This window comes from Nonomuraea jabiensis, assembly GCF_014204795.1.
GTDB classification, from domain to species: domain Bacteria; phylum Actinomycetota; class Actinomycetes; order Streptosporangiales; family Streptosporangiaceae; genus Nonomuraea; species Nonomuraea jabiensis.
In genome coordinates, this window is record NZ_JACHMB010000001.1 from 2,282,518 (window position 1) to 2,508,629 (window position 226,112).

Annotated in this window: 214 protein-coding genes, 4 tRNA genes, 3 rRNA genes, 6 pseudogenes and 2 riboswitches (2 of these 229 only partly in view); of the genes and pseudogenes, 119 read left to right on the forward strand and 108 right to left on the reverse strand. The window is 69.6% G+C overall.

Annotation, left to right across the window (positions count from 1 at the left end; all coding sequences use genetic code 11):
* A protein-coding gene (locus tag HD596_RS09760; protein WP_185068950.1) for a hypothetical protein crosses the window boundary here: on the forward strand, positions 1–601 show its 3' portion. The gene continues 545 nt to the left of window position 1, outside the view; only the last 601 of its 1,146 coding nucleotides appear in the window; the start codon falls outside the window, past its left edge; the stop codon is at positions 599–601.
* Here the strand turns inward: HD596_RS09760 and HD596_RS63650 are convergent.
* The gene (locus tag HD596_RS63650; protein ID WP_281398194.1) at positions 598–726 is read right to left on the reverse strand and encodes a hypothetical protein; all 129 of its coding nucleotides are present in this window, start codon (positions 724–726) and stop codon (positions 598–600) included. The genes HD596_RS09760 and HD596_RS63650 overlap by 4 nt on opposite strands.
* Before the next feature lie 60 nt (positions 727–786).
* Between HD596_RS63650 and HD596_RS09765 the strand changes: the two genes are divergently transcribed.
* Positions 787–1,755 carry an aldo/keto reductase gene (locus HD596_RS09765; protein ID WP_185068951.1) on the forward strand — a complete coding sequence of 323 codons (969 nt, stop codon included), beginning with the start codon at positions 787–789 and terminating at the stop codon, positions 1,753–1,755.
* Positions 1,756–1,850: 95 nt separating this feature from the next.
* On the opposite strand, the gene thpR is transcribed toward HD596_RS09765, so the two are convergent.
* The 4 genes from thpR to HD596_RS09785 all read right to left on the reverse strand — a co-directional run bounded on the left by thpR (position 1,851) and on the right by HD596_RS09785 (position 5,719).
* Positions 1,851–2,408 carry an RNA 2',3'-cyclic phosphodiesterase gene (gene thpR, locus HD596_RS09770; RefSeq protein WP_185068952.1) on the reverse strand — a complete coding sequence of 186 codons (558 nt, stop codon included), beginning with the start codon at positions 2,406–2,408 and terminating at the stop codon, positions 1,851–1,853.
* 51 nt (positions 2,409–2,459) lie between these two features.
* Positions 2,460–3,683: an MFS transporter gene (locus tag HD596_RS09775; RefSeq protein ID WP_185068953.1), complete on the reverse strand. Its 1,224-nt coding sequence runs from the start codon at positions 3,681–3,683 to the stop codon at positions 2,460–2,462.
* Between the two features lie 23 nt (positions 3,684–3,706).
* On the reverse strand, positions 3,707–4,159 hold the full coding sequence (locus HD596_RS09780; protein WP_185068954.1) for a MarR family winged helix-turn-helix transcriptional regulator: 453 nt from the start codon (positions 4,157–4,159) through the stop codon (positions 3,707–3,709).
* Between the two features lie 117 nt (positions 4,160–4,276).
* On the reverse strand, positions 4,277–5,719 hold the full coding sequence (locus tag HD596_RS09785; protein ID WP_185068955.1) for an NCS2 family permease: 1,443 nt from the start codon (positions 5,717–5,719) through the stop codon (positions 4,277–4,279).
* A gap of 83 nt (positions 5,720–5,802) precedes the next feature.
* Between HD596_RS09785 and HD596_RS63655 the strand changes: the two genes are divergently transcribed.
* Together HD596_RS63655 and HD596_RS09795 are read left to right on the forward strand one after the other, a co-directional pair.
* A complete protein-coding gene (locus tag HD596_RS63655) occupies positions 5,803–6,012 on the forward strand; it encodes a DUF2530 domain-containing protein (RefSeq protein ID WP_313043432.1) in 210 nt (69 codons plus the stop codon).
* 93 nt (positions 6,013–6,105) lie between these two features.
* Positions 6,106–7,584: an alpha/beta hydrolase gene (locus HD596_RS09795; protein WP_185068956.1), complete on the forward strand. Its 1,479-nt coding sequence runs from the start codon at positions 6,106–6,108 to the stop codon at positions 7,582–7,584.
* A 42-nt stretch (positions 7,585–7,626) separates the two neighbouring features.
* On the opposite strand, the gene HD596_RS09800 is transcribed toward HD596_RS09795, so the two are convergent.
* Positions 7,627–10,659 (reverse strand): sacsin N-terminal ATP-binding-like domain-containing protein, encoded by a 3,033-nt coding sequence (locus HD596_RS09800; RefSeq protein ID WP_185068957.1) that lies wholly within the window; start codon positions 10,657–10,659, stop codon positions 7,627–7,629.
* Between the two features lie 56 nt (positions 10,660–10,715).
* Positions 10,716–11,516: a DUF3027 domain-containing protein gene (locus HD596_RS09805; protein ID WP_185068958.1), complete on the reverse strand. Its 801-nt coding sequence runs from the start codon at positions 11,514–11,516 to the stop codon at positions 10,716–10,718.
* A 125-nt stretch (positions 11,517–11,641) separates the two neighbouring features.
* Here HD596_RS09805 and HD596_RS09810 point away from each other — a divergent pair, with 125 nt between their 5' ends.
* Entirely contained in the window at positions 11,642–13,156 is a 1,515-nt protein-coding gene (locus tag HD596_RS09810) for an MFS transporter (RefSeq protein ID WP_185068959.1), read from the forward strand.
* Positions 13,157–13,165: 9 nt separating this feature from the next.
* Here HD596_RS09810 and HD596_RS09815 read toward each other — a convergent pair whose 3' ends face one another.
* Both HD596_RS09815 and HD596_RS09820 read right to left on the reverse strand, forming a co-directional pair.
* Positions 13,166–13,561: a cold-shock protein gene (locus tag HD596_RS09815; RefSeq protein ID WP_185068960.1), complete on the reverse strand. Its 396-nt coding sequence runs from the start codon at positions 13,559–13,561 to the stop codon at positions 13,166–13,168.
* 89 nt (positions 13,562–13,650) lie between these two features.
* Positions 13,651–14,271 (reverse strand): HAD family hydrolase, encoded by a 621-nt coding sequence (locus HD596_RS09820; protein WP_313043437.1) that lies wholly within the window; start codon positions 14,269–14,271, stop codon positions 13,651–13,653.
* Positions 14,272–14,372: 101 nt separating this feature from the next.
* Between HD596_RS09820 and HD596_RS09825 the strand changes: the two genes are divergently transcribed.
* A complete protein-coding gene (locus HD596_RS09825; RefSeq protein WP_185068962.1) occupies positions 14,373–14,768 on the forward strand; it encodes a hypothetical protein in 396 nt (131 codons plus the stop codon).
* A gap of 56 nt (positions 14,769–14,824) precedes the next feature.
* Positions 14,825–15,442, forward strand: coding sequence for a TetR/AcrR family transcriptional regulator (locus HD596_RS09830; protein WP_185068963.1), 618 nt, complete (start codon positions 14,825–14,827; stop codon positions 15,440–15,442).
* Here HD596_RS09830 and HD596_RS09835 read toward each other — a convergent pair.
* Entirely contained in the window at positions 15,435–16,352 is a 918-nt protein-coding gene (locus HD596_RS09835) for a hypothetical protein (protein ID WP_185068964.1), read from the reverse strand. The genes HD596_RS09830 and HD596_RS09835 overlap by 8 nt on opposite strands.
* A 45-nt stretch (positions 16,353–16,397) precedes the next feature.
* Between HD596_RS09835 and HD596_RS09840 the strand changes: the two genes are divergently transcribed.
* Entirely contained in the window at positions 16,398–18,833 is a 2,436-nt protein-coding gene (locus HD596_RS09840) for a helicase-associated domain-containing protein (RefSeq protein ID WP_185068965.1), read from the forward strand.
* A gap of 92 nt (positions 18,834–18,925) precedes the next feature.
* Here HD596_RS09840 and HD596_RS09845 read toward each other — a convergent pair whose 3' ends face one another.
* Entirely contained in the window at positions 18,926–20,353 is a 1,428-nt protein-coding gene (locus HD596_RS09845) for a hypothetical protein (RefSeq protein WP_185068966.1), read from the reverse strand.
* Between the two features lie 353 nt (positions 20,354–20,706).
* On the opposite strand from HD596_RS09845, the gene HD596_RS09850 reads away from it, so the two are divergent.
* The 3 genes from HD596_RS09850 (at position 20,707) to HD596_RS09860 (ending at position 24,401) form a co-directional block, all read left to right on the forward strand.
* Positions 20,707–22,185: a class I adenylate-forming enzyme family protein gene (locus HD596_RS09850; RefSeq protein WP_313043442.1), complete on the forward strand. Its 1,479-nt coding sequence runs from the start codon at positions 20,707–20,709 to the stop codon at positions 22,183–22,185.
* A gap of 73 nt (positions 22,186–22,258) precedes the next feature.
* Entirely contained in the window at positions 22,259–22,618 is a 360-nt protein-coding gene (locus HD596_RS09855; RefSeq protein WP_185068967.1) for a hypothetical protein, read from the forward strand.
* Positions 22,619–22,754: 136 nt separating this feature from the next.
* On the forward strand, positions 22,755–24,401 hold the full coding sequence (locus HD596_RS09860; protein WP_185068968.1) for a DNA repair helicase XPB: 1,647 nt from the start codon (positions 22,755–22,757) through the stop codon (positions 24,399–24,401).
* Between the two features lie 218 nt (positions 24,402–24,619).
* Here HD596_RS09860 and HD596_RS09865 read toward each other — a convergent pair whose 3' ends face one another.
* The gene (locus tag HD596_RS09865; RefSeq protein WP_185068969.1) at positions 24,620–24,955 is read right to left on the reverse strand and encodes a hypothetical protein; all 336 of its coding nucleotides are present in this window, start codon (positions 24,953–24,955) and stop codon (positions 24,620–24,622) included.
* A 537-nt stretch (positions 24,956–25,492) separates the two neighbouring features.
* Between HD596_RS09865 and HD596_RS09870 the strand changes: the two genes are divergently transcribed.
* Together HD596_RS09870 and HD596_RS09875 are read left to right on the forward strand one after the other, a co-directional pair.
* Complete coding sequence (locus HD596_RS09870) at positions 25,493–27,493, forward strand: HelD family protein (protein WP_185068970.1); 2,001 nt, start codon at positions 25,493–25,495, stop codon at positions 27,491–27,493.
* A gap of 85 nt (positions 27,494–27,578) precedes the next feature.
* Positions 27,579–28,109, forward strand: a complete 531-nt coding sequence (locus tag HD596_RS09875; RefSeq protein ID WP_185068971.1) for a YbhB/YbcL family Raf kinase inhibitor-like protein — start codon at positions 27,579–27,581, stop codon at positions 28,107–28,109.
* 147 nt (positions 28,110–28,256) lie between these two features.
* On the opposite strand, the gene HD596_RS09880 is transcribed toward HD596_RS09875, so the two are convergent.
* From HD596_RS09880 to HD596_RS09905, 6 genes are all read right to left on the reverse strand, one after another.
* Complete coding sequence (locus HD596_RS09880; protein WP_185068972.1) at positions 28,257–28,508, reverse strand: hypothetical protein; 252 nt, start codon at positions 28,506–28,508, stop codon at positions 28,257–28,259.
* Positions 28,509–28,653: 145 nt separating this feature from the next.
* On the reverse strand, positions 28,654–30,279 hold the full coding sequence (gene groL / locus HD596_RS09885; protein ID WP_185068973.1) for a chaperonin GroEL: 1,626 nt from the start codon (positions 30,277–30,279) through the stop codon (positions 28,654–28,656).
* A gap of 411 nt (positions 30,280–30,690) precedes the next feature.
* Positions 30,691–30,891 carry a cold-shock protein gene (locus tag HD596_RS09890; RefSeq protein WP_068927743.1) on the reverse strand — a complete coding sequence of 67 codons (201 nt, stop codon included), beginning with the start codon at positions 30,889–30,891 and terminating at the stop codon, positions 30,691–30,693.
* Positions 30,892–31,136: 245 nt separating this feature from the next.
* Positions 31,137–31,412, reverse strand: a complete 276-nt coding sequence (locus HD596_RS09895) for a MoaD/ThiS family protein (RefSeq protein ID WP_185068974.1) — start codon at positions 31,410–31,412, stop codon at positions 31,137–31,139.
* 24 nt (positions 31,413–31,436) lie between these two features.
* Positions 31,437–32,669, reverse strand: a complete 1,233-nt coding sequence (gene thrC / locus HD596_RS09900; protein WP_185068975.1) for a threonine synthase — start codon at positions 32,667–32,669, stop codon at positions 31,437–31,439.
* A gap of 13 nt (positions 32,670–32,682) precedes the next feature.
* Positions 32,683–32,824, reverse strand: a riboswitch (SAM riboswitch).
* 79 nt (positions 32,825–32,903) lie between these two features.
* Entirely contained in the window at positions 32,904–33,458 is a 555-nt protein-coding gene (locus HD596_RS09905; RefSeq protein WP_185068976.1) for an RNA polymerase sigma factor, read from the reverse strand.
* A 31-nt stretch (positions 33,459–33,489) separates the two neighbouring features.
* Here HD596_RS09905 and HD596_RS09910 point away from each other — a divergent pair, with 31 nt between their 5' ends.
* Positions 33,490–34,920 carry an alpha,alpha-trehalose-phosphate synthase (UDP-forming) gene (locus tag HD596_RS09910; protein ID WP_185068977.1) on the forward strand — a complete coding sequence of 477 codons (1,431 nt, stop codon included), beginning with the start codon at positions 33,490–33,492 and terminating at the stop codon, positions 34,918–34,920.
* Positions 34,921–34,926: 6 nt separating this feature from the next.
* On the opposite strand, the gene HD596_RS09915 is transcribed toward HD596_RS09910, so the two are convergent.
* From HD596_RS09915 to HD596_RS09925, 3 genes are read right to left on the reverse strand one after another with little or no spacing between them, the layout of a single operon-like run.
* Positions 34,927–35,496, reverse strand: a complete 570-nt coding sequence (locus tag HD596_RS09915; protein WP_185068978.1) for a hypothetical protein — start codon at positions 35,494–35,496, stop codon at positions 34,927–34,929.
* Positions 35,497–35,531: 35 nt separating this feature from the next.
* Entirely contained in the window at positions 35,532–36,290 is a 759-nt protein-coding gene (gene otsB / locus HD596_RS09920; protein WP_221519264.1) for a trehalose-phosphatase, read from the reverse strand.
* 51 nt (positions 36,291–36,341) lie between these two features.
* Positions 36,342–36,638, reverse strand: coding sequence for a DUF3263 domain-containing protein (locus tag HD596_RS09925; RefSeq protein ID WP_185068979.1), 297 nt, complete (start codon positions 36,636–36,638; stop codon positions 36,342–36,344).
* Between the two features lie 118 nt (positions 36,639–36,756).
* Between HD596_RS09925 and HD596_RS09930 the strand changes: the two genes are divergently transcribed.
* The 5 genes from HD596_RS09930 (at position 36,757) to HD596_RS09950 (ending at position 41,089) form a co-directional block, all read left to right on the forward strand.
* Positions 36,757–37,563, forward strand: a complete 807-nt coding sequence (locus tag HD596_RS09930) for an SAM hydrolase/SAM-dependent halogenase family protein (protein ID WP_313043447.1) — start codon at positions 36,757–36,759, stop codon at positions 37,561–37,563.
* 75 nt (positions 37,564–37,638) lie between these two features.
* The gene (locus HD596_RS09935) at positions 37,639–38,253 is read left to right on the forward strand and encodes a hypothetical protein (RefSeq protein WP_185068981.1); all 615 of its coding nucleotides are present in this window, start codon (positions 37,639–37,641) and stop codon (positions 38,251–38,253) included.
* Positions 38,250–39,377, forward strand: a complete 1,128-nt coding sequence (locus HD596_RS09940) for a S8 family serine peptidase (protein ID WP_185068982.1) — start codon at positions 38,250–38,252, stop codon at positions 39,375–39,377. Before HD596_RS09935 ends, HD596_RS09940 begins: the two co-directional genes overlap by 4 nt.
* Before the next feature lie 126 nt (positions 39,378–39,503).
* Positions 39,504–39,908: a Zn-ribbon domain-containing OB-fold protein gene (locus HD596_RS09945; protein WP_185068983.1), complete on the forward strand. Its 405-nt coding sequence runs from the start codon at positions 39,504–39,506 to the stop codon at positions 39,906–39,908.
* Complete coding sequence (locus HD596_RS09950; protein ID WP_185068984.1) at positions 39,905–41,089, forward strand: lipid-transfer protein; 1,185 nt, start codon at positions 39,905–39,907, stop codon at positions 41,087–41,089. The genes HD596_RS09945 and HD596_RS09950 overlap by 4 nt, the downstream gene beginning before the upstream one ends.
* Before the next feature lie 52 nt (positions 41,090–41,141).
* Here HD596_RS09950 and HD596_RS09955 read toward each other — a convergent pair whose 3' ends face one another.
* The 5 genes from HD596_RS09955 to HD596_RS09975 form a co-directional block, all read right to left on the reverse strand.
* On the reverse strand, positions 41,142–42,155 hold the full coding sequence (locus HD596_RS09955) for an ABC transporter ATP-binding protein (RefSeq protein ID WP_185068985.1): 1,014 nt from the start codon (positions 42,153–42,155) through the stop codon (positions 41,142–41,144).
* Positions 42,142–43,176 carry an ABC transporter ATP-binding protein gene (locus HD596_RS09960; RefSeq protein ID WP_313043448.1) on the reverse strand — a complete coding sequence of 345 codons (1,035 nt, stop codon included), beginning with the start codon at positions 43,174–43,176 and terminating at the stop codon, positions 42,142–42,144. The genes HD596_RS09955 and HD596_RS09960 overlap by 14 nt, the downstream gene beginning before the upstream one ends.
* A 13-nt stretch (positions 43,177–43,189) precedes the next feature.
* On the reverse strand, positions 43,190–44,164 hold the full coding sequence (locus HD596_RS09965) for an ABC transporter permease (RefSeq protein ID WP_185068986.1): 975 nt from the start codon (positions 44,162–44,164) through the stop codon (positions 43,190–43,192).
* The gene (locus HD596_RS09970) at positions 44,157–45,119 is read right to left on the reverse strand and encodes an ABC transporter permease (RefSeq protein WP_313043451.1); all 963 of its coding nucleotides are present in this window, start codon (positions 45,117–45,119) and stop codon (positions 44,157–44,159) included. The genes HD596_RS09965 and HD596_RS09970 overlap by 8 nt, the downstream gene beginning before the upstream one ends.
* 110 nt (positions 45,120–45,229) lie before the next feature.
* Entirely contained in the window at positions 45,230–46,870 is a 1,641-nt protein-coding gene (locus HD596_RS09975) for a peptide ABC transporter substrate-binding protein (protein WP_185068988.1), read from the reverse strand.
* A 476-nt stretch (positions 46,871–47,346) separates the two neighbouring features.
* On the opposite strand from HD596_RS09975, the gene HD596_RS09980 reads away from it, so the two are divergent.
* From HD596_RS09980 to HD596_RS09990, 3 genes are all read left to right on the forward strand, one after another.
* The gene (locus HD596_RS09980) at positions 47,347–48,282 is read left to right on the forward strand and encodes an ABC transporter permease (protein ID WP_185068989.1); all 936 of its coding nucleotides are present in this window, start codon (positions 47,347–47,349) and stop codon (positions 48,280–48,282) included.
* Entirely contained in the window at positions 48,275–49,141 is an 867-nt protein-coding gene (locus tag HD596_RS09985) for an ABC transporter ATP-binding protein (protein WP_185068990.1), read from the forward strand. Before HD596_RS09980 ends, HD596_RS09985 begins: the two co-directional genes overlap by 8 nt.
* A 229-nt stretch (positions 49,142–49,370) precedes the next feature.
* Positions 49,371–49,526, forward strand: a complete 156-nt coding sequence (locus HD596_RS09990) for a hypothetical protein (RefSeq protein WP_185079459.1) — start codon at positions 49,371–49,373, stop codon at positions 49,524–49,526.
* A gap of 1,063 nt (positions 49,527–50,589) precedes the next feature.
* On the opposite strand, the gene HD596_RS09995 is transcribed toward HD596_RS09990, so the two are convergent.
* Entirely contained in the window at positions 50,590–51,603 is a 1,014-nt protein-coding gene (locus tag HD596_RS09995; protein ID WP_185068991.1) for a hypothetical protein, read from the reverse strand.
* A gap of 462 nt (positions 51,604–52,065) precedes the next feature.
* Entirely contained in the window at positions 52,066–53,382 is a 1,317-nt protein-coding gene (locus HD596_RS10000; protein WP_185068992.1) for a KamA family radical SAM protein, read from the reverse strand.
* Positions 53,383–53,560: 178 nt separating this feature from the next.
* On the opposite strand from HD596_RS10000, the gene HD596_RS10005 reads away from it, so the two are divergent.
* The 5 genes from HD596_RS10005 to HD596_RS10025 all read left to right on the forward strand — a co-directional run bounded on the left by HD596_RS10005 (position 53,561) and on the right by HD596_RS10025 (position 61,001).
* Entirely contained in the window at positions 53,561–54,118 is a 558-nt protein-coding gene (locus HD596_RS10005; RefSeq protein WP_313043458.1) for a DUF1707 SHOCT-like domain-containing protein, read from the forward strand.
* Positions 54,119–54,371: 253 nt separating this feature from the next.
* Positions 54,372–55,391 carry a phosphate acyltransferase PlsX gene (plsX, locus tag HD596_RS10010; protein ID WP_185068993.1) on the forward strand — a complete coding sequence of 340 codons (1,020 nt, stop codon included), beginning with the start codon at positions 54,372–54,374 and terminating at the stop codon, positions 55,389–55,391.
* A 40-nt stretch (positions 55,392–55,431) separates the two neighbouring features.
* Complete coding sequence (locus tag HD596_RS10015; protein WP_185068994.1) at positions 55,432–57,825, forward strand: HAD-IC family P-type ATPase; 2,394 nt, start codon at positions 55,432–55,434, stop codon at positions 57,823–57,825.
* On the forward strand, positions 57,822–59,549 hold the full coding sequence (gene argS / locus HD596_RS10020; RefSeq protein WP_185068995.1) for an arginine--tRNA ligase: 1,728 nt from the start codon (positions 57,822–57,824) through the stop codon (positions 59,547–59,549). Before HD596_RS10015 ends, argS begins: the two co-directional genes overlap by 4 nt.
* Positions 59,550–59,711: 162 nt before the next feature.
* On the forward strand, positions 59,712–61,001 hold the full coding sequence (locus HD596_RS10025) for a hypothetical protein (RefSeq protein WP_185068996.1): 1,290 nt from the start codon (positions 59,712–59,714) through the stop codon (positions 60,999–61,001).
* A gap of 984 nt (positions 61,002–61,985) precedes the next feature.
* Here HD596_RS10025 and HD596_RS10030 read toward each other — a convergent pair.
* From HD596_RS10030 to HD596_RS10045, 4 genes are all read right to left on the reverse strand, one after another.
* Positions 61,986–62,369, reverse strand: a complete 384-nt coding sequence (locus HD596_RS10030; RefSeq protein WP_185068997.1) for a cell division protein SepF — start codon at positions 62,367–62,369, stop codon at positions 61,986–61,988.
* Positions 62,370–63,025: 656 nt separating this feature from the next.
* Positions 63,026–63,142, reverse strand: a 5S ribosomal RNA gene (rrf, locus tag HD596_RS10035).
* A 73-nt stretch (positions 63,143–63,215) separates the two neighbouring features.
* Positions 63,216–66,319, reverse strand: a 23S ribosomal RNA gene (locus tag HD596_RS10040).
* Positions 66,320–66,610: 291 nt separating this feature from the next.
* A 16S ribosomal RNA gene (locus HD596_RS10045) occupies positions 66,611–68,130 on the reverse strand.
* The 16S, 23S and 5S rRNA genes sit together here, the layout of an rRNA operon.
* 437 nt (positions 68,131–68,567) lie before the next feature.
* Here HD596_RS10045 and HD596_RS64695 point away from each other — a divergent pair.
* On the forward strand, positions 68,568–70,658 hold the full coding sequence (locus HD596_RS64695; RefSeq protein WP_185068998.1) for a S9 family peptidase: 2,091 nt from the start codon (positions 68,568–68,570) through the stop codon (positions 70,656–70,658).
* A complete protein-coding gene (gene mgrA, locus HD596_RS10055; RefSeq protein ID WP_185068999.1) occupies positions 70,655–71,647 on the forward strand; it encodes an L-glyceraldehyde 3-phosphate reductase in 993 nt (330 codons plus the stop codon). The genes HD596_RS64695 and mgrA overlap by 4 nt, the downstream gene beginning before the upstream one ends.
* Here mgrA and HD596_RS10060 read toward each other — a convergent pair whose 3' ends face one another.
* Positions 71,648–74,023 (reverse strand): lysylphosphatidylglycerol synthase transmembrane domain-containing protein, encoded by a 2,376-nt coding sequence (locus HD596_RS10060; protein ID WP_185069000.1) that lies wholly within the window; start codon positions 74,021–74,023, stop codon positions 71,648–71,650.
* Positions 74,024–74,225: 202 nt separating this feature from the next.
* Between HD596_RS10060 and HD596_RS10065 the strand changes: the two genes are divergently transcribed.
* Entirely contained in the window at positions 74,226–76,244 is a 2,019-nt protein-coding gene (locus HD596_RS10065; protein ID WP_185069001.1) for a molybdopterin-containing oxidoreductase family protein, read from the forward strand.
* Here HD596_RS10065 and HD596_RS10070 read toward each other — a convergent pair.
* Entirely contained in the window at positions 76,222–76,995 is a 774-nt protein-coding gene (locus HD596_RS10070; RefSeq protein ID WP_185069002.1) for an alpha/beta hydrolase, read from the reverse strand. The two genes, HD596_RS10065 and HD596_RS10070, sit on opposite strands and share 23 nt — an antisense overlap.
* A 69-nt stretch (positions 76,996–77,064) precedes the next feature.
* On the opposite strand from HD596_RS10070, the gene HD596_RS10075 reads away from it, so the two are divergent.
* On the forward strand, positions 77,065–77,607 hold the full coding sequence (locus tag HD596_RS10075; protein WP_185069003.1) for a PadR family transcriptional regulator: 543 nt from the start codon (positions 77,065–77,067) through the stop codon (positions 77,605–77,607).
* Here HD596_RS10075 and HD596_RS10080 read toward each other — a convergent pair.
* Positions 77,586–78,050: a GNAT family N-acetyltransferase gene (locus HD596_RS10080; protein WP_185069004.1), complete on the reverse strand. Its 465-nt coding sequence runs from the start codon at positions 78,048–78,050 to the stop codon at positions 77,586–77,588. The two genes, HD596_RS10075 and HD596_RS10080, sit on opposite strands and share 22 nt — an antisense overlap.
* A 76-nt stretch (positions 78,051–78,126) precedes the next feature.
* Between HD596_RS10080 and HD596_RS10085 the strand changes: the two genes are divergently transcribed.
* Positions 78,127–78,576 carry a hypothetical protein gene (locus HD596_RS10085; protein ID WP_246554256.1) on the forward strand — a complete coding sequence of 150 codons (450 nt, stop codon included), beginning with the start codon at positions 78,127–78,129 and terminating at the stop codon, positions 78,574–78,576.
* 2 nt (positions 78,577–78,578) lie between these two features.
* On the opposite strand, the gene HD596_RS10090 is transcribed toward HD596_RS10085, so the two are convergent.
* The 3 genes from HD596_RS10090 to HD596_RS10100 all read right to left on the reverse strand — a co-directional run bounded on the left by HD596_RS10090 (position 78,579) and on the right by HD596_RS10100 (position 80,228).
* A complete protein-coding gene (locus tag HD596_RS10090) occupies positions 78,579–78,962 on the reverse strand; it encodes a VOC family protein (protein ID WP_185069006.1) in 384 nt (127 codons plus the stop codon).
* 37 nt (positions 78,963–78,999) lie between these two features.
* Positions 79,000–79,314, reverse strand: coding sequence for a DMT family transporter (locus tag HD596_RS10095; protein WP_185069007.1), 315 nt, complete (start codon positions 79,312–79,314; stop codon positions 79,000–79,002).
* 32 nt (positions 79,315–79,346) lie between these two features.
* Positions 79,347–79,405: riboswitch (guanidine-III (ykkC-III) riboswitch) on the reverse strand.
* Between the two features lie 25 nt (positions 79,406–79,430).
* Positions 79,431–80,228, reverse strand: a complete 798-nt coding sequence (locus HD596_RS10100; RefSeq protein ID WP_246554259.1) for a class I SAM-dependent methyltransferase — start codon at positions 80,226–80,228, stop codon at positions 79,431–79,433.
* A 103-nt stretch (positions 80,229–80,331) separates the two neighbouring features.
* Between HD596_RS10100 and HD596_RS10105 the strand changes: the two genes are divergently transcribed.
* The 3 genes from HD596_RS10105 to HD596_RS10115 all read left to right on the forward strand — a co-directional run bounded on the left by HD596_RS10105 (position 80,332) and on the right by HD596_RS10115 (position 83,414).
* Positions 80,332–82,137 (forward strand): acyl-CoA dehydrogenase, encoded by a 1,806-nt coding sequence (locus tag HD596_RS10105; RefSeq protein ID WP_185069009.1) that lies wholly within the window; start codon positions 80,332–80,334, stop codon positions 82,135–82,137.
* Positions 82,138–82,179: 42 nt separating this feature from the next.
* Positions 82,180–83,118 carry an MBL fold metallo-hydrolase gene (locus tag HD596_RS10110; RefSeq protein WP_185069010.1) on the forward strand — a complete coding sequence of 313 codons (939 nt, stop codon included), beginning with the start codon at positions 82,180–82,182 and terminating at the stop codon, positions 83,116–83,118.
* Between the two features lie 71 nt (positions 83,119–83,189).
* Positions 83,190–83,414, forward strand: coding sequence for a hypothetical protein (locus HD596_RS10115; protein WP_185069011.1), 225 nt, complete (start codon positions 83,190–83,192; stop codon positions 83,412–83,414).
* Here HD596_RS10115 and HD596_RS10120 read toward each other — a convergent pair.
* The 4 genes from HD596_RS10120 to pdhA all read right to left on the reverse strand — a co-directional run bounded on the left by HD596_RS10120 (position 83,411) and on the right by pdhA (position 87,307).
* A complete protein-coding gene (locus HD596_RS10120) occupies positions 83,411–83,704 on the reverse strand; it encodes a Dabb family protein (RefSeq protein WP_185069012.1) in 294 nt (97 codons plus the stop codon). The genes HD596_RS10115 and HD596_RS10120 overlap by 4 nt on opposite strands.
* 117 nt (positions 83,705–83,821) lie before the next feature.
* On the reverse strand, positions 83,822–85,222 hold the full coding sequence (locus tag HD596_RS10125) for a dihydrolipoamide acetyltransferase family protein (RefSeq protein ID WP_185069013.1): 1,401 nt from the start codon (positions 85,220–85,222) through the stop codon (positions 83,822–83,824).
* Positions 85,223–85,235: 13 nt separating this feature from the next.
* The gene (locus tag HD596_RS10130; protein ID WP_185069014.1) at positions 85,236–86,216 is read right to left on the reverse strand and encodes an alpha-ketoacid dehydrogenase subunit beta; all 981 of its coding nucleotides are present in this window, start codon (positions 86,214–86,216) and stop codon (positions 85,236–85,238) included.
* A complete protein-coding gene (pdhA, locus tag HD596_RS10135) occupies positions 86,213–87,307 on the reverse strand; it encodes a pyruvate dehydrogenase (acetyl-transferring) E1 component subunit alpha (RefSeq protein ID WP_185069015.1) in 1,095 nt (364 codons plus the stop codon). Before pdhA ends, HD596_RS10130 begins: the two co-directional genes overlap by 4 nt.
* Before the next feature lie 299 nt (positions 87,308–87,606).
* Between pdhA and purS the strand changes: the two genes are divergently transcribed.
* The 4 genes from purS to purL all read left to right on the forward strand — a co-directional run bounded on the left by purS (position 87,607) and on the right by purL (position 91,526).
* A complete protein-coding gene (gene purS, locus HD596_RS10140) occupies positions 87,607–87,852 on the forward strand; it encodes a phosphoribosylformylglycinamidine synthase subunit PurS (RefSeq protein WP_185069016.1) in 246 nt (81 codons plus the stop codon).
* 219 nt (positions 87,853–88,071) lie between these two features.
* Positions 88,072–88,458, forward strand: coding sequence for an ATP-binding protein (locus HD596_RS10145; RefSeq protein ID WP_185078390.1), 387 nt, complete (start codon positions 88,072–88,074; stop codon positions 88,456–88,458).
* 138 nt (positions 88,459–88,596) lie between these two features.
* A complete protein-coding gene (gene purQ, locus HD596_RS10150) occupies positions 88,597–89,280 on the forward strand; it encodes a phosphoribosylformylglycinamidine synthase subunit PurQ (RefSeq protein WP_185069017.1) in 684 nt (227 codons plus the stop codon).
* The gene (purL, locus tag HD596_RS10155) at positions 89,277–91,526 is read left to right on the forward strand and encodes a phosphoribosylformylglycinamidine synthase subunit PurL (protein WP_185069018.1); all 2,250 of its coding nucleotides are present in this window, start codon (positions 89,277–89,279) and stop codon (positions 91,524–91,526) included. Before purQ ends, purL begins: the two co-directional genes overlap by 4 nt.
* 52 nt (positions 91,527–91,578) lie before the next feature.
* Here purL and HD596_RS60310 read toward each other — a convergent pair whose 3' ends face one another.
* Positions 91,579–92,469: a collagen-like domain-containing protein gene (locus HD596_RS60310; protein ID WP_221519266.1), complete on the reverse strand. Its 891-nt coding sequence runs from the start codon at positions 92,467–92,469 to the stop codon at positions 91,579–91,581.
* A 193-nt stretch (positions 92,470–92,662) separates the two neighbouring features.
* Here HD596_RS60310 and HD596_RS10165 point away from each other — a divergent pair, with 193 nt between their 5' ends.
* The 3 genes from HD596_RS10165 to HD596_RS10175 are packed head-to-tail and all read left to right on the forward strand — an operon-like array spanning position 92,663 to position 96,890.
* Positions 92,663–94,675, forward strand: a complete 2,013-nt coding sequence (locus HD596_RS10165; protein WP_313043474.1) for an adenylate/guanylate cyclase domain-containing protein — start codon at positions 92,663–92,665, stop codon at positions 94,673–94,675.
* A 33-nt stretch (positions 94,676–94,708) separates the two neighbouring features.
* Positions 94,709–95,371: a Crp/Fnr family transcriptional regulator gene (locus HD596_RS10170; protein WP_185069019.1), complete on the forward strand. Its 663-nt coding sequence runs from the start codon at positions 94,709–94,711 to the stop codon at positions 95,369–95,371.
* A 49-nt stretch (positions 95,372–95,420) separates the two neighbouring features.
* Positions 95,421–96,890, forward strand: a complete 1,470-nt coding sequence (locus HD596_RS10175; RefSeq protein ID WP_185069020.1) for an MFS transporter — start codon at positions 95,421–95,423, stop codon at positions 96,888–96,890.
* On the opposite strand, the gene HD596_RS10180 is transcribed toward HD596_RS10175, so the two are convergent.
* Together HD596_RS10180 and HD596_RS10185 are read right to left on the reverse strand one after the other, a co-directional pair.
* Positions 96,851–97,597: a methylenetetrahydrofolate reductase gene (locus tag HD596_RS10180; protein WP_185069021.1), complete on the reverse strand. Its 747-nt coding sequence runs from the start codon at positions 97,595–97,597 to the stop codon at positions 96,851–96,853. The two genes, HD596_RS10175 and HD596_RS10180, sit on opposite strands and share 40 nt — an antisense overlap.
* Positions 97,598–97,607: 10 nt before the next feature.
* Positions 97,608–98,246, reverse strand: coding sequence for a TetR/AcrR family transcriptional regulator (locus HD596_RS10185; RefSeq protein WP_246555922.1), 639 nt, complete (start codon positions 98,244–98,246; stop codon positions 97,608–97,610).
* A 67-nt stretch (positions 98,247–98,313) separates the two neighbouring features.
* Here HD596_RS10185 and HD596_RS10190 point away from each other — a divergent pair, with 67 nt between their 5' ends.
* The gene (locus tag HD596_RS10190; RefSeq protein WP_185069023.1) at positions 98,314–99,735 is read left to right on the forward strand and encodes an MFS transporter; all 1,422 of its coding nucleotides are present in this window, start codon (positions 98,314–98,316) and stop codon (positions 99,733–99,735) included.
* Here HD596_RS10190 and HD596_RS10195 read toward each other — a convergent pair.
* Both HD596_RS10195 and HD596_RS10200 read right to left on the reverse strand, forming a co-directional pair.
* A complete protein-coding gene (locus tag HD596_RS10195) occupies positions 99,702–101,576 on the reverse strand; it encodes an ABC transporter ATP-binding protein (RefSeq protein ID WP_185069024.1) in 1,875 nt (624 codons plus the stop codon). The genes HD596_RS10190 and HD596_RS10195 overlap by 34 nt on opposite strands.
* Before the next feature lie 35 nt (positions 101,577–101,611).
* Complete coding sequence (locus HD596_RS10200) at positions 101,612–103,675, reverse strand: PhoX family protein (RefSeq protein ID WP_313043476.1); 2,064 nt, start codon at positions 103,673–103,675, stop codon at positions 101,612–101,614.
* A gap of 114 nt (positions 103,676–103,789) precedes the next feature.
* On the opposite strand from HD596_RS10200, the gene HD596_RS10205 reads away from it, so the two are divergent.
* On the forward strand, positions 103,790–104,236 hold the full coding sequence (locus HD596_RS10205; protein ID WP_185069025.1) for a sterol carrier family protein: 447 nt from the start codon (positions 103,790–103,792) through the stop codon (positions 104,234–104,236).
* Here HD596_RS10205 and HD596_RS10210 read toward each other — a convergent pair.
* Complete coding sequence (locus tag HD596_RS10210; protein WP_185069026.1) at positions 104,233–105,126, reverse strand: DUF4190 domain-containing protein; 894 nt, start codon at positions 105,124–105,126, stop codon at positions 104,233–104,235. The genes HD596_RS10205 and HD596_RS10210 overlap by 4 nt on opposite strands.
* 138 nt (positions 105,127–105,264) lie before the next feature.
* Between HD596_RS10210 and HD596_RS10215 the strand changes: the two genes are divergently transcribed.
* The 4 genes from HD596_RS10215 (at position 105,265) to purM (ending at position 109,024) form a co-directional block, all read left to right on the forward strand.
* Positions 105,265–105,672, forward strand: coding sequence for a MarR family winged helix-turn-helix transcriptional regulator (locus HD596_RS10215; RefSeq protein ID WP_185069027.1), 408 nt, complete (start codon positions 105,265–105,267; stop codon positions 105,670–105,672).
* A gap of 95 nt (positions 105,673–105,767) precedes the next feature.
* The gene (locus tag HD596_RS10220) at positions 105,768–106,514 is read left to right on the forward strand and encodes an SDR family NAD(P)-dependent oxidoreductase (protein WP_185069028.1); all 747 of its coding nucleotides are present in this window, start codon (positions 105,768–105,770) and stop codon (positions 106,512–106,514) included.
* Between the two features lie 51 nt (positions 106,515–106,565).
* Entirely contained in the window at positions 106,566–108,002 is a 1,437-nt protein-coding gene (gene purF, locus HD596_RS10225) for an amidophosphoribosyltransferase (protein ID WP_185069029.1), read from the forward strand.
* Complete coding sequence (gene purM / locus HD596_RS10230) at positions 107,999–109,024, forward strand: phosphoribosylformylglycinamidine cyclo-ligase (protein WP_185069030.1); 1,026 nt, start codon at positions 107,999–108,001, stop codon at positions 109,022–109,024. Before purF ends, purM begins: the two co-directional genes overlap by 4 nt.
* A gap of 7 nt (positions 109,025–109,031) precedes the next feature.
* Here the strand turns inward: purM and HD596_RS10235 are convergent, their stop codons facing one another.
* Positions 109,032–109,757, reverse strand: a complete 726-nt coding sequence (locus tag HD596_RS10235; RefSeq protein ID WP_185069031.1) for a TetR/AcrR family transcriptional regulator C-terminal domain-containing protein — start codon at positions 109,755–109,757, stop codon at positions 109,032–109,034.
* A gap of 107 nt (positions 109,758–109,864) precedes the next feature.
* Here HD596_RS10235 and HD596_RS10240 point away from each other — a divergent pair, with 107 nt between their 5' ends.
* The 7 genes from HD596_RS10240 to HD596_RS10270 all read left to right on the forward strand — a co-directional run bounded on the left by HD596_RS10240 (position 109,865) and on the right by HD596_RS10270 (position 114,875).
* On the forward strand, positions 109,865–110,458 hold the full coding sequence (locus HD596_RS10240) for an NADPH-dependent FMN reductase (protein WP_185069032.1): 594 nt from the start codon (positions 109,865–109,867) through the stop codon (positions 110,456–110,458).
* A gap of 6 nt (positions 110,459–110,464) precedes the next feature.
* Positions 110,465–112,063, forward strand: coding sequence for an MDR family MFS transporter (locus tag HD596_RS10245; protein ID WP_185069033.1), 1,599 nt, complete (start codon positions 110,465–110,467; stop codon positions 112,061–112,063).
* Positions 112,064–112,147: 84 nt separating this feature from the next.
* Positions 112,148–112,450: a hypothetical protein gene (locus tag HD596_RS10250; protein ID WP_185069034.1), complete on the forward strand. Its 303-nt coding sequence runs from the start codon at positions 112,148–112,150 to the stop codon at positions 112,448–112,450.
* Positions 112,447–112,668 carry a hypothetical protein gene (locus HD596_RS10255; RefSeq protein WP_185069035.1) on the forward strand — a complete coding sequence of 74 codons (222 nt, stop codon included), beginning with the start codon at positions 112,447–112,449 and terminating at the stop codon, positions 112,666–112,668. The genes HD596_RS10250 and HD596_RS10255 overlap by 4 nt, the downstream gene beginning before the upstream one ends.
* A gap of 183 nt (positions 112,669–112,851) precedes the next feature.
* Entirely contained in the window at positions 112,852–114,024 is a 1,173-nt protein-coding gene (locus HD596_RS10260; protein ID WP_185069036.1) for a helix-turn-helix domain-containing protein, read from the forward strand.
* Positions 114,025–114,093: 69 nt separating this feature from the next.
* A complete protein-coding gene (locus HD596_RS10265) occupies positions 114,094–114,555 on the forward strand; it encodes a hypothetical protein (RefSeq protein WP_185069037.1) in 462 nt (153 codons plus the stop codon).
* Positions 114,552–114,875 carry a hypothetical protein gene (locus HD596_RS10270; protein WP_185069038.1) on the forward strand — a complete coding sequence of 108 codons (324 nt, stop codon included), beginning with the start codon at positions 114,552–114,554 and terminating at the stop codon, positions 114,873–114,875. Before HD596_RS10265 ends, HD596_RS10270 begins: the two co-directional genes overlap by 4 nt.
* Before the next feature lie 478 nt (positions 114,876–115,353).
* Here the strand turns inward: HD596_RS10270 and HD596_RS10275 are convergent, their stop codons facing one another.
* On the reverse strand, positions 115,354–115,812 hold the full coding sequence (locus HD596_RS10275) for a hypothetical protein (protein ID WP_185069039.1): 459 nt from the start codon (positions 115,810–115,812) through the stop codon (positions 115,354–115,356).
* Between the two features lie 421 nt (positions 115,813–116,233).
* A complete protein-coding gene (locus HD596_RS10280; protein ID WP_246554276.1) occupies positions 116,234–116,866 on the reverse strand; it encodes a TetR/AcrR family transcriptional regulator in 633 nt (210 codons plus the stop codon).
* Positions 116,867–116,937: 71 nt separating this feature from the next.
* On the opposite strand from HD596_RS10280, the gene HD596_RS10285 reads away from it, so the two are divergent.
* Together HD596_RS10285 and HD596_RS61525 are read left to right on the forward strand one after the other, a co-directional pair.
* Complete coding sequence (locus HD596_RS10285) at positions 116,938–117,858, forward strand: zinc-binding dehydrogenase (RefSeq protein WP_376776144.1); 921 nt, start codon at positions 116,938–116,940, stop codon at positions 117,856–117,858.
* Positions 117,859–117,901: 43 nt separating this feature from the next.
* A pseudogene (locus HD596_RS61525) lies at positions 117,902–118,250 on the forward strand (transposase family protein); the annotation flags it as partial.
* 412 nt (positions 118,251–118,662) lie between these two features.
* On the opposite strand, the gene lpdA reads toward HD596_RS61525, so the two are convergent.
* Positions 118,663–120,042: a dihydrolipoyl dehydrogenase gene (lpdA, locus tag HD596_RS10290; RefSeq protein ID WP_185069041.1), complete on the reverse strand. Its 1,380-nt coding sequence runs from the start codon at positions 120,040–120,042 to the stop codon at positions 118,663–118,665.
* Between the two features lie 20 nt (positions 120,043–120,062).
* Positions 120,063–120,437, reverse strand: coding sequence for a tautomerase family protein (locus HD596_RS10295; protein ID WP_185069042.1), 375 nt, complete (start codon positions 120,435–120,437; stop codon positions 120,063–120,065).
* Between the two features lie 18 nt (positions 120,438–120,455).
* Here HD596_RS10295 and HD596_RS10300 point away from each other — a divergent pair, with 18 nt between their 5' ends.
* From HD596_RS10300 to HD596_RS10310, 3 genes are read left to right on the forward strand one after another with little or no spacing between them, the layout of a single operon-like run.
* Complete coding sequence (locus HD596_RS10300) at positions 120,456–121,106, forward strand: response regulator (protein ID WP_185069043.1); 651 nt, start codon at positions 120,456–120,458, stop codon at positions 121,104–121,106.
* Between the two features lie 6 nt (positions 121,107–121,112).
* The gene (locus tag HD596_RS10305) at positions 121,113–122,165 is read left to right on the forward strand and encodes a quinone-dependent dihydroorotate dehydrogenase (protein WP_185069044.1); all 1,053 of its coding nucleotides are present in this window, start codon (positions 121,113–121,115) and stop codon (positions 122,163–122,165) included.
* A 19-nt stretch (positions 122,166–122,184) separates the two neighbouring features.
* Positions 122,185–122,739, forward strand: coding sequence for a GNAT family N-acetyltransferase (locus HD596_RS10310; protein WP_185069045.1), 555 nt, complete (start codon positions 122,185–122,187; stop codon positions 122,737–122,739).
* A gap of 1 nt (position 122,740) precedes the next feature.
* Here the strand turns inward: HD596_RS10310 and HD596_RS10315 are convergent, their stop codons facing one another.
* The 4 genes from HD596_RS10315 to HD596_RS10330 all read right to left on the reverse strand — a co-directional run bounded on the left by HD596_RS10315 (position 122,741) and on the right by HD596_RS10330 (position 126,685).
* Positions 122,741–124,330, reverse strand: a complete 1,590-nt coding sequence (locus HD596_RS10315) for a beta-N-acetylhexosaminidase (protein ID WP_185069046.1) — start codon at positions 124,328–124,330, stop codon at positions 122,741–122,743.
* Entirely contained in the window at positions 124,327–125,169 is an 843-nt protein-coding gene (locus HD596_RS10320) for an N-acetylmuramoyl-L-alanine amidase (RefSeq protein WP_185069047.1), read from the reverse strand. Before HD596_RS10320 ends, HD596_RS10315 begins: the two co-directional genes overlap by 4 nt.
* A 97-nt stretch (positions 125,170–125,266) precedes the next feature.
* Positions 125,267–125,515, reverse strand: a complete 249-nt coding sequence (locus HD596_RS10325; RefSeq protein ID WP_185069048.1) for a hypothetical protein — start codon at positions 125,513–125,515, stop codon at positions 125,267–125,269.
* Between the two features lie 120 nt (positions 125,516–125,635).
* Positions 125,636–126,685, reverse strand: coding sequence for a LacI family DNA-binding transcriptional regulator (locus tag HD596_RS10330; protein WP_246554279.1), 1,050 nt, complete (start codon positions 126,683–126,685; stop codon positions 125,636–125,638).
* 147 nt (positions 126,686–126,832) lie between these two features.
* Between HD596_RS10330 and HD596_RS10335 the strand changes: the two genes are divergently transcribed.
* Positions 126,833–127,483, forward strand: coding sequence for a TetR/AcrR family transcriptional regulator (locus tag HD596_RS10335; RefSeq protein ID WP_313043491.1), 651 nt, complete (start codon positions 126,833–126,835; stop codon positions 127,481–127,483).
* A gap of 160 nt (positions 127,484–127,643) precedes the next feature.
* Here the strand turns inward: HD596_RS10335 and bldC are convergent, their stop codons facing one another.
* On the reverse strand, positions 127,644–127,847 hold the full coding sequence (bldC, locus tag HD596_RS10340; RefSeq protein ID WP_013133571.1) for a developmental transcriptional regulator BldC: 204 nt from the start codon (positions 127,845–127,847) through the stop codon (positions 127,644–127,646).
* A gap of 322 nt (positions 127,848–128,169) precedes the next feature.
* Entirely contained in the window at positions 128,170–129,033 is an 864-nt protein-coding gene (locus tag HD596_RS10345; protein WP_185069049.1) for a DUF8083 family protein, read from the reverse strand.
* Positions 129,034–129,140: 107 nt separating this feature from the next.
* On the opposite strand from HD596_RS10345, the gene HD596_RS10350 reads away from it, so the two are divergent.
* Complete coding sequence (locus tag HD596_RS10350) at positions 129,141–130,220, forward strand: Glu/Leu/Phe/Val family dehydrogenase (RefSeq protein ID WP_313043493.1); 1,080 nt, start codon at positions 129,141–129,143, stop codon at positions 130,218–130,220.
* 150 nt (positions 130,221–130,370) lie between these two features.
* On the forward strand, positions 130,371–130,601 hold the full coding sequence (locus tag HD596_RS10355; RefSeq protein WP_185069051.1) for a DUF3073 domain-containing protein: 231 nt from the start codon (positions 130,371–130,373) through the stop codon (positions 130,599–130,601).
* A gap of 88 nt (positions 130,602–130,689) precedes the next feature.
* Here the strand turns inward: HD596_RS10355 and HD596_RS10360 are convergent, their stop codons facing one another.
* Entirely contained in the window at positions 130,690–131,523 is an 834-nt protein-coding gene (locus HD596_RS10360; RefSeq protein ID WP_185069052.1) for an alpha/beta fold hydrolase, read from the reverse strand.
* Between the two features lie 83 nt (positions 131,524–131,606).
* Here HD596_RS10360 and HD596_RS10365 point away from each other — a divergent pair, with 83 nt between their 5' ends.
* Positions 131,607–132,164, forward strand: coding sequence for a CGNR zinc finger domain-containing protein (locus HD596_RS10365; RefSeq protein ID WP_221519267.1), 558 nt, complete (start codon positions 131,607–131,609; stop codon positions 132,162–132,164).
* A gap of 40 nt (positions 132,165–132,204) precedes the next feature.
* Positions 132,205–133,644 carry a hypothetical protein gene (locus HD596_RS10370; protein ID WP_185069053.1) on the forward strand — a complete coding sequence of 480 codons (1,440 nt, stop codon included), beginning with the start codon at positions 132,205–132,207 and terminating at the stop codon, positions 133,642–133,644.
* On the opposite strand, the gene HD596_RS10375 is transcribed toward HD596_RS10370, so the two are convergent.
* Positions 133,615–134,433 carry a hypothetical protein gene (locus HD596_RS10375; protein ID WP_185069054.1) on the reverse strand — a complete coding sequence of 273 codons (819 nt, stop codon included), beginning with the start codon at positions 134,431–134,433 and terminating at the stop codon, positions 133,615–133,617. The genes HD596_RS10370 and HD596_RS10375 overlap by 30 nt on opposite strands.
* 305 nt (positions 134,434–134,738) lie before the next feature.
* On the opposite strand from HD596_RS10375, the gene HD596_RS10380 reads away from it, so the two are divergent.
* The 3 genes from HD596_RS10380 to HD596_RS10390 all read left to right on the forward strand — a co-directional run bounded on the left by HD596_RS10380 (position 134,739) and on the right by HD596_RS10390 (position 138,286).
* On the forward strand, positions 134,739–135,215 hold the full coding sequence (locus HD596_RS10380) for a hypothetical protein (RefSeq protein ID WP_221519268.1): 477 nt from the start codon (positions 134,739–134,741) through the stop codon (positions 135,213–135,215).
* Positions 135,216–135,348: 133 nt separating this feature from the next.
* Positions 135,349–136,089 (forward strand): hypothetical protein, encoded by a 741-nt coding sequence (locus tag HD596_RS10385; protein WP_185069055.1) that lies wholly within the window; start codon positions 135,349–135,351, stop codon positions 136,087–136,089.
* 157 nt (positions 136,090–136,246) lie between these two features.
* A complete protein-coding gene (locus HD596_RS10390; protein WP_185069056.1) occupies positions 136,247–138,286 on the forward strand; it encodes a cellulose binding domain-containing protein in 2,040 nt (679 codons plus the stop codon).
* Here the strand turns inward: HD596_RS10390 and HD596_RS10395 are convergent.
* A complete protein-coding gene (locus HD596_RS10395) occupies positions 138,258–138,707 on the reverse strand; it encodes a DUF1761 domain-containing protein (protein WP_185069057.1) in 450 nt (149 codons plus the stop codon). The genes HD596_RS10390 and HD596_RS10395 overlap by 29 nt on opposite strands.
* Positions 138,708–139,034: 327 nt before the next feature.
* On the opposite strand from HD596_RS10395, the pseudogene HD596_RS61530 reads away from it, so the two are divergent.
* Positions 139,035–140,090, forward strand: a pseudogene (locus tag HD596_RS61530) (amidohydrolase family protein); the annotation flags it as partial.
* A gap of 14 nt (positions 140,091–140,104) precedes the next feature.
* On the opposite strand, the gene HD596_RS10400 reads toward HD596_RS61530, so the two are convergent.
* From HD596_RS10400 to HD596_RS10425, 6 genes are all read right to left on the reverse strand, one after another.
* Complete coding sequence (locus tag HD596_RS10400) at positions 140,105–141,070, reverse strand: LysR family transcriptional regulator (RefSeq protein ID WP_185069058.1); 966 nt, start codon at positions 141,068–141,070, stop codon at positions 140,105–140,107.
* 146 nt (positions 141,071–141,216) lie between these two features.
* Entirely contained in the window at positions 141,217–142,425 is a 1,209-nt protein-coding gene (locus tag HD596_RS10405; protein ID WP_313043502.1) for an RICIN domain-containing protein, read from the reverse strand.
* Positions 142,426–142,555: 130 nt separating this feature from the next.
* Positions 142,556–143,197, reverse strand: coding sequence for a response regulator (locus tag HD596_RS10410; protein ID WP_185069060.1), 642 nt, complete (start codon positions 143,195–143,197; stop codon positions 142,556–142,558).
* A complete protein-coding gene (locus HD596_RS10415; protein WP_185069061.1) occupies positions 143,190–144,353 on the reverse strand; it encodes a sensor histidine kinase in 1,164 nt (387 codons plus the stop codon). The genes HD596_RS10410 and HD596_RS10415 overlap by 8 nt, the downstream gene beginning before the upstream one ends.
* Before the next feature lie 6 nt (positions 144,354–144,359).
* Positions 144,360–145,055, reverse strand: coding sequence for an ABC transporter permease (locus HD596_RS10420; RefSeq protein WP_185069062.1), 696 nt, complete (start codon positions 145,053–145,055; stop codon positions 144,360–144,362).
* A gap of 82 nt (positions 145,056–145,137) precedes the next feature.
* Positions 145,138–146,046, reverse strand: coding sequence for an ABC transporter ATP-binding protein (locus HD596_RS10425; protein ID WP_185069063.1), 909 nt, complete (start codon positions 146,044–146,046; stop codon positions 145,138–145,140).
* Positions 146,047–146,242: 196 nt separating this feature from the next.
* Here HD596_RS10425 and HD596_RS60315 point away from each other — a divergent pair, with 196 nt between their 5' ends.
* The 3 genes from HD596_RS60315 to HD596_RS10440 all read left to right on the forward strand — a co-directional run bounded on the left by HD596_RS60315 (position 146,243) and on the right by HD596_RS10440 (position 149,237).
* Positions 146,243–146,860 (forward strand): signal protein, encoded by a 618-nt coding sequence (locus HD596_RS60315; RefSeq protein ID WP_221519269.1) that lies wholly within the window; start codon positions 146,243–146,245, stop codon positions 146,858–146,860.
* A 361-nt stretch (positions 146,861–147,221) separates the two neighbouring features.
* Positions 147,222–148,364, forward strand: a complete 1,143-nt coding sequence (locus HD596_RS10435) for a serine hydrolase domain-containing protein (protein WP_185069064.1) — start codon at positions 147,222–147,224, stop codon at positions 148,362–148,364.
* Between the two features lie 195 nt (positions 148,365–148,559).
* A complete protein-coding gene (locus HD596_RS10440) occupies positions 148,560–149,237 on the forward strand; it encodes an SMI1/KNR4 family protein (RefSeq protein WP_185069065.1) in 678 nt (225 codons plus the stop codon).
* 113 nt (positions 149,238–149,350) lie between these two features.
* Here the strand turns inward: HD596_RS10440 and HD596_RS10445 are convergent.
* From HD596_RS10445 to HD596_RS10460, 4 genes are all read right to left on the reverse strand, one after another.
* Positions 149,351–149,427 (reverse strand) — tRNA-Phe (locus HD596_RS10445).
* A gap of 5 nt (positions 149,428–149,432) precedes the next feature.
* Positions 149,433–149,507: transfer RNA gene (locus HD596_RS10450), tRNA-Asp, on the reverse strand.
* Positions 149,508–149,605: 98 nt separating this feature from the next.
* Positions 149,606–149,678 (reverse strand) — tRNA-Glu (locus HD596_RS10455).
* On the reverse strand, positions 149,679–151,178 hold the full coding sequence (locus HD596_RS10460) for a metallophosphoesterase family protein (RefSeq protein WP_313043506.1): 1,500 nt from the start codon (positions 151,176–151,178) through the stop codon (positions 149,679–149,681).
* A 93-nt stretch (positions 151,179–151,271) separates the two neighbouring features.
* Between HD596_RS10460 and HD596_RS10465 the strand changes: the two genes are divergently transcribed.
* Positions 151,272–151,622, forward strand: coding sequence for a metallopeptidase family protein (locus HD596_RS10465; protein ID WP_221519270.1), 351 nt, complete (start codon positions 151,272–151,274; stop codon positions 151,620–151,622).
* 110 nt (positions 151,623–151,732) lie between these two features.
* The gene (locus tag HD596_RS10470; RefSeq protein WP_313043509.1) at positions 151,733–153,013 is read left to right on the forward strand and encodes an MFS transporter; all 1,281 of its coding nucleotides are present in this window, start codon (positions 151,733–151,735) and stop codon (positions 153,011–153,013) included.
* Here HD596_RS10470 and HD596_RS10475 read toward each other — a convergent pair whose 3' ends face one another.
* Entirely contained in the window at positions 153,014–153,298 is a 285-nt protein-coding gene (locus HD596_RS10475; RefSeq protein WP_185069069.1) for a PspC domain-containing protein, read from the reverse strand.
* A 91-nt stretch (positions 153,299–153,389) separates the two neighbouring features.
* Here HD596_RS10475 and HD596_RS10480 point away from each other — a divergent pair, with 91 nt between their 5' ends.
* Positions 153,390–154,544, forward strand: a complete 1,155-nt coding sequence (locus HD596_RS10480; protein WP_185069070.1) for an acyl-CoA dehydrogenase family protein — start codon at positions 153,390–153,392, stop codon at positions 154,542–154,544.
* 49 nt (positions 154,545–154,593) lie between these two features.
* Positions 154,594–154,669 (forward strand) — tRNA-Lys (locus tag HD596_RS10485).
* A gap of 218 nt (positions 154,670–154,887) precedes the next feature.
* Here HD596_RS10485 and HD596_RS65595 read toward each other — a convergent pair.
* Positions 154,888–155,316 (reverse strand): annotated as a pseudogene (locus HD596_RS65595) (tyrosine-type recombinase/integrase); the annotation flags it as partial.
* Between HD596_RS65595 and HD596_RS61535 the strand changes: the two are divergent.
* Positions 155,203–155,586 (forward strand): hypothetical protein, encoded by a 384-nt coding sequence (locus HD596_RS61535; protein WP_246554297.1) that lies wholly within the window; start codon positions 155,203–155,205, stop codon positions 155,584–155,586. The pseudogene HD596_RS65595 and the gene HD596_RS61535 sit on opposite strands and share 114 nt — an antisense overlap.
* A gap of 99 nt (positions 155,587–155,685) precedes the next feature.
* On the opposite strand, the gene HD596_RS10495 is transcribed toward HD596_RS61535, so the two are convergent.
* Positions 155,686–158,874, reverse strand: a complete 3,189-nt coding sequence (locus HD596_RS10495; protein ID WP_185069071.1) for a S8 family serine peptidase — start codon at positions 158,872–158,874, stop codon at positions 155,686–155,688.
* Between the two features lie 429 nt (positions 158,875–159,303).
* Here HD596_RS10495 and HD596_RS61540 point away from each other — a divergent pair, with 429 nt between their 5' ends.
* The gene (locus HD596_RS61540; RefSeq protein ID WP_185069072.1) at positions 159,304–159,444 is read left to right on the forward strand and encodes a hypothetical protein; all 141 of its coding nucleotides are present in this window, start codon (positions 159,304–159,306) and stop codon (positions 159,442–159,444) included.
* 73 nt (positions 159,445–159,517) lie between these two features.
* Positions 159,518–160,054: a transposase gene (locus HD596_RS10505; RefSeq protein WP_185069073.1), complete on the forward strand. Its 537-nt coding sequence runs from the start codon at positions 159,518–159,520 to the stop codon at positions 160,052–160,054.
* A 429-nt stretch (positions 160,055–160,483) separates the two neighbouring features.
* On the opposite strand, the gene HD596_RS10510 is transcribed toward HD596_RS10505, so the two are convergent.
* The 5 genes from HD596_RS10510 to HD596_RS64700 all read right to left on the reverse strand — a co-directional run bounded on the left by HD596_RS10510 (position 160,484) and on the right by HD596_RS64700 (position 165,375).
* The gene (locus tag HD596_RS10510; protein WP_185069074.1) at positions 160,484–161,329 is read right to left on the reverse strand and encodes a hypothetical protein; all 846 of its coding nucleotides are present in this window, start codon (positions 161,327–161,329) and stop codon (positions 160,484–160,486) included.
* 110 nt (positions 161,330–161,439) lie between these two features.
* Positions 161,440–162,507 (reverse strand): CU044_5270 family protein, encoded by a 1,068-nt coding sequence (locus HD596_RS10515; RefSeq protein ID WP_185069075.1) that lies wholly within the window; start codon positions 162,505–162,507, stop codon positions 161,440–161,442.
* Positions 162,500–163,066: an RNA polymerase sigma factor gene (locus tag HD596_RS10520; RefSeq protein ID WP_185069076.1), complete on the reverse strand. Its 567-nt coding sequence runs from the start codon at positions 163,064–163,066 to the stop codon at positions 162,500–162,502. Before HD596_RS10520 ends, HD596_RS10515 begins: the two co-directional genes overlap by 8 nt.
* A gap of 776 nt (positions 163,067–163,842) precedes the next feature.
* Complete coding sequence (locus HD596_RS10525) at positions 163,843–164,673, reverse strand: hypothetical protein (protein ID WP_185069077.1); 831 nt, start codon at positions 164,671–164,673, stop codon at positions 163,843–163,845.
* A gap of 9 nt (positions 164,674–164,682) precedes the next feature.
* Positions 164,683–165,375: an integrase core domain-containing protein gene (locus HD596_RS64700; RefSeq protein ID WP_221519271.1), complete on the reverse strand. Its 693-nt coding sequence runs from the start codon at positions 165,373–165,375 to the stop codon at positions 164,683–164,685.
* 701 nt (positions 165,376–166,076) lie between these two features.
* Here HD596_RS64700 and HD596_RS10535 point away from each other — a divergent pair.
* From HD596_RS10535 to HD596_RS10560, 6 genes are all read left to right on the forward strand, one after another.
* Complete coding sequence (locus HD596_RS10535) at positions 166,077–166,928, forward strand: hypothetical protein (protein ID WP_221519272.1); 852 nt, start codon at positions 166,077–166,079, stop codon at positions 166,926–166,928.
* A 239-nt stretch (positions 166,929–167,167) separates the two neighbouring features.
* On the forward strand, positions 167,168–168,376 hold the full coding sequence (locus HD596_RS10540) for an MFS transporter (RefSeq protein WP_185069078.1): 1,209 nt from the start codon (positions 167,168–167,170) through the stop codon (positions 168,374–168,376).
* A 255-nt stretch (positions 168,377–168,631) separates the two neighbouring features.
* On the forward strand, positions 168,632–169,036 hold the full coding sequence (locus HD596_RS10545; protein ID WP_221519273.1) for a hypothetical protein: 405 nt from the start codon (positions 168,632–168,634) through the stop codon (positions 169,034–169,036).
* A gap of 430 nt (positions 169,037–169,466) precedes the next feature.
* Complete coding sequence (locus HD596_RS10550) at positions 169,467–170,048, forward strand: RNA polymerase sigma factor (protein ID WP_185069079.1); 582 nt, start codon at positions 169,467–169,469, stop codon at positions 170,046–170,048.
* Complete coding sequence (locus HD596_RS10555; protein WP_185069080.1) at positions 170,045–170,614, forward strand: hypothetical protein; 570 nt, start codon at positions 170,045–170,047, stop codon at positions 170,612–170,614. The genes HD596_RS10550 and HD596_RS10555 overlap by 4 nt, the downstream gene beginning before the upstream one ends.
* A gap of 215 nt (positions 170,615–170,829) precedes the next feature.
* Entirely contained in the window at positions 170,830–171,135 is a 306-nt protein-coding gene (locus HD596_RS10560; RefSeq protein WP_246554298.1) for an amidohydrolase family protein, read from the forward strand.
* Between the two features lie 96 nt (positions 171,136–171,231).
* Here the strand turns inward: HD596_RS10560 and HD596_RS10565 are convergent, their stop codons facing one another.
* The 8 genes from HD596_RS10565 to HD596_RS10600 all read right to left on the reverse strand — a co-directional run bounded on the left by HD596_RS10565 (position 171,232) and on the right by HD596_RS10600 (position 178,681).
* The gene (locus HD596_RS10565; protein WP_185069081.1) at positions 171,232–172,101 is read right to left on the reverse strand and encodes a class I SAM-dependent methyltransferase; all 870 of its coding nucleotides are present in this window, start codon (positions 172,099–172,101) and stop codon (positions 171,232–171,234) included.
* The gene (locus HD596_RS10570; protein ID WP_185069082.1) at positions 172,067–173,482 is read right to left on the reverse strand and encodes an FAD-binding oxidoreductase; all 1,416 of its coding nucleotides are present in this window, start codon (positions 173,480–173,482) and stop codon (positions 172,067–172,069) included. The genes HD596_RS10565 and HD596_RS10570 overlap by 35 nt, the downstream gene beginning before the upstream one ends.
* Positions 173,483–173,525: 43 nt before the next feature.
* Positions 173,526–175,121, reverse strand: coding sequence for a class I adenylate-forming enzyme family protein (locus HD596_RS10575; protein WP_185069083.1), 1,596 nt, complete (start codon positions 175,119–175,121; stop codon positions 173,526–173,528).
* A gap of 33 nt (positions 175,122–175,154) precedes the next feature.
* Positions 175,155–175,766, reverse strand: a complete 612-nt coding sequence (folE, locus tag HD596_RS10580; protein ID WP_185069084.1) for a GTP cyclohydrolase I — start codon at positions 175,764–175,766, stop codon at positions 175,155–175,157.
* A gap of 9 nt (positions 175,767–175,775) precedes the next feature.
* On the reverse strand, positions 175,776–176,315 hold the full coding sequence (locus HD596_RS10585) for a 6-pyruvoyl trahydropterin synthase family protein (protein WP_185069085.1): 540 nt from the start codon (positions 176,313–176,315) through the stop codon (positions 175,776–175,778).
* Positions 176,316–176,409: 94 nt separating this feature from the next.
* Positions 176,410–176,967 carry a hypothetical protein gene (locus tag HD596_RS10590; RefSeq protein WP_185069086.1) on the reverse strand — a complete coding sequence of 186 codons (558 nt, stop codon included), beginning with the start codon at positions 176,965–176,967 and terminating at the stop codon, positions 176,410–176,412.
* 498 nt (positions 176,968–177,465) lie between these two features.
* Positions 177,466–177,720, reverse strand: a complete 255-nt coding sequence (locus HD596_RS61550) for a MerR family transcriptional regulator (RefSeq protein ID WP_246555936.1) — start codon at positions 177,718–177,720, stop codon at positions 177,466–177,468.
* A gap of 661 nt (positions 177,721–178,381) precedes the next feature.
* Positions 178,382–178,681 (reverse strand): hypothetical protein, encoded by a 300-nt coding sequence (locus HD596_RS10600; protein ID WP_185069088.1) that lies wholly within the window; start codon positions 178,679–178,681, stop codon positions 178,382–178,384.
* Positions 178,682–178,746: 65 nt separating this feature from the next.
* Between HD596_RS10600 and HD596_RS10605 the strand changes: the two genes are divergently transcribed.
* The 8 genes and pseudogenes from HD596_RS10605 (at position 178,747) to HD596_RS10640 (ending at position 183,309) form a co-directional block, all read left to right on the forward strand.
* Positions 178,747–179,187 (forward strand): Hsp20/alpha crystallin family protein, encoded by a 441-nt coding sequence (locus HD596_RS10605; RefSeq protein ID WP_185069089.1) that lies wholly within the window; start codon positions 178,747–178,749, stop codon positions 179,185–179,187.
* A gap of 65 nt (positions 179,188–179,252) precedes the next feature.
* The gene (locus HD596_RS10610; protein ID WP_185069090.1) at positions 179,253–179,543 is read left to right on the forward strand and encodes a MerR family transcriptional regulator; all 291 of its coding nucleotides are present in this window, start codon (positions 179,253–179,255) and stop codon (positions 179,541–179,543) included.
* A gap of 16 nt (positions 179,544–179,559) precedes the next feature.
* The gene (locus tag HD596_RS10615; RefSeq protein WP_185069091.1) at positions 179,560–180,042 is read left to right on the forward strand and encodes a general stress protein; all 483 of its coding nucleotides are present in this window, start codon (positions 179,560–179,562) and stop codon (positions 180,040–180,042) included.
* A 624-nt stretch (positions 180,043–180,666) separates the two neighbouring features.
* A complete protein-coding gene (locus tag HD596_RS10620; RefSeq protein ID WP_185069092.1) occupies positions 180,667–180,903 on the forward strand; it encodes a hypothetical protein in 237 nt (78 codons plus the stop codon).
* Between the two features lie 233 nt (positions 180,904–181,136).
* The gene (locus tag HD596_RS10625; RefSeq protein ID WP_185069093.1) at positions 181,137–181,715 is read left to right on the forward strand and encodes a PadR family transcriptional regulator; all 579 of its coding nucleotides are present in this window, start codon (positions 181,137–181,139) and stop codon (positions 181,713–181,715) included.
* 113 nt (positions 181,716–181,828) lie between these two features.
* Positions 181,829–182,296, forward strand: coding sequence for a hemerythrin domain-containing protein (locus HD596_RS10630; protein ID WP_185069094.1), 468 nt, complete (start codon positions 181,829–181,831; stop codon positions 182,294–182,296).
* Between the two features lie 37 nt (positions 182,297–182,333).
* Complete coding sequence (locus tag HD596_RS10635; protein ID WP_185069095.1) at positions 182,334–182,825, forward strand: hypothetical protein; 492 nt, start codon at positions 182,334–182,336, stop codon at positions 182,823–182,825.
* Between the two features lie 140 nt (positions 182,826–182,965).
* Positions 182,966–183,309 (forward strand): annotated as a pseudogene (locus HD596_RS10640) (response regulator transcription factor).
* A 29-nt stretch (positions 183,310–183,338) separates the two neighbouring features.
* On the opposite strand, the gene HD596_RS10645 reads toward HD596_RS10640, so the two are convergent.
* Positions 183,339–184,178, reverse strand: a complete 840-nt coding sequence (locus HD596_RS10645; protein ID WP_185069096.1) for a helix-turn-helix transcriptional regulator — start codon at positions 184,176–184,178, stop codon at positions 183,339–183,341.
* A 204-nt stretch (positions 184,179–184,382) separates the two neighbouring features.
* Here HD596_RS10645 and HD596_RS10650 point away from each other — a divergent pair, with 204 nt between their 5' ends.
* Positions 184,383–185,327 carry an SDR family oxidoreductase gene (locus HD596_RS10650; protein ID WP_185069097.1) on the forward strand — a complete coding sequence of 315 codons (945 nt, stop codon included), beginning with the start codon at positions 184,383–184,385 and terminating at the stop codon, positions 185,325–185,327.
* Between the two features lie 134 nt (positions 185,328–185,461).
* Here HD596_RS10650 and HD596_RS65600 read toward each other — a convergent pair.
* The 4 genes and pseudogenes from HD596_RS65600 to lgt all read right to left on the reverse strand — a co-directional run.
* Positions 185,462–185,641, reverse strand: a pseudogene (locus HD596_RS65600) (DUF3040 domain-containing protein); the annotation flags it as partial.
* Positions 185,638–187,332, reverse strand: coding sequence for an aa3-type cytochrome oxidase subunit I (ctaD, locus tag HD596_RS10655; protein WP_185069098.1), 1,695 nt, complete (start codon positions 187,330–187,332; stop codon positions 185,638–185,640). The gene ctaD and the pseudogene HD596_RS65600, both read right to left, overlap by 4 nt.
* Before the next feature lie 139 nt (positions 187,333–187,471).
* Positions 187,472–188,365 carry a DUF72 domain-containing protein gene (locus HD596_RS10660; protein ID WP_185069099.1) on the reverse strand — a complete coding sequence of 298 codons (894 nt, stop codon included), beginning with the start codon at positions 188,363–188,365 and terminating at the stop codon, positions 187,472–187,474.
* Between the two features lie 78 nt (positions 188,366–188,443).
* Positions 188,444–189,244, reverse strand: a complete 801-nt coding sequence (gene lgt, locus HD596_RS10665; RefSeq protein WP_185069100.1) for a prolipoprotein diacylglyceryl transferase — start codon at positions 189,242–189,244, stop codon at positions 188,444–188,446.
* A 112-nt stretch (positions 189,245–189,356) separates the two neighbouring features.
* Here lgt and HD596_RS10670 point away from each other — a divergent pair, with 112 nt between their 5' ends.
* From HD596_RS10670 to HD596_RS60330, 5 genes are all read left to right on the forward strand, one after another.
* Complete coding sequence (locus HD596_RS10670) at positions 189,357–190,484, forward strand: sensor histidine kinase (RefSeq protein ID WP_185069101.1); 1,128 nt, start codon at positions 189,357–189,359, stop codon at positions 190,482–190,484.
* The gene (locus HD596_RS10675) at positions 190,481–191,125 is read left to right on the forward strand and encodes a response regulator (RefSeq protein WP_185069102.1); all 645 of its coding nucleotides are present in this window, start codon (positions 190,481–190,483) and stop codon (positions 191,123–191,125) included. Before HD596_RS10670 ends, HD596_RS10675 begins: the two co-directional genes overlap by 4 nt.
* A 301-nt stretch (positions 191,126–191,426) precedes the next feature.
* Positions 191,427–192,260, forward strand: a complete 834-nt coding sequence (locus tag HD596_RS10680; RefSeq protein WP_185069103.1) for a peptidoglycan-binding domain-containing protein — start codon at positions 191,427–191,429, stop codon at positions 192,258–192,260.
* 48 nt (positions 192,261–192,308) lie between these two features.
* A complete protein-coding gene (locus HD596_RS10685) occupies positions 192,309–193,199 on the forward strand; it encodes a peptidoglycan DD-metalloendopeptidase family protein (protein WP_185069104.1) in 891 nt (296 codons plus the stop codon).
* Positions 193,200–193,235: 36 nt separating this feature from the next.
* Positions 193,236–194,189: a SpoIID/LytB domain-containing protein gene (locus HD596_RS60330; protein ID WP_221519275.1), complete on the forward strand. Its 954-nt coding sequence runs from the start codon at positions 193,236–193,238 to the stop codon at positions 194,187–194,189.
* A 45-nt stretch (positions 194,190–194,234) separates the two neighbouring features.
* Here HD596_RS60330 and HD596_RS63670 read toward each other — a convergent pair whose 3' ends face one another.
* Both HD596_RS63670 and HD596_RS10700 read right to left on the reverse strand, forming a co-directional pair.
* Positions 194,235–195,230, reverse strand: coding sequence for an NBR1-Ig-like domain-containing protein (locus HD596_RS63670; RefSeq protein ID WP_185069105.1), 996 nt, complete (start codon positions 195,228–195,230; stop codon positions 194,235–194,237).
* A 411-nt stretch (positions 195,231–195,641) separates the two neighbouring features.
* Positions 195,642–196,037 carry a RidA family protein gene (locus tag HD596_RS10700; protein ID WP_185078401.1) on the reverse strand — a complete coding sequence of 132 codons (396 nt, stop codon included), beginning with the start codon at positions 196,035–196,037 and terminating at the stop codon, positions 195,642–195,644.
* Positions 196,038–196,132: 95 nt separating this feature from the next.
* On the opposite strand from HD596_RS10700, the gene HD596_RS10705 reads away from it, so the two are divergent.
* From HD596_RS10705 to HD596_RS10720, 4 genes are all read left to right on the forward strand, one after another.
* Complete coding sequence (locus HD596_RS10705; RefSeq protein ID WP_185069106.1) at positions 196,133–197,107, forward strand: helix-turn-helix transcriptional regulator; 975 nt, start codon at positions 196,133–196,135, stop codon at positions 197,105–197,107.
* A 119-nt stretch (positions 197,108–197,226) separates the two neighbouring features.
* Entirely contained in the window at positions 197,227–197,889 is a 663-nt protein-coding gene (locus HD596_RS10710) for a DUF4097 family beta strand repeat-containing protein (protein WP_185069107.1), read from the forward strand.
* A 303-nt stretch (positions 197,890–198,192) separates the two neighbouring features.
* Positions 198,193–199,191 carry a M23 family metallopeptidase gene (locus HD596_RS10715; RefSeq protein ID WP_185069108.1) on the forward strand — a complete coding sequence of 333 codons (999 nt, stop codon included), beginning with the start codon at positions 198,193–198,195 and terminating at the stop codon, positions 199,189–199,191.
* Between the two features lie 6 nt (positions 199,192–199,197).
* On the forward strand, positions 199,198–200,634 hold the full coding sequence (locus HD596_RS10720; protein WP_313043550.1) for an N-acetylmuramoyl-L-alanine amidase: 1,437 nt from the start codon (positions 199,198–199,200) through the stop codon (positions 200,632–200,634).
* Positions 200,635–200,715: 81 nt separating this feature from the next.
* Here the strand turns inward: HD596_RS10720 and HD596_RS10725 are convergent, their stop codons facing one another.
* The 3 genes from HD596_RS10725 to HD596_RS10735 form a co-directional block, all read right to left on the reverse strand.
* Positions 200,716–201,207, reverse strand: coding sequence for a hypothetical protein (locus tag HD596_RS10725; RefSeq protein ID WP_185069109.1), 492 nt, complete (start codon positions 201,205–201,207; stop codon positions 200,716–200,718).
* Between the two features lie 374 nt (positions 201,208–201,581).
* On the reverse strand, positions 201,582–201,764 hold the full coding sequence (locus tag HD596_RS10730) for a hypothetical protein (protein WP_185069110.1): 183 nt from the start codon (positions 201,762–201,764) through the stop codon (positions 201,582–201,584).
* Between the two features lie 95 nt (positions 201,765–201,859).
* Positions 201,860–202,858, reverse strand: a complete 999-nt coding sequence (locus HD596_RS10735) for a MerR family transcriptional regulator (protein WP_185069111.1) — start codon at positions 202,856–202,858, stop codon at positions 201,860–201,862.
* Positions 202,859–202,903: 45 nt separating this feature from the next.
* On the opposite strand from HD596_RS10735, the gene rplK reads away from it, so the two are divergent.
* The 5 genes and pseudogenes from rplK to HD596_RS61565 form a co-directional block, all read left to right on the forward strand.
* The gene (gene rplK, locus HD596_RS10740; RefSeq protein WP_185069112.1) at positions 202,904–203,329 is read left to right on the forward strand and encodes a 50S ribosomal protein L11; all 426 of its coding nucleotides are present in this window, start codon (positions 202,904–202,906) and stop codon (positions 203,327–203,329) included.
* 46 nt (positions 203,330–203,375) lie between these two features.
* A complete protein-coding gene (locus HD596_RS10745; RefSeq protein ID WP_185069113.1) occupies positions 203,376–203,792 on the forward strand; it encodes an HIT family protein in 417 nt (138 codons plus the stop codon).
* A 221-nt stretch (positions 203,793–204,013) separates the two neighbouring features.
* The gene (locus tag HD596_RS10750; RefSeq protein ID WP_185069114.1) at positions 204,014–204,541 is read left to right on the forward strand and encodes a hypothetical protein; all 528 of its coding nucleotides are present in this window, start codon (positions 204,014–204,016) and stop codon (positions 204,539–204,541) included.
* A 294-nt stretch (positions 204,542–204,835) separates the two neighbouring features.
* Complete coding sequence (locus tag HD596_RS61560; protein ID WP_246558555.1) at positions 204,836–205,225, forward strand: hypothetical protein; 390 nt, start codon at positions 204,836–204,838, stop codon at positions 205,223–205,225.
* 36 nt (positions 205,226–205,261) lie between these two features.
* Positions 205,262–205,321, forward strand: a pseudogene (locus HD596_RS61565) (hypothetical protein); the annotation flags it as partial.
* Between the two features lie 19 nt (positions 205,322–205,340).
* Here HD596_RS61565 and HD596_RS10760 read toward each other — a convergent pair.
* Both HD596_RS10760 and HD596_RS10765 read right to left on the reverse strand, forming a co-directional pair.
* The gene (locus HD596_RS10760) at positions 205,341–206,003 is read right to left on the reverse strand and encodes a response regulator (protein ID WP_185069115.1); all 663 of its coding nucleotides are present in this window, start codon (positions 206,001–206,003) and stop codon (positions 205,341–205,343) included.
* Complete coding sequence (locus tag HD596_RS10765) at positions 206,000–207,127, reverse strand: sensor histidine kinase (protein ID WP_185069116.1); 1,128 nt, start codon at positions 207,125–207,127, stop codon at positions 206,000–206,002. The genes HD596_RS10760 and HD596_RS10765 overlap by 4 nt, the downstream gene beginning before the upstream one ends.
* 215 nt (positions 207,128–207,342) lie before the next feature.
* On the opposite strand from HD596_RS10765, the gene HD596_RS10770 reads away from it, so the two are divergent.
* On the forward strand, positions 207,343–207,687 hold the full coding sequence (locus HD596_RS10770; RefSeq protein ID WP_185069117.1) for a DUF6223 family protein: 345 nt from the start codon (positions 207,343–207,345) through the stop codon (positions 207,685–207,687).
* Here HD596_RS10770 and HD596_RS10775 read toward each other — a convergent pair.
* Both HD596_RS10775 and HD596_RS10780 read right to left on the reverse strand, forming a co-directional pair.
* Entirely contained in the window at positions 207,674–209,008 is a 1,335-nt protein-coding gene (locus tag HD596_RS10775; protein ID WP_185069118.1) for a cellulose binding domain-containing protein, read from the reverse strand. The genes HD596_RS10770 and HD596_RS10775 overlap by 14 nt on opposite strands.
* 119 nt (positions 209,009–209,127) lie before the next feature.
* Positions 209,128–210,336, reverse strand: a complete 1,209-nt coding sequence (locus HD596_RS10780) for an ROK family protein (RefSeq protein WP_185069119.1) — start codon at positions 210,334–210,336, stop codon at positions 209,128–209,130.
* A gap of 132 nt (positions 210,337–210,468) precedes the next feature.
* On the opposite strand from HD596_RS10780, the gene HD596_RS10785 reads away from it, so the two are divergent.
* From HD596_RS10785 to HD596_RS10805, 5 genes are read left to right on the forward strand one after another with little or no spacing between them, the layout of a single operon-like run.
* A complete protein-coding gene (locus HD596_RS10785) occupies positions 210,469–211,521 on the forward strand; it encodes a sugar ABC transporter substrate-binding protein (RefSeq protein WP_221519277.1) in 1,053 nt (350 codons plus the stop codon).
* A 54-nt stretch (positions 211,522–211,575) separates the two neighbouring features.
* Positions 211,576–212,550, forward strand: a complete 975-nt coding sequence (locus HD596_RS10790; protein ID WP_185069120.1) for an ABC transporter permease — start codon at positions 211,576–211,578, stop codon at positions 212,548–212,550.
* Positions 212,547–213,302, forward strand: a complete 756-nt coding sequence (locus tag HD596_RS10795) for an ATP-binding cassette domain-containing protein (protein WP_185069121.1) — start codon at positions 212,547–212,549, stop codon at positions 213,300–213,302. The genes HD596_RS10790 and HD596_RS10795 overlap by 4 nt, the downstream gene beginning before the upstream one ends.
* A gap of 25 nt (positions 213,303–213,327) precedes the next feature.
* Entirely contained in the window at positions 213,328–214,197 is an 870-nt protein-coding gene (locus HD596_RS10800; RefSeq protein ID WP_185069122.1) for a sugar phosphate isomerase/epimerase family protein, read from the forward strand.
* Positions 214,194–214,862 (forward strand): nucleoside/nucleotide kinase family protein, encoded by a 669-nt coding sequence (locus tag HD596_RS10805; protein ID WP_185069123.1) that lies wholly within the window; start codon positions 214,194–214,196, stop codon positions 214,860–214,862. Before HD596_RS10800 ends, HD596_RS10805 begins: the two co-directional genes overlap by 4 nt.
* A 16-nt stretch (positions 214,863–214,878) precedes the next feature.
* Here the strand turns inward: HD596_RS10805 and HD596_RS10810 are convergent, their stop codons facing one another.
* Together HD596_RS10810 and HD596_RS10815 are read right to left on the reverse strand one after the other, a co-directional pair.
* Entirely contained in the window at positions 214,879–216,498 is a 1,620-nt protein-coding gene (locus tag HD596_RS10810) for a class I adenylate-forming enzyme family protein (protein ID WP_221519278.1), read from the reverse strand.
* Complete coding sequence (locus HD596_RS10815; protein ID WP_185069124.1) at positions 216,482–218,035, reverse strand: NAD(P)-binding domain-containing protein; 1,554 nt, start codon at positions 218,033–218,035, stop codon at positions 216,482–216,484. The genes HD596_RS10810 and HD596_RS10815 overlap by 17 nt, the downstream gene beginning before the upstream one ends.
* 62 nt (positions 218,036–218,097) lie before the next feature.
* On the opposite strand from HD596_RS10815, the gene HD596_RS10820 reads away from it, so the two are divergent.
* The 5 genes from HD596_RS10820 (at position 218,098) to HD596_RS10840 (ending at position 222,178) form a co-directional block, all read left to right on the forward strand.
* A complete protein-coding gene (locus HD596_RS10820) occupies positions 218,098–219,585 on the forward strand; it encodes an aromatic amino acid ammonia-lyase (RefSeq protein WP_185069125.1) in 1,488 nt (495 codons plus the stop codon).
* Positions 219,579–219,692 carry a hypothetical protein gene (locus HD596_RS10825; protein WP_185069126.1) on the forward strand — a complete coding sequence of 38 codons (114 nt, stop codon included), beginning with the start codon at positions 219,579–219,581 and terminating at the stop codon, positions 219,690–219,692. Before HD596_RS10820 ends, HD596_RS10825 begins: the two co-directional genes overlap by 7 nt.
* Before the next feature lie 103 nt (positions 219,693–219,795).
* Positions 219,796–220,452, forward strand: a complete 657-nt coding sequence (locus tag HD596_RS10830) for a DUF998 domain-containing protein (RefSeq protein WP_185069127.1) — start codon at positions 219,796–219,798, stop codon at positions 220,450–220,452.
* Between the two features lie 35 nt (positions 220,453–220,487).
* Positions 220,488–220,862: a YciI family protein gene (locus HD596_RS10835; protein ID WP_185069128.1), complete on the forward strand. Its 375-nt coding sequence runs from the start codon at positions 220,488–220,490 to the stop codon at positions 220,860–220,862.
* Between the two features lie 56 nt (positions 220,863–220,918).
* Complete coding sequence (locus HD596_RS10840) at positions 220,919–222,178, forward strand: RNA polymerase sigma factor (protein ID WP_185069129.1); 1,260 nt, start codon at positions 220,919–220,921, stop codon at positions 222,176–222,178.
* A 57-nt stretch (positions 222,179–222,235) separates the two neighbouring features.
* On the opposite strand, the gene HD596_RS10845 is transcribed toward HD596_RS10840, so the two are convergent.
* The 4 genes in view from HD596_RS10845 to HD596_RS10860 are tightly spaced (at most 37 nt apart) and all read right to left on the reverse strand, a layout consistent with a single transcriptional unit that may run on beyond the window.
* Entirely contained in the window at positions 222,236–223,252 is a 1,017-nt protein-coding gene (locus HD596_RS10845; protein ID WP_185069130.1) for a LacI family DNA-binding transcriptional regulator, read from the reverse strand.
* Between the two features lie 37 nt (positions 223,253–223,289).
* The gene (locus tag HD596_RS10850; RefSeq protein WP_185069131.1) at positions 223,290–224,099 is read right to left on the reverse strand and encodes a carbohydrate ABC transporter permease; all 810 of its coding nucleotides are present in this window, start codon (positions 224,097–224,099) and stop codon (positions 223,290–223,292) included.
* Positions 224,096–225,028: a carbohydrate ABC transporter permease gene (locus tag HD596_RS10855; protein ID WP_185069132.1), complete on the reverse strand. Its 933-nt coding sequence runs from the start codon at positions 225,026–225,028 to the stop codon at positions 224,096–224,098. The genes HD596_RS10850 and HD596_RS10855 overlap by 4 nt, the downstream gene beginning before the upstream one ends.
* A 1-nt stretch (position 225,029) precedes the next feature.
* Positions 225,030–226,112, reverse strand: the 3' portion of a protein-coding gene (locus HD596_RS10860) for an ABC transporter substrate-binding protein (protein WP_185069133.1). The gene runs 147 nt beyond the window's last position; the window shows 1,083 of its 1,230 coding nt (coding positions 148–1,230); its start codon lies beyond the right edge, outside the window; the stop codon is at positions 225,030–225,032.

The window sequence follows — 226,112 nt, forward strand, 5'->3', positions numbered from 1 at the left end:
GAACGGGGTGGTGCTGGTGCTCTCGCCCGACGGGCGCTTTCTCGGCCCGCTGGCCCGGAAGAGCTCGGTGGTGGACATGGAGACGGGCCAGGTGACCGAGATCCCCGAGGGGTGGCGCGTGCGCCGGATCGGCAACGGCGGGAGTCCGATCGTGGTCACTGACGGCAAGGACCGGCTGGGGCTGTTCGAGGACGGGAAGGTGACGCCGTTGAACCAGATTTCGGCGCAGGTAAGCGAGCTGTCCGCGGACGGGCGCACGCTGACCTACCTCGATGGCCAGGAGGTCAAGGACCACGTCGTGACCCACGACTTCGACGCGATCGTCACCCTCGACGTCACCACCGGCAAGGTCCTGTCCAGGGCGGAGTTCACCGACGTACCGAAGGGCTTCCGTTTCCCGCGGATCGGCGGCTGGCACAGCCCTACGGAAGTGGTGCTCAGCGACGTGCTGCGCGACACGTCCTGGGGGGGCAAGAAGAACGGCATGCCCACGCTGGGCGACGCCACGTACGCGATCGACGTCAACACCGGCCGGATCCGCAAGCTCGACGAGTACACGTACAAGGCCTGGGCGGGCGACCTCGTCCTGCCGGGGTTCTAGCCGACGAGGACCCGGCCCACCTTGGCGCTGTGGCGGTGGAAACCGGTGCCCTGGAGCACCACCAGGAGCCCGTTGGCCACCGCCATGGCCGCCCACAGGCACGCGGAGGTCCGGCAGCGCTCCATTCAGGATCATGGACCTGGTGTATGGCCTGGAGCGCACTCCAGGTCTTTAGGGTTGAAGTCATGGATTACGTCAACCTCGGACGCAGTGGCCTCCAGGTGAGTCCGCTCTGCCTCGGCACCATGAACTTCGGCCCCCTGACCACGGAGGAAGACTCCTTCGCGATCATGGACCGGGCCCTGGAGCTGGGGATCAACTTCTTCGACACGGCCAACGTGTACGGCTGGAAGCTGGGCGAGGGCATCACCGAGCAGATCATCGGCCGGTGGTTCGCCCAGGGCGGCGGGCGCCGGGAGAAGACCGTCATCGCGACCAAGCTCAACGGCAAGATGAGCGACTGGCCCAACGACCAGAAGCTGTCCGCCCTCAACATCCGCAGGGCCTGCGACGCCTCGCTGAAGCGGCTGCAGACCGACTACATCGACATCTACCAGGCGCACCACGTCGACCGGGACACCCCGTACGAGGAGTTCTGGGAGGCGATGGACGTCCTGCGCCAGCAGGGCAAGATCGTCTACGTGGGGTCGTCCAACTTCGCCGGCTGGCACATCGCCAAGGCCCAGGAGGCGGCCGCCCGGCGTAACGTCAACGGCCTCATCAGCGAGCAGTCCCACTACAACCTCCTCACCCGCACGGTCGAGCTCGAGGTGCTGCCCGCGTGCGAGGACTACGGGCTCGGCGTGATCCCGTGGAGCCCGCTGGCCGGCGGCCTGCTCGGCGGCGTGCTGCGCAAGATCGACAAGGGCCGCTCGGCCTCCGAGCACATGGTCAAGCAGCTCGAGAAGCACCGCGACAAGATCGAGCAGTACGAGAAGCTCTGCGACGAGCTGGGCGAGGACCCGGCGTACGTGGCCCTGGCCTGGCTGCTCAAGCAGCGGGCGGTGGTCGCGCCGATCATCGGCCCGCGCACCCTGGAGCAGCTCGAGGGCAGCCTGCGCACCCTGGAGATCGACCTCGACGAGGCCACGCTGGCCCGTCTCGACGAGATCTTCCCCGGCCACCGCACGGCCCCGGAGGACTACGCCTGGTAGCTCAGGTCACCAGGGCGCCGACGACGACGATGAGCAGCAGCAGGCCGAGCACAATGGGCAACAGCCACATGCGAGGACGATCCACGGTCTGGAGCCTAGCCCTGCCCTGAGGGTGCGAGCGCCCATTCGGCGAGTGACTCGTACCTCACCTGGGGTCCTGTATGGCTGCGGACGAGACGGACCTGCTCCGCCCGCCACGGCGAGCCGCTGAACCCGGACAGCGACTCGACCAGCGGGCGCAGGTCCGTCTCCGTCTTGGCGCGGGCCAGCGTGAGGTGCGGGTGGAACCGTTTCTCATCGGTCTGTACGGCCCCCGCCCGCCGGGCGCCCGCCTTGACCGAGTCAGCCAGCCTCGTCATGGAGTCGCCCGTGACGCCCACCCAGAAGACCCTGGCCCGGCGGGCGGAGGAGAAGGCGCCGAAGCCGTCGAAGGCCAGGTCGAGCACGCTGTAGCGGCGTACGGCGCGGGCAAGGCGCTCCTCCAGCTCGGGCAGCACCCGCTCGGGCACCTCGCCGAAGAAGCCCAGCGTGATGTGCCAGGTGGCACGGTCGGGCCAGCGCAGCCCCGGCACCTGCCCGACGTGCGGCGCGATGGCGCGCGAGATCTCGTCCAGGATCTCGTCGGGCGGCACCAGCGCCGCGAACAGCCTCATACCACCTGATTGTCTCTTGCCCAGCCGCCGCCCGAGCCCCAGGGTGGGCGCTCAGGCGGTCGCGAGCGCCGGCTTCGCGACGCGGGCGCTGATCAGGCGCGTCACCAGCACCGCCAGCCCGGTGCCGACCAGCACCAGCACGCCGGACAGGATCACGCCCGCCCGTGGCCCGCCCAGCTCCGACAGCCAGCCGATCAGCGGCGCGCCCACGGGAGCCCCGCCGGTGAACACCAGCATGTAGATCCCCATGACCCGGCCCCGCATGTCCGGGGACGTGGCGATCTGGACGCTGGCGTTGGCGGCCGTGTTGATGGTGATCAGCGCGATCCCGGTCGGGATCAGCAGCAGCAGGTAGACGGGGTAGAACGGGGCCAGCCCGGTGGCGATCTGGAACAGCCCGAACCCGAGCGCCCCGGCCATCAGCACCTTGCGTGACAGGCGCGCCCGTCGCGCCGCGAGCAGCGCGCCCCCGAGCGCTCCCACCGCGAACATGCTGGAGGCCAGGCCGAACGACGACGCCCCGGCCTTGAAGACCTCGCGGGCCATGAGCGCGATCGACATCGAGAACGACTGCGAGAACATCGACACGAACCCGATCAGCAGCACCGGCATGAGCAGTTCTTCGCGCTCGATCACGTACCGGAGCCCCTCGCGGAGCTGGCCCTTGGCCCTGGGCACGGGAGCGGCGGGGTTCAGCTCGGACTTGCGCATGAAGATCAGGCTGGAGATCACCGCGCCGAAGGTCGCCGCGTTGATCAGGAAGATGGGCCCCGTGCCGCCCAGCACGTAGATCAGCACACCGGCGAGCGCCGGGCCGACCACGCGGGCGAGGTTGAAGATGGAGCTGTTCAGCGCGATGGCGTTGGACAGGTCACGCCGGCCGACCATCTCGACCACGAACGCCTGCCGCGTGGGCACCTCGACGCAGGAGATCAGGCCGAGCAGGAACGCCATCACGTACACGTGCCAGACCTGGGCCGAGCCCGTCATGGTGAGCACGCCGATGGTCAGTGCCAGGGTGGCCATGAGCGACTGGGCGGCGATGAGGATGGGCCGCTTGGGGTAGCGGTCGGCGAGCACGCCGCCGAACATCCCGAAGATCAGCATCGGCAGGAACTGCAGCGCGGTCGCCGTTCCGAGCGCCGCCGCGCTGCCGTGGGTCAGGTCGAGCACCAGCCAGTCCTGGGCGGTGCGCTGCAGCCAGGTGCCGACGTTGGAGACGATGCCACCTGCCGCGAACATGCGGTAGTTAGGAATCCTGAGCGACCGGAACATCCCGGTCTTGGGTTCTTCAGGCTCTATATCCTGCTGAGCTTCTCCAGAATCGGCGCCGCCTGGCGGAGCACTGACCGCTCCTCCGGCGAGAGCTCCTTCAGCCGCTGGGTCAGCCACGCCTCCTTGCGGCGTCGCTCCTCCTTCAGCAGCTTCTCGGCGGCCTCGGTTACCGTCACGGTCACCTGGCGCCGGTCGGTCGGGTGCGGGCTGCGCGAGAGCAGGCCGCGCTCCTCGAGGGCGGCGATCACGCGTGTCATCGAGGGTGGCTGAACCTTCTCGAGCTCGGCCAATTCGCCGGGGGTTATCCCGGAATGCCGTTCCACTGCGGCGAGCGTCGCGAACTGCGTGGGAGTCAGCGAGTGAGCTGCCGCCTGTCGTCTTAGGCGCCTGGTCAGCCTTGCCAGTGAGACGCGCAGGGCTGAAGCCAGGCCTGCGTCGCTGCGCAGGTCCGTCTTGGGCTGGGTGTTGGTTAGCATGTGTCATTACCTTTGCTAACTATACGGCATGTCGAGAAATTTCCGAAAGCAAATATCTGGTACCTCCTTGGTACCTCGCAGCCGCCCCGCACGCGCGGGGCGGCCCCGAGGGCGTGCTCAGACGCCGAAGAGCACCCGGATCGGGCCGATCGCGAAGTACAGGACGAACAGCGCCGTGACCCCCCACAGCAGCGGGTGGATCTCGCGCGCCTTGCCCCGCACGACCTTGATCAGCACGTAGCTGATGAAGCCGGCGCCGATGCCGTTGGAGATCGAGTACGTGAACGGCATGATCACGACGGTGAGGAACGCCGGGATCGCGACCTCGAAGTCGTCCCAGTCGATGTCGCGGATCGAGGTCATCATCAGGAAGCCGACCACGACCAGCGCCGGCGCGGCGGCCTCGTACGGGACGACCGTGACGAGCGGCGCGAAGAAGATCGCCACGAGGAACAGCAACCCGGTGACCACGCTGGCCAGACCGGTGCGGGCGCCCTCGCCGACACCGGCGGCCGACTCGATGTAGGTGGTGTTGGAGGAGACGGACCCGGCGCCGCCGGCCGCCGCGCCGATCGAGTCGACGAGCAGGATCTCCCTCGTACGCGGCAGCGTCCCGTCCTCCTGCACCAGGCCCGCCTGGCGGCCGACGCCCACGATGGTGCCCATGGTGTCGAAGAAGTCGGTGATGAGCAGGGTGAAGACGAACAGCACGGCCAGGAGCACGGAGATCCTGCTGAACGCGCCGAACGGGTCGAACTCCGTGAACAGCGTGAGCGGGTTGTGGATGCCGAAGATCTGCTCGGGGACCTTCGGGACGTTCAGCTGCCAGCCTCCGGGGTTCTTGTCCGAAGCCTGACCGGACTTGGTGATCAGCTCCACGACGATCGCCAGCACGGTGGTGCCGACGATGCCGATCAGGATGGCGCCCTTGACCTTGCGCGCCACCATCACGGCGGTGACCAGCAGGCCGACCACGAACACGAAGATCGGCCACGAGGTCAGGTTGCCCCCGATGCCCATCTCCAGCGGCGGCCCGGCCGGCACGCGCCGCACGAAGCCGGCGTCCACGAAGCCGATCAACGCGATGAACAGGCCGATGCCCACGCTGATGGCGGTCTTGAGCTGGGCCGGGATGGCGTGGAAGACCGCCGTCCGGAGCCCGGTCAGCACCAGGACGGCGATGATGACGCCTTCGAGGAAGACCAGGCCCATGGCCTCTTCCCAGGTCATCACCTTGGCGATGTTGATGGTGACGAAGGCGTTCAGGCCCAGGCCCGCCGCCATCGCGAAGGGCACCCGGCCGACGACGCCCATGAGGATGGTCAGCAGGCCCGCCACGAAAGCCGTACCTGCGGCGACGAGCGCCACGTTGGGCTCCGTGCCGTCGCCGATGACCTGGTTCTGCACGTCCGTGCCGTTGGCAATGATGATGGGGTTCAGCACCACGATGTAGGCCATGGTGAAGAACGTGGCCAGGCCGCCCCGCACCTCACGGGAGACGGTCGAGCCTCGTTGGGAGATTTGGAAGAAACGGTCGATAGCGTTACGAGTGTCGCTCACGACGCGAAGAGTGACAGGCGCGATGAGCTGGGAAAAGAGTCGGTAATGAGATCGAGACCCTATTGGAAGCTAGGCTGGACAACGTGAAGCAGTGGCACCCCGATCCGGAGCCGATCAAGACCAACGACACGGCCGCCGTCGCCATCGGCACCGCCGTGTGGGCGGTCGCGCTGGTCGCCCTGTTGATCTTCCGTCCCGCCCCAGAGAACACCTGGTGGATCTGGACCTGCGTGACCGGGATCGGCTTCGGGCTCTTCGGCATGTGGTTCGTACGCCGCCGGTCCCGAAACTGACATTCGTCATCTCCAGCGCGTCGCCGAAGTCATCCGGATGTGGTGTTTCCCTCCACTACCTCGGCATATCCCCGCTTCAGCATGCTTGTCAGCATGAAGAAGGCCATAGGGACAATCCTCCTGAGCGCAGTGGTGCTCGCCGGATGCGGCACGGCCGACCGGCCCGCCCAGCAGTCCGGCACGGCCGACCGGCCTGCCCAGCAGTCCGGTACGGTCGCGTGGAGCACCTGCACCGACCTCATGGGCCCGGACGGCAAGCCGGCGCCCCCCGCCCCCGGCGTCGAGTGCGGCAAGCTCCAGGTCCCGCTCGACCACGGAAAACCGGACGGCGAGAAGATCGACCTCGCGCTCATCCGCGTCAAGGCCACCGGTGACCGCCTCGGCTCGCTGGTCTTCAACTTCGGCGGCCCGGGCGCGTCCGGCGTGGACACGATGGCGCAGGCCGCCAGGGCGTTCGGGAGCCTGGGCACCCGCTACGACCTGGTCAGCTTCGACCCGCGCGGCGTCGACCGCAGCTCCGGCGTCAAGTGCGGCGGCCAGATCGCCAAGCTGCTCGCGGTGACGACCGAGGACGACGGCGACCGGCTGGCCGCGGAGTTCGCGGCCGCGTGCCGGCAGGACTCGGGCAAGGTCCTGCCGTACGTCGGCACCGTGAACGCCGCCAAGGACCTCGACCTGCTCAGGACCGCGCTCGGCGACAAGAAGCTCAACTATTTCGGCCTCTCGTACGGCACCCACCTCGGGGCCGTGTACGCCACCCGGTTCCCGCAGAACGTCGGCCGCTTCGTCCTGGACAGCGCCTTCGACCCCACGGTCACGTGGGAGCAGCGGGCGGTGACGCAGGCGGAGGGCTTCGACCACGCGTTCCAGGCGTTCGCCGAGGACTGCGTGGCGCAGAGCTGCGAGCTGGGCGCCGACCCCGCCGCCGTCGAGAAGGCGGTCGTGGGCCTGCTCGACGGGCTCAAGGACAAGCCGCTCAAGGTGGGAGACCGGGAGCTCACGTACGGGCTGGCCCAGCTCGGCATCATCACCCCGCTCTACGCCAAGGCGAGCTGGCAGGTGCTGGAGCAGGCCGCCGCGGCGGCGATCAAGGGGAACGGCACGGCGCTGCTCATGCTGGCTGACGCGTACACGGGGCGCAAGCCGGACGGGACGTACACGACGATGATGACGAGCCTGCAGGCGATCAGCTGCGCCGACACCTCCGAGCGGCCCACCGCCGCCGACGTCGCCAAGATCAACAACCGGGTGGAGAAGATCTTCCCGATCCTGTCGGCCGAGGGCTCGAGCACCCCCTGCGCCCACTGGCCGGTGCCGGGCGACGACGCGGCCAAGCGCATCGACGCGACCGGCTCCGGGCCCATCGTGGTCATCGGCGGCAAGGGCGACCCGGCCACGCCCTACCAGTGGGCCACGCGGCTCACCGACCAGCTCAAGACGGGCGTCCTGGTCACGTACGAGGGCGAGGGCCACGGGGCTTACCTGACGGGCAACGCGTGCGTCATGCGGACGGTGGACGCGTACGTGCTGGAGGGCAAGGTGCCCGCCAAGTCCACCAACTGCGCGGCCTGACGCTCCGGGGGAGGCACCACGGGGGCGCCTCCCCACCGGCGGTCAGGACAGGTCGGACTCGGCGAGCAGGAGGGGCACCGACTCGGGGTCACGCAGCAGCGCGGCCACCGCCAGCCGGTCGTTCCACTGTCCGGTCGCCCAGGCCAGGCCGCGGGCGAGCCCGTCGAGGCCGGTGCAGTGGACCATGCCCTCGAAGAAGCGCCACGTGCACTCCACCCCGTCCACCAGCAGCTTCTCGTGCTCCACGTAGCTGGTGGGCGCGGTGGGCAGCAGCGCCTGCACCTGCGGGGGCACCGGGCGCACCTCGCCCTGCGAGGTGACCTCCCCGGAGGTCAGCTCCCCTGCCAGCGGCAGATCGAGCAGCTCGGACAGCGACTCCGCCAGGTCGTACGGCGCCAGTACCAGCGGCCGGTCCGCCACGAGCTGCAGCAGGTCGGGCGCCTCCACCACGACCGCGTCGTCCGCGGCGGCCACCACGATGGAGCCGGCCAGGACCGCGCGGACCCGGGACGGCGGGGCCACCCGGGACGGGTCCACGCCCGCCAGCGCGATCCACAGGGCGCGTAGCTGCGCCCGGTCCACCTCGATGGCCGGGTCGGCCATCAGGTCGAGAAGCTCCTCCGGACCGCCATGGGAGGCGAGCAGGTCGGGCAGCGTCGTGCGCACCCCGAGCATCGACAGCGCCGCCTCGTCGAGCCCCGCGGGCGCGTCGGCGTAGAGGCCCTGCAGCAGCGGGTCGGCCCCGGGCAGCCGCAGCTCCAGCGGCTTGCGCCCGTCGAGCACCGGGTGGTTGGCCAGCCACCACGCCGTGTAGGACGGCACCTCCACGCCGGCCACCCGCAGCGGGTGGAGGGCGGCCCGCAGCGGCGGGCGGCTCAGCAGCGCGAGGGCGGCCGGCCAGTCGGCCACCAGCTCCAGGTCGCGCACCGCCAGGAACTCCGGCACCATCGGCGGCACGCCCAGCTCGGGCAGCAGATCGAGGACGTGGTCGAGCCAGTCGTCCTCGCCGTCGAGGTCGTGGTCGCAGTCGTCCTGGTCGAGCAGCACGTCCGCCTCGTGGACCGTCGCGAACCCGTCGAGCACCCCGGCCGCGGCCAGCACCCGCGCGCCGTACTCCTCCTCCAGCTCGGAGGCGGCCACCCCGAGGTGCGTGTCCGGCTCCAGGAGGCCCGCCAGCGCCCCGTCGGCCAGCATGAGCTCACCGGCGGGGTAGAGCTCGCCGTCGGTGCCGCGCAGGGCCAGCTCGGCCAGCCACGGCGCCTCGCCGGGCGCCAGCGCCGAGGCCTCCACCAGCGACAGCACGGCCCGCGCCACCGGCTCCGGGTCGGGGCTGTCGAGCGACTGCGCGACGGCGGCCTTGGTCAGCGGGTCTTCGAGGATCGTGCGCGGCGTGGCCTCGGCCGCGCCCAGCCTGAGCAGCGCGGGGTGGGCCGCCTCGGGGTGCACGATGCGCAGCCCCAGCGGGCTGAGGTCCAGCTCGGCCCCGCCGTCGGTGAGGATCAGCGTGCCGCGCGGCCCGCGCACCAGCCGGCCGTCGGTCAGCGGCACCGGCAGGGCGCCCAGCGACTCGGGATCGTCGGCGGGCAGCACCTCGTAGAGCGAGCGCCACCACGACGGCTCGCGCGCCTCCACGGCCTCGCCCGACAGCAGATCGATCACGTCGGCCAGCTCGACCCGGCGCACGCACAGCGCGGCCATGGCCGGATGCCTGGCGGGCCACCCGGCGGGCAGCAGCCCCGGCACGAAGTCGGCGACCGCCGCGAGCAGCTCGGCGGAGCCGGCGGCCACCACGGCCGCCTCCTGGCCCGCGACCACCCACCCGTCGCCCTCGGGCTCGCGGGCGGGGTGCTCGACCTGCCACTGGGCGTCGGGCTCGTAGACCTCCGCGTCGGCGAAGGACGGGGTCTGCACGGCGGGCGCGGGCGCCGACAGCGCCGGCAGCAGCGGCGTCGAGGGCAGCCTGGCCAGCACGGCCCGGCGGATCCTGGCGTCCAGCTCGCCCTTGCCCATCAGCGACGGCACCAGGTCGAGCAGCTTGGGCGTGCGCGGCAGCTCCTGGAGCAGGCGCACGTAGGCGTCGGCCACCCGTTCGACCAGGAAGTCGGCCAGCGGCCCCTTGGCGAAGTGGCGCCGGTCGGTGGCCATCGGGAACGAGGCGATCAGCAGCGCGGGCAGGTCGAGCGGCTCGTCGCTGGGCGTCGGCGCGTGCACCACCGCCGGCACCGCGGCGGGCAGCGGCCCGGGCTCGCCGGTGCCGGTGAGCGGCACCGCCCAGCGCAGCGACCAGTAGGGACGCGCGCGCTCCTCGGTGGGCCGGTCGGCGAAGAGCCGGCTCACCTCCTCGGCCGTGAACTCCCCCGACTCCGAGACCACGTGCCAGCCGTCGGCGGCCACGGTGCGGACCGACCCGTCGAGGTCGATCTCGATGGCCTCCAGCGCCGGCATGCCGAGCAGCAGCGCGGGGCTGGTCTCGGCGAGCATGACCCGGACCGCGTCGACGCAGACCGGGTCGCGCAGCGGCAGGCGTACGACGGTGTCGAAACCCTCGGGCACGTCGAGCGGCGGCGCGTCGAACGGCAGCCGCAGCAGCGGCACGTGCCCCGAACGGTCGGCCAGCTCGCCCGCCAGCGCGGGGATCTCCGCCACCGCGGCCGCGGTCTGCGAACGCGACCAGCGGACCGCGCCGCTGCCGCGCGAGCAGATGGCGGGCTCGTCGCAGACCGAGACCACCGCGGCGAACCCGACGCCGAACCGCCCCGCCGCGCCGATCTCGTCGCGTTTGCCGGAGACGCGCAGCGTCGACAGGCCCTCCACGCCGGTCGCGTCGAGCGGGGCGCCGGTGTTGGCGGCCGTCAGCACGTCGCCCCTGAGCGTCAGCCGCAGCACCCCCGGCACACCCGCGCGCAAGGCCGCGTCGGCGGCGTTCTGGGCGAGCTCGACGATCAGCCGGTCCCGGTAGCCGCCGAGCGCGAAGTCCTCTTCGGCGTTGGCGTCTTCGCGGAACCTCGCGGGCGAGGCCGTCCACGCGGAGAGGACGGCGGCTCGCATCCGGTCAGTGCCATAGGTGTCGGTCATCGATCACGATCCTGGTAGAGGGGTAACGGCCACGCGTAGGTTAGCGGCCTGCTCTGTCAGGAATGGCCGAGTTCTTCGGAGGCTGACTCGTCGACCGAGCCCGCCTCCTCCTCCATCAGGTCATACCCCAGGTCGTCGAGGATCGGCGTGGCCTGCTCGACGGACGGCGGCAGGACGGCGGCCTCGGAGTGGGCTCCGCAGCCGTGGTCGGCGGCGACGACCTTGCCGTCGTCGGGGGCGTACTCATTGGCGCAGACCCCGAACGTCAGCCGCAAGCCACCCGCGAGCGGCCAGTAGAAGCCGCAGGTGGAACACTGCGCGGGAGCGGCGTGTGCGATCGGCGTGTGCGGCCCGTGCTCGCCCGAGTGCCAGCGCCTGGCCGCCCGGTCCTTGCCGATGGCCGAGAGCACACGGGCCCGGCCCAGGCCGTACTCGAAAACCGCCTGATGGTCGCTGTCGTCGTCGATCTCGGTGAAGCCCGGCACGAGCCTGTCGTCGTCTTCCGGTGTCGGCAGCAGGTCGCCCACGCCGAGGTCGCCGGGGCGCAGTCGCTCGCTCCACGGCAGCCACTCGGGCGCCAGCAGCGCCCCCGCGCCGGGCAGCAGGACGGCCTCGCTGACCGTGACCTTCTTGGCGCGCGAGGCGCGCGTGACGGTGACGGCCCAGCGCCAGCCGCGGTAAGCCCGGTCGAGGCAGGCGAAGTAGTGGGTGACGATCCGGTCGCCCTCGCCCTCGAACCCGAGGTGCTCGCCGGGCTCGCCCGGTCGCGCGAGCTCCTCGGCCGCGCTGCGCGCCAGATCGACCGCGGCGACACAGGCCTGGTCGGGGGCGGAGACGCGGGCCCTGGTGCGGCTCATCGGGCGCCCTCCGCCGAAAGGTGCTGTTCGCTCACACTTCATTCTCACCCATGGGCGGACCTGAGCGTCCCACAACGGGGGATCCCGAACCGAGATCGCGGATGAATCAGGTAAGACTGGTATGCGTGGAGGGAGGCTGGGGCCGGGCACGCGACATCTCGCGGCGGGTGGCACGCGGGGCCGCCGACGCGGGACGCGCTACCGTGCGCGCGGGCAGGGCCACGGCCGGCGGCACGGCCAGGGCGAGCAAGGCCACGGCAAAAGGTGCGCGAAAAGTCGGTCAAGCCACCCGCCGCCTCACCTACGCCAACGGCGCCGGCCGCACCGGCCTCGGCCGCCTGATCGAGCTGTCGGCGGGCAACAGCGCGAGCGACGCGCTGGTCACGGTGGCGCTGGCGAGCACGGTGTTCTTCGGCGTGCCCGTGGGCGAGGCCCGCGGCTCGGTGGCTCTCTACCTGGTCATCACGATGCTGCCGTTCGGGCTGCTGGCGCCGTTCGTGGGGCCGATCCTCGACCGGTTCAGGTCGGGGCGGCGCTACGTGATGGCGGGCACGCTGTTCGGGCGGGGGCTGCTCTGCTTCGCGATGGCGGCCGCGGTGGGCCCCGGCGACCTGCCCACGCTGTTCATCGGGGCGCTGGGCGTGCTGGTGCTGTCGAAGGCGTACAACGTGTCGCGGGCCGCGATCATGCCGAGCGTGCTGCCCGCGGACATCACGCTGGTGTCGGCGAACGCGCGGGTGGCGCTGTTCACGTTAGTGGCCGCGGGGGTCGCGGTGCCGGTCGGCGCCGGGCTGACCGCCTGGCTGGGCAGCGCCCTGGTGCTGCGCGTCGCGATGGTGGCCTTCCTGCTGCTGGGAGTCGTCGCCGTACGGCTGCCGCGCCACGTCGACTCGCCCGACCTGGAGGAGGAGGGAGCCCCGCCCCGCTGGCGCACCCTGCTCAAGGTGGGCCCCGCGGTGGCCGAGGCCGTCTGGGCCAACGTGGCGCTGCGCGTCTTCTCCGGGTTCCTGCTGTTCTTCCTGCTTTTCCTGGTGCAGGACAAGGCGGTGCCCTGGCTCGCGGCCGGGCAGCCGCAGGATCCGTTCTTCGACATTCCCAAGACGATCGCGCTGCTGGCGGCCGGGGCCGGGCTGGGCGGCCTGGTCGGCGCCGCCGTGGCCAACTGGACGCGCAATCACTCGCCCCAGCTGATCGTGCTGGTCACGCTGGCCGTGACCGTCGTGACCAGCATCGCGACCGCGATCTTCTTCGGCCTGTGGACCGCGCTGGCCATCTCGCTGGTCACGGCCTTCGCGCAGGAGCTGGGCAAGCTCGCGCTCGACGCGATCGTGCAGCGGGAGATCGGCGAGGAGGTGCGCTCGTCCACGTTCGGCGTGGTCGAGGCCATGCTCCAGCTCGCCTGGGTGTTCGGCGGCCTGGTCGGGCTGGTGCTGTCGCTGTCGGAGAGCAGCGTGGCCGGGCTGGTCACGCTGGCCGTCGCGCTGACGGCCACGCTCGGCCGGCTGCTGATCGCCAGGCGGCGGCGCGTACGCGCGACCGACGACAAGCTGCGCAGGCAGCGGGCCGAGGCGGGCGGTCAGGACCTCCAGCTGACCGACACCCTCGACCCGACCAAGCCGCTCACCAACCCCAACAGCTGACGCGGGGTCTCAGGCGTCGAGGTCGTCGGCGACGGCCCTGAGCACCTGCGCGATCTTCTTGGCGTGGGCCGCCTCGGGGTGCTTGCCCCGCTGGTAGGAGGTCGAGACGTCGTCGAGCAGCTTGATCAGGTCCTCGACGATGACGACCATCTCGTCCGGCTTCTTCCGCTTCGCCTTGGGCTTGGGCTTGGCCAGCGTCGGCGGCTGCTCGAGGATCCGCACCGAGAGCGCCTGCTGGCCGCGGCGCCCCTCGGCCACGCCGAACTCGACCTTCTGGCCGGGCTTGAGCGGGGCCGCACCTGTGGGCAGCGCGGAGGAATGCACGAAGACCTCACCGCCGTCGTCGCGGGTGAGGAAGCCGAACCCCTTGTCGGCGTCGTACCACTTGACCTTGCCACTCGGCACAGGAGGACCTCGTTCAAACAGTCGAAAAGATGGATGGAAGTAGGTTATGCCCCGGAGCGCGCCAGGGCGACCGGGTAAATCCCGGGCAATTACCGGAGTTCATCATGCTTGCGCCAACCTGCGAACCAGGTGGCGAATTCGGTCAGGTTGGCCAGCGCCACATCCGCTCCGTGTTCACGCAGCTCTCCTGCCGTGTAAGGGCCGGTCGCGACCGCCACGCTCACGGCGCCGCCCGCGCGCGCCGCCTCGATGTCCGCGACATGGTCACCAACATAAGCCGCCGCGCCGAACCGCGCGAGTGCCGATCCCTTCGCTGCCCCGAAAACGGAACCGACCACTTCGTCCACCGCGAGGCCGAGCACCTTGACCGTGCCGATGGCGTCACGCAGGTTCTTGCCGGTCACCACGATCACCCGGCCGCCGCCTGCGCGTACGGCCTCGATGGCGTCGTGCGCGCCCGCCATGGCCCTGTGCACCGGCACCCCTATTCGCGGATATATCTCCCTATAAAGGTCGGCGGCCGCGGCGACCTCCTCGGCGGGCAGCCAGTTGGCCAGCTCCACCTCCAGTGGCGGCCCCAGCCGGGTCACCACCACCGCCGAGTCAATGGGCACGCCCAAACGCACGGACAGCTCGTCGTAAACGGCCGCGATGCCCTCTCGCGTGTCTGCCAATGTCATGTCAAGGTCGAATCCCACGGAAGTCGTCACATGTGCAGGATGCCAAACGCCGACCTACGCCACGTAACGGCCTCTTGTTGTGGGACCGTGGGAATGGGAAGAAAGGAATTACTTATCGGAGAGGAGCGGCCGTGACCAACGCCCCCCAACCGCCGCACGCGGGCGACCGGCTCGTCGCCTCCTCCGCCCCGCCGCGCCCGCACCGGCCCGCCCGGCCCGGCGGCCCGCCCGTGACGGTCTGGAGCCGGACCGTGTCGGCCCTGGCCTACCTGGTCAGGGTCGCCTCGCGGATGGCGGCGCTGGTGGTGATCCTGTACGCGGTCTTCACGGTGTTCAAGGCCAACCCCGCCAACGTCTGGTACCAGTTCGTCGAGTCGCTCGCCGCCTGGCTGTCGCTGGGCCTGGCCAACCTCTTCCAGCTCGCCGACCCGCGCTGGACCGCCCTGGTCAACTACGGCCTGGCCGCGATCGTCTGGCTGATCATCGGCTCGGCGCTGGCGGGCCTGGTCCGGCGTGCCGCTCCGTAGGTGCTGTCCCCGTTACATACTGCTACTACTCTCAAGGCGGAGGTAACAGGATAGATATGACCAGATCGACCCGTGCGCGGATCATCGATGAGGCCCTGCGGCTGTTCGCGGAGCGGGGCTACTCCGCCACCTCCGTGGCGGAGATCGAGGCCGCCTCAGGGCTCTCGCCCGGCGCCGGCGGGCTCTACCGGCACTTCAAGTCCAAGTACGAGGTGCTCGCCGCGGCGATCAACGAGCACGCCGCCCGCACCAGGAGCCAGGTGGCGGAGAGCCTGGCCGAGCTGGGCAGCATGGAGGCGTCGGCGGCGCTGGACGATCGCCTGTCCCACCTGTGCCGCGCCGGGCTGGCCAAGGTCCGCGAGGAGTCCGAGCTGACGCGGGTGTTCTTCCGCGACCTGAGCCAGTTCCCCGAGCTGGTCGCCGTGGTCAGGGAAGGGCTGCTGCAGCCCATGTTCGACGCGATCGTCACCTGGTTCAGGGCTCAGCCCGAGTACAAGGACGTCGAGGTCGACTGGGCCGGCATCTCCGTGGTGCTGGGCGGCTCCGTGGTGCACTACCGGTTGTTCCAGGAGACGGTGGGCGAGCTGCCGGGCTACGCGGACAAGGACCAGTTCGTCGCCGCGTGGGTGCGCCTGGCGGTCGGCCTGCTGCCCAGCCCCGCGCCGGTCAGCTGACGTCGAGCAGCCGGTAGGCCAGCCACACCACGCCCAGCCCCGTCCCGATCATGAACATGGTGCCGCTGACGCTGTAGAACTGCGCGAAAAACGCCTGTAATCCCGGCTGGCTCCCCACCCGCAGGCCACCGACCAGCACGCCGCCCACCGAGTAGCCGAGCAGCGGCGCCCCGATCCCGAGCAGCTTGTCGCGCAGGCTCCAGCTCTCGCTGAGCAGCACGAGCACCGCCCCGGCCGCCCACACCAGCACGGGGATCTCGAAGATCGCCAGCGGCGGCAGGTCGAACGGGAGCAGCAGCGCGGCCACCACGAGCACGACCATCGCGGCGGCGTCGCGCGGATGCTCCTTGACCAGGGTCCGGGCGTCCCTGCCGCCGGTCGCCATGGGGTTCGCGCTGGACATGGCCACCCTGCGCAGCCCGGCGAACGGAAGGCCCCGGCCCGCGCCGAGGCTCTCCCTGGCGATCCTCCGGTACGTCCGGACTCCGGGAGGCGTGTCGGCGTCGTCCACGATCGTGGGGAAGCGCCGCGTGTTGGCCTGATCCTGGGACGGCCGCGCCACGCTCTGGGCCCCGAACGGCCGCGTCGCGCTTCGATCCCCGAGCGGCTGCGTCGTGCCTTGGGTCCCGGACGGCTGTGCCGGCGGGCCCTCAGCGGGGGCGCGCATGGTGGGGACGCCCGCCTCGGCGAGCCGGCGCGCCTCGCGCTCCACCAGCGCCACCGGGTCGCCGAACCTGGCCAGCACCTTCGACACCTCGCGCGCGTTCTGGCTGCCGCGCCGCTCCACCTCGATCCTGTCGCGCAGCCGCTTGGCGAAGTCGAGCCGCTGGTCGGTCCTGAGCACGCCGTGGGCGGCATCGGCCGCCTTGGAGACGTAGTTCAGGACGAGCTGGTCCGCGCGCTCTATCACGTCAAGCAATGCTGCCCCAATCAGGTGGGACATACCATGGCAACGATGGAGTTCACGGAGTGGATCAGGGGGCGCACCGACGAACAGCTGCGGGCGCTCGTCTCTGCGCGGCCCGAGCTGATCACTCCGGTGCCCGCGCATCTGGAAGGTCTGGCCTCGCGGGCGGGCAGCCCGTCGGCGATCGCCAGGGTGCTCGACCGGCTCGACCGTTTCACGCTGGCCGTCGTCGAGACGCTGGCCGTACAGGACGGGCCGATGCCCAGGCAGCGGCTGCGCGAGCTCGTGGCCGCGGCCCTGGCGGGCGACGAGGCGGACAGCGGGGCGCGCGACGCCGAGAGCGGGGCGCGCGGCGCGGACAGCGGGGCGCGCGACGCCGAGAGCGGGGCGCGCGGCGCGGACAGCGGGGCGCGCGACGCCGAGCCCGCGCTGTCGGCCGCGCTGGACCGGCTGTTCGAGCTGGCGCTGGTCTACGGGCCGGACGACGCGCTCGATCTGGGGCCCGGCGTGCGCAAGGTGCTCGAGGACCCGGCGGGGCTCGGGCCGAGGGCGGTCGACGCGTTCCGGCATCACGCGCCCGAGCAGCTCGACGAGATGGCCGACGAGGTCGCGCCGGGCACCGAGGGCTCGGGCAAGGAACGGCTGGCGGCCGTGCTGGCGGAGCCCGCCGCCCTGATCGGGTCCGTCTCGCCCGAGGCCAGAGGCGCGCTCGACCAGCTCGCCTGGGGGCCGCCGACCGGGCGCGTGCCCAACGCCAGGCGTGAGGTGAGCGTGGCCTCCGCCCGCTCGCCCATCGAGGAGCTGCTGGCCAGAGGGCTGCTGGCGGCCACCGGCGAGGAGAGCGTGACCCTGCCCCGCGAGGTCGGCCTCTACCTGCGTGGCGGCCGGGTGCACCGCGGCCTGCTGGCCCTCCCGCCGCCGCTCGAAGGGACGGCGCGCGACCGCAAGCTGGCCGATCGTACGGCGGCCGGGCAGGCGTTCGCGTTCGTCCGGTCGGTCGAGGAGCTGTGCGAGCGGTGGAGCGTCGAGCCGCCCGGCGTGCTGCGTACCGGCGGCTTGGGCGTGCGCGACCTGAAACGCACGACGAGCGAGCTGGACCTGCCCGAGTGGGCGGCGGCGCTGGTCATCGAGGTGGCGCACGCGGCCGGGCTGATCGCGGCGGGCGGCGGCGTGGACGGCGAGTGGCTGCCGACCTCCGGCTACGACCTCTGGCGGGTCAGGGCGACCGCCGACCGGTGGGTCACCCTCGCGCTCACCTGGCTGCAGATGGACCGCGTGCCCGGCCTGGTCGGTGACCGGGACGAGCGCGACAGGCCGCTCAACGCCCTGCACACCGACCTGCGCCGCTCCTCCGCGCCCGGGGTCAGGGCGGCCACGCTGGGCGTGCTGGCCGCCGCGCCCGGCCTCGCGCCGACGCGCGACTCGGTGCTCGAACGGCTGGCGTGGGAGCAGCCGCGCCGCCGGGGGCCGCTGCGCGAGCAGCTCACCGAGTTCGCGCTGCGGGAGGCCGAGCAGGTCGGCGTCACGGGGCTGGGCGCGCTGTCGGGACACGGGCGGGCGCTGCTCGAAGGCGGCGAGCCCGCCGAGGTGCTCGCTCCGCTGCTGCCGGAGCCCGTCGACCACGTGCTGCTCCAGGCCGACCTCACCGCCGTCGCGCCGGGGCCGCTGACGAGCGAGCTCAACCGCTGGATGACGCTCACCGCCGACGTGGAGTCGAAAGGCGGGGCCACGGTCTACCGGTTCAGCGAGAGCTCGATCCGGCGGGCGCTCGACGCGGGGCACGGGGGCGAGGAGCTGGTGGCGATGTTGTCCCGCCACTCGGCCACGCCGGTGCCGCAGGCGCTGTCGTACCTGGTGACCGACGTGGCCAGGCGCCACGGGCGCATCCGGGTGGGCACCGCCAGCGCGTACATCCGGTGCGACGACCCGGCGCTGCTCGACCAGATCACCGCCGACCGGCGCTCCGCCGCGCTGCGGCTGCGCAGGCTGGCCCCCACCGTGATCGCCTCCCGCTCGTCCAGGGCGGCGCTGGTCGACTCGCTGCGTGCCATGGGGTACGCGCCCGTCGCCGAGTCGCTCGACGGCGACGTGATCATCTCGCAGCTCGACAGCCGCCGTACCGAGGGATTGGCCCCGGCCCGCGCCGTGGCGTCGCCCAACGGGCTGGACCCGGAGGTGGCGACGGCGGCCGTACGCGCGCTGCGGGCCGGTGACGCGGCGCACCTGGCGCGGCGCGAGCCCGTCGACGCCCCGGGCGGGCAGGTGCCCCGCGGGCCCGCCACGGCCACGATCTCGGCCCTGCAGGAGGCGATCAAGCAGGGGGTACGCGTGTGGATCGGGTACCTCGACTCCCAGGGGAACGCGACCTCGCGCATCCTGGAGCCGGCTCGGATGGAGGGCGGCTACCTGACCGCCTACGACGAGACCCGGGCCGCCGTCCACCGCTTCGCCCTCCACCGCATCACCGGCGTCGCCGGCCTCTGACCCCGGCCCCCGCCCCGAGGTGGCGATGCGGGGTCCTGGTGTGGGGGCTCGCCGGGGTCCCGCGGCCCCGGCGAGCGTCATCGGGGCGGCGGTCAGGCGTCCGTGGCGAGGGTCGCGGGCAGCGCGGTGACCGTCCCGCCCCGGGCATCGTGGCACCGGCCCGCGTGCTCGGCCAGCAGCGCCAACGCCCGTCCCGCCACACCAGCCGAGGGCCCGCCGCCGGACTCCAACCGCCGCAACCGCCGCGCCGCGTCCGCCGGATACCGCAGGGACAGCCCGCCGCCCAGCGCCACGGCCGCCGCCGTGGCGCGCGGGTCCAGGGGATCGGCCGTCCAGTCCAACGCGATCCTGAGCGCCTCGGTGGCGAGCGTGTCGTCGGCGCACATGTACGACAGCGCGTCCCCCGCCGCCAGCCGCTCCGCGTTCCCGCCCCGCGCCCACACGTCCAGGAACTCCAGCTGCGCGTCCTTCAGCGAGTACGCCGCCAGCAACGCCACCCCCTCGGCGGCCCGCGTCCGGACGTCGGCCCCCTCCCAGGCCAGCGACCGCACCCATTCGCGCAGCGGCTGCCACAGCCAGAACCCGTACCGCCCGGACAGCTCCGCGAGCACCTGCCCGCGGTGCCGCGGCACCCGGAACGCGACGCGACCCTCCTCACGGGCGACCAGCGGATGGGACACGCGGGGCACCCGCCGCTCCTGCGCCTGGCAGATCCGCTCGAGCCTGGCGAACTGCCGCTCGAACACCGGCCCGCCCACCCCGTGCAGGAACGCGAGCGCGGCCACCTCCCGCACCTCGTGCAGCAGCGGCTTGGTGTCGAACCAGGCCGCCACGTCCTCCCCCGAGGGCTCGTCGTCCCCGACCAGCCGTCCGGCCAGGCGCACGACCTCGGCCGGTGTCGGCAGGGTCAGCGCCAGGTCCCTGGCCCGGGTGAGCTCCTCGGGGCTGTGGCCCGCGCGCACGCCGTACGCCCTGAGGCACAGGTCGAACAGCTCCCCCGGCTCCGGCGCGCTCCACGCCTGCTCCACCTCGGCCGCCTGGGAGGGAGCGCCGTTCCTCGTGATGACCAGGTACGAGCCCAGCTCGGCCAGCTTGCGCGCCAGGTTGAGCAGCTCGATCCGGTCGGTGCTCTCGGCGATCCAGTCGTGCAGCAGGTACGCCCGCCCCGGCTCGTACTCGGTCCTGGACAGCAGGTCGGCGGCGCCGCCGGCGGGCGACAGCACGGTGATCGTGCTCTCGGCCAGGGACATCCGGGAGAGCAGGGCGATGGCGCCCAGTCGTTTGCCCGTCTCCTGCTCGCCCACGAGGACGAGCAGGTGGCGGACGGTGAGCCGGCGCACGGCCTCGGGGAAGCAGCCGGGCTCCAGGTAGGAGCGCAGGAGCGCGTCGGCGTCCCGCCTCTTCAGGTCTCTGGTGACCGGCGCGGCGAACGGCCGCAGGTGCTCGTACACCGTTAAGAAGCTCTGGCCGAGCGTTATGTCACCGAGGTCGATCTCGCCTGATTCAGGCGTTTCGGTCACGAATTCACCTCAGGGTTGACTGGAAACTTTTCTACAGAAAATAACTACGCCTAACAAGTTTCTTCTTTTACTACGAAGAGCTTGCGGAGCGTCACCAAAGCCACCCTGACCTGGCCTTTCGCGTGACGTTCGCGTTCGGGGCCGCTTGATGCGGACATGTCGATCATGACTTCCCTTGCCTCGGCAGGCCCCATGGCCCCCTAGATCTTCCACCATTACACGATCTAGGCCAACAAGAAAACACGAACGACTATAGAGGGAGATATGTCGTCATTTACCGGTCAACTGCCCCACGCCCACCAGGACGAGTCAAGGGTTGACGGCGTGACCACGATCGCATCAGGTTGGGCATTGTGACCGAGCAAACGCTGGGCCAGTTGGCCGAGGAGTCCTGGGGCCGCTTCGACGATCACGACGCGATGTTCTACGAAGGCGTCTGGCACCGCAGCCACGCGCTCGCCGAGCGGGCGCGCCGGATGTGCGGCGGGTTCACCGAGGGCGGGATCGGGCCCGGCGACCGGGTGGTCGTGATGATGGCGAACTCGCCCGAGGTGCCGCTGATCTACCAGGCTCTGTGGGCGGCGGGCGCGGTGGTCACCCCGGTGGTGTTCCTGGTGGGCGCCGACGAGCTGCGGCACATCCTGCTCGACAGCGGCGCGTCCGCGATCGTCACCTCTCCCGAGCTGGTGGAGACCGTACGGGCCACCGCCGTCGATATCCCGATTTTTGTGGATACGGCAGAGCTGGAACGGGCACCCGAACGCGGCCCGGTGACCAGGGACCCCGGCGATCTGGCGGCGCTGATGTACACCGGCGGCACCACGGGCCGGGCCAAGGGCGTCATGCTGAGCCACGGGGGCCTCTGGCGGGTGGCCAAGGACGTCTGGGAAATGTCCCACCAGGAAGGGATAAATCGCGCTTTGGTGCCCGTCCCGCTCTCGCACGCGTACGGGCTGATCATCTCGGTCGCCTCGATGCACGCGACGGAGCCGCAGCAGGCGGTGCTGATGCGCTGGTTCGAGCCGAAGGCGTTCCTCAAGCTGGCCGCCGAGCAGCGCGTCCAGTACGGCACCGTCGTACCCTCCATGATCCAGCTGCTCCTCGCCGAGCCGCTGGAGTCGCACCCCCTGCCCGACCTGTCCTTCCTCACCTGCGGCGCGGCGCCGCTCGGCAGGGACGCGCTGGAGGAGTTCGAGCGCAGGATGGCGGGCGTGCAGATCCTCGAGGGGTACGGCCTGACCGAGACCAGCGCGGTCACCACGTTCAACCCGCCGGGCAGGCGCAGGGCCGGCAGCGTCGGCCTCCCGCTCCCCGGCTACACGATCACCATCCGCGACGGCGAGGGCGAGGAGCTGGAGACCGGGGACGTCGGCGAGATCTGCGTCTCGGGCGAGGCGCTGATGCTCGGCTACTGGGGCGAGCACGAGCCCGACCCCGAGGGCACCGCGCTGGTCGGAAGGGAGCTGCACACCGGCGACATCGGCTGCGTGGACGACGACGGCTACCTCTACGTCGTGGACAGGAAGAAGGACCTGATCATCCGAGGCGGCTTCAACGTGTTCCCCCGCGACGTCGAGGACGCGCTCAACCGCCACCCCGACGTGGTCGTCTCGGGCGTCGTGGGCCGGCCGGAGCCGCGGATCGGCGAGGAGGTCGTGGCGTTCGTCCAGCTCAGGCAGGACGCGACGGTGACGGCCGAGGAGCTGATCGAGTGGGCCCGCGAGCGGGTGGGGCGGGTGAAGTACCCGCGCGAGGTGCGGTTCGTGGACTCGGTGCCGGTGACGAGCGTGCTCAAACTCGACCGCAAGGCGCTGCGGGCCCGCCTCGGCTGACCGCCCTGAGCGGGCGATACCGGTCGGGCGCGCCTCCTTTCCGTGATAAGTGTTGACGTGTCTGGAGGTGAAGATGAGCCAGGAAGACCCCTCGGGCTACCCGTACCAGCCTTACGGCGCGCCCTACGGCGAGCAGCCGCCCCCGCAGCAGTACGGCTACGGTTACGGCTATCCCCCACCGCGGCGCGACGACGGCCCCAGCGCCAACACGATCGTCTCCCTCGTGCTCAACCTCTTCGCGCTCGTCTCGTGCTGCAACATCCTGGGCCTGCCCGGCGCGATCCTGGCCGGTCTGGCGCTCAGCAAGGCCCGCACGGAGCCGCGGACCGCCCGCACGATGGTGATCTGGAGCTGGATCATGTTCGGGCTCGGCTTCGTGCTCAGCGCCGGCATCATCCTCGCCCTGGGCCTGTCCGGCAATCTCGACGACTGACCCGCGCGGCTCTTGGCCCGTCCCAGGACTAATCCGGGCACGCGGGTTGTTGGAGTCTCGGAGCGGGAGAGCCAGGATCGGGAGACGATGGTCCTGTTGCGCGAGGCCCCCGTACGAACCCCACGGAGAAAAGCCAGTGAGCGATGGACCGTTGATCGTCCAGTCGGACAAGACACTGCTGCTCGAGGTCGACCACGAGCGAGCGGACGAGTGCCGTAAGGCGATCGCGCCGTTCGCCGAGCTCGAGCGAGCTCCCGAACACGTGCACACCTACCGCGTCACCCCCCTGGCCCTGTGGAACGCCCGCGCCGCCGGACACGACGCCGAGCAGGTCATCGACGCGCTGATCGGGTTCAGCCGCTACCCCGTGCCGCACGCCCTGCTCGTGGACATCGCCGAGACCATGGCCAGGTACGGCCGGCTGCGGCTGGAGAAGGACCCGGTCAACGGCCTGGTCCTGACCTCCACCGACCGGGCGGTCCTGGAGGAGGTGCTGCGCTCCAAGAAGATCCAGCCGATGCTGGGCGAGCGGCTCGGCGCCGACTCGGTCATCGTCCACCCGAGCGACCGCGGCAACGTCAAGCAGGCCCTGCTCAAGCTGGGCTGGCCGGCGGAAGACCTGGCCGGCTACGTGGACGGCGAGCACCACCCGATCAAGCTGCTGCAGGAGGGCTGGGCGCTGCGGCCGTACCAGCAGGAGGCGGCGGACGCGTTCTGGCACGGCGGCTCCGGCGTGGTCGTGCTGCCGTGTGGCGCGGGCAAGACCATCGTCGGCGCGGCCGCCATGGCCCACGCGCAGGCCACCACGCTCATCCTCGTGACGAACACGGTCTCGGCCCACCAGTGGAAGACCGAGCTGATCAAGCGCACGTCGCTGACCGAGGACGAGATCGGCGAATACTCCGGCTCGAAGAAGGAGATCCGCCCCGTCACCATCGCCACGTACCAGGTGATGACCACCAGGCGGAAGGGCGTCTACTCGCACCTGGAGCTGTTCGACGCCCGCGACTGGGGCCTGATCGTCTACGACGAGGTGCACCTGCTGCCCGCGCCGATCTTCCGGATGACCGCCGACCTGCAGGCCCGCAGGCGCGTGGGGCTGACCGCGACGCTGGTGCGCGAGGACGGGCGCGAGGGCGACGTGTTCTCGCTGATCGGCCCCAAGCGCTACGACGCGCCCTGGAAGGAGATGGAGAACCAGGGCTGGATCGCCCCCGCCGACTGCGTCGAGGTGCGCGTCACGCTGACGGACGAGGAGCGGCTGGCGTACGCGATGGCCGAGTCCGAGGAGCGCTACCGCTTCTGCGCCACCACGCCGTCCAAGACCCACGTCACCGAGGCGCTGGTCCGCCGCCACCTGGGCGAGCAGGTGCTGGTCATCGGCCAGTACATCGACCAGCTCGACGAGCTCGGCGAGCACCTCAACGCGCCGGTCATCAAGGGCGAGACCCGAGTCAAGGAGCGCGAGCGGCTCTACCAGGCCTTCCGCGACAAGGAGATCCAGGTGCTGGTGGTGTCTAAGGTGGCGAACTTCTCCATCGACCTGCCGGAGGCCGCGATCGCGATCCAGGTGTCGGGCACGTTCGGCTCACGCCAGGAGGAGGCCCAGCGGCTCGGCCGGGTGCTGCGGCCCAAGGCCGACGGCGGGGGCGCCCGGTTCTACACGGTGGTCAGCAGGGACACGGTGGACCAGGAGTTCGCCGCGCACCGGCAGCGGTTCCTGGCCGAGCAGGGGTACGCGTACCAGATCATCGACGCCGACGACGTGCACGGCGGGGTGTGATGCCCGGCCGCTCAGCTCGAGCGGCCAGGCATGTTCAGCGTGGTGTCACGTCCACGAAACTCCGCGGGCCGAAGACAATCGAACCACCCCCCTCACCTGCGTACTATCACGCCGCCTGCGACATACCCCCATGATCCGACAAACGCACCTGAAATGCCCGAATTTTTCGGTATTTCCAGGTTGTTCCCAGAAAGAGGCTTCCAGCCGGCGGGGGCGCCCTACCGCGCCATCAGGCCGCCGAGGAACAGCACCCCTTCAGCGACGACCCAGGCCCCCACTCCCGCGCCCATGACCCGCCCGAACGTGCGCGGGTCCTGCCTGGACCACGGGATGAGCCAGGCGGCCGCCGTGCAGGAGGCGGCGAGCGCGGCGAACAGCCCCGACACCGTGGAGACCGTACCAAGACGCTGCGAGCAGGTCGAAGCGGACTCGCCGCCTTGGCAGAACGCCTCCAACCCCCAGCCCGCGAAGACGGACAACGCCCAGAGGGCGGCGAGCAGGAAGCTCGCAATCGTGGGGATGATCGGCGAAACACGCAGCTGAATCCGCGCCATCACTCGTCTCTACCCGCCCCCGAATGCCGCTACTCGCCCCCCATCCCCGCCCACCCCACGGCACTTGGACTCCCCGGCGCGGCACCGCTTCACCCGACCAAGCGCCCCTCACCCACCGCGCCGGCCGCCGGCCCCTGGGGGCGCGGCGCTGAAGCACCGGACGAGCAGAAGCACCGCTCAACGCCCCACCCTTCTCACCCCCTGAGGAACGCCCGCCCGGCCCGCCGCTCCCCGGGGAGCCGCACGGAGGGCGCCGAGGCTGAGGGGTGATAACGGGCGGCCGAGGGCGGCGGACGTCGGGGCGGGACGGCGAGCGGACCGAGCGGCAAAGACGGGCGACCGGCGAGGGCGGCGGCGCTTCGGTGCTCACCGGATGGGCGGGTGCGGCGGCGCCTCGGTCGCCACCGGGTGGGTGGATGCGGCGGCGCGTCGGTGGGCGGGGGGGTAAATGCTTTGGAGGCCGCCCCGCGTCGCCATTAGACTGACCGATTCGCTGCCTTGACCACCATCGTTCCCGACCCAGGGAGGCGCTTCCGCATGCCCGGACACCAACTGGCCCCCGACATACCCTCCGACGTGCTCGCCTCCGAGCAGGCTCACCTGGCCGAGTCCAGGGCCGCGCTCAAGGCGATGCGTGCCCACGCCCAGTCGCTGTCCGCGGACGCGGCGGGTGACTGGGTGTCGCAGCAGATCCTCCAGTCCCTCCTCGACCAGCGCGTCGCCGCGCTCGCCGACCACCCCGACACCCCGCTGTTCTTCGGCCGCCTCGACCGGCAGGCGGGTGACGACCTCCCCGGCACGATCTACGTCGGCCGCCGCCACGTGCACGACGGCGGCAGCAAGCCCCTGGTCATCGACTGGCGCGCGCCGGTGTCCCAAGCGTTCTACCAGGCCAGCCCCGCCGACCCCATGGGAGTCGTACGGAGGCGCCGCTTCGGGTATCACGGCGGCGCGCTGACCGCGTTCGAGGACGAGCCGCTGGGCGAGGGCGGCGAGATCGGCCCGTCGCGGATCCTCACCGACGAGATCGAACGCCCGCGCACCGGCCCCATGCGCGACATCGTCGCCACCATCCAGCCGGACCAGGACGAGATCGTCCGGTCCACCCTGGCCCAGACGGTGTGCGTCCAGGGCGCCCCCGGCACCGGGAAGACCGCCGTGGGCCTGCACCGGGCCGCGTATCTCCTGTACACCCACCGTGAACGGCTCGCCCGGGCAGGCGTGATGATCGTCGGACCGAACCGCGCCTTCCTGTCGTACATCTCCTCGGTGCTCCCCGCGCTGGGCGAGGTCAAGGTCGACCAGACCACGGTGGCCGGGCTGCTCGGCGAGCACGCCGCCGAAGAGGACCCGATGGTGGCGGCGGTGAAGGGCGACGCCAGGATGGCGGCGGTGCTCGAACGCGCGCTCTGGCTGCACATCGTCAAGCCCGAGGAGGGCGTGGTCTTCACCAAGGGCGTCTACCGCTACCGGGTGGCGGACTACGAGGTACGCGAGATCGTGGCCTCCTTGCGCGGCACCACGCGATACAACCCCGGCCGGGCGGCACTCGCGCAGCGGTTGGCCCACATGGTGCTGGTACGAATGGAGCAGCGCGGCGAATCGCCCGACGACCGGGTGCAGGACGCCGTGGCCAGGTCGAAACCGGTCAAACAGCTCGTTGATACGGTCTGGCCCAAACTAACGCCAGAGCAGGTCCTTTATCGCCTCCTCTCCGACCCAGAATTCCTGAAAAAGGCCGCTAAATCCGATTTGTCGCCTGATGAGCAGGAAATGCTTGTCTGGCGGAAGCCGTACCGGAGCTGGAAGTCCGCGAAATGGTCCGCCGCGGACGCCGCGCTCCTCGACGAGCTCCGCGACCTCATGGAACGCACCCCGTCCCTGGGCCACCTCGTGGTGGACGAGGCCCAGGACCTCTCCGAGATGCAGCTGAGAGCGCTCGGCCGCCGCTGCCGCAACGGCTCGGCCACCGTCCTGGGCGACCTGGCGCAGGGCACGACCCCGTGGTCGACCAGCTCGTGGGAGTCGGTGCTGGAGCACCTGGGCCAGCGCGAAGGCGAGGTGACGGAGCTGACGCTCGGCTTCCGCGTGCCGCGGGAGGTCCTCGACTACGCCGCCCGGCTGCTGCCCTCCATCGCCCCCGAACTCGCCGCGCCGCGGTCGCTGCGCCCCGGAGTCGGCTCGCTCACGGTACGCCCCGGCGGCTCGGTCGCGCAGGCCGCCGCGGAGGTCCTCACCAGGGAGGGCTCCATCGGCGTCATCGTCCCGGACGCCCTGGTCGCCGACGTCTCCCGCGCGCTGGCCGACCTCCCCCACGCCGTGCTCGGCCCCGACTCGGACGAGGAGCACCGCCTCCTGATCGTGCCCGCCACCCTGGCCAAGGGTCTGGAGTACGACCACGTCATCGTCGTGGAGCCCGCGGACATCGTCGCGGCCGAACCCAGGGGCCTGGCCAGGCTGTACGTGGTGCTGACCCGAGCGGTGACGTCCCTGACGGTCCTGCACGACAAGCCGCTGCCGGCCGAGCTGACGACCTGAACGGCGGGACCCGGCGGCTGATCGTCGGCGGGCACGGCCGCTTCTAGGATGGCTGAGCAAGGAGCTCTCAACCTAGGAGGATGCCGTGCCAGCACCGCTTCCACATGAACACCTGCCGTCGGTTCCCGCGCTCGTGGTCGAGAGCGACGACATCCAGGACGGCGAGCGGCTGAACGACCTCCACGTCTTCAACGACTGGGGCATGAAGGGCGGTAACCAGTCGCCTCACCTCCGCTGGTCCGGCGCGCCCGCCGAGACCCGCAGCTACGCCGTCACCTGCTACGACCCCGACGCCCCCACGGGCAGCGGCTTCTGGCACTGGGTGCTGTTCGACATCCCGGCCTCGGTGACGGAGCTGCCGGCGGGCGCGGGCACCGGCCCGGAGTTCAAGGTCCTGCCCGCGGAGGCGGTCCACGCCCGCAACGACTACGGCACCAAGGAGTACGGCGGCGCGGCCCCGCCCCCCGGCGCCCCGCACCGCTACGTCTTCACGGTGCACGCCCTCGGGGTCGACAAGCTGGGCGTGGACAGCGACGCCAGCCCGGCGGTGGTGGGCTTCAACATCACCGCCAACACCCTGGCCCGCGGCCACGTCGTCCCGACCTACAGCACCTGACCGCGCCCACGGCCGCACCGCCCCCCGGAGGGTGGCGCGACCGGCCGGGAAAAAGGGAGACACCCACGCCCGTCGCGGCGGGCCGAAAAGCGGAGACGCCCCGCCGCGAAGGGCGGGGCGTCCGAGAGACCGAGTGCGCGCCAGGCCTCAGCTGAGCACCGCGCAGGAGGCCCCGAGCGTCGGCAGCAGCTCCTCGACGAGCGGGATTCCCATCTTGGCGTCGCCGCTCAGCGTCCCCGTGGTCAGGCAGAGCGGCGCCCGCACCGCGCCCAGGAGCTGGTAGGGAATCACCCCGCCGGTGACCGGGACGTGGGACGCGTGGGCAGGGACGGCGAAGGCGGCCGCGGCGGCCGCGCTCAGAATGGCGATGCCGAAAATACGCTTGCTGCGGGAAAGCATCCTCTACTCCTTCGTTGAGGTGTGTGATCACCACCTTTCCTCACTCGGAGTAGCGGATCAATTATGAAACGTAATGGCTGATAAACGAAAACAAGAGCGGCCCGGAAAGCCGGGCCGCCCTTGTTATGAACGGCGAAGAAAAGACCTAGAAGTCCATGTCGCCGCCGCCCGGCATGGCCGGAGCGGCAGGGGTCTTCTCGGGCTTCTCGGCGATGACGGCCTCGGTGGTGAGGAAGAGCGCCGCGATGGAGGCGGCGTTCTGCAGCGCCGAGCGCGTCACCTTGGCCGGGTCGATGATGCCCGACTCGAACATGTTGACGTACTCGCCGGAAGCGGCGTTCAGGCCCTCACCCGGGGTGAGGTTGCGCACCTTCTCCACCACGACGCCGCCCTCGAGGCCGGCGTTGACCGCGATCTGCTTCAGCGGCTCCTCCAGAGCCTTGCGCACGATCGCCGCACCCGTGGCCTCGTCGCCCGACAGCTCCAGCTTGTCGAACGCCTTGGCGCCGGCCTGCAGCAGCGCCACGCCACCGCCGGGCACGATGCCCTCCTCGACGGCCGCCTTGGCGTTGCGCACGGCGTCCTCGATGCGGTGCTTGCGCTCCTTCAGCTCGACCTCGGTCGCCGCGCCGGCCTTGATGACCGCCACGCCGCCGGCCAGCTTGGCCAGCCGCTCCTGCAGCTTCTCACGGTCGTAGTCGGAGTCGGTGCGCTCGATCTCGGCGCGGATCTCGTTGACCCGGCCGGAGATCTGCTCGGCGTCACCGGCACCGTCGACGATCGTCGTCTCGTCCTTGGTCACCACGACCTTGCGGGCGCGGCCGAGCAGGTCGAGGGTGGCGTTCTCGAGCTTGAGACCGACCTCCTCGGCGATGACCTGGCCACCGGTCAGGATGGCGATGTCGTTGAGCATGGCCTTGCGGCGGTCGCCGAAGCCCGGGGCCTTGACGGCCACGGAGCGGAACAGGCCGCGGATCTTGTTGACGACCAGGGTCGCCAGGGCCTCGCCCTCGATGTCCTCGGCGATGATCAGCAGCGGCTTGCCCGACTGGACGACCTTGTCGAGCAGCGGCAGCAGGTCCTTGTTGGCGGAGACCTTGCTGTTGACGATCAGGATGTACGGGTCCTCGAGCACGGCCTCCATGCGGTCCGAGTCGGTGACGAAGTACATCGACGTCATGCCCTTGTCGAAGCGCATGCCCTCGGTGAGCTCGAGCTCGAGGCCGAAGGTGTTGCTCTCCTCGACGGTGATGACGCCTTCCTTGCCGACCTTGTCCATCGCCTCGGCGATGAGCGAGCCGATCTCGGGGTCGGCGGCGGAGATGGAGGCCGTGGAAGCGATCTGCTCCTTGGTCTCCACGTCCTTGGCCAGCTTGGAGAGCTCCTCGCTGACGCGCTCGACGGCGGCCTCGATGCCCTTCTTCAGAGCCATCGGGTTGGCGCCGGCGGCCACGTTGCGCAGGCCCTCGCGCACCAGCGCCTGGGCGAGCACGGTGGCGGTGGTGGTGCCGTCGCCGGCGACGTCGTCAGTCTTCTTGGCGACTTCCTTGACCAGCTCGGCGCCGATCTTCTCCCACGGGTCCTCGAGCTCGATCTCCTTGGCGATGGAGACACCGTCGTTGGTGATCGTGGGAGCGCCCCACTTCTTCTCCAGCACGACATTGCGGCCCTTGGGGCCCAAGGTCACCTTGACGGCGTCGGCGAGCTGGTTCATACCGCGCTCGAGACCGCGCCGGGCGTCCTCGTCAAACGCGATCATCTTGGCTGCCATAAGGCTAGACCTCCCAGATGCAGGGTGGCTTGTCGTGGACCGAGCCGACGCCCGCGACGGCATGGGTCAGCATCTCCTTCGGCAGACCCCATCGTCCCGATCCGAGTTGGCACTCTGCTGCACAGAGTGCCAACGAACTGTTTAGCACTCTACCCTGCCGAGTGCAAGCGAGAAGCCTCCTACCGGGGCTTTCCTCCCCATATCAACCTGTACGGCGGGGCCATCCGTCACCGGCTGCAGGACCCCGCCACCTGCGACAAGCCGCGTCCAGGCCGCCGCAGACGGCGGGATCCGTGCCCACGGCGAGCCACCTCGCGCGGCTCGCCGTGACCGAGTCGACGAATGAAAGGTTGCGGGTTCGCACGGACTGCGCTGCCGGGCGATCCCCGCCGGTGCATACCAGGGGGTGTTTCAGACCGCGCGGACGGACTCCGCTTGGGGTCCCTTCTGGCCCTGCGTGATCTCGAACTCGACGCGCTGGCCTTGTTCGAGAGATCGGTACCCGTCCATCATGATCGCTGAGTAATGGACGAATACATCCTTACCACCGTCTACCGCGATGAAGCCGTAGCCCTTGTCCGCGTTGAACCACTTGACGGTGCCCTGCGCCACTTCCGACTCCTCTTACTGGGCTTTCAGATCTCGCCCATTCCTCCGCGAGACCCGTAATCGCCGGACTTAAGGGAAAATCAGCCAGACGATCGCCCTCGACCATACCTGTGGCACGGGGTTTGGCAACAGAGTCAATCCGCAAACGGCGCATTTCTTCGCAACGTAGGTGCTTCAACGTTTCAATTGCCCTGGAAATGGAGAAGGCGCCCACTAGGGGCGCCTTCCACAAGTGTGATCTATGGCACTCAGCCGCCGGCGACCGCCGGGATGATGGAGATCTGAGTGCCCTCAGGTGCCGGAGTGTCGAGCCCGTCGGCGAAACGGACATCCTCTTCCCCAACGTAAACGTTGACAAAACGACGAATCTTGCCCGATTCATCCAGAATTCTCGCGCCGATCCCCGGGTAGTCGGAGTCGAGCTTGGCGAGGACGTCACGAAGAGTCGCGCCCTCGCCACTGACTTCGGCGTTGCCACCGGTGTACGTGCGCAGAATGGTGGGAATCCGCACCGAAACGCTCATGGTTTATCTCGCCTTTCCTGGTTGTCAGACAGCCGCGCGGAACGCGTCGAGTGAGGGCCGGATCACGGCCGTGGGCTGGGCGTCGTCGCTGATCGCGTCGAGCGTCTTGAGCCCGTCGCCGGTGTTGAGGACCACCGTCTCGGCCTCGGGGTCGAGCCGCCCGCTCTCGGCGAGCTTCTTCAGCACGCCCACGGTCACCCCGCCCGCGGTCTCGGCGAAGACGCCCTCCGTCGAGGCCAGCAGCTTGATCGCGGCCACGATCTCGGCGTCGGTGACGTCCTCGACGGCCCCGCCGGTGCGCCGGGCGATGTCGAGCACGTACGGCCCGTCCGCCGGGTTGCCGATGGCCAGCGACTTGGCGATGGTGTCGGGCTTGACCGGCTGCACGACGTCGTGCCCCGCCTTGTACGCGGTGGAGACCGGCGAGCACCCGGCCGCCTGCGCCCCGAAGATCTTGTACGGCGTGTCCTCGACCAGCCCCAGCTGCACCAGCTCGCGGAAGCCCTTGTCGATCTTGGTGAGCTGCGAGCCGGAGGCGATGGGGATGACGATCTGCTCGGGCAACCGCCACCCGAGCTGCTCGGCGATCTCGTACGCGAGCGTCTTGGAGCCCTCGGCGTAGTAGGGCCGCAGGTTGACGTTGACGAACCCCCACTTGTCACCCAGCGGGTCGCCGATCAGCTCAGAGCAGAACCGATTGACCTCGTCATAGGTGCCGTCGATCCCGATCAGCTTGCCGCCGAACACCCGAGCCATGGCGATCTTGGCCGCTTCGAGGTTGGCCGGGATGAACACGCACGCCTCGAGCCCGGCGCGCGCCGCCGCCGCGGTGACCGCGCCCGCGAGGTTGCCCGTGGAGGAGCAGGAGAGGGTGTGGAAGCCGAAGTTGCGCGCCGCCTCGACGGCGATGGCGACGACCCGGTCCTTGAAGGAATGGGTGGGGTTGCCGGAGTCGTCCTTGACGTACAGGTTCTTGAGGCCCAGTGCGCGTCCGAGGTTTCCGGCCTTGACCAGTTTGGTCCAACCGGGGTTCATATTGGGCTTACTGGCGACGTCAACCGGCACCGGGAGCAGCGAGCGGTAACGCCAGATGTTGGCGGGACCCGACTCGATGTCGGCGCGGGTCACCGTACCGAAGGAATAGGCCGCTTCGAGCGGCCCGAAACACTCCAGACACGCGAAGCTCGGACCGAGGGGGTAACGCGTGCCGCACTCGCGGCAGGACAGACCGACAGCAGGACCAAAGTCGAGCGACATGAAGCGAGGCCTTCCCTCATCTTCGCCCGCGGCCACCTTGACCGCAGACCGGAATTGGCACCTTGTCCCGGTCGGCCTCGCCAGGTCGCGAGTCTCAAGCCGGGAGGGTTGCCGGGGCTTCGCAGGGCCGGTCCCTCCACCCCTCTGGATGAGCAATATTCAGTTGTTGAAAGGGACTCTACCCGCCCACGGGGCGGTAATGGCCATCCGTCTCAAGATGTGAGACGTAGCGTCTCAGCGATAATCATCACCCAGCACTCCCTGCACGTACTTGCGGGCCTGGTGGATGCGCGACTTGGCGGTGCCGAGCGGGATGCCGAGCTGCTCGGCCACCTCGTTGTAGTCGAGCTGGACGATGTCGCGCAGCACCAGCGCCTGCGCCAGGTCGGGCTTGTCGGCCTCCAGCGCCTCCATGGCGTCGAGCAGGTCGAGCCGCGAGCCCGCGATCACGCTCACCCGCGCCACGTCGGGCTTCTGCGTGGGCAGCTCGTCCGAGCTCTGCTCGGCCGCGCGGCGTTTGAGCGACCTGTACGTGGTGCGCGCGCAGTTGGCCGTCACGATGTGCAGCCAGGTGCTGAACCGCGCCCGGCCCTCGAACCGGCCGATGTTGCGCGCCACGGCCAGCAACGTGTCCTGGGAGGCTTCCTCTGCGTCCTGGTGATAGGGGAGGATCCGGGCGCAGTGCCGCATCACATCGGGCTCGATCCGCGCCAGGAGCTCGCCAAGTGCGCGATGATCTCCTCCGGCAGCCGAGCGGGCGAGTTCCTCGGTTAGCTCATCTAGCGCCATAGCTGGGATCCTATTGGCGAAGGGAGCGTAGATGAACAGCGTCCTGGTGGCCTCCAACAGAGGACCCGTTTCCTTTACCGTCTCGGACGACGGCGAGCTGACCATGAGACGCGGTGGCGGCGGCCTGGTCTCGGCGCTGTCCGAGGTGGCCAGGAAGGACGGCGTGCTGTGGGTGTGCGCGGCGCTGTCCGACGGCGACCGCAGCGCCGTGCGCCTGGTGCCCGGCGGCCGGATCGACCACGCCGGCTACGACACGGGCCCGATGCGCATGCTCGACATCCCGCCCGCCACCTTCCACCGCGCCTACAACGCCGTGGCCAACTCCACGCTGTGGTTCGTCAACCACCTGCTCTACGACATCCCCAACGCCCCCAACTTCGGCACGAGGTTCGAGCGGGAGTGGGAGTCCTACCGTGACTACAACGGCGCGTTCGCGCTGGCGCTGGCCGAGGAGGCCGGCCACGGCGCCCGCGTCATGGTGCAGGACTACCATCTGGCGCTGACCCCGGCGATGCTCCGCGCCGAGCGGCCGGACCTGCGCATCGCCCACTTCAGCCACACCCCGTGGGCGCCCCCCGAATACTTCTCGCTGCTGCCCGACGAGGTGGCCCGAGAGGTCCTGGAGGGCATCCTGGGCGCCGATCACGCCGGGTTCCTGGCCGACAGGTGGGCCCAGGCGTTCATGGACTGCTGCGAGGCGCTGCTGGGCGCGGAGGTCGACCGCGCGGGCCGCAGCGTCACCCACGAGGGCAGGACCACCCGCATCGGCGTGCACAGCCTCGGCGTCGACGGCGACGCGCTGTGGGAGCGCGCCGTCGAGCCCGACGTCGAGTCGCACATGACAGCGCTCAGGGAGCAGGTGGGCGACCGCCGGCTGATCGTCCGCATCGACCGCACCGAGCTGTCGAAGAACATCGTGCGCGGCCTGGTGGCCTACCGCGAGTTCCTGGCCGCGCACCCGGAGTGGCACGGCAAGGTGGTGCACCTGGCCTTCGCCTACCCGAGCCGGCACGACCTGCCCGAATACCGCGAGTACACCGCGTCGGTGCTGCGCTGCGCGCAGGAGATCGAGGACGAGTACGGCACCGAGGACTGGGACCCGCTGATCCTCAACGTCAACGACGACTACCCGCGTTCGCTGGCCGCGTACCGGATGGCCGACGTGCTGCTGGTCAACCCCATCCGCGACGGGATGAACCTGGTCGCCAAGGAGGGCCCGATCCTGTCCGCGAGGTGCGCGCTCGTGCTCTCGCGCGAGGCGGGGGCGGCGGCCGAGCTGGGCCCGCACGCGCTCGTGGTCAACCCGTACGACATCAGCGGCACGGCCGCCGCGCTGCACGCGGCGCTCGTCATGCCGGAGGACGAGCGCCGCATGCGGCGCGACAAGCTGCACGCCGCGGCCACCGCCCTGCCCCCGCAGAAGTGGCTCGCGGCCCAGCTCGATGCGCTGGCCGAGATCTGAGCGCGGTCAGCTCCAGTCGGCGTACTTGAGCGTGTCGGCCAGGCCCGGCGTGTTCCACTGGTCCACGACGAGGATCTTGCTCTGCGGCAGGTACCACTCGCGCTGCGTGAAGCGGAGCAGGACCTTCGTGGTCGAACCCGAATACTTGACGCACTCCGACTTCCACGCGTTGTAGGCGGCCTTGTGCCCCGCGCCGACCTGGCGCAGGCCCCTGGTGACCTTCGGGCCGATGGCCTCGCCCCACTTGTCGTTGAACGGGCACGGCTGCACGTCGCTCGCCGTGTAGAAGGGCCTCTTGCCGGTGTACGGGCCGAACCCCTCGGCCCCGCGCTTGATGGAGGAGGGGCCGAGGACGTAGAAGGCGTCGCACTCCGGCGTCCCCCAGCCCACCGGCTTGCCGCACTTGCCGGTCACGATCTGGACCTCGTCGCCGAAGCGGTGGACCTGCCACTTGATCGGGATGTAGAGGGTCAGGCCCTTGCGCAGCTTGACCGCCTGGGCGGGAGCGGCGTGCGCGGGCGGGGAGGCCGCGAGGAGGGTGGCCACGGCCACGGCGGCGAGGTGTCGCTTGTGCATGGGCCCGACCCTAGGGAGCGCGACTTGCAGCTCAATCACGAACGACTGAAAGCCCCCACAAGCTCCTCCAGCAGCGCGATGACGCCGTCGGGCCCGTCCACCACGAGGTCGGCCTGCCGGGCCAGCTCGGTGACCTCCGCGGAGCCGCTGCACACGTTCACGCCGGGCAGCCCCGAGAAGCGTACGGCCGCGAACGCGGACAGGTCGCCGAGATCGTCGCCCACGAACATGACGGACCTGGCGGCCCGCTCCGCCAGGAACAGGCTGAGCGCCTGCCCCTTGTCCATGCCCGGCGGCCGCAGCTCCAGCACGAAGCGCCCCGGCTCGACCACCAGGCCGTGCCGGCCGGCCAGATCGGCCAGCGGGTCGCGCAGCCTGGCCAGCGCGCCCTGCGGGTCGGAGCTGCGCCTGGTGTGCACGGCCACGGCCCGGCCCTTGTCCTCGATGGTGACGTCCTGCAGGTCGAGCGACTCGAGCAGCAGCGGCAGCCGGGCCTCTACCTCGAGCACGCCCGGAGGCGGCGGGGGGCCGGAGATCTGCCCGGCCTCCCAGCGCTCGAAGCCGTAGTGCCCGAGTACGACCAGCCGGGGCACGTCGGCCAGGCCCGGCCCGAGCTCCAGCGCGGTGGCCGGCGGCCGGCCGGTCACGATGGCCACCGCCAGGACGTGGGCGCCGAGCTCGGCCAGCACCTCCGGCGCCTTCGGGTGGATCACGGCCTCGGCGGGGTCGGGCACGATCGGCGACAGGGTCCCGTCGAAGTCGAGCCCGATCACCGCGCCCGCCGGGTCGTTCAAGATCGCTTTGATTCCAGGGATGTTCCTCACGCCGCTGCCGTACCCAGCCGGTCAGGGACGCATGCCGAGTCTCCTTGCCGCGCGGTCACGCTGGCGGGTGGACCGTAACCTGCGCAGCCGCTTGACCAGCATGGGATCGTGCTCCAGCGCCTCCGGACGGTCGATCAACTCACCGAGCAACTGGTAGTAGCGCGTGGCGGAGAACCCGAAGCTCTCCTTGATGGCCTGCTCCTTCGCGCCCGCGTAGCGCCACCATTGGCGTTCGAAGGCGAGGAGCTCGAGATCGCGTTCTGAGAGGGGTTGGCCGGACGTCTCCTGGGCATCGTCACCGCTGAGCGGTGCTCCCATGGTGTCCTCCTCGGGAAAGAGTGCGTGCGATGACGCCGCACGCACGCGGCCCGTGGCCAATCGTAATGTGCGAAGTGCGGCTGTTCACGACGTATTGAGAGACGTACAGTCACGAAATGTGACCTCAGTAATCACGCTCCTCACCGACTACGGGCTCGAAGACGGCTATGTGGCGGCGTGTCACGGAGTGATCGCCGGAATCGCCCCCGAGGCGCGGGTGATCGACGTGTGCCACCTGATCCCCTCGGGTGACGTACGGCGTGGCGCGGCGATTCTCGCCCAGACCATTCCCTACCTTCCCGTGGGCATCCATATCGGCGCGGTCGATCCCAGCGCGGGCGGTGCCCGGCGGGCGGTGGCCGTCGAGGCGGGCGGGCGGGTGTTCATCGGACCCGACAACGGGCTGCTGTCGTGGGCCGTGCACGCCAGCGGCGGCGCCGAGGCCGCCTACGCGATCAGCAACGACGAGCACTTCCTGCGGCCGGTCTCCCCGACCTTCCACGGGCGCGACGTCTTCTCGCCGGTCGCGGGGCGGCTGTTCGGCGGGCTGAGACCGGCGGACCTGGGGCCGGAGGTGCCGATCGGCAGGCTGGTGACGCTGCCGGCGCCGACCTCGCTGCTGCGCGAGGGCTCGGTGGAGGGCGAGGTCGTCTCGGTCGACCGCTACGGCAACACCCAGCTGTCGATCGCGGTCGGCGACCTGCACGCGCTGGGCGTGCGGGTGGGCGACACGCTGGGGGTCTGGCTGGGCCGGCGGCAGCTCTCGCTGCCCTACCGGGAGACGTTCGCGGCGGTGCCGCCGGGGGAGCTGGTGGCGTTCGCGGACTCGGCGGGACTGATCGCGATCGCCGTCAATTCCGGTGACGCAGCGCAGCGGCTGGGGCTCCCACCTGGCGCACATGTCCGACTTGCTCCGACTCCATAGGGCAAAGGCACACAGATCGGAATTACTCCGCGTATCGGTCTGTTTACCGAAGCGTCGGAATGAATCAGCTGGCGCGTGTCAGAATGCAACGCGCGGGCGTCCCTCCCCTCCCCTCCAGAGGTCGACGTGTACCAGCTGTCCATCGTGCTGCTCTCCATAATGTCCGCGATCTGGCCCGCGCCGGAGCCGCCCGTGTCAGAGCGCTGGCACGCCTGGCCCGTCGCGCAGATCTTCCCCGCCACCGTGCCCGGGGTCAGCCCGTCGGGGGCGCGGGTCACGTACGTGCTGGCCGGGGTCGCCCCCGAAGCGCCCTGCCGGACGGCGTTCCAGCCCGCCGCCGTCCGGCGCGGCTGCCGCGTGGCCCTGCGCGCCACGTACGCCGACAGCACGCAGACGTTCGTCGCCACCGTGGGCATCGCCGTGCTCGACCTGCCCGGACGCGACTACCTCCGCGTGGGGCGGCCCGCGACCGTGCGGCCGGTGGCCTTCCCCCGGGGGCCGGCCGAGCGCTTCGGCGAGCGGCAGTACTTCGCCGGGGTGGTGCTCAGGTCCGACGAGCGCTACGTGGTGGCCACGGCCGCCGGGTACGCCGACGGGCGGCCGTACCAGCCGGGTGACCGCCTCGTGCCCCGCCTGCGCGACACGGCGCGGCAGCTCGCCACCGAGCTGGACCGGACGCTCACCCGATGAGCAGGCTCGCCGTCGCCTTCCTCGTCACCGCGCTGGTGCTGGGAACCGTTCCGGCGAGCGCCACCGACGACGTGGGCGAGGCCGCCCGGGCGGGACAGTGGCAGCTCGCCGCGCTGCAACTGCCCGAGGCGTGGCGGTCGAGCAGGGGCGAGGGCGTGATCGTCGCCGTGCTCGACACCGGCGTGAACGGCCGCCACCCCGACCTGGAGGGCGCCGTGATCCAGGGCCCCGACCTGACCGGGACCGCCAAGGGCCTCTGGGGGCGGCACGGGACCGCCATGGCCAGCCTGATCGCCGGGCGCGGGCACGGCGACGAGCACAAGGGCGGCGTGATCGGGGTGGCGCCCGCGGCCAAGGTGCTGTCCATCCGCGTCACGCTGGAGAACGGCGACCCGCTGCGCGAGCAGCAGCGCGCCGGCGGGCGCGACGCGCTGGCCAAGGGCATCCGGTACGCGGTCGACCACGGGGCCGGCGTGATCAGCATGTCGCTGGGCGGCGGCAGCGGCGCGTGGGAGGGCTCGCCCGCGGAGGAGGAGGCCATCCAGTACGCGATCGCGCGGGGCGCCGTGCTGGTGGCCTCGTCGGGCAACGACGGCGGCACGGCCAACAGGAAGAACTTCCCCGCCGCCTACCCCGGCGTGATGGCCGTGGGCGCGGTGGACCGGGAGCTCAGGGTGGCCGCGTTCTCCAACAGGCAGGACTACCTCTCGGTGGTCGCGCCGGGCACGGAGATCGTCACGGCCGACGCCCGCGACTCGTACGTGGTGAGCGACGGCACCAGCTCGGCGGCGGCCATGGTGGCGGGCGTGGCGGCCCTGATCAAGTCCGCGTACCCCGGCATGTCGCCCTACCACGTGCGGACGGCCATCGAGCTCGGCACCAGGCGGCAGCCGGCCGACGGCCACAGCCCCGCCTACGGGCACGGGGTGGCCGACGCCCTGCTCGCCCTGCGGGAGGCCGCCCGCCTGGACCCGCCCGGCGCCGGCCTGGCCCGGCCCGGCCCGTACTTCGGCGACGGCCCTCCGCCCGCCTCCCGGGGGCCGGTGGTGGCGGGCATCGTGATGCTGGCCGCGGCGATGTCGGCCCGCGTCCTCGTCCGCCACCGCAAACGCCGCCGCCTCTGACCCCCACACCCCTTCCCGAAACCCGCCGCGCAACCGTCCCTCTCCTCCCAAAGGACGGAAGGGACGTCGGCGGGCCACTGGCACGAGCGGAGTCGCCCTAGCAAGCGCTTGTGCGATACTAAGGGCATGGCGTTAGCGATCGAGGGCTGGTTCGCCGTCGACGAGGACGGCGTCTTCCTCCTGGGCACCCGATGCGCGACCTGCGGCACCGTCGCCTTCCCGCCCCGCACCGGCCTCTGCCCCAACCCGCGCTGCGACGCCACCCCGACGGAGACGATCCGCCTCCCCCGCCGCGGCCGGGTGTGGTCGTACACGAACGCCTGCTACCCGCCCCCCGCCCCCTACGTCGCCGCGGACCCGTACGTGCCGGTGACGCTGGCCGCCGTCGAGCTCGACGAGGTGGGGATCGTGGTGCTCGGGCAGGTCAAGGGCCTCACGGTGAACGAGCTCGAGGTCGGCATGGAGCTGGAGCTCACCTCCGGGCCGCTGTCGGACGGGCCGCTGGTGTGGATGTGGGAGCGGGTCTCATGAGTGTGGTGGTGCTGGGCGTCGGGATGCATCCGTGGGGCAAATGGGGCAGGCCCTTCCTGGAGTACGGCGTCGCGGCCGCCCGCGCGGCCCTGCGGGACGCCGGGGTGGCGTGGACCGACGTGGAGTTCGTGGTCGGGGCGGACACGATCAGGAACGGCTACCCGGGCTTCGTCGCGGGCGCCTCCTACGCGCAGGCGCTGGGCTGGTCGGGCGCCAGGATCGCCTCCTGCTACGCGGCCTGCGCCTCCGGCGCCCAGGCCGTGGACATCGCCCGCACGCGCATCCTCGCGGGCCTGTGCGACGTGGCGCTGGTGGTCGGGGCGGACTCGACCCCGAAGGGCTTCTTCAAACCGGTCGGCGGCGACCGCCCCGACGACCCCGACTGGCTCCGCTTCCGCCTGCTGGGCGCCACCAACCCCGCCTACTTCGCCCTGTACGCCCGCAGGCGCATGGCCGTGCACGGCTCGACCCCGGCCGACTTCGCCGCCGTCAAGGTCAAGAACTCGCGGGCCGGCTCGCTCAACCCCATGGCCCGCTACCGCAAGCCCGTCACCGCCGAGGAGGTGCTGGCCTCGCCCCTGGTCGCCGACCCGCTGCGCCTCATGGACATCTGCGCCACCTCGGACGGGGGCGCGGCGGTGATCCTGGCCTCGGAGTCCTACGCCCGCCGCCGGGGCCTGCGGGCTCCGGTACGCCTGGCCGCGGTCTCCACCGTCACCCCGACCTTCCCCAGCACGATCCTGGAGCTGCCGAACTTCGCCACCGACTCCTGCGCCGCCGCGCCGGCCCCCGACAGGCCCTTCAGAGCCGCGATCGCGCACGCGGCGTACGAGGAGGCAGGGGTGGGACCCGAGGACGTCTCGCTGGCGGAGGTGTACGACCTCTCGACGGCCCTGGAGCTGGACTGGATGGAGGACGTCGGCCTGTGCCCGCCAGGGGAGGCGGCCAAGCTGCTGCACGACGGGGAGACGGGGCTCGGCGGCCGCATCCCGGTCAACCCCTCGGGTGGCCTGGCCTCCTTCGGCGAGGCGATCCCGGCCCAGGCGATCGCCCAGCTCTGCGAGCTGACCGTGCAGCTGCGGGGCGAGGCCGGCGACCGCCAGGTGCCCGCCGCCCGCGTGGGCCTGGCCGCCAACCAGGGCCTCTTCGGCCACGGCTCCGCCCTGATCGTCACCACGTAGAGACGCGAAGACCCTCCGGGGGAGCTCCCTCGGAGGGTCTTCGGAAGGCGCGTCAGCCCACGTGCACCACGTCGTGCGTCTCCGCGAAGTGGCAGGCGCTCTCGTGCCCGGTACCCGGCCGGATCTGCAGCAGCGGCTCCTCCTCGGCGCAGATCTCCTGCGCCTTCCAGCACCGCGTACGGAACCGGCATCCCGACGGCGGGTTCGCCGGTGACGGCGGGTCGCCCTGCAGGATGATCCGCTCCCGCTGCTCCCGGCCCTCCGGGTCGGGCACCGGCACCGCCGACAGCAGCGCCTGCGTGTACGGGTGCGCGGGCTTGTCGTAGATCTCGGTGTCCTTCCCGAGCTCCACGAACTTGCCCAGGTACATCACGCCGACCCGGTCGGAGATGTGCCGCACCACCGACAGATCGTGGGCGATGAAGATGTACGCCAGGTCGAACTCGTTCTGCAGCCGCTCGAGCAAGTTGATGACCTGCGCCTGGATGGACACGTCCAGGGCCGACACCGGCTCGTCGCAGACGATGATCTCCGGCTGGAGCGCCAGCCCTCGGGCGATGCCGATGCGCTGCCGCTGTCCTCCGGAGAACTGGTGCGGGTAGCGGTTGATGTGGTCGGGGTTGAGCCCGACGACCTCCAGCAGCTCCTGCACCTTCTTGCGGCGGTCACCGCGCGGCGCCACCTCGCTGTGGATCTCGTACGGCTCGCCGATGATGTCGCCGACGGTCATCCGGGGGTTCAGCGAGGTGTACGGGTCCTGCATCACCATCTGGACGTTGCGGCGCATCCGCTTGAGCTCGCCGCCCTTGGCCTTGCCGATGTCACGGCCGTTGATCAGCACCGAGCCCGAGGTCGGCCGCTCCAGCGCCATCAGCACCTTGGCGAGGGTGGACTTGCCGCAGCCCGACTCGCCCACGATGCCCAGCGTCTCGCCCTTGTGCAGGTCGAACGACACGCCGTCGACGGCCTTGATGGCGCCGATCTGCCGCTTGAACAGGATGCCCTGGGTCAGGGGGAAATGCTTGACCAGGTCGCGTACCTCGAGGATGCGCTCACCGTTCGCCATCGAGGACCTCCCTCCAGTAGTGGCACGCGCTGCCTCGGGTGCCGCTGATCTCGTGGAGCGGGGGGACGTCGGTCACGCAGTTGTCCTGCCGGTAGGGGCACCGGGGGTGGAACGCGCAACCGGTCGGCAGGTCGAGCAGGTTGGGCGGCAGGCCCTTGATCGCGTACAGGTCCTGGCCCTTGAGGTCGACCCGGGGGATCGACTCCAGCAGGCCCTTCGTGTACGGGTGGGCGGGGCCCTTGTAGATGTCGTGCACGGGGGCCTTCTCCACGATGCGGCCCGCGTACATGACGGCGATCTTGTCGGCCACGTCGGCCACGACGCCGAGGTCGTGCGTGATCAGGATCAGGCCCATCTGGCTCTCGCGCTGCAGCTCGGCCAGCAGCTCCATGATCTGGGCCTGGACGGTCACGTCGAGCGCCGTGGTCGGCTCGTCCGCGATCAGCACCTCGGGGTCCAGCGCGATCGACATCGCGATCATGATGCGCTGCCGCATGCCGCCGGAGAACTGGTGCGGATAGTCGTTCACGCGCTGCCTGGCGGCCGGGATGCGGACCCGGTCCATCAGCTCGACGGCCTTCTTCATGGCGTCGCGCTTGGACATGCCGCGGTGCACCCGGAACATCTCGCTGATCTGCCAGCCCACGGTGAACACCGGGTTGAGCGCGGAGAGCGCGTCCTGGAAGATCATCGCGATGCGCTGGCCGCGCACCTGCGTGCGCGCCTCCTCCGACAGCCTGAGCAGGTCGGTGCCCTTGAAGCGGATCTCCCCCTTGGGGATGACCGCCGGCGGCATGTCGAGAATGCCCATGATCGCCTGCGCGGTCACGGACTTGCCCGAACCCGACTCGCCCAGCACGGCGAGCGTCTCACCGGGGCTGACCGTGTAGCTCACGCCGTTCACAGCGCGTACGACCCCGGCACGCGTACGGAACTCCACGTGCAGGTTGTCGACCGCGAGCAGCGGTTGGTCGCCCAGCCCTCCCTCGGCGGGCAACACATCCGTTGACGTCTTCTTCACTTGATCCCCCCTTCTACCTGAGTTTCGGGTCGAGCGCGTCGCGTACGGCGTCGCCCATCATGATGAACGCCAGCACCGTGATGCTGAGGAACACGGCCGGGAACACCAGCGGCAGCGGCGCCTCCAGGAATCTGATGCGCGCGTCGGCGATCATCAGGCCCCATGAGATGTCCGGCGACTGGACGCCCACGCCCAGGAACGAGAGCGCGGCCTCGGCGGCGATGAAGCCGCCCAGGTTGATCGTGGCCACGACGATGACCGGCGCCAGCGAGTTGGGCAGCAGGTGGCGGAACATGATCCGTCCTGCTCCCGCGCCCAGTGCCCTGGCCGCGACCACGAAGTCCTGGTTCTTCGCGGTGATCACGGCCGCCCGCATGATGCGGAACGTCATCGGCCAGCCGAGCACTGCCAGCGCGAGGATCACCAGCATGATGCTGTTGGCCCGGCCGCGGAAGGTGGCGGCGATGAGCAGCGCGCCCAGGATCGGGGGGATGGCGAAGAAGATCTCGGTGACCCGCGAGGACACCGTGTCGACCACGCCGCTCCGGAAGCCGGCCACCAGGCCGAGCAGACCGCCGACCAGGGTGGTGATGATCGTGGTGAACACGCCGATCACGATCGAGTTGCGCGCGCCGTAGATCGTCCTGGCGTAGACGTCGCAGCCCAGGCTGTCCTTGCCGAACAGGTGGCCGGCGCTGGGCGCCTGCCTGGCCGTCGACAGGTCACAGGTCCTGGCGTTGAACGGGTCGATCGAGGTGAACAGCCACGGCAGGAACGACATGACGAGCAGGACCAGGATGATGACCACCGAGAGGATGAACATCGGCCGGCGCCTGAGGTCGTACCAGGCGTCGGTCCACAGGCTCGCGGGCTTGCCTTCCTTGCCCTTCTTGCCCCGCGGGGCGGGCGCCGGGTCGGTAACCGCGTCCGTGACCAGTGTCTGCGTCTCCGGGAGCCCGGGCCCGACCGGCGGGATGGGGTTACTCATAGCGGATCCTCGGGTCGAGCACGGCGTACAACAGGTCGACGACCAGGTTGGCCAGGATGTAGATCAGCACCAGGACGGTGATGATTCCCACCACAACCGGTTGTTCTCGCAAGTAAACCGACTGGAACAGCTGATTTCCAATCCCCGGGAGATTGAAGATCGTCTCGGTGATCACCGCGCCGCCCATCAGGTTGCCGAGGTCGGCGCCGAGATAGGTGACCAGCGGGATCAGCGCGTTACGCAACCCGTGCCGGCCGATGACACGCCGCCTCGGCAGGCCCTTGGCCGTGGCCGTGCGGATGTAGTCCGCTCTGAGCGTCTCCACCAGGCTGGTCCTGGTGAGCCTGGTCAGGTACGCGATCGACGTCCCGGCGAGCACGAAGCCGGGCAGCAGGTAGCTGCGCCAGCCCGCGAACGTGCCCGCGACCGGGAAGATGTCCAGCCCTGTCCACAGCTTGAGCTTGACGCCCAGGATCAGCTGCAGCACGAAGCCGGTGACCAGCGTGGGCACCGAGATGAGCAGCAGCGTGGAGGCGAGGATCGCGGTGTCAGTGGCCTTGCCGCGGCGCAGCGCCGCCCACAGGCCCAGGCCGACGCCGATGAGCGCCTCCATCACGAGGGCGGTCACCGCGAGGTTCAGGGTGACCTGGAACTTGCCGGCCATGACCTGGGACACGGGGACGTCGGCGAAGTTCACGCCGAAGTCACCGCGGAAGAGCACGCCGCTGATGTAATACCAGTACTGCAGCAGCAGCGGATCGTTGAGGTGATACTGCTCGCGCAGGACCTCGGCGACCGCGGGGTCCGGACGCTTGTCTCCGAACAGCGCCGCGATGGGGTCCCCAGGCAGTGCGAAGACGATCATGAAGATGAGTAGCGTGGCGCCGAGCAGGACGGGTATCGCCTGGATCAAGCGCCTGATGACATAACGGCCCATACAAGCCCTCCGGTACATGACTTGGAGGCAGCCCCCGGAGCCCGTGGTTCACCCGGCTCGAGTGGCTGCCTCCAAGCTCAGCCCTCCGGCGGGTGGACGGCAAGCGCCGTCCACCGCGCGAATGAACGTCAGGCCTTCTCGATGTCGGCCCAGTTAACCTGGTTGAGCAGGTTGAGCTTGACGTTCTTCACCTTCGAGGAGTACCCGAAGTTGCTCCGGTAGAAGTAAACCGGGATGTACGGAAGGTCCTTGACGAGGATGTCGTCGGCCTGCTGGTAGAACTTCAGGCCCTCGGCGGCGTCGGCGGCCTGGTCACCCTTGGCGACCAGGTCGTCGAACGCCTTGTTGGAGTAGCCACCGTAGTTCGAGCCGGTGCCGATGGAGCCGGTGCCGAAGATCGGCGTCAGGTAGTTCTCAGCCGACGGGTAGTCGATCGACCAGCCCATGCGGAAGAGGCCCTTGTACTCCTTGGCGTCCAGGGCGTCCAGGATGCCCTGGAACTTCTCGAACGGCTTCGGCGTGACCTCGATGCCCAGGTTGGCGCGGAGGTTGTTGGCGACCGCCTCGATCCACTCCTTGTGGCCACCGTCGGCGTTGTAGCCCAGCTCGATGGTCTTGGGGCCCTTGGCGGCGTCGTACAGCTTCTTGGCCTCGGCCGGGTTGTACGTGCACGCGTCGCAGGCGCCCTGGCGGTAGCCGGGGATGGCCGGGTTGATGAAGTCGTCGGCGGGGGCGCGGGTGCCGGAGAAGACCGTCTCGGTGATGGTCTTCCGGTCGATGGCCAGCGAGATGGCCTTGCGGACCTGCGGGTCCTTGAACTCGGGGTTGTACTGCAGCGGGACGCCGATGTAACCCACGGCGGCGTCGGGCTCGTCGTGGTAGCGGTCGCCGAGCACGGACTTGGCGGTGGCGATCGTCGACGGCGGCAGCGAGTCGTGGATGTCCAGGTTCTCGGCCTGCAGGTCGTTGAACGCGGTCTCGGAGCTCGTGTAGACCTTGAACTGGAGCTTCTTCCAGTTCTTCGGCTTGGCGCCCGGGAACTTGTCGTAGACCGTCAGGTCGATGGTCTGGTCGGTGCCCTTCTTGTAGGGCTTGTCGAGCTTGAACAGACCCTGGCCGATCGGCTGCTCACCGAACTGCTGCGTCACCTTGCCGTCGGGGCCGAGGGCCGCCTTCGGCAGCGGGTAGAAGGCCGTGTAGCCCAGCATCGTCTTGAACTGCGAGAACGGCGCCGAGAGCGTCACCTCGAGGGTGGAGTCGTCGACGACCTTGAGACCCTTCATCTCCTTGGCCGTCGGCGTCTTGCCCTCACCCGGGTGCACGTCGGCGTAGCCGTCGACGCGCCCGAAGAAGTAGGACGAGCCCATGGCGTTGTCCTGCAGGGCCGCGTAGTTCCACGCGCGAGCGTAGTCGGCGGCGGTAACCGGCGTGCCGTCGTGCCACGTGTAGCCGGACTTGAGCTTGATCGTCCAGACCTTGCTGTCCGACGTCGTGATCGACTCGGCGGCCTCCTCAACTGGCTGCTTGTTCTCGTCGTAGCGCACCAGCGGCGAGAACACTGCGGCAAGGACCTCGGAACCCTCGGTCTCGGTCGTGTTCTGGGGGTTCAGGAGCTCCTGGGGCTCACCGATCTCCATGCGGACCGGCGTCTCCCCGCCGCCCCCGGCAGCAGTGCCGCCACTGTCAGAGGCACCGCCGCCACACGCGGCAACCGCGAGGGCGAGCAGCGCGGTACCGGCGACGATCTGTACGCCCTTAGTAACACGCATGGTGAAAGAATTCCTCCCTCTACAGGTGGGCGTAAGCGCTGAGCTGCGGTGATCGTGAGCAGCCTGACGGGGGGATCCTGGTTTTCCCCCCGGGTTTGGCTGACATGGTCAAACCAGCCGACGCCCTGCCAGTCGATCGCGACTATCCCTTACTACTTGCCACCAGGGAGTCTCTGGCGCGTTGCAGTTCGGTCACACGTGTGCCAATCCAGCGTCACAGACATTCAGCCCAACAGGCAACAAATCGTACAGAGCCCGTGTAACCGGTACGGCCAGGACGTGAACAGACGATGAAAATTACCCTCTACATGAGAGTGGTCGCGCCCTTGCCAGCGCACCGCGCCTCGCTGGGCTACGGTTGAGCAGGTCTTGACGGCACCTTGGGAACCGAGCGTCCCGAGGCTCCGTCCAACTGACGCTGCCGCCAACCCGCGCGGCAGGCACCTCACCGACCGGGATCCAATAGAGTCCTTGCCATGAGCCAGCCGGAATCCGCTGTCGCGGACGCCCAGGCGGGCGGCCGAAGCGGGCAGGAGCCGCTGGCCAAGCTCGCCAAGAGATACGGACTTCGCCGTGCCATCGCGCGGCCGAGGTTCCCTGTCTACATGCGCCAGCTCTGGGAGCGGCGACACTTCATCCTGACGTACGCGACCTCGCGCAACGTCTCGAAGTACACCAGCTCCGCCCTCGGCCAGCTGTGGCAGGTGCTGACTCCCCTGCTCAACGCCGGGATCTACTTCCTGATGTTCGGCCTCATCCTCGGCGGCAGCAAGAACATCGAGAACTACACGGCGTTCCTGCTCACCGGGATGTTCGTCTTCACCTACACGCAGCGCACGGTCACCGCGGGCGCCAAGTCGATCTCGGGCAACCTGTCGCTCATCAGGGCGCTCCACTTCCCCCGCGCCTCGCTGCCGCTGGCCTACACGATCCAGGAGCTCCAGCAGCTCGCCATCTCCATGGGCATCCTGCTCGTCATCGTGCTGCTCACCGGCGAGGGGCTCAACTGGTTCTGGCTGATGATCCCGGTCGTGCTGCTGCTCCAGACGATGTTCAACATCGGCGCCGGCCTGATCGTCGCCCGGCTCGGCGCCTCGATGCGCGATCTCAACCAGTTGCTGCCGTTCATCACCCGCACCTGGCTCTACGCCTCCGGCGTGTTCTTCTCGATCCAGGACAAGGTCGTCGGCTCCGCCGAGCTGCCCCAATGGGTGGCCAATGTGATGTACATGAATCCCGCCGCTTCCTACATCGAATGGATGCGCGAGATCCTCATCTCGAGCCACAATAAGCAGTTCGGCCACCACCCCCCGACCATGGTGCTGGTGTCTTGCGTATTCTGGGCGGTGTTCACACTCGGCTTCGGGTTCTGGTACTTCTGGCGGTCCGAGGAGAGGTACGGGCGTGGCTGAACTTACCAAGGAGCTGTCACAGGTGAAGGGCGAGAAGCCCGCCGTCCCCGGCAAGGATGTGAGAGTGCATCCCAATCCGGAGCCCCAGGGCAAGCGGCCACTCGACGTCCCCACGGGCACTCCGACCGTCATCGTCGACGATCTCCACATCGTCTACCGCGTCTACGGCGCCGCCTCCGACGCCGAGAAGGGCAACGCGGTCAACGCCCTCACGCGCATCCTCAAGCGCCAGGGCCGCCCGCAGATGAAAGAGGTCCACGCGGTCAAGGGCGTGACCTTCGTGGCCTACCACGGTGACGCCATCGGCATCGTGGGCCGCAACGGCTCGGGCAAGTCCACGCTGCTGCGGGCCATCGCGGGCCTCCTGCCGCCACACAAGGGCGCCGTCTACACCGACGGCCAGCCCTCGCTGCTCGGCGTCAACGCGGCCCTCATGCGCGAGCTCACCGGCGAGCGCAACATCGTGCTCGGCTGTTACGCCATGGGCATGACGCCGGCCGAGGTCCGCGAGAAGTACCAGGAGATCGTCGACTTCTCCGGCATCGACGAGTTCGTCCAGCTCCCCATGTCCACCTACTCCTCCGGCATGGGCGCCCGGCTCCGCTTCGCCATCTCCTCGGCCAAGACCCACGACGTCCTCCTCATCGACGAGGCCCTGGCCACGGGCGACCGCGAGTTCCGCAAGAAGAGCGAGGAGCGCATCCGCCAGATCCGCGAGTCCGCCGGCACGGTCTTCCTCGTGGCCCACGACCTCAAGGTCATCGAGGAGACCTGCAACCGCGTCATCTGGCTGCACAAGGGCAAGATCAAGATGGACGGCGACCCGAAGGAAGTCATCGCCGCCTACAACAAGGGCTGATCTCCTCTCACGGCGCGACCGCCGCCGCCGCACGGCTCGGAGCCTCCCCCCGCTCCGGCCCGATGCCCTGCCGGGTTACGGCCACAAACACCGACACCTTTGCGTTTTTCGCTGTTGTGTGCGAAACGCGGGCGACTGCAGTGGCAAAAGACTGACATCGTGGCTGCCGTTCCGATAGGATTCGAACGTCAATTCGATCCGAGGTACGCTGATGGAGTGGGAGCGCGCGATGGTGGAGCTTTCGACCGCGATCGACCACCTGGCCACCGAGGACGTGGCCGAGATTCCCCGGATACAGCTCGCCGAGCAGCTGCTGGAGCTGCACTGGCAGATGGCCAGACTGCAGGCCCAGATAGCCCGGCGCACCGGCGTCCGCCTGCCCTGAGCCCCCCGACCGGCCCGTAATCACGACAATCACCCACTCCGCAGAGCCACGACCCACCGTCCCCCTGGACGGCTGAGAGCACGCCGTGACGGCGGCCGGCCCCGTGCGGGTCAGCGGGCGTCCCCCTGGAGGCCGCCGGCCCCGTGCGGCGGGTGGCGCCGCCCGTGCTCCGCCGTACAGGATGGGGTTTGCGACCCCCAGAGCCAGCACAAAGAACAGGCCCGGAACCAGCACAAAAGCGGCACAGAGCCAGCGCAAAAGAGGGGCCTGAGCCAACGCAAAGGAGCGGGCCAGAGCCGGCACAAAAGAGCGGGCCTGAGCCGGCGCGAGGGAGCGGCCCCCGCAGCACGCCGTCGCGGGCGAGCGGGGTGCGGTGGTGCGGGTTGTAGACCTGCCGCACCCCGAACCCGCCGGGAAAGCGTCCGGCGATCTCCATGGCCGGCCGGCGCATGGAAAAGCCGCCGACCCCGGATGTCGGGGTCGGCGGCGGGCTCGGGCGGCGCCGCTGCCCTGCAGTGGCGGCGCGCTGCGCGAGCCGGGCCGTGGGCGCGTCCGCCCAGGCCCGTCATGAGATCTGCCCGCTTGCGCGGGGTCTCGCCACCCACGCGCGCCAGTGCCGTCGGCGCTCGGCACCTGTGAGCGCCCCGCCGGCCTGCCGCGTCGGTGCGAGAAACGTCCCCAGTCAGCCTCCCTGCCGACCTGCCGGTCTGCCGGTCTGCCGCGCCGGAGCGCCGGTGTTCCCAGTCAGCCCCCGCCGACCTACCGCACCAGAGTGACGGCACCGGGCCTGCCGGGCGGGAACGGGCGGCACGCGGACCGCCGTTCCAGCACATCGGCACGCGACGCGCCACGTCGCGGCGGCGACACCGGACCTGCCGCGCCAGAGCGCCGGCAGTCGCCCGGCCCGGGAAAGGGAACACGCCGTTCGGAGAACAGCTGGGGCGCGCGAACGGGACCGCCTCGCGGCCGGCACGGCCGGTTCCTGGGCGTCGGCACCTAGGACGCCCGCGAACCGTCACCCCGGCCCTCGGCGAGCCACCGCTCTACGGCGCCTCCATCGCGTCTAGTGGCGAATCCAGGAGTCACGCACCGAGCTCGTCAGCGACTCGGTGGACCAGCCGAGCGCGATCAGCACGTCACCGTAGGTGCCGGTGGCCTTGGCGCCGTTGGCCGACACGACGCCGGAGGTGTCCTCGACGAGCGGAGTGAGCTCGTCCACGGAGGCGGCCTGCGCGGTGCTCGGCAGCGCCTCGATGACCGGAGCCATCTCGACCGGCGCCACCTGGCCGACCACCGGCGACAGCCGGCCGCTCGCGGCGTGCGGCAGGGCCCGACGGGCCGCCTCGCCGAGACCGGCCACGATCGACTCGGCCGACAGGGTCTCGATGCCCTTGCTGGTGCTGCCCATGGTCTTGGCCGTGGCCGCGCCGGCGTTCAGGAGGGTGGATCCGGTGCCCGGCAGCACGCTGTTGTTGTTCAGCTTGTCCATCGCGTCACCGAAGGACGTGTTGAACAGGCCCGTCGTCGCGTCGTACGCGCCGCGCAGGGTCTCCCCCTCGGTCAGGACCTGGCCGCCGTCCTGCCGGCCGGCCTTAACCGAGGTCGCGACGGGCTGGGCCATGCGGGCCGCCCCCGACAGGGCGGGCACGGGCAGGGACTCGGTCAGGCCCCCGCCGCCGAGCGAGAACCCGCCGACGATCGGTGACAGCTCCGGCAGCGGACCACCGAAGTTGGTGACGTCCTCGGCCGCGTTCGGCGTGGTGGTGTATCCCTGCCTCTTCTGGTTCTCCGCTGCGATGTCCCGCTCGACGCTCGTCATCGGACGGCTGGGCTGCGCCGCGGACTTGCCCTGAAGGCCGCCGCCCAGCAGCCCGTTCAGCTGGCCGCCGCCGACCAGCCCGCTCAGCAGGCCGTCCTTCAGCAGGCCGCCGCCCAGCAGGCCGTCGAGCGGGCTGTTGGTGCCGCCGCCGTCGTTGCGGACGGCGTTGTTCCCGGCCTCCGCTTGTGCCGGCACGGCCAAAGCCGCCGCCAGGCCGAATACTGTGACGGCGACAGCCGTCTTGACTACTCGATTCATGATTGCCTTCCCGGCTCGTGATCGATCGCTCTCGAATGCGGTGGAAATGCGAATCGATAACCCCCGAAAGCCGTGGCGTGCGCGCTATGGGCACCACACGAAGCGTGCCGTCACGGCTGAGCTACGCCAGCAGTTCTATCACTCGCCGTGATCGGCCGCAGGCGCATGAAAGCCCATGTAGCAGGGGTTTGCAGGCCGGTTACCGAGTGAAGGAAGAGCGTTGAGCGGGGAGACAAAACGGGAAATAGACGGGTCTAGTTTCCGATATTGCGCGCGCTCGGTACGGCTTCACGAGCGCGCCGGTTCGGATCCCGTACGGGGAAGCTTTGGATGGCGTACACGAAAACTTGGAGCGGATCCCGGGAAATTTACGCCCCGGGCGGCCCGTGAACAAAGGGTCGCGAAAACAAATGTCACGGGCCGCGGGCGCGGATTTCCGGTCGCGTGGACGCGGGCGACCGGTCAGACGGGCAGCAGCGCCCCGGCGGGCTCGAACGGAAAACGTTCGGCGAACGCCGGGCGCAGGTCCGTCAGCCAGACGGCCGACGGGTCGTAGCGCGCGAAGAACGGCCGCCCCACGAGCGAGGGGTCGCGCGCCTGGATGAAGTGGAGCATGAACACCTGCTCGCCCGCGATCTCGGTGACGCCGTCGACGCACACCTTGCCGGGCGTGGCCGACATCGACGGCCCGCGGACCGTGCGGCAGAGCCCCGAGACGGTCGAGTACGCGTCCCTGAAGATCTCGTACGCACGCGCCAGCGGCACCGCGAAGTAGTCCTGCGGCCCGGTGTCGCGCTCGATGAACATGTAGTACGGGATCATCCCCATCCGGAGCTGCCGCCGCCACATGTGCGACCACACGGCCGGGTCGTCGTTGATCGACCTGATCAGCGGCGCCTGGGTCCTGATCGTGGCCCCGCTGCCGAGGATCCGCTTGACGGCGGACTCGACCAGCGGCGACTCCAGCTCGCGCGGGTGCGAGAAGTGGGCCATGAACGCGAGGTTCTTGCCCGCGTTCACCACCTCCTCGAACAGCCCGAGCGTGGCGTCGGCGTCAGGGTCGGTGGTGAAGCGCTGCGGCCAGTAGGCCAGCGCCTTGGTGCCGATCCTGATGGACTCGAGCTGCTCCAGATCCAACAAGGGCTCGATATATCGCCTGATGACGGGCTCGCCCATGATCATCGCGTCGCCGCCGGTGATCAGGACGCTGGTGACCTCGGGATGCTGGCGAATGTAGGCCACCATCTGGTCGATGTCGTCGGAGGCGAACTTCAGGTCCGCGTCCCCGACGAACTGCGCCCACCTGAAGCAGTAGGTGCAGTACGCGTGACAGGTCTGCCCCTGCTTGGGGAAGATCAGCGCGGTCTCTGCATATTTGTGCTGCATGCCAGGCACCGGCTCGTCGCCCATCCTCGGGACGTTGAGCTCCTTCTGGCCTGCGGGGTGCGGGTTGAGCTGTGCGCGTACGCGGTTCGCCTCCGCCTGGATCTCGACGTTCGGCGCCTCGGCCTTGAGCAGGTCCGCCAGCCGGGCGACGTCGGTCGCGGGAAGCATGTCCTCCTGCGGGAAGACGAGCCGGTAAATCGGGTCGTCGGGTGCGGCCGACCAATCTATGAGTTCATCGACGACGTAGGCGTTGGTCCGGAACGGCAGCACGGTGGCGACGGCGCGGACCTTCAGCCGCTCTTCGTCACCCAGCCCCGCACGCTTCAAGAGCTCGTCGAGGTGCTTGGACGTGTACGCCTTGAAGCGCCGCGTGCCAGCTTGGTTCAAGATCACTAGGCCGTTCCCATCTTTTTTGTTCGATCGGGTGTAAACCTCACGACCCTGTCGCGCGTCTACGGTTCTTAATACCCGGACGCTGTCAGGCACGTCAGCGGTTCCGCTGGACTCCAAGTTTTCCTTGAGGTTCACGGACACTCGCGACATATCGCGAATGGGCATACACTGATTTACCGTGATCCATGACCCTGACCAGCGGGCCTCAGACGCCGACCGCGACCGCGTGGCCGCGGTCCTGTCAGAGGCCCTCGCCACAGGAAGACTCACCAGCGTCGAGCACGCCGACCGCCTGGACGTCGCCTACGCGGCGAAGACGGTGGGCGAACTCGTCCCCCTCACCCGGGACCTGCCCGAGGTGTCCGCGTCCAACGTGCCCGCCGCCATCGAACAGCAGGTCATCGACTCGAAGTTCAGCAAGATCGTCCGCAAGGGGCGGTGGGTGGCCTCCCGCAACACCCGGCTGTCGGCCCGGTTCGGGGCACTCATCATCGACCTCTCGGAAGCGGTGCTGCCGGGCCGCGAGATCACCATCGAGACGAACGCCTGGTTCAGCAAGCTGATCGTGCGCGTTCCGGACAACGCGCACGTGATCGACGAGGGCGCGTCGATCTTCGGCAAGCGCAACGTGACGGGGGGCTCGCAGGCCGACGGGCCGCTGATCCGGGTCACGGGGTCGTCGAAGTTCTCCAAGGTGATCGTGTCGCGCGGTAAGGACGACTGGAACCTCCACTGAGTCGGCGCCGCGAAGGCCGCGGAGCCACCGAGCCGCCGCCTCGCAAGAGAAGGCAGGGGTGGGTCGTCCGGGCGACGGCGGCGGGGTGTGGGGGCGAGCCGGGGAGTCGGTGAGACTGGAAGGGGTCCTCGAGGGAACCAACAGGGCCTACCCGCCGGTTAACCTGGCACCTGCCTTGCCTACTATGCGGACATACCGAGCCCGCGTTCCGGTCAAGCCGTGGCGGCGGGCTCGATGCCGTACGAGGTGATCATTGTCCGACAGCAGGCCCATCGCGATCGACGCCATGGGCGGCGACCACGCACCCCACGAGATCGTGGCGGGAGCGGTGCATGCCGTCCGGGAGCGCGGTCTGTCCGTCGTGCTCGTCGGCTCCCCCCGCGTGCTCTACGAGGCGCTCGCCGACCACGACGCCACCAAGGAGGTCCCGATCGTACGGGCCGAGGAGGCGCTGGCCATGGACGAGGGCGCGCTGGCGAGCCTGCGCCGGCCCCGTTCGAGCATCGCCGTCGCCTGCCACCTCGTACGCCGCGGCGACGCCGCCGCGGTCGTGTCGGCGGGCTCCACGGCGGGCATCGTGGCCACCGGGAGGCTGCGGCTCAAAGGCCAGCAAGGCGTGCTGAGACCGGCCATAGCGGTCCCCATCCCCACCCTCCCCAACCCCACCGTGCTCATAGACGCGGGCGCCAACGCCGAGGTCAAGCCGGAAATGCTGGTGCAGTTCGCCCATCTGGGGACGGCCTACGCCGAGCTCGCGTACGGCATCGAGACGCCCCGGGTCGGCCTGCTCACGATCGGCAGCGAGGCCGAGAAGGGCAACAAGCTCGTCAAGCGCGCCCACGAGCTGCTGCAGGCCTCCCCCGGCCTCCGGTTCGAGGGGAACGTCGAGGGACACGACCTGCTGACCGGCAAGGTGGACGTGATCACCACCGACGGGTTCACCGGGAACGTGGCACTGAAGACCATGGAAGGCGCGGTCCGCTACGCGTTCACCGAGCTCAGGGCGGCCGTCACCGACAGCAGGCTGGCCAGGCTGGGCGCCGCGATGCAGCGCTCGCGCATCCGCGAGCTGCGCCGCCGCCTCGACCCCGAGGCGTACGGCGGCGCCGTGCTGCTCGGCCTGAACGGCACCGTCGTGATCGCCCACGGCTCGTCCAGGGCCGACGGAATCAGCGCGGCCTGCAAGCTCGCGGCCGACCTGTCCTCGGTCGGAATCGTGTCCCGCATCGGCGACAAGATAGCCACCACACATCGCTCCCACAGATTGTGGTGACCCCGTAGGGTGTGACCGATCCACAGAAACAGGGGGTTATGTGGACCGGCTCTCCACAGTGGCCAGCGGACTCACTTCGGCACAGGTGGCGGGGGCGAAGCCCAACCACGTCCCGCGGCGGTCGAGCAGGTCGCTGAGCGCGATCGTCAGGGCGAACGTCTTCACCCTGTTCAACCTCGTCATCGGCGTGCTCTGGGCACTGGTCCTGATCTTCGGTGAGTGGCAGGACAGCCTGTTCGGCCTGGTCATCGTGGCCAACGTACTGATCGGCATCGTCCAGGAGCTGCGCGCCAAGCGCACCCTCGACAAGCTCGCGGTGATCAACGAGGCGCCCGTACGGGTCCGGCGGGACGGCGAAGAACGGCTGGTCCAGCCCCGCCACGTGGTCTTAGGCGACCTGATCCTGCTCGGCCCCGGCGAACGCCTGCTGGTGGACGGCGAGGTGGTCGAGTCCGACGGGCTGGAGGTGGACGAGTCGCTGCTGACCGGCGAGGCCGACCCGGTGCACAAGCAGCCCGGCGACGAGGTCCTGTCGGGCAGCTTCGCCGTGGCGGGCGCGGGCGCGTTCGTGGCCACGCGGGTCGGCACCGACGCGTACGCGGTGAAGCTCGCGGAAGAGGCGAGCAAGTTCCATCTCGCCCATTCCGAGCTGCGCGAGGGCGTGGCGAACTTCATCAAGTACATCACCTGGCTGGTCATCCCGATCGGCGCCCTGCTGATCTACAGCCAGCTCAAGCACTCCGCCGACTTCGGCACCGCGATCACCGGCGCGGTCGCGGGCATCGTCACCATGATCCCCGAGGGCCTGGTGCTGATGACCTCGATCGCGTTCGCCGTCGGCGTCGTACGGCTGGGCCGGCACAAGTGCCTGGTCCAGGAGCTGCCCGCGATCGAGGGCCTGGCCAGGGTGGACGTGCTGTGCCTGGACAAGACGGGCACGCTCACCGCCGGCGGCATGGACCTCGACCAGGTGCTGCCCCTGCGCGACGGCCACCCGGTCGAGGACGCGCTGGCCGCCCTGGCCCACCTCGACCACTCGCCGAACCCCACCGCCCAGGCCATCCGGGCCCGTTACGAGAGCGCCCGGGACGGGTGGACGGCCGGTGAGACGGTGCCGTTCTCGTCGGCGCGTAAATGGAGCGGGGCCCACTTCGGCGAGCGGGGCGCGTGGGTGCTGGGGGCGCCGGACGTGCTGCTCGACGGCGGGGACGCCTACGACCAGGCCGCCGAGCTGGCCGCCACCGGCGCCCGCGTGCTCGTCCTGGGCCGCGCCCGAACCCTGCCCGCCCCTCAAGCGAGCACGACTCGCATTGAGGCAGGCGGGGACGGCATCGAGGCAGGCAGGGCAGAGGCAGGCAGGGCAGACGTCGAGGCGGGCGGGGACGGCATCGAGGCGGTGGCGCTCGTCACGCTCAAGCAGCGCGTCCGGCCCGACGCCCGCGAGACCCTCCGCTACTTCGCCAAGCAGGGCGTCGCGGTCAAGGTCATCTCCGGCGACAACCCCACCGCGGTCTCCGCCATCGCCACCGGCCTGGAGATCCCGGACGCGCACCGTTCGATCGACGCCCGCGACCTGCCCTACGACGACGAGGACAAGCTGGGCGAGCTGCTCGACTCCCACACCGTGTTCGGCCGCGTCAGCCCCCGGCAGAAGCGGCAGTTCGTCACCGCGCTGCAGGCCAGGGGCCACACCGTGGCCATGACGGGCGACGGCGTCAACGACGTGCTCGCGCTCAAGGACGCCGACCTGGGCATCGCGATGGGCGCGGGCAGCCCGGCCACCAAGGCGGTCGCGCAGGTGGTGCTGCTCGACGACAAGTTCGCCACGCTGCCGCACGTCGTGGGCGAGGGACGGCGGGTGCTGGCCAACATCGAACGCGTCTCCAACCTGTTCCTCACCAAGACCTTCTACGCGATCGTGCTGTCGCTCCTGGTCGGCGTGGCCGGGGTCATGTTCCCGTTCGCGCCCCGCCACTCCACCCTCACGAACGCTCTGACCATCGGCGTCCCCGCGCTCTTCCTCGCGCTCGCGCCCACGTTCGAGCGCTCGAAGCCGGGGTTCGTCCCCAGGGTGCTGCGCTTCGCCGTACCCGCCGGGGTGTTGTGCGCGGCGGCGGTGCTGCTGTCGTTCTGGGCCGCCCACAGCGGCACCTCCACGCTCGTCGAGGATCAGACCTCGGCGGTGATCACGCTCTTCCTCACCACCTGGTGGGTGCTCGTGCTGATCGCCAGGCCGCTCAACTGGTGGCGGATCGCGCTGGTCGCCTCGATGGCGGCGGCGTTCGCGATCGGGTTGACGATCCCCTTCGTACGGCACTTCTTCGCCCTCGAACCCGGCGACCTCGGCAACGATCTGACCTCCGTCGGCATCTCGATCGTGGCGGCGGTAATGATAAGCGTCGCTGTCAAGGTCGCCGGTACCCTTAGAACATGACCGACCCGCAGATAGTGCTCACCGAGCGCGTCCAGCAGGCGCTGGCGCGCGCGTTCGGCCAGGAGCACGCCGACGCAGATCCGCTGATCCGGCCCTCCCAGTTCGCCGACTTCCAGGCGAACGTCGCGATGAGCCTGGCCAAGCGACTGCGACGGGCGCCGCGGGAGGTCGCCGAGGCGATCAAGACGGAGCTGTCCGACTTCCCCGGCACGATCGAGGTCAGCGGCCCCGGCTTCCTCAACATCACCCTCGACGACTCGTGGATCGAGTCCGAGGCGACGCGGATGCTGGCCGACCCGCGGCTCGGCGTCGGCACGATCACGCCGTCGCAGACCGTGGTGATCGACTACTCCGCGCCCAACGCGGCCAAGGAGATGCACGTCGGCCACCTGCGCACCACGATCGTGGGCGACTCGCTGGCCCGCCTGCACGAGCACCTCGGCAACACCGTGATCAGGCAGAACCACCTGGGCGACTGGGGCACGCCGTTCGGCATGCTGATCGAGCACCTGCTCGAGATCGGCGAGGAGGCCGCGGTCGCGCAGCTGGAGGCCGGTCAGGGCACGGAGTTCTACCAGGCGGCACGGGCGAAGTTCGACTCCGACGACGCCTTCAGGCAGCGCGCCCGGGTGCGGGTGACCACGCTGCAGTCGGGCGACGCCGAGACGATGCGGCTGTGGCACGTGTTCATGGACGCCACCGTCCGCTACTTCAACAAGGTCTACCAACTGCTCGGCGTGACGCTGACCGATGCCGACCTCGCCGGCGAGAGCATGTACAACCCCATGCTCCAGAAGACGTGCGACGACCTCGAGGCGGCCGGGACGGCGGTGATCAGTGACGGCGCGCTCTGCGTGTTCCCGCCCGGCTTCACCGGCTCCGACGACAAGCCGTTGCCGCTGATCATCAGGAAGAGCGACGGCGGCTACGGCTACGCCACCACCGACATGGCGGCGATCCGCTACCGCGTCCACGACCTGAAGGCCGAGCGCATCCTCTACGTCGTGGGCAACGAGCAGGCGCTGCACTTCCGGATGGTGTTCGCCGCGGCGCGGCTGGCGGGCTGGCTGCCCGACTCGGTCTCGGCCGAGCACGTCCAGATCGGCATGATGCTGGGCAAGGACGGGCGCCGGTTCAAGACCCGCTCCGGCGAGTCCGTCAAGCTGATGGACCTGCTCCAGGAGGCCGTCGACCGGGCCACGGCGGCCATCGCCGACCGGGGCTACGACGAGGCCACCACGAAGGAGATCGCGCACGCCGTCGGCATGGGCGCGGTGAAATATGCCGATTTGTCGGTCAGTCACGACAGCGAGTACGTCCTCGACTTCGACCGCATGATCAGCTTCACCGGCAACACCGGCCCCTACATGCAGTACGCCACCGCCAGGATCCGCTCCATCTTCCGCAAGGCGGGGGTGGCTCCGGCCGAGGCGACAGGCCCCATCGTGCTGGCCGCACCGGCCGAGCGCGCGCTGGGCCTCCAGCTGCTCGGTTTCGGCGAGCTGGTCTCCCAGGTCACGACCGAGTCGGAGCCACACCGGCTGTGCAACTTCCTGTTCCAGACCGCCAGCCTCTTCAGCACGTTCTACGATGAGTGCCCGGTGACCAAGGAAGGCGTCGACCCGGAGACCAGGCAGCACCGGCTGGCCCTGTGCAAGCTGGTCCTGGACGTTCTGGAGAAGGGGCTCGACCTGCTGGGTGTGCCCGTTCCCGAGCGTATGTAACAGGCAGTTGGCTCAAAGCCCGCAGATCCGCCGTGGGCGCGCCTTCACCTGGTTGGCGCGCCCGAACGGTTAGGCTTTACGCGGTCATGAATTGAGGCCGAAATGGGGGAGTTCTCTGCCTTGAGCACGGACCTGACTGCGAGCCCCCAAGCGGCTACGGAGTTGCATCGTTACGCTGAGGCGCTGCTCGCTCACCTCGCCGCCAAGGGCGCCGCCCCTCCCGCCGCACCAGGTTTTCGCGATATACCCGGCTATTGGCTGCCCCCGGCGATCGAAGCGCTGGTCGCCATCCTCTCCGGCGACGACCCGCTGGAGCCGCTGAGCAGGGCCGCCGGGCGTGACCAGCAGCAGACCGCGCTCTTCCTCTGCCTGGCCCTCGCGGTGTCCGGGCAGGGCAGCCGCATCCACGCCTCCTGGCTCGGCACCGCCTTCGGCGAGCTCTCACTCGACCGGCCGGTCTCCCACGGCCAGCGCTCGCTCTGGCTGGCCGCCGCCCGGGGGGCGTACGGCCCCGCCGGCAAGATCTTCGTGCTGCGCAAACTCGACGCCCTGGCCGTCCAGGAACACGCCGACCCGCAGCAGTGGGTGCAGGCGCTGGTGCCGGGCGAGCCGTCGGTCGTGGTGCCGCCGTCCCTGGCCGACTTCCCGGAGATGGCCGAGATCCCCGAACTGGCCCGACCCGCCGTGGCGGCCGCCCGCCTCGCGAGACTGCGTGGGCGGTGCGCCGAGATCACCTCGACGCGGCAGGCCGAGCAGGACACCGCCATCTCGCTCGACAACAGCTCCGGCAGCCCGGCCTCCAGCTGGGAGGAGGACGAACCGCTCGCCGTCCTGCGCTCCCTGATCGGCCTCGGCGGCCCGGCCGGCCCGATGGCCTCGCTCAACTCGTACCTGCTCGAAGACCTCCGCCCCGGCTCCGACCCGCACCTGGCGGCGATCGCCCTGCACGTGGCGGGGCCCATCCTGCGCGGCGTCGCCGAGGAGCTCGAAGCCGACAGCCGCCTCGCGCCGCCCACCACGCTCACCGTCGCCCTTCTCGGCCACCGCATCCACCTGCGCCCGGAGGGCCCGGAGGCGTCGTCGCTGGCCGCCGCCGAGGCCGCGCTCGTCGCGGACGGCGTCATGCCTCGCCCCCGTCCGTGGGCGGCCATGGTCCTCATCGTGGCCGGCATCGCCTGCCTCGTCGGGGCGGTGATCTCCAGCAGGCTGTTCGCCGCCGCCGCGGTGGCCATGATCGGCCTGGCCGGGTGGCAGCTCTGGCAGCGCCGCAAGCTCGTCGAAGCCGACGCCCGGTACGTGGCCGGCCAGGTCAGCGAGCTGAAGGAGCTGGCGGAGGGGGCGGTGTGGGCCCTGCACGCGTACGCGAGGGAGGCGGACGAGCGCGCCAAGCAGGCCACGGAGGACGCAGCCGAACTGACCCGCCTCATCCGCCGCGGTCCCCGCGCCAGCTGACCTCCCGCCTGTCCTGATGGCCGTGGACCGCTGTCGGCTCACTTGCGGCCACCGGGCTGGACGCTACCCGTCACGCGGCCAGGCCCGGCTCGCCGCCTCGGCGGTCGTGGGCTCAACGGTGCGCGTGATCTGCGAGCTGGACACTTCCGCTCATCGGCCGCTTGACGATACGGACGGGGCACATGCGGTCGTCGACCGCGTCGCCAACGGAGGGGACGCTCACGCTCACGCTCAGTGCGCCCTTGCCCAGCGAAGTGCACGTTTACCGCCATCCGCCCTTCGGAGCACGGGGTGGATGTTCACGACCATCGGCCCTCGGGGGGAGCGGACTGGTGGCTCACGGCCATCGGCGCCATCGCGAACGGACTGGTGGCTCACGGCCTCGATCCCGCGGCCAACGGGACGGGCACTTACAGCCCATCGGCCCGATCGTGGACGGACTGGATACTCACGGGATCGAGCCCGCGGCGAACGATCGGATACCTACGGTAATCGGCCGCGCAGCCGTCAAGGCGGGCGCTTCCCCGTAGCGAATGGACTGGACGCTCACAGCAATCGGTCCTGCAGCCGACAGAGCGGACACTTACGGTAATCGGCCGCGCAGCCGTCAAGGCGGGTGCTTCTCCGTAGCGAATGGGACTGGACGCTTACAGCAATCGGTCCCACAGCCAACGGGACGGACGCTTACGGTAATCGGCTCCAACGACCGTCCAGGCGGAGTGCCGTGGACGGGTGGCTTGTCGGGAAGAGTCCTGTGATCAGTGGACCGCATCCCGGGACACTCAGAATGCTGGTCGTCGGCGGTAACCCGCCCAGGGGCCAGCGGACCGTGACTTGCTGGCGGCCTGCCTGAATGGCCTGGGTCGGTGGCGTATCGACGATCCGCCTCCGTACCCGGCCACCGGCTCGACCCCGCCGGATGGTCGTGGTCAGCGCAGCCCGCCTCTGCGCGCCGACCACGGCCCAGCGGCCCGGTTACCACACTCAGGTGGTCTCGATCTCCACGTGCGCCGGCGCGAGCAGGAAGACGCGGTCGGCGATGCGCTCGATCCGCCCTTCGCACCCATAGGCCAGCCCGGCGGCGAAGTCGACCATCCTCGTCGCCTCCGGCATCGCCATGCCCGAGACGTCCATGATTACCGTCTGTCCGTCACGGAAGTGCTGGCCGATCAACGGCGCGTCGTTGTACTTGAGCGGCTGGACCATCACGATTCGTGACGAGTCGACATTCGCGCGCCACCGCCTGGCGGCCCGCTCCGTCGCGGGGACGTACTCGTCCTCGTAGTGCTCGTCGTCGTCGTAACCTTCGTCGTAGTGATCGACCCCGCTCAGGCCAAGGTAGCTCACCACCTTGCGCACTGCCCCCATCGGCTTGTCCTTTCCTCAGGAACTCACCGTAATCGGCACGTCCCTACACATTGGACGGTAACCGACGATTCCGCATTCGCCACGCGACACGCCCAGCCCTAATTCCATTTTGTACAGCTTGCAGCCCGCTTGCATCTGGATATCCGACCCCCGCCCGCCAACGGTCACGTGCGCCTCTCCACTGCTGACGCCTTCACCAGCCAAGGTTTTCCACCCTAATCGCGCGGCGCGCTGCCTGCTGGGCACTCCGGTTACTCGTGGACGGATGCAGAGAGTAGCCATCGGGAGGAACCACTCGGAGCCTCGCCAATTCACCCCTCGCCGGCTCCCTCTCGCCGCCGAAGTCACCCTCCGTGGTCGCCCGCCGAGCCCGCCCGATGCCCGTCCTCTATTCAACGGAGGCGACGGAGACACCACTCGAATTCGGTGGAGCGTGCAGACCGATGCGCAGCGGGCAGATGGACGCGACGGCACAGGTATGAGAATGCGGCGCCTGGAGCCGGCGCCTGAGGCTCGCAGGCACGCGTCTCGGGCGTCGGGGTGCGAGCGCTCAGTCGGCCGTACGAGAGAGCGCCTCACGGCTGCTCCACGCCCGTCGGCACAACACAAAAAAAAGGGGGTCCGACGCACAAGGCGTCGAACCCCCTCCAAAGATTGTCCGGCGGCGACCTACTCTCCCACACCCTCCCGAGTGCAGTACCATCGGCGCAGAGAAGCTTAACTTCCGGGTTCGGAATGTAACCGGGTGTTTCCTTCCCGCCATAACCGCCGTAACTCTGCGAAACAGCTGCTTGCTGTCTCAGAGTCACATAGTGGACGCGAGCAACGACTCAGAAAGTCTGCTTTGTGGTCAAGTCCTCGGCCTATTAGTACCGGTCAGCTCCACACGTTACCGCGCTTCCACCTCCGGCCTATCAACCCGGTCGTCTACCGGGAGCCTTACCCCCTCACAGGGTGGGAGACCTCATCTCAAGGCAAGCTTCCCGCTTAGATGCTTTCAGCGGTTATCCCTCCCGAACGTAGCCAACCAGCCGTGCACCTGGCGGTACAACTGGCACACCAGAGGTTCGTCCGTCCCGGTCCTCTCGTACTAGGGACAGCCCCTTTCAAGTCTCCTGCGCGCGCAGCGGATAGGGACCGAACTGTCTCGCGACGTTCTAAACCCAGCTCGCGTACCGCTTTAATGGGCGAACAGCCCAACCCTTGGGACCTACTCCAGCCCCAGGATGCGACGAGCCGACATCGAGGTGCCAAACCATCCCGTCGATATGGACTCTTGGGGAAGATCAGCCTGTTATCCCCGGGGTACCTTTTAGCCGTTGAGCGACACCGCTTCCACACGCCGATGCCGGATCACTAGTCCCAGCTTTCGCTCCTGCTCGACCCGTCAGTCTCACAGTCAAGCTCCCTTGTGCACTTACACTCAACACCTGATTGCCAACCAGGCTGAGGGAACCTTTGGGCGCCTCCGTTACCCTTTGGGAGGCAACCGCCCCAGTTAAACTACCCACCAGACACTGTCCCCGATCCGGATCACGGACCAGAGTTAGACATCCAAAACGACCAGAGTGGTATTTCACCAATGACTCCACCCGAACTAGCGTCCGAGCTTCCCAGTCTCCCACCTATCCTACACAAGCCGTTCCAAACACCAATGTCAAGCTGTAGTGAAGGTCCCGGGGTCTTTCCGTCCTGCTGCGCGAAACGAGCATCTTTACTCGTACTGCAATTTCACCGGGTCTGCGGTTGAGACAGCGGGGAAGTCGTTACGCCATTCGTGCAGGTCGGAACTTACCCGACAAGGAATTTCGCTACCTTAGGATGGTTATAGTTACCACCGCCGTTTACCGGCGCTTAAGTTCTCACCTTCGCCAGCCGAAGCTGACTAAGCGGTCCCCTTAACGTTCCGGCACCGGGCAGGCGTCAGTCCGTATACATCGTCTTACGACTTCGCACGGACCTGTGTTTTTAGTAAACAGTCGCTTCCCCCTGGCCACTGCGACCCCCACCAGCTCCGAGTGCAAAACCCATCACCAGCAGAGGTCCCCCTTCTCCCGAAGTTACGGGGGCAATTTGCCGAGTTCCTTAACCACAGTTCACCCGATCGCCTTAGTATTCTCTACCTGACCACCTGAGTCGGTTTAGGGTACGGGCCGCCACAACACTCGCTAGAGGCTTTTCTCGGCAGCATAGGATCATCCACTTCACCACAATCGGCTCGGCATCACATCTCAGGATATATGCGAGGCGGATTTGCCTACCTCACTCCCTACATGCTTACCCCAGGACAACCATCGCCTGGGCTGGACTACCTTCCTGCGTCACCCCATCGCTTACCTACTACCCGATCGGATCGAGCGTTCACTCTGACCCCAAGCCCGAAGGCCCGAGCGAGCTAAGGACTCTTAGCATCACGAGGTTCGATATGGGCGCGTTGAAGCGGGTACGGGAATATCAACCCGTTGTCCATCGACTACGCCTGTCGGCCTCGCCTTAGGTCCCGACTTACCCTGGGCGGATTAGCCTGCCCCAGGAACCCTTGGTCATCCGGCGCGAGGGTTTCTCACCCTCGATTCGCTACTCATGCCTGCATTCTCACTCGCACAGCCTCCACAACTAGATCACTCTGCTGCTTCACCGGCTGCACGACGCTCCCCTACCCACCAACAACTAACGCTGTCAGTGCCACGACTTCGGCGGTGTACTTGAGCCCCGCTACATTGTCGGCGCAGAATCACTTGACCAGTGAGCTATTACGCACTCTTTCAAGGGTGGCTGCTTCTAAGCCAACCTCCTGGTTGTCTCTGCGACTCCACATCCTTTCCCACTTAGCACACGCTTAGGGGCCTTAGTCGGTGATCTGGGCTGTTTCCCTCTCGACTACGAACCTTATCGCCCGCAGTCTCACTGCCACGCTCTCACTTACCGGCATTCGGAGTTTGGCTGACGTCAGTAACCTTGTCGGGCCCATCGGCCATCCAGTGCTCTACCTCCGGCAAGAAACACGCGACGCTGCACCTAAATGCATTTCGGGGAGAACCAGCTATCACGGAGTTTGATTGGCCTTTCACCCCTACACACAGATCATCCCCCAGGTTTTCAACCCTGGTGGGTTCGGTCCTCCACCCAGTCTTACCTGAGCTTCAACCTGCCCATGCGTAGATCACTCCGCTTCGGGTCTACAGCATGCGACTCAACGCCCTATTCAGACTCGCTTTCGCTACGGCTCCCCCACACGGGTTAACCTCGCCACACACCATAACTCGCAGGCTCATTCTTCAAAAGGCACGCAGTCACATCACAGCCGTTCCGAAGAACGACTAAGCTCCTACGGCTTGTAGGCACACGGTTTCAGGTACTATTTCACGACCCCTCACCGGGGCACTTTTCACCTTTCCCTCACGGTACTCGTGCACTATCGGTCACCAGGGAGTATTTAGGCTTACCAGGTGGTCCTGGCAGATTCACACAGGATTTCTCGAGCCCCGTGCTACTTGGGATCCCCTCAAACAGTCGACAAGGTTTCGCCTACCCGGCTCTCACGGTCTACGGCAGCCCTTCCCAGAGCTTTCAACTACCCCATCGATTTATCACTGTTCGAGACAGCGGCAGCTATCTCAAGAAGGTCCCACGACCCCGGACATGCAACGCCTGCCGGCTATCACACACGCCCGGTTTAGCCTCATCCGCTTTCGCTCACCACTACTCACGGAATCACTCTTGTTTTCTCTTCCTACGGGTACTGAGATGTTTCACTTCCCCGCGTTACCACCAACCGCCCTATACATTCAGGCGGAGGCAACACCACATGACTGGTGCTAGGTTTCCCCATTCGGACATCCCCGGATCAACGTCTGGTTGGCGACTCCCCGAGGCTTAACGCAGCCTCCCACGTCCTTCATCGGCTCCTGATGCCAAGGCATCCACCGTGTGCCCTAAAAAACTTGGCCACAAAGATGCTCGCGTCCACTATGCAAATCTCAAACAACAAACAGCAACCGCATCCAAGCCCGGGAAACCCGAACCCTTCAGCGGCCCTGTACTCCAGAAGAACCGGTCACCCGTTTCCTCAGGACCCAACAGTGTGTCCAACCAGCCCGGACCCTCGAAACCCCGTTCCCACTCCCTTACGGGCGGTACTAGCAGTCCGACAACCACGGCCTGGTTGAGTAGCCAGTGCTCCACTAGTGAGCTGTCACCCCACCACACATTCGGTGGTGACGGGTGAAGATGCTCCTTAGAAAGGAGGTGATCCAGCCGCACCTTCCGGTACGGCTACCTTGTTACGACTTCGTCCCAATCGCCAGCCCCACCTTCGACCGCTCCCCCCACAAGTGGTTGGGCCACGGGCTTCGGGTGTTGCCGACTTTCGTGACGTGACGGGCGGTGTGTACAAGGCCCGGGAACGTATTCACCGCAGCATTGCTGATCTGCGATTACTAGCGACTCCGACTTCATGGGGTCGAGTTGCAGACCCCAATCCGAACTGAGACCGGCTTTTAGGGATTCGCTCCACCTCACGGTATCGCAACCCTCTGTACCGGCCATTGTAGCATGTTTGCAGCCCAAGACATAAGGGGCATGATGACTTGACGTCATCCCCACCTTCCTCCGAGTTGACCCCGGCAGTCCCCCATGAGTCCCCACCACCCCGAAGGGCGTGCTGGCAACATGGAGCAAGGGTTGCGCTCGTTGCGGGACTTAACCCAACATCTCACGACACGAGCTGACGACAGCCATGCACCACCTGTCACCCAGTCCGAAGAGGCGCCTGTCTCCAGGCGTTTCCGGGTGATGTCAAACCTTGGTAAGGTTCTTCGCGTTGCGTCGAATTAAGCAACATGCTCCGCCGCTTGTGCGGGCCCCCGTCAATTCCTTTGAGTTTTAGCCTTGCGGCCGTACTCCCCAGGCGGGGCGCTTAATGCGTTAGCTCCGGCACGGAGATCGTGGAAGATCCCCACACCTAGCGCCCAACGTTTACAGCGTGGACTACCAGGGTATCTAATCCTGTTCGCTCCCCACGCTTTCGCTCCTCAGCGTCAGGTAAGGCCCAGCAAGCCGCCTTCGCCACCGGTGTTCCTCCTGATATCTGCGCATTTCACCGCTACACCAGGAATTCCACTTGCCCCTACCTACCTCTAGCCGGCCCGTATCCACCGCAGACCCGCAGTTAAGCTGCGGGCTTTCACGGCAGACGCGACCAGCCACCTACGAGCTCTTTACGCCCAATAATTCCGGACAACGCTTGCGCCCTACGTATTACCGCGGCTGCTGGCACGTAGTTAGCCGGCGCTTCTTCTGCAGGTACACGTCAACTTCGTCCCTGCTGAAAGAGGTTTACAACCCGAAGGCCGTCATCCCCCACGCGGCGTCGCTGCGTCAGGCTTCCGCCCATTGCGCAATATTCCCCACTGCTGCCTCCCGTAGGAGTCTGGGCCGTGTCTCAGTCCCAGTGTGGCCGGTCGCCCTCTCAGGCCGGCTACCCGTCGTCGCCTTGGTAGGCCACTACCCCACCAACAAGCTGATAGGCCGCGAGCCCATCCCCAACCGAAAAAACTTTCCACCACCACCCGATGCCGGGGGCGGTCGTATCCGGTATTAGACCCAGTTTCCCGGGCTTATCCCAGAGTCAGGGGCAGGTTGCTCACGTGTTACTCACCCGTTCGCCGCTCGAGTACCCCGAAGGGCCTTTCCGCTCGACTTGCATGTGTTAAGCACGCCGCCAGCGTTCGTCCTGAGCCAGGATCAAACTCTCCAAACAATGTTTTCGTCTGGATTGTGAATCCAAGCAATTTCCGTCAATCATGACGGGGATATGCATGTAAATCATGCACTGGCTTTTAACACACTGTTGAGTTCTCAAGAAACGGACGCGTACTTCCTTGCTCGAAACCGTTCCGGTCTTCCGCTCGGAGGCGTTCATTTCGTTGTGTCTTTATTCTTTCAGCCGTTCAAGTCCCTGTCAAATTGACCCGACTCGCTCGACTTGCTGGAATTAAGACCTGCCCCGCTTCCGGGACAACCCCTCTAACTTACCAGCCCTCACGAGTGGACGCGCACGCCCGCCGTGATGGAGGAGAAGAAGGGTTGTGCCGTACTGCGTCGGCTCTTCAAGATTAGCAGCGCTCCCGACCTCTCGGGCCGGATCGCCGCGTACGACGGACACAGATCGATCACGACCGAACATAGACTCCCCACGTGAGCAGTAACACGCCGCCAGTGGCGAAGAAGGTTCCGACTGAGCGCACCCACCACGGTGACACCGTCATCGACGAGTACGCCTGGCTGAGCAACAAGGAAGATCCCGATACCACCGCCTATCTGGAGGCGGAGAACGAGTTTCTCAAACAGCAGACCGCTCACCTCTCCGATCTCCAGGAGCAGGTGTTCCAGGAGATCAAGGGCCGCACGCAGGAAACCGACCTGTCGGTGGCCAGCCGCAAGGGCTCCTGGTGGTACTTCTCGCGCACGTCGGAGGGCAAGCAGTACGCCGTCTCCTGCCGGGTCCCGGCCGACAGCGACGCGCCTCCGGAGATCACGCCGGGAGCCACTCTCGAACGCGAGGAGGTGATTCTCGACGGCAACGAGCTCGCCGGCGACAGCCCGTTCTTCTCGATCGGCACCAGCTCCGTCTCGCCCGACGGCACGATGCTGGCCTATTCGACCGACTTCAAGGGTGACGAGCGATTCACGCTGAAGTTCAAGAACCTCGAAACAGGCGAGCTGCTCCCCGACGAGATCACCGACATCTTCTACGGCGGCGCCTGGTCGGCCGACGGCTCGACGTTCTTCTACACGCGCGTCGACGACGCCTGGCGCCCGTTCCAGGTCTACCGGCACACCCTTGGCACCGAAGAGGACGTGCTGGTCTACGAGGAGTCCGACGAGCGTTACTGGGTCGGCATCGGCCTCACGCGCAGCGAGAAATACCTCGTGCTCGGCGCGGGCAGCAAGATCACCAGTGAGGTGCGCATTCTCGACGCCACCGATCCTGCCGGTGAGTTCACGGTCGTGCGTCCCAGGAAGACCGGCGTCGAATACGGCGTCGAGCACGCGGGCGACTTCTTCTACGTGCTCCACAACGAGAACGCCGAGAACTTCGAGCTGGCCACCGCCCCGCTCGACGCCCCCGGCACCTGGACGCCGCTGATCGCCCACCGGGACGACACCAGGCTCCTGGAGATCGACGCCTTCTCCGACCACGCCGTGGTGCACTTCCGCCGCGACGGGCTGACCGGCCTGCGCGTGCTGCCGTACCCGGGCGACGTCCGGGACTGGCGCGAGCGGATCGAGGCCGCCGAGCGGAACGCGTACGAGATCGACTTCCCCGAGCCGCTCTACGACGTCGGGCCCGCGGGCAACCCCGAGTTCACCACGACGCGGCTCCGGCTGGCCTACACGAGCATGGTCACCCCGCCCAGCGTGTACGACTACGAGCTCGACACGCACGAGCTGATCCTGCTCAAGCGGCGCCCGGTGCTGGGCGGCTACGACCCGGCCGACTACGAGCAGTTCCGCGAGTGGGCCACGGCCGAGGACGGCACGAGGATCCCGGTGTCCATCGTGAAGCGCAAGGACTCCGCCAGGCCCGCGCCGACCGTGCTGTACGGCTACGGCAGCTACGAGACCTCCATCGACCCCGGCTTCTCGGTCCCGAGGCTCTCGCTGCTCGACCGCGGGTTCGTCTTCGCCGTCGCGCACATCAGGGGCGGCGGCGAGATGGGTCGCCGCTGGTACGAGGACGGCAAGCTCACCAGGAAGCGCAACACGTTCACCGACTTCGTGGCCGTGGCCAGGCACCTGAAGGCGACCGGCTGGAGCGAGCGGATCATCGCCAGGGGCGGCTCGGCCGGCGGCCTGCTGATGGGCGCGGTCGCGAACCTGGCGCCGGAGGAGTTCGCGGGCGTGGTGGCCGAGGTGCCGTTCGTGGACGCCCTGAACACCATCCTGGATCCGTCGCTCCCGCTCACCGTGATCGAATGGGACGAGTGGGGCGACCCGCTGCACAACCCCGACGTCTACGCCTACATGAAGAGCTACACGCCGTACGAGAACGTGGACGGCCGCGCGTACCCGCCGATCCTGGCCATCACCAGCCTCAACGACACCCGCGTCCTCTACCACGAGCCCGCGAAGTGGATCGCCCGGCTGCGGGCGACGGCGAAGGGCGGGCCGTTCCTGCTCAAGACGGAGATGGGCGCCGGGCACGGCGGCCGCAGCGGGCGCTACGACGCCTGGCGCGAGGAGGCCTTCGCGCTCTCCTGGATCATCGAGAGGGGCACCTCATGACCTATCAGGCCGACGACGGGCGTTACGAGCGCCAGCCGTACAACCGCAGCGGTCGCAGCGGGCTGAAGCTGCCCGCGGTCTCCCTGGGCCTGTGGCACAACTTCGGCGACACCCGCCCGATCGAGAACTCCCGGGCGATCCTGCGGCGCGCGTTCGACCTGGGGGTGACGCACTTCGACCTGGCCAACAACTACGGGGTCCCGTACGGCTCGGCGGAGACGAACTTCGGCCGCATCCTGCGCGAGGACTTCATCCCGTACCGGGACGAGCTGATCATCTCGACCAAGGCCGGCTACGACATGTGGCCGGGCCCGTACGGCGAGTGGGGTTCGCGCAAGTACGTCCTGGCCAGCCTCGACCAGTCGCTGCGGCGCATGGGGCTGGACTACGTCGACATCTTCTACAGCCACCGCCCCGACCCGCAGACGCCCCTGGAGGAGACCATGGGGGCGCTCGACCGGGCCGTGCGCTCGGGCAAGGCGCTCTACGCGGGCATCTCCAACTACTCGGCCGAGCAGACCGTCCAGGCCGCGCGGATCATGCGCGAGCTGGGCACGCCGCTGCTCATCCACCAGCCGTCCTACTCGATGATCAACCGGTGGATCGAGGACGGGCTGCTCGACGCGGTGGAGGAGGCGGGCATGGGCTGCATCGTGTTCTCGCCGCTGGCGCAGGGCCTGCTGACCGACCGCTACCTCGACGGCGTGCCGGCGGACTCGCGGGCGGCGACGAGCAGGTTCCTCAGCGCCGACCGGATCGATCTCGACCTGGCCCGGGGCCTCGACGAGATCGCCAGGGGGCGCGGCCAGACGCTGGCTCAGATGGCGCTGTCGTGGACGCTCAGGGACCCGCGGGTGACGAGCGTGCTCATCGGGGCGAGCAGCGTGCGGCAGCTCGAGGACAACGTGGCGTGCGTGGACGGCCCGGCCTTCACGGAGGACGAGCTGGCGGCCATCGACAAGGTCACCGAGGGGTACACGGCCCGCTGATCAGAGGGCTTCGTGCCGCTGGAGGTAGGTGAAGGCGGCCCAGCCGGGCAGCACCGGGAGCCAGAACGTGAGCAGCCGGTGCAGCAGCACGGCCGAGGTGGCCAGCTCGGCGGGCACGCCGGCCACGGTGAGGCCGCCCGCGAGCGCGAGCTCGACCGCGCCCAGACCGCCCGGTGTGGGCGCGGCCGAGCCGATGGCGTTGGCCGTGAGGTAGACGACCGCGACGGCGGTGAAGCTGAGCGAGCCGCCGAACGCGGCCACGCAGGCGTCCAGGCACAGCACGAACGCCAGGGTGATCATGAGCGTGCCCGTGCACGCCTCCACCATCTTGCGCGGCGACTGCAGCACGTCGAGCAGCCTGGGCAGCACGTTCGAGAACAGCTTGCGCATCCTGGAGGTCACCAGCCTGCGCAGCGGCGGCACGCCGAGCACCACCACGACCAGCACCGCGACCGCGAGCAGCACCACGACGAGGCCGCGCGACGGGGTGAACGACGTGGTCTGGGTGGAGCCGGTGATGTAGGCGAACAGCAGCAGCAGCGCGATGTGGAAGACCAGCATGATGAGCTGCGAAGCCCCCACGCTGGCCACCGCGCTGGCCGGCGGGATGCCGCGCTTCTGCAGGTAGCGGGTGTTGATCGCAACGCCGCCGACGGCGGCGGGCGCGACCAGCTTGACGAACGACGAGGCGAACTGCACGAGCACGGTACGCCAGAGCGGCAGCGGCTCGGGCACGAAGCCCCGCAGCATCAGGGCGGCGGCCACGAAGCTGACGAACGACGCGATCAGCGCCACCCCGGACCAGGCCCAGTTGGCGGTGGTGACCACCCGGTAGATGTCGACCCGGCTGAGCTGGGAGAGCACGATGTACGCGGCCAGCGTGCTGGCGATGATCGTGATCAGGGTGCGCGGTTTGAAGCGTTCGAGGCGTACCTCCTCGACCTTGCCCTGCGGCTTGAGCGCGACGATGTGCTCGCGGAGGCCGGCCAGCAGGTGCTTGTTCTTGGAGAGGGCCGAGCGGGTCTCCCTGGTCAGCGCGATGCGCTGGAGCAGCGGCATGGCGGCGGCCAGCGTGTCGGGCCCCATGACGGCCGCCGCCGTCCGCACGGAGCGCTCGGGGCCGACGCGCAGCGCCAGGTAGGTGAGCAGCTGGGCGATGTCGAGCCTGAGCAGCAGGTCACCGGCGGCGATCTCGCCGCTGCGCGCGTCGGTCAGCACGACGCGGCCCGCCCGGTCGAGGTGGATGCTGTCGCCGGTGAGCCGCCGGTGCGCCAGGCGCTGGATCTGCAGCAGCTCCACCTGCTCCCAGATCTGGGCGAGCAGCTCGTCGTCGATCTGCTCGTCGGCCACCTCGTCGAGGGGGCGCGTCTCGATGTGCTCGTAGGCGAGCATCGCGGCCTCGGTGCCGATTTCGCTGGTGCCGAGCAGCCTGGGGGTGCTCGCGCCGGCCGCCTGGGCCGCGTACGCCATCAGCGCCTCGCGCTCCAGCTCCGCCCGGAGCGACCTGATGGCCCTGCGCCGGGTCTCGGAGTTGAGCCGGATGCGCCGCCACAGCCGGTACGGCAGCCCGGCCACCTGCCGGTCGCGGTCGAGCACGGTGACGTCGAGGCTGGTGCCGTCCTTGAGCCCGATGGCGTAGCGGCGGCTGCCCTGGTGGTCGTCCTCGATGCGGCGGGCCGAGACCACCGCGAACGACAGCTTGCGCAGCGCGGCCACCACGGCGCTGCCGGCCGGCCTGGTGTTGGGGCTGCCGACGCCGTAGAGGGTGGCGTAGCCGATGACCATGCCGACCAGCACCGTGACGATGGCGCTCGGGATCGTGATCTGCCGGCCGGAGAAGAACGCGAGGACGTAGAGGGCGATCGTGGTCCACATCAGCATGCGCCAGGTGGGCCGGCGCGAGATGCGGACGGCGGTGGCGTACGCGACGACCGAGGTGAGCAGCGTGTTCAGCGGCTCGATCGTCCGGTCGCCGGTCAGCAGCACGCGCAGGTCGTCGGCGTTGCCGGCGACCAGCCACTGCCCGAGCAGGAACGACCCGGCCATGCCGATGATCGCGGCGATCAGCCCTTCGGCGACGCGGAGCCCGTCGCGGTGGAAGACCCGTTCGACGGCGAACGCCGCGGGCACGATGAGCACGGCCGCGCCACCGAGGAACGCGGCGATCCTGCTGAGCAGCGGTACGAGCTGCGCGCCCTCCTTGACGTCGGCCTCCAGGCCGATGAGCGTCTGCTTGGCGACCAGCGCGAGCAGGACGACCGCGCCGAGCACGATGAGCGTGGCGAAGAAGCGCAGCAGGTCGGAGGGGCGGCGAAGACGCTGGGGCAGCAGCGGCTCTACAACGTAGACGTCGCTTTCCGCGCGTGACTCAACCACGGCTGGATCCCCCTCGAGGTCCTCCGTGTCATCTCGTTCCCTGATTTCGGCCACCGACAGCGATTCTGCACCTTCCCGGCCGGACCGTGCGATCTCTAGGTTTCCAGTGTCCTCAATCGTCCCCCGCACACATCGCACCGGGCAGGCTACACGCATTTCCGCGTCTCCCGTCATTCCAGGTACGGGACGTAGTCTGTGTCTCATGTCGGGTGAATTGAGGGTTTTGGGGGCGTGTCCGCTGGACTGCCCGGATGGCTGCTCCTGGGTCGTCACCGTCGAGAACGGCGAAGCCGTCAAGCTCCGCGGCAATCCCGACCATCCGTACACCCGGGGCGCCCTGTGCGTGAAGGTCAACCGTTACCTCGAGCACACCCGGGCCGACGACCGCATCCTCTACCCGATGCGCCGCACCGGCCCCAAGGGCTCCGGCCAGTTCGAGCGCATCACCTGGGACGAGGCGCTCGACGAGATCTCGGTGCGGCTGCGCGGCATCGTCGAGGAGCACGGCGGGGAGGCCATCTGGCCGTACCTGGGCACCGGCACGCTCGGCTACCTGCAGGGGTGCGAGGGCGTGGCGGGGCGGCGGTTCTGGAACATGCTGGGCGCCTCGAAGCACTGGCTCAACATCTGCTCGGCGGCCGGCAGCAGCGGCCTGACGCGTACGAACGGCACCGCGGGCGGCATGGATCCCGAGAACTTCGCGCTGGCCAAGCTGATCCTGCTCTGGGGCACGAACACGCTGACCAGCGGCCACCACCTGTGGAAGTTCATCCAGGACGCGCGGGCGGAGGGCGCGCACGTCGTCGCCATCGACCCGATCCGCACCAGGACGGCCGACCAGGCCGACGAGTACCTGGCGATCAGGCCGGGCACGGACGCGGCGCTCGCGCTCGGGCTGCTCAACGTCGTGCTGGCCGAGAACGCGCAGGACGAGGAGTTCCTGGCCGAGCACACCGAGGGCTGGGAGGACTTCCGCCAGGAAATCCTGAAATATCCGGTCGAGACTGTGGCTGAAATCACCGGCATCCCCGCCGCCGCCATCCACAGCCTGGGGATGCGGCTCGCCCACACCCGCCCGACCGCCATCCGCGCCACCCAGGGCCTCCAGCGGCACCAGGGCGGCGGCACCGCGCTGCGCACGATCGCCTCCATCCCCGGCGTCACCGGCGACTGGCGCCACCCCGGCGGCGGCATCGCGTACTCCACCACCGGCCACGTCCACTTCGACATCGACACCCGTGACGACCTGCTGGCCAAGCCCGTCCGCACCCTCGTCATGACCAAGCTGGCGTCCCAGCTCGACGACGTGAAGTGCCTGTGGGTGTACGCGGCCAACCCGGCGGGCTCCAGCCCCGACGCGAACGCGATCAGGCGGCAGCTCGCCCGCGAGGACCTGTTCACGGTGGTCATGGAGCAGTTCCCCACCGACACCGTGGACTACGCCGACATCGTGCTCCCCGCGACGATGCAGACCGAGCACCAGGACCTGCACGCCGGATACGGGCACCTCTACCTGCTCTGGAACGAGCCCGCCGGGCCCCCGCCCGGCGAGTGCCTGTCCACGACGGAGACGTTCCGGCGGCTGGCGGCGCACATGGGGATGACCGAGCCGTCGCTGTTCGACTCGGACCTGGAGCTGGCCGAGCAGTTGCTGTCGAGCGGGCATCCGTCGCTGGAGGGCATCACGCTGGACCGGCTGCGCAAGGAGGGCTGGGTGCGGCTGAACTACCCCCAGCCCTTCGCGCCGTTCGCCGAGGGCTTCCCGACGCGGTCGGGCAGGATGCGTTTCCCGCCGGCGGGCAAGGCGTACACGCCGTCCCACACGGCCGGCGCGAGGGGCGGCGGCTCGCCGTACCGGCTGGCACTGGTCACGCCCGCGTCGCACACGTTCCTCAACACGACCTTCGGCAACAACCCGGAGCTGCGCCGGCGCGCCAAGGACCCGGTGGTGCTGGTCAACCCGGCCGACGCGGCCGCCCGGGGGCTGGTGGCCGGCCAGCGGGTACGCGTGCACAACGACGGCGGCGAGTTCCTGGCGGACGTGGAGATCAGCGACCGCGTGGCGGCCGGGGTGGTGGCCTCGCCGAAGGGGCGCTGGCCGAAGCTGACCCCCGGCGGCGCCAACCCGAACGCGGTCGTGGCCGAGCGGGACGGGGACATGGGCAGGGGGCCGGGCTTCCACGACAACCTGGTCGAGATCAGCCCTTGTGCCGGTCCATGAACGCCACGATCCGGTCGAGCACGTCCTTCCCGTGAGGGCTGGCGAACAGGGCCGAGGCGTGCAGGCTCTCCCCCGGGATGACCATGGTCTGGTTGTCGGGGGCCTTCGTGGCGGCGGCGTGCGCCCTGGCCAGGTCGTCGGCGCCGCCGTAGCCGTCGTTCGCGGAGCCGATCTGCAGGAGCGGGACGGTCAGCCTGGCCGCGTTCTCCGCGCTGATCTCGCCTGAGACGGCCACCACGCCGGCCGCTTTCGAGCCGAGCCTCAGGGCGGCGGGGACGGCGGTGGTGGCGCCGATCGAGCCGCCGACCAGGAAGATCCGCTTGACGCCCGGCTCCTTGGCCAGGCGCCTGGCCATGGCGACGGCGCCGTCCTCGGGGAGCGTGGTGGAGCTCCTGGCGTAGAGCAGGACGCGGTAGCCGGCGGCCACGAGGCGGTCCGACAGGGGCCGCCACGTGCACACGTTGCCCCGGCGCTCGTAGGTGACGACCACGCCCACCGGGCCGTCACCGGTGATCACGCCGGGCAGGTCGCCGTCGTGCTCGAAGATCTTGCCGTCCGCCTCGGTGAAGCACCCGGAGACGTTCGGCCCCGTGGGAATCGGGGCCGACGTCGTCGCCTCGGGAACCGGGGCCGGACTCGTCGGGGCGGGAGCCGTGCTCTGGCCGGGCGCCGCGGCACCGGTGCTGGCCGCGCCCCCGCAGGCCGTCAGCACCCCCACCATGAGCCCCACCACACCTACCAACGCGCGCATGGCCGCCCTTTCCGCTCAACTATGTCAGAACTGACATAGTTCCGCGAGCACCATATCCTTGGGCGAACCATGACCTCAACGCTGGGATTCGCGATCCTCGCCGTGCTGGCCCGCGGCGAGCGCACCGGGTACGACCTCGCCGCGGCCATGCGGCGGCCCGTCGGCTACTTCTGGACGGCCGGGCACAGCCAGATCCACGCCGAGCTGCAGAAGCTGCGGGCCGGGGGGCTGGTCGGGTTCGAGGCCGAGCACGGGCCGGGGCCGCAGGGCAGGAAGGTGTACCACCTGACCGCCGAGGGCGGGGCGGCGCTGCGGGAATGGGTCACCGAGCCGCCCCGCGAGCGGCCGGAGCGGGACGAGCTGGTGCTGAAGACGTACGCGTCGTGGCTGGCCGAGCCGGAGCTGGTCAGGCGGATGTTCGCCGACCAGCTCGCCGCGCACGAGGAGCGGCTGGCCGAGTACGAGCGGCAGGAGGCGTCATTCGACGGGCCGCCCGCCTTCGGCGATCCCCGGTTCGGCAGCTACGCCACGTTGCGCTGCGGGCTGAGCTACGAGCGGCACCGGGCCGAGTGGTGCCGCTGGATGCTGGCTCAGCTCAGCGACAGCTTGTAGCCCTCGTGGGAGGCCGTGAAGCCGAGGTTGTCGTAGAAGCGGTGCGCGTCCGTACGTGACTTGTCCGAGGTGAGCTGCACCATGGCGCAGCCGCGCTCCCGGGCCCGGTCGACGGCCCATTTGATCATCCGGCCGCCGAGGCCCCGGCCCCGGGCGGTGGCGGCGACCCTGACGGCCTCGATCTGGCACCGCTCCGCGCCCAGCCGCGACAGCCCGGCCAGGTACGTGAGCTGCATCGTGCCCACCACCTCGCCGTCCTGCTCGGCCACGATCAGCTCGTCGTACGGGTTGGCGTCGATCCGCTCGAACGCCGCCAGGTAGCGCTCGTCACCGGGGTCGCCCTCGCGCGTGGCCCCGAGATGGTCGTCGGCCAGCATCGCCACGATCGCCGGCACGTCCTCCTTGCGGGCCTCGCGGAAGAGCACTTCCTCACTTTGCTGCATGTCCGAATGATGTCAGGGATGGCTCAGGGTCCGTCCCCGATGCCCCCAAGGGGGCCGAAAAGGCACCATGAATGACATGAACGAAATCAGCCGACGGGATGAAGTCTCGCTGTCCGGCGCCGCGCTCCGCGGCGCCCCCTGGAAGGCCGCCGCCATCGGCGGCGGCGCCGTCGCCGCGACCAGCTTCGGCCTGGGCGTGATCACGGGCGGCGGCGACCTGGTGTGGGCGCTGGGCCTGGGCATCAGCCTGTTCGCCCTGATCGCCGCGATCGGCGCGGTCTCCAAGCCGCACGAGGGCGACCGGGTCACCCGCCAGGCCCGCCTCTGGTCCCTGAAGCACCCGTGGAAGTTCGCGCTGCTGCCCGCGGGCATCGCGGCCGTGCTGGACTATCCGGTGCAGCTCGTGCTCGACGGCGAAGGGGTGTTCGGCTCCGGCATCCAGGCCCTGTGGCACGGCGCGCTGGTCTACCTGATCGCCGGCATCCTGACCCTCACCATGCGGGGCCGCGCCGATTCCGCCCGGTGAGGTCAGCCCTGCGCCTCCCGCTCCGCCTGGCTCCGGCACACGCAGAACTCGTTGCCCTCCGGGTCGAGCATCACCACCCAGCCGCTGCCGTCGGGCTGCCGCCGGTCGTCGTGGACGGTGGCGCCCAGCCCGATCAGCCGCTCGACCTCCTGGTCGCGGGTCCTGCCCTCGGTGCCGTTGACGTCGAGGTGGATCCGGTTCTTCCCGGTCTTGCCCTCGGGCACGCGGATGAACAGCAGGAACGGGTCCTGCTTGGTCCGCAGCATGACCTCCTCGTCGCCGGGCTTGTCGCCCTCGCCGAGCGGCAGCCCGGTGGCCTTGCTCCACCACGTGGCGATCTCGTACGGGTCGGCGGCGTCGATGGTGACGGCATGAATTTCGATCATCCGGCCACCCAACCCGTGACGAGCCGGAACGTCAAGGTCAGGCGAGCACCCGCAGGCCGATGACCCCCGCCAGGATCAGCGCGATCGAGACGATGCGCGCCGGCGAGACCTCGTCCCCCATGGCGATCATGCCCAGCACGGCGGTGCCGGCCGCGCCGACGCCGGTCCAGACGGCGTACGCGGTGCCGACTTCGAGGGTCTTGAGCGCGTACGAGAGCAGGCCGAAGCTCAGCACGGCCGTGACGAGGAACGACAGGGTCCACCACAGGTTGCCGAACCCGTTGCTGAGCTTCAGCGAAAGGGCCATGGCGACTTCGAAGACGCCGGCCAGCACGAGGACGATCCACGCCATGATCAGAACTCCCTTGGGACGAGACATCAGTGCGTGCGTCGTCTTGGCGTTCCGGGTACGGCGCGTCTCGTCCGGGAGCTGTCAGCTCATCAGCGACAACGCGGCCCTCGACGGGATCATTCCCACCAAATGGTGACCCATCGGTCGCGCGGCAACGGCCACATGCCCAGCTCCATCACCGTGGCCGCCACCTCCTCCGCCATGGACGGGTCGAGGCACACCCTGCGGCACGCGCTGTCCGCCAGGTCCTCCAGCGAGGTGAATCGTTCCAGGGGCGCTTCCCGTTCCTCCACCTGGACCGCGTACCCCAGCGCCGCGGCCAGCGCCACGCAGTCCTCGGCGATGGGCCGGACCGGCCGGCTCACCCCGTGGAAGTGCTGCCACAGCGGCGTCGTCCAGCTCATGGGATGGCGGTGCGTGAGCTCCAGCACCACCCGCCCCTGCGTGCGCTCGTCGAGGGCCCGCAGGAAGCCGGCCAGGTCGGGGACGTTGTAGACCACGTGGGCGGCGATGGTGACGTCCACCACGGGCACCTGGCCGGCCACGTCGGGCCAGCGCCCCTCGACCGCCGTGACCGGCACGCCGAGCTTCTCCGCCCGGGCGGTCAGCCCCTCCAGCATCGACGCCGAGGTGTCCACCGCGTAGAGGTGGCCGATGCGCTCGTGCAGCGGCAACGACGAGGCGCCCGGACCCGAGCCCACGTCGAGCAGCGTGCCCTTGTCGGGCAGCGCCTCCGAGAGCCGGGACATGGTGGGGCCGTCGTCGGGCTCGGCCAGCGCCCTGTCGGTACGGGTGCCGAACCGCTCGGGCGAGTGACCCCAAGGGTTGGCAGAGACCTTGGCCATGATCTCGTCGGGAATGGCCCAGGATTCCAGGCGCTCTCGCCATCTCGCGGCGAGTTGTTCGGCGTCCATGGAGACGAGCATGCCACGCATACCTGGGGTTACCCGCGGGTAGCATTGCAGAGTAAGGTTACTCGCCAGTACGGAATCCCCTCGGTTCAAGGAGATCGACCCCATGGGCCACTACAAGAGCAACGTGCGAGACCTGGAATTCAACCTCTTCGAGGTGTTCGGGCGACGCGAGATCCTCGGCACAGGGCCCTTTGCGGACGTGGACGAGGAGGTCGCCCGGGGCATCCTTGACGAGGTCAACAGGCTGGCCACCGGCGTGCTGGCCGACTCCTTCGAGGAGGGCGACAGGCACCCGCCCGTGTTCGACGCGGCGACCAGCTCCGTGAAGGTGCCCGAGGGCTTCAAGAAGTCCTACAAGGCGCTGGTGGACGGCGGCTGGGCCAACCTGGACCTACCCGCCGAGCTGGGCGGCCCCGGCATCCCGAGGAGCCTGGCCTGGGCCACGGCCGAGCTGGTGCTGGGCTCGAACCCGGCGCTGTACATGTACGCCGCGGGCCCCAACTTCGCCTACACGCTGTGGAAGCTCGGCACGCCGGAGCAGAAGCGCTTCGCCGAGCTGGCCATCGAGCGCGAGTGGGGCGCCACCATGGTGCTCACCGAGCCGGACGCCGGCTCCGACGTGGGCGCCGGGCGGGCCAAGGCGGTGCGCCAGGAGGACGGCAGCTGGCACATCGAGGGCGTCAAGCGCTTCATCACCAGCGCCGAGCACGACATGGCCGAGAACATCTTCCACCTCGTGCTGGCCCGCCCCGAGGGCCACGGGCCGGGCACCAAGGGGCTGTCGATGTTCCTGGTGCCGAAGTTCCACGTGAATCTCGAGACCGGCGAGCTGGGCGAGCGCAACGGCGTCTACGTCACCAACGTCGAGAAGAAGATGGGGCTGAAGGTCTCCACGACGTGCGAGCTGACGTTCGGCGACAAGCACCCGGCCGTCGGCTGGCTGGTGGGCGACGTCCACGAGGGCATCAGGCAGATGTTCATGGTCATCGAGCACGCCCGCATGATGGTCGGCACCAAGGCCATCGCCACGCTCTCCACCGGCTACCTGAACGCGCTGGAGTACGCCAAGTCGCGCCTGCAGGGCGCGGACCTGACCCGGATGTCCGACAAGTCCGCCCCGCGGGTGGCCGTCACCCACCACCCCGACGTGCGGCGCGAGCTCATGCTGCAGAAGTCGTACGCCGAGGGCATGCGGGCCCTGGTCCTCTACACGGCCACGTTCCAGGACGCCCTCCTGATCGACCCCGGCGACCGGCACGCCGCCGAGATGAACGACCTGCTGCTGCCCCTCGTCAAGGGCGTCGGCTCCGAGCGGTCGTACGAGCTGCTCTCCCGCTCGCTGCAGACCCTCGGCGGCTCGGGCTACCTGCAGGACTACCCGATCGAGCAGTACATCCGGGACGCCAAGATCGACTCCCTGTACGAGGGCACGACCGCGATCCAGGGCCTGGACCTGTTCTTCCGGAAGATCCTGCGCAACCAGGGCGCGGCGGTCGGGTCGCTGCTGGCCGAGATCGGCGAGTTCGCCGGCTCCGAGGCGGGCAACGGCCGGCTCAAGGAGGAGCGCAAGCTCCTCGCGGAGGCCGCCGCCGAGGTCAAGGCCATGGGCGACACCATGGCGGGCTGGGCGCTGAGCTCGCTGGAGACGCCCGCCGAGGTGTACAAGGTGGGGCTGAACACCACCCGGCTCCTGCTCGCGCTGGGCGACCTGGTGATCGGCTGGCTGCTGCTGCGGCAGGCCGAGGTGGCCCTGGCCAAGCTGGCCGGCGGCGACGACCCGTTCTACCTGGGCAAGGTGGCCGCGGCCTCGTTCTTCGCCAAGACCGTCCTGCCGCGGCTGGCGGCCGAGCGCCGGGTGCTGGACTCCACGGGACAGGAGCTCATGGAGCTTCCCGAGGAGGCCTTCTAGTCCTCAGGGGCGGGGGGTGCTTCGAGGGAGTACGGTCGCGGCATGAGCTCGACTTCTCACGACCACCCCCTTCCCCCGCCCACGGTCGAAGAGGTGTCCGAGGGCGTCTTCGCCTACATCCAGCCCGACGGGAGCTGGTGGATCAACAACACCGGCTTCCTGGCCGGCCGGCGCGGCGTGATCTGCGTCGACGCCTGCTCGACCGAGCGCCGTACGCGGGCGTTCCGGGAGGCCATCGGCACGGTCACCGACCGGCCGATCACCACGCTGGTCAACACCCACCACCACGGCGACCACACGTTCGGCAACTGGCTCTTCCCCGAGGCCACGATCGTCGGGCACGAGGGCGTGCGGGAGCAGATCCTGGCCGAGGGCGTCCCCACCTACCGTGCCGCGTGGTCGCCCGAGGTGGAGTGGGGCGAGATGGAGGTGGCGCCGCCGTTCCTCACCTTCACCGACCGGATCACCCTGCACTCCGACGACCTGCGGTGCGAGGTGCGGCACGTGGGGCACGCCGCGCACACGACGAACGACTCGTACGTGTGGATTCCCGAGCGGCGGCTGCTGTTCTCGGGCGACCTCGTCTTCAACGGCGGCACGCCGTTCGTCCTGATGGGCTCGGTCGCCGGGGCGCTGGACGCGCTCGACCAGCTCAGGGCGCTGGGGGCGGAGACCGTCGTGCCGGGGCACGGCGCGGTGTGCGGGCCGGAGGCGTACGACCGGGTCGAGGGTTACCTGCGGTTCGTGCAGGAGACCGCGGCGCGGGGCCGGGCGGCGGGCCTGTCGCCGCTGGAGGCGGCCAGGGAGACCGACCTGGGCGAGTGGGGCGACCTGCTGGACTCCGAGCGCATCGTGGGCAACCTGCACCGCGCCTATGCCGAGCTCGACGGGCAGCCGCCGGGCGCGCCCATCGACCTGGCCGCCGCCGTGTTCGACATGATCACCTACAACGGCGGCAAGCCTCTGTCCTGTCTCGCGTGAGATGTCACGGGTGTGATCTTCTGTACCCGGGTATGACCGTGGCTGTACTCGCCGTTTGCCTGGAGGTCGTCATGGGTGTCGGGGTAAGCATCTTCTTCCTCACGCTTGGCGCCATCCTGAGATTCGCGATCGAGCCCGACGTGTTCGGCAAGAGCGTCCACATGGACGTCGTCGGGCTCATCTTCATGATCGTCGGTGGCGTGGGCGTCGTGCTGAGCGTCGTGCTGGCCCCCAGGCGGGGGCGCACTTCAGAGGGCCGGCTGATGCACCGCGAGAACAACCCGCCGGAGATCTAGAGGCTGAGCTGCACCGCGGCCCGTGAGGCCAGGATCGGCCTGATGTGCTCCGCGATCACCGCCTGGTGGTGCGGGTGGTCGCGGTAGACCAGGTAGTCGTCGACGTCGTCGAAGTCGGCCACCACCGCGTAGTCGTGGTTGCCCTGGTTGATGCCCGCGTCCGGGCCCACGGTGTACGAGCGGAGCTGCGGGATGATGCCGGGCAGCTTGCCCAGCTCGGCGGTCACCGTCTCCTTCTGCTCGTCGGTCGCGGTTTCGGTCCAGGTGAACAACACGATGTGGCGAATCATGCGATCAGGTGTATCAGATCGCGGCGGCGTGACTCTGTACGGGATGGGTGCGGGTGTCCCGGCCCACGGCGATCGCCGGGAGAGGGGTCCTCCCGGCGGTCGCCGTGGGCTTCCCGGCTAGCTCCAGGCCAGCATGTGCAGCGGGTCCTCCAGCATGTCGCCGACGTCGCGCAGGAACATCGAGCCCAGCTCGCCGTCGATGATGCGGTGGTCGAACGACAGGGCCAGGGTGGTCACCTTGCGCACCGCCAGCTCTCCGTCCACCACCCACGGCATGTCCCTGATCTGGCCGACGGCGAGGATGGCGGCCTCGCCGGGGTTGAGGATGGGGGTGCCGGCGTCGACGCCGAAGACGCCGACGTTGGTGATGGTGAAGGTGCCGCCGGCCATCTCGGCCGGCTGGGTGCGGCCCGCCCTGGCGGTCTCCGTGAGCTCGGCCAGCCGCCCGGCCAGCTCGGAGAGCGACAGGGTGTGGGCGTCCTTGACGTTGGGCACCACGAGGCCGCGGGGGGTGGCGGCGGCTATCCCCAGGTTCACGTAGCGCTTGACCACGATCTCCTGCGCCGCCTCGTCCCACGACGAGTTGATCAGCGGGTGGCGCTTGACGGCGGTGAGGACCGCCTTGGCCACCAGCAGCAGCGGGGACACCTTGACGTCCGCGAAGTCCCGGAAGGTGCGCAGGCGCCGCACCGTCTCCATGGTGTTCGTCACGTCGAGCTGGAGGAACTCGGTGACGTGCGGAGCGGTGAAGGCGCTGGCGACCATGGCCTGGGCGGTCATCTTGCGCACGCCCTTGACGGGGATGCGCTCCTCCGGCCGCTCGGCCGCCGCCACCTCCGCGACCGGGGCCGCGCCGGCCTCCGCCGCGGCGTGGACGTCCTCGCGGGTGATCGAGCCCTCGGGGCCGGTGCCGGCGAGGGTGGACAGGTCGACGCCGAGGTCCTTGGCCAGCTTCCGTACGGGGGGCTTGGCGAGGACGCTGACCCGCCTGGGAGACGGTGGAGCCGGGGCAGAGCCGCCGTCCACCTCCACGCGGGAGGGGTTGGCCACCGGGTTCGCCGGGATGCCGGGGGCCTGGGGTTTGCGGGGGCGGCGCTTGGTGGCGCCGGTCTTGACGCCGTAGCCGACCAGGACCGCCTGGCGCTCCTCCTTGGGCGCCGGGCTGCCGTGGGCCCCGGGCTCGACGGCGCCCTCCGCCGGAGGCGTGGGCACCAGGTCCTCGGCCAGGGCCCTGGTCTCCTCCGGGACGGCCGGCGCGCCCTGGGGCGTCTCGGCGCCTTCGGAGGTCTCGACGGCGATGATGGGGGCGCCGACGTCGACCGTCTGGCCCGCCTCGGCCAGCAGCTCCGCGACCACCCCGTCCCAGGGGATCGGGAGCTCGACGATCGACTTGGCCGTCTCGATCTCGACGACGATCTGGTTGACCTTGACCGCGTCACCCGCCTCGACGTGCCAGCGGACGACCTCGGCCTCCGTCAGCCCCTCGCCGACGTCAGGGAGCTTGAACTCGCGTCGCATGAGCACCACCCCCTCAGTACCCGAAGGCCCGGTCGACGGCGTCGAGCACCCGGTCCAGGTCGGGCAGGTAGTGCTCCTCCAGCTTCGACGGCGGGTAGGGAGTGGAGAAGCCGCCGACCCTCAGCACCGGCGACTCCAGGTGGTAGAAGCACTGCTCGGTGATCCTGGCCGCCAGCTCGGCCCCGAAACCGCTGTTGACGGGGGCCTCGTGGACGACCACCACCCGCCCGGTACGGCGTGCGGAGTCCATCACGACCTGCTCGTCCAGCGGGTTGAGCGAGCGCAGGTCGATCACCTCCAGCGAACGGCCGTCGTCCTCGGCGGCGGTGGCGGCCTCCAGGCACGTCTTGACCATGGGACCGTAGGCCAGCAGCGTGACGTCGGACCCGGGCCGCACGACCTTTGCCGCGTGCAGCGGCGGCCACCAGTCGGTGGAGCCGGTGTCGATGTCGGCCTTCTCCCAGTAGCGCCGCTTGGGCTCGAAGAAGATCACCGGGTCGTCGCTGCGGATGGCCTGCTGGATCATGGTGTACGCGTCGGCCGGGTTGGAGCAGGCCACGACCCGCAGGCCGGCCGTGTGGGTGAAGTACGCCTCGGGCGACTCGCTGTGGTGCTCGACCGCGCCGATGCCGCCGCCGCACGGCACGCGTACGACGACCGGGAGCTTGATCGCGCCCAGCGAGCGCATCGGCATCTTGGCGAGCTGCGTGATGATCTGGTCGGCGGCCGGGAAGACGAACCCGTCGAACTGGATCTCGCACACCGGCCGGTAGCCGCGCAGCGCCAGCCCGATCGCGGTGCCGATGATGCCCGACTCGGCCAGCGGCGTGTCGATGACGCGGTCCTCGCCGAAGTCCTTCTGCAGGCCGTCGGTGACCCGGAAGACGCCGCCCAGCTTGCCGACGTCCTCGCCCATGATGAGGACCTTGGAGTCGTCCTCCATGGCCTTGCGCATGCCCTCGTTGAGCGCCTTGGAAAGGCTCATGACCGTCATTTGGCGAACCCTTCCAGGTACGCCGCGTACTGGGCGCGCTCCTGGTCCATCAGGGCGTGGGGCTCGCGGTAGACGTGGTCGAAGATGTCGAGCGGCCGGGGGTCGGGCATGGCCAGGCAGCGCCTGCGCAGGTCGGCCCCGAGCTGGTCGGCCTCGGCGTCGACGGCGTCGAAGAACGACGGGTCGGCGTGCTCGTTCTTGAACAGGTACGACCTGACCCGCTCGATCGGGTCCTTGAGCTTCCACGCCTCCAGCTCGCTGGCCACGCGGTAGCGCGTCGGGTCGTCGGTGGTGGTGTGGGCGCCCATCCGGTACGTGAACGCCTCGATGAGCGTCGGCCCCTGGCCGGTGCGGGCGGCCTCCAGCGCCTTCCTGGTCACGGCCAGGCAGGCGAACACGTCGTTGCCGTCCACCCTGATCCCCGGGAAGCCGAAGCCGGAGGCGCGCCGGTAGAGGGGGATGCGGGTCTGCTTCTCCAGGGGCTCGGAGATGGCCCACTGGTTGTTCTGGCAGAAGAACACGATCGGCGCGTTGAACACGCTGGCCCAGATGAACGACTCGTTGACGTCGCCCTGCGAGGTGGCGCCGTCGCCGAAGTAGACGATCGTGGCGGCGCTGGCGTCGTCGCGCTGGATGCCCATCGCGTAGCCGACCGCGTGGAGGGTCTGGCTGCCGATCACGATCGTGTACAGGTGGAAGTTGTGCTCGTTGGGGTCCCAGCCGCCGTGGTTCACGCCTCTGAACAGGCCGAGCAGCTTCACCGGGTCCACGTCGCGGCACCACGCCACGCCGTGCTCGCGGTAGGTGGGGAAGGCCATGTCGGAGTCGGTCAGTGCGCGGCCCGAGCCGATCTGGGCCGCCTCCTGGCCCAGCAGCGAGGCCCAGATGCCCAGCTCGCCCTGGCGTTGCAGCGCCACGGCCTCCAGGTCGATGCGCCGTACGAGGACCAGGTCGCGGTAGAGCGACCGGACCTCCTCATCGGTCAGGTCGATGTCGTAATCGGGGTGCTCTACCCGCTCGCCCTCGGGGGTGAGCAACTGGACGAGCTCCGGAGGTGCGCCAGAGGCACCACGAGAGGCGTCGACTGTCACGAGGCCTCCTTCGTCGGCCTCGTGACACAGGTGCTGTGTCCATTGATGACCTCGACAAGCTCGGTCATGAGCCACTCCTGTGCGGTCGTCAGGGCAGGTCCTTGGTGGGGTTGCCACCTTGGGCCGGCCTTCCAAGCGATGAACCATCTGGTGGTGGTTCGTACGCGTTTGGGGACATCGTGGCAGACGTCACAGCCCTCCGCGCAAGCCCCATGTCCTCCCCGTTCCCGTTGTGTCGGCAGCCACACGCGCCGGTAGGCTGTGCTTCCCAGTCACCCACCGCATCCAGGAGGAACGCAGTGGCCCGCGTCATCGTGGACGTCATGTTGAAGCCCGAGATCCTCGACCCGCAGGGCCAGGCGATCGCCAGGGCGCTGCCGAGGCTCGGCTTCTCCGGCGTCTCGGCCGTGCGGCAGGGCAAGCGCTTCGAGGTCGAGCTCGACGGCCCGGCCGACGAGGCGGCGCTCGAGGAGGTGCGCAAGATGGCCGAGACCCTGCTGGCCAACACCGTGATCGAGGACTACAGCGTCCGGGTTGAGGATTAGGGGAGATATGCCGCCCGGATTCCCCCCTGGCCGGTTAAAGCGCGGTTCGGGGGCGGCACAATGCCACGGGCGTGCCAACACTAAATAACAACAACGTGATTTTGCGGTTAGCCCCGTTTTCACAGGGAAACCTACTCCAGGTGACGTTCTGGCGCCCGGAGGAGTCCGGTGGATATTGAGTTCTCGTTGGCACTGCCTCGGGATGCGATCGGCATCCCGATGGTCAGGCGAGTGCTGGGCGATGCCATGCGTTCACTCAACGTGAGTGAGACGTGCATCGCCGACATGCTCCTCGCCGTCTCCGAGGCGTGCTCGAACGCGGTGCGGCACGGAGGGCCCGCCAACCGCTACGAAGTGAGCGCGGCGATCGGCTACGGCCGCTGCGACGTGCGCGTCGTGGACAACGGCGACGGGCTGCCGACGATGCCGCCGCACTTCCCGCCACCCGACACGGAGAACGGCCGTGGCCTGCTGATCATGCGCTCCGTGGTCGACGAGATCTCCTTCGGCATCACGCCCGGCCGCGGCACCACGGTCCACCTGCGCAAGCACCTCGCCTGGGACGATTCGGCCGACGCCCGTCCCCGCGAGCTGGCGGCAGTCTGACCTGCGCCTTCGCCCGACGCACCAGCCGATGTGGACCACCCGGCAGCACCCGATAATCTGAAGACACCGCCGCAGACCACCGTCCACCCGAAGAGACGGTGGCGCGTGCGCGCGCATTCCTCGGAGGGGACGACTGTCATGAGCGCTGCCCGTGTGGGCGTAGTCACGTTTCCAGGAACTCTCGACGACCAGGACGCCGCCAGGGCCGTACGCCTCGTGGGCGCGGAGGCGGTGCCGCTGTGGCACGCCGACCACGACCTGAAGGGGGTCGACGCCGTCTTCCTGCCCGGCGGCTTCTCCTACGGCGACTACCTGCGCTGCGGCGCCATCTCCCGGTTCGCGCCGCTGATGGACGAGCTCATCCCGGCCGCCAGGGCGGGGCTGCCCGTGATCGGCACCTGCAACGGGTTCCAGATCCTCTGCGAGGCCCACCTGCTGCCCGGCGCGCTGACCCGCAACGCCTCGCTCCACTACGTCTGCCGTGACCAGCGGGTCCGCATCGAGCAGACGGCCACCCCCTGGACCGGCTCCTTCGAGCCCGGCCAGGAGATCGTGCTGCCCGTCAAGCACGGGGAGGGCCGCTACGTGGCCTCCGAGGACACCCTGGCCGCGCTGGAGTCGGGCGGCCACGTGGTCGTGCGCTACGTCGGCGGCAACCCCAACGGCTCCCTCAACGACATCGCGGGCATCCGCAACGAGGCGGGCAACGTGGTCGGCCTCATGCCGCACCCCGAGCACGCGGTCGAGGACCTGGTCGGCGCGCCGAGCACCGACGGCCTCGGATTCTTCACCTCCGTCCTCAAGAAGCTGGTGAACGCATGACGGATAGTGTCAAGCGGGCGGCGGAGACGCCCGACGAGCCGATGCCCTTCGCCGAGCTGGGGATGAAGCAGGACGAGTACGACCGGGTCAAGGACATCCTGGGTCGCCGTCCCACCGGCTCCGAGCTGGCCATCTACAGCGTCATGTGGTCCGAGCACTGCTCGTACAAGTCTTCCAAGGTGCATCTCAAGCAGTTCGCCACCAAGGCGCCCAAGTCTGACGCGCTGCTCGTCGGCATGGGCGAGAACGCCGGCGTGGTGGAGATCGGCGACGGCTGGGCGGCCACGTTCAAGATCGAGTCGCACAACCACCCCTCCTACGTCGAGCCGCACCAGGGCGCGGCCACCGGCGTCGGCGGGATCGTGCGCGACATCATGTCGATGGGCGCGCGGCCGATCGCGGTGATGGACGCGCTGCGCTTCGGTGGCGCGGACGCCGTGGACACCCGCCGGGTCCTGCCCGGCGTGGTCGAGGGCATCAGCCACTACGGAAACTGCCTGGGCCTGCCCAACATCGGCGGCGAGGTCGTCTTCGACCCCTGCTACATCGGCAACCCGCTGGTCAACGCCCTGTGCGTGGGCCTGCTCCGCAAGGACCAGATCAAGCTGGCCACCGCGCCCGGCCCGGGCAACAAGGTCGTGCTGTTCGGCGCGTCCACCGGCCCCGACGGCATCGGCGGCGCCTCCGTGCTGGCGTCGGCGACCTTCGAGGACGAGTCGCACGCCAAGCGGCCCGCCGTGCAGGTGGGCGACCCGTTCATGGAGAAGCTGCTCATCGAGTGCTGCCTGGAGCTGTATGCCGCCGACGTGGTCGTCGGCATCCAGGACCTCGGCGCGGCCGGGGTGTCGTGCGCGACGACCGAGCTGGCCGCCAAGGGCACCGGTGGCATGCACGTCGACCTCAACCTCGTCCCGCTCCGCGACCCCTCGCTCAGGCCCGAGGAGATCCTCATGAGTGAGTCGCAGGAGCGGATGATGGCCGTGGTCCGGCCCGACGACATCGCGGCGTTCATGGCGATCTGCGACCGGTGGGACGTCCCCGCCACCGTCATCGGCGAGGTCACCGACACCGGCCGCCTGGTCATGACCTGGGACGGCGAGGTCATCGTGGACATCCCGCCGGGCACGGCGGCCGACGACGGGCCCGTCTACGAGCGCCCGTACCACGAGCCGTCCGGGCAGGCCGCGCTCAACGCCGACACGCCCGACCGGCTGGAGCGGCCCGCGGACCTGCGGGCCACGCTGTTCCAGCTCCTCGGCTCGCCCAACCTGGCCTCCAAGGAGTGGGTGACCTCCCAGTACGACCGCTACGTCCGCTCCAACACCGTGCTGGCGCAGCCGGCGGACGCGGGCATGCTGCGGATCTCGGAGGTCATCGCCGGCGCGGAGCCGACGACCAGGGGCATCGCGCTGTCCACCGACGGCAACGGCCGCTACGCCAAGCTCGACCCGTACGCGGGGGCGCAGCTGGCGCTGGCCGAGGCGTACCGGAACGTGGCCGTGACCGGCGCCAAGCCGCTGGCCGTGACCAACTGCCTCAACTTCGGCTCGCCCGAGGACCCCGAGGTCATGTGGCAGTTCGCCGAGGCCGTGCGCGGCCTGGCCGACGCGTGCCGCGCCCTGGGCGTGCCGGTGACCGGCGGGAACGTCTCCTTCTACAACCAGACGGGCTCGACGGCCATCCACCCCACGCCGGTCGTGGGCGTGCTGGGCGTCATCGACGACGTGGCCAGGCGGGTGCCGTCCGGGTTCACCGCCGAAGGGCTGAAGGTCGTGCTGCTCGGCGACACGCACGAGGAGTTCGGCGGCTCGGAGTGGGCGCACGTCGCGCACCACCACCTGGGCGGGCTGCCGCCCCGGGCCGACCTGCACGCCGAGCAGGCGCTGGCGACCGTGCTGGTGGAGGCCGCCAGTAAGGGGCTGCTGGAGGGCTCGCACGACCTGTCGGACGGCGGGCTGGCCATCGCGCTGGCGGAGTCGTGCCTGGCGCGGGGCGTCGGGGTCTCGGTGGCGCTGAGCGGGGACGCCTTCACCGACCTGTTCAGCGAGTCGGCCGCGCGGGCGCTGGTCACGGTGCGGCCGGAGGCCTACGAGGAGTTCGCGTCGCTGTGCGGGCGGCACGAGGTGCCCTGCTACGGGCTCGGCACGACCGGAGGCGCTTCGCTGGTGGTCGAGGGCGTGTTCGAGGTGCCGGTCGAGGAGCTGCGGGAGACGCACTCGGCGGCGCTGCCCGCGCTGTTCGGCTGACGGTCTTCCGGAGGGCCGGTACGGGTCGCCCGTACCGGCCCTTCTTCGCGTGTTACGCCTTCTTCTGTTCCAGGCAGACGACGTAGACGGTGCCGCTGACGCTGGTGCCGTGGTTGCCGCTGCTGATGGTCTTCTCGTCGGTGGTGGACGAGTAGGTGTTGGAGCCGTTGTCGTCCTTGGCCACGCTCACCGTCCATCCGGTGCCGCCGCCGCTGGGCGCGCTGCTCATGACGACGGCGTTCTTGAGGGCGGTGAACGAGAAGCCGCCGCCGGTCGCCATGCCGCCCTTGTCGCAGCCGGCCGTGGTGGAGCCGGTCGAGGTCAGGGACGCGGTCCTGGTGTAGGTGGTGTAGGCCGCGCCGTCGCCGGGGTCACCCTTCGGACCCTGCGGGCCCTGGGGGCCCCGCTCGCCCTGCTTGCCGGGCAGGCCGTCCGCGCCGTCCTTGCCGTCCTTGCCGTCCTTGCCGGGCAGGCCGTTCTTGCCGTCCTGACCGTCCTTGCCGGGCAGGCCGTTCTTCCCGTCCTGGCCGTCCTTGCCAGGAAGCCCGTCCTTGCCGTCCTTGCCGGGCAGCCCGTCCTTACCGTCCTTACCAGGCAGGCCGTCCTTGCCGGGGAGGCCGTTCTTGCCGTTCTTGCCGTCCGCGCCCTTCGGGCCCTGGGGGCCGGCCGGGCCGGTCTCGCCCTTCGCGCCCTGCGCCCCCTGCTCGCCCTGCTGGATCGTCGTCTGGGAGGCGCCGCCGATCAGGATCCGCTCCTCCGTCTTCCGGCACTTCGTGGTGGGGTTGACGATGCGGGCGTAGCGCGTCTTCTTGTGCACGCAGGCGTGCACCTCGCCGGCGGCCGACGATGCGGTGGCGACGCCACCGACGGTGAGGAGCGAGGCGGCCAGCGCCCCCACGGCGGCGAGGGTGAGCGCACGCCCACCGCGAATCTTGTTAGCCACGGCTGTCCTTCCGAACAAGTGATGCTCATGTTCTCCATGAGATTCACGTTTCAATCGTTCCAAGAGGTGACAAGAACTACGTAACGTATCCATCACGAAACGGAGGGTTACTGACCAGATTGACAGGATTTGGCGACACGGGTGAGTAAAACGACGCATTGGCGGCCTCGATGTGCGGTGGATAATCGGGTCTGTGCCAACCCCCTACCTGCCTCCCGCCACCCAGCCCGTGCGCGGCGTGGTCTGGGGCATCCACCTGGTGCTGCCGCTGCTAGGGCTCTGGGTGCTCCTGGCCCAGCCCCTGTTCAACGTCATGTGGCACCACAACCTCAGCCACTTCTGGATGATCATCACGGTCGCCGGGATCAACGTGGTCCTCGGTGTGATGATCAGCGAGGCGTCGCGGCGGCGCCAGGATGCCCGGCTGTTCCTCGTGTCCATGGTCTTCCTGAGCAGCGCCGGCTTCTTCTTCATGCACGGCCTGGCCACGCCGCAGATCATCCTGCCGATCGGCTCGCTGGGCTTCGACGTGGGCCAGCAGGTGGGGCTCTCCGTCGCGGCGGCGTTCGCGTTCGCCTCGGCGCTGCCGCTGGGCGAGGCGGCGGCCAGGAAGGTGCTGGACGCCCAGCACTTCATCCGCGCCACGCTGTTCGGCTTCATGGTCCTCTGGGGCGTCACGTCGCTGGTGCCGGGGCTGACGCGGCTCAGCGAGCCGCCGCTGGCGTCCCCGGTCGACTGGCTGGTCTGGATGTCGGTCCCCGGCGTCCTGCTGTACGGCGCGGCGAGCGTGATGATGTTCCTGCTGCACCGCAAGCGCCCGTCGGCCATGCTGATCAGCCTGATCACGGCGTACGCGCTGCTGGCCGAGGCCATGGTCGCCGGGATGTCGCAGCTCAACTGGCATCTGTCCTGGTGGGAGTGGCACCTGCTGCTCACGCTGGCCTTCGTCTTCGTGGCCTACAGCGCCTACCTGCAGTTCAGGCGGGAGGGGTCGAGCGCGGGCCTGTTTGACTCGGTGACGCTGGCGGCGACCGTGCGGCGCATCCAGCAGGACTACGACAAGGCCCTTGAGGAGTTGGTCGAGCACGTACGGCGGGGCGAGCCGCTGGCCGCGGCCCGGCTGTCGGACAAGTTCCGGCTGAACGAGAGCCAGGTCGCCGTGCTCGACCGGGCAGGTGAGGCGCTGGCCAGCGAGCGCGAGCTGTCCGGGCGGCTGGCCGCCCTGGTGGCGGTGAGCGCCCAGACCCGGGTGGGCCTGCCCGAGGACCAGCTCCTGGCCACGGCCCTGGACCGGGTGCGGCAGGCGTACGGCGACGTGAAGATCGGCCTGGTCGCGGAGGGCAGGACGGAGATCGGCTCGCGCGAGTACGACTTCGCCGGCAACCAGCCCGTCAAGCGCGACAACCTGCTGGCCTTCCCGCTGACGGTCAAGGGCCACCTGGCGGGCGTGCTGGAGGTCCCCGTCGGGCGCACCCGGCAGGACGAGGCGCTGGCCGCCACGCTGGCCGGGCAGCTGTCGATCTCCCTGGAGAACGCCCGCCTCTACCAGGAGCTCGACACGCTCTTCCGGCAGTACATGTCGCCCGACGTGGCCAACGCCCTGCTGGCCGACCCGGCGCAGGCCGCGCTGGGCGGCGAGCTGAAGGAGCTGACCGCGCTCTTCGCCGACCTCAAGGGCTTCACGACGTTCTCCGAGAAGGTCACGCCGGGCGAGATCGTCGAGATGCTCAACCGCTACCACACGGCCGCCGTCCCCTGCATCCTCAGCAACGGCGGCACGATCGTGCAGTTCGTCGGCGACGCGCTGCTGGCCCTGTTCAACGCGCCCGCCACCCAGGCGGGCCACGCGCGGGCCGCCTGCAAGGCCGCGCTGGAGATGCAGCGGGCCGCCGCCGAGGTGGCCGAGGAGATGGCGTGGAAGCGAGTGGACGACGTCCCGTGGCCGACGTTCCGGGTGGGCGTCAACACCGGTCCCGCGCTGGTCGGCAACATCGGCAGCCCGGAGCTGCGCGGATTCAACGCGATGGGCGACTGCGTGAACGTGGCCGCCAGGCTCGAGGGCATCGCCGAGCCGGGCACGGTCGTCATCGGGGAGACGACGCTCAGGCAGCTCGGGCGGGGCGCGTCGGTGAACCCTCTGGGCCCGCTCAACCTCAAGGGCAAGGAAGAGCCCGTCAACGCGTACGTTCTGACTGATTTGCAATAGAAGGGTGACTCCCGTACCGCCATAATCGGGCGCATGGAGCCAGAGTCCGGCGAGTTTCTGTCCATGCTCACCGAGGAGGAGGTCGCGGCCCTGCGCGCGGCCGGCCGGCCGCGGCGCTGGGATCGCGGCACCACCGTGATCAACGAGGGTGACACGTCCGACTGGGTCCTCGTGCTGACGGAGGGCCGGGTCAAGTGCTCGTCGCACACGAGCGCCGGCACCGAGGTGGTGCTGGCCGTGCGCGGCCCCGGCGCGCTGCTCGGGGAGATGTCGGCCATCGACGGCTCGCCCCGCTCGGCCACGGTGACCGCGCTGGAGCCGATCTCGGGCATCGTGGTGCGGGACTTCTCGTCGTTCCTGGAGTCCCACGGGCGCATCGCGGTGCTGCTCATGCAGCTCGTCACCGGCCGGCTGCGGGACGCGGACAGGAAGCGCATCGAGTACGGCGCGTTCGACACCACGGGCCGGGTCGCGACGCGCCTGCTGGAACTCGCCGACCGGTACGGCGAGAAGACCAACAGCGGGGTCCGCGTGGCGCTGCCCCTGTCGCAGGACGAGCTGGCCGGTTGGACGGGCGCCTCCCGCGAGGCGGTCAGCAAGGCGCTGCGCACGCTGCGCGACCGGGGGCTCATCGAGACCGGGCGGCGGCGCGTGGTCATCCACGACCTCGACGGCCTGCGCAAGAGAGCCCGCTAGAGCCCGCCCGCCAGATCCGGTACGTACGCCGTACGTCATAGTGGAGGTCATGGTCGCGGTCATTCCTCCCGACGCCAGCCGCTTACGCTACGCCTGGCAGGTCTGCGCGGTCACCAGCCTGGGGCTGGTGCTCATCGGCATCGCCGGCAGCACGCTCAACGTCGCGCTCCCGACGGTCGTGCGGCACTTCCACGCCGACGCCCTGGAGTCGGGGTGGATCCTCCTGGCGTTCCTGCTGGTGAACACCGCGAGCCTGGTCTTCTTCGGCCGGGTGGCCGACCTGCTGGGCAGGCGCGAGGTCTACCTGACGGGGTTCGCGATCTTCACGGTGGCCTCGCTGCTGGCCGGGCTGTCGCCGGGCGTGTGGTTCCTGATCGCGATGCGCGTGCTGCAGGCGGTCGGGGCGGCGATGATCCTGGCGAACGGCACGGTCATCATCACGGACGCGTTCCCGCCCGACCGGCTGAGCCAGGGCATGGGCGTCTACATCGGCACCCTGTCGGTGGCGCAGCTGGCCGGGCCCACGCTGGGCGGGCTGATCGCGGAGACCGCGGGCTGGCAGTGGATCTTCTGGGTGAACGTGCCCGCCGGGCTGGCCGCGCTGGCCGTGGGGGCGGTGATCCTGCGCAGGATGCCCAGGCGGCCGAAGGAGCCCGTGGACGCGCTGGGCAACGTGCTGCTGTTCGCGGCGCTGACGGCGGCCCTGCTGGCGCTGTCGGAGGCGGGCTCGGCCGGGCTGACCAGCCCCGTGGTGCTGGCGGGGGCGGCGATCTTCCTGGTGCTGCTGCCGCTGATCGCGCTGGCCGAGCGGCGCTCCTCGAACCCGGTGCTGGACCTGCGGCTGTTCGGCGGGCGGCTGCTGGCCTACGCGAATCTGGCCTCGTTCTGCAACGCCCTGGCCCGCTCGGCGCTGATCCTGGTGGTGGCTCTCTACTTCCAGGCGGCCAGGGGGGTGGACGCGTTCGCGGCGGGGCTGAGCGTGCTGCCGGTGCCCGTCGGGATCGGGCTGGCCTCGCCGATCGTGGGGCTGCTGGGGCGGCGGGTGTCGCCGTACGCGCTGTCCATCGGCGGGGCGGTGCTCAGCGCCCTCGGGCTCGGGACGCTGATGCTGACCGCCGATCCCGCCACGCCGTACTGGGTGATCGGGATCGGCCTGTTCGTGGCCGGCTGCGGCAGCGGAACGTTCCTGACCGGCAACACCACCCAGGTCATGCGGGCGCTGCCGACCGGCAGCCTGGGCGTGGTCAACGGGTTCCGGGTCATGATCATGAATGTCGGCATCGTGATCAGCGTCGGCCTGTCGCTCAGCGTCCTGACCGCCTCCGTGGGGCCCGGGCTGCGGGCCCAGGTGTACGCGGGCACGCTGTCCAGGCTGTCGCCGGTCGCCGTCGGTCAGCTCATGGACGGCTTCCAGCGCGCGTACGCCGTGCTGTTCGCCGTGGCCCTCGCGGGCGCGCTGCTCGCGGCCCTGGCGCGCCCTCAGAGGGCGGTGGCGAGCCTGGACTCCACGTCGCGGTAGCGGGAGACCGGGATGAGGTGGACGCCGTCGAAGGCGCCCGAGTCGCGCAGGGCGAGCACCTGCTCGCAGGCCGCCTCCACGCCCGCCATGCGGTCCGCGGCCACCTTCGCGATCAGGTCCTCCGGCAGGTCGATGTCGGGGATGGCGGCGGCCAGCATCCTGGCGTGGCGCTCGCTGGCCAGCACCATGACGCCCGCGTAGACCGGCACGTCCACGGGATGGGCCTCGCGCCAGCGCAGCTGCGCCTCCAGCGAGAAGCCGACCTGCAGGAACAGGAAGTCGGCCGCGCGCTTCCACGCGGGCAGCGAGCGCATCGAGGCCGCCGCGCCCAGCCGCATGCCGGGCGAGAACTCCCGGGCCTCCTCGATCATCGAGCGCACGGTGAGGTCGCTGGTCCGGTTGCCGCTCGTGGGCTTGTCGCCGTAGACGAACAGGAACTGGTCCACCCCGTAGGCCGCCGCCGTGAGCAGGTCGCGGCGGAAGCCCAGCAAGTTGCGGTCGCGCGAGTTGAGGCAGGCGATGCCGCGCCCGCCCATGGCCTCGACCTCGTGCGCCACTGCCACGCTCGACACCGTCGCGCGCCCGATGTGGTTGTCGGGGATGAGGAACGAGTGGGCGATCTTGCTCATGGTGCCGATCTGGTGCCTGACGTGCTTCAGATCGGGCTTGGTGGGAGGTTCGATCTCGCAGATCAGCTCGAAGGGCATGGTCGAGACTCTAACCCTTGGGCGCGAGCGCCTCTATGCCGCCGAGCACGAGATCGACGCCGAACGTGTCGTACAACCCCGGCTCCGTCCCCCTGACCAGCGGTGAGGCCATCTCGACCAGGTGCGGGTACGCCTCCTCGGACAGCGACCGCAGGCCCGCCAGCTTGGCCCTGAGCACCTCCGGGGCGACGGTCTTGACGTGTACGGGGGCGTCGGCGATGGCGATGGCGCTCTGCAGCAGGTATTTGCTGATCAGGCAGCTCTCGTCGACGCCGAACCCGGCGCTGCGGGCCAGGCCGAGCGCCTGGTTCCAGACGGCCAGGAAGTTGGGCACCTCGACGGGGTCGATCTGCTCGATCACGCTCTTGGCGCAGGGATGCGCGCGCAGCGTCCTGATCAGCCCCTCGATCAGGTCGCGGAACTGCTCCCGCCACGGGCGCTCGTCGGCCTGCTTGGGCGCGAAGCCGCCGATCAGGTGGTCGGCCATGCCGACGAGCAGCTGCTCTTTGTTCTTGTAGTGCCAGTAGAGGGCCATCGGGGTCACGCCCAGGTCCGTGGCCAGGCGCCGGATCGTCACGGTGTCGAGCCCTTCGGCGTCACCGATCTCCAGGGCCCGCTCCGCGATCGCCTGCGCCGTCAGTTTTCCCATCACGGTTGACAACTATACGCCGTACAAGTTCAACTATACGACGTACAAGTACGGCGTATAGGAGGAGATGTCCGTGCGGTGGTGGGCGCTGGTCGCGGTGACCTTGGGCACATTCATGACTTACTTGGACAACAACGTCGGCAATGTCGCGTTGCCGACGATCCAGCGGGAGCTCGGGCTGACGATCTCGGGTCTCGAATGGATCGTGAGCTCGTACATCCTGGTCTTCGCCGGCCTGATGCTGGTCGGCGGCCGGCTCGCGGACGTGTTCGGGGCCCGCAGGGTGTTCCTGGGCGGGCTGGCCGTCTTCACGCTGGCCTCGCTGGCGGCCGGGCTGGCCACGTCCGGCGCGACGCTGATCGCCGCGCGGGCCGTGCAGGGCGTGGGGGCGGCGCTGCTCACGCCCACCGCGCTGACGCTGATCAGCCAGATCTTCCCGGACCCGGGCGAGCGCGGCAGGGCCGTGGGCGTCTGGAGCGCCGCGGGGGCGCTCTCCATGGCGCTCGGGCCGATCACGGGCGGCTTCATCAGCCAGAACCTGCACTGGGGCTGGATCTACCTGATCAACGTGCCGATCGGCGTGGTGACGTTCGGCCTGGGGATGTGGGCGGTCAGGCCCGCGTTCACCCGCGTGCGGCACCGGATCGACCTGCCCGGCCTGGCCACCTCCGCTCTCGCCCTGTTCGCCCTGACATATGCGCTCATCGAAGGGGCGAGCGCCGGGTGGACCTCGCCGGAGATCCTGGCCGCGTTCGGCGTGTTCGCGGCGGCGGCCGTGGCGTTCGTGCTGGTCGAGGCGCGGGCCGCCGAGCCGATGATCGCGATCTCGCTCTTCAGGTCCAGGGTGTTCAGCGGCGGGCTGCTCACCAGCGGCATCTGGTCGTTCGGCGTGTTCGGGATCTACTTCTTCAGCGCCCTGTGGCTGCAGAACGTGCTCGGCTTCTCCCCCACCCAGGCGGGCGCGTCGTTCGTGCCGATGGCCCTGGTCATGGCCGTGGTCGCGATCCTGTCGCAGCGGATCAGCGCGCGCATCGGCATCGGCCCCGCGGTGGCGCTGGGGATGGTGCTCATGGGCGCGGCGATCTACCTGCTCTCCGGGGTCGGCGCCGACGCCGGCTACGCCGACGTGGCCCCCTGGTTCGTGCTGTACGGGCTGGGCGGCGGCCTGCTCGTGCCCCTGACGGCGGCGATCCTCGGCGGCATGCCCCGGGACAGGGCGGGCGTGGCCTCGGGCGTCCTGAACGTCTCACGCGAGGTGTTCGGGCTGCTCGGCATCACCGTGCTGGGGGCGATCCTGGGCGCCAGGCAGAGCGGCAGCGACCGGGCGCCGCTGCTCGCCTTCCTGGACGCCTACCAGTTCACGCTGGTCATCGCGGCCGTCGTGGTGCTGGTGGCGGTCCCGGTCGCGCTCTATTCGCTGCGTATCACTCGTCGTGAGGAGCCGCGGCAGGAGCCTCAGACCGCCGCCACCGTGGGCTCGTCGAACTGAGTGCGGTAGAGCTCCTCGTAGCGGCCGCCGGCGGCGAGCAGGTCGGCATGCGTGCCGCGCTCGACCACGCGCCCGTCCTCGATCACCAGGATGAGGTCGGCGGCGCGGATCGTGGAGAGCCGGTGGGCGATCACCACGGCGGTCCTGCCTTCGAGCGCCTCCCCGAGCGCCGCCTGCACGGCCGCCTCGGAGGTGGAGTCGAGCGCCGCCGTGGCCTCGTCCAGGATGACCACGCGGGGCCTGGCCAGCAGCAGCCGGGCGATCGTCAGCCGCTGGCGCTCGCCGCCCGACAGGCGGTAGCCGCGCTCCCCCACGACCGTGTCGAGCCCGTCGGGCAGCGACTCGATCAGGGTGGCCAGCCTGGCCCTGGTGAGGGCGTCCCAGATGTCGTCCTCGCTCGCCTCGGGCCTGGCCAGCAGGAGGTTCGCCCTGATCGTGTCGTGGAAGAGGTGGCCGTCCTGGGTGACCATGCCGAGCGTGTCGCGCAGCGAGTCGGCGGTCAGGTCGCGCACGTCCACGCCGCCGAGCCGGACGGCGCCGGAGTCGACGTCGTACAGCCTGGGCAGGAGCTGGGCGATCGTGGACTTGCCCGCGCCGGACGAGCCGACCAGCGCCACCATCTGGCCCGGCTCGGCCCGGAACGAGACGCCGTGCAGCACCTCGACGCCGCCGCGAGAGTCGAGCGTGGCGACCTCCTCCAGAGAGGCGAGCGAGACCTTGTCGGCCGAGGGGTAGGCGAAGCGGACGTCGTCGAACTCGACGGAGACCGGGCCCTCCGGGACCGCGCGGGCACCGGGCTTCTCCTTGATGAGCGGTTCGAGGTCGAGCACCTCGAAGACGCGCTCGAAGCTGACGACCGCGCTCATGACGTCCACGCGGGCGCTGGCGAGCGCGGTCAGGGGCGCGTACAGGCGGGTGAGCAGCATGGCCATCGACACGAGCGCGCCGGGCGCGAGCTGGTCGCGCAGGGCGTAGAAGCCGCCGAGGCCGTACACGAGCGCCAGGGCCAGCGCCGAGACCAGCGTCAGTGCGGTGACGAAGGCCGACTGGGTCATGGCGGAGCGCACGCCGATGTCGCGCACCCGCCTGGCCCGGCGGGCGAACTCGGCCGACTCGTGCGCGGGCCGGCCGAACAGCTTGACCAGCGTCGCCCCGGGCGCCGAGAAGCGCTCGGTCATCTGCGTGCCCATGGCCGCGTTGTGGTCGGCCGCCTCGCGCCGCAGCCTGGCGATCCGGGTGCCCATCCGCCGGGCGGGCAGCACGAAGACCGGCAGCAGCAGGAGCGCGAGCAGCGTGATCTGCCAGGAGATGCCGATCATGGCGATGAGCGTCAGCGCGAGCGTCACGATGTTGCCCGCCACGCCGGACAGGGTGTCGGTGAACGCCCGCTGCGCCCCGATCACGTCGTTGTTCAGGCGGCTGACCAGCGCGCCGGTGCGCGTCCTCATGAAGAACGCGACGGGCATCTTCTGCACGTGGTCGAAGACGGCCGTACGCAGGTCGAGGATCAGGTCCTCGCCCAGGCCGGCCGACAACCACCGGTTGAGCAGCCCGAGCCCCGCCTCCGCGAGGGCCAGGCCCGCGATCGCGAGCGCCACCACCACGACCACGTCGAGCGGCTCGCTGTTGAAGATGGCGTCCACCACCCGCCCCGCGAGCAGCGGGGACCCCACCGCCAAGCCCGCCATCACCACGCTGAGCACCAGGAAGAGCGCCAGTTTCCGCCGGTGCGGGCGCGCGAACCCGCCGATACGCCGGAGCGTCGCCCTGGAGACAGGGCGACGCTCCTTCTGGTTGTTCATCGAATACAGCTGGTGCCAGGCGGTCATCTCCATGCTCATGGCATGGAACGGTATTGCCTCAAGTTAACTTGAGGTCAAGCGCCGATCTTCTTGCCCTGGCCGTGCCAGACCACCGCGACCGACGGGCGCGGCTGGTCGCCGTCGGGCCAGTGGCTGCTGGGGCTGTCGGGGTTCGCGCCGTCGGTCTCGCCGGGGTGCTGCACCGCGACGAAGACGCTGCGCTGGTCGGCGGTCACCAGCGGGCCGCAGGTCTCCGCGCCGAACGGGACGGTGAGGAACTGGCGCAGGTGGCCGCGCTCCTTGCCGCGTACGGGCATCACGAACATGCCGTCGTTGCTGCCGAGCTGGTTGCCGTCCGTGGAGATCCACAGGTTGCCGTCACGGTCGAACGTCACGTTGTCCGGGCACGAGATCGGCGAGACCTTGGTCTTGTCGTAGCCGGCGAAGTAGGTGGTGGGGTCGTTCGGGTCGCCGCAGACCAGCGGGAGCGACCAGGCGAACGTCGTCTCGCCCGCGTCGTTGCGCTTCTCGACGAGCTCCAGGATGTGGCCGTGCTTGTTCGAGGGGCGCGGGTTGGCCTCGTCCACCTGGGCCGCGGTGCGGTTGGTGTTGTTGGTGAGCGCCACGTACACGGCGCCGGTGACCGGGTTGCGCTCCATGTCCTCCGGGCGGTCCATCTTGGTCGCGCCCACCTTGTCGGCGGCCACGCGGGTGTAGACCAGGACCTCGACGGCGGTCATGCCGTCCACGTACGACTTGTCGCCCGAGACCAGCGGGATCCACTCGCCCGAGCCGTCGAACTCGCCGTCGGAGGGCAGCTTGCCGCTCCCGTCGATCTCGGAGGCGGGGCTGTCGCCGGTGAACTTGGCCACGTACAGGGTGCCCTCGTCCAGCAGCGTCCGGTTGTGCCGGTCGAAGCCGGGGATGTAGCGGTTCTTGGAGACGAACTTGTAGATGTACTCGGAGCGCGAGTCGTCGCCCATGTACACGACCAGGCGGCCGTCGCGGGCCAGCGTGGTGTTGGCGGCCTCGTGCTTGAAGCGCCCGAGCGCGGTCCGCTTGATCGGCGTGGAGTCGGGGTCGAACGGGTCGATCTCCACGATCCAGCCGAACCTGTTGGCCTCCTGCGGGTGCTTGGCCAGGTCGAAGCGCTCCTCCACCCGGTCGAACCGGCGGTTGCCCGACGGGGTGCCGGTGGTGATGGTGTAGCGGGTGATGTACGGTTTCTGCTCCGCGGGCACCTTGTCGCCGTTGACGAAGTACTGGTCGAAGTTCTCCTCGGCGGTCAGCACGGTGCCCCAGGGGGTGGTGCCGCCCGAGCAGTTGTTCAGCATGCCGACGGGGTTGCGGCCCTCGGGGTCGGCGGCCGTCTTCAGCAGGTCGCTCCCGGCCGCGGGGCCCGAGAACCTCATCTTGGTCTGGGCGGTGATGCGGCGGTTGTAGCGGCGGCGGCCCCTGGTGACCAGCTTCCACTCGCCCGCGCCGGCCCGCTCGATCTCCACGACCGAGCCGCCGTGCGCGGCCAGCGCGATCTTGATCTGCTCCTCGGTCGCGGCGGCGCCGCCGGTGTAACCGCGGAACATCAGGGCCTCGTTGGTGTACTCGTGGTTCACCCACAGCAGGGCGCGGTCACGGCCCATCGGCAGGAGCGTGACGTAGTCGCAGTTGTAGCCGAACTGCTCGGCCTGCGCGTCGGCGCTCTGGTTGTCGAAATCGAAGGCCGGCGCGCCGGGCAGCACGGGGTCGCCCCAGCGCACGACCACGGACGAGCGGTAGCCATCGGGGATGGTCAGCTTGTCGTCCTTGTTCGGCGCGACCGGGGTGAAGCGGAGGTCGCCGGACTGCCCGCCCCGGGCGAGCTCGGCGGCCTGCGCCTCGGGGTCGTCGGCCATGGCCGGCGCGGCCCCCGCGATCCCCGCGCCCGCCACGAGGGCGCCGAGCGCGCCGGCGCGCAGCACGCCGCGGCGCGACAGCGCCTCCTTCACCACATCACCGAAATAAGCGTTGCCACTGGTGTTCGCCACGTCATGCGCGCACGCGTTCCCGCAGCGGAACTGACACGTCATCGCGGAGCGACCGCCCTTGTGCGGGGTGGAAATCAGCGGCAGCAGCCGCCCGCCCGCGTTCCGGTTCGCCACAGATCCTCCATATTTGTGCGCGGTTGTACGGCGGGGAGGCTACGGCCGTTGTCAAAACCGGAGGTGAACGATGACCTCCGTCTCGATGAACGCTGCCAGGGAGACAATGGTGGGGTGCCACCACGCAAACTGGATCAGGAAAAGCTGAGAGCCGCGCTCGACGGCCAGCTCGTCGCCCTCGACGAGCCCGCCTACGACGGTCCGGCGTCGTCGTTGCCCGACGCGCTCGTGGCCGCCGTGCTCGCCGCCTACGACCGGGGGCTGGAGCCGGAGCGCGCCGCGGCCAGGCAGGCGGTGCGCTACCTGCTCGACCGCCTGGCGACCGCCGCGCCCGGCAGGACCGTGGAGGTACGCGTCCCGCCGTACGCCGCCGTCCAGGCCATCGAGGGCCCCCGCCACACCCGGGGCACGCCGCCGAACGTGGTCGAGATGGACGGCCGCACCTGGATGGAGCTGGCCCTGGGCCGCCTCACCTGGGCGGAGGCCATGGCCAAGAACCTGGTGTCCGCCAGCGGGTCGCGGGCGGACCTGTCAGAGCACCTGCCGCTCCAGCCTTCCTAGCTGCTGCCGCCGCTCATCCACGGAAACTTGTCCTGGACGCACTTGTCCACGAGCGGGCTGGGCAGGTGGGCGCACTCCTGCACCACGTTCCAGAACCAGATCGCCACGATCGCGAAGAGCACCAGCGAGAGCGCGCTGATCACGATGCCGGCGACGGCGCGGCCCTTGCCGACTCGCTTGGCGAGCGCCACGCAGCCGAAGACGATCGACAGGATGGCGGTGATCAGGCCCGTGAAGCAGACGAAGACCAGAAAGGGGCTGGCCACGCCCAGCACCAGTGACGCCGTGGCCAGGCCGCTGCCCGGCTGGGCCTGCTGGTAGGGGACGCCGTAGGGCGGCGGGCCGTAGCCGGGCGGGCCGCCGTACGGGCTGGAGGGCGACGTGCCGGGGACGGACGGCTCCTGGCCCGGGGGCGGGGCGGCGTACCCGCCCGGGTAGGGAGCGCCGCCGCTGGGCGGTCCCTGGTCCGGTGGCGGGTAGGGGCGCTGGTCGTCCTGCTCGTAGCGGGACGGCGCCGGCCTGGCCGGCGGCTCCCCCTGGGCTCCCCAGCCCGGGTAGGTCGGGGTGGCGCCGGGGATCGGATACGCCTGCGTCGCCTCGGCGTCGCCTCCCGTGGGCGGCGGGGTCTCGGGTGAGGTGGGCAGGTCGGGATGGGTCGGCTCGCCGCCCGGCCTGGGCTCGTGCGTGGGCGGCACGTCGGGCCGGGGCACCACGGGCGGCACGGGAGCGATCGGCTCCTCGCCCTCCTGCGCGGGCTCCCGCCGCTCCTCCCCCGGCTCGCCGTCGCGCCACCATTCGGGCGCGTGCCGGCCGGGCTCTTCCTCTTCCGGACGGCCTTCGCGCGGGCCCTGGCCCGGGCGGGGCTCGTTCGGGTCCCCAGGTGTGGTCATGCGTCTCCCCGACGGCTCAATTGCCGGACACTTCACCCTTTCGCGGAGGGGGTCGGCTAAACCACGCGACACGGTAAAAGGCTTCCGATACTTGGGTCACCATGCGCCAAAACCGCAGGCGGCGGGCAAGATGGGGGCATGCTGGAGGAGACCCTGACGTACGCGCTGATCAAGGTCATGAAGGCGCACCGCAACCAGTTGGCCGCCGAGCTGGGCCCGCTCGGGCTGCACGCCGGGCAGGAGTTGCTGCTCAACCAGCTGTGGCGCCAGGACGGCCTCTGCCAGGGCGAGCTCATCACCAGGCTCGGCGTCGAGCCGCCCACCGTCACGAAGACCCTCCAGCGCCTGGAGCGCGCCGGGCTGGTCCGCCGCGCGCCCGACCCCGGCCGGGCGCGGGTGACCCGCGTCTACCTCACGGACGCGGGCAAGGCGCTGCAGAAGCCGGTGGAGGACATCTGGAAGCGCCTGGACGAGGAGCTCCTGCGCGGTTTCGACGCCGATGAGCGCACCCTGCTGGCCCGGCTCGTACGCGCCATCCCCCATTAGTCGTTTCACTCCCAGCGAAACACCCTTGCGACCAGGGCGAGCCATCCAGTTAGCTGGCTAATTAGTCGGCTAATTAACCATGAGGGGATGTCTCCATGCACGTACTGATCACAGGTGGTTCGTCGGGCATCGGCGCCGCCACCGCGCTCGCGTACGCCAGGGCCGGGGCCCGCGTCACGATCACCTACAACACGGGCGCGGACCGGGCGGCCGGGGTCGTCAAGCGGATCGAGGAGGAGGGCGGCCAGGCCGCGGCCGTACACCTGGACCTGGAGGACCACGCGACCATCGCGCCCGCGGTCGCGCAGGCGGGCGAGGTGGACGCCCTGGTGGCCAACGCCGTCCGCTGGGGCACCATCATGCCCAACAGCGTGCCTTTCGAGGGCGTGCCCGCGGCCGAGTGGTCGGCGGTCATGCACGCCAACGTGGTGGCCAACGCGCTGCTCGTGCAGGCCGTGCTGCCGGGGATGCGGCGCAGGGGGTTCGGGCGGATCGTGTTCGTCTCGTCGGGCGCGGGCGAGGAGGGGCTGCCGGGGCCGGGCGCGTACGGCACCGCCAAGATGGCCCTGCACGGCATGGCCCGCGCGCTGGCCTGGGACGCCGGCAAGGACGGCGTCCTGGTGAACGTGGCCGTCGCCGGGCTCACCCTGACCGAGCGGGAGCGCCCGGTCTCGCAGGAGGCGCTGGACGCCATCGCGGCCCGCACGCCCACCCGCCGGCTGTCCACCGCGGAGGACATGGCCGCGCTGATCCTCTTCCTCGGATCCGCGGCGAACCGAAACCTCACCGGAGAGATCATCCGGGACGGTTCCAATGCGGGCAGATCCAGCCACGTCGCCTGATATCGCACCCGAGTGTGCGAGCACAGAAGCGGCCAACCTAAACTGAGGCATGTGCTGAAGGGCGACGGCCGGCTCGGCCATGACCTGGACCTCGATGACCGCGCTCCTAAAGACGCCTGTGGCGTCTTCGGCGTCTGGGCTCCAGGCGAGGAAGTTTCCAAACTCACCTACTACGGGCTGTACGCGTTGCAGCACCGCGGGCAGGAGTCCGCGGGCATCGCGGTCAGCGAGGGCAGCCGCATTCTCGTCTACAAGGACATGGGCCTGGTGGCCCAGGTCTTCGACGAGTCGGTGCTGAGCACCCTGCGCGGCCACCTGGCCATCGGACACTGCCGCTACTCCACCACCGGATCGAGCGTGTGGGAGAACGCGCAGCCCACGCTGAGCTCCACCGACGTCGGCGGCCTCGCGCTCGCCCACAACGGCAACCTGATCAACACCCCGGAGCTGGCCGAACGCCTGGCTCCGGGCTCCACCCGCGCGACGACCGACACCGAGGTCCTGACCACGCTGCTCGCGCAGGACCGCACGCGTTCCATCGAGGACTCGGCGGCGGAGCTGCTCCCGCAGGTCAAGGGCGCCTACTCGCTGGTGTTCATGGACGAGAAGACGCTTTACGCGGCCCGCGACCCGCAGGGCATCCGCCCGCTGGTCCTGGGCCGGCTGGAGCGCGGGTGGGTGGTGGCCTCCGAGACGGCCGCGCTCGACATCGTGGGCGCCACGTTCGTCCGCGAGATCGAGCCGGGCGAGCTGCTGACCATCGACGAGCGCGGCGTCAGGTCGCGCCGCTTCGCGCTGGCCGAGCCCAAGGGCTGCCTCTTCGAGTACGTCTACCTCGCCCGCCCCGACACCACCATCGCGGGGCGCGGCGTCCAGGTCACCAGGGTCGAGGTGGGCCGCGTGCTGGCCCGCGAGCACCCGGTGGAGGCCGACCTGGTCATCCCCACGCCCGAGTCCGGCACCCCGGCGGCCGTCGGCTACGCCGAGGAGAGCGGGATCCCTTACGGGCAGGGCCTGGTCAAGAACTCCTACGTGGGCCGCACCTTCATCCAGCCCTCGCAGACCATCCGCCAGCTCGGCATCCGGCTGAAGCTCAACCCGCTGCGCGAGGTGGTCGAGGGCAAGCGGCTGGTGGTCGTGGACGACTCGATCGTGCGCGGCAACACCCAGCGGGCCATCGTCCGGATGCTGCGCGAGGCCGGGGCCAAGGAGGTGCACGTACGCATCTCCTCGCCGCCCGTGGCCTGGCCGTGCTTCTACGGCATCGACTTCGCCACCAGGGCCGAGCTGATCGCGGGATCGCTGTCGGTCGAGGAGATCCGCGCCTCGCTGGGCGCCGACACGCTCGGCTACATCTCCCTGGAGGGCCTGACCAAGGCCACCACGATTCCCGCGGACCGCCTGTGCAGGGCCTGCTTCGACGGCTCCTACCCGATCCCCATCGACCAGGACAACGTGGGCAAGTTCGTGTTGGAGAGCAAAGCGTGAGTAGTTACGAGGCCGCGGGTGTCGACATCGCGGCGGGCGAGCGTGCCGTCGACCTGATGAAGAGCAAGGTGGCGCGCTCGCGGCGGCCCGAGGTGGTCGACGACGCCAGCGGGTTCGCCGGGCTGTTCGACGCCTCGGCCCTCCTGCGTTACGAGCGGCCGCTGCTCGCCACCTCCACCGACGGCGTGGGCACCAAGGTCATGATCGCCCAGCGGTACGGCAAGCACGACACCATCGGCATCGACCTGGTCGGCATGGTCCTCGACGACCTGGTGGTGTGCGGGGCCGAGCCGCTGTTCATGACCGACTACATCGCCTGCGGGAAGGTGGTGCCCGAGCGCGTCGCCGAGATCGTCGGCGGCGTGGCCGAGGGCTGCCGCCTGGCCGGGGCCGCGCTGGTGGGCGGCGAGACGGCCGAGCATCCCGGGGCCATGGGGCCGGACGAGTACGACCTGGCGGGCGCCGGGACGGGCGTCGTCGAGGCCGCCGCCATGCTGGGGTCCTCCCGGGTCGTGGCGGGTGACGTGGTGCTGGGGCTGGCGTCCTCCGGGATCCACTCCAACGGCTACTCCCTGGTACGCCACGTGCTCCGCGAGGCCGACCTGTCGCTCGACGCCGTCCTGCCCGAGCTGGGCCGCCCGCTGGGCGAGGAGCTGCTGGAGCCGACCCGGATCTACTCCCTCGACTGCCTGGAGCTGGCCCGGACCGTCGAGGTGCACGCCTACGCGCACATCACCGGCGGCGGCATCGAGGGCAACCTGTCCCGGTCGCTGCCCGGCCATCTGGACGCCGTACTCGACCGGTCCTCCTGGACGCCGCCCGCCGTTTTCGGGGTGCTCGCCGGGCACGGGCAGATCGCCCAGAAGGACATGGACCGCACGTTCAACCTCGGGGTCGGGATGGCGGCCATCGTGGCCGCCGACTCGGCTGACGAGGCCGTCAGGGTGCTGGGGGCACGCGGGCTGGACGCCTGGATGCTCGGTGAAGTGGTGCCGGGCGAGGGCCGCGCCCGCTACCGCTAGCCGTTCCTCAGATCCCCAGCTTGGCGGCGATGCCGTCGAGGACGTACTCCAGGCCGGTCTCGAACCGCCAGAGCACGTCGTCCTTGCGGGTGGCCGTCATCAGATAGCCCTCGAAGGTGGGGTAGCGCCCGGTCTGGATGTGCCAGGTCATCTGCGGGGCGAGCTCACTGCGCAGCTCGCCCCCGTCGGCCCAGCCCCGCTCGTCCATGAAGCTCCGCACGGCGATCTCGGACGCCATGGCGCCGTGGGCGTAGGCGTCCACGGCGCGGAACACGCTCATCGTCGTGTCGGGGTCGAGGCCCGATCCAGCCAGGGCCGACAGGGAGCGCTCGGTGACGGCCATGCGGCGCGGGGTGAGCGCGAGCATCGCCTGCGGGGACAGCTGGGCCAGCCACGGGTGCCGCAGCGTCATCTCGCGGGTGCCGTGGCCCAGGGCGCGCATCGTCTCGCGCCAGCCGAGTCCCTCGGGCAGCCGCAGCTCCTCGTAGACGTGGTCGACCATCAGCTCCAGCAGCTCGTCCTTGCCTGACACGTACCGATAGGGCGCCATGGGCGCGACGCCCAGCTCGGTGGCCAGGCGGCGCATGGTGACCGCGTCCAGGCCCTCGGCGTCGGCGATCCCGACCGCGGCCGTGGCGATGCGCTGCGGCGTGAGGGTCTGCCGCGGGGCGGGGGCCGGACGTTCCAGGCGCGCCCAGAGCGGTTCGCGCGGTTTGTCTTTCTCGACGGCCATGTGGCTCCCCTTCCGGTGTCCGATACAGCGTATCCGAAGTAGACAACGTACATTCTCGTGTGTACGTTGTATCTCGCTAAATACGACGTACACAGACGGAGTTCCCCATGAACGACAGCCCGCTCAAGGTCGCGGTCATCCTCGGCAGCACCCGCGACGGCCGCCTCGGCACGGTCGTCAGCAACTGGATCGTCGGCCTGCTCGACCAGCGCGGCGACATGGAAGCCGACCTCATCGACCTGGTCGAGACGCCGCTGCCGACCGTCTTCCCGGTCCTCGGCGAGCCTCCCGCCTCCCAGGAGGCCAGAGACCTGCTGGCCGCGGTGTCACCGCGGATGGCGGCGGCCGACGCCTTCGTGATCGTCACGCCTGAGTACAACCGCAGCTTCCCCGCCGCGTTGAAGAACGCCATCGACTGGCACGGCCCGGAGTGGCACGCCAAGCCGGTCGCCTTCGTCTCCTACGGCGGCTTCTCCGCCGGGACGCGCGCGGTCGAGCAGCTGCGCCTGGTCCTGGCCGAGCTGCACGCGGTCACCATCCGCGACAGCATCGGGTTCCAGCGCGTCTGGGAGCAGTTCGACGGCGAGGGCAGAGCGGTCGACCCGGCCGTCGAGCCGGCCACCAAGGTGATGCTGGACCGGCTCGCCTGGTGGGCGCAGGCGCTGCGCGAGGCCAAGGCCGTCCGACCGTACGCGGCGTGACGCGCCATGAACCGATCTCTCTACGTCGGCGTGTTCGGCCTGCTGCTCGGCATGTTCCTGGCCATGCTGGACGGCCTGATCGTGGGCACCGCGCTGCCCACGATCGCGGGCGACCTCGGCGGCCTGGACCGCCTGCCCTGGGTAGTGACCGCCTACCTGCTCGCCGCCGCGGCCACCACCCCGATCTGGGGCAAGGTCGGCGACCTGTTCGGCCGCAAGGCGACCTTCATCAGCGCGATCGCGCTCTTCCTGGCCGGGTCGGGACTGGCCGGCCTGTCGCAGGACATGGGCCAGCTCATCGCCTTCCGCGCCGTGCAGGGGCTCGGCGCCGGCGGGCTCATGGTCGGGGCGCTGGCCATCATCGGCGTGCTCGTGCCGCCCCGCGAGAGCGGCCGGCTGCAGTCGATGATCGGCGTCATCATGCCGATCGCGTACGTCGGCGGGCCGCTCCTCGGCGGCCTGCTCACCGACTACCTGAGCTGGCGCTGGACCTTCTACGTCAACCTGCCCGTCGGCGCCGTGGCGCTGCTGATCATCTCCACCCGGATCCACCTCCCGCCCGCCGAACGCGTCAAACCCCGCATCGACTACGGCGGCGCGGCCCTGCTCACCACCGCCATCGTGGCCCTGACCCTGCTGGCCGGCTGGGCGGGCACCGCGTACGCCTGGACCTCACCGCAGGTCCTCGCCCTAGGGGCGCTCTCCGTGCTCGCCCTGGCCGGATTCGTCGCCGTCGAACGCCGGGCCGCCGAACCGGTCATCCCGCCCCGGCTGTTCGCCGACCGCGGCTTCACCCTGGCCCAGGTCCTCAGCTTCCTCGTCGGCGCCGCCATGGTCAGCGTGACCAACTACCTGCCCCAGTACATGCAGTTCGTCCAGGGCGCCTCGCCCGCGGCGGCCGGCATGCTGCTGCTGCCGCTGATGTTCGGCATGCTCGCCGCGCAACTGGTCACCGGCCGGCTCATCAGCCGCGACGGCCGCTACCGCCGCTATCCGATCCTCGGCGGCGCGCTCATGACCGCCGGCTCCCTGGCCCTGCTCCTGCTCGACGCCTCCACCCCCGCGCCGGCCGCCTCGGCGCTCACCCTCGTCATAGGAACGGGGATCGGCCTGGTGATGCAGAGCACCACGCTCATCACGATCAACGGCGCCGACCCGCGCGACATGGGCGCGGCCAGCGGCACCGTCACCCTGCTGCGCACCGTCGGCGGATCGCTGGGCATCGCCGTGCTCGGAACCCTGTACGCGGCCCGGATGCGCACCGACCTGACCGCTCGCCTCGGCGCGGGCCAGGCCGAACGGCTGGAGCGGAGTGGCGAGCTGACGCCCGGATCGCTGCCCCGTCTGCCCGCCCCCGTGGCCGACGCCGTCCGCGAGGCCGTCACCAGCGGCCTGCACGCCCTCCTTCTCGGCGCCGCCGCCCTCGCGGCGATCTCCTTCGCGATCGCCTGGCTCATCCGCGAGATCCCGCTCCGCACCGAACCCGCACCCCAGCCACCCCCTGAACCGGCACCCCAGCCAGAACCCAAAGCGTCACCCCAGCCGAACCACTCACCGGCGCCCCAGCCAGACCCCGAAGCCGCGCCCTCGCCCCGGAAAGGCTGAGTCAAAGTTCACCCGGAGGCGGGATCCGCGCCCACAAAAAGGGAATCGCGCCGATAGTCGGGCACTGCGACCCAAGAGGGGGCCATGAACGGATTCTATTGGGGATTCGCCACGGCGGCCCTGGTGGCCACGGCCTTGACGATGGCCCGCAGCTCCGGCACGCGTGCGGCTCTCCACGCCATATTCAGGCGCCCGCTCGGCGAGCTGACCCTGATCGTGAAAGCCGGGACCACGCTCGAGTCCCCGCAAGGGGCACGCGCCGCCATGGCGGAAGAGGTCATCCCCATAGATGAGCTGATCATCAAGGTCGACGACGACCGAAGCGTCCCACCCGCGCCGCCCAGCCCGCCGGCGCGCCCCCGCCGGTACGCAGGGGGGCCGGAATGAGCCCGGGCGGCGGCGCGACGACCGTGGACCGGAATTTCAGACTCGTGTTCTTCGTGGTGCTCGGATTTACGGTGCTCTTCGTGGGCGGCGCTATTTATTCGGGTCTTTTCATCGCCAACCCCACTCCCTCGCAGACGTCAACGACGGAATGGCTGCAGAGAGCCGCGTGGGCGGGTCTGGGCGTGATTTTCGGCCTGCTCGGGGGCAAAACAGTTTGATGCCCGACGGCATTCATATTGCTTTTGCGGCACGCAACAGCAGGTCTTCCCGAATGACCAGAGCCCCCGACGACGGCGCTGTTCGAGCCTGATTCGGCGGATTGCGGTACCGAGCAGAGAACCTATGGTCCTCTCGTCACCTGTCGCCGCCCCCGTGGACACGTTATGGCGCAGGATAGAGGCATGCTGGGTGAGCGCCTTCAATCCGTCCGCAAGCGGCGCGGCCTGAGCCAGCGGGAGCTGGCCGCGCGGTCTGGCGTCGCCCTGTCCCTGGTCCGGAAGGTTGAGCAAGGCGAGCGCAACAGCGTGCGTGTCGAGACGCTACGCAAGTGGGCCGAAGCCCTCGGGGTGACCACCACCACGCTCCTGGAGGCTGACGGGGCCTCCCAGCCGGAGAGCAGCCATCCGGATGACCTCGCGCCGCTACGGGAAGCGCTCCAGACCGGCGCCACGGACCTGGAAGATGTCCCTACGGCGGATGGCTTGCGGTCGGCTGTGGCCGGAGCGGTGCGGCTGTACCACGATGGCCAGTACGCCGAACTGACCGCTGTCCTGCCTGTACTCGTGAAGGAAGCGCAAACGCTTGTCGAGCAGGGCGGACCGGACGCACTGGCCATCCGCGCGAGGGTTCTGCAGTTGGTCGGCTCGCTGGCGACGCAGACCCGAGTCTTCGACGTCGCAGAGATCGCCCTGGAAGGGGCTGTAACCGACGCGATCGAGACCGGCGACCGAATCGAGGCGGCATCGGCCGTCATCACCCTCTGTTGGCTGCTGTTGCGGGAACGCCGCCTCGATGAGGCGCGTGTGCGCGCCGTCGATTGGGCCGACGAGATCGAGCCGCGCATGTCGAGAGCGAGCAACATGGAGCTCTCAGCCTGGGGTTGGCTGCTGTTGCGGGGAAGCGCGGCGGCGATCCGGGACAACCGGCCGGATGAGGCCGACGAGATGATGCGCCTGGCGCTGTCCGGCGCCGTGCGCTTGGGGCGCGAGCATGGCAGCTATCACGAGTACTTCACGACTTTCGGTCCCGCTACGGTCCAGATGAAGCGGGTGGAGAACGCCATCATCGAGTCGCAGCCGGAGCGAGCCCTGCAGCTCGCGCGGGAGGTATCGCCTGGCTTGAGGCCGACCAGCGACAATCGGAATCGGCATCTGTTGGACGTCGCCAACGCCCGCGTCATGCTGCGTGAATACGACAAAGCTCTGGATATCATGACGCAGCTCACGCGAGAGGCCCCAGAGTGGTTGCCAAATCAGCACTACGCCAAAGACCTGCTGACAACGATCATCGGCAGGCGTCGGACCCTGACGGCAGAGATGAGGGCGCTCGCCGACGCGATCGGCCTTGAGCCGTAGTGGCACTCCCCACCAAGGCCGAATGAAAGTGCCACAGACACTCTGACCTGGGCTTCCTACGGTTGAGGCATGGCAGGTACAGACACGATGAGGTCGGGTGACGCTCTGCTCTGCCAGGCCGTCACTCGGGAGACGGCAGAGGCACAGAACGCTGCCCTCGACCGGGTTCTGGAGCATCTGACGGTCGCGGGCATCAACGCCCAACTGATCAAGCGCCGCGTCGGCCGATGCCTGATCACGCTCTGCGCAACCGGCGAGAACCTATGGCATCCACCGGAACTCATCATCTACGCCGACGCTGGTCGGGAGATCGCCACCGTGAGCGTCGGGAAACGCTCAGGAAGCTACATGGTCGAACTACCACGCGTCGGCCCTGGCAATGGGCCGCAGGCCGATCGAATCCAGGCCCTACCGGCCGACCTCCCAGAACGTGTCGCTCTCCTGGTAGCGCAGTACGCGGAGATGTCCGAGCCGGCTAACGGTGCCACTGCTCTGGCGGGGAAGCCGGCAGCGCAGGAGGCCACACCATGAACGCGCAGCCTGTGATCAGCAGGGGCCGGTCGAACCGCCTTCCCGAGATCGAATGGAAGCCGTCCCCGGGTTCCATGACTTGCGAGAAAGGTTGGGTTGGCTCCGGATTGCTGTTCTCAATCGTCGATTACCACCACAAGCTGGTGCTTTACCCGCGCCTGTTCGGGCGCGACGGCATCGCCATGAAAAGCGAGACATTCGAGGTGGCTCAGTCCATGGAGCGTACACGCGCCAAGGCGCATGCACGCGCGGAGGAAATGTTGAGTGACTTCTTGTCCGATGTCCTGGCGCCACGAGCACGGCAGAAACACGCGAGCTAGTGCTGTGACCGGTAACGATCGCCGAGCGGTAGGGCGTCATGGCCGGTTGAATGGCGCTGATCATGTTCGGCCGGCGATTGGGAGGCAAGGCGGCACAGCCGGTCAAGTCCGCAGGCTCATGGACCAAGAAGGACAGAAGCTGCAGAAGAGGTCAGATGGCCTTCCACCCCGTGCATTGGTTGTTCGTTCCTGAAGGCCGCCAACAGCACCCGACATCGGTGGGGTTGGCCCTTAGGGAGTGGGGGTAACACAGGCCGCTGAGAGTAGGCGCGTCATAGCGGATGAGAGTGCCGCCGCTGTACCTTACTGTCACCCAGACGTCTGAATCGGGCCAGCTTCCGAGGATCCTGCAGACGTTTCCCACTCTTAACTGTGCGCTTCTGCAGGTGCGGCAAGGCTATGGCCGTCGCGGCTGTAGCGATGGCCACCAGTGCGGTGACCACAAAGGTTCACCGGACGGCCTTGGGCTCCACGACATTTACAGAAGCGACCTTTCACCAACGGCTGCGAGCAGCAGGATCGGGAACTCCGAATCAGCCTGACCGACCGCGAGTGCAACCCATCGGCCAGCGCCCGGATACCAGACGAACATCTCACCGCTGAGCTGGCAGAGCTCGCTTATCGGCTCAGGCGCTGGGATCTCATTCTCCAGGTAAGGCCGCAGATCGACCGCCTCAGGTCCGCCCCAGCGCGACGTCAGGGCGGTGGCCAGCGCCTCGAAGGCGGCGGCGATCTCTTCCTCTGCCGCCTCGACGACATCCTCACTGCGGTCGTCCCAAAAGTCCCTGCTGGCCTTCAGGACGCACATGTGGTGGCGCTGTCCGCTGGAGTGATAGCCCTCCCAAGTCCCTCTGGCCGGCACCGTTCGTTCTTCTTCGCTCGGGAAAGGGCGGGCCAGCAGGTCATCGACAGTGGAGAGTCGATCTTCCGTGGTCATGCGATAAGGGTAGAGACCCGGTGAAGGTTCTTGGTCACCGCACTAGCCCTGTCCGTATGATTTTCGTAGGCATGGTCGTCTCCGTCTTCGGTTCTAACAGCGCACACGCATGTCGGTTTCTGACGACCCGAAACCGAGCTGACTACAGCTTCGTCTCCGAATAGGACCCGGACGAGGGTGGCACCCGGACATTCACCGGACATTTCACAGCACTAGTGCTGTGAAATGAAATGATCATCGGGACGGGTAAGGACTCAGGCTGCCGGAGCCTGGAGCCGGCCGCCACAGCGGATGCCGTTCTCGGCATCGACGCGGGCGCGTTCGCGGCGTTGGGCGGCCGGAACGTGGGGGTGGCGGGCCTACCTGGTGGGGCGGTGGTCACGTCCGGGCTCTGTTCGAGGCCGGGCGGCACAGAACGAGCTCATGCCTCCAGGCTGAGGGCGGAGTTCATGGTTGAGCAGGCCCGGCGCAAGAGCGCGGGCAGTTCGCCCGGTGTGCAGTCGGGCAGCCATTGGTCCAGAGCGCAGCGCCAGGTGGCCACGAAGAACTCGATGAGGAGCCGCAGTTCGAGACGGTTTTGTTCGTCAAATCGGCACGCGATCTCGGCTTGGACTTCGGCGCAGTGCCGCAGCGTGTACCCGTCGAGTGCGGGCGAGTCGGCGATCAGCCGGAGCGTGAGCGGGAAGCGCCGGTACCAGTCCTCGTCCATGTGCTCCAGGGTGGTCAGCATGGCAGCGAGGAAGACATCAGCCAGCGGACCGGACTTCTCGATGCCGTCCAAGACTTCCAGGTAGATGTCCCAGAGCTGCTTGACGGCGGTGAGCGCCACGTCCTCCTTGGAGCGGAAGTTGCGGAAGAAGGTCCGCCGGGACACCTCCACCTGCTCCAGCAGCGCGTCCAGCGGAGTGTGGTCGAACCCGCGTTCGCCGAAGAGAGTGCTGGCGGTGTCGATCAGTGCCTGGCGAGTACGCAGCTTTTTGCGTTCGCGCAGGGTGGCGGGCTGTTCAACGGTCGTCATCACCATCACTGTACCAATTACGCCGACATCACGCATATGCTCTACTGAAGCAAACGCCACACTGTGGCACTTTATGGAAAGGGAGTCTTCCTGTGCGTGCACTCGTCGTGGATCACACCTCACCTGGACACTTGTCGCTGACGGACGTCCCTGCCCCGCGACCCGCCGCCCACGAGGCGCTCGTGCGGGTCGAGGCGGTCTCGCTGAACTTCGGTGAGGTCCATGAGGCCGTCCGTCCGGAGATGCCGGACGGCACCGTGCTCGGATGGGACGCGGCCGGCGTGGTCGTCCAGGCGGCCGCCGACGGTTCGGGTCCGGCCGAGGGAGAGAGGGTTGTCACCCTCGGAGGGGAGGCCGGCTGGGCCGAATTGCGGGCCGTACCCGCCGCCCTGCTCGGCACCGCGCCAAGGGACGCCGATCCCGGCGCGTTGAGCACCGTTCCCGTGGCCGGGCTGAGCGCCCTGCACGCGCTACGTCAGATGGGATCGCTGCTCGGTCGCCGCGTGATGGTCACCGGTGCTTCCGGCGGCGTCGGCCGCTACGCCGTCCAGTTGGCCGCCCGCGCCGGCGCGCACGTCGTTGCCATCAGCCGGAGCACCGCTCAGGCGGACGGGCTGCGAGCCCTGGGCGCCCACGAGGTCCACCCGGAGCCGGCCGCAGTGCAGCAGGCCGTGTGGGCCGTCCTTGACAACGTCGGCGGACAGCACCTCGTCGACGCCTTCGCCTCCCTGTCGGCCGGCGGCAGCCTCATCAGCGTAGGCCGCTCCTCTGAGGCCGACGCGGTGCTGTCACCGGATGCCCTACTGGGCACCGGAGGACGGCACGACCGGTCGATCCGCACCTTCTTCCTCTTCGGCGACCCCACGACCGACTTCTCTGCGGATCTGACCTGGCTGGCCGGAGAGATCGCCGCAGGCACCCTCGATCCGGGCATCAGCTGGCGCGGCCCCTGGACTCGCCACGCCGAGGCAGTCAAGGTTCTGCTCGACCGTCGCCTCCACGGCAAAGCCGTCCTCGATCTCGAGTAGTCGGCCGGTGTGACGCCGGCACAACCTCCGTCCGTGCCGGACCCCTTTGGGGATTGTCTCCGCAGGCGCCGACCGGCACGACACACCACTGCTCGGGCCCGCCCTCGAAGCAACGAAAGCCCGGTAGGAGCACGCTCCGAGCAGGTGAACGTCAATCTCGACCGGGGCTACGACAGTGCCAGGACTCGCGCCTTGCTCGACGACTTCGGCTTCAGCGGCGAGATGGCCGTGAGGGTGTGCCCGCACCGATCCAGGCTGGCAAGTGGTGGGTGGTCGAGCGGTGCAGCTCGTGGATGAACGGCCACGGCAAGCTGCGGTGCTGCACCGAGAAGAGCAACAGCGCCGTGGACCTCGCCGCCGCCTTCGTCACGCCCCGCATGTTCATCCGACGCAACGCCCTCTCACTGCGCCTGGCCTGCACGAACGATCGACGGTGCTTGATGTCCCCGCATCCATACATCCCTCTTGGCCGGCCACCACGCCTTCGAGCCCGCTTCACGGCCGACGACATGCCCGTGGAGAATGCGGCCCACAGCCGGGGGAGCGCGAGGGGGCCGGCAGGCCACCTCGCCGGGGATCGGGGCGAAGCCCCGATCCCTATGGAGACAGCCCGAGCGTCAGTGAGGACCGCTCGGGGCGGGCTCCAGCAGGCCAACCCGGTAATCGCGCAACGGGTGGGCGCCGGCGAGCGCAGCGAGCGGGGGTTTCCCGGGGTCGAAGGGGCGGAGCCCCTGGGGGGCAGGGCCCGAGCACTCGCATGGCACGAAGTGCCTCCCGATGCGAGGACCTTGCTTTCCGGGAAGGTCACATGTTGATCATGTGGCCGGCGAGGCCGTGGATCGCCTCCTTGACCGCTTCGCCGAGCGTCGGGTGCGCGTGGACGTTGCGGGCGACCTCGTGCACCGTCAGGTCCCACTGCTGGGCCAGGGTCAGTTCCGGCAGCAGCTCGGTGACCTCGGGACCGATCAGGTGGGCGCCGAGGAGCTCGCCGTGCGTGTTGTCGCTGATGATCTTGACGAAGCCGGCCGAGTCGCCCAGGCCGTGCGCCTTGCCGTTGGCCGTGAAGGGGAACTTCGCCACCTTCACGTCGTAGCCCAAGTCGCGCGCCTGCGCCTCGGTGTAGCCGAAGCTGGCCACCTGCGGCTGGCAGTACGTGGCGCGCGGGATCATCACGTAGTCGAGCTCCATGGTCTCCGCGTCGGCGATCGTCTCGGCGGCGATGATGCCCATGGACTCCGCGGCGTGCGCCAGCATCAGCTTGGCGGTGACGTCGCCGATGGCGAAGATGTGCGGCACGTTCGTACGGCAGCGCCCGTCGACCGCGATGGCGCCCCGGTCGGTCAGCGCCACGCCCGTCTTCTCCAGGCCGTAGCCCTCGACGCGCGGCTGGAACCCGATGGCCTGCAGCACCTTGTCGGCCTCGAGCACCTGGGTCTCGCCGCCGCGGGTGACGGTGACCTTGACGGAGGCGCCGGTGTCCTCGATGGCGTCCACGCGGGTCGAGGTCAGCACCTCGATGCCGAGCCGCTTGTAGCGCTTGGCCAGCTCGGCCGACACCTCCTCGTCCTCCAGCGGCACCACCCGGTCGAGGAACTCCACGATCGTCACCTTGACGCCGTAGTTGTGCAGCACGTACGCGAACTCCACCCCGATGGCGCCGGCGCCCGCGATGATGATGCTCTCGGGCAGCTCCTCGGTGAGGATCTGCTCCTCGTACGTCACCACGCGCTCGGAAAGCTGGGTGCCCGGGATCAGCCGGGTGGTCGCGCCCGCCGCGATGATGCAATGGGAGAACGTGATCGTCTCGCCGTTCACCTGGATCGTGTTCGCGTCCAGGAACGTGCCGCGGCCGTCGTACTCCGTGATGGCGTTCTTCTTCATCAGGTAGTGAACGCCCTTGACCCGCCCGTCGGCCACCTTGCGGCTGCGCTGGAAGGCCGCCCCGTAGTCGAAGGTGACCGAGCCGCTGATGCCGAACGTCTTGGCCTCGTTGTTGAAGATGTGGGCCAGCTCGGCGTTGCGCAGCAGCGCCTTGGACGGGATGCAGCCCACGTTCAGGCAGACGCCACCCCAGTACTTCTCCTCGACGACCGCGGTGCGCAGTCCGAGCTGGGCGGCGCGGACGGCGGCCGTGTACCCTCCCGGACCCGCGCCGAGAACGACGACGTCATAGTGAGTGCTCATGAGTCGGACCATACCGTCAGCTAGACCTCGACCTTGTACGAGAGGGTGAGCTCATCGGCGGGCACCCCGCGGATTCCCCAGTTCGTCTGGGGCATCTCGATGATCGTGATCTCCACGTCCTCGGGCTCATAGCCGGATTTGGCGTAGATCTCCCTGATCAGCGCCCGCTTGGCGTCGTCGCTGCGCCCGGTGAAGCAGATCACCTCGATGATGAGGTACTTGTCACTGCGCCCGGGGCAGATGAAGTCGTCCTCGTCCAGCAGCAGGAACCGGTGGAACCGCTTCTCCTGCGGCAGGCCCCACGCGCTCACCAGGCACGACTGCACCAGGTCGGAGACCTCCCGCTGCCGCCCGGCCCACACGTCCCTGCGCCCGTACACCTTCACTTGTGCCATGTCGGCAATATAGAGGGCGTGATCCGCGTACTCCTGGCCGACGACGAGGCCATGATCCGGGCCGGGGTCAAGGCCATCCTCGCCTCCGACCCGTCGCTGGAGGTGGTGGCCGAGGCCGGCGACGGCAGGCAGGCCGTCGACCTGGCCATCAGCCACCACCCCGACGTGGCGCTGCTCGACATCCGCATGCCCAGGCTCGACGGACTGGGGGCGGCGAGCGAGATGCGCCGGGTCGCGCCGGGCACGGCCGTGGTGATGCTGACCACATTCGGGGAGGACGACTACATCGCCAAGGCGCTCGACATCGGGGCGAGCGGGTTCCTGCTCAAGTCGGGCGATCCGCGCGAGCTGATCGCCGGGATCCACGCGGTCGCCGACGGGGCCGCGTACCTGTCGCCCAGGGTGGCCCAGCGGGTGATCGCGCACTTCGCGGGCGGCCGGATGACCAAGGGCGCGCAGGCCCGCGACCGCATCGGCTCGCTCACCGACCGCGAGACGGAGGTGCTCGCCCTGCTCGGCGCGGGCATGTCGAACGGCGAGATCGCCCGTGAGCTGCACATCGTCGAGGGCACGGTGAAGGCGTACGTGAGCGCCATCCTCACCAGGCTCGGCGTGCGCAACCGCGTGCAGGCCGCGATAATCGCCCACGAGGCCGGGTTGGTAGCCTGACGCGTGATGTATCGCCTCGTGTTCACGCAGGTCTTGCGGCGTTTCGACGCCGAGGCCGTGCACCATCAGACCGTGAGCGCCCTCGCGCTCCTCGCGCGGCTGCCCGTGGTCAAGCGGCTGCTCTTCCGCACGCTCGCGCCCCGCGACCCGGCCCTGCGGGTGACCGCGTTCGGCGTGCACTTCCCGGGCCCGCTCGGCCTGGCCGCCGGCTTCGACAAGGACGCCGCGTGCGCCGAGGGCGTCGCGGCGCTCGGGTTCGGGCACGTCGAGGTCGGCACGATCACCGCGCACGCCCAGCCGGGCAACCCGCGCCCGCGCCTGTTCAGGCTGGTGGGAGAGCGCGCGGTGATCAACCGGATGGGTTTCAACAACGCCGGGGCGGCCGCCGCCGCCCGCAGGCTGCGCCGCCCCCGCGGCGTCCCCGTCGTGGTCGGGGTGAACATCGGCAAGACCAAGGTGGTGCCCGAGTCGGAGGCCGTGGCCGACTACGTGGCCAGTGCCAAGGAGCTCGCGCCGCTGGCCGACTACCTGGTGGTCAACGTCAGCTCGCCCAACACGCCGGGGCTGCGCAACCTCCAGGCGGTCTCGCTGCTGCGGCCGCTGCTCACGGCGGTCAAGGAGGTCGCGGACGGCACGGCCCGCCCCACGCCGCTGCTGGTGAAGATCGCGCCCGACCTCGCGGACGAGGACGTGGACGCGGTCGCCGACCTGGCGCTGGAGCTGGGCCTGGACGGCATCATCGCCACCAACACCACGATCAGGCACGGCGGCGAGACCGGCGGGCTGTCCGGCCGCCCGCTCAAGGGCCGCTCGCTGGAGGTGCTCAGGCGCCTGCGGGCCAGGGTCGGCGACCGGCTCACGCTGGTGTCGGTCGGCGGGGTGGAGGACGTGGACGACGTCTGGGAGCGCCTGCTCGCCGGGGCCACCCTGGTCCAGGGCTACACGGGCTGGGTCTACGGCGGCCCGTTCTGGGCCTCGCGCATCCACCGCCAGCTCTCCAGGCGCGTACGCCGCCACGGCCTCAAGTCCATCACGGACGCCATCGGCCGTACCGCCTGAATCCCCTATCGTGGGGCGAATGATCGAAGAGGTACCTCTAGCGGACGGCGTCATCCTGCGCCCGGCCGCCGAGCAGGACGTCGAGGCCCTGGTACGCGCCTACGACCGCAACCGCGACCACCTGAAGCGGTGGGAGCCCCGCAGGCTCGACGAGTTCTTCACCGCGGCCGGCCAGGCCAAGCGGCTCAAGGGCCTGCTCGAGGATCAGGCGCAGGGCCGGGCGATGGCCTGGGTGCTCGCGGACGGCGAGGAGATCGTGGGCCGCGCGACGCTCAGCGGCATCGTCCGCGGCCCCTGGCTGAGCTCCGACCTCGGCTACTGGGTGGACGGCGGCTACGTCGGGCGCGGCCTGGCCACCGGCGCCGTGCGGGAGGTGTGCCGGATGGCCGACGAGGAGCTGGGGCTGCACCGGATCGCGGCCAGCACCCTGCTCGACAACGCGGCCTCGCAGCAGGTGCTGGTCAAGACCGGGTTCGAGCCGTACGGCACCGCCGAGCGCTACCTCGAGATCGACGGCAGGTGGCAGACCTGCCGCCTGTTCCAGCGCATCCTCAACGACCGCCCGGCCTTCTGAGTCACACGCTGGGGCGGGTCGACTCCGCGTCGTGCGTCATGCCGTCGATGCGGGCCATCACCTCGGAGACGCGCACCACGCCCGGCCGGTGCGGGCGCCGCCGCTGCCACGGGTGCGGCCCCGCGAGCGGGCGGTACTCCACCCCGAGCGCGTCCAGCCGCCCCAGGTGCTCCTCCAGCCGTCCCTCGAAGCCGTCGGCGGGGCCCGTCCAGCCGACCTCCGCCAGCGCGCACGCCCGCGGCCACAGGCGGTAGTCGACCGTGCGGGCGTCTGGCACGCGCTCGGTCCAGAGCTGCGCCTGGACCCCCAGGACCCGGGCGCGTTCCTCCTCCGTCCAGGAGTCCGGCGCGGGGTCGAAGGCGGCCACGTCCGAGACGGTGACGGCGTCGCCGATGGCCATGGGCTCGTCCGCCGAGGCCGCCTCCGCGTAGTCGAAGTACAGCGGGAACACCGGGGTCGCCACCACGTCGTGCCCGGCCGCGGCGGCCCGGCGGCCCACCCCCATGCCCCGCCACGGCATCACCACGGTGTCCTCCCGCAGCCCGCCGCTGACGAACGCCTCGTCCCACACCACGGCCCGCGCGCCCCGCTCGGCCAGCGCGTCCGCCAGCCGCCGCAGGAACCACGCCTGCAGGTCGTTGGAGGTGGCCAGCCCGAGCGAGTCGCGGTACGCGATGATCTCGGCGGACTCGCCCCAATGGTCCAGCACGACCTCGTCGCCGCCGATGTGCACGTAGGGCGTCTCGCCCAGCGCCCCGATCAGCTCGTCGAAGATCGTGGTCAGGAACTCGACGGTCGGCGGCAGCGGCGACAGGATCGCCGAGGAGATGCCCCACCGGTCGAGCACGTCGTACCGCTCCCCCGTGGCCCCGAGCGACGGGTACGCCGCCAGGATCGCCGACGCGTGCCCGGGCACGTCGATCTCGGGGACGACCGTGACGCACCGGGCGCGGGCGTAGGCGCCGATCTCGGCCAGGTCGTCGAGCGTGTAGTAGCCCCCGTGCGGCAGGTCGTCGTAGGTGTCCGGCTCGCGCCAGTAGTTGGTCGCCGTGCGCGGCCGGTGCGAGGAGACCTCGTGCAGCAGCGGGTACGCCCTGCTCTCCACCCGCCACCCCTGGTCGTCCACCAGGTGCAGGTGGAGGCGGTTGAGCTTGTGCATCGCCATCAGGTCGAGCAGGCGGAGGATCTCCCGCTTGGGGAAGAAGTGCCGCGCCACGTCGAGATGCAGCCCGCGCCAGGCGAAGCGCGGCGCGTCCTCGATCCGCACCCCTGGAACGGGCCACGAGGTCCCGGTGGAGAACCGGTAGGAGGCGGCGGGCAGCAGCTGGTGCAGCGACTGCGCCGCGTAGAAGGCCCCGGCCGGCCCGCCGGCCACGATCTCCACGCCCCGCGAACCCACCGTCAGCCGGTACGCCTCCTCGCCGAGCGCCGGATCCCGCCGGACGTCGATCTCGCCCGCGTCACCGGGGCGCAGGTCGAGCAGCGGGAGCGCGCGGCGTACGGCGTCCACCAGGTCGCCGGACACCGTCGCGCCCGCGGTCAGCTCGTAGGAACCGGCAAGATCACTGAGCAGCGCTGGGCGAGGAATCATGTTCCGAGATAGTGCTGCAATCCGTTCGCCAGCGCCAGGGCGATCTTCTGCCGGAAGCCGGGATCCTGGAACTTGGCCGCCTCGGCGGCGTTGCGCATGTTGCCGCACTCGATGAAGACCTTCGGCACGGTCGACAGGTTGAGACCGCCGAGGTCGTTGCGGTAGTCGAGCGCGTTGCGGCCGATGTAGGTGGAGTACGGCAGGCCCGTGCCCTTGGCGAACGCGTTGCGCACGTCGATGCCGAGCCTGCTGGAGGCGCTCACGACCTTGTCCACGGGGCCGTTGATCTTCTTCGGCATGATGACGTGGAAGCCGTGGTTGGCGGGGGCCGCGCCGTCGCCGTGGATGGAGATCGCGGCGTCGGCGCGGGCCTTGTTGCCGATCGCGGCCCGCTCGGTGATGCACGGGCCCACGCCGTTGTTGCTCGTCCTGGTCAGCTTGACCGTCGCCCCGCGGGATTCGAGGATCTTGACGAGCCGCTTGGAGACGTCGAAGGAGAAGGCGGCCTCGGTGTAGCCGCTGTTGGTCTGGGTGCCCGTCGTGTCGCAGGGCTTCCACTTGGTCAGCACGTTGACCTTGCGGTTGACGGCCGCGGGGTCGCGGTAGTTGCCGCCGTTGTGGCCCGGGTCGATCACGACGACCTTGCCCTCCAGGGGCTTGGCGTCGGGCGGGGACTGCTTGGCGGGAGTCTGCTTGAGGGGAGTCTGCTCCGCGGCGGTCTGCTCCGCGCTGGTCGCGGGAGCGGCCTGACCTGCCGCGGCGCCACCGGTGCCGGTGCCGCCACACGCGGAGGCGATCAGGCCGCAAACGGCGAGAACTGAGGCTGGCAGAGCACGCATGGCTTCCAACTTACGGCACGCCCGGAGCTCAAGCCCGTCTTATGCCGACTACGGCGAGGGGAGGGGAATCGTACGTCCTGGCCGGGCCCCTAACCCGTCACCAGACGCGCTCGCCGATCTCCTGGCGCTCCAGCAGGGCCGCCAGCTCCCGCGCGTCCTCGGCGTCGAGCCCGAGAACGACGCGGGGCCGGCCCCACGGGTGGTCGAGGGAGTGGGCGACGTAACTGGCGACCGACTCCGCGGCGCCGTCGACGCCCCGCCCCCTCCCCGCCCGCCAGTGGCCCCAGGCGCGCTCGAGCTCGGCCGCCGCGCGCTGGGCGCAAGACACTAGTTCCGGATCACGCATGACTGTTCCCCCGGATCAGGTCATGGCCGGATCGAATCCGGCCACAAATAGCATGACCCTGACGAGTAAACAGCCGCGCGGCCACGTCTCCGCGCGGCTTGACCCAGCCTTGAGCGTCTTTTAGACGGGACCCGTGCTGCGCCGCACGATCAGTTCGGGGCGGATCTCGCGCAGGCGCGAGACCTTGGCGGGGTCCCCGATCCGGTCGCTCAGCAGCGCCGCCGCCGACCTTCCCATGGTGCGGCGGGGCTGGTCGACCGAGGTGAGTGAGATGTGGTGGGAGGCCGACAGGTGCGTGTTGTCGTAGCCGACCACCGAAAGGTCCTGCGGGACTCGCAGGCCCAGGTCGCTGGCGGCCGAGAGCACGCCGAGCGCGACCACGTCATTGGCGGCGAAGATCGCCGTGGGCCTGGGGTCGCGGGTGAGCAGCGCCATTGCCGCCTCCCTGCCACTCTCCTCGGTCGAGTCCGCGGCCTCGACCATGATGTACGGCGCCAGCGAGTGCCTGCGCATGGCCACGAGGTAACCCTCGCAGCGCGACGAGCGCCGGCCCTCGATGTGCGCGATGCGCTTGTGGCCCAGCTCGACCAGGTGGTCGATGGCCAGGCGGGCGCCGAGCTGGTCGTCGTCGACGACGATGTCGACTCCGTCGAGCTCGATGTCACGTTCCCCTACGACGACGGTCGGGGTGTAGGCGGTGGCCTCGATCAGCGTCTCGCTGGTCGGCGCGATGCCCAGGAGGACCAGCCCGTCCACCCTGAGCTCGAGGAAGGCCTCGACGGCCTCGTCCTCGAACGCCGGGTCCCACTGGCTGTTCCCTATGAGCATGCGCAGGCCGTCGCCGTGCAGGCTCTCCTGCAGACCGTCGAGGAACTCTGCGTAGAACGGATTGTGCAGGTCGGCGACGAGCGCACCCACCAGATGCGTACGGCCCTCGACCAGGCTCCGCGCGACCGCGTTCGGCCGGTAGCCGAGTTCGCGGGCCGCCTGCAGCACGGCCTGGCGCCGGTGCTCGCTCACGTGCGGGGATCCGCGCAGCACGAGAGAGACCAGCGATTTCGAGACGCCGGCTCGTTCGGCGACGTTGCGGATGGTCGGTCTGGGCCGAGGCAGCGTGTCTACCTCTCTGAGCTCGGTAATGGTTGAAGTGTTGACGGGCGGTCCTGACATGTGTCTCCCCCGCGATGCGGATATGGGCACCTGCCTGACCAAACGATCGAGTTCGCCGCAGGGTACGGCCTTCTCACTGTTTGACTCAGAGAATCGTCACGGGTCGGCCCGGGGAACGGGTGGCACGGCGTCGGCTACTGTGCAGGTGTGACACCCGGGAAGTCAGCCGAGACGGCACGGCCGGCGCGGCGCAGGCTCAGCGTCGACCGGCGTCGCGAGGAACTGATGGCGGCCGCGCTCGAGCTGTTCAGCACCCGTGACGCGGAAGACGTCTCGATCGACGACGTGGCCTCGGCGGCGGGCGCTTCGCGGGCCCTGGTCTACCACTACTTCGGCGGCAAGCAGGAGCTTTATGTGGCCGCGCTGAGGAGCGCGGCGGAGCAGCTGGAGTCCCGGCTCCGGCCCCATGAGGGCGGCAGGCCGCTCGAGGAACTTGCCTCCGGGCTCAGGCGCTACTTCGACTTCGTCGAGGAGCACGCGGCCGGGTTCGCCGCGTTGCTGCGCGGGGGTCCCGCCAACCGGGCGGGCGAGATCGGCGAGATCGTCGACGGCGTACGCCAGCGTCTGTTCCGCCTCATCCTGAGGCAGATGCGGGTCGACGAGGCCAGCCCGGTGCTGCGCACGACGCTGCGCTCGTGGATCGCCTCAGTGGAGACGGCCGGCCTCGACTGGCTCGAGCACCGTGACATAGAGCGACCGACGCTGGAAAAGATGCTCGTTGATCACATGGTCGCGCTGCTCGGCGTGGCCGCCGCCTACGACAGCGACGTAGCCACGCTCTTGGAACGACTCGCGTAATTTGGCCTCTGCTCCGCAGAGGCGGACTCGGAGCGTGAGAGAAGGATGGCGCCGGGCGGGCGGCGCCAACTCTCCCATGCGACGTTGTCGTCACAACGGTGGACCAGGCCGTCGGCCTGGCTCACCCTCAACCCCCCTGAGGATCCGTGACGACCCTCGCTTACTCCGAGCGCTGCTGCGGAATGCCCGCGAGCAGTGCCCGGACCTCGGTCTCCCGGTAACGCCGATGCCCGCCGAGGGTGCGAATCGAGGTCAACTTACCCGCCTTGGCCCACCGCGTTACGGTCTTGGGGTCGACCCTGAACATGGTCGCGACCTCAGCGGGCGTGAGCAGTGGCTCGGCCTCGGGTGTACGAGCTGACATTTGTGCGGCCTCTCCTCCGTGTGGACCGGCTTAGCGATCCTGTGACTGCCTTTGCGCGTGTCACGGATGTCCCCCTATGGCACAGAGCGTGCGGCTTTTCTGAGCCATATGCGGCATCACCCGATGTGACCATACCGCCACGCAGAGCGATTGGCGAGCCCTTCTTTGACCCAACTGCCCGCCCCCGCGGCGATGTCACGCTCGGTGATTCTAGCGACACGGTTCGTGGTATCGCAGTGAAAACGGCAAACTACTCAGTTCGCAGAAGAGAGCAGCCGGGAGACGTGACCTACTCATGCAGGTCAGACGGTCGTATTGAGCCTCAGTTGGCAGATTCCAGCTGTTGCATTGACTTCCACCGGAGGATCACCCTCTGATACATGGCGTAGGCAAGTTCTTCTTGACCCGTGTCCAGGCCCGTCAGGGCGGCCGACAGCTCGGCCACGGACTGGTCCGCCTGCAGCGCGTCGTCGTCCATGAGGTGGACGAGGCCGCCGTAGTCGAGTTCCACCAGCGAGTGCGGGTGGAACTCCTCCAGCCACCTGGCGACGTCCTCCACGTCCAAGTTGGCCGACACGTCGCCCAGGTGCCTGCGCAGCACGTTGAGCGCCCTGGCCGCCCGCCTCCTGGCCTGCGCCATGGAGGTGACGTAGATGAGGTTGCGTCCGGTAGCGGTCGTCACGTCCTGTCCAGGGTTGGCGGAGCCGAGCACCAGCCAGCGCTCGTTCCCATCAAACGGCACGAACCACGATGGCGGCACATGCCACGCCGTGGTGCGAATGTGCGTACGCAACGCGGACGAACCGGCCTGCCGCTTGTACCGGTCGAAGTCGTCCGCCACCTGGTCCGCGATCGCCTTGGGCACCAGACGGTCCATCAGTTTCACCGGAGTGGTGCCACGCAGCCGTGAGAACGCCAGCCACGAGCGCAAACGGCTTTGCCATGGACAGACATAGAGACGGTCCTCAACACGCCGCAGATAGGCGTTGGGGCTCTCCTGGGCGGGAACGGGTTGAGGGGGCATGCCGAGGAGGCGCATCACCGACTCGCCGTGCTCCGCATTGAGCGCGTTCGCGCGGCGCGGGCGGTCCCGTGAGTCGGCGTAGTCGGCCCACACCTTGCGCTCGGGTTCGGCGAACGCGGTCAGTGGCTCATAGACGCGGAGGTAGGCGGCATAGGGCAGCACGGAGGCATCGTGTCATGAAGCGAACCTGCGTGCACCGTTGTGGCTTACTACGCTGTGAGGTGATCTCCGTCGCAAAGGTGCGGCGGACCGGACAGGGAGTCACTACCGTGACCGACGTCTTCGGCTCGTCCCAAAAGGACGTCCACGAGCAGGTCGTGTTCTGCGCCGACGAGCAGAGCGGCCTGCGTGCCATCATCGCCATCCACAACACGGCCCTGGGCCCGGGGCTGGGAGGCACCCGCTTCTATCCGTACGAGAGCGAGAGCGCGGCCCTGGCCGACGTGCTCAACCTCGCCAAGGGCATGTCCTACAAGAACGCGCTGGCCGGGCTGGACCTGGGCGGCGGCAAGGCCGTCATCATCGGCGACCCGGCCCACGACAAGAACGAGGCGCTGCTGCGCGCGTACGGGAGGTTCGTGCAGTCGCTCGGCGGGCGCTACGTCACGGCCTGCGACGTGGGCACCTACAGCGAGGACATGGACGTCATCGCCCGCGAGTCACGCTTCGTGACCGGCCGCTCGCCGGCCTACGGCGGGGCGGGCGACTCCTCCATCCTGACGGCGTTCGGCGTGTTCCAGGGCATGCGGGCCTCGGCCGAGCGCGTGTACGGCACCCCGTCGCTGCACGGCAGGCGCGTCGGCGTCGAAGGGGTCGGCAAGGTGGGCCACCGCCTGGTCGACCTCCTGCGCGAGGACGGCGCCGAGGTCGTGATCTGCGACGTCGCCCCCAAGGCCGTCGAGCGGGTGCGCCTGCGCCACCCGGAGGTCGACGTGGTGGCCGACGCGGCCGAGCTGACCGGATCCGACATCGACGTGTTCGCGCCGTGCGCGCTGGGCGGCGCTCTCGACGACGCGACGGTGGCCAGGCTGCGGGCGAAAATCGTCTGCGGCGGGGCCAACAACCAGCTCGCCCACCCCGGGGTGGAGAAGCAGCTCGCCGAGCGCGGCATCCTCTACGCGCCCGACTATGTCGTCAATTCGGGAGGCGTGATCCAGGTCGCGGACGAGATCGAGGGCTTCGACATGGAACGAGCCAGATCGAAGGCCGCCCAGATCTACGACACGACCCTGAAGATCTTCCAAATCGCTGCCGATGAGGGCGTTCCTCCCGCTGTCGCAGCGGATAGGCTAGCCGAGCGCAGAATGTCGGAAGTCGGGCGTATTAGGGGCATTTGGCTGGGCCGCTGACGGCCCACGCCCATACGACGTACCGAGCTGGGCACAAAACAGGTACGGTAATAGGCGAACGATAGGCTGACGCCCAAAGAGAGCGGCGTCAGTGTGTGGTGCGTTAGCGACGAGGGGTCGGGGACGACCCCACACGAGGGGGTCGAGCCAATGGGGCGCGGCCGAGCAAAGGCCAAGCAGGTCAAGGTTGCTCGCCAGCTGAAGTACAACAGCGGTGGCACAGATCTTGACCGTCTTCGCGACGAACTCGGGGTCGGAGACCCCAGCCGCAATGACGACGCCGACGACCTCAACGATGAGCTGGCGGATCGCTATGCCGATTACGCCGCTGACTATGGCGCCGGAGACGACGAAGACGACCGTCCTTCCGGCCGTCGATAGCCGTTCCTGGTTGACGTGACGAGGGCCCGGCCGTCGCGCCGGATCTTCGTCACGCTCGTCGGGCCCCACGGGTAACCGTGGGGCTTCGTCACGTGATCGTCCTTTCCAGGAAGCCCGCGATGACCGGCGCGATCTCCGGGAGCTTCTCCTCCAGCGCGAAGTGCCCGGTGTCGAAGACGTGCACCTCCGCCTCGGGCACGTCACGCCGGTACGCGTGGGCGCCCGGCTCCAGGAAGATCGCGTCTCCCCGCCCCCAGAGCACCAGGGTGGGCGGGCGGTGCAGGCGTAGCCATGCCTGCCAGGCCGGGTAGCGCGCGAGGTTGCCGGCGTAGTCGCGGGCGAGGGCCAGCTGCGCCTCCTTGCGTCCGGGCAGGTCCAGGAAGTGCTGATCGAGCGTCCATCCGTCGGGCGCCACGAGTGCCGGGTCCGCCGTGCCGTCCACGTACTGGCCGCGGGTGAACGGCAGCGTGAACAGCTCGCCGGACGGCTCCTTGACGGCCTGGCGCGCCGCCTCGGACAGCCCTTCGTCGTACGCGTTGGCGTTCTGCACGATGAGCCCCGCGATCCACTCGGGATGCCGCTCGGCCACCCGGAACCCGACCGGCCCGCCGAAGTCGAACGCGTACAGCACGAACGGCCCGAGCCCGATCGCCTCCACGAACCCCTCGACGACGTCGGCCAGCCGGTCGAAGGAGTACTCGAACCCGTCGGGGGTCCGCGTGTGCCCGAATCCGGGATAGTCGGGCGCGATCACCCGATAGCGGCTGCCCAGGGCGTCCATGAGCCGCCGGTACTGGTGCGACGCGGACGGGAACCCGTGCAGCAACAGCAGCGGGACCCCGCCTTCCGGCCCCGCCTCCCGGTAGAAGACCTCGACCCCTTCGACGTCCACGAACCCGTGCCTGACGTACGGAATCTGCATCACATGCCTCTTTCTCTCGAAGACGCATTAGTTATAGACGGAAGAGCCCTAATGGGTCAACCCGGGGATGTACCATTAGCGACATGGAGTTGCTGACGGGTGAGCCCCTGGCCCTGGACCTGGTCAACACGCGGTCCCGCGACCACGACGCCCTGGACCGGGCCGCCGACTTCGACGACTGGCTGGCCAGGCAGTCCGGCCGCCTCACCCTGCCCGGCACGCCCTTCCCTGCCGCCGACCTGCCCGCCGTCCGCCGGCTGCGCGCTCATGTGGAGGCGGCCCTCGACGCCGCCCGCCAGGCCGTCCCCGCGCCGCCCGACTCCATCGCGGCGATCAACGAGGCCCTGCGGCTCTCCCCGCCGTACCCTCGGCTGGAGGCCCGGGGCGCCGTTCTCGCGAGCGTCACGCGGCGGGACGGCACGGCCGTGAGCCGCCTGCTCACACAGCTCGCCGAGGCGGCCGTGGAGCTGCTGACGGACCCCAACGTGGGCAAGGTGCGCTCCTGCGAGGCGCCCGACTGCCGGATGCTCTTCCTGCCGGCCCACCCCCGCCGCCGCTGGTGCTCACCGACGCTCTGCGGCAACCGGATCCGCGTCGCCCGCTACTACCAGCGGCACAAGCCGGATCACTCCCAGATCTAGAGCGCGGGTGTTGTCGCCCGTGGTTGCTAGCCTGCCGGGCATGCTGGAGATCGGTGACGTCGTGGCCGTGCCCCTGCCCCTCGGCGGTTTCGGCGCCTGCCAGGTGACGGCCGCGGGCCGCGAGCTGACGGTGTGCGTGTTCGACTGGCACTCCGACGCGGTGCCCGCGCTCGACGACCTGCGCGGGGCCCGCCCGCTGATCATCGACCACCACAGCTGGGAGGGCGTGCCCCAGATCCTGTCCGTCGACGCCTCCGCCCCGCTGCCCGCCGGTTTCGTCCGGCTCGGGTCGCTGCCGGTGGGCGCCGGCATGCCGAGCTCGACCAGCGCGTACGGCGGGTGGCCCGCCCTCGGCGTGCAGGTCGTCCTGCAGCGGCACTGGGACCTGCGGGTGCCCGACGAGGTCAAGGCCGCCTACAAGAGCGCCGCCCCCGGGCAGATCGAGGCCGACTTCGGCGACCGGCGCATCCGCAGGCCCGCCATGGTGTCCGGGCTCGACCTGCGCGAGCTCCACGGCGAGGTCCGCTGGGCCGGGCTGGACGCGCTGCCCCGGGTGACCTCGCTGACCTGGGCCGGGCCCGACCGGGGCCTGGCCGCCGCCCTCTCGTCCCGGCCCATCATCACCAGCCTGCACTGGGCCGATCCGCCCGGCGAGGTCGATCTGGGTGGGACGCATCTCAACGATCTGACGTTCGCCGGGGCCTCGCCGCGCCGGCTCGCCCTGCCGCCCACCCTGACCCGCCTGCGCCTGGACGCGGCGCCGCCCGACCTCGTCACGGCGGCCGCCGATGGGCGGTGGATCCGCCTGACGACCCGCTCCGGCGTCCCCGCCGGGCTGAGCGGCGTGCGCGAGGTGGCGATGGAGGTGGCGGGCGACCTGCGGCTCGCGGCGCTGGACGGGCTGGGCGAGCTGGAGTCGCTGCGGATCCAGTGGCTGCGCTCGTACGGCGGGCTCGTCGGCGCGACCGCGTTCCCCAAGCTGCACACGCTGGAGCTGATCGACGCCTACGGGGTGGACGCGTCGATGCTGCCCCCGCCCGGCGGCGCCCTCCGGCACCTCAGCGTCGCCTCGCTCAGGAGCAGCCAGAGCGGGCCGATCAAGCAGCGCTACCGAGGCTCGCAGGTGCAGGTCCGGCTGCGCGGCGCCAAGTCGGACAAGTGGCTGGCCGCCAACATCGACAATCCGCTGCGCAACTGGGTCGACGACGACCGGCGGGCGGGAGCGGCGGCGTGCCGGGCCTACACGACGGCCTCCGAGGCCATCGGGCGGCTGAGCGCCGACGACCCGGGCGGGGTGGCCGACGCCAGGCAGACACTGCGGGAGTTCGTGACCAGGCTCAACGACCTCGACGGGCGGCACGGGATGATCGACACGTTGCGGCGGGAGGAGGCGGGCGACGCCTTCATGGCGCTGGCGGCGCGGGCGGGCGTGCCCACGGGCGAGGCCGTTTCATGGTTCGACGAGTGGCGCGACTTCTGAGGCCAGGGTCTGGCCGGCCTCGACCGCCTCGCGCAGGCTCCTGGCCAGCGTGTCCGCCCGCTCGGTGAGGTCGCGCAGACCCTCGGCGTCGCCCGTCCGAGCCAGCAGGTCCCGGTATCGGTCGTTGCTGCGCTGCAGCTCCTGGGCGCGCAGGGCCGAGTCGGCCGCCTTGACGTGGCCGGCGTACACCTCCAGCTCCCACACCCGCTCGGTGACCGCCGCCACGGAGCGCCGCAGGGCCTCCTGCTGGGGTTCGAGCACGGCGGCCAGCTCGGGCGTCATCAGCTCGGCCCGCGCCTCGGCCTGCTCGGCCCGCAGCTCCGTCTGCGTACGCAGGAGGCAGGCGATGTGCCACAGCCGCTCGGGGAGCACGACGTCGTTGGCGACGGTGTCGAGGAGCCCCAGGCGGTGCACCCGGGAGTCGGTCACCTCCAGGATCGCCTGCCTGGCCCGGGCCAGCAGGATGAGGGCCTGGGAGTCCAGCTCGGCGGGGTGGACGTGATGCTCGCCGCCCCTGCGCTCCGGCTCCGGCAGGGAGAGGCCGACGTAGAGCGTGGTGACGAGGAAGACCATCAGGCCCGCCATCCCCGCCGACTCGTGGTCGGTCCTGAGGGCCGCGGCGCCGAACAGCGCGCCGCTCAGCCCTGTGACCCCCGCGGCGACGGCGAGCAGGCGCCTCATCCACGGCGGCGGCGCGGGCTCCCGGCGGCCGAGCAACAGCGTCCGGACACCGCCGATCCGCCGCCGTTCCCGCCGGGAGGCGGCCGGGTCCACGATCGGTTCGTCCATGCGCGACGCCTCCCCCACTAGGCTGCTCCTCGAGCACACCGCGTGCCGCCCCGCCGGATCTACCAGCCCCGTGTGCGGATGTGGTGCAGATGTCGTGCAGCTACGCTTGGACGGCATGTTCGTGGGCCTCGAAGGGCTGCCGCACACGCATCACGCCGGGGAGGACGCGGCGGAGCTGGCGCGGATGTTCGAGGCGGTCATTCTCACGAGATCTTCAGAATCCGCACAGGAAGCTCTGAGGGATCCCGGAGAGCGTTGAGGGGACCGGAGATTCCCCCCTCATTCGGATCGGACGGTGGTCCCGCATGACCTCGACCTCGACCTCGGTGGAGCCCGCTGCCCGCGCCACGGGCCGCGCGGTGGTGCGGCTCGGCCTCCTGGGGCTGGTCGCGATCGGCATCCTGGGCGCCGCGCTCGAGCTCGCCTTCGAACGCCACTGGCAGAGCCCGGTGCAGCTGATCCCGTGGGTGGCCCTGGCGCTGCTGGCGTTCGCGCTCGTGCTGCTCGCCCTGCGCGACACTCCCCGGGCGGTCACCGTGGTACGGGTGGTCGCGCTGGTCGTGCTGCTCGCGTCCGCGTACGGCGTCTTCATTCACGTGTCCGTCAACCACGGCGCGGGCGCGGCCGATCCCACGTGGGACACCCTCTCCCCGCTCACCCAATGGTGGTACGCGCTCACCAAGTCGGTCGGCCAGGCGCCGCCGCTCGCGCCGGGCATGCTCGCCCAGAGCGCGCTGCTGCTCTCGCTGGCCACGCTGACATCCAAGACCGATCGCCCATGAACGGCGGCTGAACGGTCCCGGCCCGGAACCTTTCCCTCATCTTTCGCGTCACACCCACACGAAGCTCGTGGTGACTCGTAAGGCTGGTGAGGTTCGAGTGGCGTTAGGTCGTACATTCATAGCGACGGTGGCGATGGCGGCCACCGTGTTCAGCGCCGACGGGGCAGCGGCGATGGCCGAGCCGGCGCCCAAGGCGGAGCCCCGGCCGGCCGTTCCGGCGGTGGCCGTGTCCACGCCGGCCGCCGCGGTCGCGGCGGAGCCCGAGTGCGTCCGGATCAAGGGCGCGGAGGCCTGCGTGGGGCCGGACGGGAGCGACCGTCCGGGCATCACGATCGAGGACACGGCGAACGACGATCTCCACGCCACCGTGGAGTACTACCTCAACGGTTACCTGGGCACCAAGTACGCCATCCACAACCTGGGGCGTAAGGGCGAGGTCCGGGGCAACCGGGAGATCGGGAAGATCGTGACGTTCCGGGCGGCGGTTTACGAGGGCAACCACCGGGTGCGGTTCGGGCGATGGAAGACCGTCCAAAACATCACGAAATATCCGATAAAGCGGGATACGCGGGTCACGCCGGCCGCCGCGCGGTCGCGGTCCAAGACGTGCACCTCCACGAAGGGCGCTTCCACCCTGTGCTTCAACGAGCGGAACACCGTTGTCTTCGCCTGTGACACGAGCGCCGACCAGTACCAGGCCCGCGCCGAGTACTTCATCGCCGGGGACCCGACCGCGCGGTTCGAGATCCACCAGCTGGCCGGGGTGAACACCTGCGGCAAGGCCGAGCACGGGGACCTCGCCGTCAGCATGTACCGCGCCTCGCTCTTCGACCACAACCGGCGGGTCGCCACCAGGCTGTACAAGTACAACTAGGGCCCGATCACCAGGCCTACGGCATCGGCCAGGTGCGCCGCCCCCATGAAAGTTTCAGCGGTGTTTGACGGGCGGGGCGGCGCACCTCATGATCATGATGCCTCCTGGTCAGGAGGAGGCGTCGAGTGAATTCCGCTATCCATGGCGAGGTACGCCGATGCCCACACCGCTGTTACGAGCCGCGTCCGCTCTGCTGCTGACGCTGACCGCCCTCAACGCCCCCGCGGCGTACGCCGACGACGTCACCCCGGTAGCGGTGACCGTCAACGCGCGTGCCGCACTCGCCACCGTCCCCGGAACCGGCATCGGCTCCAACCATGCGATCTGGGACTCCAATCTCGGGACGGACGAGACCGCCGACCGGCTCAAGGACGCCGGCGTGAAGATGCTGCGCTATCCCGGCGGGTCGTACTCCGACATCTACCACTGGGCCACCCACACCGCCCCCGGCGGCTACGTGGCGCCCAACACCGACTTCGACACGTTCATGCGCGGCGTCCGCCGTACCGGGGCGCAGGCCATGGTGACCGCCAACTACGGCACCGGCACCGCCGAGGAGGCCGCGGCCTGGGTCCGCCAGGCCAACGTCACCAAGGGCTACGGCATCAAGTACTGGGAGATCGGCAACGAGAACTACGGCAACGGCCACTACGGCTCCGCCTGGGAGGCCGACGACCACGCCGACAAGAGCCCGGCCGAGTACGCCCGCAACGTCGTGGCCTACGCGGACGCGATGAAGGCGGTCGACCCGACCATCAAGATCGGTGCGGTGCTGACCACGCCCGCGAACTGGCCCGACGCCATCACCGCCGAAGGCGACAGCGGCAGCTGGAACAAGGTCGTCCTCTCGAACGCCGGATCGAAGATCGACTTCGTGATCCTGCACTGGTACCCCGGCGCCCTCGACAGGGCCGGCCACGTGACCGACATGATCCAGCTCACCCGCCAGCAGATCGCCAAGTACGTGGGGCCCGGCTCGGAGCGGATCGGCATCGCGATGACCGAGTTCAACACCGGGTCCAGCAGCAACGGCACCAACACCCAGCCCGGCGCGCTGGCCGCCGCCGACGCGTACGCGACGCTGCTGGCCAACGGGGTGTTCACGGTCGACTGGTGGAACGTCCACAACGGCATCGGCACCGTCACCCAGGTCGAGGGGCACACCGACTACGGCGACTTCGGCCTGCTGTCGAGCGGCACGTGCACCGCCGACAACAGCGTCTGCGAACCGGCGCTCAACACGCCCTTCGCCCCGTACTACGCGCTGCAGATGGTGAGCAAGTTCGCCCGGCCGGGTGACCAGTTCGTCCGCGCCGCGACCGACCAGGCCAAGGTCGTCGCGCACGCCGCCCGCCGGCCCAACGGGGACCTGGCGGTCATGCTGATCAACACCTCGAACGACACGTCGTACCCGGTCGCGATCGACTACTCCGGCTACACCCCGGCGGCCGGCGCGCCCACCGTACTGACCCACACCAACGGCGCCACCAGCATCACCACCTCGACCGGCGGGACCGCGACCGGCCAGACGCTGCCGCCGCTCTCCCTGACCACCCTCGTCCTGCACCCCGCGCGCCCGCAGACCGGCCTGCCCGGCGCGCCCGGCCAGCCGGCGGCCTCGCAGGTGACGGACACGACCGCGACGATCTCCTGGTCCGGCGCCACCCCCGGCTCGCGCCCCGTCGCCAAGTACGAGCTCTACCGCCAGCACGGAGCCGTCAGCGAGCAGCTCGGCGAGACGTCCGGCACCTCGTTCACCGTGAACAACCTCAAGCCGGGCACCCGCTACACGATCAACGTGATCGCCCGTGACAACGGCGGCGGCCTGTCGTGGGCCTCCCCGCCGCTGACGTTCACGACCGGCACGCCCGCTTCCAGCTCCTGCTCGGTACGGCTGACCGTCACGACCGACTGGGGCAGCGGCTACGTCGGCGCCATCGACGTCACCAACAACGGCGCACCCGTCAGCGGCTGGACCCTGAACTTCGGCTGGCCCAGGTCGTGGCAGAGCCTGGGCAGCGGCTGGGGCGGCGTCTGGACGCAGACCGGGTCGGACGTGAAGGTCGTCAACGAGGCGGGCAACGGCGCGCTCGCCACGGGGGCCACCGCCACGGTCGGCTTCGTCGGCAACTACTCCGGGCCGAACGTCCTGCCCGCCGTCTTCACCCTCAACGGATCCGTCTGCACGACACAGTGACCGCCTGTCCGGGGCCGTCTGTCGCCTGGCGGCCCCGGCGCCACGTGGAGAGGATGAGGACCACCAGAAGAGTGGTCATGAGGGCGTCGCCGACGTGCAGGACGTACAGCCCCACAGGGTACGACTCGTGCAGCACGGAACCGGCGATCATCATGGCCTGGAACCCCAGCCACACCAGGAGCCCGAACCCCGCGGCCTCGCGCCGCGTGCGGATCTGGAGCCGGCTCAGCAGCACGGCCATGACCAGCACCTCGACGAGGTTCCTCCCGAGCTGCCCGGCGAGCTCCCAGGGCTGCGGCGCGGCGGTGGGCACGCCCCGCAGCGACGCCCACACCCCGCCGAAGACCATGTAGTAGACGGAGCTCGCGACGAGCGTCACCACCGCCGCGGCTCCTACGGCCCAGTAGTTGATTCTGTTCATGCCGGTCATTGTGAGCAGCCGCGCAGGAGGCGGACAAAGGCTATCTCCGCATGCCAGCGATGAGTCCGGCTCATGGATGGGGTGAGCGGTCCGTCGTTGTTCCGGGGCGGTCATCGGCGAACGATGAACGGCATGAGGCTCTCAGATCCCCCTTGCCGCCCCGGCCGTCTCTGGCTGGCCAACGCCCGGCTGTTCGACGGGACCGGCGGCCCCGTCCGGCCGGGCGCCGGGATCCTCGTCGAGGACGGCGTGGTCAGGCTGGTCGGGCAGGCCGGCGACGGTGTGCCCGACGGGGCCGACGTCGTCGACGTGGCGGGCCGTACCGTCATGCCCGGCCTGATCGACGCCCACGCGCACGTGTTCGCGACGCCGCCCGAGCCCGCAGAGGGGGCCGAGCCGCTGTGGCCGGACGTGACCGCGCACTTCCTGGCCGCACGGTTGCGGGAGACGCTGCGGATGGGGTTCACGACGCTGCGCGACGTCGGCTCGTACGGGGACGCGGTGGTCACGGCGAGGCAGGCGACGCGGTACGGGGCCCTCCGCGGGCCGCGGCTGCTGACCTGCGGCCGGATCGTGTCGGCCACGGCGCCCGGCGGCCGGTTCTTCGACGGGATGTACCGGGAGGCGGACGGGCCGGACGAGGTGCGCAAGGCGGTGCGTGAGCAGGTGCGGCGGGGCGCCGACTTCATCAAGATCATGTCCACCGGGGCGCGGTCGGTCGAGCTGGAGGACCCCCGGCCCGCGCAGGTGACCGGAGCGGAAATGGCCGCGCTGGTGGAGGAGGCGCACCGGCTCGGGTACCGGGTGGCGGCGCACGCGGAGGGCCTGGCCGGCACGGAGCTGTCGATCAGGCACGGCGTGGACACCGTCGAGCACGGCATGTACCTTCACCGGCGTCCCGACCTTCTGGACATGATGGCCGCGGCCGGGCAGATCCTCGTGCCGACGCTGTCGTGCTACTACGGCGTCGCGGGGCTCTCCGAGGACGGCTCTCATGCGGGGTCTCCTGCCGGGTCTCCTGCCGGGTCTCCTGCCGGGCCTCCTGCCGGGTCTCCTGCGGGGTGGGCGCCGCCGCTGGTGGAGCTCGCCGAGCGCAACCTGGTCGAGGCCGGCCGTACGCTCGCGGCGGCCCGCGCGGCCGGCGTGCCGATCGCGCTCGGCCACGACTGGCAGCCGTTCTCCGACGCCGCCGTCGAGGTCGTGCGCATGGTCCGGCACGGCATGAGCCCCGCTGAGACGCTGCTCGCGGCGACCGCCACCGCGGCCCGCGCCCTCGGGCTGGACGACCGGCTGGGCACCGTCGAACCCGGCAAGCTCGCCGACCTGGTCGTGGTGGACGGGGATCCGCTGGCCGATCCGGCGGTGCTGCGGGACCGTACACGGATCTGGCTGGTGTTTCAGCTCGGCGAGCCCGTGGCCGGCCAGGCGCTGGAGTCCCCGCTGAGCCGCCCGTCCGTGGCCGGCCAGGCGTTGGAGACCCCGCTGAGCCGGCCGGCCACCTCGGCGAACGCGCGGACCGCCGCCGTCTCCCGCTCGGCCGCCCACACCAGCGCGCTCTCCAACGGCGGCAGCCCGCGCAGCGGGATCACCGTCACCCCGGGATGGGTGTAGTAGTCGGACAGCGAGGCCACCGTCGGATGGACGATCTCGCCGCGGGCCACCAGCGACAGCACCTCGATCATCCGGCCCTCCCGGTGGCGGCGGCCGATCGGGCGCCCCGCCGGGGTCAGCGGCGGGTAGAGCGCCTCCAACGTCTCGGCCGGGACCATTCCCTCGGCGTCGATCACATGGTGGTCGCCGAGGTCCTCGGCGGTGGCGTAGCCGCGCTCGGCCAGCGGATGCCCGGCCCGCACCACCAGCGCGCGGTCGTCGCGCATGAGGACGGGGCCGACGACCAGGTCCTGGCGGCGGATCGGCAGCCAGTGGGCGACGGCGTCCAGCTCGGCGCGGCGCAGCCGGCCCAGCGCCTCGCCGGGGAACGCCTCGTACACCACGACCTCGCAGCCCGGATGGGCCGTGGTGAACGCCCGTACGATCTCCGAGAACGCCGGGCCGCCCGCGGCGAAGTTGAGCAGGCTGACCCGCAGCACGCCGGTGATCCCCGAAGCGATCTCCCGGACCTCGGCCAGGGCCAGGTGGATCTGCTCGAACCCCGGCCGCAGCCGGTCGCGCAGCCGCTCGCCCAGCGGGGTCAGCCGCACGCGGCGGGAGGAGCGCTCGAACAGCCGCCCGCCCACGCGCGTCTCCATGGCGCGGATGGTCTGGCTCACGCGCGACTGGGACAGGTACATCCGCTCGGCGGCGCGGCCGAAGTGCAGCTCCTCGGCCAGCGTCAGAAAGATCTCGATCTCCCGGAGCTCCACCGGTTCCCTCCGTCCTCCCAGGGAGGACCAGACTAGGGGTGCCCGGCAGCCCCGCCTAGATGGGCCTTTTGGGAGAGCGCGTTCTCGCTAATTACAGCATTTATAAAGGGCTCCCCCTTGCCGGGAGGAGCCCTTTGCCGGTCTGTCTAGGCGCGGGTCCACTTCTGGTTGGCGCTGCCCGCGCAGTCCCAGATCTGCAGCCGGGTGCCGTTGGCCGAACTGGCGCCGGTCGCGTCGAGGCACCTGCCGGACTGCGGGTTGACGATCCGGCCGGTGCCGGAGTCGTAGGTCCATCGCTGGGCGCCGGTGCCGTTGCAGTCGTACAGCTGCACCTTCGCGCCGTTGGCCGTGGCGCCGTCGGTGACGTCCATGCACTTGCCGAGCGCGCGCACCGAGCCGTCGGAGTTCCACGTCCAGTTCTGGGCCGCGGTGTCGTTGCAGTCGTACAGCTGGACGGCGGTGCCGTTGGCGGTGGCGGCGCCGGCCACGTCGACGCACTTGCCGCCGATACCGGTGATCCGGCCGCCGGAGCCGCTGGTGGGCGGGGCATAGACGCGGACATAGTCGACGGACATCGTCTGCGGGAAGGTCGTGGTGCCGTCGGGGTAGCCGGGCCAGTTGCCGCCGACCGCCACGTTCATGATCATGAAGAACGGGTGGTCGAAGACCCAGCGGTTGCCGCCGAGGTCGGCGGGCGTGCGGCGCTGGTATTCGACGCCGTCGACGTACCAGATGATCAGGTTCGGGGACCAGTCGACGGCGAAGGTGTGGAACGCGTCGGCGAACGCGCCGCCGATCGAGTACGGGGCGCCGATGCCTCCGGAGCCGGAGTAGCCGGGGCCGTGAATGGTGCCGTGCACGGTGCTGGGCTCGCGGCCGATGTTCTCCATGATGTCGATCTCGCCGCTGTTCGGCCAGCCGACCTGCCCGAGGTTGTCGCCGAGCATCCAGAAGGCCGGCCAGATGCCCTGGCCGCGGGGCAGTTTCATGCGCGCCTCGAAACGCCCGTACGCGCGGGTGAAGGTGGCGGCGGTGAGCAGGCGGGCGGAGGTGTACTGGCAGGTGCCGTAGTGGCACTGGTAGTTGGCCGGGTTCTCGCGGCGGGCGGTGATCACGAGGTTGCCGGCTCCGTCCATGGCGGCGTTGCGGGTGCTGTCGGTGTAGTACTGCTGCTCGTTGTTGCCCCAGCCGCTGCCGCCGATGTCGAAGCGCCACTTCGACTGGTCGACGGCGCTGCCCGCGGCTCCGTTGAACTCGTCGGACCAGACCAGCGGCCCGGGGGCGGGGGCGGCGCCGGCGGTGCCCGCCAGGGGGGCGAGCAGCGCGACGAGAACGGCGCCGACGGTGAATAACACTCTGAAATGGGGGGTGCGGACCATCCTGATTACCTCATCCGATCCACGGCTGTCGCTTTACGGAAACAATCCGGCAACATCACACCCATTGTCAAGAGAGCGCTCTCTCCGTTGTCGGCAGGGCTTTCGGTCAGCCGTTCTCGAGGGTGAGCAGGCCGCGGCGGAAGGCGACCGCCACAGCGGCCGCGCGGTCGTTGACGCCGAGCTTCGTGTAGATGTGCAGCACGTGGCTCTTCACCGTGGCCTCGCTGATGAACAGGCGCGTGGCGACCTCGCGGTTGGTGGCGCCGTCGGCGATGAGCTGGAGGACCTCCAGCTCCCGGGCGCTCAGCGGGTCGGCGGGCGCGCGGACCTGGCCGAGGAGCCTGGTGGCGACCGACGGGGAGAGCACGGCCTCGCCCTGGGCCGCCGTACGGACCGCGCGGACGAGCTCGTCGCGGCCGGTGTCCTTGAGGAGGTAGCCGGTGGCTCCGGCCTCGATGGCGGGCAGGACGTCCCTGTCGGTGTCGTACGTGGTGAGCACGAGGACGCGGGCCGCGATGCCCAGCCTGGCGAGCTCCTTGATGGCCGCTACGCCGTCCATCCTGGGCATGCGGAGGTCCATGAGGATCACGTCGGGGGCCAGCGCCCGCGCGAGCTCGATGATCTGCGCGCCGTCCCCGGCCTCGCCGAGCACCTCGAAGTCGGGGTCGCCGGCGAACATGCCGCGAATGCCGTCACGGACGATGGGATGATCGTCAGCGATCAGCAACCGGATCGGGACCTCAGCCACGCGCCACCGCCGGGACGCTCGCGGAGATCGCGGTGCCGAGGCCGGGCTCGGACTCGATCTCCAGCGTGCCCGCCACCCGGCTCACCCGCTTCCGCATCGAGGTCAGGCCGAAGCCACCGCCGTCACCGACCCGCTCGGGGTCGAACCCGGCGCCGTTGTCGCGCACGTCCAGGGTGACCACATCCTCCATGTACGACAGAGTCAGCCCGACCCGCGAGGCGCCGGCGTGCTTGGCCGCGTTGGCCAGGGCTTCCTGCGCGGTGCGGAGCAGCGTCTCCTCGACCTCCGGATGCATGGGACGGACCGTACCAGTGATGGTGAGATCCGCCCGTACCCCATTGAGCTCGCCCCACCGGGCGACGACCTCCGCCAGCGCGTCGGGCAGCGGCGCCGCCTCCAGCTGCCCCGGCCCCACCGCGTGCACCGAGCGCCGCGCCTCGGCCAGGCTCTCCCGCGCCAGCCGGATCGCGTTGTCCACGTGCCGCCGCCACTCCTCGGTCCTGTGCGCCGCCTGGAGCTGGGTGATGATGCCGGTGAGACCCTGGGCGAGCGTGTCGTGGATCTCGGCCGCCATGCGCTGCCGTTCGTCGAGAACGCCCGCCTCGCGGGCCTGGACCAGCAGCTGGGCGTGCAGTCCGGCGTTCTCCTTCATGGCCGCTTCGAGCTGGGCCACCATCCGCTTGCGCTCGGCGCTCCGCTCGGCCGTGATCTCGCCGACGAAGCTGAACAGGCCGACCAGACCCACGATGGCGGCGGTGAAGAACAGGAAGGTGAGGATCCCGGTCGGGGTGGCGTCGGGCAGACCGCCGTTGTAGGTCACGACGCTGATCGCCGCCGTGGCGGCCACCCCGGCGAACCGCCACTTCCCCTTCAGGTACTGCCACGAGTGGAGGTATCCGGCGAACCCGAAGAAGCTCGCGAACCACAACCCCTGCGTACAGAGCGCTCCGATCAGCGCCACCAGCCCGGCCACGTAGACCACGCCCCGGGGCACCAGCCAGATCCAGACGGCCGCGAGCGCCACCAGGGCGAGCATGACCCACGACGTGCCGTCCACGAGCGTCGAGAGCACTGCGGAGGTCCCGAGCAGAACGTACGGAGAGGCCGCCAGCTGGCGCTCCAGCAGCCGCTCCCATCGGTCGAGCCGCCCGGTCATACCTCACTACTCCCAGCGGAAGAACTTGGCCGCAGCGATGCTGATGACCACAGCGTACGCGGCCATCACGGCGAGCAGCAGCGGGCTGGGAGCGCCGCCTTCCCAGACGTCCCGCAGGCTCTGCCGGAACGCGCCCAGAGGGGTGTACGCGCCGAGGGTCGCCACGAAGGCGGGCATCTGATCCGCGGGCTGGATGAGCCCGGCGAGGTAGGCCATCGGGAAGTACAGCAGGACCCCGATCCCGTTGGCGCTCCGGCCGTTCTTGGCCAGGGCCGCGATGAGCAGGCCGATGGCGAACATGGCCGCCGTACCGAGCAGGAAGACCAGCACGCCGGGCAGCACCTGGGCGGGCAGGTGGGCTTTCAGCACGGTGCCGGCGACCGTCACCAGCAGGGCGCAGGCGGTCAGGGCGAGGACGAGTTGGAGGATGAGCTGCACCACGAGCATGTTCACCGGGCGTACCGGGGTGATGGAGAGCCTGCGCAGGATGCCCCGTTCGCGGTAGGTGGCCATGGTGGTGGGCAGCATGTACAGGCCCACGAGCCCCACGGCGATCGCCAGCGCCATCGGCAGGAGCACGGTGTCGCCTGGCCCGATGGAGCTTCCGAAGACGACCATGATGAACAACGGGATGAGGAGCGAGAACATCGCTCCGGGTTCGCGGGTCAGGAGTTTCAGTTCGACTATGGCGAGCTTGGTCATGATCTTCCTCCGTCGGTGGATCGGACGTTCAGCAGCCCGGACATGCTTGGGCACCTGGTGGTGGACATCCGGGAGACGTACCTCAGGGGCCGTCGAACGAACGGCCGGTCAGCGCGACGAACGCATCGTCAAGGGTGCGCTTGTCGATACGCAGATCGCTGACCAGCACGTGGTGGCGGGCGAGCTGCGCGGTGACCGCCGTGGCGAAGTCACCCCTGCCCGTGACGACCACCCGGTCCCCCGTCCTGACCACCCCGGTCACCCCCGGCAGCCCGCCCAGCTCCACCATGTCCCCCGCCATCAGCGTGAACCGCATCTGGTGCTCGGCGTCGATCCCGTCGACCAGCCCCGCCGGCGTGTCGAGCGCGACCACCCGCCCCCGATCGAAGACGGCCACGCGATCGCAGAGCTCCTCCACCTCATCCATGAAGTGGCTGACCAGCACCACCGTCACGCCACTCGCCCGGACCCGCTTGATCAGCTCCCAGGTGGTACGGCGAGCCTGCGGGTCGAGTCCCGTGGTCAGCTCGTCGAGGAACGCCACCCGCGGATTGCCCACCAGCGCCAGCGCGATGAACAGCCGCTGCTTCTGCCCACCCGACAACTTCCCGAACCGGCCGTTGCGCTTGTCCGCCAGCCCCCACTCCTCCAGCAGCTCACGCCAGTCGCGCGGCTCGGCGTAGAAGGAGGCGTACAGGTCGAGCGCCTCCCACACCTTGATGTTCTCGGGGAGCTGCGTGTGCTGGAGCTGCACCCCGATCTGCTCGCGCACCCTGGGCCCGTCCTTGACCGGGTCGAACCCGAGCACCTTGATCGCCCCGCTGTCGGCCCGCCTCAGCCCCTCCACACACTCCACGGCGGTGGTCTTCCCGGCACCGTTCGGACCGAGGATGCCAAAAATCTCGCCCTCCTCCACGGAGAACGACGCCCCATCCAGAACCGTCAGGTCCGCGTACTTCTTGCGGAGGTCTGTGACTTCGATGACTGCCATGGCTCAAGCATCGTTTTCCCGCCCCTGCGCCGAATCGATCTGCCGGCCATGCTCACCGGTGAATGCTGCTGACCGGAAAATCCACCGAACGGTTGATGCGCCCGCCGCCGGAAATACTCTGCTCGGCCATTTGGGGACGCGATGGCCACAGCATGAGATGTGATCACTCTTTGCCGGCCGAGTCTATGATCTTCGCATGTCGCTCAGGCCCGCCGTTCCGCTCCTGCTGACCCTCGGTCTCGTCGCCGGCTGCGGGGCGGCCCAAGGCAGCGGCACGGACGACGTCGAGTCCTCGAAACCGAAGGCCGCAGCGCCGGAGAACATCCAGGGACGCTGGTGGACGTGGGCGGCCTCCGAAGAGGAGAGCACGAACCCTGTGGCGGACACGACCGGGGAATTCTGCGACCGAAACCAGCCCGACGACGTGTGGTTTCTCGCTGGGACCTTCGGCGGCGCCGTCAAGCGGACATGCAGAGTGCCCGCCGGACGGCCAGTGGTCTTCCCGCTGGTGAATCAGATTTCCACCGAGCAGGAATGCAAAGGGTTCATGGCCACGGCGACAGGCAAGGCAACCCTTGACCGCAAGGCTGTCACGCCAGAACGGATGGAGAACGACAACGTCACCGTGACACATGGAGCGGGCAATCCCGTGAGCGGCGAGGAGGGAACCACCACGTCCTACGCTTGTGGCCTCTGGGCGCGCCTTCCACCGCTGAAGCCCGGTCGGCACGATCTGATCATCCGCGGCTCCTCCGGCAGCTTCCGCACGGGCGTCGACTACACGCTCATCGTCCAGCCCGACCAGCAAGCATGAGACGAAACGGTCGGACACCACCGGCTGGCCCGGTCCAGAGCCTGAGCGACCGCCCGGCGGCCGGGATATGGCGCCATATTCGGGAAATAGCCGACATTTTTGCAGAGATGACCAGTGACTATCGAGTAGTACTAACAAAGGGACATGCAGAGGGAAAAAGGCATCGATCACCGTTTGCGGCTCTAGCGACCGGAAACCAACCCCCAGAAATAGTCCGGCGGGCACTCTCGCGCGAGACTCGCCCGATTCGGATTTCATGTCCAAATTTCGGGGCTTTGGTACATTCCCGGGGGAGAATATGCCTAAATTTCCTAATATGGCCTGGCTGCTTGCGGTCGGCGCCGCTCTGACTAGTGGGGCCATGCCTGCGGGCGCTCCCGCCATCGCCGCGTCCGCCATCACAACCCACGCCACTCAGAATCCGGACCCGCTGGCCACCGTACCGGCACCACGCGGCGATCGCACCGCCGCGGCGATGCGCGAGTACTTCCGGGACCTGGCCCAGCGGAAGCAGTTCAGCGGCTCGGTGCTGGTAGTACGGCGTGGTCAGGTGCTGCTGCGGACCGCTGCCGGCGAGGCCGACGAGGAAAGGCACATCCCCAACCGGCCGGACACGGTCTTCCGCCTCGCCTCGGTCACCAAGCAGTTCACCTCGATGCTCATGCTGAAGCTGCGCGACCGCGGGCTGCTCGGCCTGGACGACCCGATCTGCCGGCATCTCGTCCCGGCGTACATCGAGACCTGCCCGAAGGCGTGGCGACCCGTCACGATCCGCCAGATCCTCACGCACACGTCCGGCATCGTCAACATCCAGGATCTGCCGGACTTCTATGCCAAGCTCTCGCAACCGACCACGACCCGGGAGCTCATCCAGCGCTTCGTCCACAGGCCGCTGGACTTCAAGCCCGGGACCAACTGGAAGTACAGCAACGGCGGCTACGTCCTGGCCGGAGCGATCATCCAGGCGGTGACCCACAAGCCGTACGGCACCGTACTGCATGAAGAGATCACCGGCCCGCTGCACCTCCGGCACACCGGTTACAGCCGGGGCAATCCGCCCGACGGGTACGCGAAGGGCTACTTCACGGTCGGATCACCGGCCCCGCCCACCAACGGCTCCCAGGCGTTCTCCGCGACCGGCATCTACTCCACCGTGGACGACATCGCCCGCTGGGACCGGTCGTTCGGCGCCGATCTGGTCGCGCCGCCCGCCACCGTCAAGCAGGCGTTCACGCCACAGGCCCCGTGTCCCCCCAACGGCTGCCTCACCCTGCCGTCGACCTCGTACGCCTTCGGCTGGGCCGTCGACCGCCTCCACGGGCACCGGCTCCGGTACCACCACGGGCTCCTCCAGGGCTACGCGGCGATGAACATGTACCTGCCCGATGACGACATCGAGGTAGTCGTGCTCAGCAACGTGCAGGAAACCGACACCTACGGCATCGGCCGCGACCTCGCCACGATGGCCCTCGATTCCTCGGACGCGGAGCGGTCCTCGCGATGACGGGGCGCCTGTAACGGAGAAGCCCGGCGACGGCGTGGAGGTGCTGGCCGCACGCCGCGACGCCGTAGTCACCTGGTCGAGAGCGTTTGGAAACGAGCTGAGGCGCCACCCGCGGAGAGTGGCGCCTCAGTCGTTCGACCCTTGTCGGCCTGGGCTGGGAGGACGGCGCCCGCTCGTGCTTGTATCGTGCCGGACGTGACGCGTGCCGACTGGTCAGACGTACGAGAACGGCTTTCGCGGCTGGCCGCCGCACCCGGTTCCGACGCGGTCTTCGGTTCCAAGGGCCACGGCTGGAAGCTGGAGCCGCCGCTGGAAGCCGAAGAACTGGCCGAGGTAGAGGCCCAGCTCCGGATAGAGCTACCTGGCGAGTACCGGTCCTTCCTGCTCCAGGCGGGGCGCGGTGGGGCAGGTCCTGCCTATGGGCTCTTTCCCCTGCGTCGTACGGAGGGCCGGTGGCAGTGGGAGGGCGACGGCGCCGAGCTCACGGACCTGTACACACTGAACCAGCCGTTTCCTCATGTCGAGGCGTTCAACCCGGCCGACGGTCTTCCTGAACCGCCTGACGAAGCAGATTTCGATTCCACCGAGGAATTCGACGCGGCCGAGGATGCGTACTGGCAGCAGCACGACACGATCGTCCACGACGCCCGGCACTCGATCGGGCTGCTGTACCTGTGCCATCTCGGCTGCGCGTACCGGGAAGCCTTAGTGATCACCGGCCCGGCGCGGGGCCAGATGTGGGCTGACAACACCGCCGGCGATGCCGGATACGAACCGCTGTACGACGACGCCGGAAAGCCGCTCGGGTTCGCCCATTGGTATCGGCGTTGGCTGGACGTGGCAGAAGACCAAGCATCACACGGTAGCCATTAAGGCGCGGCCACATCCCGGGGTGGCTCGCCACCCTGCTGTGGCCTGGGCCTTGGCACAAATACGAAAACGCCCCGGAGCGTTTCTCGCTTCGGGGCATCTTGGCTGTTCAATGCTGGTGGTCAGGGGCAGGGTCGAACTGCCGACCTTCCGCTTTTCAGGCGGACGCTCGTACCAACTGAGCTACCTGACCCAGAGCGGTCCTGACGGGACTTGAACCCGCGACCTCCACCTTGACAGGGTGGCGAGCACTCCAAACTGCTCTACAGGACCTTGCGTTTCTTGCTGTTCTTGCCGTTTGCGCTCGTTTAGCTTACCAGGTCTTCGGTGGTCTTCGACCAGCCGTTTTCCGGTGCGCTAACCGCTCGCAGTGCCCCCAACGGGATTCGAACCCGTGCCGCCGCCTTGAAAGGGCGGTGTCCTAGGCCGCTAGACGATGGGGGCTCAGGATTCCCTGTCGCCTTCCGTCGGAGACCTCTGAAGCATAGGGGACGATTGCCCTTGATGCCAAAGTGGCTTACCGGCGGACGGCGACTGCGTGCCAGAGATCGGTCCCGTTGGCGACGGGGCGTTCGTTGGCTCCGGGGAAATCATACGTTGTGGGTCGGGCTCCACGTGACGCTGGATGTACACCGACTGCTCCCCCAGGCCGCCCAGCGTGATGTCGTCCCATGCCTGCATGCGCTTGGTCTCCCTGTCGAAGTACAGGACCGAGGCCTGGACCGGCGTGGGCTGGGCGTGTTCGAGGGCGCGCAGGCCGGCGCCGCCGGTCGAGCCCTGGACGAGGAGACGGGTGCCCGAGGGGAGCATGGACGTCTTTCGGGCGTGGGTGTGGCCGGCGAGGATCATGGGGGCCGCGCCGGAGAAGCCCTTGCCGACGTCCGGGTCGTGTACGGCGATCACGTCCGGCTTGTTCACCTTGGCGAGGTGGGAGCGGGCGTACTGGCCGAGCACGGCCGGGTCCGAGTCGGCGGCCACGGACTTGTCGGGGGTGAAGCGGGGGTCGCCCAGGCCGTAGATCTTCAGGCCTGCCACGGTCTCGGTGGTGTCGTCCAGAACCACGGAGTTCTTCTGCTTCTCGACCGCTTTCTGGGTGGTCATCGAGTCGTGGTTGCCGCGTACGTACACGTACGGGACCCCGAGGCGGCCGATCTCGTCCACGAACTTGTTCTCGGCCTTGGTGCCATGGTCGGAAATGTCGCCCGTGTCGATGACCATGTCCACGCTGAACTGGTCCTTGAGGGAGCGGATGACGTTCCAGGCGATGGGGTTGATGTGGATGTCGGAGACGTGCAGGACCCGGATGGTCTTGGGGTTGGCGTCGTACAGCGGCAGGGTGGAGACCGTGTCGTACAGCTTGGAGACGTTCGTGACGAGTTTGGTGAGTTGCGACCGGTACGACTCGAAGCGGGTGACGATCGACTCGGCGCTGCCCACGAGCGACGGCGCGGCGGCGACGAGGCCCGAGTAGCGGGGCTCGACGAGAGAGCTGGGACGGAACGTCAGGGCCGCGAGGGCCCCGGTGCCCGCCAGCGCCACGGAGGCGGCCAGAAGGCCCATCAGGGCCACTCTGGGGCGCCTGAAGACCATCAGGACCGCGATGAGCGCCCCGGCCCCCGCGCAGAGCAGCGAGCGGATCACCAGCGCGCGTACGCCGTCGAGAAGGTCGTCCTCGACGAGCCCCGGCAGGCGGTCGGCCAGCCGCGGGTCCTCGATGAGGGATTTGGCGCGCTCCTGGTCGATGTTCTCGAGCGTGATGCGCAGCCGCAGCGGCGCGTCATGCGTGCGGAACGTGAGCGTCCCGAGCGGGCTGGCGTCGACGACCGTCTCGCCGTTCCAGGCCGGCCGGAGCGACATGCCGGTCTCCACAGGCCCGATCTGGGCTCGTACGGTGCCGCTGAGGAAGATGCCCAGCCAAGCACCCACCGCGGCCACGAGGAGCACCGCCGCACCCCTCGCCACCCTGGACCTAATGACTGCCTTTGACCTGTGAACGAACTTCATACGCTTTCTTGCCTACCCGAGGGACGGGGCAGAATGGCAAGTGTGATCGAGGTTTCGCGGGAGAAGTTCGAGGAACTCGTGGCCGAGGCATTGGACACGATCCCTCCCGACCTCACGCGCGCCATGAGCAATGTCGTCGTCACTGTCGTCGATGACCCGCCGGAGCCCCACCTGCTCGGCCTGTACACCGGTGTCCCCCTTACGGAACGCGGCGACTGGTACTCAGGGGTCCTGCCCGACCGCATCGAGATCTACCGCAATCCGATATGCCAGATTTGCGATACGGAGGACGACGTCATCGACGAGGTGCGCATCACGGTCGTCCATGAGGTCGGCCATCACTTCGGCATCGACGACGCTAGACTTCACGAGCTGGGCTGGTAACCCTTTGCTTTTGGTTGGCTTCTTTGGGTTGCGGCTTGCCATAATGATCGGGCACCTTAGGTGACGTAGCGAACACTGTAAGTCAGGCACAGCGGAGTCCAATGGGGGCCATGCGGGCAGGTCGTCCGCCGGGACGGCATCGCCGTGCTGAAGGGCACGCCACATATCGGGAAGTCATCGCACTCAGGGAGTTCAGAGCACTCTGGTACGGCCAGGGCCTTTCCCTCCTTGGCGACCAGCTCGCCCAGGTGGCACTCGCCGTACTCGTCTATGACCGCACGCAGTCACCGCTGGCCACGGCGGCCGTCTACGCGCTGACGTACCTTCCGTCCATCGTGGGCGGGCCGCTGCTGGCCGGGCTGGCGGACCGGTTCGCGCGCAGAGCGGTGATGCTGATCTGCGACCTGGTCCGGGCGGCGCTGGTGGCCGCGATGGCGGTGCCGGGCATGCCGTTCTGGGCGCTGTGCGTGCTGGTGTTCCTGGTGGTGCTGCTCAGCGCGCCGTTCTCGGCCGCGCGGGCGGCGCTGCTGCCCGAGGTGCTCGAAGGCGACCGGTACGTCATCGGCTCGGCGATCCAGAACATGACGAACCAGGCCGTACAGATGCTCGGTTTCGCGGCGGGCGGAGCGGTGATCGCGACCATGGGCCCCTACCGGGCGCTCGCGCTGGACGCCGCGACGTTCCTGGGCTCCGCGCTGATCCTCGTGTCAGGGGTACGGCGCCGGCCCTCCGCGAGCCACGACGGCTCGAAACCGTCCATGTGGACGATGACCAGGGCGGGAGCCCGGCTCGTGTTCGGGTCGCGGAAGCTGCGGACGCTCGTCCTGTTCGCGTGGTTGTGCGGCTTCTACATCCTGCCTGAGGGCATCGCCGTGCCGTACGCGGCCAAGCTCTCCACGGGCACGCTGTTCGCCACGTGGACGCTGCCGGTGCCGGTGATCACCGGGCTGCTGATGGCGGCGATGCCGACGGGGACGGTGCTGGGGGCGTTCCTTTTCAGCAGGTTCGTGCCACCGCCGCGGCGGCTGCGGCTCATGGGGTGGCTGGCCATGCTGAGCTGCGCGCCCCTGATCGTGACAGCGCTGTATCCGCCGCTGGAGGTGGTGCTCGCCGCGTGGGTTCTGTCGGGGGTCGGCGGGGCGTACCAGCTCGCGGCCAATGCCGCCTTCGTTCAGCGCGTGCCGGCCGAACGTCGCGCCCAGGCGTTCGGCCTCGTGCAGTCGGGGCTGATGGCCGTACAGGGGATCGGGATCTTGGTGGGCGGGTTCGCGGCGGAGAGACTCGGTCCTGAGCCGGTGGTCGCGCTGGCCGGATTCACCGGGCTGATCTGCGCGGCCGTGCTGGCCCTGTTCTGGACCGAGCCTCGCGAACGCGTGCCCGCCGCAGCCTGATCACGACTGCGGCTTCTGCTCGCCGCTCCAGTCCGTCCTGCTGCGGTCCTGCTGCTTGTTGATGAGATCCTGGACGATGGAGGTGTCGGTGTCCTCTTCGGGCATGAGGAGCCAGCCGATCGCGTACACGCCGACGCCCAGCCCGCCGAACAGGGTCGCGATCGCCAGCGCGATGCGCACCAGGTTGGCGTCGATCCCGACGAACTCGCCGATGCCGGAGCAGACGCCCGCGACGATCCTGCCCTTGTGGGTCCGACGCAGCTTCTTGACGTTGTATTCGCTCATGTCTCAAGACTGCCCGTGGGCCCGGTGTTAGCACATCAGGATTCCCCCTGGTACAACCCTGGTAGCCCCCTATGTGAGGAAGGGACCCGCGATGGACGACCTGCTGCGCCTGGACGACCGGCTCGACGCCGACCAGCGGCTGATCCGCGACACGGTCAAGTCGTTCGTCTCCGACCGCGTCCTGCCGCACGTCGGCGACTGGTTCGAGGAGGCGGCCTTCCCGGCGCGCGAGCTCGCGCCCGAGCTCGGCGCCCTCGGGCTGCTGGGGATGCACCTGCAGGGGTACGGCTGCGCCGGGACGGACGCGGTGTCGTACGGGGTGGCGTGCCGCGAGCTCGAGGCCGGGGACTCGGGGCTGCGGTCGTTCGTGTCGGTGCAGGGTTCGCTGGCCATGTTCCCCATCTGGCGGTACGGCTCCGACGAGCAGAAAGAGGAGTGGCTGCCGCGGATGGCGGCCGGTTCGGCCATCGGCTGCTTCGGCCTGACGGAGCCGGACCACGGCTCCGACCCCGCCAATATGCGGACTTATGCCAAGAAAGACGGATCCGACTGGATCCTCAACGGCTCCAAGATGTGGATCACCAACGGCTCCATCGCCGACGTCGCCGTGGTCTGGGCGCAGACCGACGAAGGCATCCGCGGCTTCGTCGTACCGACCTCCACCCCCGGCTTCTCCGCCCCTGAGATCCACAAGAAACTGTCCCTGAGGGCCTCGGTCACCTCGTCCCTCTATTTCGACGACGTACGCCTGCCCGCCTCCGCCGCCCTCCCGGGCGTCATCGGCCTCCGCGGCCCCCTCTCCTGCCTCTCAGAAGCCCGCTTCGGCATCGTCTGGGGCGTCGTGGGCGCCGCCCGCGCCTGCCTGGAGGCCGCGGTGGACTACGCGAAGACCAGGGTCCAGTTCGACAAGCCGATCGGGTCGTTCCAGCTGACGCAGGAGAAACTCGCCTGGATGTACGTCGGCACCGCCCAGGCCCAGCTCACCGCCCTCCATCTGGGCACCCTGAAGGACGCCGGCCAACTGGAGCCCCGGCAGATCAGCTTCGGCAAGCTGGCCAACGTACGCGCCGCCCTGGACATCGCCCGCCAGGCCCGCTCCATCCTGGGCGGGAACGGAATCACCCTGGAGTACCCTGTGATCAGGCACATGAACAACCTGGAGTCTGTGCTGACGTACGAGGGCACCCAGGAGATCCACACGCTGGTGCTGGGGGAGGCGCTGACGGGTCTGGCCGCTTACCGGTGATGTAGGCGTCGCGGGCAGGGCGGTAATCTCTGTACCCTTGCTGTTGCGAGGGGCGTTAGCTCAATTGGCAGAGCTGCGGACTTTTAATCCGTAGGTTCCGGGTTCGAGCCCCGGGCGCCCTACCACCCTTCACTCTTCTGACCAGGGGCTTTGCCTCTCCCCCGGAATCCGCAGGGCCACTGATCCCCCCTTGGGAGACCGAGGGGAGACCGCCAGTTTGGGAGACCGCCCGCGGGACGATCGCGGCGCTCGCCTCGGCCGCCTCGTGCGCCAGCTCCGGAAGCACTGTCGTGTACGTGTTCTCGGTCAGATTCGTCGAGCTGTGGCGCAGCATCGTGGACACCATCTTCGTGTCGGCGCCGGCCGCGTAAGCGAGCGTCGCCGCGCAGTGCCGTAGATCGTGCAAACGGATCGGCGGCAGGCCCGCTTGGTAAGCGAGTTGCGAGAAGAGCTCGCTGACCCACGCCGGGTGCAGCTCAGTACCGTCCTCATGCGTGAAGATGCGGCCGGTGGTTGTCCACGCCTCGCCCCACTCCAGGCGTTCCTCGTTCTGCCGAGCGCGGTGCTCCTTCAGCACGGAGACCGTACCGGTGTCGAGGGCGATCACTCCGTCGCTCGCCTCCGTCTTGGGCTCGCCCTCCTCGAACTCCCATCCGACTTGAACGAGTTGCTTCGCCACAGCCAGCGTGCGCTCGTCCATGTCGAGGTCCTCCCACCGAACGCCGCACCCCTCGCCGCGGCGCAGGCCACGGAAAGCGATGAGGTGGAACAGGGCGTACAGCCGATGCTGGGCCGCGACGTCGAGGAATGCGCCGAGCTGGACCGGAGTCCAGACCATCACGGGGGACGGTCGCAGTTCGAGGGACTCCCAGACCCGTACGGCACTGATCTTCTTGCCGCCCTTCTCCGCCTTCACGGCCGCCAGGCGCTCGGCGAACTTGGCGTCGAACGTCTCCACCTGTTGCTTGGTCCACACCAGAGCCTTGGGCCGCTTGGCCTTGTCCAGCTTGATGGCCTTCTACCGCCAGAATCTCACCTTTGACCGAACTTACACGCTGACGTTCTTGGTGAACTGGCTGCCCGGCGCCGCTGACCTGGCAGGTGTCCCTGCCCGACCGGGTGCCGGGCAGGGATCCTGGCCTCAGCCCACCGCGTACGCGCGCGTCACGGTCTGTGTCACACGGCCGCCTCGGGTGTCGGCGACAGTGGCGCGCAGCGATACGTACCCGCTGGTAGCGGGGTTGGCCAGCAGCGCGGCCCAGCCGGAGCCGGACGGGACCACCGGCACCGGACGCCAGCTTCCGCCGTCGTCGAACGACGCCTCCAGCTTGATCGTCCTGACCCGCGCCTCTTCCGCGCCGGGGTTGCGCTCGACACGGATGGGAATTCGGGTCAGCGACCGGGGCTTGGCGCGATTGTGGTCGTCCAGCCCGGCGGGGACGTAGCGGACCGCCATCAAGGGCAGCGCTCGCGCCTCGGCGGTCCGCTCCGAGCGGAACGTCCACACCGACTCGATGCCCGTGGACAGCGTGCCCAGCCGCTGGGCGGACGCGGTCAGCGTGTAGTCAGCCGCCTCGGCTGGGAGCTGACGGGCCTCCAGCAGGCATCGGGCGGGCTGGAGGTAGGCGCACCCGGCCAGGTCCGCCCTGGCGAGCACCGCACCGCCGCGGGCCAGGGTGAGCGTGCCGGTGGTGGCGCTGTCGGCGCCGGTGAGGGAGGCTGCGTCGGTGAAGAGCCGGTCGGCGCTGAAACGCAGCCGGTCACCGTCGCGATCGCCGGCCGGTGTGCCGAACGCGGGACCGGTCACGGCGGCGTTCCAGGTCTCCTTGACGGTGCCGCGCTTGAGGACCTCGGTCGTGCCGGCCACGACGTGCGTGCCCGTCCACACCTCCGTCGTCCAGGCGAACCCGGGCGTGCGGTAGTGCGTCATCGTCCCGGGCAGGTCCATGGCGGGGCTGGCGTAGGGGAAGACGAGGTTCCAGGGGTATCCCGGAAGCCGGACGCCCACGTATGCCCGGGCCTGGGCGGCCGTGCCGGGAGCCCGGTAGCTCGCCTCCACCTTCACCAGCTCGTTCGTCCGCGCCGTGTAGGTGGGATCGTCCGGGATGCCATTCTCGTGGTAATGGACCAGGTCGTAGCGGTACGGGCTCGGCCGGGTGCCTTTCTTGTGCCAGACGGTCCTGGCCAGGTACGTCAGACCCGGCGTTCTGACAGGGAGCGCGTAGTAGGTCATCCCGCCGCCGCCGGCCATGAACCCGAACATCCAGGACCCGTTGATCAGGTTCATCTCCAGCAGATCGGCCTGCTGAGCGGTCGGCTCATCCACCGCGAACCTCACCTGCTTGCCCTCCCGCACGTCGAGCGTCACCTCGCGGTCGGCGTCGGTCAATGGCACGGCCTGGTGCGCGGTCATGGTCACCTCGTCGTCGCCCACGTCGGCGTAGAGGTTCCAGTCGCCCTTCGGCAGGCGGACCTTCGCCACGCCACGCTTGAAGAACAGCGCCTCCCGGCGTCCGGTCTTGAGGTCGTAGACCTCGCCGGAGCTCGCGAAGAGCGGCTGGCCCTCCTTGCCGACGGCCTTGACGGTCAGGTTGTACGACTCGGGCTCCACGTACGCGCCCGCGAGGGTGCGCACCACGATGTCGCCGGACCTGGCGGTGACGGTGCCCGGGTAGTCGCCGGGGGCCTTGCCCTCGGCGTGGATCGTCAGCTTGACCGAGGCCTCCCCCTTGGCGGGCACCTCGAGCCGCTGCTGTTCCAGGCGCAGCACGTCGTTGGAGGTGGTGAGGTCCAGGGTGACCGGGGTGTCGCTGGAGTTGGTGTAGGTGAGGGTCTTGGTGGCCGCTCGTTCCCCCGTGCCGTTCCAGGGGAACGCCGCCCACACGTTGCCGGTCGTCTCCACCACGGGCTGGGCCAGGGCGCGGACCAGGTCCACCCTGCCCGCCCCCTCCTGGTACGGCGTGGCGCTCCCGTTCGGGGCGGCGCTGCCGATGAGCGCCGCCTTCAGCCGCGCCCCGTTCCAGTCGGGGTGCCGCTGCGCCAGGATCGCCGCCGCGCCCGCCACGTGCGGCGCCGCCATCGACGTGCCACTGTGCGCCACGTACGGCCCGTCCGCGGTGCCCGCCGCGGCGGCGGCCGTGATCTCCACACCCGGCGCGGTCACGTCCGGCTTGATCGCGTGATCGCCCTTGCGGGGCCCGGCACTGGAGAAGGACGCCTTCATGTCGTCCCGATCCACCGCGCCCACGGTCAGAGCGGCGTCGGCGCTGCCGGGACTACCCACCGTCCCGGCGAGCCCGTCGTTCCCTGCGGAGATCACGAACAGCGCGCCGGTCCGCTCCGACAGCGTGTCGACCGCCTGCTCCAGCGGGTCCGCGTCGGGCGTGTCCGGGCCGCCGAGGCTCATGTTGACGACCTTGGCCTTGACCTCTACGGCGGCCCACTCCATGCCGGCCAGGATGTGGGACTCGAACATCACCTGATCCCCCACCTTGCCGAGGGCGATCTTCGCGTCCGGGGCCACGCCGCGGTACTTGCCGCCGGACGCGGCGCCCGCGCCGGCCAGAATCGACGCCACATGCGTGCCGTGGCCCACGTTGTCGCGCGCGTCGGTGCCGCCGGTGAAGTCCCGCGCCTGCGTGACCACACCCTTCAGATCGGGGTGGTCGGGGTCGTAGCCGGAGTCCAGCACGGCCACCGTGACGCCCTTGCCCGTCAGGCCCTGCTGCCACGCCTGCGGAGCGCCGATCTGCTTGACGCTCCGGTCCAGGCTGAACGAGCGCTTGCCGTCCAGCCACAGCTTCGTCTTCCCGCCGCTCAACGTCCGGGCGCCGCCGACCAGGCCCTTCCACGCCTCGGCCGCGCTCTCCTTCGGCACCTGCATGGCCGACATGCCCAACTGGGACAGGTGCCCGGCCAGCCTCGCGCTCCGCGGGGCGGGCACGTCCCCCTGCGCGATCAACGGGATGTCGCCCCGCCGCTCGTCGCCGTACCCCCACTCCAGCAGTTGCGTCACGTCGAACAGCCGCTCGTCCAGCACCCCCTGCGCCACCAGCGCGAACGCGTCGGACGGATAGACGTGCAGGTGCCCGTCACGGTACCGGGTGGAGTAGCGGACCTGCCTGCCCGGCCCCGGCTCCACCCGGTGACCGGCGGGGGTGACGACAACCCGGTCGCCGGTGAGCAGGGTCACCGTGCCCGACCGGCCGCTCCCCTGCTGCGCGACCGCCTGCCCAGAGTCCTGCCCGCCGGGATCGGCGGGCGCCTGCACAGTCGCGAATCCCACTGACCCGGCCAGGACGGCGGCGACCAAGCCACTGCCTAAGCTCATGCGCACCTCTCCGAGGATTGAAGATCGACACAAGCTATTACCGCCAGGCGGCTATAGAGTTCATGACGTTTCTCCGGGCATCTCCTGAAATGCGCCCGCTGAGTCGGGCATCTGCTGAGATGCGACCAAGCAACCGAGAGAGGGCGACATCGGGTTACCGCCGCCGGAGCAGCGCTTCGAGGCGCTCTACCTGGCGCGCTATCCCACCGTCGCCGCCTACGTCACGTGGCGTGCCGACTCTCCGCGCCCAGGAGCGGCGGTCGGCGCTGGCCGTACGGCTGCGCGAGGAACTCGCCGCCTGGACGCGCCCGGTATCCGGTGGGGACGGCGGCGCGGCGAGCCGGGCGTTCCGGCGGCTGTCTCCCGGTGATAGGGAACTGCTGGCGTTGGTCGGCTGGGAAGGGCTCGACCACGCTCAGATCGCCAAGGTTGCTCGGCTGCTCGCGCGGCGCCGTACGGCTGCGCCTGCACCGCGCCCGCAAGCGGCTGGCCAGGGAGCTGGCCGCCGCCGACCTGGATGTGGCCTCGTACGGCATACGCGCCGTCTCCCTCGTGGGAAGAAGGTCATGAACACCGATGTGGACCGCGTCGTCGCCCGTCTCGCCCGGCCCGGGGCCCGGCCTGGGCGAGGGGGCGCGACCTGATGCACCAGATCATGACCACCGAGCCCGCTCCCGCCCCGGCGGATGTCCCTGCGGATCACGCTGCCCGGGTGGCGCTGGTGACGGCGGTGGTGTTGGTGCTCACCTGGCTGGCGCTGGCGCGGTCCGGCTTCGCCCCTCGCCCGGACGCCGCTGCGTTGTACCTGTCTGACCCGGCCCGGGCGCTGGCTTCAGTGGCTCAGGACTTGGGCATCAGCCGGGAAACCTTGCGCAACTGGGTGCGTCAGGCCCAGACAGACGGGACCGCCGGGGCCAAGCAGACAGGCCCGGCGAAGAAGCCGGCGAGCGGTGTTCGGCGTGCAGAAGTCGCCGTGGTTCAGTGCCTTGGGCGCGTCGGGCGGCATGGCCAAGAAGCGGTCGAGCGCCCGACCGAGTCCCTTGGCCTGGGAGCCGGACAGCCCTCCGGACGAGACCAGCCGATCGAGGGCAGCTGTTTGCCTCCCCGGGCTCTGAGGGAAGAACGGCGATCGAGGTCGGGCGTGCTCGACGGCGCGGGACCGGGCTGTGTCATCAAGTGACAGCCAGACCTCTTTCAAGTTCTCCCCGGCCACCCGGCGGGACAGCACCCACTTCGCCAGGCCATGCCTTCGCGGGTTCGCAGGTGCCCGAGGTTGGCCCCGAACTCGGCGACCATGGTCAGGGTCTGCAGGAACCGCCGCCCGAACGGGTTGCTCCAGCAGACGGACGCGTCAGTGACGGCCACATCCGAGCGTCCCGCCCGCCATCGCACGACCTCCGCCCGGTCCGCTCCAGCGGGATCGCCGCTTCCGCGGGCGCGGCGACGTGAAAGGGGCCGCCGACTGTGCCGGCGGTGCGGGAGGAGGCGGCCCACGTTCGGGTGCCGGCTCCGATGAAGGGGACCGTTCGCCGAGCTGTGAACGGCCCCCTCCATCACCTCGAACATCGCTCGCTTGCCCCGAGCGACCAGGCCCCCGCGCCCGCCCCGGTCAGAGCGCGAAGTCCACGGCGAACCTCTGGTACACCTGCTCCCTGGCCGCCTTCGCCCTGGGCGAGTAGGCGGCGTAGAAGGACTTGCCGCATTCCAGGTCCTTCAGCGCCGCCTTGATCTCCTTTTCCAGGTACGGCTTGGCCTGCTCCGGCTTCAGCGGCGGCATCAGGGCCAGGGGGCGGCCCTCGGGCACCTTCGGCAGTGGGCTCTTGCGCAGTTTCTTGGCGACCTGCGTGGCCTGCTTCGTGAACGCCGACCGACCGCGTTCGGCCAGGGCCGAAGGCCTGGTGTCGCTGATGCCCAGGCACGCGCCGAACCGCTTGCCGAGCTGCGCGAGCCGCTCGTCCTTGTCTAGAGCGGCCACGGACTTGTCCAGTGCCGCGTTGAGCTGGGTGAGGTAGTCGCCCCGCTGCGAGGTGACGGTGAGGCCCAGGTGCTTCTCGGCCGCCTCGGCAAAGCAGGCGTCGTCGGCCGCGCGCCATTTCTTGAGCTCGTCCGCCTGCATCGCCATCAGGTTCTTGTTGTTCACGCTTTCCCCGGACACCGGGTTGACCGCCGGGTCACCCGGATAGACCAGCTTGGACCAGACGCCGAACCCGTACTTGGCCCGGTACGCGCGCAGCGCCTCATGGTCGCCGGCCAGCCGCTCGAGCTCTCCCGGCTGCCACTTGCGCTTGACGATCGGCTCGGCCAGGTAGGTGAGCCCCTTCTCCTGCATGCAGGCCACCCTGGTCTCCTCCATGGCGGCCTTCTTCTCGTAGGCGGCCTGCGTCTCCGGCGAGGGGAGAGCGCTGAACGTACCGATGAGCAGGGTGGCTGCGACGGCCTTCGCTGCGATCAACATGGTTTGCTCCTTCACTTGGGCATGCGAAACCACGCATGCGAAACGGGCGCATGCGTATCAGCGGCATGCGAAACAGAACTTCCGGCCGAAAGGCCGGATCGGGGGAAGTCTCAGCAGGGGATCTGCATGCGGGACGCGTTCGGCGACACCTCGGGCAGACTGGGGACGACATCGACGGCGAGCACCGCGGTGCCGTTCGCCGTGCCCTTCCTCTTGATGACCTCGCCGAAGGGCATTTTCGCCTTCCTGTCCGTGGTGTTCACTGTGCGCTCACCCAGGTAGTGATAGGTGCGCTTGTCGAAGATCAGATCCGAGCGAGTGCCATCGCCCTGGTCCATCCCGACGGCCAGGCCGGGCCGGCCGGCGACGTCCACGGTGTCGGGGATGAGCACGATGCCGTCCAGCCCCGCGGCCACCTGGTAGAGCGCGGCGCTCAGGCTGGGGCGAACCACCGACTCGGCGACCAGGCCCTGGAGGGAGGACCACATGCGCAGCGGATCCGGGCCCGTGTCGGCCACGATCTTCGCCCGCACCTGCGCGGGGTCCGTGGGCCAGCTGCGCAGCCGGGCGTAGGCCGGTTCGCCGGGACAGGCCGCGGGCTCGTACACGGTGTCCTCGACGCCGTGGTCCCAGCGGTTGCGGGGCGCCGGTCCCGTGGCCGACACGGCCTGCTCGCGGCTCAGCCACGGCTTGCCGACGTCGGCGGCCTCCCAGCGTTCCTCGTTGACCAGCACCTTGGTGTACTGCGGCGGGCCGGCCTCGTCTGTCGTGAACAGGCTGCGCTGGACCAGCATTCTGGTGTGCGCGTACTGGCCGCGGGCCGGCACCCTGTCCGGCTGCTCGGCGGCGGCCCGCGCGGCCAGCTTGAGCAGCGTCTGAGCGTCGGCGGGAGGCGCGGCGAGCGGATTGTCCGGATCGGAGCCGCCCAGGCCCACCTGGGCGGCGAGGATGCCGACGGTGAGCGCCGCCGCCATGGCGCCGGTCAGGGCGACTCGCCTGGTACGCAGGAAGGCGCCGGGACGGGCGAGCACCCCACGGCCACGCTGACGAGCGAGCACTCCCCGTCCGCCGGGACGGGCGATCGTGGACATCAGGGCGGCCCGGGAGGCCGCCAGGTCGGTCGCGCTCGGCTCGGGCGTGTCGGCCCACAGGTGGCCGAGCTCCTCCATCTCATTCATGGGCTGTTCCTTCCAGAGCCTGCCGGATCTTCTTGCGCGCCCGGTTGAGCCGGGAGCGGACAGTCCCGACCGGGACGTCCAGCGCCTCGGCCACCGCCTCGTACGTGAGCCCCGCCCACGCCACCAGCAGCAGCGTGTCCCGGTCGCCGGCACCTAACCCGGCCAGGGCCGCCACCAGCGGCTTGTTCACCGCGAGCGTATTCACGCCGTCCTCCACCAGCCCGCCGTCGATCTCCGCCGGGTGTACGCCACCACGCACGTACGCCCGGTAACGGGCCACCTCGTGCCTGCGCCTCTTGCCGATCACGTTCGAGGCGATGCCATACAACCAGGGCCGGGCGTCGGCCTGGCAGGACCGGTAGCGGTGCCGGTGTTCGAACGCCGCCAGGAACGTCTCGGACACCACGTCCTCGGCCGCTTCCGGACCGAGCCTGCGCGCCGCGTAACGGTGCAGGGCGGGAGCATGCCGGTCGAACAGCGCGGCGAATGCCTGCGGCTCCCGCAGGGAGCGGCGGATCAAGTCGCTGTCGGCGGCCTCGGCTGTCGCCGGTTCGGCCATGAACGGTTCAGCTCCTTCTCGCGGGTGCGGGCAGATTCACCTGTACTTACCGCTGCTCCGCCGAAAAGTTCACACCCGGGCCCGGCGATTTCTGACGCGGCACCAGCCGTACCCCTTGACGCCGTGCAGCGGGCGGCGCCGCCCGGACGAGCCGGTGCAGCGCGGGGGGGTGGAGGGCCGCTTCGCCGGCGGACACGAGGGTGTCCTGGCGCAGCCACGTACGCAAGAAGGCGTCAAGACTCCGCACAGCCCGCGTTGCGATCTCGCGGTCTAGGCCTCCTGAACCCAGCGATCGTTACCTCATATTCGCAATAGTGCTCCCCGTGCCACTCGAAGCCGTTGCCGGTGTGGCAGAGGAGCCGGTGAAGGGTCTGGGTGCGGTTGACGTGCAGGGACGGGTAGTCGTGGATGAGCTTCGCGACGGTGCAGGTGGGCGAACCGCAGCCCAGGCCTGGCGGGCAGGACCCGCAGGGTGTGCTCATGGCGGGAATCTCCGATCGGAAGGAGGGTGCCGCGCCCGTACTGGCCGGCGCGAGCGCCCGCCACCCCGTACCGCGCGCCCGGGGCGCTGCTGGCGCACGCGATGGCGGTTCCAGGCGAAGTGCGCCAGGCCACCAAGCCGGTGACGATACTTAGCGATTGTTGAGCGACAGGAGAGCGTCAGAAGACCGCGACACTGAATGGCAGTAGCAGAGCGTTACAACGACACAGAGAGCGATCAAAGAAAGATCATGTCGCTGGGCCGTGTGGTCGTGGGCTTAGTGTCTGTACAGGCATTATGCTGGCGCAGACCTCCGGCGTGGTGATGGCAGGATCACAGTCAGCTCCTCCTTAATGCGGTGGAGCTGCGCGCGCCGAGGGATCTCGGCGAAGGACATGCCGAGCTCGTCGAACGGTAGGACGGCCGCCCTCCAATCCCCATCAAAATGGATTGCCGCACGCAGCGCCGGTTCCCGGTCGGGGTCGGGAACGGCCGGGAGTTCCTGGGGCAGGATGACGTTCGTGAAGCTGGCCCGCTCATCTTCAGACAGAGCCGCGCGACGCTCCGCGAGGGCTTGCTCAGCGGCCGTCCGGAACCGCGCGTACCCCTCCTCCGTTCCCTCTTCCGAGGGGACGAGCAGCAGCAGCCGGCCGGGCGGCAGAAGCCGCACGGCCTCGGTGAACTGCCAGAGCGTCGCCAGCGTCGTCCCGGCTGTGGCCAGGATGACCAAATCAGCGTACGGAAGCACTCCAGTGAGTTGCTCCCGCCAGCCGTCCTCGGGAAGTGGCAGCCGGGCCAGTTCGGTCGGCGGTGCCGTGTGCGGCATGTGCCCCACTCGGAGCAGCCGCTCTTCGTCGGAGAACACCACTTTCAGATCGAGGTCCAGGGGGCCCGTCCAGGGGGAGAGGGAGAGCGGGTCGCCAGGGTGCGGACGCAGGTACAGCACGAAGGGCTCTTGGATCAGGTCTGTGGGGATGCGCGGCCGTAGAAGCCGTTCGTGCATCCTCCTGAGGTCACCGCGGAGCTGGATTCCTTGCTTGATCATCAAGAGGAGAAAAACCGCCACAACAAGCACGAGCTGGCCTGTCGTCTGGAGGTGGAACAGTGCGCCTGCCGAAAACCTCATCCACCCATCTCAAGCAGCATGTGAATATTCATGGGGTACTCCGCCGAGCCGATCTCGTCGGCGTACCTTCAGGTCGGCGATTCCGGCTGGATCAGTGATCGGATCGGGGACGGCGCGGAGTGGAGCCGCCTGGTCCAGGGCTTGATGGGCCCGGTGCCGGTTGGAGAACTCCGCATACTCGCGCAAGGCCCTCCGCAGAGGGCGCTCGTTCCGGAGCAGGCATTGATCCAGGAGCTCTCGACGGCACGACTGCACCCATCGCTCCATGACCGCGTTCATCCGCGGCATCCGGATACCGGTGAGCACGGTTTGGATGCCGACGTCGGCGAGGAGCTCCTCCGTCGGGGCCGGGAACTTCCCGTCCCGGTCGTGGATCAAGAAGCGCGCCCGGCAGCCTGCCTCCTCCAGATCCATGACGAGATTCCTGATCGCCTGGGTGACCCAGGCGGCGGTTGGGTGGGCGGTGGTGCCCAGCACGCGGATGCGCCGGCTTGCGTGCTCGATGACCGCCAGAATGTACTGGCGCTGCCCGTTCAAGGTGATGGTCTCGATGAAGTCGCCGGCCAGGAGCGCATCGGCTTGCGAGCGCAGAAAGTCTGCCCACGTGAGCGACATTCGGTCAGGGGACGGGTCTATGCCTTCCTGTGTGAGGATCTCCCAGACGGTGGAGGGCGCAACCTTCATGCCGAGGGTCGCGTTCACCGTGCACCCGCCGGTACCCCCACGAGGGGTTCTCCCGGACCAACCGCAGAACGAGCAGGCGGATGGACCGCGCGGTGGGCGGACGCCCAGGTCGTTTCGGCCGACAGGTGCGGGCGTGCTGCTGCTTGAGCAGATCGCGGCGCCAGCGCAGGACGGTGTCCGGGCGAACGAGGAGCCGCAGCCGGCACAAGACCTCGCGGGGCAACGATGACAGGAGCGCGGCAAGGAAGGCTCGGTCCTCGAGAGCGAACCCCACCCTGGTGTCCGCGCCGAGCTGCCGTTCAAGAACGGTGATCTGGTGACGCAAGGCAAGAATCTCGACGTCCTTGTCCCGATCGCCCAGCGGCAACAACCTCAGCGCGGCAAAGACGTTCGTGACGGCCAGGTAGGCCAGGCGAAGAAGCACAAGTGATCATCTTGCCGTTGCCCTGCCCCTTTCGAACGCCAGAGCCGGCGCATGTCGGTCGCGGTCAGGGAAGCCCGATGACCTGCACGGATGACATTATCGGCAGGGATAGGTCCGGGACTGCGCTCGGGCTGCTGCCCGAGCCCCGAGCCGATGCCGGATGGCAGTCCCGGGCGGCACCTGATTCAGCTACCACTACAAGAACGTCACTGACGCCGACGGCAACCACATCTCGGCCGGGGAGCAACGCGACGTCCCATGGGTCGCCATCACCCCGGTCGTCCACGCCATACGCGTGCTTGAACGCATGGTTCCCGACGGCGAACTCCTCCTGAGCTCGGCGCACCAAGGCTTCTACGCTGGGCGCAAACGCCCTGGGGCGTTGAAGAACACCGGCCTTCGCCAGCGGATCGAGGACTTCATCGCCTGGGCGAACCGAGAGGCCCTGGCACAGGGGCTACCCGAGCAGGTCATCCCGCCGGACCCACACGGCCGCGTCGGCCTGGCCCGATTCAGGCGCACGCTCGCCTGGCACATCGCCCGCCGACCCGGCGGACTGATCGCCCTCGCTATCCAATACGGTCACGTGCGCACCGTTCTGGATGCGCGCATCTTCAGCGGCTACGCGACCCGCAGCCGCCGCGGAATCCACAGAGTCATCGATGTCGAGACCGCTCTAGCCGCCGCCGACACCGCCGCCCACCTGCGCGACCGCATCGCCGAGGGAGAGAAGATCTCCGGCCCAGCCGCCCGGCGCGCCCTCACCGCTGCCGCCCAAGCCCCACGATTCGAAGGGCGTCTTGTTCCACGCACCTTCGCGAAGAAGGCGTCCGCTTACCTGTCCCGCGACGGCCTGGTTCTCTTCGACAGCCCGGACGCCTGCCTGATCTGCGTCTTCAAGCGCGACAACGCACTCTGCGAACCGGGCCCCGACGCCACAGTTCCCAACCAGCCCGAGTGTCGACCCGGCTGCGGCAACGCGATCCGAACCGACAGTCACGATGATGCCCTGCGCGCCCGCGCGGACAGAAGCGACCAACGCGCCGCCCATGCCCCCGAGCCCATGGCCAGGCGCCTCCGGACAGCTGCAGCGCGCGACCGAGCCACCGCCGACGCCCACGACACCAATTGTCGGCGTACTCGTTGATGTGCAGAGGTGAGTACGAGTAAACGCGCAGAGCTGTCAGGGGGAAGGTTTCGCTGGTCATGCCGTCCGATGGTTTGTCGTCGAGACTGGCTCGGCTTGACGGTTGGTTTCGAGCGCGGTCCCTTTGTTCGCTGCCATCCGGCGCGATGCCCGCCAGGCCGCTGGCCCGTACGACCATGCCAATTCGGCGGATCGGCGTATGCGCATATGAGCACGGCAGGCTGGGTAGCACGCTGCGAATGGAGTCAACTCCGGCATCCGGGCCGAGGCGCCGGTTCATCACTCTCCTGATCACCGTTCTGCTGCTCGGCATCACCGAGTCCATGATCGGGCCCTACCTCGTCCTGTTCGGCGCCGAACGACTGCGGTTATCCGCACTGGAGATCGGCGTCTTCGTCTCACTGACAGCGATCAGCGGCATGGCCACCAGCGTCTGGCTCGGCCGCCGCTACGATCACCGCCCCGGCCGGTGGCCGGCGGTGCTGGCCGCGTCGCTGGCGGGGACGGGGTACCTGCTGCTCCTGGCGACGCCGCCCTATCCGCTGCTGCTCCTCATAGGCGTGGTGTTCCTCGGTGCGGGCAGCGCCGTGTTCCCGCAGCTCTTCGCCCTCGCCAAGAGCCACGCGGACGGGGTAGCGGCAAGACCCGGCGGCGGCACACCCGTCCTGCGCTCGGCGTGGTCGCTCGCCTGGGCGATCGGCCCGCTGGCGGGCGGCGCGCTGCTGGCCGGCCCCGGCTACTCCGGGGTCCTCGCGGCCACCGCCTGCGGGTTTTGCCTGGTGGTCGTGGCCGTGCTCCGAGTGGATGTCCGCCCACCGGTGGCGGCCCGGCCTGCCGAGGCGAGCAGAGACCGGCCACTCACCTCGCGAGCCGTCGCGCTGTCGATCGCCGGCTTCACCCTGTTCCACGTCGCGATGTTCTCGGGTGCGGTGGTGCTGCCGCTCTATGTCACCGAGGTGCTGCACAGCTCGCCGGGAGGCGTGGGTTGGATGTTCAGCGTCTGCGCCGCGGCCGAGATCCCCGCGGCGCTCGCCCTGCTGCTGGCGCCGGACCGCTGGAGGCAGCGCATGATCCTGATCGGCATGGGACTCATGTTCGCCTACTTCGCGCTTGTGGCGGCGTTCACCGGCATCGTGGCTCTGGTGATCGTCCACATCGCCCGAGGTGTCGCCATCGCGGTCGTGGGCGCGCTGGGCATCAGCCATATACAGGACCTGCTCCCGACCGCCCCAGGACGGGCCACCACGTTGTTCGCCAACTCCGCGACGGCCGGCTCACTCGTGTCGGGCATCGCCGCCGGCGGCATCTCCCACGCCCTCGGCTATCGCGCGGCCCTGCTTGTCTGCGCCGTGCTCAGCGCCCTGGCGTGGCTGCTGTTCCTCCTCACACAGCGTCGAGCGCCGGTTGAGACGAACAATTCCATCACCGAGCCGGCGTCACCACGCTGAGCGCCGCCGACAGCGGGCGTGCTGCCCGTTGCTCTGGACATTTGTCTCCCCGGCGGCCGTCCTGCCCCCCGCTCAGCCACCAGCACCACCGTGACACGTCCCCACAACGAGATGACCAGCAACCATCTCACCAGGCTTCACGATCACGGTCGACACCACGGCCAATGCTGGTCATCTCTGCACGTTTACTTGTACGTGGCTCTGCACTTGAACCCGTACGCCGACGCCAATGCCCAACCCCGCCGAGGCCCTCACATGAACCAGCAGCACGACGACGAGCGAACCCGTATCCGCGCCGCCATCGATCGCCTCCTCGCCGGCCAGCCCACAGCTTCCGACGGCGCACTGACCATCGTCTCTCTCGCGGCCGAGGCCGGCGTTCATCACATGGCTCTGCAAAAGCGTCACGCAGACCTGAAAAACGAGTTCTACGACCGCGTCCGCACCGAAACCAAGCAGACTCCCGAAACGGAAAAGCGTCTCCGGGAGACCGTCGCGAAACTCAAGAAGACCGTCGCTGAGCAGAGAACCGAAATTGAAGACCTCCGAAACCAGGTCACCCAACTCACCCTCGCGAGCGTCGTTCTCGCCGCGGCAGAGAGCCGCAAGAGAGCGAGGACAACCCTGACAACGTGGTCCTACTCCAACGCCCGCAGCTGAACACAAATACTTGACAGGGAGCTTGGCATCGGCGCGTTCTTGCAGGCCCGCCCACCACGTCCGCCCGCACACCGGGCAGCGCGATCGCAACCGCCGCTGCTGAACCTCCCGGTTGGTCGGGCCCCGGCCGGCGCCCTGGGCAGTGAGCTCCTCCACCACCGCGGCGTATGCGGCGCTGGAGCGCCGCAGCTCGCGCCACTGCTGCGCTCGACATGCGGGCGAGCAATATCGTCGCGACGACCGCGAGTCCTCCGGCAGTGGAAGACCGCAGTTCGCACACGTCCGAATAGCCGGGCGCTGGCCACGCCACCGATTGTCGCAAGCCGATCCTCCACTGACACGTGATCAACGATTTCCTGGAGAACCTTCAACAGTGCTGAACCGGGAACTCGAAGCCGCGAGCGGACAGTAGTGATACGTGGATATATCAATGCGTGCCCGGATTCGCGATGGGGACCAGGCGGCCTTCGCTCAGCTCTTCGACGCATACGCCAAGGCCGTCTACAACCATGCCTTCCGCCTGACCGCCACCTGGTCGGAGGCAGAGGACGTCATGGCGCTGACGTTCCTCGAGGCCTGGCGGTTACGAGGCAAGATCGACGCCGAGGGCGGCTCATTGCGGCCATGGCTGCTGGGCATCGCGACCAACGTGGCACGCAACACCAGGCGAGCCGCTCGCCGGCACGACGACGCGCTGGCCAGGATGCCCAGAGGTGAGTCCGTACCCGACTTCGCCGACGAGGTGGTCGGGCGCATCGACGACGCTGAGCGGCTGTCCGCGATCAAGCAGGCGTACGGCAGGCTGCGCAGGCAGGAGCAGGATGTCGTCGCTCTGTGCGTCTGGGCCGGGCTCGACTACGCCGAGGCCGCCGAGGCGCTGGGCGTTCCGGTGGGTACGGTCCGATCCCGCCTGTCGAGAGCCCGCAGAAAACTCGCGGAGTGGGGGGAACTCCCCGCCACGACTCGACAGGTAATAGGTGACCGAGGCCCCGCCAAGGAGGAGATCCGATGAACATGCCGGCTGAGCGCGATCTTCCCGAGGGCCGTCACCAACTGCTCAAGGAGTTCGTGATGACCGAGATCGAGAAGACGCCCCGCACCCGAATATCCCGTTTCAAGCTACTCGCCCCCGTCGGCGCGCTCGCCGCCGCCGCAGCCGTGGCCGCCCCGCTGTTGCTCGGCAGCCCCGCGTACGCGGTGGACAAGACGCCCGATGGGCTGATCGACATCACCATCAACGAGGCCAAGGACCCCGCCAAGCTCCAGGCCGACCTGCAGGCGCTGGGTGCGAAGGTAGTGGTCAGCTACGTGCCCAACGGCAAAAAGTGCGGCCCCGAACCACGCGCCGCCCGCTTCCTGAGCAAGGAGGAGGCGCCTCTGGCGGTGTTCCCCCCGCCCGAGAGCCACGACGCTGCGTTCGTGATCGACCCCAAGGTGATCAAGGAAGGACAGACCGGCGTGCTGGAGTTCAGCGTCAGCGACGACGAGAAAGTCGCCGGCATCTGGGCCCGAGTCGCCGAGGGCCCGGTGGCCGACTGCCAGTTGGTCGACACCACGGGCGCCCCGCTCTCGCACTGATCTGCCCGCCCCGGCAGACCGTCTGAAGGCCATCCCCATACGGGGGCGTCTGCCGTGATGTCTGCTGCCCGTCGTGCACGCAGCATGACGGGCAGCAGACAATTGATGCCGAGCGCCCGTCTGGGCCAGGGACTTCGCGACCGAGCGGGTCACCTCCTACGCGCGGGGCTCGGCACGGACGTGGGCGCGGCACCAGCCTGTCGATACTGAAGACCATGGACGAGACCTACAAGTTCGGCGCGCAGATCAAATACCCGATGGACGGGATCAAGCTCTTCTACCTGGCCACGCTGGGCGCGGCCGCCGCCATGGGGCTGGAGGGCGTGATCGGTTCGCTCCAGCGCGGGCACGAGGCCGATTTTGTGGTGCTCGACCCGGCCGCCGCTCCGGTCCTGGCCTACCGTACGCGCGAGAGCCGGGTCATCAGCGATGTCCTGTTCGCGCTGGCCCTGCTCGGCGATGACCGCGCGGTGACGGCGACCTACGTGGGCGGCCGGCTCGTCCACGAACGACAGCAGTGACCTGTCCTCTCACGGAGCACGGATCCCGGGATGGCCCGCCGAATTCGGGTGCTGGAACAGGCCGGTGCGGGAGAAGATCAGCACCGGACCCGAGAATCAGCGACGTGTGCCGGACAAGATCGCATAAGCGCGGCTTCCAGTCGCAGTTGACCAGTCGCGTGAGGCGAGCAGTGCGGGGTCGGCCAATTCGGCCGCGGCCTCCAGGGTGGGCCGTTCGATCCGCACATCGCCGAACCCAGCTTCCGCAAGGATCTCGGCGTAGGTGCTGATGGGCCAATAGTGGGTGGTGATCTCCCGCCCCGTCCCGTCCCCGAAGGGGAAGGTCACCAGGTCGCCCTCGCGAGGGCGCTGTGTCGGGAGGAGATCGATCTCGCGGTCGCGGTCCAGGATGACGAAGCGCGCTCCAGGGCGTAGCGTCCTGGCGATCTCGGCGACCAGATCTCGCATGGCTTCCCGCGAAGGCATCCCCACCAGAAGGAACGCGCAGTAGGCGGCCCTCATGGAACCAGCCTCGACGAAGTTCAGCCGGTGCCCCTCCGCCTGGTGATAGGTCACCGCGGGGTGAGGATGATCCCGGCGCGCTATCTCCAGCATGGCGGCTGAGGAGTCGACCGCTACGACCGGGGTCGCGAACCGCCGGGCCACCTCTGCGGCGACATCGCCGTGCCCGCACCCGACGTCCAGGACCGGGCCCGGCTCGCCCTCGGCTCCCAGATCCAGGGCCCGGAACAGGAAGGGGTATCCAAGCAACCAGTTCCAGTCGCGGCTGCTCCAGGCGGTGAACGCAGCGGCGATCTCGGGATCCTCGAAGGGATTGGCTATCTTCACCGCTTCAGACAAGCACGTCCGTACGGAGATCAAAGTGTGGAGGCGGCCGGACACGGTAAAAGTTCCACCGAAGACCGTGAAGGCCGCATCCGACCGGAGTGTGCTATCTGCCGCGGAGCCCTTGGTGGTGCAGTCCATGCGGATGATGGAAGAGATCGTCCGGGTCATAGCGGGCTTTGACCGCCCTTAGCCGGTCAAGATGCTCGCCATAGTACGCACGGGCCCAGTCGGGTCGCCGCGGCGACAGGTGGTTCTGGTACGAGTGGCCGGATGCCCATGGCCGCAGGGCATGCCACAGACCGGCCACCCAGTCTCGTGCGGCCAGCACCGCGGCGAGCCCCGCGGCCGGCGGAATGACGGCCTGGTACCAGCTCCCGAAGAGACAGGCTCGATGCGCCCACGCCGTTCCCGGCGTTCGCCCGAGCGCGCCCCCCTGGCGTTCCAGGGCGGCGAGCCTGGTGCTGTCCGACGCTTCGATCATCTTGCTCACCAGCACGTCCACGGCCTTCGGGGGGAGTGGGCGGAACAGCTGGTGGTCCTCCGTGTAGATGAAGGGCGCTTGACCGCCGCCGTCGAAAAGCTTCTGCTTCTTGAGGAATTCGATCGAGGGAGCATAACGGGATCGGTGGGACCGTACGGTGTCCGGCTTGCCCAGGACGGTGATGAGGCGTTCGACCAGCGGCACACCCTCCCCAGGGGGGCCGCACCAGACGGCGATCACCCGCACGTGCGCGGGCTTTGTCAGCAGGCGGACCTGGGTGAACATCTGGTCGGGCAGGGCCAGGGCCCACTCCTGCCAGCCGAGGATGGCCTGGGAGGCTCGCCCTGGCGCCCAGTCGAGGAGAAATGTGCACACTTCCGGCGCCGGGTGCGTGTCGAAGACCAGTGAGGTGACCACGCCGAAGTTGCCCGTGCCCGCGCCGCGCAGCGCGAAGAACAGGTCGGGATGGGAGTCGGGGCCACAGGTCACCAGGCCGGCGTCGGCGAGCACGACGGTGGCTTCGCGGAGATTGTCCAGGGTGAGGCCGTACGCGCGGCCTACGGTGCCGATGCCACCGCCGAGCGTCAGCCCCGCGATGCCGACGCCAGGGCAGGTGCCGACCGGCAGGATCCTGTCGTGTTCGTCGAGTGCCTGGGTCACCTCTCCGCTCGTGGCGCCCGCGCCCACTCGCGCCTCGCTGCCCTCCACGGAGACGTCCTTCATCGCGGACACGTCGATGACCAGACCGGATCCCGTCGAGTAGCCGGTGTAACTGTGACCGCCCGAGCGGGGGTGGGGGGTGAGACGGTGGCGCCGGGCGAACTCCACGGCGGCGCGTACGTCCTGCTCGTCGGCACAGGACACGACCCCGGCCGGCCGGACCAGGGCGAAGCGGGGATCGGCGACTTGGCGCGCTTGTTCGTATCCGGCTTCGTCCGGCAGGAAGACCCTGCCCCGTACTTGGGCGCGCAGCGTCGCCCAGTCCCCCGCTGCGGGACGGCGGTTCGCTGGCGCCCGCGTGTGCGCCGGAGAAGTCACCGGTGTCATGGGACTCGGCCGTGCGCCCTGATGGGGCGGTGGTTCACGTGGTCCTCATGGGACCCTCGACGGCCAGGCCGCCCGAAAGAATCTGTTCGCGGAGTTCGGCCTTGCGGACCTTGCCCGTGGCGGTGCGCGGCAGGGCCGAGGCGATGGCCAGGCGGGCGGGCAGATATCCCTCGGTCATGTTCCGGGCGCGCAGGAAGGCGTTCACCTCGTCGAGCGAGGGCGGGTTGCCGTCCGGGACGATGACAGCGCAGGCCGACTCGAGCCCTTCGGCGTCGACGATGCCGACGAGGGTGACCTCGGCGACGGCCGGGTGACCGAGCAGTTCGTCCTCCACCTCCGCGATCGGGATCATGAACCCCCAGCCGATGCGGTCCGCGACTCGAGACAGGAACCGCAGCCGCCCCTGCTCGTCCTGCTGTACCACGTCGCCGGTGTCGTACCAGCCCTCATCGGCGGTACCGTCCCAGAGGGTCTCCCCCGTTCGTACGTCGATCATTGAGCGGCACATGGCGGGCCCCTGAACGTGCAGGCAGCCGGCTCCACTGGCGTGCCGTTCGCGCAACTGAAGGCGGATGCCGGGAACGGGATGGCCCGCGCTGTTCTCCGCCCGCACAGCGGGGTCGGACGGCGAAGTCCAGGCGATCACTCCGCTTTCCGTCATGCCATAAAGGTTGGCCACGGCCGGGCAGAGCACCGTACGGATCCCATCGGCGATCGGACCGGACAGCGCCGCTCCCCCGCTGACGATCTGTCGCAGACCGGACAGATCCCGGGGTCGTCGCCGCTGGGCCTGGAGCAAGGTGTTGAGGCGTGCCGGATTGGACGCCACGCAGGTGACACGATTGCGCGCGATCAGGTCGAGGCACCTGCCGGGGTCCGGCAGGGGAAGGAGCACTGTCGGGCGTCCGGTCACCAGCGGGGCCGCTACGTTGAAGGTCAGACTGAACGCGCTGGTCAACGGGATGAGGCAGGAGGTCGGGCCGTCTGCGGGCAGCAGTGCGGTCATGGAGCGCGCGGCGGCGTAGAGGCTGTTGGGCGTGTGCATCACGGCCTTGATCCGGCCCGTGGTGCCCGAGGTGAACAGCATCTGGCAGATGTCGTCCGGGCCCAGCCCGGGAACGTGGTCGAGAGACGACGATGAAGCGGTCTCCGCCTGGCTGAGCAGGCCTGCCATGGCGGCTACCGGGACCGTACCGATCCTGCCTTCCGCCCGGTCGCCCGCCGCCACGAACAGCGCGGCCCCGATGCCGTCGAGAATCAGATCACGCTCACGAACCCCCGCCGTCATTCCCAGCGAGGCCACCACGGCTCCGATCCGGCCGCACGCCAACCAGAGGGCGACGTTCTGCCAGCTGTCAGGCAGCTGATAGGCCACCACGTCTCCCGGTCGCGTGCCACGTTCCCACAGCGCCGCCGCCAGCCGTTCGGTCTCCTCGGCCAGACGGCCGAAGCTGATCACCTGTGTTTCGCCACCGACGGCGTCGCCCTCCAGGTACGCGGGTGAGTCAGGGGCGTCACGTGCCAGCGCCCGCAGATCGTCGAGAAAGGTCTCACGGCGCCACCAGCCCTGCTCGTAATGGCTCAGCCGGCTCGTCGGCAGTTCCGGCAACGGCTCGGCCGTCAGGCTCATGTGTCTCCCCCTTACGTGTCGCCCGCTTACGGTCTAAGAACCCGCAGAGCGCCGGAGATCGAGAAAGCTCTCACGCACCGCTGTCTCCGTCTTGAAGACGCCCTTCAGATGCAGGGTCGTCATCTTCGCGCCGACGGCCTTGGCACCACGGATGGTCATGCACAAGTGCTCTCCGGTGACGCTGCAGGCGGAACCCAGGCTGTCGACGCGGGAGAACAGGCTGTCCGCGATCTGCTCACCCAGCCGCTCTTGGACCTGGGGTCTGGCCGCGTACCCCTGCGCCATCCGGGCGAGCTTGGACAGCCCGATGATCGGCGCTCCAGGGGCGGGCATGTACGCGACGGTCATGTGGCCGACGAAGGGCAACAGATGGTGCTCGCACAGCGAGATGAACGGCACGTCAGTGATCGCGATGATTCCCGGTTCGGACGCCTCTGGCGGGAAGTTGACCTCAAGGTGCTGTGCCGGATCTTCGTGCATGCCGTACGTGAGCTCGCGCAGCGCCGCTACCAGTCGCCCTGGTGTGCTGGCCATGCCCGGGTGATCGAGCGGGAAGCCCAGCGCTGTCATCATGCGGTGCGCATGGACGTAGGCGTCGTCGTCCAGGTGTTCCACCTCGGGGACGACCTCCAGGGTTTCCTTCATGACCATGGGTCATTCTCCGTTTTTCGAGGCCAGAGATGCGCGCCGCAGCGCGACGCCGCCGCTCGGCGGCCCGTCGGCGACTGGGCGGAACTCGGCGGAGTTGACGTGTGTCTCGACGACCTTGACGTGGCTGATCGACGCGCCGACGGCGCACGGCAGATCGGCCAGGAGCGCTTGCGCGACCCTGCCGAGCATCACCGCCACCGCTTCCACCGTGGGATGCGGCAGGTCCTCCGTGTAACTGGTGGCCAGGTCAAGGTCGCGCTGCCCGAACAGAAAGACCTTGCACCCGTGGGCCGCGAGTAGTGGGGCGAGCGGGTCCTCGGCGCCCAGCATGGCGCCATGATCGAGCTGGTCGTCGATGAACGCGCGCAGCGCTCTCTTGAGCGCGCCGAATTCGACGACTGTCTGGTCATGGCTGAGCTCCGCAGCGCTCACCGTGATCTCGGCCCACCAGGAATGCCCGTGCAGGTTCATGCACTTGCCGCTCAGGTGCGGTAGCCGATGCGCCGTCTCAAAGTTGTGCCGGACGCAAATGTGGTGACTCATCCTCTGCCTCGCGCTCGCCAGGACGACTACTATTCGCTACATAACGTTACGTATCGTAATGCAAGCGTTGATGGGCATTTCGTCCCGGCCGAGGTCAAGACATGGCATGCACTGCATTCCCACAGCAGGGTGTCACGGAATCCGGCCAGCGGGCCGCCCTGATGGCGGCGGGGATGTGGGAGGGATTGAACCGCTCGCAGATGTAGATCAGTGCCCCTTGCCGATCATCCAAGGTGTAGGTCTTGCAGGCGCAAGACAGGCGTTCGGATCCCGGCCAGCGGGCTCGGCCGGCGCGCAGGATACGCCGTCGCAGCGTCACCCCGGCGTTGGCGAGCGCGAAGCCGAGCGGAGTCTCGCGGTCCCCGATGGCCTGTCGCAGCGGGGCGTCGAGGTCCTCTCGCGCGACCACCAGGTTGTGCGAAAGGGTCTGGCCATCCGCCGCCGTCAGCTGCGAGCGCCGCAGCCGGCACCGGTCTCGCGCAGTGAGGCGGAGTGCGCAGCGAATGGAGGCCGGCAGCCGTCCTGCGGCGACGTCCACCACAGGGTCCACCTGCGCGCGGATGACAGTTCGTGCCACGGCTTGCAGCAGCGGTGTCGTCATCCCCTCGCAGGCCAGCAGCATTCGGGTGGCCGCGGAGTCGAACTCGTTCACCTGCACATCCTGGCAACCAGAGCTCAGATCGTACGAGAGCGCGATGCACGCCTCAGCCAATTGAGAGGAAGACACCATCACTCCCGACTACGTACAGTAACTACACAATTGCTCCAAGCTTACAGCGGTGCTGGATGCAGCAAGCTCATGCCCCCTCTTGCATCAGCCACGTGGAGGCGGGACCGGTGCGGCACCGGCTCTGCGCCTGCCGAAAATTCCATCCATGCAGTTCAAGCGGCATGTGAGTACTCGTGGAGGACTCCGCCGAGCCGGTCTCGCCGGCGCACGGTCAAGCTCGTGATTCGCACTGGATCAATGATCGGATCCGGGACGGGACGTCGCGGGGCAGCGGTGCCAGGAGGGCGGCGAGGAAGGCCCGGTCCTCCGGGGCGAACCTCACCGGCCGATGCCGCGCGGGCCTCGCTGTCGTGGGGCTGCCCGGCGTTTCGGGCGCGGCCGGTCCTGATGCCCCCGGGTGTGGCCGGGGGCCGGAAGCGGTCAGTGGCGCTGGCGGAGTTCTTCGTTGATGCGCAGCGCCTCGGCGAGCTGATCTTCCAAGATGATGATGCGGCAGGCCGCTTCCAGCTGGGTGCCGGCGTCGACGAGTTCGCGGGCGCGGGCGGCCAGGCGCAGCTGGTAGCGGGAGAAGCGGCGGTGCCCGCCCTCGCTGCGTAGCGGCTCGATCAGCTTGGCGGCGCCGAGGCTGCGAAGGAACGCCGGGGTGACGCCGAGCATCTCGGCGGCCCGGCCCATGCTGTAGGCGGGATAGTCCTCGTCATCGAGCCGCTGCCCGAGACTGCCGGCCGCTTCGACCGCCTGGACCCGGTGATCGGCCGGGTGAGCGCCGGTGGGGCGGGGCTGCTCCTGCCTGGAGGCGGTGACCGTTGCCTGAGGTGTTTGATCCATTCAACCTTCCGAACGCGGACAGGGGCCCCGGCGTCATGATGCGCCGGGGCCCAGAGGTTAACACCATCGACCGGCCCTGCCTGCGTGCTGCAGGGGCGGTTCACTTATGCCGCACCAGCCGCCCGATGCGGGGGTGCGGGGATCGCGTAAGCGTGACCGTAGACCACCGTCCTGTTCGTGGAGCTGCGGTACCCGTGCGGCGACATGCGGCCGGCGACGGGCGATCCTGATGGCGTTCAACACTCCCTTCCAGTTATCCGTACCTCGGCGCCCCGACTGCTGGCGCCGACTTCCTGCAAGCGGCAGCGCGTCCACCGCCCCGGCCCTCTTGCTCAACCACACTGGCCGCGGCAGTCCGACCTTCTGCCCTCTACCTCGTTCTGTACTGCTGTCCACGTCCGTCCGGGCAGCCCCATCGTGGTGCTTGTGCTTGTGCTGCCCTCGTGGATCCGTCCCTTGTGATGTCAGGAACTCTAGCCGCCCACAGCGCGAATGTCTACCCTGGCGACTACAGATTTTCTTTCGCTCTTGAGGTAAGAAGCCGCTGCCATGCCACCTGATCGATGTGAAAGCGGGCAGAGCCGGGGGTGAGGGGACGGCGATGGGCGATCACGGCCAGGACCACGACCGGGCACGGCTCCTGGGCGGCCTCGATCTTCGTCAGCTTGATCGCGCCGGATTGACGATCCTTGATCCCCATGACCGATGGGTCTCCGATGGCCGGGGCCTGGCGCTCGCGCCAAGCCCTTCTTCTCGACCGGTCCATCCGAAGTACCTCAACGTTGTTCGGAAGCTTGCATTCATCCATGGGTGGAGTTAACATGCAAATCAAGTTGGAGGTTCTTCCCGGAGAGCTCGCGAAGGGAGCTGGACATGCTGCTCACATCTCTCGACCCGTTCATCCAGGAGTTCGAGCGCCAGTTCGACCAGCTGGCCCGCCGGACCTTCGGCACCGGCACCGGCACGGGCGCCCTCATGCCGATGGACGGCCTGCGCCGCGACGACGACGTGGTGCTGACGTTCGACCTGCCGGGCATCGACCCCGAGTCCATCGAGGTCACCGTCGACCGCGGAGTGCTGAGCGTCAGCGCTCGCCGCGAGGAGGAGATCCCCGAGGGCGAGCGGGTCTTCGTCCGCGAACGCCCCGTGGGCACCTTCACCCGCCGCGTCTACCTGTCGGAGTACCTCGACAGCGACAAGATCGACGCTGGGTACGCCAACGGCGTGCTGAAGGTCCGCATCCCCGTGCTCGAGCGGGCCAAGCCCCGCAAAGTCGAGATCCAGCAGGGCGACGTCAAGGCCATCCGGGCCTGATACGCACGTCCATGGCAAGGGCGGGTGCCGACGGGCCCGCCCTTGCCATTCGAGAGGAGGTCCGGATGGCCGGCATGCCGTTCGACGATGAGCACGCCCCGCTGTACTCCCTGGGTCAGGTCGCGGAGATGCTGCAGGTGCAGCAGGCCTTCCTGCGCCGGCTCGACCAGCACGACGTGGTCAGCCCGCACCGCTCCCCCGGCGGGCAGCGCCGCTACTCCCGCCACGACATCGGGCTGCTGCAGCACGTCACCACGATGACCGGCCAGGGAATGACACTCAACGCCATCCGCCGCATCCTCGAACTGGAGCAGGAAGTCCGCGAACTGCGTGCGGCCCTGAAGCGACCCACCTAGGAAGGAGGCACCTGTCATGATCGAGACCGCTCCGGCGATCGCATCCGCGGCCGCGGGCGGCGACCGACCGGTGGTCGGCTCATACGACACCCGCGAACAGGCCCGTGAGGCGGTCGCCTTCCTGGCCGACAATGGTATTCCGGCGCACCGAGTGGGCATCGTCGGGGAGAACCTGCGCCTGATGGAGAACGTTCTGGGCCGGATGACCACTCCCCGTGCGGCGGGCATGGGCGCTGCGCTTGGCGCCTGGTTCGGCCTGCCTTCCAGTTTGATGGTCCTACTCATCGCGGGCCCGTGGGCGGCGCTGCTGGCGGGGGTGGCCTTCGGCGCGCTGGTCGGCGCCGCCTTCGGCGTGACCGCGTACTGGACCGCGCGCGGCCGAGGCGACCTGTTGACCAATCGGTCACTGGTAGCCGCTCGCTACGCTGTCGTGGCCGACGTGGCCATCGCCGACGACGCGCGCAACCTCTTGATCAAGCACGGCTGGCGCACCGGCTGAGCCGGCAGGCGCCTGCCTGCCGATGTCCGTGCCTCATCGGGCCCGGCGAGACATCGTATGCGGGAACAGCCCCGGACGGGGTCGGCCGGTCCGGGGCTGTTCCCGCCGGCGTGCCGAATCTCCCACACCGTGGAGGCAGGTGGTGGCCCGTCTCCGGCGGTTTTTCCCGTTCACTGCTGGTCTGCGGATTCATCGCCAAGGCCGGCCTCGGCCACGCGGATTCTCGGCTTCTACCCTGACTGGTCCGACCGGGCCATTGCGCGTGTGACGGGGTTGGCCGCGGGGACGGTCGGTGCGATCCGGGAGCGTGCGACTGTCAGTTTTGATCAGCCGAACGGCCGGGTCGGTCATGATGGCAGGGTTCGACCGCTGAGCACGGCCGGCGGACGCAGGGAGGCGGTGCGGTTGCTCTCGGAGCGGCCGGATGCCTCACTGCGGGAGATCGCCAGGGAGACGGGGATCTCCGTGGGGACGGCTCGTGATGTGCGCAGGAGACTGGCGGAGGGACGAGACCCGGTGCCGGTGAGCCAGCGTGACAGGGAGCCGCGTGGGGATGAGGCTCGCCCGCCGGGGCGGCGTGGTGGTGGGGTTGAGCGTCGTTCGGCGGGCAGGTCGCCGGAGGCGGTGCTGGAACGGTTGTTCCGGGATCCGTCGTTGCGGTCCAGTGAAACGGGGCGTGCGCTGCTGCGCTGGCTCACGATGCACGTCAAAGAGGTCGACAAGGGAAAGGATCTGGTCGATCTCCTGCCGCCGCACAGCACGATCCTTCTCGCGGAGACCGCTCGGGGGCTCGCACAGAGATGGGACCGCTTCGCCGAGGAACTGGAGCGTCGCCTCGGCGAAACTTCGGAGAGCGCATAAGCGAACGCGTTCCCATCAGGCGCGATGGGCGGTGCCTCGCCGGAGGTCGCCGGTGACCTCATGAACCGCGCGCAGACGGCGTTCATGACCTGTATGCACATCACCGCGATCCTCATGGCCGTCGTCGCCGTCCTCGTTCTGAGGATGCTCCGGCACATCGGCCCGGCCGGTACGGAGGGGCCCACGGGGGGCGTACCCTTGCTTCGTAAGACTACTCTCGCGAAACTAGTCGCGTGTCATCGATCCGCATCTTCATCCTCAGCGCGTTGTCCGAACGCGGCCCCATGCACGGTCACCACCTACGCCTCCTGTCCGAGGAGGAGCACCTCGACCTGTGGACCGACATCACCACCGGCGGGCTCTACGGCGCCATCAAGCGCCTGGCCGCCGAAGGGCTGATCGAGGAGGTGCGTACGGAGAAGGTGGGCGCCTACCCGACGCGCAAGGTCTGGCGCATCACCGAAGCCGGCTCCAAGACGCTGTCGTCGCTCAAGATCAGCGCCCTGCGGGAGATCGTCATGCGGCCCGACCCGTTCGACCTCGCCATCACCCGGCTGGACCCGGACCGGCTCGATGACCTGGAATCCGTCATCGCGGCCCGCCTCGCCTCGCTGGAGGCGATGCTCACCGACTACGAGGCGCACATGCGCACGGTCGCCCGCTATCTGTCCCTGGCCGAGTCCCTCGCCATGCGGCACCACGTCGTGCGGCTGGAGGCGGAGATCGCCTGGCACCGGGAGCTCGTGGCGCAGCTGCCTCAGCTGATCCTCGACGAGAAGACCCGGAGGACCTCGCGTGACCCAGCGACGTGAAACACCGGTGACCACCTGTTCCGCCTGGCCGGCCGGCGCCATGGCACTCGTCTTCGCCCTTGCCCAAGCACAGCGACGACCGCCGGACTCCGTCGCGTGAAAGGAGCCCCACAATGCTGCGTAACCGCATCTTCGCCTGGCACCTTGAGCTGCAGAACGTCCACCACCGCCTGGAGAAGGCACTGGAGGAGGCCCGGAAGGCCCTGCGTGAGGGCAACCGTGCCGCCGTGCTCAAGCCTGAGCTGCGCCAGTTCTGCTACACGTTCTGCTCCGCGTTGGGCAGCCACCACCGCAGCGAGGACGCCGCGTTCTTCCCCGCCCTGCTCAAGCAGATGCCCGAGCTGGAGCCCGTCATCACCCAGCTCACCCGCGAGCACGAGGTCCTGTCGCAGCTCCTCACCGATTTCGAGCGGGCCCTGGACTCCTCCGGCTCCTCGCCGCAGGAGCTCTTCCAGAAGATGAACGAGATCAAGGGGGTCATGAAGGCGCACTTCGGCTTCGAGGAAGGGGCGCTGAAGCGTGCGCTGCGCGCCCTCGACGCTCCGGAGAGCGACAAGCAGCGGATGTTCGGCGACGTCTGACCACCGTAAGGCGTCGAAGGTCCGGCCCGAGCGGAAGATGGCCGCCGAACTGGAGTCGCCCTTCGACGACAGCGGTTATCGCAGCCTGGCGGTGGCGGTCGGCGCGGACGACCGTCCGGTGGCCGCGCGGCTCAACTCCAGAAACGGCGCCCTGTCCCTGATCACCTGCGCCGACGCGGCCTGCACGACGCCGCGCGTGACGACGGCCCAGGACGGCCGGGACACGGAACCTTCGTACCGGAGCCGCGTGCGCGGGGGTGTGTCCATGGCCATGCGTGCCGACGGGCGTCCGGTCATCGTCCGCCGCGACGTGCGGGACGGCTCGGTCAGACTGCTCGACTGCCGTGACCGTGGCTGCGCCCGGATCGACCCGGTCGCGCTGTCGGGCCCGTCCTACAACAGCGCGCTTCCCGCCGTGGTGACGGACGCGGCCGGGTGGGCGCTGGTGGCCTACCAGGACCCCGCCGCCCGCCAGATCATCCTGGCCGCCTGCTCGGGCGGCCGGTGCGGGCTGGCGCCGCCGGCATGACGCGGGTTTCTCTCCCGGCCGGGCATCGGGGCCGGCGACGGCGGCGCGCAGGAGGCCGACGGGGGCGAGCTGACGGTGGAGCAGAAAGACGGGCGTTTCCCGGCATTCGCGCGCCGACGTTCCGAAGCACAGGAGAACCGATGACCACCGTGGTACTCGCCGACGACGAAGCCCTCCTCCGCAAGGCGCTGGCGTCACTGCTCCCGCTCGAGGGCGAGATCACCGTGCTCGCCGAAGCGGGAGACGGCGAGGCGGCCGTGCGGGCCACGCTGCTGCACCGGCCCGACGTGCTCGTCATCGATCTGGAGATGCCCGGCGTGGACGGGCTCGGCGCCGTCGCACACACTCGGTCGCCGACATCGCCGCCCAGCTCCATCTGGCGGAGGGCACCGTACGCAACTATCTCTCGAACGCGATGCAGAAGACCCAGACCCGGACCCGGCACGAGGCGGCGCGGTACGCGCGCGAACACGACTGGCTGTAAAAGCCTCCTTCGGCTCGGCCTCGTGGGCGTCAGCGAAGCGTCTGGGTTCCGATGACGGACAGCACCTGCAGCTTCTCGTAGCTCTCGCTGCCGGGAACGGCGGTGTAGACGAGCAGCGAGTGAGCCTGGCCCGGGTCGACCAGCCTCTGGCAGGTGAGCTCCAGGGCGCCGACCTCGGGGTGGACGAAATGCTTGACCTCGTGCGGGCGGATCCCGATCTCGTGGTCAGCCCACACCTGTCGGAACTCATCGCTGCAGGCCAGGAGCAGGTCGGCGAGGTGCGCGGCTCGGGAGTCGGGGCCGCGGAGGGTGACGATCTCGCGCAGCCCCGAGGCGTACATCCGGCTGAGAAACGGATGGTCTTCCGGCGCGTGGATCCGCCGGGCGGCGGGGTCGGTGAACCACCGGTATCCCGTGCTGCGCGCCGGACCGGTGTATCGGGTCGTGTCGCCGGTGAGCGCGACACCCATCGGGGTCTGCCGAAGGGTCTCGCCGAGTTCAGTGACGATCTCAGCGGGCGTGTCGTTCAGCCGATCGAGGACCCGCAGCAGGCCGGGGCTGATGTGGTCGCTGGACGCTCCCCTTGCCGGCGGGTTGTGGCCGGCGAGGCGGAACAGGTGGTCTCGCTCGTCGAGCGACAGATGCAGGCCCTGGGCGATCGAGGCGAGCATCTGGTTCGACGGCTGCGGCCCGCGTTCCCGCTCGAGCCGGGCATAGTAGTCGGTCGACATGTTGCACAGCGACGCGACTTCCTCGCGCCGTAGCCCGGTGGTCCTGCGACGCGACCCGCGCGGGAGGCCGACGTCTTCGGGTTGCAGAGCCTCCCGGCGATTCCGGAGGAACTCCGCCAGCCCGGCGCGATCGATCACGACGCTCCCTCTTCCCTGATACGGCTTCGTTTCTACCAGCCGCGCTCAGAGGTATCCACGGACTGCCGATCCGCCCATACCGGCGGTGAGCCGGGGATCGGGAGGCCCTGGATGCGTCTCTGCCGTCCGCCGAAGATCGGTGTCGGGCGCGCAGCGTACGTCGGCGGGGGTGACCCACGACGACAACCTGAAGGAGCAGAACCAATGCCACGTACACGCATCGACATCACCGTTCCCGACCTGTCCGGAAAGCGCGCCGTCGTCACCGGGGCAAGCGACGGGATGGGGCTGGGAATCGCCACTCGACTGGCCGCGGCGGGCGCGGAGGTGATCATGCCCGTCCGCAGTCCGCGCAAGGGCGAGGCCGCGATCGCCGCGATCAGGCAGGCCGTCCCTGGCGCGAACGTCTCGCTACGCAGCCTCGACCTGTCCTCGCTCGACTCCGTCGCAGCCCTCGGCGAGGACCTGCGAGGGGAGGGCCGCCCGATCCACATCCTCATCAACAACGCCGGCGTCATGACCCCGCCCGACCGGCAGACGACGGCGGACGGGTTCGAGCTGCAGTTCGGCACCAACCATCTCGGCCACTTCGCCCTCGTCGGGCACCTGCTGCCGCTTCTCCGTGCCGGACGGGCACGCGTGACCTCCCAGATCAGCATCGCCGCCCGCCGGGGCACCATCAACTGGGACGACCTGAACTGGGAACGCGGCTACCACGGGCAGCGCGCATACAGTCAGTCCAAGATCGCGTTCGGGCTGTTCGGCCTCGAGCTGGACCGCCGCAGCAAGGCCCACGGCTGGGGCATCACCAGCAACCTCTCCCACCCCGGGGTGGCACCCACCAGCCTCCTGGCCGCCCGTCCCGAGCTGGGCCGGAGCCGGGACACCCCCCAGGTCCGCCTGATCCGCGCGCTGTCGGCCCGGGGCATCCTCCTCGGCACGGTCGAGACGGCGAAGCTGCCCGCGCTCATGGCCGCGACCGCCCCCGACGCCAAGGCCGGCACCCTTTACGGACCCAGCGGCCCCGGCGGCCTCGGCGGTCCGCCCGCCGAGCAACGGATGTACTCCCCGCTGCGCAGCACGGACGACGCCGTACGTGTCTGGGAGATCTCCGAGCAACTGACCAAGACGGCCATCCCGTCCGCCTGACATCCCCGTCCGTCGGCCGAGGCGAACGTGCCGTTCTCTGATACCGCTGTGTCGGCCGGCGTGGGCGGCGGGATGCGGGTGGGGCCGGCGGTGAGGATCAGGAGCATCCACAGCGCCGTCAGGATGACGACGATGAGGAAGACGCATACGAGTTCCTGGCGCGTGGTGTGACAGGCGAAGCGTTGCGGCCCCTGCCGGGCGGAGGCGGTGTTCAGCGCGTCCATGCGCCAGGCGAAGGCGCGGTCCTGATGGCGGAGGTTCTGTTCGATCTCCTTCAGGAGGCGGTGCTCGCGCTCGGACGGTCCATCGCTCACGTCCCGCTGCTCTCGCCGTCGTCGTCACGGTCTTGCAGTTCCAGGGGTGCTGAATGCGGGTAGTGCAGGTCGAAGGCGGGCCGCTCGGAGCGGATGGGCGGCAGGTACGTGAAGTTGTGCCGGGGCGGCGGACACGAGGTCGCCCACTCCAGCGAGTTACCGTACCCCCATGGATCGTCGAGGGCGACCCGCGGGGCGTGGCGGGCGGTGTGCCAGACGTTGAACAGGAAGGGCAGCGTCGAGGCGCCGAGCAGCAGCGCCCCCGCCGAGGAGATCTGGTGCAGGTCGGTGAAGCCGTCGGCGGCGCTGTAGTCGGCGTACCGCCTGGGCATGCCTGCCATGCCCAGCCAGTGCTGCACCAGGAACGTGGTGTGGAAGCCGATGAACAGCGTCCAGAAGTGCACCTTGCCGAGCCGGTCGTCGAGCATCTTGCCGGTCATCTTCGGCCACCAGAAGTAGAACCCGGCGAACATGGCGAACACCACGGTGCCGAACACGACGTAATGGAAGTGGGCGACCACGAAATAGGTGTCGGTGACGTGGAAATCCAGTGGCGGCGATCCGAGGATCATCCCGGTCAGGCCGCCGAGGAGGAACGTGACGAGGAACCCGATGGAGAACATCATGGGTGACTCGAAGGACAGGTGCCCCCGCCACATGGTGCCGACCCAATTGAAGAATTTCACCCCCGTCGGCACCGCGATGAGGAACGTCATGAACGAGAAGAACGGCAGCAGCACCTGCCCGGTGGGGAACATGTGGTGTGCCCAGACGGTCATCGACAGCCCGGCGATGGCGATGGTGGCGCCGACGAGACCGACGTAACCGAAAACGGGTTTGCGGCTGAAGACGGGGATGATCTCGGTGATGATGCCGAAGAACGGCAGGGCGATGATGTAGACCTCGGGGTGGCCGAAGAACCAGAACAGGTGCTGCCAGATCAGCGCGCCACCGTTCTCAGCGTGGAAGACCTGGGTGCCGAGCTTTCGGTCCGACTCCAGCACGAGCAGCGCCGCGGCCAGCACGGGGAACGCCATCAGCACGAGCATGCTGGTCAGCAGCACGTTCCAGGTGAAGATCGGCATCCGGAACATCGTCAGGCCGGGGGCGCGCATGCAGATGATGGTGGTGAAGAAGTTGACCGAGCCAAGAATGGTGCCCAGTCCGGACAGCGCCAGCCCCATGAGCCACAGGTCGCCGCCGAGGCTCGGGCTGAAGGTGGAGTACGACAGCGGCGTATAGGCGAACCAGCCGAAGTCGGCCGCGCCACCGCTGGCGAAGAAGCCACTGACCGTGATGATCCCGCCGAACAGAAACAGCCAGAAGCTGACGGCGTTCAGCCGGGGAAAGGCGACGTCGGGTGCGCCGATCTGCAAGGGCATGATGACGTTGGCGAACCCGGCGAACAGCGGGGTGGCGAACAGCAGCATCATGATCGTGCCGTGCATGGTGAACAGTTGGTTGTATATCTCCTGACTCACCAGGTCCATGCCGGGCTGGATCAACTCGGCGCGAATGACCAGCGCCATGAGCCCGGCCAGCGCGAAGAAGAGGAACGAGGCGATCAGATACATGTAACCGATCACCTTGTGATCGGTGGACGACAGCCAGTCGGCTATCACCTCACCAGGGCGGCGCGCGCGGACCGGAGCCGGAGACGTCAACGGCTCTTCCAAGCGCGGTCTGTCCATGGCCACTGCCCCCTGCCGATCCGACCGATGCGATCTGAATGCCGGCGGGGAGAAGGCCTGTCACAGCAGTGCCCGGCAGCCCAATGTTGTACCCCGGACCTACCCTTGTCCTTCGGCTCCATGCCGACGGGGTCTTCGGTTATTCGGCCTCGGCGTGGTCGCGCGGGATCAGGCGAGCCAGTTGCCTGGCGTTGACCTGGGCGTGGTCGCGGTAGCAGTTGTTCATGAGAATGTGCGTCGTGTCGGCGTCATCGGCCAGCCGCCGCAGCCGGGGCGCCCATTCCCGCAACTCCTCCTCGCTGTAGAGATAGCCGAACCGCTCGTGGACGTCGTGGCTGGTCCACTTCGCCGAATGACCGTGGAAGCGCACCACGGCCAGGTCCGCCGTGGCGGCGAGCACGGGCGGGATGGAGTCGGGATATCCCTGAGGCATGTCCACACTCACGTACGGAAGCCCGTAAGAGGTGAGGAAATCCAGCGTCTCGCTCTGGTTCTCCTCGCTCATCCAGGTGTGGTTCCGGAACTCGACAGAGATTCGCAACGGATCGCAGCGGGCTTTGCACTCCAGGATGTACTGCTTGTTGCGCTTGGCGATCGGGAACCACCGCGGAAACTGGAAGAGGATCGCGCCCAGCCTGCCCGAGTCGTGCAGCGGCGCCAGGGCCGTCAGGAACCGGTCCCACACCTGCTCGACGGCCTGCGGGTCCAGGTCGCGGAGATAGAGGTTCTTCTTGGTGTCGCCAAGGCGGTCCCTCAGGTCTTTGGGGAGCGCCGCCGGCTTGGTCGGATGCTGGGTCAGCAGCGAGAACGCCTTGATGTCGAAGGTGAACCCCGCCGGAGTGCGATCGCGCCAGAGGGAGACCGTGCTCTCTGCGGGTGGCGCGTAGTAGGACGAATCCACCTCCACGACGGGGAACAAGCTCGCATAGTAGGCCAGCCTCTCCTGCGCGGAGGTGACGTCGTCCGGGTACCACCCCGACTCCAGCAGCGTCTTGTCGGTCCACGAAGCGGTCCCCACCAGGATGCGGCCCATGCCCGTCCCGTACCCGGACCGTCGCCGTCGAGACGCACGGGCCCGCCGACGACCGCCCGTTGGCATCTGGGAGCCCGTTCAGCCTCGTCCCGCAGGCCGGCGGCGGGTGGCGGTCAGGTAGGCGACCGCGGCCGCGAAGACCAGCAGCGCGGTCCAGACGTTGAAGCGCAGCCCGAGGACGAGAGGGGCGGGGTCCACGCGCAGCCACTCGATCCAGGCGCGGCCGGTGGTGTAGGCCGCGGCGTACAGGGCGAACGCCCGGCCACGGTCCAGCCGGAAGCGGCGCTCGGCCCAGAGGACGAGCCCGGCCACCCCCAGGTTCCACAGCGACTCGTAGAGGAAGGCCGGGTGGTAGGTGGCCGTGGATTCCAGGCCCGGCGGCCGGTGGGCGGGGTCGATCTCGAGCGCCCAGGGCAGGGTGGTCGGCCTGCCGTACAACTCCTGGTTGAACCAGTTGCCCCAGCGGGCGATCGCCTGGCCGAAGGCGATCCCGGGCGCGACGGCGTCGGCGAAGTCGCGTAGCGGGATGCCGCGCCGGCGGCAGGCCAGCCACGCGCCCAGCGCGCCGCCGGCGATGGCGCCCCAGATGCTGATCCCGCCCTCCCAGATCGCGAAAGCGCGCAGGGGGTTCCTGCCGGGGCCGAAGTACTGCTGCCAGTCGGTGGCCACGTGGTAGAGCCGCGCACCGATCAGGCCGAACGGCACGGCCCAGGTGGCGATGTCCGCTACCGTGCCGGGCTCGCCGCCGCGGGCCGTCCAGCGGCGTCGGGTGACCCAGCTGCCGACGGCGACGGCGAGCACCATGAGCAGGGAGTACGCGCGGATGGGCAGCGGGCCGAGGTACCAGACGGCTTGGGACGGACTGGGGATGGCTGTCACGCCGTCGAGTCTCGCTCCGGTACGGCCGCGCGCACATCGAGCGGGACACCGATCGCCGGGTCAGTCGACTGGTTGATGCCGGACCGGCGGGTGACTGATTATCGTCGGTGCCGTGGAGTCCTGGGAGCGGTCCCGGCGCCGGTGGCAGCACGCCTTCTTCGTCTCGTGGCTGGTGCTGACGTCGGCCGGGCCGCTGATGGAGGTGGGCCAGGTCCTGCCGGTGGCGCTCGTGGCCGGGCTGGCCGCCTGGTATGCGGTGTGGTTCGTGCTGCGCACGCCTCCCGCCGGTGAAGTGCCCCTGCCGTACGTGGTCGGCGGCGGGCTGCTCTGGCTGGGGCTGTTCGCGATCGACTCGTCCTTCCTGGTGGTCTGCCTGAGCGTGCTCGTGCCGTACTGCATGGACGCCGTACGCATCGGGCTGGTCGCGGTGCTGTCGTGCGCCGGGGGCTGGTTGTGGCACAGCTACCACGAAGGCGGGTCGATCACCTGGACCGAGATCGCCATCACCGCGCTGATCGCGATCAGCGCGGCCGCCTCGGTCGGGTACTTCTATTCGGTGGCCCGGCAGAGCGCCGAGCGCAAGGAGCTGATCGACCAGTTGCAGGCCGCCCAGGAGGCGCGGGCGGCGGCCGAACGGCAGGCGGGCGTGGCCGCCGAGCGGCAGCGGCTGGCTCGCGACATCCACGACAGCCTGACCCAGGGGTTCGCCAGCGTGGTGATGCTGCTGGAGGCGGCGCAGGAGCGGTTGCCGGACGACCGGCACCTGAGCCAGGCGTTACGGGCGGCCAGGGAGAACCTCGTGGAGAGCCGCCGCGTGGTGCTGGCGCTGCGGCCCGGCGAGCTCGACGACGGCGGCCTGCCGCAGGCGCTGCGGCGGCTGTCGGGCCGGCTGTCCGACGAGACCGGCATCGACGCGCACACCGTGATCACCGGCGCGCCGCGGCCCCTGGACGCGCACGTCCAGGTGGAACTGCTGCGGGTGGCGCAGGAGGCGGTCGCCAACGCCCGCCGCCACGCCCACGCCGAGCGGGTCACCCTGACCCTGTCGTACATGGAGGACCTGGTCGTGCTGGATGTCCACGACGACGGCGACGGCTTCGATCCCGAGCGAGCCGCCGCCGGCCACGGCCTGCTGATCATGCTTGAGCGGATGGAGCAGCTCGGCGGCACGCTCCTCGTGGAGAGCGCGGCCGGGGAGGGCACCACGATCGTGGCCAGCCTCCCGGTGCCGGCGCGATGACCGCGCGGGGCGCGATCCGGGTGCTGATCGCCGACGACCACCCGGTGGTCCGTGACGGCATCCGGGCGATGCTCGGCACCCAGGGCGATCTGGAGGTGGTCGGCGAGGCGGTCTCCGGCTCGGACGCGGTACGGCTGGCGCGCGACCTCCGGCCGGACGTCACGCTGATGGACCTGCAGATGCCCGAGCTCGACGGTGCGACGGCGATCAGCCGGATCCGCGAGCACGACCCCGCCGCCAGGGTGATCGTCCTGACCACCTATGACACCGACGGCGACATCTCCCGCGCCATCGACGCCGGAGCGATCGGTTACCTGCTCAAGGACACCCATCGCGAGCAGCTGTTCGACGCCATCAGGGCGGCGGCCCGGGGGCAGAGCGCCCTGTCGCCGGCGATAGCGACCCGGGTGCTGTCGTGGGCGCGCGCCGACGTGCCCGGCGCGCTCAGCGGCCGGGAGATCGAGGTCCTGGGCGCGGTCGCCCAGGGGATGAGCAACAAGGCCATCGCCGCCCACCTGTGCATCAGCGAGGCCACGGTCAAGACCCACCTGCTGCACATCTTCGCCAAGCTCGACGTCGACGACCGCACCGCCGCCGTGACGGTGGCGGCCACGCGGGGGATCATCCGCCTCGGCGGCTAGGAGGGGTCTTTCGCGCTCGCCGAGGCGGCTTGGAGGGGCCTTTTCGCGCTCGCCGCGTTGTCCGTCGCCATGAGCTGAACGGCCGGCGCTCGCGCGAAGCCCAGCAGTGCGGTGCGTGCCCGCCTGTCGCGTGAGCTGGCGTTTCCCGCCATCGGATCACCTGTCGAACGGCGCGTACGCCCGTACGGAGAAGCCCGTCGAACAGGCTGACAACACCGATCTCGTACCGGACACGTGGGCGAACCGGAAGGTTGGATCCCGCCAGACCGGAATCGCCCCAGCCCCTGAACCAGGAGTAACGATGAAGCTGCCCTCATGCGCCGCTGCCCTCGCGGCGGCCGTCCTGTTCACTTCGCTGACCGGAGTGTCCGAGGCGTCGGCGGCGGCTGAGGCCCTTCCTAGCGTGAACATGGAGGCCGCTGTCAAGGCGGCCCAGATCGACCCGCGGCGGCCCGACAGCACGCTGACCCCGGGCGCCAAGGCCAGCGTACTCCTCGTCGAGCAGGCGCTGCGTGACCGGAGCTTCCTCGATGCGAAGTGGGTGGACGGCTACTTCGGCACCACGACGGTCGCCGCCTACGCCAAATACCAGAAGTCGCTCGGCCTCAGTGGTCTGGACGCCAACGGCCTGCCGGGCAAGACGTCGCTCACCAAGCTCGGTGCCGGCCGCTTCAAGGTCACCGACGTCATCGACCCGGGCGCCCGGGTGTCCACCGGCGGTTTCGTCGTCAACGCCCGCACGCGAAGCATGCTGGCGGAGGCCAGGCGGCTGCTCGGCCGCGACCTCAAGCTGGATCAGGGTTCGTACAACCCCGGCGGCGACCCCACGTCCGCGGGCACCCACGACGGCGGCGGCGTCGTCGACATCTCGGTCAAGGGCATGAACTCCGCCACCCGCACCGCGGCCGTCCGCGCGTTGCGCCTTGTCGGCTTCGCCGCCTGGCTGCGCAGCCCCCAGCAGGACGACTGGCCGTGGCACATCCACGCCGCCGCCATCAGCGACACCAGCCTCTCCGGCCAGGCCCAGCACCAGATCGGTGACTACTACCTCGGCCTGAACGGGCTCGCCGGCCGTGGCCCGGACGACGGCCCGAAGGTGACCATCCGCACCTGGGAGGAGTACCAGCGCCGCTGAACTCGTCCCTCCGAAACCCCATCTCCGCAAACAGAAAAGAGAAACAGCATGAGAACGTTCACCAGGATCCTCACCGCCACGACCGCCGCGATGGCGCTCGGCGGAACGGTCCTCGCCACCGCATCGCCCGCCTCGGCCGCAGCCCGCGACGGCGTCTGCGACACCGGCGAGTTCTGCTACTACTTCAACAGCAACAACCAGGGCTCGCTCTCCGACTTCACCGAATCGATCGACGACTACGCCACCACCCAACCCACCTGCTACGACTTCAAGGGCCCCGGCGACGGCAAGGGCAAATGCATCAAGAACGCCGCCGCCTCCGCCTGGAACCGCAGCAGCAAAACCGTCCGCGTCTACTTCAACAGCGGCCACACCGGCACCTACCAGGACTTCGCCCCCGGCGCCAAAGGCAACCTGAACGCCACCCTCAAGAATCAGAACGCCTCGCACCAGTTCGGCCCGTCGACCTCGGCGCGCAGCAACATGTCGTCCTCTCTGTACAAGGCCAGCGCCACGATCACCTGCGGATTCGACGGTTACACCTCCACCTCCGGCCGGCACGAAGGCATCGACATCGCCCGCGGCATCGGCTCGAACGTCTACAACCTGGTGGCCGGCAAGGTCATCAACGTCGTACGCGGATCCACCGGCAGGGCGGGACTGTCCACGATCGCCGTCTACAACGCCTCATTGAACAAGACGGTGATCTACCTGCACTCCGCTCCGGTGTCCTCCCTGCGCGTGGGCCAGCAGGTCAGCCGCGGCCAGGTCATCGCCACCGAGTCGTGGCGCGGAGTGTCGAGCAGTTCGTCCGCGCACACCCACGTCGAGATGCGCCCCGGACAGCAGACGCGTGCGGCCAAGAGCGTCGGCGACCCGCACCTGGAGAACCCGAACCCGACCTCGTTCTGGAACTCCCAGGGCTACAACGTCCGATAACGCGTCGCGGCCACCGACAAGAAGAGGAAGACAACTGTGCCTTTACGAACTGTCCGGCTGATCCCGCGGCTCGCCGCGGCGACCGCCGCGATGGCGCTCGGCGGAACGGTCCTCACCACCGCATCGCCCGCCTCGGCGGCAGCCCGCGACGGCGTCTGCGACACCGGCGAGTTCTGCTACTACTTCAACAGCAACAACCAGGGCTCGCTCTCCGACTTCACCGAATCGATCGACGACTACGCCACCACACAACCCACCTGCTACGACTTCAAGGGCCCCGGCGACGGCAAGGGCAAATGCATCAAGAACGCCGCCGCCTCCGCCTGGAACCGCAGCAGCAAAACCGTCCGCGTCTACTTCAACAGCGGCCACACCGGCACCTACCAGGACTTCGCCCCCGGCGCCAAAGGCAACCTGAACCCCACCCTCAAGAACCAGAACGCCTCGCACCAGTTCCTGAGCTCCACCTCGCCGACGCCGACCGGGTGCAAGACCGACGGCACGGACACCAAGCTGCCCACGACGATCCTCGTGTACCGCAAGTCCCTCGATCGCGTGGAGCGGGTGGAGTTCAAGACCTACGTCAAGAACGTCCTGCCCAACGAGTGGGTGTCGAGCTGGCCGAGCGAGTCTCTCAAGGCCGGGGCGATGGCCGTGAAGAACTTCGGCTGGTACTGGGCGCTGCACTCCAACCGCAAGACGGCGGACGGCCGGTGCTTCGACGTCTACGACCACACGTCGAGCCAGGTGTACAAGCCCGGCTCCGCGAAGGCGGTGACGAGCGCCGCGGTGGACGCGACGTGGGGCGCCCGGCTGACCCGCAACGGGAAGATCTTCCGGGCCCAGTACTGCGCCACGACGACGGCGTGCGGCAACTGGGTCGACGGCGACTGGATGTCGCAGAACGGCTCTCGCGATAAGGCCCGAGAGGGCTGGAGCTACTCCAGGATCCTCCAGCACTACTACACGGGGATCGTTCTCAGCTCCTGAGCCCGTACGATTCCGGTTCCCCGCCGTGCCACGCGCGGCGGGGAACTAGTGTCCGTCGACGATGATCTGGAAGTTGATCGGCCGGCTTCCGGGGAACGCGACCGCTCCCGAAGCGTCCACCATCTTGAATCGCACGTAGCACAAGCCGGGCTTCCTGGGCGTGGTGATGTCGGTCCGGATGTCGACTGTCTCGCCGGGTAGCGTGTCCTTGATCGGCACGTCGGAGATGGTCTGGCAATGGTCGGCTTGCTGCGCGAGGTCGAGGCGACGCAGCGAATATCCCTTCCATGGCACGGTCCCGGCGTTCTTGAGGCGCCATACCTTGGGCATGGTCTGGCCGGGACGGACACGCGTGCAGTCGGCGAGCGTGACGTCCTCGATGAACACGGCCGCATCGCCCTTGTGCAGCGGCGGGGCCCAGGGCGGGTTGGTCGAACGCACCGGGCACTCGGCCGGGGACGGCACGGCGATCGACAGGTTGCCGGTCGGGTTCAGGCTGCGTCCGTCGGGCGTGGAGCCGCGATTGACGACGGCCACGACGATGGCCGCTGCCCCCACGATGACGGCCGCTGCCGCGAACGCGGCCGCATGGGCCAACCGTAATCGCCCGCTGCTCCCCGGTGCGGGGACCGGAGGCTGGGCCTCGTCGGCTGGTGGCGGGGGCGCTTGCGACCCGAGGGTGAGGTGCACGGTACGGAGCTCCGCGGCGGCGGGCGCGAGTCCATCAGGCGGTTGGTCCACCGAGGTGTCCGCGCGGATCGAGGGATCCCCGGCGCTCGTCGATCTGACCGCCCGGTTGGCTCTCTCCCAGAGCTCGCGGTACGCGGCCGGGTCCGCGTCGCACACCTTGACGAATTCGACGGTGGTCTCCCAACTCGGGAGCCGGTTACCCTTCGTGGCTTCGTGCAACGTCGTGTGAGAAATCGCCCTCGACCGCCCGGACATCTCACGGAAAGGTGGGTTTCCGACCGCGTTGCGTAACTCCCGCAGGATCGCCGCAAAGTCCTCGATTATCTCCGCACGTGCACGCCTGTCGTCCACCGTGTGAAGGTAACAGCACCCACCGTCGTCACTCAACTCGAACCGGAATCGGTGCGGAGCCGGGCGAGATGGGCGTACGGCTGGTCCCCGCCGCACCGTAAAGCGGCCGCGACCAGGCCGAACAGGCCCGCATCCCGGCCGGACCCCTGCCCCACCCAATAATGATGGATATAGATGATTAGGCCTGGCCTCGGTGGCATATGTTCAGGCCGTTGATTCGCACAGTGTCCGGGACAGCACGCAACGCAGCAGCTCGGACCACGCTTTCAAATATGGCGTCGCAGGCTCGGGATAATTTCTGCCGGCTTTTACTCCGTAGCGGACACGTTTGAGGAATCAACCCGTCACAGCGAGTGACGTGATGCTGCTCGTGCCGCCTCCGACAGCCCTGCCGGAGGCGGCGAGGTCACCTCACGCGACGGCGGTCCCCTCGAGCTCCACCATCAGGTCGGGGATCGCCAGCCGGGTCACCCCGAGCATCGTGGTGGACGGTGCCACCCCGGCGGCGCCCAACCGCGACGCCAGCACGCCGTAGTGCTCGAAGAGCCGGTCGACGTCGGTGGTGTAGACGTTGAGCCGGACGAGGTTCGCGAGGGACATGCCGGCCTCGCCGAGCACGGCCTCCAGGTTGTCGAGGCTCAGCGCCAGCTGCGCCGCCATGTCGTCGGCGTGCTGGGGCTTGCCTTCGCCGCTCATCGCGGTCTGTCCGGAGCAGTACAGGGTCCGGGTGTGCCCGGAGACGATCTCACCCTGGTTGTAGCCCATCTCCACCGACCACGCCCACGGGTTGACCGCCGTTCGCTCCATTGCCACATCAGCTCCATTCGAGTCGTCGCTAGGTGGTGATGAGCCTCCCAACAAATCACGACATCCTGTGTCGTGTATCTCTGTAGAGTTTCCGCATGCGCGCCGACCGGTTGGTCTCGTTGGTGCTGCTGCTGCGGCAGCACGGCCGGCTGTCCGCGACCACGCTGGCCCGCGAGCTGGAGGTGTCCACCCGCACCGTGCTGCGCGACATCGAGGCGCTGTCCGCAGCCGGTGTCCCGGTCTACGCCGAACGCGGCCGGCACGGCGGTTTCGCGTTGTTGCCGGGTTTCCGGACCGAGCTCACCGGGCTGAACCCCGACGAGGCCCTTGCCCTGCTGGTCGCCGGATCGCGGCGCGGCGCGCAGGCCTTCGGCCTCGGCTCGGCGCTCGCTTCGGCGATGCTCAAGGTGGTTGACGCGCTGCCGGAGAGCTACCGGGACACCGCGGCCGGCGCGGCCGAGCGATTGCTCATCGACCCGGAGACCGACCTCCTCTCGCGCCGGCTGGCCGCCGAGGAGGTGCCTGACGCCATAGCGGCCGAGGTCCTGCGCGCGGTGTTCGCCGGGCGCAAGCTGCAGATCCACTACGCGGCTGTGGACCAGCCCCCGAAGTGGCGCACGGTGGACCCGATCGGCCTGGTCACCGTACGAGACCGGGGCTACTTGCTGGCCACCAGGTCCGGCGAGGACCGCACCTACCGGCTGTCCCGGATCCTGGCCGCCGAGGAGCTCCCCGAACCCGCGCAGCGACCGGACCGGGTCGATCTGGACCGGGCCTGGCAGGAACGCAGCACGCGGTTCCGGACCGGCGGCGACCAGGTCGCCGTGCTGGTACGGATGCACCCGGCGCGGCGGGAGGAACTGGTGGGCACCGCGCTGGCCGTCCTCGCCGAAGAAGCCGACCCGGACGGCTGGCTGCGGCTGGAGGTGACCTTCCAGGACCGCAGGCACGCCGAATGGGCGCTGTGGCAGCTCTCGACGAGCGCGGAAGCCCTGGCCCCGCAGTGGCTGCGCGACTCCCTGCGCGACCGCGCCACCGCGATCGCCACCCGCTACGAAGCGTCCTCCTGAGAACGGCCGCCTCCCCTGCCGCCGTATGTCAGCGGCGGCGTCAGGACGGCGACAGCCCGGTATCAGAGCGGTCGGCGATGGTGGACATCGAAACAAGAGCGCAGCACAAGGAGCACCTGATGCAGAAGTTCGACACCCCCGCCGCCATCTCCGCCGTCCTGGACATCCCCGCCGGCCGCGTCCACTTCATCGCCGCCGACCGGGCCGACACCACGGTCGAGGTCCGCCCCACGAACGCCGCCAAGAGCCGCGACGTGAAGGCGGCCGAGCAGACCACGGTCGAATACGCCGGCGGCGTCCTGCGGATCGAGACGTCGGTGAAGAACCAGTACCTCGGCCCGTCCGGATCCATCGACGTGACGGTCGAGCTGCCCGCCGGTTCCCGTATCGAGGCGAAGGCGGGCGCCGCCGAGCTGCGGACCGTCGGCCGTCTCGGTGACGTGGCCTTCGACGGCGCCTACCGCCAGGTCAGGCTGGAGGAGACCGCGAGCCTGCGCCTGACCGCGACGGATGGCGACGTCGAGGTCGGCCGGCTGGGCGGCCCGGCGGAGGTCAGCACCGCACGGGGCGACATCCGCATCGCCGAGGCCACCGGCGGCAAGGTCGTGCTCCGCACCGACGCCGGCGACATCTCGATCGCCGCCGCAGCCGGCGTCTCGGCGGCCCTGGACGCCGGCACCGCCCACGGCCGCATCACCAACGCCCTCAAGAACGACGGCACCGCCGAGCTCGACATCCACGCCACCACAGCCAGCGGCGACATCACCGCCCGCAGCCTGTGACCCACAGCCCGGTGACGGCGGACGGCCCCGGTCCATCGATCAACGCGGACCGGGGCCCGTCGTGAGCTTGAATACGGGCTGTTCAACCACCATGACCGCGCGTGCCCCTGAGCTGGGCCTCGGGCGGGACGCCCCTTGAGCGCAACGTTCAAGGTGGAAGGGCCTTTGTAGCTCTTTTGGATGTTCTCTGTAGGTGGGGCTCCCAATCTTGATCACCGGCAAGAGCGCTTTGCAAGGTCAACGGTCAAGATTCGCGGCGCCGGTGGGGCATCGCCCCTCCGGTGCGCGCAGAAAGGTATCCGCATGAGAACCAGAGGGGTGCTTACGGCCGGGTTCGCCCTGCTCTTCAGCCTCACGACCGGCCCGGTCGCGGCGGCATGGGCCGCCCCGACCCCGTCTCCGTCTCCGTCGTCCTCCGCCAAGGAGGACGAGGGAGAGATGGGTAACCCGCCGGATCAGGTGGACGTGCCGCCGGTGTCCACTCTGGCGGCGCCGAGCTTCCAGCTGCCGTTCCCCTGTGGCCAGACGTGGACGGGCAACTCCAGCAACAGCAGCGCGCACAAGTCGTACGAGATCGACTTCAACCGGGGCAGCACCGCTGATGCGGACCGTGGTGACACCGTGGTCGCGGCCGCGGCCGGCACCGTGGTCATCTCGGCTCACCAGGGCTCGACCAACGGTTACGGCAACCTGGTCAAGATCGACCACGGGGGCGGGTGGAGCACCTACTACGCGCACCTGACCGTCCGCTCGGTCTCGGCCGGCGCGCAGGTCGCCCAGGGCCAGAAGATCGGCACGGTCGGCAACACCAGCAAGCCCGGCAACAACATCAGCCCGCACCTGCACTACGAGGTGCGCCAGGGCACCAGCTACCCGGGCAACATCCGCAAGGCCACCTTCAACGGCGCCACCTTCGGCTACCCGAACGCCAGCGTGACCTCCAAGAACAAGTGCGGCGGCGGTGGCGGCTCCACCAACCCGCACACCGCCGAGTCCGTGTGCGGCGCCGGCTACAAGGTCATCGACTCGGCCGCGCTCGGCTCCAGCGGCACCGTCTATCTGACGTTCAACGCCGGTAACGGCAACAACTGCGTGGCCACGATCAAGAAGGCCTCGCTGGGCAAGGCCACCGCCACCGCCGCCTACCTGGAGGTCGAGGGCAAGACCCGGGCCGCCGACACCGGCAACTTCGAGTACTACGCGGGCCCGGTACGCGCCGCGGCCGCCGGCAAGTGCGTCAAGTGGGGCGGCAAGGCCGGCTCCAGCACCTACAACAGCCCGTCCGAGCACTGCGGGAGCTGAACCCCTGTGAAGCTGCGTATTCTCCTGACCGGCGCCGCCGTCCTGCCCCTGTCGCTGCTCGTGGGGCAGCCGGCCGGGGCGGCCTCGGCCGATCCGATGACCGAGGCGTTCGCCAAGGCGGCCTCGACGTACGAGGTGCCTCGTGACCTGCTGGTCTCGGTGGCCTACTCCGAGACCCACCTGGACGGCCACCAGGGGCAGCCCAGCGCCGACGGCGGCTACGGCGTGATGCACCTGGTCACCGCCAAGACCCTGGACAAGGCCGCCACGCTGACCAAGCAGCCGCTGTCCGCCCTGAAGTCCGACGACGCGGCCAACATCACGGGCGGCGCGGCCGTGCTGCGCTCTCTGGCCGACGAGCTCAAGCTGGACGCCGCGGCCCGCAAGGACGCCGGCAAGTGGTACCAGGCGATCGCCAGGTACAGCGGCGCCTCCTCGCCCGCGGTCGCCCGGCTGTACGCCGACACCGTGTACGAGGAACTCGCCAAGGGCATCCGCGCCACCACCCCAACGGGCGAATCCGTCACCACACCCGCCAGCACCGTGACGCCCGACCGCGGCCCGTACGCCAACGCGGACGACCTCGACAAGCCCAGCACGCTGGCGGCGAGCACCGACTACCCGTCGGCCGCGTGGGCCCCGGCGCACAGCAGCAACTACGCCGTCTCCAACCGGCCCACCAGCGACGCCATCGACCGCATCGTCATCCACGTGACCCAGGGCAGCTACGCCGGCACGATCTCCTGGTTCCAGACCGGGCCCCGGCCCAACCCTAGCTCGGCCCACTACGTCGTCCGCTCCTCCGACGGCGCCATCACCCAGACGGTCAGGGAGAAGAACCGGGCCTTCCACGCCGGCAACTACAACCGGCGCTCGGTCGGCATCGAGCACGAGGGCTTCGTCGACAACGCGACGTGGTTCACCGACACCATGTACCGCTCGTCCGCGGCGCTGACCCGCAACATCGCCGACCGCTACGGCATCCCCAAGGACCGCACCCACATCGTCGGCCACAACGAGGTCCCGGGCGCCGACCACACCGACCCGGGCCGGTACTGGAACTGGACCAAGTACATGCAGTACGTCACCGGTGGAAGCGGGGGCGGCGGGGGCACCAACCCGCACACCGCCGAGTCCGTGTGCGGCGCCGGCTACAAGGTGATCGACTCCGCGGCCCTCGGCTCCAGCGGCACGGTCTACCTGACCTTCAACTCCACCAACGGCAACAACTGCGTGGCCACGATCAAGAAGGCCTCGCTGGGCAAGGCCACCGCCACCGCCGCCTTCCTGGAGGTCAAGGGCAAGACCCGGGCCACCGACACCGGCAACTTCGACTACTACGCCGGCCCCGTCCGGGCCGCCGCCGCCGACAAGTGCGTCAAGTGGGGCGGCAAGGCCGGGACGAGCACGTACGAGAGCGGCTTCGAACACTGCGGAAGCTGACCCTCTGACCTGGGGCCGGATCACGCGGGCTCGTGATCCGGCCACAGCCTCACCTGCTCGTTCCCAGACTCATCGCGCCGATCAGCCGAACGGCTGGTTGTCCAGCGTGTTCACCTTCACGGCGGTGATCTTCACCTGCCTCATCAGCACCTGGGGCGCGCCCGCCGGCTTGGTGCAGGCGAAGCTGAGCGGTCCCGTGCTGGGGTAGTTGTGTACGACGTTGAGGAAGATGCTGTGCCTGCTGTGCGGCGCCAGCGTCACCTCGGTGATGTCGCCGTCCGAGTTGGGGCCCGTACCGATCGTGCAAAGGTAGTTGATCGCCGAGGCGCCGGTGTTCTCGGCGTAGAGCTTCGCGGTGATCGTGTACGCTCCCGTCCCCAGGAGCCCGCTGAAGCCGGGGCTGAGGGCGTTGGAATGGACGATCTCGTTGTCCCACCGGCTGATCACCTCCGGTGGCACCGCCTCGGCCGAGTTGGCGTTCCCCGCCAGCAGCGCACCCGCGGCCACGACGGCCAGCGCGGACAGGCGCAGGCCGCGGCGGCGGCGTGATGGGGCGGTTGAGGGCATGGTCATGTGAGTTTCTCCTGGTGTGAGCCGTTCCCCTCGCGCGGACGCGCGAGCGGCCGCACGCCTTCGCCGGCCGAGGCGGCGGTCACCGGCTCGCGTGCTCTCCGGAAACGTAGCCCTCGCGGTTCCGGGGGACCGCGCAAAAATAACCGCGCCGGCCGTGCCGGTCGTCATCGCGCTTTCGCGCACCGGCCCCGCACCGAAGTCCCCGTGCCGGGCACTTCGCGCACCGGCCCCGTACCGAAGTCCCCGTGCCGGGCACCCCGCCGGAATGGCCCCGCCGTGTCGTCTCCCCTTTCCCCTGTGCTGGAGGCTCCCGCCGCTCGGCCTTTTCAGGGCGAGGACGGTGCCGTGGTGCGGCGGGTTGCCGGTGTGGTGACCTAGGTGCGGTCGAGGGCGAGGTGCTGCCCGACCGGGGCGGAGGCCAGGTGCTCCTCCAGTTGCCCGCGCCCCGACAACTGCGCCGTACGCAATGCCGCCACGACGGCCCTGGCCAGCTCGTCGTTGCCCATCGTGCGCAGTGCGTGCTCGGCGCGAGGCTGGAGGACGTGGACTTCGCCCACGTGAAGATCGACGCCTGGGCGTTCCCCACCTTCCAGACTCCGGACCCTGGGGAGAAGCTGCCTTACCGGGCGAAGGACTTCGACTGGGTCGCGCCCTACGACCCGCCGACCCCGCCACCGGCGGAGCCGGACCGGGACTGGGCCGCCGCCTCGGTGGTGCCCGCCTCGTTCGGGAGCGCGGCGGGCACCGCCGGGTGCCGGGCGTGCGCGTTCGTGAAGTGGCGCAGTGTGGCCTCGATCCAGCCGTACGCGATCCCCTGCTCCGCAGGCCAGGGCCGGTCCTCGATGATCGACACCAGCTCCCACACCCGGGCCCCCCGCGGGTCGTGTTCGTCGAACGCGCGCAGCATCTCCTCGCGGCTCTGCCCCATCACCGCCAGGATCCGATCGAGAATCGGCTCGGATTCGGGCGAGCCGGGCTCGATGCCCGCCCGCGCAGCGGTCAGCGCCTCCCGCATGATCTGGACGTTCATCTCGTGCCAGGCGTCGAAATCGCGGTCCTCATCCCAGAAGTCCGCGCTCTGCCGGCGCAGGCTGTCGCGGTAGTCCTCGTCGGCGAGCAGGTCGGCCAGCTCCAGCCAGGCGTCCAGCTGCGCGACGGTCGGCTCCTCGGGCAGTTGGGGGAGCATGGCGTCGCGCATGTGGGTCAGCCACTCGTGCCGGGCCTCGATGTCGCCGCCGACCTCGTCGACGAACTCGTCCAGCAGCATCTCCATCTCGGCCGTGCCGAGCCGGCCGAGCGCGTGGAGCCTGCTCAGGTCCTCCTCGGCGGGATCGCCGTCCCGGGCGAGCGTCGCCCTGAGCACGGCCCTGGTCCGCTGGAGCGACTTGAGCTGCGTCTCGACCGCCTTGAGGTGGAGATCGAGCACGTCCCTCAGCGCGCGTTCGCCGAGCGAGCGGATCGTGGCCAGGTCGACCCCGATCTCCCTCAGCGTGCGGATCAGCTCCAGCCGCGCCCGGTCCTCGTCGCCGTAGAGCCGGTAACCGGAGGCTGTGCGCTCGCGCTCGGGCAGCACGCCCGCGTCCGAGTAGAAGCGGATGGTCTTCACGGGCAGGCCGGTCAGCTTCGCCAGGCGGCCGATCGTGTAGCTCATAATTCCCTTGAGTCTCCAGTAACTGGAGACTTTAGCGTAGCCGACATGGCGAAGCAGAAGATAGCCAGGGTCGTCACCCTGCACATACAGGCCGGTGAGGCGGGCCCGGCGAACGTCGGCAAGGATCTCGGCCCGCTCGGCATCAACCTCATGGAGTTCTGCCGGCAGTACAACGCGCAGACGCAGGACCGGCGCGGGTTCGTGATCCCCGCGGTGATCACCGTGTACGAGGACAGGTCGTTCGAGGTCGTCACCAAGCAGCCGACCACCGCCTCGCTGATCCGGCGCGTCGCCGGGCTCGACGGCGGCAGCCCGCGCCCGGGCCACCAGAACGGCGGCTGGATCACCCGCGCCCAGCTCCGCGAGGTCGCCCAGGCCAAGCTCCCCGACCTCAACACCACCGACCTGGATCAGGCCGAGAAGATCGTCGCGGGCACGGCCCGCTCCATGGGCCTCAGCGTCCGCGATTAGCGCAAACCCGGTGCGGCGGAGCCGGCCCGGCCGGATCATGGTCGGCATGGGAAGCTGCGTGTTCTGCGAGATCGTCGCCGGGCGCACCGAGGCCAGCGTCGTTCACGAGGACGACGGCGTGGTGGCCGTCCTGGACCACAAGCCGGCCACGGTCGGCCATGTGCTGGTGATCCCGCGCGTACACGTGGCCGGGCTGGCGGACGCCGATGACGCGGTCGGTACGGCGATCTGGCGGACCGCGCGGCGGGTGGCGGGCGCGTTGCGGGCATCGGGGCTGCGCTGCGACGGGGTGCGGCTGTCCCTGGCCGACGGGGAGGCCGCCGGTCAGGACGTCTTCCACCTCCACCTGCACGTGGTGCCGCGCTTCCCGGGAGACGGCGTCGTGGTCACCGCCGACTGGAAGAAGCGCTCGCGCGAGCTTCTCGACCAGGATGCGGCGCTGATCCGGGAAGCCCTTACGTGACTGCGGCGAAAGCGCGCTTATATTCGCGGGTTCCGCTACGCCCTCACGCCCGAGAAAAGACAGTTCGATAATCACCTGTTTTGATCATTTCCACCTTTTCTCCAAGTCGATCCCTGACGCGAGTTATCTCGCCTTCGAGCGGGTACCTCCAGCTCGCACCACCCGGGGGATGCGACATTAAGTCCGATTCTTCCGAATCCGACCTACAGGGGGAGAAACAGATGATTAAGCACCGGATCATCAGGAACGCGCTGGCCTTTGCCGTGACAGCGGCGGCGGCCGGCGGATTCGCGACGGTTACATTTACGGGGGCGGCGGGCGCCACGGCCGTCACCGGCGTTCACGCCAAGGCGGCAACCGCCATCAGCCACGCCACCGACCCGAGGTCGGACAAGGAGGACAGGCCGACCCGGGCGATCGACTCGGCCTTCCAGGGCGACCCGGAGGACCCCAAGAGGCAGCCGGTCAAGTTCGTCGGGGTCATCCGCGACGACAAGGTCGCGATCAGGGACCCGCGGACGATGCCGCAGTGGCATGACCTGACCTCGCTGCTCCCGCGCGACTTCGGCCGCCTGGTCGACATCACGCTGGCCGCGCCCGACGAAGGCGACACCGTGCACGTCACCGTGCTGAACGAGCGCGGCAAGATCGCCCAGACCAGGTGCACGGTCTTCCCGACCCCGGGCACGAAGGACACGCCGGAGTGGCCCGACAACTGCACCGAATTCATGGACCTCACGCGTAGGTGAGTCACCTGATCGGCCGATGACGAATGCCGTGCCCGGGAACCTTTCCGGGCACGGCATTCGTCGTACACTTTTGCTCCATTTTGCGACTCTACGGCACACACGAATTATCCAATTGCACAGATATGTCCCCCTCACCGCCTGTGCCATTTTGGGCGATTTATGCGGAGAAAGAGTGCTATAGGGTCACTCGACGGTTGACCTGGACGAATCCCCCGGAGGCGCTGCAAAGTCGTCCCTGTAATGCGAGGAGCGAGCCGAAAGGAAATCGCATGAAGCGCTACGAGAAGCCCCGTCTTGTGGCAGCCGGATCCTTCCGCGGGCGCCACCAGGCTGGCGGTGATCGGGCGCTGCGCGTTCGACGCCGACCGGCTGGCCGTGGAGGCGAGCCGGCTGCGTGACCCGGCGCACCTCGCCCGGCCGGCCCGAACCCTGCCCGGCAGCTTCCACCTCGTCGCCGCGCTGGACGGCCGGTTACGCGTCCAGGGCACCGCGTCCGGGCTCCGGCTGGTCTTCCACGCGCGCGTGAACGGGCCCACCGTCGCCTCCGACCGCGCCGACGCCCTGGCCGCCGGGCTCGACGTGCGGCGCCTGGCCGCGGCGTTCTCGCTGGCCGTGCTGCCGCCGCGGCGCCTGCGTACCGTGCTCGCCCTGCTGTGCCGGAGGCGGGGCTCGTGGCCGACCTGATGTACGGGGGTCCGGGTACGGCCCCCGTTCGGCGCGCACGCCTGGGTCGAGGCGGAGGGCAGGGCGGTGGGCGAACCCACACCGGACGCCCCCTGATCACTGTCGGCCCGGGAGGTCAGGAGTTGCGCGGGACCACCAGGCCGGATTCGTAGGCGAAGACCACGAGCTGGGCCCGGTCGCGGGCGTCGAGCTTGGCCATGGCCCGGTTGATGTGGGTCTTCGCGGTCAGCGAGCTGATCGCCATGTGGTCGGCGATCTGGTCGTTGGACAGGCCCTGCGCGACCAGGGCAACGGCCTCGCGCTCGCGGCCGGTCAGCTCTTTCAGCCCCGTGCCGGTGGCGGCGGGGAGGGGCTGGGTGACGTACCGGTTGATCAGCTTGCGGGTGATCGACGGGGCGAGGAGGGCGTCACCGCGGGCGGCGACGCGTACGGCGTGCAGGAAGTCCTCCGGCACGATGTCCTTGACGAGGAATCCGGCCGCGCCGGCGCGCAGCGCGTTGAAGACGTACTCGTCCAGGCCGTAGTTGGTCAGGATGACGACGTGCACCCCGGCCAGGGCCGGGTCGGCGGCGATGCGCCGGGTCGCCTCGATGCCGTCGACGACCGGCATCCGGATGTCGATGAGCGCGACGTCGGGCAGGTGCTGCCTGACCAGGGCCAGGCCCTCCTCGCCGTCGGCGGCCTCGGCCACCACGTCGATGTCGTCCTCCAGGTCGAGCAGGGCGCGGAACCCGCTGCGGAGGAGCGGCTGGTCGTCGATCAGCACGACACGGATCATGACGTCCGGTCCACGGGGAGCTCGGCCTGGACGGTGAAGCCGCCCTCCTCGCGCGGCGCCGCCCGCAGGCGGCCGCCGAGGGCGGTGACCCGTTCGCGCATCCCGAGCAGCCCGACGCCGGGCGGCGGGGCGGTGTCCGGGGTGGCCCTGCCGTCGTCGTCGATGCGGACCGCGAGGGCGTCGGGACGGTAGTCGATCCGGACCGACGCGGTCGCGGCGGCGGCGTGGCGGGCGACGTTGGTGAGGGACTCCTGAACGATCCGGTAGACGGTCCGGTCCACCGCGGCGGGCACGTCATGGCGTTGTCCCCCGATCGTCAGCGTCGCGTCCAGCCCGGCCGTCCGGGCCCGTTCGACCAGCTCCGCGACGTCGTCGAGCCCGCGCGGCGGGCTCGTGTCGTCGTCGCGCAGCGCCTCCAGGGTCGCGCGCAGCTCCCGGGTCGCCTCGCGCCCGGCTTCCTGGATCGCCAGCAGGGCCTCCGGCACCGGTTCGCCGCGCTTGCGGGCCACGTGGACGGCGACCTCGGCCTGCACCTTGATGATCGAAATCTGGTGGGTGAGCGAATCGTGCAGCTCCCGCGCGATGTGCAGCCGCTCCTCGTCGGCGCGGCGCCGCGCGGTCTCCTCCCGGGTGCGCTCGGCTTCGTCCGCCCGCCGCTCGGCCTGCCGCAGCGCCTCGCCCGCGGCGCCGGCCGCGACCAGCCAGGCCAGCTCCAGGGCGCCCCTGGCCTGGGCGAACGCCTCGCCCGTGTCGTGCAGGCCCGAGGCCAGGGCCGCGAGGGGCAGGACGGCCAGCATCGCCACGCTCACCGCCACGGTGACGGTACGGTGTCCCGCGCGCACGGCCGCGTACACCGCGAACAGGTACGCGACGGCGGGCACGTCGAACCCGGCCGCCTGGTAACCCGCCGCGCACAGCCCGGTGACGGCCAGGACCGGAACCGGGGCCCGGCGGCGCGCGGCCAGCGCCAGGCCGCCGGCCGCCAGCAGCGCGTAGCCGAGCAGGTCGAGACGGGCGGCGGAGTGCTGCCCGGACAGCCCGGTGACCAGCAGCGCCGCCGCCACGCCCACGGCGATCGCCCAGTCTGTGACCCCTGCCGGGACGCCGAACCGTCCTGTGCTCATGCGCGCACCTTAGCCGGATACCGCCGTGGGCGACTCCACCGCACGGATGACCGGCCGGCTACCGCGCCCGCGGTACTTCCACGGCTTCTGCGGCATCCGCGGTAGCCGGCTGCGGCATCGGCGGCACCGCGAACGGCCCACGCCAGGCGGACGACCGGCGGCGGGTCCGGCGGACATGCTCAGGCCACATCCGTTCGCAGGAGAAGGAGCACCTCATGCCCATCCGTCATCTGCTCGCCGCAGCCCTGGACGTCAGTTCCTACGACCTGACCCCCGGGCGTCTCTGGTCCCTGGTGGCCATAGTGCTGGGGCTGGCCGGCGTGGTCCTCGGCGGGCTGGCCCTGGCCCGCGCCAACGGACGGCGCCGTGCCGCCGTGGCGCTGGCGGCGGGGCTGGCCGGCGCGGTCGTCGGCGGGCTGGTCGTGGCCGCCGCCGAGGGCGGTCCCGGCACCGGCTACGGAATAGTCGGGGGCTACATCGCCCTGGTGGTGGGGCTGGTCGGCGTGGCACTCAGCGGGCTGGCCCTCGCTCGCTCCCGCCGCTCGGCTACGAGCAGGTGATGCCGGTCGGGGCGGCCGTGGACGGGCCGTTGGCCTGGTAGCCGAAGGTGGCCGTCGCGCCCGCCGCGAGGCTCGTGGCCCAGCTCGGCGCCTTGATCGTCCACGTGGCGCCCGACGGCGTGATGGTGGAGCCCCAGGCGTTGACCAGGCTCACGCCGGACGGCGGGGTCCACGTGATCGTCCAGTTGTTCCAGGCCGTGGTGCCCGTGCTCTTCACCGTCACGTTCGCCGTGAAGCCGCCCTGCCAGGAGCTGGCGACCTGGTGGTTCACGTTGCAGGAGACGCCGGTGCCGCCCGTGGGCGTGACGGTGGGGGTCACCGTCGGGGTCACTGTCGGGGTCACTGTCGGGGTGGCCGTGGGCGTGGAGGTCGGGCCCTGCGAGGTGGTGTAGGTGACCTTGGTGTACGGCGCGCCGCACTGCGGGTTGCAGGCCGACGGCAGCGAGAAGCTGTACACCCGCCCGCCGTTGATCAGCGTGTCCGTGGCGTCCCGCACCCGGATCTGGAACTGGCTCGCGCCCGACGTGGTACCGCCGATGACGTAGGACTGGCCCATGTCGCTGTTCATCTGGGCCGGCTGCCAGGCGCCGTTGGCGTAGTACTCGACGCCGTGGATGCCGTTGGCCAGGTGCGAGACGGAGATGGCCGGCCACCAGACCTGGGCGCCCTGCAGGAACCCGATGTTGATGTCGCCGCTGTAGTTCGGCGCGGGGACGAACGACCAGGTGACGTGCCGGTTGTTCCAGTGGTTGGGGTACAGGTCCCCGACCGCGCCGCCGTTCTTGACGAACCGGTTGAGCGAGTCCTTGGACAGGTCCAGATGGTAGGGATCGTCGCGGCACCAGCCGTTGGCGTCACCGCAGCTGTCGGCGACGAGCATGGTCAGCTTCGCGCCGTTGTAGGCGTCGGAGACCCAGGAGCCGTTGCGGCAGAACGCCTGGTTCGGCGCTCCGTCGTTGGTGCCCGTGCAGTAGTCGCTGATCTCGACCTGCACGTAGCGGCCGCAGTTGAGGCCGTTGTTCCATAACCCGGCCTTGCTGAGGTTGGCTCCCGTCAGCGGCCGGGGGTAGAAGGCGTAGTCGCCGGGGGTGTTGTAGACGTTGAGCGCGACGAAGTCCTGCGAGTCGAGGTTCGCCTGGGGCATCCCGCAGCCGCCGTACGGCGAGCCGAGCCCGTCGAAGTAGGTGGCGTTGCCGGTCACCGGGCCGGGCGGGTCGCTGACCGCGCCGGCCGACTGTTCCGTCAAGGACACGAAGGCGCAGAGCACGACCAGGAAAGCGGGAAGCAGGATGGCAAGCCACCGGCGACGAACGTAACTCATCGGACTCCCAACCCAGAAAGGTTCGGATCGACTCTTTCCGCGGAGCTACGGCCCGGTCAAGGGCAGGCGATCGCGACCTGGGCGAACGCGCCGGAGAGCCTGTAACTTTCATCCGCCCGCTAGGCCACCGCGCCGTCCACGAGCTGCTGGACCCGCGCCGGGGTGTAGATGCCGTCGACCAGCAGCTGCGCCAGGCCGAGCACGCCCGCGTGCGGGTCGAGGTCGCTGCGCACGATCTGCAGGTTGCGGGTGGCCAGCGGGAGCGAGCGCCGGTAGACGATCTCGCGGATGCCGGCGAAGAGCTGCTCGTCGGTGTGGGCGAGCTGCCCGCCGATGGCGATGACGCGCGGGTTGAACAGGTTGACCGTGTCGGCGATCGCGCCGCCGAGGATGCGGGCCGCGCGCCGGGCGAGCCGCACCGCGACGAGGTCGCCGCTGCGGATCAGGCGTACGGCGTCGTCCACGGTGGCCACGTCGCGGCCCGCCTCGCGCAGGTCGCGCACGATGGCCCAGCCCCCGGCGTACGCCTCGACGCAGCCCGCGTTGCCGCACCGGCAGATGGGCGGCTCGGCCACGTCGTCCACCGTGACCTGGATGTGGCCGACGTCGCCGGCCGCGCCGTCGGCGCCGCGGTGCACCTTGCCGCTGGCGATGAGGCCGGTGCCGACGCCGGTGCCGATCTTGAGCATGAGCAGGTGGGGCACGTCGGGGTAGCGCAGCCGCTGCTCGCCGTACGCCATGGCGTTGACGTCCTTGTCCACCAGGACGGGGCAGTCGAAGCGGGCGCGGAACCAGCCGGGGATGTCGTAGCGGTCCCAGCCGGTCATGATCGGCGGGCTGACGACCCGTCCGGTCTCGAAGTCCACCGGGCCCGGCACGTCGAGCCCGATGCCGAGCACCTCGCCGGGCTTGCGCCTGGCCGCGGCGAGGACCTCGGTGAACAGCTCGTCCACGATGGTGAGGATGGCCTGCGGGCCCGCGGTCACCTCGGCGCGGACCTCGCGTTCGGCCCGCACCTCGCCGGCCAGGTCGCACACGGCGGCCCGCAGGCCCGTCGCGCCGATGTCGGCCACCAGCAGCACCCCGCGGTCGCGGTTGACCACGAACTGGCCCGCCGGGCGGCCGCGGGTGCGCGCCTCCTCCTCGGCGGGGATCAGCAGACCGGCCGCGAGCAGGCCGTCGAGCCGCTGGTTGACGGTGGTGCGCGACAGGCCGGTGTGGCGCATCACGTCGGCCTTCGTCAGGCCGTCGGGGGCGTCGCGGAACAGGCTGAGGATCTCGCCTGAGCTGGCTCCCCGCCACACGCCGGGCAGGCTCGGTGCATCCATAGGGGTCACTCTAGCTATGTCTCCCACTAGACGGAAGTTAGCTATGTTTCGACATAAAAAGTCGAAAGGAGTGTTGCAATCTAACGGAAACACTGGTTACGGTCATGCCATCGACGCTGAAAGGGGCATCCGATGATGGCCAACACCCGAGGTCGCCGCACCGCGGCCCTCAGCGCGGTTCTCGCTGCGGGCGCGCTCGCGCTGGCTGCCTGCGGTTCCGGCGGGACCACGGGGACCACCCCCGCGGCCGGGGAGGCGGGCACCGCGACACCCAAGATCGCCGCGGTGATCAAGGGGCTGGACAACCCGTTCTTCCAGACGATGAAGCAGGGCATGGACGAGCAGGCCGCCACGGGCAAGGTGCCGGTCACCGTCCAGGCTGCCAACGCCATCACGGACACGACCGGCCAGGCGGACAAGCTCAACGGCCTGGCCGGGCAGGACTTCTCCTGTTACGTGGTCAACCCGATCTCCGGCACCAACCTGGTCCAGGGCCTGGCCCAGCTCTCCGCCCAGAACAAGACCGTGGTCAACATCGACAGCCCGATCGACGCGGCGGCGGCCAAGAGCGCGAACGTCAAGCTCGCGACGTACATCGGGACCGACAACGTCGAGGCCGGCAAGATGGCCGGGCAGCGCATGACCGAGCTGCTGGCCGACGGCGGCAACGTGGCGGCCATCGGCGGCATCGCGGGCGACGTGACCAGCGGCGCCCGGATCGAGGGCTTCCAGCAGGGCCTCGGACCCAAGGTCAAGATGGTGCAGACCGTCGCGGCCAACTGGGAGCGGCAGACCGCGCTCACCGCCGCCACCGACGTGCTGCAGGCCCACCCCGACCTGGCCGGATTCTTCGTCGCCAACGACGACATGGGGCTGGGCGTGGCGCGCGCCGTCGCCAACGCGGGCAAGGCCGGCAAGGTCAGGGTCATCAGCGTCGACGGCATCAAGGACGCGCTCAACGCGGTCAAGGCCGGCACCCTGGACGGCACCGTCGCCCAGTACCCGTACGCCATCGGGCTGATGGGCGTGGAGGCGTGCCAGGCGGCGGCGACCGGCAAGACGCTGCCCGCCGACGTGAAGGCCCCGGTCGAGCTGGTCACCAAGGAGAACGCGGACAAGGCGCTGGCGGCCACACCCAAGCCGTTCGGCAGCTACGACGACCCGTTCGCGTCCCTCATCAAGTAGCGCCTACGCCCTCCTGCCCGGCCGTCCGGCCCGGTGGGACGAGGAGTGACAGACATGGCAAACGCAACGCTCGCGGCCCGCGACGGAGAGCACTGGGCCGCGAAGCTGAAAGACGTCGGGTTCTGGGCGGAGTGGGCGGCCCTGGTCGGACTGGTCGTCCTGGTGATCGTGTTCCAGGCGCTCAACCCGACCTTCCTCAGCCCCGGCAACATCACCTCCATGCTGCTGGCCGCCGCGATCCTGATCGTGCTGGCCGTGGGCCAGACGTTCGTGATCGCCACCGCCGGCATCGACCTGTCGATCGCCTCGGCGATGACGCTGGGCGCGGTGGTCTTCGGCCAGGCGTACACGGCGCAGTGGGGGCTGGTGCTCTCCTGCGTGGCGGGCGTGCTCGCCGCGGCGGTGGCGGGCCTGGTCAACGGCATGCTCACCGCCTGGGGGAAGATCGCGGACTTCATCGTGACGCTGGGCATGCTCTCGGCGGCCTCCGGTCTGGCGCTGATCCTCTCCGACGGCAAGCCGGTCACGATCATCGACCCGGCGCTGCTGGCCCTGTCCACCGGACGGGTGGGGATCTTCGGTTACTCGTTCCTGATCGCGATCGCGGTCGCGGTCGTGGCGCACGTCGTGCTGTTCCACACCAGGTTCGGCACCCATGTGCTGGCCACCGGCGGCTCGCCGGAGTCGGCCAACGCGATGGGCATCAGCACCCGGCGGATCAAGATCGCCGTCTACACCATCAGCGGCGTGCTGGCCGGGGTGGGAGCCCTGCTCCTGGTCGCCCGCGTCGGCGCGGCCGAACCCGCCTCCAACACCTCCTTCCTGCTCAACTCCGTGGCCGCGGTCGTGCTCGGCGGGGTGAGCCTGTTCGGCGGGCGGGGCACCATCATCGGCCCGGTCATCGGCGCTCTGCTGCTGGTCGCCCTGGTCAACGGGCTGACCCTGCTCGGGGTCTCCCAGTTCTACCAACCGCTGGCCGTCGGCGTCGTCGTGGTGCTGGCCGCCCTGCTCACAAGGTTCCAGCGATGACCGAGAACGGCACTCCCCTGCTCGAGACCCATGACGTCTCCCTGGCCTTCGGCAGCGTCCGCGCGCTGGCCGACGTCTCCCTCACCCTGCGCCGCGGCGAGATCACCGCGCTGGTCGGCGACAACGGCGCGGGCAAGTCCACCCTCGTCCGCTGCATCTCCGGCATCCACCGGCCGCAGAGCGGGCGCATCGTCTTCGACGGCGCCGAGACCGACTTCCGCTCCCCCGAGGACGCCCGCGAGGCCGGGATCGAGACCGTCCACCAGAACCTCGCGCTGGTGGAGGACCTCACGGTGTGGCAGAACCTGTTCCTCAACCGCGAGATCGTCCGCAGGTTCGGCCCGGTCGCACTGCTCGACCGGCGCGCCATGCAGGCCCGCGCCCGCGAGATGGTCTCCACGCTCGCCGTCAACGTGCCCGCCGTGAAGTCCCGGGTACGCCGGCTCTCGGGCGGCCAGCGCCAGGCCGTGGCCATCTGCCGCGCCGCCGGGTTCAGCTCCAAGCTCGTGATCATGGACGAGCCCACGGCCGCGCTCGGCGTGCAGGAGACCGCCCGGGTCGAGGAGCTGATCCTCAGACTCCGCGACGAGGGCCACGCGGTCCTGCTCATCAGCCACAACTTCGCCCAGGTCATGCGGCTCAGCCAGCAGGTGTGGGTGATGCGGGCCGGGCGGTGCGTGGGCGGGCGGCGTACGGCCGAGACCACCGGCGAGGAGATCGTCGCCCTGATCACCGGCGCGCTCAGCAACTGACTGGCGCCCAGAAAGGCAATTTCAGATGACCACCAATCCCATCGGCGTCCACGCTCTCGTCTGGGTCGGCGACACCGGCCCGGACTCGCTGGCGTACGCGATCGGCAAGACCAAGGCGACCGGCTTCGACCTGCTGGAGATCTCGCTGCACGACTCGGCGAACCTCGACGTCGCCGCGGCGCGCGAGGCCCTGCGTACGGCCGGACTGGGTGTGGCCTGCTCCCGCGGCCTCGCCTTCGACGCCGACGTCTCCAGCGACGACCCGGCCGTGGTCGAGCGCGGCGAGAAGCTGCTGCACGACTCCCTGGCCACGACCCGCGAGCTCGGCGGCACGCACTTCACCGGCGCGCTCTACAGCGCGCTCGGCAAGTACGGCCGCCCGCTCACCGAGGCGGGGCGGCGCAACGTGGTCGCGGTGCTGCGCCGGCTGGCCCAGGAGGCGGGCGGCCACGGCATGACGCTCGGCCTGGAGATCTGCAACCGGTACGAGACCAACGTCATCAACACCGCCGCGGACGCCCTGCGCCTGGCCGACGACATCGGCGAGGACAACGTCCTGATCCACCTCGACACCTACCACATGAACATCGAGGAGGACGACCTCGTACGCCCCGTGCGCGAGGTCGGCGACCGGCTGGGCTACGTCCACATCGGCGAGAACCACCGTGGCTACCTCGGCTCCGGTCACCTGGACTTCACCGCGTTCTTCCACGCCCTGGGCGACATCGGATACCAGGGGCCGATCACCTTCGAGTCGTTCTCCTCGGCGGTCGTGATGGAAGGGCTCTCCAACGACCTGGCGATCTGGCGCAACCTGTGGGACGACGGCGAGGACCTCGCCCGCCACGCCCGCGCCTTCATCGCCGGCCGGCTCCACACCAGCCGAGCCCGATGAGCCTGGACGACCTCCTCGCCCGCGCCCGCGCCTGGCGCGGCCGCCGGGCCCTGCTGGGCATCACCGGCAGCCCCGGCGCGGGCAAGACCACGCTCGCGGTGACCCTCACCCGCCTGCTCCGCCAGGAGCCGCCCCCCGGCCTCACCGCCGACTGGGTGGCCCACGTCCCGATGGACGGCTTCCACCTGGCCGACGTCGAGCTCGACCGGCTCGGCCGGCGCGACCGCAAGGGCGCCCCCGACACCTTCGACGCGGCCGGCTACGCCGCCCTCCTCCGCCGCCTGCGCGAGGACGAGGAGGACGTGGTCTACGCCCCCGCCTTCGAGCGCGACCTGGAGCAGCCCATCGCCGGCAGCATCCCGGTACCCCGCGCCGCCCGCCTGATCATCACCGAGGGCAACTACCTCCTGCTCGACGAGGGCGACTGGGGCCGCGTACGGCCCTGGCTGGACGAGGTCTGGTACTGCGATCTGGACCACGCCGAGCGCGTGGACCGGCTGGTCACCCGGCACGTACGCTTCGGCAAGCCGCCGGAGCGCGCGGCGAGCTGGGTGGCGGAGGTCGACCAGCGCAACGCGGACCTGATCGCCACCACCAAGCCGAAGGCCGACCTGATCGTGCCCGACGCCGTCATCCGATCGATCGAGCCTCCCGGCGGCATGTGAGCGGCTCCATCCGCTCCTAGGTCTCGGCCCGGGGTATCGCGGTCATCAGGAGGCGCTTGTCCGGTTTGCCGTTGGGCGCCGGTGGCGCCTCTTCGATGACGGTGATGGTCGCCGGCACGCACGCGGCTCCGAGCTGCTCGCCGACCAGCCTCCGCAGCTCGCCGAGGTCGGGGGTCCGGCCCGCCACCGGCACCACGAACGCGTGCACCGCCTCGCCGGTGTCCTCGTCGGGGGCGCCGACCACGTACGCCTCGGCGACCTCGGGGGACGTGGCCAGAACCCGCTCGATCGGGCCGGCGTAGTAGAGGTTCGCGTTGACGATGACGACGTCCCGCGTCCGCCCGACCAGGTACAGCCGCCCGTCCTCGTCGAAGTGGCCCAGGTCCCGGGTGCGCACCCACCCGTCGACGAACACCTGCGCGGTCTCCGCCGGCTCGGCCCAGTAGCCGATGGCCTGCGCGGGTGTGCGGACGTACAGCTCGCCGTCGACGCCGGGCGGGACGGGCCTGCCGTCCGCGTCCCGGATCACGACGTCGACGACGTCGGGCGGGAACCCGACCGATGGAGGGACGTCCCACGGCATGGCCATGGAGATCGTGCCGGTCTCGGTCTGCCCGTAGCCCTGGAACACGACCGGGCCGAGCACGTCGAGCGCCTCTCGGAGCCGGGAGGCCGCCACTGGCGACCCGGACACCATGAGCGCCTGGAGGCTGCTCAGGTCGGCCGGGTCGGCACGCTGGGCGGCGACGAGCTTGTACAGGCGGGGCACGGTGATGACGGTGGCGGTGGCCCGGTGCCTGACGATCGCGTCGGGGAACGCCGGCGGGTCGGCGACGACCATGGTGCCGCCCGCGGCGAGCGTGAGCACGCCGTACTCCATCATCACCTGGCTGCTCAGTGACCCGAACACGAGGTAGCGCCGCAGCCGGGAGGCCAGCTCCCGGATCGCCGGCGGCCACGCCCGCGGCCGGGCCGTCCACGCCGCGTTCATGGCGGCGTACGTCTGCGCGCACGCCTTCGGTGTGCCGGTGCTGCCGCTGGTGTGGACGAGCCGGGCGACATCGTGCGGCCGCCCGGACAGCCGCGGCGGGCCGCCGTCGTCGGGCGCGGCCAGCAGCTCCGGCACGGTCAGCGTGCGCGGCGCGGTCAGGGTGGGCGGCGCGGTCAGCGGGCGCGGCGCGGTCAGGGTGGGCGGCGCGGTCAGCGGGCGCGGCGCGGTCAGGGCGGGCGGCGCGGTCAGGGCGGGCGGCCCGAGCTCCGGCACGGTGGCCGGCACGGTGGCCGGCCCGGTGGCCGGCCCGGTGGCCGTGTCGGTCACGACCGCGGTGATGTCCTGGCCGAGCAGGTGGCGCAGCTGGCCGTCGGACAGCCCGGGCCGCACGCCGACGACCCGGGCTCCCACGACGTACCCGGCGATGATCGCGGCGAACGCTTCGGGGCTGACGCCCAGCAGCATGGCCAGGCCGTCCCCCGGCCCGATGTCCGCGGCGCGCAGCCCGGCCGCCATCCGCCGGACGAGGCCGAGCAGCTGCGCCCCGGTGACCGCACGGGCACCGTGCTCGAAGACGGGCCGGTCCCCGGCCGCGGCGAGGAGGTCCAGGACGACGCCCGGGTACGGTTCAGCCGACGTCGGCAAGGCACTCCTTGACGAAGACGGCCAGCGGCTGCTGGTGGACCGCCGGCAGGTCCCACTGGTTCTCCAGGTTCTCGGCGAGGTGGTGGACGCCGGCCGGCGCGCCGTCGCGGTAGTGCCGCACCACCGGGTGCAGGTAGCTCGCGTCGTGGGCGTTGGCGGCGTCGTTCTCGACGACCCTCGGGACCGAGATGTCGAACGGGTCGGCGGCGTCGTGGTCCTTCCCGTACTCCAGGGTGACGACGAACGCGTGCCGGGGGTGGCCGAGCCCGCCGTCGGCGACGTAGGCCACCGGGACCTCCTCCTGGTACAGCGCGGTGCCGCCGTCCACGGTGACCACGTCGCCGAGCACGCCGAACTGCTGCCACAGCGCGGAGGAGCGGTTGACCCTGGCGATGATCGCGTCGCTGATCTCGTCCGGGGCCGGCTCCACCTGCTGGGCCGGCCAGGTCCCGCCGTGGTAGCGGACGGTCAGGATCCGGTGCAGCGCGCGCACCCCGTAGCGGAAGCCGTGGATGAACCCGCTGGTGGCCTTCTTGAAGTCGCGCTGCTGGGTGAGGGTGCCGGCGAAGTACAGATCGGGCACGTTGACCGACTCGTACGCCGGCGTCTGCTCCGGGAACCGGTCGTTGATGACCAGCGCGGGCCGGCAGCCGTCGTCGAACACCGAGGCGTCGAACCGGAACCCGGTGCACACGATCACCCGGTCGTAGAACAGCTCGCGCAGCGCCTCCACGGTGCGGGCGTAGCGGAACATCACCCGGTAGCGGCCGTCATCGCGGCGTTCGATGCTCTCCACCGTGCCGTCGAGGACCGTGTTCTGGGACTTCAGCTGGTAGCTGTCGAGGAAGTTGTTGTTCACCGCGCGCAGGTGCCCGACGTAATGCGACTGCCAGGCCATCCTGATGGAGTGCGGCCCGGCGACGTGGATGACCGCGGCCTGCTCCATGAGCGCGTCGGCGGTCTCGAATCCCGAGTTGCCCTTGCCGATCACCAGGACCCGCTGGTCGGCGAAGGACGCCGGGTCGGTCTCGAACGTGTCGTAGCGTTCGGCGGTCTCGATGCCGGGGATCGGCGGGACGTACAGCTGGGACACGCCGGTGGCCATGACCAGCCGCCGGCCCGTCCACGAGCGCCCGCCGCGGTCGGTGGCGGTGAACCCGCCGTCGTCCCGGCTGATCCGCACGACGTCGGTGTCGTAGCGCACCCGTACGCCGGTCGCCGCCGCGAAGTCGGACAGGTAGCGCACGAGATCGTCGGCCTGCGGGAAGTACCGCTCGCTGTAGCGGGTGAACAGCAGCTCGGGATCGTCGCTCAGCACCGAGTTCCAGTCCATCCGCAGCCGCAGCTCCGGGTCCGCGTACCCGGTGTGCACCTTGTTGATGGAGATCAGCCGGCGGTGCCGCGGGAATGTGGTGAAGAAGGTGCCCGGTCCGGCTCCGCGTTCCAGGACGACATAGTCATGACCGCTACGTTCGAGCGATGCGGCGAGCTGCAGCCCGGCCGGTCCGGCCCCGATGATCAGGTAGTCATGCGCCATGGTCTGGAAGCTACGGACGAATTCTCAGAAGATTCTGAGAATTGGCTGCCTATGGTCCGGGCATGCCCGCCGCCGAAGGTTCCATCGATCTCAGCGCCCCGCTCCGCCCGGCCGACCTGCGCCGCGCCGCGACCCCGGTGCCCGTCGTGGCCGGCGCGGGCGTCCACGACCGGGTCCAGCGCGGCCGTGACTTCCTGCGCGACGTGCTGCGGGAGGAGGAACGTCCGGTCTACGGCGCGACCACCGGCTTCGGCGCCCTGGTCGGGTTCCCCGGCCGGGAGGAGGAGGCGGACCAGTGTGACAACACCCTGGCCCACCTCGGCGCCGGGCAGGGGCCGGAGCTCGCCCACGAGGTGAGCCGGGCCGCGCTTCTCGTACGCGTGTGGTCGCTCGCGCAGGGGAGGTCCGGGGTCTCCGCGCACGTGATCGACGGGCTCGCCGCGATGTTCGCGACGACGTTCGTCCCCGCGATCCCCCGGTACGGCTCGGTCGGCGCGAGCGGCGACCTGATCCCGCTCGCCTGTGCCGCCCAGGCGCTGCGCGGCCGGGGGGAGGCGTACGTCGACGGCCGGCGCATGCCCGCGGCCGAGGCGCTCAGCCAGGCCGGGCTGACGCCGTTGACGCTCGACGGCCGGGACGCGCTCGCGCTGGTCAACGGCACGTCCCTCACCACCGCCGCGACCGCCCTGGCTCTGGACGGCGTCCGCTCCTCCCACCGCGCGATGCAGGCGCTCACCTGCCTGCTGGTCGATCTGCTGGGCTGCGACCCGGGCTTCCTCGACCCGCGCCTGATCGCGGCGTACGGCCATCCGGGCGCGGCCGACGTCGCCGACGGCATGCGCAAGCACCTTGCCGGGATCGTCCCGGCCGGGACGCGCGCGCTGCAGGAGCCGTACAGCATCCGCTGCTCCCCGCAGCTGCTGGGCGCCGCCGAGGACGCCCTGCGGTACGTGGACGGCGTCGTCGCGGCCGACCTGTCCGGCGTCAGCGACAACCCGCTGTTCTTCCCCGACGACGACCTGGTGGTGCACGGCGGCAACTTCTTCGGGCAGCCGGCCGCCTTCGCCTCCGACGTCCTCGCGATGGTCACCGCCCAGCTCGGCAACCTCGCCGAGCGGCAGCTGGACCTCCTCGTCGACCCGGCCCGCAACGGCGGCCTGCCCCCGATGCTCGCCGCCGGGCCCGGCCGTCAGCACGGGATGCAGGGGGTGCAGCTCGCCACGACCGCGTTCGTCGCCGAGATCCGCCACGCCGCCCTGCCCGTCAGCATGCAGAGCCTGCCGACCAACCTGCACAACCAGGACGTGGTGCCGTTCGGCACCCAGGCCGCCCTCCGCGCCCACGACGGGGCCGCCCTGCTGCGGTTGCTCTGCGGGTCGCTCGCGGTGGGGCTGCGGCAGGCCGCGCACGTCGGCGCCCGCCGCCCCACGGCTCCGGGCTGCGCGGCGCTCCTCGACGCCCTGATCGAGGCGATCCCTCCGGTCGACCCCGACCGCCCGCTGGAGGCCGATGTCCGCAAGGCCGCCGAGCTCGTGGTTGACGTATGGTGACCCTGAGCGTCCACTACGGCCCGTTGTGGCCGGTCGTCGAGAGCGCGAAGGGCCGCTTCGACCCCCGCCACCTGCTGACTCCCGGGCAGGGGATGTTCGCCGAATAAATCTTGAAAAAACTTCCGGGCGCGTGTCGAAAACGCCTGGCCTCGTTCGCAGCGTACCCAGAGGGCCGGAGGGACCGGCCCCGCCGACACGAGGTTGACGACCATGACCCGGCAGCTCGCCCACTCATCCGCCCGCCCCCTCTCCGCCCAGCGCCTGCTCCTCGGCTGCGGCGTCGTCGCCGGTCCGTTCTACGTGATCGTCGCCCTCGCCCAGGCGTTCACCCGGCAGGGCTTCGACCTGGCCCGCCACCCGTGGAGCTTCCTCGCCAATGGCGAGCTCGGCTGGATCCAGACCGCGAACTTCGTCCTCACCGCCCTGGCCACCATCGCCGCCGCCGTCGGCCTGCGCCGCGCTCTGGCGCCCGGCCGGGGAGCCCGGTGGGCGCCGATCCTGGTCGGCGCGTTCGGCGCCAGCATGATCGGCGCCGCGATCTTCCCCGCCGACCCCGCGATGGGCTTCCCCGCCGGGACCCCGGAAGGCCCGGGCGTCGTCACCCTGTCGGGTATCCTCCACCTGGCCGTCGGCGGCGTCGGATTCCTGTGCCTGGTCGCGGGCTGCTACGTCATCGCCTCCCGGCAGGCCCGCGACGGCCGCACGGGCTGGGCCCTGTACTCCCGCGTCACCGGCACGCTGTTCCTCGGCTCGTTCGTCGGCATCGCCAGTGGCGGCGGCGTCACGTGGGCCAACCTGCTGTTCGTCGCCGGCATCGTGGCGATCTGGAGCTGGCTGTCGCTCCTGTCGCTGGACCTCTCCCGCTGATCTTCATTCCCACCCGTAGAGAAAGGACATTCACGATGCGCTACCTGGTCACCCTCAAAGTCAACGCCCAGCCCGACGGGCCCCCGCCGGCCGACCTCATGGAGGCCATCTTCAAGCTCGGCCAGGAGGCCACCGAGGCCGGGGCCCTGCTCGACAACAGCGGCCTGGCCCCCAGCTCCGAGGGGGCCCGGGTCGAGGTGAGCGGAGGCCGGCTGACCGTCAGCGACGGCCCGTTCGCCGAGGCCAAGGAGCTGATCAGCTACGCCCTGTACGAGGTCAGGAGCAAGGAGGAAGCCGTGGAGTGGACCACCCGCTTCATCAAGCTCCACCGTGACCTGTGGCCGGGATGGGAGGGCGAATCGGACGTGCTGCGGCTGTTCGGGCCCGAGGACTTCGCCCCACCGGCCTGACCCCGCCCCATCCGGCCGCGAACGTGCTCCGCGGCCGGATGCTGTATGCAGGACGCATGACGGTAGCCGATTCGCACCGGGCGGTGGAGGCGGTGTGGCGGATCGAGTCCGCCCGGGTCATCGCCGCCCTGGCCCGCATGGTCAACGACATCGGGCTGGCCGAGGAGCTGGCGCAGGACGCGCTGGTGGCCGCGCTCGAAGAGTGGCCGCGTAAGGGCGTACCCGACAATCCGGGCGCCTGGCTGACGCTCGCCGCCAAGCATCAGGCCATCGACCAGTTCCGCCGCCGCGACACCTACCAGCGCAAGTTGCAGGAGGTCGGCCGGGACATGGAGCTGCGCCAGGAGTCGGCGGAGGCCGAGCTCGACGAGGCCCTCGACGACCACATCGGCGACGACCTGCTCCGCCTGATCTTCACCGCCTGCCATCCCGCCCTGCCCGCCGAGGGCCGCCTCGCGCTCACCCTGCGCCTGCTCGGCGGCCTGTCCACGGCCGAGATCGCCCGCGCCTTCCTCGTCCCGGAGCCCACCATCGGGCAGCGCATCTCGCGGGCCAAGCGCACCCTCGCCGACCGGAAGATCCCGATCGAGCTGCCGCCGCCCGCCGAGCTGCCGGCGCGGCTGGCCTCCCTCCTGGAGGTCATCTACCTGATCTTCAACGAGGGGTACGCGGCGACCGCCGGCGACGACTGGATCCGCCCGTCGCTGTGCCAGGAGGCCATGCGCCTCGGCCGCGTGCTGGCCGGGCTCATGCCCGCGGAGCCCGAGGTGCACGGCCTGCTCGCGCTCATGGAGATACAGGCCTCGCGCATCCCGGCCAGGACCGCCCGCGACGGCTCGCCCATCCTGCTGCTCGACCAGGACCGCAGCCGCTGGGACCGGCTCCTGGTCCGCCGCGGCCTGGACGCGCTGCGCCGCGCCGAGGAGCTGGGCACGCTCGGGCCGTACGGGCTGCAGGCCGCCATCGCCGCCTGCCACGCCCGCGCGCTCACCCCGGAGGCCACCGACTGGGAGCGCATGGCCGCCCTCTACCGGCTGCTGGCCCACGTCACGCCCTCACCGATCGTCGAGCTGAACCGGGCGGTGGCGGTCGGCATGGCGTACGGGCCCGAGCGCGGGCTGGAGATCGCCGACGGCCTCCGGGACGAGCGCGCCCTGCGGGAGTACGCCCATCTGCCCGCCGTCCGCGGTGACCTGCTGGCCAAGCTCGGCCGGGCCGAGGAGGCGGCCGCCGAGTTCCGGCGCGCGGCCGAGCTGACCCGGAACGTACGCGAGCGCGACCTGTTCCTGGAGCGCGCCGCCGCGCTGTCAGCCTGACGCCCTCTCCGGTTCAGCGGACGATGCGCTCCCGGGCCCGGACTCAAGGGCAACGGGTCACGGCCCGCCGGTGGACTCGCGGGCCACGACCGTGAAGCGGCTGACGAACTCGCGGGCGACCTCCCGCTTCTTGCCCTTCTCGGCGATCCGCTTGGCGAGGAACCGGACGGCCGTGCCGGCCATCAGCGGGTGGTCGGGGTCGATGGACGACAGGGAGGGCACGGTGTAGGCGCCTTCGGCGATGTTGTCGAAGCCGATGACCTTCACCTCGCCGGGCACGCGTACGCCCCGGTCGGCCAGCCCGCGCAGCACGCCGATCGCCACCGTGTCGGTCACGCAGAACACGCCGTCGAACCCGACCCCGCCGTCCACCAGGCGCCGGGCCGCGGCGGCCCCGCCCTCCATCGTGAGCTGCCGGGTCGGGGCCACGAGCCGCGGGTCGAAGGCGACGCCGGCCTCGTCGAGGGCCTCGCGGTAGCCGGTGTAGCGCAGGCTGGAGACGTTGACCTCCTCGCCCTGGGCGCCGCCGTCGACGAGCGCGATGCGGCGGCAGCCCCGCTCGATCAGGTGGGCGGTGGCGGCGCGGGCGCCTTCGACGTTGGGCATCGCGACGTGGTCCACGGGCCCGTCGAAGATGCGCTCCCCCAGGATGACGATGGGGTAGTCGACCTTGAGCAGGTCGGTGTCGGCCGGCCCGAGCCCGACGGTGCTGAGGATGAGCCCGTCGTAGAGGCGGTTGCGGGACAGGGAGAGCGCGTCCAGCTCGCCCTCGCGGGAGGCGCCGGTCTGCTCGATGGCCACCTTGAGGTTGTGCCGGGCCGCCGCCGTGATGATCTCGGCCGCGAGCTGCCCGAAGTACGGCCGGTCCACCTCGGGCACGGCGAGCCCGATCGTGCCGGTCCGCCCGGTGCGGAGGTTGCGCGCCGCCACGTTGACCCGGTAGTCGAGGTCGGTGATGGCCTGCAGCACGCGCGCCCGCGTCTCGTTCTTGACATGGGGGTGGTCGTTGAGCACGTGGGACACCGTCATGGCGGACACGCCCGCGGCCCTGGCCACGTCCTGGATCGTCACCATCTCCGGATCACCCGCACGGCCCGCATCCTCTCACGCGTCAACCCTTGACGCTCCCCCGTAGCAGCCCGTTGACGATGTGCCGCTGCATCGCGATGAAGAAGATCACCACGGGGGTCAGCACGATCACGCTGAGCGTCATGAACGCCGGCCAGTCCACCGAGTACTGCCCGACCGCCTTGTAGACCTGCAGGACCAGGGTCTGCTTGTCGGGCGAGCTGATGAACACGTTCGGCGTGATGAAGTCGTTCCAGATCCACATGGTCTGGAACACGCCGACCGTGATGAGGATGGGCCGGATGAGCGGCAGCACGATCCGCCAGTAGATCTGCCACGGTCCCGCCCCGTCGATGCGGGCCGCCTCGAAGATCGAGATCGGCAGTGACCGCAGGTAGCCCTGGATGAGGAAGTAGCAGAAGACCGAGCCGGCGGCGTACAGGAAGATGAGCCCTTCGAGGCTGTCGACCAGCCGCAGCTGCACGAGGATCCGGTAGACCGGGATCAAAGTGGCCTGGCCCGGCACCATGAACGCGATCACGAGCAGCACGCCGGCCACCCGGTTGACCAGCGTCCTGCGCAGCAGCATCGCGTACGCCGCCATCGACCCGATGACCAGCATGATCACGATGGAGACGGCGGTGACGTACAGCGTGTTGAGGAAGGACTGCAGGATCGGCGTGCTCTCGAAGACCCGCACGTAGTTGTCGAGGTACAGGCTCGTCGGCGGCGCGAGCGGCGCGGCCGACGTCTCTCGCTGCGTCTTGAACGTGTTGACGACGATGTAGTAGAACGGCACGCCGACCACGGCGGCGGCCAGGATCATCGCGAAGCTGAGCAGCGGCCTTCTCATGACAGGCGCCCTTCGAGCCGGCTCGACAGGACCAGCTGGACCGCCACGATCGCGCCGACGACCAGCATGAAGACCACCGCCAGCGCCGACGCCTGGCCGAACTTCGCCTGGGCGATGCCGCTCTGGATGATCGACTGGGTGATGGTGAACGTGGCGTACCCGGGGCCGCCCTTGGTGAGGGTGTAGGGCAGGTCGTAGACCTTCAGCCCGCCGGTCATCAGCAGCAGCGAGCTGATGGTGACGGCCGGTGCGAGCAGCGGCAGCGTGATGGAGAAGAACGACTGGCGCGGCGAGGCGCCGTCCACCCGCGCGGCCTCGTAGTAGTCGTCGGGGATCGACTGCAGGTAGGCCAGGTAGAGGATGGCGTGCCAGCCGGTGGACGACCAGACGGCGACCATGATGACCGACAGCTGGGCGAGCGTGCTGTCGGACAGCCAGGGCACCGGTCCCAGCTCTCCGAGCAGGCTGTTGATGGCGCCGGAGCCGAGCGGCGACAGGATGAACCCCCACACCAGGCCGAGGATCGCGATGCTGGGGATGGCGGGGAAGAAGAAGACGGCCCGCACCACGTTCCGGCCGAAGAAGCGGCGGTTGAGCAGCACGGCCAGCGGGATCGCCAGCAGGGTGACGATCACCGTGGTGCCGATCGCGTACAGCAGCGTGAACCCCAGCCCGGCCAGCATGGCCGGATCCGAGAAGATCTTCCGGTAGTTCTCCAGCCCGACGAAGTCGACGTCCGTCGAGTAGCCGTTGAAGTCGGTCACGCTGAAGTAGAAGGACTGGGCCAGCGGGATCGCGAACAGCACCGCGAACACGATCCCGATCGGCACCAGGAACGCCTGCAGGCGCAGCCCTTCCAGCTTCTTCGGCGAGGTGAGCCAGGACAGGGCGCCCGTCGCGGCGGGCGCCCTCGTGCCGAACGCCGTCATGTCAGCTCTGGCCCTTGAGCCGGTTGTCGAGCGCGGCGGCCACGTCGGCCGGCTGCTCCTTGCCCTGCACCATCAGCTGGAGCTGCGCGACCGCCTCGGTGTTGAGCGCGTCCTGCGCTCTCGGCCAGGCGATCTGCGGCAGGTAGAAGGTGCCGTCCTTGAGCGCCTGGAGGTTGGGCTCCAGCACCTTGTCGATCTCGGGGGTGACGTCCGACGTGGTGGTCATGGCCGCCGTCTGCTTGTTGAACAGCGTCACGCCTTCCTTGCTGCCGAGGTACGTCAGGAACGCCTCGGCCTCCTTCTCGTGCTCGGTCTTGGCGTTGATGGCGTAGCCGGGCGAGGCCGCGCCGGACCAGAACGGCTTGCCGTCGGGCGTCGGCACGCCGACGAAGGCCATGTTCATCTTCGGCGCCTTCTCCCGCAGCGCGGACACGTTCCACGGGCCCGCCGAGATCATCGCGACGCGGCCGTTGGCGAACTCGTCCACGATCTGCTCGCCGGACAGGCCCACGACGTCCTTGCTCATCACCCCGCTGGTGAACAGCTGGTTGAAGGTGGTCAGCGGGCCGAGCCACAGGTCCCCGAACTTCTTCTGGCCCGCGAAGATCTGCGCGTCCACGTCGCCGCCCTGGCGGGCGTTCTCGTGGCCGACCAGGGCCGCGAGGGTGAGCGGCATGCCCGTCACCGAGTCGTAGTACGGCGTCGTGCCCGCCGCCTTGAGCTTCTGGCACAGCGCGATGAAGTCGGCCCACTTGGTGGGGAACTCGGTGACGCCCGCCTTCGCGAGGAGGTCCTTGTTGTAGAGGATGCCGGCGGACCACGACGAGATCGACATGCCGTACGCCTTGCCGTCCCGCGAGTAGGTGGCGGTGTTGAACTTCGACAGGTTCGCCATGTACGGCTTGCCGGTCAGGTCCTTGACGAAGCCGCCCTGGATGAGGTTGGTCTTGTTCTCGGCCGCGATCGCGAACACGTCGGCGGCGGTGCCCGAGACGAGCCGGGTCTGCAGCGTGGAGATGTACTCGGCCACCGGCGGGGCCGTGGAGAACTCGACGTCGATGGTGGGGTTCTGCTTCTCGAAGGC

Bases quoted from the DNA above. Each gene is read 5' to 3' on its own strand.
- HD596_RS63650 (WP_281398194.1), bottom strand. From the start codon at position 726: ATGGAGCGCTGCCGGACCTCCGCGTGCCTGTGGGCGGCCATGGCGGTG.
- HD596_RS09765 (WP_185068951.1), top strand. From the start codon at position 787: ATGGATTACGTCAACCTCGGACGCAGTGGCCTCCAGGTGAGTCCGCTC.
- thpR (WP_185068952.1), bottom strand. From the start codon at position 2,408: ATGAGGCTGTTCGCGGCGCTGGTGCCGCCCGACGAGATCCTGGACGAG.
- HD596_RS09775 (WP_185068953.1), bottom strand. From the start codon at position 3,683: ATGTTCCGGTCGCTCAGGATTCCTAACTACCGCATGTTCGCGGCAGGT.
- HD596_RS09780 (WP_185068954.1), bottom strand. From the start codon at position 4,159: ATGCTAACCAACACCCAGCCCAAGACGGACCTGCGCAGCGACGCAGGC.
- HD596_RS09795 (WP_185068956.1), top strand. From the start codon at position 6,106: ATGAAGAAGGCCATAGGGACAATCCTCCTGAGCGCAGTGGTGCTCGCC.
- HD596_RS09800 (WP_185068957.1), bottom strand. From the start codon at position 10,659: ATGACCGACACCTATGGCACTGACCGGATGCGAGCCGCCGTCCTCTCC.
- HD596_RS09805 (WP_185068958.1), bottom strand. From the start codon at position 11,516: ATGAGCCGCACCAGGGCCCGCGTCTCCGCCCCCGACCAGGCCTGTGTC.
- HD596_RS09830 (WP_185068963.1), top strand. From the start codon at position 14,825: ATGACCAGATCGACCCGTGCGCGGATCATCGATGAGGCCCTGCGGCTG.
- HD596_RS09840 (WP_185068965.1), top strand. From the start codon at position 16,398: ATGGAGTTCACGGAGTGGATCAGGGGGCGCACCGACGAACAGCTGCGG.
- HD596_RS09855 (WP_185068967.1), top strand. From the start codon at position 22,259: ATGAGCCAGGAAGACCCCTCGGGCTACCCGTACCAGCCTTACGGCGCG.
- HD596_RS09865 (WP_185068969.1), bottom strand. From the start codon at position 24,955: ATGGCGCGGATTCAGCTGCGTGTTTCGCCGATCATCCCCACGATTGCG.
- HD596_RS09870 (WP_185068970.1), top strand. From the start codon at position 25,493: ATGCCCGGACACCAACTGGCCCCCGACATACCCTCCGACGTGCTCGCC.
- HD596_RS09880 (WP_185068972.1), bottom strand. From the start codon at position 28,508: ATGCTTTCCCGCAGCAAGCGTATTTTCGGCATCGCCATTCTGAGCGCG.
- groL (WP_185068973.1), bottom strand. From the start codon at position 30,279: ATGGCAGCCAAGATGATCGCGTTTGACGAGGACGCCCGGCGCGGTCTC.
- HD596_RS09895 (WP_185068974.1), bottom strand. From the start codon at position 31,412: ATGAGCGTTTCGGTGCGGATTCCCACCATTCTGCGCACGTACACCGGT.
- thrC (WP_185068975.1), bottom strand. From the start codon at position 32,669: ATGTCGCTCGACTTTGGTCCTGCTGTCGGTCTGTCCTGCCGCGAGTGC.
- HD596_RS09905 (WP_185068976.1), bottom strand. From the start codon at position 33,458: ATGGCGCTAGATGAGCTAACCGAGGAACTCGCCCGCTCGGCTGCCGGA.
- HD596_RS09910 (WP_185068977.1), top strand. From the start codon at position 33,490: ATGAACAGCGTCCTGGTGGCCTCCAACAGAGGACCCGTTTCCTTTACC.
- HD596_RS09915 (WP_185068978.1), bottom strand. From the start codon at position 35,496: ATGCACAAGCGACACCTCGCCGCCGTGGCCGTGGCCACCCTCCTCGCG.
- HD596_RS09925 (WP_185068979.1), bottom strand. From the start codon at position 36,638: ATGGGAGCACCGCTCAGCGGTGACGATGCCCAGGAGACGTCCGGCCAA.
- HD596_RS09940 (WP_185068982.1), top strand. From the start codon at position 38,250: ATGAGCAGGCTCGCCGTCGCCTTCCTCGTCACCGCGCTGGTGCTGGGA.
- HD596_RS09945 (WP_185068983.1), top strand. From the start codon at position 39,504: ATGGCGTTAGCGATCGAGGGCTGGTTCGCCGTCGACGAGGACGGCGTC.
- HD596_RS09950 (WP_185068984.1), top strand. From the start codon at position 39,905: ATGAGTGTGGTGGTGCTGGGCGTCGGGATGCATCCGTGGGGCAAATGG.
- HD596_RS09955 (WP_185068985.1), bottom strand. From the start codon at position 42,155: ATGGCGAACGGTGAGCGCATCCTCGAGGTACGCGACCTGGTCAAGCAT.
- HD596_RS09965 (WP_185068986.1), bottom strand. From the start codon at position 44,164: ATGAGTAACCCCATCCCGCCGGTCGGGCCCGGGCTCCCGGAGACGCAG.
- HD596_RS09970 (WP_313043451.1), bottom strand. From the start codon at position 45,119: ATGTACCGGAGGGCTTGTATGGGCCGTTATGTCATCAGGCGCTTGATC.
- HD596_RS09975 (WP_185068988.1), bottom strand. From the start codon at position 46,870: ATGCGTGTTACTAAGGGCGTACAGATCGTCGCCGGTACCGCGCTGCTC.
- HD596_RS09980 (WP_185068989.1), top strand. From the start codon at position 47,347: ATGAGCCAGCCGGAATCCGCTGTCGCGGACGCCCAGGCGGGCGGCCGA.
- HD596_RS09990 (WP_185079459.1), top strand. From the start codon at position 49,371: ATGGTGGAGCTTTCGACCGCGATCGACCACCTGGCCACCGAGGACGTG.
- HD596_RS09995 (WP_185068991.1), bottom strand. From the start codon at position 51,603: ATGAATCGAGTAGTCAAGACGGCTGTCGCCGTCACAGTATTCGGCCTG.
- argS (WP_185068995.1), top strand. From the start codon at position 57,822: ATGACCGACCCGCAGATAGTGCTCACCGAGCGCGTCCAGCAGGCGCTG.
- HD596_RS10030 (WP_185068997.1), bottom strand. From the start codon at position 62,369: ATGGGGGCAGTGCGCAAGGTGGTGAGCTACCTTGGCCTGAGCGGGGTC.
- mgrA (WP_185068999.1), top strand. From the start codon at position 70,655: ATGACCTATCAGGCCGACGACGGGCGTTACGAGCGCCAGCCGTACAAC.
- HD596_RS10065 (WP_185069001.1), top strand. From the start codon at position 74,226: ATGTCGGGTGAATTGAGGGTTTTGGGGGCGTGTCCGCTGGACTGCCCG.
- HD596_RS10070 (WP_185069002.1), bottom strand. From the start codon at position 76,995: ATGCGCGCGTTGGTAGGTGTGGTGGGGCTCATGGTGGGGGTGCTGACG.
- HD596_RS10075 (WP_185069003.1), top strand. From the start codon at position 77,065: ATGACCTCAACGCTGGGATTCGCGATCCTCGCCGTGCTGGCCCGCGGC.
- HD596_RS10080 (WP_185069004.1), bottom strand. From the start codon at position 78,050: ATGCAGCAAAGTGAGGAAGTGCTCTTCCGCGAGGCCCGCAAGGAGGAC.
- HD596_RS10085 (WP_246554256.1), top strand. From the start codon at position 78,127: ATGAACGAAATCAGCCGACGGGATGAAGTCTCGCTGTCCGGCGCCGCG.
- HD596_RS10090 (WP_185069006.1), bottom strand. From the start codon at position 78,962: ATGATCGAAATTCATGCCGTCACCATCGACGCCGCCGACCCGTACGAG.
- HD596_RS10095 (WP_185069007.1), bottom strand. From the start codon at position 79,314: ATGGCGTGGATCGTCCTCGTGCTGGCCGGCGTCTTCGAAGTCGCCATG.
- HD596_RS10100 (WP_246554259.1), bottom strand. From the start codon at position 80,228: ATGGACGCCGAACAACTCGCCGCGAGATGGCGAGAGCGCCTGGAATCC.
- HD596_RS10105 (WP_185069009.1), top strand. From the start codon at position 80,332: ATGGGCCACTACAAGAGCAACGTGCGAGACCTGGAATTCAACCTCTTC.
- HD596_RS10110 (WP_185069010.1), top strand. From the start codon at position 82,180: ATGAGCTCGACTTCTCACGACCACCCCCTTCCCCCGCCCACGGTCGAA.
- HD596_RS10115 (WP_185069011.1), top strand. From the start codon at position 83,190: ATGGGTGTCGGGGTAAGCATCTTCTTCCTCACGCTTGGCGCCATCCTG.
- HD596_RS10120 (WP_185069012.1), bottom strand. From the start codon at position 83,704: ATGATTCGCCACATCGTGTTGTTCACCTGGACCGAAACCGCGACCGAC.
- HD596_RS10125 (WP_185069013.1), bottom strand. From the start codon at position 85,222: ATGCGACGCGAGTTCAAGCTCCCTGACGTCGGCGAGGGGCTGACGGAG.
- HD596_RS10130 (WP_185069014.1), bottom strand. From the start codon at position 86,216: ATGACGGTCATGAGCCTTTCCAAGGCGCTCAACGAGGGCATGCGCAAG.
- HD596_RS10145 (WP_185078390.1), top strand. From the start codon at position 88,072: ATGGTCAGGCGAGTGCTGGGCGATGCCATGCGTTCACTCAACGTGAGT.
- purQ (WP_185069017.1), top strand. From the start codon at position 88,597: ATGAGCGCTGCCCGTGTGGGCGTAGTCACGTTTCCAGGAACTCTCGAC.
- purL (WP_185069018.1), top strand. From the start codon at position 89,277: ATGACGGATAGTGTCAAGCGGGCGGCGGAGACGCCCGACGAGCCGATG.
- HD596_RS10170 (WP_185069019.1), top strand. From the start codon at position 94,709: ATGGAGCCAGAGTCCGGCGAGTTTCTGTCCATGCTCACCGAGGAGGAG.
- HD596_RS10175 (WP_185069020.1), top strand. From the start codon at position 95,421: ATGGTCGCGGTCATTCCTCCCGACGCCAGCCGCTTACGCTACGCCTGG.
- HD596_RS10180 (WP_185069021.1), bottom strand. From the start codon at position 97,597: ATGCCCTTCGAGCTGATCTGCGAGATCGAACCTCCCACCAAGCCCGAT.
- HD596_RS10185 (WP_246555922.1), bottom strand. From the start codon at position 98,246: ATGGGAAAACTGACGGCGCAGGCGATCGCGGAGCGGGCCCTGGAGATC.
- HD596_RS10190 (WP_185069023.1), top strand. From the start codon at position 98,314: ATGTCCGTGCGGTGGTGGGCGCTGGTCGCGGTGACCTTGGGCACATTC.
- HD596_RS10195 (WP_185069024.1), bottom strand. From the start codon at position 101,576: ATGAGCATGGAGATGACCGCCTGGCACCAGCTGTATTCGATGAACAAC.
- HD596_RS10210 (WP_185069026.1), bottom strand. From the start codon at position 105,126: ATGACCACACCTGGGGACCCGAACGAGCCCCGCCCGGGCCAGGGCCCG.
- HD596_RS10215 (WP_185069027.1), top strand. From the start codon at position 105,265: ATGCTGGAGGAGACCCTGACGTACGCGCTGATCAAGGTCATGAAGGCG.
- HD596_RS10220 (WP_185069028.1), top strand. From the start codon at position 105,768: ATGCACGTACTGATCACAGGTGGTTCGTCGGGCATCGGCGCCGCCACC.
- HD596_RS10235 (WP_185069031.1), bottom strand. From the start codon at position 109,757: ATGGCCGTCGAGAAAGACAAACCGCGCGAACCGCTCTGGGCGCGCCTG.
- HD596_RS10240 (WP_185069032.1), top strand. From the start codon at position 109,865: ATGAACGACAGCCCGCTCAAGGTCGCGGTCATCCTCGGCAGCACCCGC.
- HD596_RS10245 (WP_185069033.1), top strand. From the start codon at position 110,465: ATGAACCGATCTCTCTACGTCGGCGTGTTCGGCCTGCTGCTCGGCATG.
- HD596_RS10250 (WP_185069034.1), top strand. From the start codon at position 112,148: ATGAACGGATTCTATTGGGGATTCGCCACGGCGGCCCTGGTGGCCACG.
- HD596_RS10255 (WP_185069035.1), top strand. From the start codon at position 112,447: ATGAGCCCGGGCGGCGGCGCGACGACCGTGGACCGGAATTTCAGACTC.
- HD596_RS10260 (WP_185069036.1), top strand. From the start codon at position 112,852: ATGCTGGGTGAGCGCCTTCAATCCGTCCGCAAGCGGCGCGGCCTGAGC.
- HD596_RS10265 (WP_185069037.1), top strand. From the start codon at position 114,094: ATGGCAGGTACAGACACGATGAGGTCGGGTGACGCTCTGCTCTGCCAG.
- HD596_RS10270 (WP_185069038.1), top strand. From the start codon at position 114,552: ATGAACGCGCAGCCTGTGATCAGCAGGGGCCGGTCGAACCGCCTTCCC.
- HD596_RS10275 (WP_185069039.1), bottom strand. From the start codon at position 115,812: ATGACCACGGAAGATCGACTCTCCACTGTCGATGACCTGCTGGCCCGC.
- HD596_RS10280 (WP_246554276.1), bottom strand. From the start codon at position 116,866: ATGCGTGATGTCGGCGTAATTGGTACAGTGATGGTGATGACGACCGTT.
- lpdA (WP_185069041.1), bottom strand. From the start codon at position 120,042: ATGAGCACTCACTATGACGTCGTCGTTCTCGGCGCGGGTCCGGGAGGG.
- HD596_RS10295 (WP_185069042.1), bottom strand. From the start codon at position 120,437: ATGGCACAAGTGAAGGTGTACGGGCGCAGGGACGTGTGGGCCGGGCGG.
- HD596_RS10305 (WP_185069044.1), top strand. From the start codon at position 121,113: ATGTATCGCCTCGTGTTCACGCAGGTCTTGCGGCGTTTCGACGCCGAG.
- HD596_RS10310 (WP_185069045.1), top strand. From the start codon at position 122,185: ATGATCGAAGAGGTACCTCTAGCGGACGGCGTCATCCTGCGCCCGGCC.
- HD596_RS10315 (WP_185069046.1), bottom strand. From the start codon at position 124,330: ATGATTCCTCGCCCAGCGCTGCTCAGTGATCTTGCCGGTTCCTACGAG.
- HD596_RS10320 (WP_185069047.1), bottom strand. From the start codon at position 125,169: ATGCGTGCTCTGCCAGCCTCAGTTCTCGCCGTTTGCGGCCTGATCGCC.
- HD596_RS10325 (WP_185069048.1), bottom strand. From the start codon at position 125,515: ATGCGTGATCCGGAACTAGTGTCTTGCGCCCAGCGCGCGGCGGCCGAG.
- HD596_RS10330 (WP_246554279.1), bottom strand. From the start codon at position 126,685: ATGTCAGGACCGCCCGTCAACACTTCAACCATTACCGAGCTCAGAGAG.
- bldC (WP_013133571.1), bottom strand. From the start codon at position 127,847: ATGTCAGCTCGTACACCCGAGGCCGAGCCACTGCTCACGCCCGCTGAG.
- HD596_RS10355 (WP_185069051.1), top strand. From the start codon at position 130,371: ATGGGGCGCGGCCGAGCAAAGGCCAAGCAGGTCAAGGTTGCTCGCCAG.
- HD596_RS10360 (WP_185069052.1), bottom strand. From the start codon at position 131,523: ATGCAGATTCCGTACGTCAGGCACGGGTTCGTGGACGTCGAAGGGGTC.
- HD596_RS10365 (WP_221519267.1), top strand. From the start codon at position 131,607: ATGGAGTTGCTGACGGGTGAGCCCCTGGCCCTGGACCTGGTCAACACG.
- HD596_RS10370 (WP_185069053.1), top strand. From the start codon at position 132,205: ATGCTGGAGATCGGTGACGTCGTGGCCGTGCCCCTGCCCCTCGGCGGT.
- HD596_RS10375 (WP_185069054.1), bottom strand. From the start codon at position 134,433: ATGGACGAACCGATCGTGGACCCGGCCGCCTCCCGGCGGGAACGGCGG.
- HD596_RS10380 (WP_221519268.1), top strand. From the start codon at position 134,739: ATGACCTCGACCTCGACCTCGGTGGAGCCCGCTGCCCGCGCCACGGGC.
- HD596_RS10385 (WP_185069055.1), top strand. From the start codon at position 135,349: ATGGCGGCCACCGTGTTCAGCGCCGACGGGGCAGCGGCGATGGCCGAG.
- HD596_RS10390 (WP_185069056.1), top strand. From the start codon at position 136,247: ATGCCCACACCGCTGTTACGAGCCGCGTCCGCTCTGCTGCTGACGCTG.
- HD596_RS10395 (WP_185069057.1), bottom strand. From the start codon at position 138,707: ATGAACAGAATCAACTACTGGGCCGTAGGAGCCGCGGCGGTGGTGACG.
- HD596_RS10415 (WP_185069061.1), bottom strand. From the start codon at position 144,353: ATGACCGGGCGGCTCGACCGATGGGAGCGGCTGCTGGAGCGCCAGCTG.
- HD596_RS10420 (WP_185069062.1), bottom strand. From the start codon at position 145,055: ATGACCAAGCTCGCCATAGTCGAACTGAAACTCCTGACCCGCGAACCC.
- HD596_RS10425 (WP_185069063.1), bottom strand. From the start codon at position 146,046: ATGGCAGTCATCGAAGTCACAGACCTCCGCAAGAAGTACGCGGACCTG.
- HD596_RS60315 (WP_221519269.1), top strand. From the start codon at position 146,243: ATGTCGCTCAGGCCCGCCGTTCCGCTCCTGCTGACCCTCGGTCTCGTC.
- HD596_RS10435 (WP_185069064.1), top strand. From the start codon at position 147,222: ATGCCTGCGGGCGCTCCCGCCATCGCCGCGTCCGCCATCACAACCCAC.
- HD596_RS10465 (WP_221519270.1), top strand. From the start codon at position 151,272: ATGGCAAGTGTGATCGAGGTTTCGCGGGAGAAGTTCGAGGAACTCGTG.
- HD596_RS10470 (WP_313043509.1), top strand. From the start codon at position 151,733: ATGCGGGCAGGTCGTCCGCCGGGACGGCATCGCCGTGCTGAAGGGCAC.
- HD596_RS10475 (WP_185069069.1), bottom strand. From the start codon at position 153,298: ATGAGCGAATACAACGTCAAGAAGCTGCGTCGGACCCACAAGGGCAGG.
- HD596_RS10480 (WP_185069070.1), top strand. From the start codon at position 153,390: ATGGACGACCTGCTGCGCCTGGACGACCGGCTCGACGCCGACCAGCGG.
- HD596_RS10495 (WP_185069071.1), bottom strand. From the start codon at position 158,874: ATGAGCTTAGGCAGTGGCTTGGTCGCCGCCGTCCTGGCCGGGTCAGTG.
- HD596_RS10505 (WP_185069073.1), top strand. From the start codon at position 159,518: ATGCACCAGATCATGACCACCGAGCCCGCTCCCGCCCCGGCGGATGTC.
- HD596_RS10510 (WP_185069074.1), bottom strand. From the start codon at position 161,329: ATGTTGATCGCAGCGAAGGCCGTCGCAGCCACCCTGCTCATCGGTACG.
- HD596_RS10515 (WP_185069075.1), bottom strand. From the start codon at position 162,507: ATGAATGAGATGGAGGAGCTCGGCCACCTGTGGGCCGACACGCCCGAG.
- HD596_RS10520 (WP_185069076.1), bottom strand. From the start codon at position 163,066: ATGGCCGAACCGGCGACAGCCGAGGCCGCCGACAGCGACTTGATCCGC.
- HD596_RS10525 (WP_185069077.1), bottom strand. From the start codon at position 164,673: ATGAGGTTTTCGGCAGGCGCACTGTTCCACCTCCAGACGACAGGCCAG.
- HD596_RS10540 (WP_185069078.1), top strand. From the start codon at position 167,168: ATGGAGTCAACTCCGGCATCCGGGCCGAGGCGCCGGTTCATCACTCTC.
- HD596_RS10545 (WP_221519273.1), top strand. From the start codon at position 168,632: ATGAACCAGCAGCACGACGACGAGCGAACCCGTATCCGCGCCGCCATC.
- HD596_RS10550 (WP_185069079.1), top strand. From the start codon at position 169,467: ATGCGTGCCCGGATTCGCGATGGGGACCAGGCGGCCTTCGCTCAGCTC.
- HD596_RS10555 (WP_185069080.1), top strand. From the start codon at position 170,045: ATGAACATGCCGGCTGAGCGCGATCTTCCCGAGGGCCGTCACCAACTG.
- HD596_RS10560 (WP_246554298.1), top strand. From the start codon at position 170,830: ATGGACGAGACCTACAAGTTCGGCGCGCAGATCAAATACCCGATGGAC.
- HD596_RS10565 (WP_185069081.1), bottom strand. From the start codon at position 172,101: ATGGACTGCACCACCAAGGGCTCCGCGGCAGATAGCACACTCCGGTCG.
- HD596_RS10575 (WP_185069083.1), bottom strand. From the start codon at position 175,121: ATGAGCCTGACGGCCGAGCCGTTGCCGGAACTGCCGACGAGCCGGCTG.
- folE (WP_185069084.1), bottom strand. From the start codon at position 175,766: ATGAAGGAAACCCTGGAGGTCGTCCCCGAGGTGGAACACCTGGACGAC.
- HD596_RS10585 (WP_185069085.1), bottom strand. From the start codon at position 176,315: ATGAGTCACCACATTTGCGTCCGGCACAACTTTGAGACGGCGCATCGG.
- HD596_RS61550 (WP_246555936.1), bottom strand. From the start codon at position 177,720: ATGGGCCGGGCCGCCGAGATGCTCGGCGTCACCCCGGCGTTCCTTCGC.
- HD596_RS10600 (WP_185069088.1), bottom strand. From the start codon at position 178,681: ATGGATGAATGCAAGCTTCCGAACAACGTTGAGGTACTTCGGATGGAC.
- HD596_RS10605 (WP_185069089.1), top strand. From the start codon at position 178,747: ATGCTGCTCACATCTCTCGACCCGTTCATCCAGGAGTTCGAGCGCCAG.
- HD596_RS10610 (WP_185069090.1), top strand. From the start codon at position 179,253: ATGGCCGGCATGCCGTTCGACGATGAGCACGCCCCGCTGTACTCCCTG.
- HD596_RS10615 (WP_185069091.1), top strand. From the start codon at position 179,560: ATGATCGAGACCGCTCCGGCGATCGCATCCGCGGCCGCGGGCGGCGAC.
- HD596_RS10630 (WP_185069094.1), top strand. From the start codon at position 181,829: ATGCTGCGTAACCGCATCTTCGCCTGGCACCTTGAGCTGCAGAACGTC.
- HD596_RS10635 (WP_185069095.1), top strand. From the start codon at position 182,334: ATGGCCGCCGAACTGGAGTCGCCCTTCGACGACAGCGGTTATCGCAGC.
- HD596_RS10650 (WP_185069097.1), top strand. From the start codon at position 184,383: ATGCCACGTACACGCATCGACATCACCGTTCCCGACCTGTCCGGAAAG.
- ctaD (WP_185069098.1), bottom strand. From the start codon at position 187,332: ATGGACAGACCGCGCTTGGAAGAGCCGTTGACGTCTCCGGCTCCGGTC.
- HD596_RS10660 (WP_185069099.1), bottom strand. From the start codon at position 188,365: ATGGGCCGCATCCTGGTGGGGACCGCTTCGTGGACCGACAAGACGCTG.
- HD596_RS10675 (WP_185069102.1), top strand. From the start codon at position 190,481: ATGACCGCGCGGGGCGCGATCCGGGTGCTGATCGCCGACGACCACCCG.
- HD596_RS10680 (WP_185069103.1), top strand. From the start codon at position 191,427: ATGAAGCTGCCCTCATGCGCCGCTGCCCTCGCGGCGGCCGTCCTGTTC.
- HD596_RS10685 (WP_185069104.1), top strand. From the start codon at position 192,309: ATGAGAACGTTCACCAGGATCCTCACCGCCACGACCGCCGCGATGGCG.
- HD596_RS10700 (WP_185078401.1), bottom strand. From the start codon at position 196,037: ATGGAGCGAACGGCGGTCAACCCGTGGGCGTGGTCGGTGGAGATGGGC.
- HD596_RS10705 (WP_185069106.1), top strand. From the start codon at position 196,133: ATGCGCGCCGACCGGTTGGTCTCGTTGGTGCTGCTGCTGCGGCAGCAC.
- HD596_RS10710 (WP_185069107.1), top strand. From the start codon at position 197,227: ATGCAGAAGTTCGACACCCCCGCCGCCATCTCCGCCGTCCTGGACATC.
- HD596_RS10715 (WP_185069108.1), top strand. From the start codon at position 198,193: ATGAGAACCAGAGGGGTGCTTACGGCCGGGTTCGCCCTGCTCTTCAGC.
- HD596_RS10725 (WP_185069109.1), bottom strand. From the start codon at position 201,207: ATGACCATGCCCTCAACCGCCCCATCACGCCGCCGCCGCGGCCTGCGC.
- HD596_RS10735 (WP_185069111.1), bottom strand. From the start codon at position 202,858: ATGAGCTACACGATCGGCCGCCTGGCGAAGCTGACCGGCCTGCCCGTG.
- rplK (WP_185069112.1), top strand. From the start codon at position 202,904: ATGGCGAAGCAGAAGATAGCCAGGGTCGTCACCCTGCACATACAGGCC.
- HD596_RS10745 (WP_185069113.1), top strand. From the start codon at position 203,376: ATGGGAAGCTGCGTGTTCTGCGAGATCGTCGCCGGGCGCACCGAGGCC.
- HD596_RS10750 (WP_185069114.1), top strand. From the start codon at position 204,014: ATGATTAAGCACCGGATCATCAGGAACGCGCTGGCCTTTGCCGTGACA.
- HD596_RS10760 (WP_185069115.1), bottom strand. From the start codon at position 206,003: ATGATCCGTGTCGTGCTGATCGACGACCAGCCGCTCCTCCGCAGCGGG.
- HD596_RS10765 (WP_185069116.1), bottom strand. From the start codon at position 207,127: ATGAGCACAGGACGGTTCGGCGTCCCGGCAGGGGTCACAGACTGGGCG.
- HD596_RS10770 (WP_185069117.1), top strand. From the start codon at position 207,343: ATGCCCATCCGTCATCTGCTCGCCGCAGCCCTGGACGTCAGTTCCTAC.
- HD596_RS10775 (WP_185069118.1), bottom strand. From the start codon at position 209,008: ATGAGTTACGTTCGTCGCCGGTGGCTTGCCATCCTGCTTCCCGCTTTC.
- HD596_RS10780 (WP_185069119.1), bottom strand. From the start codon at position 210,336: ATGGATGCACCGAGCCTGCCCGGCGTGTGGCGGGGAGCCAGCTCAGGC.
- HD596_RS10785 (WP_221519277.1), top strand. From the start codon at position 210,469: ATGATGGCCAACACCCGAGGTCGCCGCACCGCGGCCCTCAGCGCGGTT.
- HD596_RS10790 (WP_185069120.1), top strand. From the start codon at position 211,576: ATGGCAAACGCAACGCTCGCGGCCCGCGACGGAGAGCACTGGGCCGCG.
- HD596_RS10795 (WP_185069121.1), top strand. From the start codon at position 212,547: ATGACCGAGAACGGCACTCCCCTGCTCGAGACCCATGACGTCTCCCTG.
- HD596_RS10800 (WP_185069122.1), top strand. From the start codon at position 213,328: ATGACCACCAATCCCATCGGCGTCCACGCTCTCGTCTGGGTCGGCGAC.
- HD596_RS10805 (WP_185069123.1), top strand. From the start codon at position 214,194: ATGAGCCTGGACGACCTCCTCGCCCGCGCCCGCGCCTGGCGCGGCCGC.
- HD596_RS10815 (WP_185069124.1), bottom strand. From the start codon at position 218,035: ATGGCGCATGACTACCTGATCATCGGGGCCGGACCGGCCGGGCTGCAG.
- HD596_RS10820 (WP_185069125.1), top strand. From the start codon at position 218,098: ATGCCCGCCGCCGAAGGTTCCATCGATCTCAGCGCCCCGCTCCGCCCG.
- HD596_RS10825 (WP_185069126.1), top strand. From the start codon at position 219,579: ATGGTGACCCTGAGCGTCCACTACGGCCCGTTGTGGCCGGTCGTCGAG.
- HD596_RS10830 (WP_185069127.1), top strand. From the start codon at position 219,796: ATGACCCGGCAGCTCGCCCACTCATCCGCCCGCCCCCTCTCCGCCCAG.
- HD596_RS10835 (WP_185069128.1), top strand. From the start codon at position 220,488: ATGCGCTACCTGGTCACCCTCAAAGTCAACGCCCAGCCCGACGGGCCC.
- HD596_RS10840 (WP_185069129.1), top strand. From the start codon at position 220,919: ATGACGGTAGCCGATTCGCACCGGGCGGTGGAGGCGGTGTGGCGGATC.
- HD596_RS10845 (WP_185069130.1), bottom strand. From the start codon at position 223,252: ATGGTGACGATCCAGGACGTGGCCAGGGCCGCGGGCGTGTCCGCCATG.
- HD596_RS10850 (WP_185069131.1), bottom strand. From the start codon at position 224,099: ATGAGAAGGCCGCTGCTCAGCTTCGCGATGATCCTGGCCGCCGCCGTG.
- HD596_RS10855 (WP_185069132.1), bottom strand. From the start codon at position 225,028: ATGACGGCGTTCGGCACGAGGGCGCCCGCCGCGACGGGCGCCCTGTCC.